The sequence below is a fragment of the Stenotrophomonas sp. 364 genome, assembly GCF_009832905.1.
Taxonomy (GTDB): Bacteria; Pseudomonadota; Gammaproteobacteria; order Xanthomonadales; family Xanthomonadaceae; genus Stenotrophomonas; species Stenotrophomonas maltophilia_AP.
In genome coordinates, this window is sequence record NZ_CP047135.1 from 2,766,104 (window position 1) to 2,995,194 (window position 229,091).

Genomic DNA, 229,091 nt, shown 5'->3' on the forward strand with positions numbered 1-229,091 from the left:
GCTATGCGGATACCTCGCCCGCACGCGCAGGCTGGCGTCTGCGGGATGAGACTGCACCACGCCCCCGCTCGCCTCGGCAAGCCTGCTGATGGCATCCAGCGCCGGTGTGGCGTCGTAGAACCACGCACCAGCCGGCACCAGCCAATCCACGGTTTCGTAGTTCGAAGCGAAGCCGGTATCGGCCAGCTCTTCCGCGACCAGTTGCGAAGCGCTTCGCACCTCCGTCGTAGCCTTCGCCCTGCCAGGCGCGTACGGTGCCGCCAACAGGGCTGTGCGGGAGCGTCCCGTCAGCGTCACACCTGCGGCGTTCCACTCACGGCGCCGGCTGTGGCTTTCGATGACGGCTGTCCAGACGTATCCATTCAGGGTGATCTCCACCTGCCGGGGGCCAGCGGCGGTTGGCTTCAGCAGTGCCAACTCCACCACGTCGGCCAGCTCGATATCGAAGCTGCTGCCCCAGGCATCCACACTGGATGCGATCGACAGGCTTTGAACCTGGATCGGCGACCGGTCCGGCAGGCGGACCACGGAAATGCTGTTGATCACGATGTAGGTCCTTCTTTGTGGACGCACCAGGTAGCAGGCCGCGACACCGAGATTCAGCGGGGCGAACCCCGCGATTCCCAACGTGGCGCAGCCAAGATTCAAGCCAACGAGGTTTCCCGGCGGAACGGGCTGCCCCGGTTCGGGATCAGGATCCGGGCCTGGCCTGGGAGGCCGAACGATCCAGGGCAGCGGCTTTGCGGCCCCCCATGGCAGCTCAGCATGACGACGTGTGGAACTCGGATTGCCCCACCGCATGCGCAGCCGCGCATGACCGCGCGCCGTTCGCCCTTGCCATGCAACACTGGCCGCCAACCCTGTTCGCAGCCCGTATTGCCAAGAGATTGCAGCACTCTTACCGGCCTGGCTTAGACGGGTCCCCCAGCGCACCGACAGGTCATGCCGCTCGAGCGGCATCGCGGCCCAAGGGAAGATGAAACAAGCGCGCTGAACGGCCATCGCCCCGCTCCACTCCAGAGCGACGCGTGAGCCGACGAGCGGGGTCAATCCCCACGCCAAGGCAGCACTCTGCCGACTGGCCACCGCTTCGCCCCATAACCAGCCGCGGCCGCAACTGATCAAAGGCGACGAGCCCCAGCTGACCACTGAAGATGCCCGGGCCCGCGCCGCAGTGCCCCAGGCCAACGCCTCCGCCCTGCGGATACCGCGTACGACAGGCTCAAGCGGGATGTCGCTCCAGCTGACGCCGAGGTTCAGACCAGCATGCCGGCCGGAGCCAAGCCCCAACGGGCCCAAGTTGAGGCCGGCGAGATTTCCAGGCGGTGATGGCATCAGGCCTCCGGTGCCACCGGAAGGGCCGGCCGCACCCAGTCCTGGATAGCAGCGTTCTGCAAGCCACGCTCATCGCTACCGATGACCATGTAGAGGAAATCCAGGCTCAACCCGGACACTCGCCAGGTACCGTCGGCCTGGCTAACCGTGGCACCTACAACCTGCATAGTGCCTCGATCCAAAACAGTGATCCGCACCCTCGACGGAACGTTAAGGATCCGAGCGCGCCCGTCTGGAGCGTCTACCTCCTCGCCTTGCGGTAGATCACCACCAAGGTAGCCGCGTCCTGAGTATGGCGCGGCGCGAGAGAACAGCGTTCGCGATATCACTGCGCTCGTCATTTCAGTACACCGCCGTAGTCAGGTCAAAAAGCACTTGCCCGGTACCGGTGACCGTGCCCGGATTCTGTGGACGGTAGGTTTTGGCCAGCACGGTTGCACCGAGGAACCCTGTCAACCCTTCTTTCAGTTCCAAGTCGTTGAAAGGAATGACGTGCCACGGCGTATAGCACCCGCCAAGGTAGCCGCGCGTTCTGTTCACACCCTCCCTGAAAATTGGCTCTTCCGCGAACAGACCGTTGTTAATTGCGGATGGATACTCACCACCCACCGCTCCAAGTGCACTGATCGCAATACTCGTACCCGCCGGCCTGGGCAAGACAAGCGACACCGGAACGGCGCCCGGCAGACCTGAGGCTCCGCGCATGACATAGGCTCCACGATTGACGCCAGTCGCCGAGTTCAATTGACCGTCGGCGATAAGCCCTTTCGACACATTGGTCGATGAACTGCCGGCATGAGCGACGCCAGCGGAACCGTTACTCACCAAAAAGCAGAATCGGTCACCGGGAACATAGCTCGGCATATCACCCGCATAGAACCCAACAGCTGTGGAGATACCCGATCCATTAACGTCCACGAAGAGATAGAACCACTTTGCTGTCGCAACGACCAACCAAGGACGGGCCACTGCGTTCAGCGTCATAGACTTAGACCACGTGTCACCGAACTCAAGCTGCGCCGTCGTAGGACAACCGTTAATACCTGAGTCAATATCCGACATCGACTCGAACGCTCGTACGTGAGCAGATCGCGCGTTAGCGCCAGGAATCGACGCCGAGTCATCGACACGAAAGAAGATGCCGGACCCTATGACGGGGTCAATGCGGTACGCGCGTCTGTTGCTCGCGGTGAACTCCAGCGTCCAACCGGCACCTGGCTTAGCTGCTGGCCCGACGCCATAGCCATTGACAAGCACAGCATCAAGCAACGCGACCAAACTGCCAACTTGACCAGTGAGCTGCGGCGCGGCTGGATCGGTGCTCATGTAGACGATAGGGGTTCGGCTCACTGTTGCGCTCCTGCGATGTTGCCGATCACTTCAAATCGGGTAGAGTCGGTCGCCTCCTGCGGCGTGCCAGGAAGCGTGGTGCGAACCATCCAGATAGGCGCCAAGCCCCCTACCGTATCGAACCGTACGACGTTGTTCACCGACCAGCCGGCGCCCCACCCCTGACGTGAAATGGTGAAGTACGGGCGGTTGGTACGCGGATTGATCGGCGAAAGATCGGCGGTCGTGTTACCCGCCGCTATGATGCCCACGGTCTCGCCGATGACCTCGAACGCGGTGGAAGCGGTGAAACGAATTGCCCACCGCTCGGTGATCGCATCGGCGTTGGTAAGAAGAATGGGATAGTCGGTATCGTTGTATGACGACGGAGCCTGCCCACCGATCACCTCACTGCTCCAAACGTTCGTCCAGGTCATCTGGTCGAAGAGATTAAGCACCCGTGCTTGAAGGTCGAGGGAACCATTGGCCTCCCCCAAACGCAGCGCGGTACTGATCATCGCCTCCCCGGCCGGATAGTCGTGGGTCAACCCGGTATTGATTTCGATCTCACCGGTAATCTGTGGCTGCACCACCAACCGTCTATCCTCCACCCGCTCGCGGATGGAAATGGGCAGTGTGTAAGCCGAGAGATTCAAAGGGTCACTGAAGGTGAGGCTGCCGCCATCAAGGTCGGAGCTGTACCAGGCACTGTCGACCGGGACGCCCTTTGCATCTCGCACCTGAACCGCCGACTGTCGGCCGCGCCCGAAGGTGACTGTTTGCCCAGCAGCAGGCGAAGGTACAGGGTGGTCAACCGTGTGATGGATAAGCACCGTCTGCCCCGGCTTGAAAGCGGGAACCCTGCCATCGCTCGGCAGGCGAACCGACTCCAGGCCGATCACGACCGCCGACAACGGAATTGACCTGAAGACGACCGCGCCAATATAGACGGATCCGGCGATCACCAACGTCGGCTTCCAGACTTGATCGCCCACCACCGCCGCCGGGTCGAACCACGGTTCTCCTTCATTTCCCGCAGCAAGAATCATTGTCCCGAACTCGACCTTGGCGCTGCCGGTCTCCCAGTCGACCAGGCCACGAACAGAGCCACCAGTAATCACGCCATTGATGTCAGCTACCGCCGTCAGCTGGATACCGTCCAGCGTCGTGGCGCGAAGGGTGAAGTTCCCCGGCCGCAAAGGGGATCCTGGTGTCCGGAAGAACACAGATGCTGTGCCTGGATCAGCAATGCGCGTGAGCAGGGATTGAATCTGGACTGAGTTGCTGCCCCCGGGAGTCCACCGCGTAACATTGGCGACGCCAGCCGAGTAGTCGATTGAACCCGCATAAATGCCAGCACCAGACACCGGATCGATCGAATGGTAAAGACCACCATTTCGATCAACATAGGTGAGGCCCTTGAAGGTGAACCGAACGCTGCCCGGAACAATACTGTCGCTGATCGTCGGCGTCAGCAGCAGCTGGACTGGCGGCAGGGGGAGAGACTCATTGGCGGCCGCCTGGGCGTCACCAACAAGCATCCAGCCCATCGAGATGATCGTCCCGGCGGAGAACTTCGCCTCCACATTCACGCGGTAGTAGCCGATCACCCTCCATCGACCGCGCGTATCGACCTCGTATTTGGGCACCGACACCTCTTTGACGATGAAGCGGCCCGCTTGGAGGTTGATGGCCCCAGTGGTGTAGTTGACGGAACCAAGCAACACGGCCAGCGCCTGGCCGCCGACCGATACTGCAACGATGTTCCCCTGACCATCGTCCTTCGCGATCACCCGCTTGATCTGGGGAATGCTCGGCATACCGTCCGGCGAGTCACTGATCGATACCGTCCAGTCCAGCAACAAGCTGCCGGCGCGAATTGGCCCTTGGCTCACGACGAAGGCAACCCCGCCCGCACCATCAGGGACGGGCTGCGCCGTGGCAGCAAGCGCCTGACCGTACTCATACGCGCAGGCCAGCTGACTATCCGCGTCAGGCAATGCCGAAGGACGAATCATCACCTCGCCGGTGGTGTAGGAAATCGTGCCACGGAGCGCGCCAGCGATCAGCAGCCCGCCAGTGCCATTGTCCGTCACCTGCACATCCGCCCCTGCGACCCGAAGCGTGAACTGGGCGCTCCCCGGCACCACGCCAGAATTGCCCAGGATGAAGTGGAGCGCGGGCGGAGCGATCGATGTGTCACCCGTCCTAGCCTCTGCCAGCGCTGGCGTGCCCCAGCCAATCAGAACACTGCTCTGCAGGTCCGGCAGGGCTCCCGCCGTCATCACAACGGCACCGGTCGCGTAATTGACGGTGCCACCACCCTGCCCCGGCTTCCCAACCAGTTGTCCCCGGCCGTTATCAGCCAGGCGTACCCACTTACCCAGGGCCCGATAGTCCACCACCACGGTGCCCGGCGCAGGCAGCGGCTGGATCTGGAACAGCCAGTTGTATCCCTGGTTGTTCTGCGTGACCGCTATCTCATCCGTAAAGCCCTGTTGGATGATTGCCCCCGCCGGTGTTGCACTGATCGATACGCTCGTGGCGCCCACCCCGTTGGCGTTGGCCAGGCTCACGGTGCCGGCCAGGTAGTCGATGGTGCCGGCCCAAGGCGAGGTGACCGCCGATATGAGCTGCCCGCTGCCGTCATCCGTCAACTCGATGTTGCCTGCCAGCACCTTCACGGAAGCGAGTGCCAGCGGCCCACCCAAGAAGCGCACGACTGGCACGCCGGCGCTGAATGCGCTGGAGTACGCCATTGCCAGCGACCCGGCTGGCCCCGACTGGACGTAGCTGATGGTGCCGAGCCCCGCGAGCACGTCGCTTACCGCGGTCTCTGCGGTCGAGGTCGGGACAATGTTGACGTATGGCGTGTCAACCTGGACGGACAGATCGCCCGGCTTTGCGTCTTCGGTCAAACGCTTGACGCTGTGGTAGCTCGTGGCGTCAACAATATTGGTCCCGTAGATGCGCGTGGGGGGCTTGGCACCGGTGTAGCGCAGCACCTCCTGCCCAAAGAAATTGAACAGCAGCGCGTTGACCGTTTCAATCACGATCACGTCTCGCTCGAATGCCCCACCATCGTCATAGAACGTGCCCGACGTACGCGAGAGAATTCCCTTCACCCTCACAAATTGCTCAGTAGGCGTGAACCCGACTGCGGTAGTGGCGAGGCAGAGGTTGTCATTGATGTCCGGACTTGGCGCATCCTTCATGCAGTAGAACTGCAGTGTCATCTGCCCGATGAAATGGTTCCCGAGCAGGATGTAGCGCGATTCCGCACCCCGGATGATGTAGCCCTCGACACGGTTGCGCGCGTCCGCGCGAACGTCGCTGTAGCTTCCTGTGGCGAACATACTCACCGTCACGCGAGGATCGGAGGGAGGGTCCACAAGGACACCAATCGCATCCTTCAGCACGTCCGTGTTCGGAGTGTCCACGTGGACGAACATCTTGCGAAGGGTGGCTCGACCTGTCGTGCGCTCCTCGTCGCCGATATCAGGGAACAGGTTGTTCATCTCACCGTCGACGATCTCGGCCTGGACCATGCGGCCGCCACCGTCAGGGTTGTCGGTGAGGCGCTGGGACTGGCGCATCTTAATGTCAGTTGCGGAAATGGGCATGGGTTACACCGTCATGAGTCGAAGGGTGATTGAGTAGTAGTCGCCGTCCAACGCGGGGACGGCGAACCGGATAGGTTCGGCCTCGATGCCAGGTCCGTCGGTGCGGCGCCAGGCCACCGAAAGCTGGCGGTCTCCGCCGTTGTGTGCGGGCAGCACCAGCGTCAGGGGCGTGGTGCGTGGCTGCTCTTCGCTGGCCTGCAGGGCGCGCAGAACGTCGAGCGTCACCGCCCCCACCCACGCTGCTCCATCACGCTGGGTCTGCAGCGTGATCGGGCGGCCGGCCTGCAGTGAAGATTCCTGGACGATCTTGGCTCCGGTAAGACTGGTCTTCACGGCTTGGCCAACCCGCCACGCAGTGAACTCGTCGATCCACTGCAGGTCTGCGGGAAGCTCGATCCCGGCTAAAACGATGCGGCTCATGCTGACCTCCCCGAACGCACTGATACGCTCCTGCTGCGCGCAATCTTCTGCAGCACCAGCGGCGCCACCAGGTCCGACAGCCGCTCAGCTTGCTCGCGCTCGGCAGCTGACGCGCTGGCCGCAACGCTGCGGCTGGGGCCAGTCCACTCGATGCGGAGCACCTCCGGTGTGCCAGCGCCGTTGCCGCCCACGCGTTTGGCGTCGGCGGCGGCCTGCGCTTCAGCGGCCTCTTTAGTTGCCCGGAGGCGATCATCAAGGGCTTGCTTGGCCGCGCGGTCGCGTTCCGCAAGCTTCGTTTCGATCTGGTTCTCGATCTGCACCAGTTCCTCCAGCTCGCTGGCACCGACCAAGTTGAAGCGGGCGGCTAGCTCTTTCCGCTTCCCCGTCAGGTCGTCCATACCTTTCAGTATTTGGGCCTGCTCTTCCTTGTAGGCCTTGAGATCCTCACGCTGGTCGTAAAGACCGTTCCAGATATTTGCGAACTGCTGCAGGCCATTCGGGCCTCCGATCTGGCTTAGCAGTTCCGACGTCTTGGCCGAGATCTGCCCCATGTTTAGCGAGAATCCCTGAGCAGCAACCGAGGCGCCACCCAACTGTTGACCGGCATCCTTCGCGCTCTTTGCTACCTGGCCGACGCCAGCCGCGGCCGCCTTGGAGCTAGTTTCAACATCCTGCAGAGCGGCAGAGCCCTTGTCGGCGCCCGACTGAATCTGCTGCATTGACCCCCTACTGTTCTTGCCGAGATCCTTGATGGACTCGTTCGTTCGATAGACCACGCCCTGCACGTCCAGCTGTGCCTTCACCTGTGCCTTTTTCCACTCATCGCTATCCGCCACTGCAGCCAAGGCAGCATCCGAGTACGCCCGAAAGGCCCTGCGGACATCGTCAATGCTCGCTTTCCCTTGCGCGGCACCCTGGCGGATGGCCTCGAACGCGTTCTTTGCGGTGTCACGCGTGGCATTCAGAGACGCCTGAGACTGGATACCAAGCTTGGTGAACTCATCGTTCAGAGGATTCAGCGCGTTGGTGATGTCTCGGATCCGCGCGTTGAGCGCTGATGCAGCTCGCTCCGCCTGATCGAACCCCACCTTTCCTTGCTTACCGGCGCCCTCAAGAATGGCGCCGAGAGCCCTTGCCTCGTCCAGGGTTGCGACCCGCCCCAATGCTGCTTTAAAGGCAGTCTCGATCTGGGCACTGGTTGCCAGTGCGTTCTCAGTGATGGCGCCAAATGCGGCCGTCGCGTCTCTTCCGGCAGCCGTGAACTGGACCCCCATCTGCTCAGCAGTCACACCCAGCTTCGATAGACCGACCTGCAGCGTCTGCTCCAGGACGGTCGTCGTATTCAGGGCGGCATCCGGCAATGCCTCAAAAGCAGCGACCGATGCAGCCTGGAACGCAGCCAGTTCCTGACCAGAGAGCTGCTGGAGCGTTGCCATCAGACCGTCGCGCACATTGCGGTCAGCTGCTGCACCCTGCTCTGCAATAGAGGCAAGCGCGAGTCCAACATTGCCGAGGCTATTACTGTCTGCAAAATTCAGACCATTGAACAGCTCACGGATGGAGGAGCCAGCGAGCTTGGAGTCACGGTCAATCCCCTGGAGCTTATCGATGATCAGCTGCGCCTCGGAGCTGATTCCAGCCCGCATTGCCTGGGCTGCAATGCGCGAAGCGTCCGATAGAGCCAGGTATCCTGCGCGTACCGATGACAGCCTTGAAGTTACCTCGTCAAGCTGCTGCAGCTGGTCCTCGGTTGCGAGCCCCATCTCCTTCTGCCGGAGCAGATAGCCCACTTGAGCCCCAAGGTAATCACGGAGCCCATTAAGCCTGGACTTGTACGATTCACGCTCAATGTCGTTGAGGCGAGCGAGCTGCTCAGCCGTTTGAACGGCGGTATCGCGGTATGCGACCAAGGATACCGCCAGTTCGCGCCGGGCGATTGCCTCACGATACATCTGATCCTGAAGTCGCCGACTGAACTCCCCCGCCTCTTTGCTGGCTGCACTGTTCTTGCCGAGCTCCTCGCCCAGCGCCTCACCCATCGACTGAAGCCCCTTGGCAGCGAGCTCCAAGCCAAGCAGGGCAATGGTGATGGGTACTACGCGCGGAATCGATTTGAGGATATTCCCAAGCGTCATCGCGCTACGGCCGGCCACATCGGTGGCCGCGGCATTGGCAAGTTGCGCCCGCGTCGAGGCAATCAGAGCGATCCGCCAGGTGTTGAGCTGAACGATTGCCTTGATGATGGTGAAGGCCGCATAGGCTCTCGCCATCGTGATAATGGCACCGGAATGATCCATCACGAATTGCGTAGCGCCCTTGGCTGCATTGGCCAAGGTGACGATCCCATCGGCGGTCTGCTTGGCCCAACGGGTGAGGGTGCCGTCCTTCGCCAGTCGGTCGACGGTGGCAAGCATGTCGGTGAGCTGGGCCTTGAAGTAGGTCAGCACACCCTGATCGGCGACTTCCTGCTTCCAGTCCTTGAACCGTTCGGTGGCGTCCTTCCACAGCCCGGCAATGGTGCCAACCTTGGCCGCCGCGGCTGCACCGCCGTAGGACTCATTGAGCACGTCCAGGATGATGGCCTGCGCTTCTGCGACCCGGCCAGTGGCCTCCAGCTGCTTGATGAGCTGCTTCTGGCTGTCCTCCAGGGTAAAGCCCTGTTTGCTCAGCGACTCCATCGCCTTGGACGGGGTCTGCAACGCCTTCCCCACCACCTCGGCAGACTGCTCCAGGCTCATCCCGAGCCGCTGCGCCTGGTCAATGGTGATCTGCATCGCAGCGGGGAACTGCTGGCCCACGATGTTCGTATAGGAGAGCAGCCGCACTTGGGCGGCAGAGATCTGCCCATCATCAAACAAGCCGCCCTGCAGCTCCTTGCGCATCGCTGCAAGCTGGTCGGCCGTGAACTCGCCCTGTCGGCCGGTCGCGGCCAAAGCAGCTTCAAGCTGGGCCAGCTCTTGCTCTGCATCGCTGCCCTCAACAACAATGCTCTTGATGCTTTCAACGACTTTGCCAAAGCCGATGAAGCCCAGCGCAGTCGCCGCGATGCCCTTCAGCTTGCCCATGATCGAGCTGGTAACTGCGGCCGCATCCCCAAGCTCGGTCGTTTCCTGAGCCGCCTGGCCGGCACGCTCGCGGTACGCCTTCAGGGACTCGGCTGCGGCGGTGCTCGCCTTGGCCTGGGACCGGAAGCCAGCATCGCTTTCCTCTATCTGCTGGTTCCTGCGACGCGCTTCTGCAGCCGCTTCGGCCGACTCCTTGGCCTGCTTCGTAAACGCGTCGGCGGTCCGCAGCGCCTCATCACGAAGGCGCTGCTGGCCTTGCACCAGCTGCGAGGTGTTGACGCCCAGGTCGCCCAGCTCCTGGTCAGCCTTTACCACAGCCTCCCACTGCTTGGTCAGGGACGACTGCAGCTTGTCACCCTCAGCGCGTAGCGATCGCTGCGCAGCCACCAGCTCCTTCGCTGGTGCCGGCGATTCGCCGATGCGAAGGCTCAGCGCAAGGGCTGCCTTCTGGTTGTCGTTGAAGCGCGTCTCAAGCTCGCCGAGAGTGGCTAGCATGCCCTCGAAAGCGTCCGCCTTCTCGGCTGTCGCATTCAGATCGGCGAGCTTGTCCACCAGCTTGGCCGTATCCGCTACCGCCGCGTCAGAAGCCGTCCCCATTTCCAAGAGGGCACGGCGTAGCTCATCCACGCCTTCAGTGCCACTGGTCTCAAGGACCAGCCGCAGCGCTTCCTCGAATGCCGCATTGTTCGCCATCAGCGCTTCCTCTTTCGTGCCAGTTGCAGCTGCCTGATCAGCTCGCTGCCGCGGTATTCGTTCATCTGTCGGGCCAAGCGTGCGGCAATGGCATCGCCCTCACCCATCACCATCTGGAAGGCACTTGGGCCAGTCAGGGTCCGCAGCTTGTTGCGTGGATCGCGTCCGGATGGCGCCGTGCTGTCGCGGGAGAACTGCCGAACCAGCATCCGCCGCTGGCCGTTGACCGTCGCAATGAAGGCCGAGCTGTACGTTTTGCGCGATCCCAGCTGGATCTGCGCGGTAGCGCCGGCGGTCTTCCTTCCACCCCACCGCCCGCCAAACCCAATCAGCGGCAGCTTCCCGGTGGACGCATGCAGAGAGAGGAACTCCCCATCCTTGTCGGCGCCGGAGCGAATCTGGAAGCGCCCGACGAGGTCGCCTGCGCGGACCGTGTAGACCTCACGAACTGCCTTTTTTGCGGCCGGCTCGAAGCGACGGCGCACGGAGACGATGGCCCGGGTGTCGGCCTGCGCGATCGCCCTGGTGCTCACACCCTCCACCTGGGCGGCTAGGCGTGCCAAGGCGGCAGAGTTCAGGCGCGCGGCGGGTGAGAACTTCGCCATCGGTCAGGCCTCGCACCCGGCATCACTAACCGGCGCCCTTTCGGGCGCCGGATACCTGGTGCTATGGGCAGCTCCCAGCCGCATCAGCCGGCCTGCTGCTCGTACACCTTGAAGGTGTACAGGGCGCTCTCTTCCGAGCGGAACACCACCGGCCCGGTCAGGGTCAGCTGGATCGGCTCGTCGCTGAACCAGTCAACGTCGCCATCCACGGTCAGGTCCACCTGCGGAATGCGAAGCAGACCCTCGTCGCCGCCGATCCGATCCTGCACGTCGCCCAGGATCATGAACGACTTGTTGGGGACGGCACCGCCGTTGATGGCCGTTTCCAGATAGCCGTCATAGCTGTAGCTCAGCGTCAACACGTCGCCATGCTCAATGTCACCGCCCACCTTCGGGATCAACAGCCCCTGACGGTTGTCGATGGTGTAGTCCGTATCCTTCACCAGCGTGGTGCTTCCCTTCTTCACCACCGGTGCCGGGGTCGCCAGCACAAAGCGGTGGCCAAGGTCCACCGGCGCATCCTTGCTCGGAACGGTCAGGGGCTGATCGACCACCGCGCCCTCAGCCACCGTGGTCGTGACCGCGCTGCCGTAGAGCATGCGAGCCAGGAAGCCGACCGGCACTTCCAGCGCGCCCACCGTCACGTTCGTGGTGCCCGGGTTGGCATCGCGGTGGATGATCTGGCCGTAGCGATCATCGCGACGCTTGCTCTTCACTTCGGTCGTGTCGCCGGCTTCATAACCGAACGTCAGCGAGCTCTGCTCGAGCGGCTTGTTGCCGAACTTGTCGTCGGCATCGGGGATCAACGGGATGCGATCGGCACCGGTGCCGATCTCAAAGAACCGCAGATCGCCTGCGAACTTGCGGACCTTGGGCTGTTGGGCCATGGGGATTCTCCTGGGGAATGGACGCGGGCTAGAAAAGTTCGGTCAGACCGGCCCGCGCGGTGATCTGAGCGACGACACTGCTGTGGCCCACGCCGTCACTGACGGTGGCCAGATTTGCTTCCGACACGTCGAAGGTCGTTACGCCCTTGGGAAGGTCGCGGCTATCGAACATGAGGGCCTTGCGCAGATCTGCCCGGGCTAGGTGCACCAGGCGGCGAGGATTACTCTCATCACCACCGCGCGGCACACTGAACTCGATCACGATCCCAACGTCGGAGGATGCTTGCGCCCGCCCTGCACTGGTGGCGCTGATGCGGTCAACCTCGATTACCGTGGTCGCCCCCTGGTGATCGGGCGGCACATCCGCATCGTCAATCACCACGACGCCCAGACCGATGTCCGTGCGATATCCGGCCGCCTTTGTGATCAACCGGACTCGCCCGGCGAGAAACTCGACTAGCTGCCAGCTCACCGGGTCTGCAATCTCAGGCTCTGACATGGCGCACCTTCCAACGACTCATCGAGCCATCGTTAGAGATCTGGGTGGCGTTCTCGTAGAGATCCCCGTCGACCAGCAGCTTGCCCTTGTGGGCCGGCTCCAGCCCGGCCAGCGCCAAACTGCCGAGTACGTAGTCGATCTCGACGCTGTGGGCCTTGAACTGGCGCAGGTCGCCGATCGTCTCCACGTCGCGGGTTACGTACACCTGGCACGGGACTGGCACCGCGCCCGGCACCGCGGTGTACAAGCCGCTGTCGGCCATGCCAGCTGCGGCGAAGGCAGCATGCAGGCTGGCGTCTAGCTCGGTCAGGAACGCACGCTGGCTCATTCGCTGCGGTCCTCGCGACGGGCACTCACACGGCAGGCCAAGGCAACGCACAGCGCCACGATGGCCACCAGCAGGAACTCGCTCACGGCTTCACCTCGGTGCCCTGGATGGCCCGCACCTGCTCCGCTCTACCGTTGAGGCGCTCGATGACCGCCCGGCGTTGTGCGGCCACGTCAAAGCACTGAGCGATCGGGCCTTCGGGAACGGCCTCGGAGCGGGTGAGCGCAGCCGGGATGGCGACGTACACACGCCGCTCGACCACCACAGCCTCAGGTGCCACTGCGCACTGCATGGGCTCGGCGTCGGGTTTGGTCGGGGCACAGGCCACAACAGCCCCCGCCATGAGCGTTGCGATCAGTAGCCGGAGAATGCTGGGCATGATGCCTCCACCTCAGTCAGGGCCAGCGCACAGCGCGCCTCGCGCGCTTGGCCGGCGTAGCGATTCATGAACTGCTTCAAGGTCTTGTTGGCATCGGCCTCACGCGCCTGGGCGGCAGCTACCGCGCCGTCGCTCTGCCGCTTGAGCGTCACAACCTGCGTCTGCGCTGCAAGCAGCTCCGCCTGGAGCACGGCAACGGTTCGGCCGTATCCGGCATTGGCCGAGGTAAGCTCGGCAACACGCGTGGTCGCGCCGCTCTTCTGAGCCGTGCAGGCTGCTGCAGCGCCTTCGTAGGTCGCAGCGTCGGCTCGGGCGTTCGCCCGGACGACGACCAGGCACACAGCGAGAGCGATCACGACAAGGGAGAGAATGCCGATGGCCCAGAGCAGCGGCTTTGTGGTCAACAAGGCGGGCAGCTTCATCGCGCCCGCTCCGCCAAACCGGCCTCATCCTCGCGCCGGCCACAGAGGCCAGCTTCCAGGTTGGTCCCGCGCCAGAGGCGGCACATCTGCCGGATCTCCCCGGCGATGCAGCGGAGGTCGGAACCCGGCAGGCACACATCACGGATAGCGCGCATCTCGGCACGCGCCGGTCCAGTCATCGACGCACCACGGTTGTAGACCAGCGAGACAAGCGCGCCCTGGGCGTCAGCAGGGAGCGCGTCGAACCCGCCTACACCGAACGCGCGGCGCGCACTGGCGTAATACCTCGGCAGCGATGCAGCAGCGAACACGTCGCTGGCAAGGCCGAAGGGAACGCGCACGTCACCAAGCCGCCGCGCCACAAGCTGAGCGGGCTGACCGGTGATGCCCGCCGTCCCTTGGAGTCGCTCGACGGACGGCATAGCCGTCCAATCCAGCCAGATCTGCTGACGGGTCTGGTGGCCACCGTCATAGCCGATACCCCAGGTGACCCCCGAGGCGCCACCGGGCCAGATCGGGGACTGGTAACGCCGCGTGTACAGAGATTGGCTGCCAACCTCCCAGCGCACGATCAAGGCTACCGCAGCCGGCGAGAGTGCGGGCCAGGCGTCGGTGCCGCCTGCCGGGGGCACGACCTTCTGCACGGCTTCCTGAAACGCCACGACCACAGGCACCACCACCGCAGTGGTGGACGCCTGCACGGCGCGGACGACCGGTGCAGCGACCTCAGCCGCATCGGTGCGCGCTTCAGCGACGGTACCGGTCGCGCCGGAAAGTTCTCCGACCGGCGCAGCCTCTGCAGCCCCCAAGCTGCACGCCGCCAGCGCCCACACAAGCAGCACCGATACCCCGTGGCGCGCGCTCATCGTGCGATCCAGAAGAACGCGACGAACAGGCCGATCAGGAGAAGCCACTCCATACGGTCCAGCAGCAGAAGGCGCCAAGCCGCGGCATCACCCCGACGCGCTGCATCGTGAAGCCGCTGTTCTTCGGAGTCGCTGAGGTCATACAGATACGTGCGCTTGAACAGCCACGCACCGGCACAAGCAGTTGCCAGGTAGGCGGCAAAGATCGGCAGCTGCACCAGCTGCGCAAGCACGTCCGCGCCAATGGAGCGATCAAGCGCCCCCAACAGAATCCACCCCAGCAATGCCAGGGTGACCAGCACCGGCAGCCAGACGATGAACTCCTGCCAGCGGCTGAAGAAGGAGAGGATGTATTTCATGGTGTCTTCTGCGCCTGTTCGACGGTGTTGAGACGACGCTCCAACTCGGCGATTCGCCAGATCACGCCGTTGTCCAGCTTGGCGTTGACCACCTGCACGTCGCTGGTTACCTGCTGGAGCCCTTTGCCCTGCTCTGCCTGGATGCTGCGAATGTCGTTGAGCATCCAACTCACCACGCTCCCTGCGATCGTCAGCACGAACGGCAGCGCGTAGATGGCGACTTTGAGCGCGACCGACGCAAACTTTCCGTTCATGGCCCGATCCAGCTGGGCGTTTGCATCAGTAGTGCTCATCGATCCCCCTGTGTAGATAGAAGCTCCACCACCGCACACGCCACCCGGGCGCCTGTATGCGGTGGTGGGCTGACTGTTACGCCGCCTTGACGGCGCCGACGCCCGGCAGGAGCTTGGCGACGACGGTGGTTTCACCGGCTGCGGAAGCAGCGATGGCGATGGCGCAGTTCTCCAGGTCCCCTGCGTCGGCGCCGGTGACGATGAACTGGCCGCCCTGCACGTCCCAGTGCAGCTTTGCGCCACCAGCCACAACGGCACTGGCAAGCTTGGGGAAGGTAAAAGCGCGCTCGATCTGCACAGCGACCAAGTCACCGAGCTTGGCATCGGTCACCGGCACGGCCAGCGCCGATCCATAGACGAAGGGGATGCCGGACTTCACGTCCGCCGGGGCGGGGATGGTGATCGTGTCACCGCTGCTGTGTGCGTTTTTCATGGCTGTGCTCCGTGATCAATGGAAGGCACGGACCGAAGTCCGGGCCTTGTGTCTTACTGGCCGGCGTTCTTGTAAAGGCCGCGCGGGTCGATGGCCTTCGCGCCGAAGATGTGGCGGCACTTGACCTGTACGCCGTCCACTTCGAAGCCGTTCTTGGTCTCGGTGAACACGCCCTCGTGACCTTCCAGGTAGGCGTACTCAATGGTGTCGATCACGCCCGGCTCCGCCGCGCCGTACCACGCGATCTCGCTGCCGTCGTGCAAGCGCGGCTCCACGATGGGGGTCAGCGTGACGCCGGTGACATTCAGGTCAGCGCCCTTGCCGGCGATGATCGAGGCGTTGGTGACCTTGAGGGCAACCTCTTCCAGCCCCGGCGGCACGATCAGGAACTTCGGGCGAACGGTGATGTAACGACCATCCAGACCCTTCTGCAGGGTCATCTTCTTGCGCATGTCCGACAGCGGGTTGGGCTTCTCCGGATCGAGCGCATCCGCCAGCGCAGCGGGCGTTCCCAGGTTGCCGTGGTCGGCATGGAACAGTGCCTTGCCATCAGCCATCTTCGGATTGCCGGTCAGGATCGCGTAGACCAGATCCGATTCCAGGTCCGCGGCGCTGGCACCGAAGGCGAACGGAATGCGGCTCAGCGCATCCAGGTCGTCGTTGACAACGGTCTCCCAGGTCAAGGCGACGATGCGGCCGAACTTCTGGACCGCGTACTTCTCGGCACCTTCGCCGATGGTGCCCTGCTCGTATTCGCCACCCTCCACCACACGCTTGAGCGACGGTGCGCCGCCCAGCTGGACGCGGGTGATTTCCTTGAAGTCCGGCAGGGTGGCCTGGCGGCTGAACGGGAGGAACGTGCGCTGGGTGCCTTCGTAGCCGGCGCGCAGACTACGGCTCACGACATTGCCGAGAATCGCCGGGAAATCGCTGGTGGACTGCAGCGCCTTGACCGCAATCTCCTGCTTGGACATTCCCTTCGGGTTCTGGCCGGCGCGGGCGAGTGCATCGCGCGCCATGTCCTGCAGGTCCATACCACGGAAGTTGGCGGCCGGGCCTTCCAGCTTGTGCGCTGCCGGATTGGAACGGTGCATCAGCGCGGCGATGGCGCCGTCGCGATAGTTCTTCGTTTCGTCCTGGGTGAGCTGACCCGACGGAGCTCCGGCGGGCGCACCGGTCGCGGACGGCGTGGCGGTGCCGAGGAAGGCAAGCAGCTTGGTGCCGATCGCCTCGACGGTCAGGTCGGTATCGTCTTCGCAGTCGCGGAGCAGGGTCGCCAGGGCGGTCTGATTCAGATCGCCGCGGGCTTGGAACGGGGCGAACTGCGCGCGGATGGCCTCGCGGCGAGCCGCCAGTGCCTGCTTCTGTTCGGGGGTGAGCATGGTGTTGTCTCCGGAGGGATTACCGGCATCCGCCGGCGGGGTGTTCGCGGCCGGTTCGGCCGGCGGATTCTGGGGATCGATGGACGCTTGGGTGGAGCTGGCTGCCGGCGTAATGACCGATGCGCGCGGCGCGCGGAGGGCAGCGGCGAAGGTCAGACTGCTGTAGCGGGCGGAGGCTCCACGTGCCGTCACGCGTTGGGCCAGCGCAGCAGCAAAGGCGCGCGCCTGCTCATCCGGGTCCGCTTCTTCAACAGCGTCGGAATCGACAGCGTCGGCGAAGCCGGCAGCCACCGCTTCCTCCCCGGTGTAGTAGTGGTCCTCGCCGTCCTGCAGCAGGCCGAGGATCTCCTCCTTCGACTTGCCAGACTTCTTCACATACGCGTCCGCCATGGATGCGCTGAAGGTGTCCAGCACGTCGGCGTACTGGCGCAGCTCCTTGGCGTTGCCGTAGACACCGCCCCAGGGTGCATGGATCATCAGGATCGAGGTGGACGGCATGCTCACGGTGTCGCCGGCCATCGCAATGAGCGAAGCGCTGGACATGGCAACACCGTCAACGGTGACCGCCTTTGCCGCCTTGTGCCGCTTCAGAGCGTTGTAGATCGCCAGGCCATCGGCCACGCTGCCGCCGTAGCTGTTGATGCGCACGTTGATCGTCGCGACCGTGCCGTCCAGGTCGTTGAGCTGCTGGGCCACCGACTGCGCGGTAACCGATTCGGTCCACCAGCTTTCACCGATATCCCCGTAGATCAGCAACTCGTAAACGCCACCGGATTCTGCGACAGGCTGAAGCCGCATCAACGGCTCGATCTTGGGGCGCTCCGGCATGTCGCGCGGCCCGGCCTGCGGGAGGGTGGAGGACAATGCCAGGGATGCGGCGATGGCGCTGGTAAGCAGCGTGGTTTTCATCAGGGGGTGTCTCCGGTGCTGATCGGACGAGAGCGCGATGCGCGCTGCCGCTGGTTGCCGTTCTCATCGCGGCGGCCGGTATCGTCGGCGTCCGGATAGGTCGCCTCGCCCGTTCGGGCCTGCGTGACGCCCGCGCCGCTCGTATAGCGGGCGTCGCTGTCGAACACCAAGCCCAGCTCTTCGGCCAGCTTCCGTTCGCGCGAGATCTCTTCGAAGGTGTCCTGCACGCGACCGCCACGCTCGGCGATGCCTTGGGTAACCGACTGCCAGCCACCGCGAGCTAGCTTCATCAGCCCGTCGGCCTCACGGCCCGGGTCGATCCACGGCATCTTCGGCCCACGGAAGTTCGCTTGGGCAACGGTTTCGGGACGGATGTGGGCCGGCACCTTCAACTGGCCGGAGGCAATCGCCATCTGGACAAACCGCTCCCAGATCGGCTGAACGAAACGGGAGACAAACTGCCCCGTCATCATCCGGTAGCCGTCGAAGGCCTCGACAAGCTCCTGCCGCTGCGCGCTGTAGGTGCCGTCGTAGTCGCCAGACATGCTGGAGTAGCTGAGCTGGATCGCCCGCGATACCGCACGCATCATCGCCATCCGGAACCGCTCCAAGGCGGTGTTCGGACGGTTCGGGTTGATCATCTCGATCGATTCGCCAGGCAGGGTCTCAGTGAAAATGGCGCCGGCTTCCAGCAGGAAGTCTCGCTCTTCGGGCCGTTGCGGCTGACCGTCAGCGGTCTGCAAAGGGGCGAAGTCGGCCATATCCTTGTCGCGCTTGATGTACGCAGCAATGCGGGCCGCGATCCGGGCGGCAACGCGCTCGGATTCCTCGTAGTCCTTGATGTCGATCAAGCGGTCGATGGCACTGACGAACAGGCTGATGCCGCGCAGGCCAGAAAGACGCTTGCGAACCGCAAGATGCAGAAAGCGCTGCGCCGGCACAGACTTCAGCGCCTCGATGCTGCTCCAGCCCCCATTGCCCGGGTGGTTCTTGTAGACCATGTACGCAATGGGCTGGCCCCATTCATTGCGCTGGATGCCGGCGCTGATGCGCTTGTCGGCGTCCTCATATTCCAGCGGCACCACGTCGGCTTCCAGTAGCTCGATGGACAGCGGCACAGCCGTGGCATGGGTGATGTACTTGGCGGTCCCCTCGACCAACTGGGTGAACTGCTCGCCATCGCGCAGCCAGCTGCGGCACGCCAGCTCCTGGCACTGAACCCAGCTCATGGTCCTGGTCACGTCCGGAGAAACACACCACTGGCGCCACAGGTTCAGTAGCTGGCGCGAGAAGTCGTCATCGATGTTGTCGTAGTTGTCGCCTGACCTGCCGTCGCGCGGTGTTGGCTCAATGCTGATACCCGACGGACCAACGATGTTGCGAACCAGCGTGCTGAGCGCACCATCGACCAAGTCGTAGTTCCGCTCCAGATCACGAACCGTCGCGCGTACCGTGGCAGCATCGCGAACCACCATCCGCTCGCTGGTGCTGTTGTCGCGGCTCTTCTTGCGACGCTTGGTCGACCGGCCACCTTCATAGGCAGCCATGACCTGGCGCGCGAACATGCGACGGGCGGCATACCGCGGGGCGAAGACCGCAATGCCACGCTCAAGTGCGTTTGGCTTAGCCATTGAACACTGCCGTCCGGTAGCGCAGGCTTCCGCCGCTGCCGCCGCGCCCGCGCTCAACCGCGAGCTTGGCCTCCAGCTCCCGGATCGCTCGTCGGATCTCAGCGAGCTCAGCCTCCTGCCTCTGGCGTTGATCGAAACGCACACTGAAGCCCGCAGTAAGGATGCGGGCTTCAGCTGCCAGGTAGGCGTCCAGTCGTTGCTGTGTGTTCGACATGGATACGTAAGGTATACATGTCGGTGTACGCGATCATGGTAAATCGCGTACTTTCTTCAAGCGCCACGAATCCGCTTCACGGCACGACCCGGGTGGTACTTGTAGGCAGCCGTTCGGCTCACCCCGTGCTTCCGTGTGATCTCGCCAATCGTCAGACCGGCATGCCAGTCCGCGCAGATCGCCGCGCCATTCACGTCCGGACGGGACCGATAGCTCACCCGTTTCCCAGCGAACACGTCCAACTGCACGGTCACCAACATGTCGGCGATCTGGAGAGCAGCATGGGCGGGTATGCCAGGCTCAGCCGCACGAATAGAGGCTACGTAGGAATCCCGCAGTTGATCGAGCAACTCATCGGCTTTGATGTCTTCTGCCATCGCGACCTCAGTTCGACTCGGCCCAGCCGCCACGACGGCGCGCAGGCTTGGATGTTCCACGGGAATCCGCAACGACCGGCTTAGCAAGCGCGCCCGATGTTTCACGGGAATCAGAAGGTGCTACGGTCGCGGCCAGGCGAGTCTCGAGTGCATCCCAATCCGCCTTGGTATACCGGTGCAGACGCACCTCCGAGTGGTGTGCCGCGGCATAGGCATACACCCATGTGTCCAGCGGTTCGTTTCTCACGACGCGCTTCTCAAACCGGTTCTTGACTGGGTTGTAGACCTCCGACACCAGGCCTGGGTAGAACTCGGCCGGAAGCTCTTCGCTGAACCGGACAAGCCTCGCATCGGCTTGACGCTCGGCGTCCGCTGCCAGCCGGCTGTACAAGTAGTGCTTCGCCGCGACGGTGCCGACGTGGTTGATGATGATGCCGCGCTTGTCCGTCTTATCGTTCCAGGTCACGTCCGCCAGCTTGCCTTTCGACAGGATCGGCGCGTTGTTGGGGACAGCACCGAAGATGCACATAACGCGAGTAACTTTGCGCTGCCGCACATAGTTCTTGACGGCCTCAGTGCGATGACCACCGGCATCAATGGCGGTGGCAACCGACCGCAGCATGACCCCGTCCTCTCGCTCGATCGGCCGATTGAGCAGGTCGGTAAGTGCAAGCCATACCGCCTCTTCCGCAGGGTCTCCCTGCAGCTCAACGTAATCCAGTGTCCAAGCCGTCATTCCCCTGCCCCAGCCGATCATATGGACGGCGAGACGGTCGTCTTGGGTATCCACGCCGACAGTGATTGCAAGAACCCCGCGCGGCGCATGCCGCAGCCTGTACGGTTCGGCCCGGTCGGAGATTACGTTGTGCTTGACCGACCGCATCTTGGGGTCTTCCCAAGTCTCGGCCAGTCGGTCGTTGATGAAGGTCTTCAGCGCAGCCGGATCGTTCTGCGCGTCGAGCCACTCCCGCACCAGATCTACCCAGCGCGGCCCCAGCCCGAACTGATAGTAAAGACAGTTGATGTGGTAGCCGCGGATGGGCGAGTCAGGGTTTGCGGCCACCCACCGGCCAGCGGCGATCATGTCCGACTTGTGATGCTCTTCGATGCAGGCACCGCAGTCGCTGCACGCATACCACGCATGCTTGGCGTCCGGCGACCAGTGCAGTCCGCTCCACTGCAGGTGCTGGAAGTGACCGCAGTGCGGGCAAGGCACGTGGTATCGACGCTGGTCCGACTTCTCGTACAGCCTGTCGATTCGGCTGAGCCCCGCGATGCCCGGGGTACTGATGTAAAGGCGCTTGTACGTGGTCGGGAAGGACGACGTGCGGCCGTCCAGCATCTTGACCGGGTCGTCACCCGTCAGCAGCACCTGGGGCGCCTCGTCGATCTCATCCACCACCAGGTTCTTAACGGTCGTGGACTTCAGCCGCTGGGGGCTACCCATGTGCTCCACGTACAGCTGCCCGCCGGCGAAGTCCTTGAAGGTGCGCTGGTTCGAGCTGTCCCGGCTGGCGGTGCTGCTCAGTGCTTTGCGCACCGCCTGGCACACCTCGATCATCGGGTTGAGCTTCTGGTTCACCCACTTGTTCATGGATGCCTCACCCGGCAGCGCGTACATGATCGGCGCAGGGGCGTAGTCCATCCAGTACGCAATCGAGTTGGTGGCCACCTGGCTCTTGCCGAACTGGATGGGGAACTTGCAGGCTTGATCGTGAACCGGGCTCCGCGCGGACATGTTGTCCATCGGCTCGCGCAGCGGCGGGTTGCGGTCGGTCACCCACCGCCCTGGCTTGCTGCTTCCCTTGCTGGACAGGCGCATGTGCTCATCGCACCACTGGGAGACGGTCATCGGGCGTCGCGGCTGAAGCGACCGCGCCAGGACCGTGGTCAAGCGCTGGGCAACGGATCCGCTCATTCGGCCACCACGACAGACGCTGCCCTGAAGCCACGGCTCATTTCTTCCAGAGCGTGACTCACCTCGTTCCAGACCAGTTCGCGGCATCGCGCTTCGTCAACGGTGGCCGCCAGCTGTGGGGCAAGCGTGTCCGCCATGCGCTCCAGTTCGACGCGGATCGCGGTGGCCGCCTCGGCCAGGACGTGTTCAACCTGGCCCGCATCGAGCAGCTTGCCCATGCTGACCTCGTAGTCCCGCGCCGCGGCCTTGGCATCGATCTCGGCCTTGTCCGCCAGCGCCTTGGCTTTGCGCTTCGAATCTGGCGTTGCCGGCGCAGCGCCGCCTTGGTCGCCATCCTCGTCACCCTCGGCGTCATCCCCTCCCTCCCCTTGCCCGCCGCCAGCCAGCCCGGCGCCTCGTGCCTGGGCGTGCCGGACAGCGACTGCGGTATAGCTGGGGTCCTTGGTCTGGCTGTACAGCGCCAAGGAGGCGTCGCGCAGATAGCCCTTGCCTTCGCTCACAGGCACCAGGCGGCCCTTCTTGTTGAGTTCCACGATGTAGGACGGCCGGCATCCGATCAATGCCGCCAGCTCCTTGCCAGAGACCTTCACATCCCCCTCAGAAGCCATGCAACACCCCTTCTTTCTTTTCTTTCAAACAAGCAGTGACAGAAGAAAGCGCGCGCGCGAGCACTAGTGCGGGACGTGCGGCAGGACGTGCGGCAGTAGAAATGCGCCAAAACGCTGCGCCACAAGCGCTGTGCGGGATGTGCGGGATGTGCGGGACCCTATACGCGCGCAGGAGCGCAAAGGTGCGAGTGCCTTGCAAGGCGTGCCGCACGCGCCCGCGCCCACGTAAAGGGGTAGAGCCGCACGTCCCGCACAAACCTGCTGCCAGTAGGGCAGTCGCCCGCACAACATCCCGCACACTGTCCCGCACGTCCCGCACAGGATTGGCCGAAGCACTCATGCGCGCCCCTTGTAGTCACTGAAGGAAGTCCGGAAGGCCTGCACTTCGTCGCCCAGGAACGCCTGCTCGCTGCGCCCGTCGGTTGCCTCGGTCGCCCCCAGCATCAGGAAGCCGTGCGGCCCGTGGGTCGTCTGCGCAACCACATAGCGCTTGCGCGCCCGGTCGGGATGGATGATCTGCCGCTTGCGCACGAGCGCATTGACGAACTTGGGGTTCGGCGCGGGCCGCACACCCTCCCTGCCGCACCAGACCTTGTAGAGCTCGTACCATTCCTTCGACAGCGCCGGGCGAGGTTTGACGCCCGGGATATCGTTGCCGTACAACTCATCCAGAAAGCGCTGCGGGCTGTCCTGGCTCAAGCCGATCAGCTCCCGTTTCGCGTCCGTCATAGGTGGATTGGTGCCATTGGAGAAGTCTCCCAAGTCCAGGCGCAGCAGATAGTCGTGCAGCGCGGCCGTGCCGCCGTTGCGGATCTCAGCCATCACTTCCAGGTAGAAGTCCTGCGTCAACTTCTCCGGCGTCCAGATGACCGCGTGCCGGCGGTCATCTTCTTCCAACACTACGGGCATCGCCTCGTTGGACAGGAACACCAGGTTGGCGTGGTTGTCCTCTTCGTAAGCCTGGATGTTCTTCGGATTGATGCGGATCCGGTCGCCGGTGATCAGTGCCTTGAGCTTGTTCTTGAGGTGGTAGACCTCGGTGCGCGCCACCACTTCGTCGGCCAGAAGGAACAGCTTGCGGCTGGCCCAGTCGTTGAATTTGTCTTCCAGTGCCGCCTGATCAAGCACACGCCCGTAGTCGCCGAACAGCTTCATGTACTCGTCGAAGAACATGTTCTTGCCGGTGCCCTGCGGGCCATGAATAACGATGGTGCTTTTCATCTTGGCACCAGGGTGCTGCAACGGGTACGCCAACCACCTGAGCACCCAGTCGTACAGCGCCTTCTGATTGGCCTCGTTACCGCACATGTGCCAAAGCAGATGCAGGAGCTTGTCGCAGTCGCCTGCCTTGGGTGTTGTAGGCCAGCCAGCGAACAGGTTGCAGGTAACCCCCTCCTTCAGGCCAGACGGGTCGAAGTCCACTTCGCGCACGCGCACAATCGATCGCGCCGGGTGTTCCATCCACGCGCGGTGCAGCTCGCGCCGGACGCACGCATGCCCCATGTCACCCAGCGCCATGAGCATGTGTTCCTTGTGATCGAACACCGTGCCACCCTGCCCGTACACCAGCGCGAAGCGCTCCAGAAGCTCATCGAGCGAGTCGATGGGCTTGAGCGGGGCCAGCCCCTCGCCCCCGGTGGTGGAGTTGGAAGGCGCGCGGGTTTCGCTACGGGGTCGCCACGAAAGCTCCGTGATGCGGGCCTCAACCTGGCTGCGTACAACATGCAGCCCTTCCAGCACGTGCAGGTCATTGAAGTCGCTGACCTTGCGCCCGTGTTCAATGAACCGCTCGCGGCGACCGGCCTCGTCGGCGAACGCAGGCAGCAGCACTGCACCACTGACATCGAGCGCCGCAGCTTCCGCGCCGAGCAACCCTGCGTTCGATGCCCCATGGGGCGTAGAGCAGGTTGGGCAAATCTCTGGGGCTTCTGCCAGCACCAGGCGCGACTTACAGCTGCGGCACTTCTGCAGCGCGTCGTCATCGCCGCAGACCAGGACCTTGGCCGCGCGGTAGCGCTTTGCCAAGATCGCAGTCACGGCCATCAAGTTCCCGGCGTCGAAGGCCACGGCCACCGGGTACCCGGTGGCCATGTGCAGTGTTGCCGCTGTTGCGTAGCCCTCAGCCACCAGCAGGACCCACTGCGGTGTGCCGCCGATCAGATGAAAGTGCCCCTTCTTGGCCAGGCCGGCAGGCCAGTACTCCTTGGCAGGCTTGCCGGCAGCCTGCGCCTGCTTTGCGCTACGCAGCACCTGCAGGCCATGCACCGAGCCGTTTACATCGAGCAGCGGCACCAAGGCGACGCCACTGCGGCCGTAACGAAGACCGAACGGCTGCACTGCCTTTTCAACCAGATAGTCCGCCTCGCCCTCAGGCAGCGCCCGGCTCCACGCAGCACTCGCACGCGCGGCAGCTCGTTTGTTCTGCTCCAGCCGTGCAGCCTCGGCGCGCTTACGGTCCTCGGCCAAGCGGCGCTTGAGCGCCTCGCGCTGCTCTTGGCTGAAAGAGCTGTCGCGCTTGCGCAGCTCAACCTTCTGCGCGCCGTTGTCGTTGCCGTGCCACACACCAAAGGTGCCAACGATCAGCAGATCACCGTTACCGGTGTTGAGCTCGTGTAAGACATACCAGCCGCGGCGCTCGCGCGACCCCTCCACTTTGCAGCGAACCATGCGGCCGCTGACGTCCAGGGTGTCGAGGATCAGACCAGCATCGTGCAACTGGCACAGCACGTCATCGTAATTGGCGGACATTCAGTAAGTTCCAGAGCCGCTATGTACACGACCATTGCGCGTTTGGTTACCCGCGTCAGGGAGGCCTGGGGAGGACCCATCGACTGGCCGCTGTTCAGATTCGCCGTTCAGGTTCGAAAGTTCAGCGAAACTAAACCGTTCGCGCGGGCCTTCAATGCCACCCCCGGGGGGATGGGGCAAGGTCAGTGATGGTCATGGCGTTCCGGATTCCCCAAGGGCAAGTCACACTGCTGCCCTTCCCTGTTCTGCTGCGCGCTCCACAGGCGGTCGCGCTCGGCCAATGCCTCATTGCCCACCGGTCCGGGTGCCGCTCCGGACAGCAGGCGCTCGATGTTCTCTATCTCTGCGCGCACTGCGGCGCTGATGATCCGACGACCGTTCGCTGTCCGTGCCCGGGGCGGTCGGTAGACGGCCACGTCACTCACGCCGCCGACCTTTCTTCAATGCCCTGCGCAGGTTGCGTTCCATGCGGTGGCACATCGTGCGCAATGCCTGGAGTGCATCGAGCATCCTGTCTGCCTCGGCCAGCGTCACCCGGTTGTCGGCCAGAACATCCAGCGCAACAGCCGACAACTGCCCACAGAATTTGGACACGTGCAGCAGCTTGTCCCTAATGGCCGCTATTTCATCGGGCCATCCAGCCTCTGGGGCGGCAGGCACGTGATCCACAGCCAGATTGAACTGCGCGGCCAGTGACAGGATCCAGTCAGTGGCGACCGGGGTGCCTGCAGTCAGTTCCATCATCCATTCCGTCAGCATCTCCAGCATTTCCATGGAGATGGACTCGCCGTCGAGGCCGCGCAGCTTCTTACGCAGCGTCTCGCCCTTGATGCTGACGCCGCGCCGCTCGGTCAAATAGGCAGCAGCAGCGTTCACGCTGCCGGGCATCTTCATGACGGCGTTGTATGCCGCATCGCGCCAGTAGATATCCGAGCGAGCGCAGGTCATGCCGCCCCCTGAAATGCTGCGCATTTCATCGTTCCGCTGCAGGCCGCATCGACCTCAAGATGCAGGCCATGAGCGAGATCATCCTCTTCCAACAGCGCATGCACTTCAGCGCCTTGCGCCACTACAGCGAGAGCCAGGGCATGGGCGGAGTGGCGGCGGTGTTCTTCGCGCCGGCCGCAGCTGACATCACGCATTGGTCGGAACCTCCCACCAATGAAGCGGTGGCGCTGCGAGTTGTAGCCGGCCACGAAGCGCCAGCCAGCTATCAGCCGTGAGCACCAGCCCACCGCCCTCGCCCTCAGCCGTGAGGCACTCATCAAGGACCGGCCCGACCTCGGAGTTACCGAGACATGGCATTAGCAAGATCAGCTGCCGCATGCTGCACCCTGAATCAGGGCAACCGGTAACCCGGATGGCCGAAGGACATACAGAAGCCTCAGCGCATGGACTTCAGCAATTGGCCCATCGGGCCATTGGTAGATCGCCGACCTCGTGATGCCCAATGCATCGGCGAGCCCGGCAACACTTCCGTATGCCTCGATAGCCTGCTTCTTCGTGACGGTCTGGTTCATGGCGCAATGAAAGCACACTTACACATTGCGATGCAAGCACGCTTTCATCGCTCCCATATAAGCTGGCTAACATGACGATGACTCTCGCTGACCGCCTGATCCTTGCACGCAGGGAATCAGGCTACGACGACACCAAACCGGCGGCAGAAAAGGCCGGCATCACGCCATCTGCCCTCTACCAGCTCGAAAGCGGCAAGACTAAGAGCCTGCACGGCGGGACCGCCGTCCAGTTAGCCAAGGTGTATCCCGGGTTTCGCATCGAGTGGCTGATCGCGGGCGAAGGCCCTATGCGTGCTGGGGAGCACAGCGCCCAAGTCCACGTCTCAGCCGGTGAAACCCCTGCGGGCTACGTTCGCCTTCCGCTGTTAAGCATGGAGGGCGAAATGGGTGTCGGTGCAATCAATGATGACCCGCCGGAGGTGGTCCAACATCTAGACGTTGCCGAATGGTGGGCCAGGCAGAACTTGCCGCATAGCCTTGATCGCGTGAGGATCATCACCGCGCGGGGAGACAGCATGGCTGGCGTGATCAACCATGGAGATGTTGTCTTCGTGGACGCTGAGGCTCCCTACTACGACGGCGAAGGCATCTACGTCTTCAACTGGCAGGGGCGAGCTCTCATTAAGCGACTCGCACCCAATCTTCGGTCGGGGAACCTGCAAATCCTTTCAGCGAACAATTCGGCCTACCCGCCTGAGGACGTGCCTCCTGGGGAGATTGACCAGCTACACATTGCCGGCAGGGTGCTGGCATGGCTCACGCTCAAACGTTTCTAGGACAGGGAGCAATCATGGATGTTGTGATCATCGCTGTTGTGTTGTTTGCATTCATAGGTGCGGCAATTGGAGCCACCAAGAACCGCGCAGTCGCCGGATTCCTGTATGGACTACTCCTCGGGCCGATCGGGTGGCTTCTGATCATCATCGGCCCGACAGTCCGGACTCAAAAGCCGAGAGGCAAGTGGCGTTAATATAAGCGCGCTTGCACTCAAAATATAAGTGTGCTTTTATTGACCCGTCGGCACCCCAGCCGACGGGCGACCGGCGGGTCGCCACTGCGGCCCAGCCCATCCCCTGCTGAGCCGTAGCTGCCACTCCCCAGGCAACAGGCCCGCCGGCGCCCTCCTTTTCAACGGAGAGCGCCATGTCCTACCGAACCGCTGCCGCTGCGAGCCGCCACCTGCCTGCTGGCGCAGGCCGCCCGCGACCACACCCGGGCAAATGTCCTGCGCATCCGCAGCACCGGCGAGCACAGTCGCAACCAGCTGCGCCGCTCGCGCCGCATGGGCGTCCAGAGCCGCCGGGTTGAAGCCGCGTCACGGGACATGGCGGCCGAGGTGCGGGCATGAGCGCCCCGTCCAAGATCGCAGCTATCCGCCACGCCGTGAGCGCGCTGCACGGTGCCGCTGACGATGGCGCCGACACGCGCCGCTACGCCGACGCGTTACAGGAAGCCGGCGCAGCGTTAGGCGAATTGATCGACCAGTTGCAGGCGATATTCGATGCCGAAGGTGACGGCTTCAAAGTCAGGATTTCGTACTACAACCGCGCTGGCGTGACGGTCTATCCGGCGGGCAGGGATGACCGCGTGCAGGAGCTGCGAGCCGCCCTAGCCTGCGTCAAAGGAGGTGCCGCATGAAGCGCCGACACCACGCCGCGTGGGCCCTGCTCGCCCTCGTGGCAGCCGTCGTCATCCCGTTGCGCTTGGTCGAAATCAGCCAGGCGCACGCAGACCGCGATGCGATCAAGCCGCGCTTCGCCGCCTCATCCACGGTTCGGGGCTGACGCCATGCAGACCGCCCGCCCTGCCCCCGCCTCCATTCCGCTGTGCCGTCCTGGGCATCGACCGCAAATCGTGACCACGACCGGCGCACCTACCGGTCATCAGCTCGGCGCCCCGTGCCCGGCATTAGTGCACTTCGAGTGCCACCTCTGCCAGAAGGCGACTGTTCCAAGCACGTCCCTCGCGATCGCCGAGCTGCGCTGGACCGACCCCGGCTTAGCGGCGCTGCTGATCCCGATTTCTCACCTCGCCCGCGCCCGCGGCGCCGTGCTGGCCCGCCTGCCGGCCCAGCACGCCGCCTGACCTGGAGAACGCAATGGCTGCACCACTCAAACCCCTGGAGCGCGCCGCGCTCGTTACTGCCTTCGCTGCGGCCGGCCATGCGCTGAAGCGCACCCGTGGCGGCTTCTGCTCGACCAGGCAGCCAGCCAAGGTCTTTACACGGCGGGTTACCAACTGGCTGTACGAACGTGCGTTGATCGACTACGACGACCCGAGTTTTCCGACGCAGGCCACGCTGACCAAATCGGGCATGGCGCAGGCCACCGCACTGGTGGAACAAGCACGCCTCAGCGCGGGGGCACCATGACCCGCGAGTACTTTCTCAAGGTTGCCACAGCCAAGGCGGCATATGCCGCGGCGCTGCGCATGGAGGCCGATGCTGAGTCCATGGTCGGCCATAAAGAGCAGGCAGAGACGTTTCAGCGTTTCGCGTCGCAGTGGGATGCCCTGGCCGCTTCCTATCGGGCCTCCGCTGAGCAGGCGGACGCGGCATGAAAGCGTCAACCCTACCCGTTGAGCATTCGTTCCCCACCGGCACCCATGGCACCACTCTGGTGCTGATGGTATGCGCTGGCTGGCTGTGGGCTGGACTGTATGCCAGCCCCTACAGCGCCACCCCCACCGAGTTGTCGGCTGCCACCGGGCGCACCGCGACCGTGCGTGGCCGTCAGTTGCGGATCGGCGCAGGCCACTACTCCCTTTCTCAGAAGTCGCTGCAGGCGGCACGTCGTTGGCTTGATCGCCAGGGCGTGACCGTGCGCGACCAGACCCTCAAGGAAACCGCATGACCGCCAAGATTCAACGCCACGGCCGCGCCGCAGCGATCCGAGCGCTCCTGCTCGATCGCCCGCCTGGCGCGACCGCCGAGCAGCTTCTCGCCACAGGCATCGACTGCACGCTCAAGCAGCTCAACAACTCGCTGGGCGCGATGTTCGATGCGGACCAGGTGCGCGCAAGCACCACCACCGGCAACAAGGTGTGGTTCCTCACCACCGCAATGCGGAAGCTGATGCGCGGCGTTGAAGGCCAAGCGGCACCGCCAGTAGCCGCCACTGCTCGGCTGGAGCGCCCCACTCCAACCGGCAGCAACAACAGCACCACCGTCCTGCACAAGGACCAGGAACGCCAGGAGCTCGAGCAGTTGCTCGCCGACTTCCGCAAGCGCGGTGGAGCGATCGAGGTCCTCGGTACCACTGCCATCCGGCCGAGCCTGAGCCGCCGCCAGATCAACGAAGCGACCGCCGAAGCCCGCAACAAGCGCAGCGAAGCCAACGGAGCAGCCGCATGAACAGCCAACCCAGCGTAATCCCGAACGCCGTCATGTACTGGGATGGGGGCGAGCGCGCGATCACGCCGCGTGAGAAAGCCACCATCGAAGAGCACGGCCCCAGCTGTTTCACCATCCCGCTGGCGCCCCCTATCGATGTGGACAATATGCTGGCCGACTGCGTTCCCGGCGGCAGCATCACCGACCCGCAGGCCGTGGCTGACAACATCCGGGCATGGTTTGCAAAGCCCGCAGACCTGGCCGTGCAGAAGGAGGATGGTTCGCTCAGTACCAGCGAAGGCGGCCGCCGTTACGTCGCAGACTTCTTCGTGCGGGAGCTTCGCCGCCACGACTTCACCCGCTACATCACCACGACGCTGGCCGCCGACTTCGCCTGTGCACTTGCCCAACATCTCGCAGCAACTGGCAAGCAGCAGGTTGGCGAGGTGCAGGAACCGGTAAGTGAAAAGGCCGTTCGACAGTTCATCGCAGACCGCGCCACGAATGACGAACACCGCGAAGACATCCTGTCCGGCGACTATGACCACACTGCGTGGTTCGACCACATCCGAGAGCTTATGGAAGCCCTCGCCGCCCGCCAGCCGGTGGCGCACCAGCAGCCCAGCTTCGGCAAGGTCCAGGAGATCCGCATTCCGGCGCGCAACAAGCTCGACCCGATCAGCGTGTTCGTGCAGGACCAAGCTTGGGGTCGTGGCCGCATCGTGGTCACCTGCTATGGCAATGCGTGGCAGGGCTTCTGGGGTGCGATGGGCGACCGCACGGTCATGCAGTTCGTCGCCCAGTGCGATGCCGACTACGTAGCCGGAAACATGATCTCTGGTCGCCAAACCCGGATGACGAAGGCAGAGAGGGCGTACACCCAGCGCATCGCGGCGGAGGTGATCACCGAGTTCCGAAACTTGATCGGCGGCCAGCGCGACGCAGCGCCGGGGGTGGGCAATGGCTGATATCCAACAGCGTGCCCGCGATCTGCAACGGGTCCGCGCCGCCAATCCAAACAACCCAGCCGGCTCCCTAGCCACCGTCAAGCCGAAGCCCGGGCCGATGATCCCGAGCGACCGCCGCCACCTCTACCCCCAGGAATGCACCAATGGCTGATGGCTCCCGCTCCTTCAACTTCCCCCTGCCCCAGCGCTCCCGCCTGCGGCCCGGTGAGATCGTGGTCGACCTCTTCGCCGGCGGCGGCGGCGCCAGCGAGGCGCTCAAGCAAGCACTGGGCCAGGACCCGGCGCTCGCCTACAACCACGACGCGCTGGCCATCGGCATGCACGCGGCGAACCACCCGCTCACCAGTCACCACCGTGAGGACATCTGGCATGCTGACCCGCGCATAGACGTGGCCGGCCGCGCGATCGGCTGGTTCCATGCTTCCCCGGACTGCACCCACTTCAGCCAAGCCAAGGGCGGCCAGCCGCGCAGCCGGAAGACCCGCGCCCTGTCATGGGTCGTGCTGAAGTGGATAGGCATGCTGCTGCGCGCTGACCTGGTCGACGGCACCAACACCGCGCCGCGCATCTTCTCGATGGAGAACGTTTGGCAAATCCTGACCTGGGGCCCGCTGATCGCCAAGCGCTGCAAGGCCACCGGCCGCGTCCTGAAGATGGACGGCACCGTTGCAGCACGCGGCGAGCGCGTGCCGGTCGAGCATCAGCAGCTGGTGCCGGACAAGAGCCGCACCGGCCGCACCTGGCGGCAGTTCGTTGCCGCGCTGCGTGCGCTGGGCTACTCGGTCGAATGGCGCAAGCTCGTGGCGAGCGACTACGGCGCCGGCACCAGCCGGGAACGCCTGTTCCTGCTTGGCCGCCGCGACGGCGAGCCGATCGTGTGGCCGGCGGCAAGCCACGGCACCGCGCCAGGCCAGAAGCCGCGCGTATCGGCCGCCGACTGCCTAGACTTCAGCATCCCCTGCCCGTCCGTCTTCGGTCGCAAGCGGCCGCTGGCCGACGCCACCATGCGCCGCATCGCCAAGGGCACCGTGCGCCACGTGATCCAGTCGGCGGACCCGTTCATTGTGCCGGTGCCGGCGAACTGCGCGGACAACAGTGCGGCCGCCGCAGCCTTCATTGCCGAGCATGCCAACGCCAGCAACCAGCGCACCATGGACGCGGGTGAGCCGCTGCGCACCGTTTGCGCCGGGGTGAAGGGCGGCCACTTCTCGGTGGTCACTCCGATCCTCGCCGGCGTCGGCGGCCGTGCCGGCCAGTCGGAACCACGCTCGGGCGCTGACCCGCTCTACACGATGACCGCGAAGGCGGACACCGCCCTCGTGGCACCGGTTCTGGTGCAGACCGGTTACGGAGAGCGCGCTGGCCAGGCGCCGCGCGCACTGGACCTGCAGCAGCCGCTGGGCACGATCGTGGCGGGCGGCGTGAAGCATGCAGTGGCGGCCCCGCACCTGGTGAAGTTCCGGGGCGACAGCATCGGAACACCTGCCACCGAGCCTGTGCCGACGATCACCTCAGGTGCTGGTGCTGCGCGTCCGGCAGGCGCGGCGCATGCCTTGGGCGTAGCTGCTGCCTCGCTGGTCACACTGCGGAGGAACATGGTCGGTGCCGATGCTCGCACGCCGCTGGCTACGGTGGCCGCTCAGGCAGGACACCATGCGCTGTCAACGGCCTTCATGGTGCAAGCCGCACACGGCGAAGGCCGCCTTGGAGGTGTCCAGCGTTGGGGTGCCGGCAGCAAGGATGCACGCGAGCCGGTGGGCACGGTCACCGCAAGCGGGAACGGGGGCCATGCCGTCGCCGAGGCAGAGCTGGCAGAGCTATCGCCCGAGCACCAGGAAGGCGCGCTGCGGGTGGCCGCTTTCTTGATTAAGTACTACGGCACCGGTGCCAACGTGCCAAGCCTGTCGGATCCGGTCGATACCATCACCACGCGTGACCGGCTGGCGCTGGTCACCGTGGTGATCAAGGGCACGCCCTACGTCATCGTGGACATCGGCCTACGCATGCTCAAGCCGCACGAGCTGTACCGCGCCCAAGGCTTCCCGGCGGACTACATCATCGATCGCACCGCCAACGGCACGCCGCTCACCACCAGCGCCGCCGTGCGCATGGTCGGCAATAGCGTCAGCCCGCCGCCGCTGCGCGCCCTAGCCGTGGCCAACCTGGACCCAGTCGCCGCGCCGATGGCGGTGGCGGCGTGATGCGCCAGGCAGACCGCTCCATGCACAAAGCGCGCGTGCTGCTGCACGAAGCCCGCGCCCGGCGAGGCACTGCCTTCTCCCGCGTGGTGCTGCGCTGGGCCGCCAACGCCGCCAACGGGCCGTCGCTGCCATCGAACCACCCTCGGCCAAAGAACGATCAGCCCCCGCAGCCCAACTGGACCTATTCCCGTGAAAAATCGCGACTCAAAGTCACTCGCCTACGGTCGGCCCCAAAAGCTGCTCAACGCGACCCTGCGCCCACTGCCGCGCCTCTTCGCGCGAGGCGACGGCCACATCAATTCCCGCCTGTGCCGGGCCGCCGTCGATCGCGTACCGCAGGATCGTTGCGCCAACACCGGTACGGTCCAGACGGACCCGGACGATCACCTTCCTGCCCTGAGCCTCGCACACCCAGTCTTCTTCGTAATTCACCTGCGCCCTCTCATTCGTTCTGCACAGCATCCGACGAACACGATAGCCGGGGACCGCAAAGGCCGCCACCGGAATCACTCAACCCATGCGATCCGAGGTCACTCATGACCCACCGACACATCAGCCATCCCGAAAGGCTGCCGGCCTGCGCCGCCCGTCGCGGCGGAGCGCATGGTTCGAAGGAGGAGCAATGCACCTGCTGACCACAGAAAAATGGCTAGATCGATACTTCGACAAGGCAAGTCGGCCAAGTACTCCCACTCTCCAGCGCTGGCTTCGAGATGGGAAGATCCCCGCAAAAAAGGTCGGCGGCACTTGGTTTATTGACGAACACGCATGGCTCGCAGACGGGGATGACCTCGTTGAGCGCGTCCTCCAGGCTGGATGATCCATGACACCACGACCACGCAGCAAGGCCCGCCAAGGCTGGCCGGCGAACCTCTATCCGAACCGCGATGGCTACAAGTACCGTCACCCGACCACAAAGAAGGAAACGTGGATGGGGACCGACAAGGCCAAGGCATTTGCCGCTGCCAAGAAGCTAAATGCGCTGCTGATGCCGACGAATGACCTAGTCGATCGGGTGATCGGCTCAAAGGAAACAGTCGCCGATGCAATTGCAGTGTTCCGCCGGGACGATATCCCTGGGCGGAAGTGGGCCCCGAAGACGGCCGAGGTGTATGAGAGCGTGATCCGTCGCATCGAAGCCGGCATAGGTGCTCGGCCGGTCGAACAGGTCACGGTCAAGGACTGCGCAGAGTTCATCCGCGCGGTCACGGCCTCCGATCGCGCGCGCCAACAGTTCCGCCTGGTGCTGGGCTGGATCCTAGGCTGCGCCGTACAGGAAGGTTGGATCGACACCAACCCGGTACTGGCCACCCGCCGGTTCCAGCACGAGAGAAAGCGAACTCGCCTAACGAAGGAGATTTACGACAGCGTCTGGGACCATGCCGAGCCATGGCTCCGGCTTGCGATGGACCTGTCACTGGTCACGCTGCTCCGGCGCGAGGACATCGTATCTCTCAAGTTCTCCGACGTGCGCGACGGCTTCCTGTGGGTCGTCCCTCAGAAAACCGAGGGTACTTCATTGGTGAAGTTGAAGATCAGGATCAGCGAACAGCTAGCCACTCTTCTCTCGCAGGCTCGCGACTCGGTGGTGTCCCCGTACGTGGTTCACCGGCTCCCTGACCGGGCTCGGCCATCGGACAAGCGTGCTTCAGCACGCGTGCACCACACCCAGGTCATGCCGGAGCAGCTGACCCGAGCGTTTCAGGATGCACGTGAGGCAGCGGGTGTCGCTGGCGACAATCCGCCAAGCTTCCATGAAATCCGAAGCCTGGGCGGCGCCTTGGTCCGCGATTCGGGCTGGACGACTGAAGAGGTGCAAGCATTGATGGGGCATGCTTCTAAGTCGATGACAGACCACTACCTGGATGGGCACGACGCCCCGTGGACGGAGGTAGCGCCCGCGCTCACGCTCGGCCGTTAGCTGAAAACGACCGGGGCGACCAGGTCGTCTCCTTCGCTCGCTCCTTCCGGTATGCACCGCGCTGAACCGTCAGCTCACGGATCGGAGCCTTCGCACAGGCTTCTCCTGATCCTCAACCCCGTACAACAGGCGCAATTCTTCGGGGTGCATATGGAGCGATTTGGCGAGCTCCCCCGCCGTGTAGCCAAGCTCCTGCAGGTGAAGGTTGACGATTTCTTTCAGTACCTTCGTTGGCTCACGTGCGACGGCAATGCTATCCGGCTCAGCGCGACGATATCCCATCGCGCTCATCTGCCTCCACAGGTATTGGGCTTGGCTTGGCTGCACAAGGCCAATGGACTGACAACGCATCAACAGCGAGGCCATCGAGACACGCCAAATTGGCTTAAGTGCCGCGAGCTTCTGAATCGTGATCCGATCGAGCAGGTACGGCCGTATGTCGCGCCGGGGCATCAACAGCGCGCTTGCGAACTGATTGGCCTCCTCCTCCATGGTTGACGAAGGAACGCTATGCATGACCAGATGGCCAAGTTCATGCGCAAGCGTAAAGCGCTGACGATCACCAGGGGCGTTGCTGTCGATGAAGATGCAGGGCGGGGCACCAAGCGTTCTGATGGTCAGCCCGTCAACGCCAATGGACGACATATCACATTCTATGACGACGATACCCGCGCGCTCGATGTGGTCGGTGAGGTTGTGCAGCGGGCCGTTGGGCAGGCCCCATGTTCGGCGCATCATCTCTGCGATCAGCTCGATGTCGCCATCGTACTCATCCGGATCAAGTGCCGGCAGAAGCAACTGCGCTTCGATATCTGCCGCAGCCAGCAACCGGCGGATATGCATGAGGCGGATGTTGAGGTCCGCTTCCAGCTTTTCTAATGCGCGGTTGCCCGTGCTCGCCTTTCGCCGATACATAGCATTACCGTGAAGGCTAATCGGCAGGCCGAAAGAGCGGTCAGACTCGAAAAAGATAGATTTTGGGAAATCGACCGCCGCAGCGAGCTTATCTACGACCTCGTCGGACGGGTCGGTGATCAGTCCCGCCTCGAGTTTCGATACCGCTGCTTGGGACACGCGTGCGTCAGCGGCTAGCTGCGACTGGCTCTTGCCCCGAGCCTGGCGCACGGTCCGAAGGATCTCTTTGTTGAAGGTGGACATCAGCTCTCACCGGATTCACCGGCCTTGTCATCGTTAGTTTTACGGCCCTTCAAACGCACCAAACCTGTGGATTTGACGGCGGGCATCGGCTGCAGCGGAGCATCAGGCTGGGCGGCGGGCAGGGAGCTTACCGAATCGTTGTCTATCAAGGAATAGGTCCACAGGATCGCCCCCCCTGCCCGGCCGACGACCAAAATGTCCGCAATATCAGTCTCATTGGGATTTAGACAGTACGTAACCTCCACGCGCTGCTGGGCGGCGACTCCTGTCAGCGGCAGCTGAGGGTCATGGAACGCGAGCGCCTCTTGGGTCGGGTAGTTCCTCGTAAGGCCCCCGCCGTCGGACTTTTTAAGTCGGAAGGCGACTGTGCCATCCACAAGGAAGTGGTAAGACTCGTGCTTGACGACCACCGACACGCCAGGAACGCCTTCCAGCGCCACGGCTGCGTAATGGGCCATCTGCTCCCAAACATAATTGGCGCGTCCGCGCCGACGCCAGTGACTGAGCTTAGACCCCCGCCAGTCCTCCCAGCCCGATGTAATGGCCGTCCTGAGCACCGGCTCAATCCGGTGGAGAGCTGACTTCACGACCTCGATTTTGGGGTGGGTCACTGGCGCACACCTGCAGGGGCAATGGATGACAGCCCCAGTGTATCAACTACATTTGCGACTGTAAATTATAACCAACTCTATAACCCGCATCCGGACAACTCTATTGGGACGACGGCGGATGCTTCGGCCCCTCTCCTCAACCGGGGCGACAACTGTCCGAAGCGTTGTCCGTGAGCCCTGACCGATACATTGATAGGGTGAGTACAGGGTGGGAATAGGGTGTAGAACGAAAAAAGGCTCGCACCGGTGAGTGCAAGCCTTTGATCTTAATACCAACAATGGTCGGGACGGCCGGATTTGAACCGACGACCCTCTGCCCCCCAGGCAGATGCGCTACCAGGCTGCGCTACGCCCCGATGCTGCTGGTACTGTCCCCGCCTCTCAGCGGGCCGACGAGTATAACGGTTTTATCGAAGAATTTGTTCAGCGACGAAGCAATTGCAGCACTTCTTCCAGCTCCATCCGCGTCTGCTTGATGATCTGGTTGCTCAGCGTCGATTCGTCGCGGGCACCGGCACCTTCCAGGCGCAGGCGCGCGCCGCCGATGGTGTAGCCCTGCTCGTAGAGCAGGCCGCGGATCTGGCGCACCATCAGCACGTCGTGGCGCTGGTAGTAGCGGCGGTTGCCGCGGCGCTTGGCCGGTTCCAGGCTGGGAAACTCGGTTTCCCAGTAGCGCAGCACGTGCGGTTTGACATCGCAAAGCTCGCTGACTTCACCAATGGTGAAGTAGCGCTTTGCCGGTATCGGCGGAAGTTCGCGGTTACTGCCCGGATCCAGCATATGCCTCTACCCTTTCCTTGAGCTTCTGGCCCGGACGGAAGGTAACCACCGTACGGGCGGAAATCGGAATTTCCTCGCCGGTTTTCGGGTTGCGACCCGGGCGCTGGTTCTTGCGCCGCAGGTCGAAATTGCCGAAGCCGGACAGCTTCACCTGACGTCCCTGTTCCAATGCCTCACGCAACACATCGAAGAACGCGTCGACAAATTCCTTGGCTTCGCGCTTGTTCAGACCCACTTCGTCGAACAGCTTTTCGGCCATCTCAGCCTTGGTCAATGCCATTCCTGCTACCCCCCATGCTGCCCGCTCAACCGCGGATCCGGGCGTGGTGTTCACGCTCCATGGCAGAGACAGCCTCAGCCACTACCGACTCCACGTCGCGGTCCGTCAGAGTGCGCGACTTGTCCTGCAAAATCAAGCCCATAGCGAGACTCTTGAAGCCCGGCTCGACCCCCTGGCCGACGTAGCGGTCGAACAGGGTCACCTGCCGCAGCAGCGGCCCGACGGCCCGGCGCAGGGTGGCTTCCAGGTCGGCCCAGGCGGCGGCTTCAGGCACCAGGAAGGCCAGGTCGCGGCGCACCGACGGGAAGCGCGACAGCTCGGCCGCACGCGGCAGCTGGCGGGCGGCCAGCGGGGCCAGGTCCAGCTCGAAGGCGAACACGTCCACGTCGATGTCCATGGCCTTGGCCAGGCGCGGGAGGATCTGACCGATCCAGCCCAGGCTTACGCCATCGCGCAGCACCTCGGCCGAACGCGCCGGGTGGCCGTAAGGGCGCTGTGAGGGCTGGAAGGTCAGCACCGCGCCGGAGGCGGCCGCCAGCGATTCCAGGTCACCCTTGAGGTCGTGGAAATCGACCTTGCGGGTGGCCAGGCCCCACTGCTGCGGGTCGGCGTCGCCACACACGGCGGCGGCCACGCGCTGGGTCTCCAGCGGTGCCGGGGTGCCCTCGCCTGCCTGCGGGTGGAAGCTGCGGCCCAGCTCGAACAGGCGCACCCGGCCCAGCTGGCGCGCGGCGTTGCGGCCCAGCGTGGCCACCAGGCCCGGCAGCAGCGACGGACGCATCACCGCCAGTTCGGCCGACAGCGGGTTGGCCAGCGCCACCACGTCTTCATGCAGCTGCCACTGGCCCAGCAGGCCGGCATCGACGAAGGCGTAATTGATGGTCTCCTGCAGGTCGCGCGCCACCAGCTGGCGACGCACGCTCAGGTCGTCAAGGCGTGTCTCGCTGGGCATGGCGATGCGCGAGGCACCGCCCGGCAGCGTGGTCGGGATCTGCTCGTAGCCGTGGATACGGGCCAGTTCTTCGATCAGGTCTTCTTCGATGGCGATGTCGAAGCGGCGGCTCGGCGCGGTCACCTGCCAGCCGTCGGCGCTGGCGACCACGTCCATGCCCAGCGCGCGCAGGATGCGCTCGACGTCGGCATCGGCGATCTGGATGCCGAGCACGCGGGCAATGCGCGCGCGGCGCAGGCCGATGCTGGCGGTCGCCGGCAGGTCGGCCTCACGTACCGCCTCGGTGACCGGCGCCGGCGTGCCGCCGGCCAGGTCCAGCACCAGGCGGGTGGCGTACTCGATCGCGGTGCGCGGCAGGGCCGGGTCCACGCCACGTTCGAAGCGGTGGCCCGCGTCGGTGTGCAGGCCCAGCTTGCGGCCACGGCCCATGATCGCGGCGGGCGCGAAATGCGCGGCCTCCAGGAACACGGCGGTGGTGTCGTCGGTGACCCGGGTGTCGAAGCCGCCCATCAGGCCGGCCAGCGCGATCGGGCGATCGGCGTCGGTGATGAGCAGGAAGCTGTCGTCCAGCGCGGCATCGCGGCCATCGAGCAGCTTCAGCGTTTCGCCGGCGCGCGAGCGACGCACGCCGATGCTGCCCTGCAAGGTGCCCAGGTCGAAGGCGTGCATCGGCTGGCCCAGTTCCAGCATCACGTACTGGGTGATGTCCACCAGCAGCGATACCGGACGCACGCCGCTGCGGCGCAGGCGCTCGGCCATCCACAACGGGGTGGCGGCGCGTGCGTTGATGCCTTCGATGACACGGCCCACGTAGCGCGGCGCTTCGGCACCGGCCGCCAGGTCGATCGTCAATTCGCGGGTACCCACCGCCGCAACCGGGGCTGCGTCGAACGGCACCACTTCACTGGCGCATGCAGCAGCCACGTCGAAGGCGATGCCGCGGATGCTGAAGCAGTCGGCGCGGTTGGGGGTCAGCTTGATCTCGATGCTGGCGTCGGGCAGCCCCAGGTACTCCACCAGGGTCTGGCCGACCGGCGCGTCATCGGGCAGTTCGAACAGGCCGGACGCGTCGCTGTCCAGGCCCAGTTCCCTGGCCGAGCACAGCATGCCGTTGGAGTCCACGCCGCGCAGCTTGGCCGGCTTGATCTTCAGCTCGCCGATCTGCGCACCGATCATCGCCAGCGGCGCAACCAGGCCCGGGCGCGCGTTCGGCGCGCCGCACACGATCTGCACGTGCTCGCCCTGCCCGGCATCGACCTGGCAGATCTGCAGGCGGTCGGCTTCGGGATGGCGCTCGGCCGACACGATGCGCGCCACCACCACGTGGTCCAGGCCCGCGCCGAGCGCGGTGACCTCTTCCACTTCCAGGCCGATGGCGGTCAGCACCGCGCCGAGTTCGTCGCGCGAAACCGAGGTGGGAACGTGGCTGCGCAGCCAGTTTTCAGAGAATTTCATGGTGTCACCCTGGTGGGCCCGGCGCATGCGCCTGGGCCGTGATGAATGGTGGTGCGTTGGGCGTTGCTGGATAGCCGGGCAGAGCCCGGCGCTACGCTGTACCGGCGTTACGCGAACTGCTTCAGGAACCGCACGTCGTTCTCGAAGAACGCGCGCAGGTCGTGGACGCCATACCGCAGCATCGCAAAGCGCTCCACGCCCATGCCGAAAGCAAAGCCGGTGTAGCGCTCCGGGTCGATGCCCACGTTGCGCAGCACGTTCGGGTGCACCATGCCGCAGCCGAGCACTTCCAGCCAGCGGGTGCTGCCATCGGGCTGCTGCCAGGCGATGTCCACTTCCGCGCCGGGTTCGACGAAGGGGAAGTAGCTGGGTCGGAAGCGCATCTCGAAATCGCGCTCGAAGAACGCGCGCACGAACTCGGACAAGGTGCCCTTGAGGTCGGCGAAGGTCGAATGCTCGTCGACCAGCAGGCCTTCAACCTGGTGGAACATCGGCGAATGGGTCTGGTCGCTGTCGCTGCGGTAGACCTTGCCGGCGGCGATCATGCGCAGCGGCGGCGCGTGGTCGCCCATGTAGCGCACCTGCACCCCGGAGGTATGCGTGCGCAGCAGGCGGCCGTCGCCGAAATAGAAGGTGTCGTGCATTGCACGGGCCGGGTGGTGCGGCGGGAAGTTCAACGCTTCGAAGTTGTGCCAGTCGTCTTCGATTTCCGGGCCTTCGGACACTTCATACCCGAGCCGGCCGAAGATCTCGGTGATGCGCTCCAGGGTACGAGTGACCGGATGCAGGCCAGCGCGATCAGCGCGGCGTCCCGGCAGGGTGATGTCGATGGATTCGGCCGCCAGGCGCGCGTCCAGCGCAGCGTCTTCCAGCACGGCCTTGCGGTCGGCCAGCGCGCTGGTGAGCGCGTCGCGGGAACGGTTGATGGCTTCACCGGCGGCCTTGCGCTCGTCGGCCGGCAATGCGCCAAGCTGCTTGAGCTGGGCGGTGATGCTGCCGTTCTTGCCGAGCAGTGCCACGCGCAGGGCTTCCAGCGCATCGGGGCTGCTGGCAGCGGCCACGTCGGCCAGTGCCTGGGTGGTCAGGGATTGGATGTCACTCATGGATAGCCGGAGCCTCGCGTCGGTATGCCATCGCGATACGCGTCGGGCCGACCCCCGTCGCCACCGCTGTCGATCGGGGGCACCGGGAGGGCCACCGCCAACACAAAAAAGAATGGGGAAGGACTTGCGCCCTTCCCCATGCATTTGCCTTACCCACCACCGCTGCGCGACTGCGGCAACGGCGGGGGAATGGACTTATGCCGCCAGCGCGCCCTTGGCCTTTTCGGCCAGTGCAGCAAAACCGGCTGCGTCGTGCACGGCGATGTCAGCCAGAACCTTACGGTCCAGGGTGATGCCGGACTTGAGCAGGCCATTCATGAAACGGCTGTAGCTCAGGCCGTTGATGCGGGCAGCCGCGTTGATGCGGGTGATCCACAGCGAACGGAAATTACGCTTCTTCTGCTTACGACCGATGTAGGCGTACTGCTGTGCCTTGATCACGGCCTGCTTGGCAACGCGGAAGACCTTGCGGCGAGCGTTGTAGTAACCCTTCGCCAGGGTCAGAATTTTCTTGTGGCGGCGACGCGCCTGTACGCCACGCTTTACTCGTGCCATGGGTCAGTCCTCAGAGGTAGGGAAGCATACGGTTCAAACGGCCTGCGTCTTCTGCACGAACATGGTTCGTCTGACGCAGATTGCGCTTCCGCTTGGTCGACTTCTTCGTGAGGATGTGGCTACGGTTGGCATGGCCAGCCTTGAACTTGCCGGAGGCGGTCTTGCGGAAACGCTTGGCCGCCGCCCGGTTGGTTTTGATCTTGGGCATTGCAATGTCCTTGATGATGTTTTGTCACTGACCAGGGCGGTGGCCTGCGCCACACTTTCCGTCCATGCCCTTGCCTGCTTGTAAGCCCGGGATCCCCGATGGGAACCAGGCCGGTCCTGTTGCCGTTGAAACAGCATGCCCGTTGCCGGGCTTGAAACCGTTCAAAACAGCGCCCCGCAAAACGGGGCCGCCCATTATGCCCGCGAACACGGGAGGTTGCAAACTGTTGATTGGGCGAATGTTTGCCGCGGGGCGGCCGAACCTGAACGGAACGGGCGCGAGCGCGAGCGCCGGCGTTGTGCCCGGCCGCGCGCGGAAAACGGCAGAAGGCGCCGTTGGGCGCCTGATGCGTGGTGCGCGGAGCGGTCAAGCCGACCAACGGTCGGCTCTACCCTCGCCACGGGGGCTGTGCAGCCGACCAACGGTCGGCTCTACCCCGCCGGTTCTGGCCAGGCCCGAGGGCCGGTTACTTCTTCTTCGGCGCGATCATCATGACCATCTGCCGGCCTTCAAGGCGCGGACGGGACTCGATCACGATGTCCTCACCCAGATCACCTTCGATCCGGTTGGCCATTTCGCGACCCAGTTCCTGATGGCTCATTTCACGGCCACGGAAGCGGATGTTGACCTTGATCTTGTCGCCCTCTTCCAGGAAACCGCGCATCTTGCGCAGCTTGATCTGGTAGTCGCCTTCATCGGTGACCGGACGGAACTTCACTTCCTTGATCTCGACCTGCTTGGTCTTCTTCTTGGCCTCGTTGGCCTTCTTCTGCGCTTCGAACTTGAACTTGCCGAAGTCCATGATCTTGCACACCGGCGGATCAGCCTGCGGCTGAATCTCGACCAGGTCCAGACCTTCGTCTTCGGCCATCGACAGCGCTTCGTCACGCGTCAACACGCCAATCATTTCTCCGTCGCTGCCGATCACGCGTACGCGCGGCACCCGGATTTCCTGATTCTTGCGGTTCTGTTTGTTGTCAGGGGTACTGATATTGCAATCTCCCAGAGGAATCAAACCGGCCCCTGGCGGATCATCCGCAGGGCCGGGACTTTCTTACACGGACTGTTCTGCCTGCAACCGCTCGATGAAGGCCTGGACGGACATGCTGCCCAGATCTTCGCCAGAGCGCGTACGCACGGCCACGGCGCCATTTTCCTTCTCACGGTCGCCAACCACCAGCAGGTACGGGACCCGCTGCAGCGTATGCTCGCGAATCTTATAACCGATCTTCTCATTGCGCAAATCGGCGTTTACCCGGAAGCCTTGATCTGCAAGGGTTTTCCGGACTTCGCTCACGTATTCAGCCTGGGCGTCGGTGATATTGGCCACCACCACCTGGGTCGGGGCCAGCCAGGACGGGAAGGACCCGGCGTGGTGCTCGATCAGGATGCCGATGAAACGCTCCATCGAACCGACGATGGCCCGGTGCAGCATGACCGGGTGCTTCTTCTGGCTGTTTTCGTCCACGTACTCGGCGCCGAGGCGGCCGGGCATCATGAAATCGACCTGCATGGTGCCCAGCTGCCAGGTACGGCCGATGGCGTCCTTGAGGTGGTACTCGATCTTCGGGCCGTAGAAGGCGCCCTCGCCCGGCAGCTCCTGCCATTCCACGCCACAGTTGCCCAGCGCCGAACGCAGCGCGGCTTCGGCCTTGTCCCAGGTGGCGTCATCGCCCAGGCGCTTCTCCGGGCGCAGTGCGATCTTGATCTGGATGTCCTCGAAACCGAAGGTCGTGTACACCGCCAGCGCCTGCTGGTGGAAGGCCGTCACTTCGGCTTCGATCTGCGACTCGGTGCAGAACACGTGGCCGTCGTCCTGGGTGAAACCACGCACGCGCAGGATGCCATGCAGCGCACCGGACGGCTCGTTGCGGTGGCACGACCCGAACTCGCCGTAGCGGATCGGCAGGTCGCGGTAGCTGTGCAGGCCCTGGTTGAACACCTGGATGTGGCCCGGGCAGTTCATCGGCTTGACCGCGTAGGTGCGCTTCTCCGATTCGGTGAAGAACATGTTTTCCTGGTAGTTGTCCCAGTGGCCGGACTTCTGCCACAGCGACACGTCCAGGATCTGCGGGCAGCGCACTTCACCGTAGCCGCTGTCGCGGTAGACACGGCGCATGTGCTGCTCGACCACCTGCCACAGCGCCCAGCCCTTGGGGTGCCAGAACACCAGGCCCGGGGCCTCTTCCTGCAGGTGGAACAGCTCCTGCTGCTTGCCGATGCGGCGGTGATCGCGCATTTCGGCTTCTTCGATGCGCTTGATGTAGGCCTCAAGCTGCTTCTTGTCGGCCCAGGCGGTGCCGTAGATACGCTGCAGCTGCTCGTTCTTGGCGTCGCCGCGCCAGTAGGCGCCGGAAATGCGGGTCAGCTTGAAGGCCTTCAGGAAGCGCGTGTTGGGCACGTGCGGGCCGCGGCACATGTCCACGTATTCCTGGTGGTAGTACATGCCCATGGCCTGGATGTCCGGGGACATGTCCTCGATCAGGCGCAGCTTGTAGTCCTCGCCACGCGCCTTGAAGATCTCGATGACCTCCGCACGCGGGGTGACCTTCTTGATGACGTCGTAGTCCTGCGCGATCAGCTCGCCCATGCGCTTTTCGATGGCGGCCATGTCGTCCGGGGTAAACGGGCGCTCGGAGTAGATGTCGTAGTAGAAGCCTTCGGCGATGACCGGGCCGATCACCATCTTGACGTCCGGGTACAGCTGCTTGACCGCATGGCCGACCAGATGCGCGGCGGAGTGGCGGATGATCTCAACGCCCTCCTCGTCCTTGGCGGTGATGATGCGCAGGGTCGCGTCGCGATCGATCACGTCGCTGGCATCGACCAGCACGCCGTCGACCGAACCGGCGATGGTGGCCTTGGCCAGGCCCGCGCCGATCGACTGGGCGACGTCCATGACACTGACGGGGTTTTCGAACTCACGGCGGCTGCCGTCGGGAAGCGTGATCGCGATCATGACTGGGCTTTTTCTGATGGGCCTGCAACGCAGGCCGGGGAATCGGAGGTGGAACAGAGGCAACGGCAGCACGCCGCTCGGCCATAAAAAAAGCGCCACGAAGGCGCCTGCAAGGGGCCGTCGGGAGCGTTCAGCGGTGGGCGATGGTAGTGCTCATGTCGCACGCTGGACCGGCGCTGGGCGCGGGCCACCTTGTTGCCTGGAGGGATACCCTGCCGATCTTAAACCAACGCGCGGATTTTTGCGCCTGCACCGCCCGGGCAGACGCCTGAACGTGCAGCTGTGGCGGACCAAAACGACAATGATTACCATGCGCAGCGGTCCGTGCGACACGTGGCCCCGCCTTTCCCCCAAGGATTCCCCCATGGCCTCCGCTGCCCGTCCAACGTGCCTCCCGTGCTGAGCGGCAACACGCTTGCCCTGCTGTACTGCGGCGTCGCCGGCGCAGCGTCTGCGTTTTCGGCGCTGGCCTTCTATGCCGCGTCGGCGCACTGCCGCTGGCCGCGGCTGCGCCGCGCCGGGCGGCTGGGCCGGCAGATCGGGCTGGTGGCCGCCGCCACCTCGTTGTGGCTGTGGATGGGCCAACTGGGTCTGGCCACCGGGCTGTGCGTGACGTTGGCCGGGTGGATGCTGACCGCGCTGATCCTGCCCTACCTGGCCGCCTGGACGCGTCCCGAGCGTGAGGCGCGCCCCTGATGTGGGCGCGTGCGCTGGCCGGGCTGGTGGCCGGGTTCTTCGTGGCCGCCGCGGGCGCCGGACTGGTGGCGTGGCTGCCGCCCGGCCCGTGGCAGAGCGCCATCGTGCCCAGCCTGATCACCTTCATTCCGTTCTGGATGCTGGCCGCCCTGTGGGCCTTCGCGTTCCGCAGCGGCGTGCGCGCCTGGGCAGCGCTGGGCACCAGCGCACTGGCCGGCTTTGCCCTGTTGTGGCTGCTGCGCGCCGCCCAGCTGGTGCAGTAAAGGAACGTCGATGAAATTCAGTTCGCTCACCCTGCGCACCTTCACCACGCTGCATACCTGGGTTGGCCTGGTGGCCGGCTTCGCGCTGTTCGTGGCGTTCTATGCCGGCGCGATCACCGTGTTCCACCATGATCTGCCGCTGTGGCAGTCGCCGCAGGCGATGACCCGGCCCGCGCAGACCCTGGACGACGCGCAGCGCCTGCTGGATGGCGTGCTGGCCCGGCACCCGGAAGCACGCCAGCACCTGGGCATGACCTTCCCCGGCGCCGAGACCCCGCAATCGGTGGCCTATTGGCAGGACGCCAAGGGCACCTGGCTGTTCGCCTGGGCCGATCACTACGATGGCAGCCCTACCCCGCCCCAGGCCGGGCTGGCCGAGCTCGTCAACGAACTGCACTACACCCTGGGCCTGCCGGTGGCCGGCATCTACCTGATGGGCGTGGTCAGCCTGCTGTATGGCCTGGCACTGCTGTCCGGGCTGGTGATCCACCTGCCCAAGCTGGTCGGCGACCTGTTCGCGCTGCGCCCAGGCCGCAACCTGAAGCAGATGTGGCAGGACGCGCACAACGTGATCGGCGTGCTCAGCCTGCCGTTCCACCTGCTGTTTGCGGTGACCGGCGCGCTGCTGTGCCTGGTGTTCCTGCAGATGGCCGCGCTCAACCCGCTGATCTACGACGGCAAGCTGCTGGCCGCGCTGCCGGCGGCGATGGATACCGCGCCGATCCGCGCGGCCGCCGGCGAGCCGGTCCGGGCCGGCAGCCTGGCCATGCTGCATGCCCGTGCGATCGCCGTGGCCAACGACCAGGGCCAGGCGCGCTTCGAACCGGCCTACCTGAAGCTGGCCAACGCCGGCGATGCCAACGCGGTGATCGAGATCACCGGCGACGGCGGGGTGTCCTTGGGCCCGCTGGGCGCCGTGGCGCTGGACGCCAACACCGGCGACGTCCTGCACACCCAGTTGCCGGGCCGGCGCGACGCCAACCACGCCACGCTGGCGGCCGCCTATGCACTGCATTTCGGCGAGTACGGCAACGCCCTGGTGCCTTGGCTGTACTTCGCGCTGGGCCTGGGCGGCGCCTTCCTGTTCTATTCGGGCAACCTGCTGTGGATCGAGTCGCGGCGCAAGCGCCGCCAGCAGGCCCAGGGCCGCGCCCAGATCAACATGGCGCGCGCCACGGTCGGGGTTTGCATCGGTCTGTGCGTGGCCATTTCGGCCGCGTTCGTCGGCGTGCAGGTGCTGGAGCACCTGGCCCCTGCGCATGCCGATGCGGGCATGCGCTGGATCTGTTTCCTGGTTTGGGGCGGCTGCGCCCTGTGGGCGGCGCTGCGCGCGCCGTGGCAGGCCGCACGCGAGCTGCTGTGGGCCGCGGCAATCGTCACCGCGCTGATCCCGCTGGTGCATGGCGCGATGAGCGGGCTGTGGCTGTGGACCAGCGCGCAGCGCGGCTACTGGCCGCTGTTCTGGGTGGACGGGGTGGCGTTGGCCATGGCCATCGGGTTCGCCACGATGGCGCGCGCCAGCAGCCGGCGCGCGATCCATGGCGAGCCGAACAGCGTGTGGGCGCGACCGCAGCGTCTGGCCACGCCCGCGCCGTAACCGCGACGCGGCGCCCCGTGCGCGGCGCCCTCGCCCACCGGAGCCCTTGTGCGGGCGGGCTTTCAGAAACCTTCAGGCGTTCTTCCAGCACTTCAGTCGCCTCCGTGGCGTAGTCGGGCTCCCCTTCCAGGAGTCCGACCATGCCCACCCGTTCCTACCGATGCGCCGCCCTGCTCCTGTCCTGGCTCGCCTGCCTGCCACTGGCGGGCAGGGCCGCGCCGCCCTCACCGGATCCCGCCCCACTGGCCGCCCTGGAAGCGGCCATCGCCACCGGAGACATCAAGCAGGTCACCAGCGTGCTGCTGATGGTGGACGGACAGATCGCCTACGAGCACTACTTCAACGGGGCCAGCGCCGACACGCTGCATGATGTGCGCTCGGCCAGCAAAAGCGTCACCGCGATGCTGGTCGGCGCGGCCATCGGCGATGGCCACCTGCCGGGGGTGAACGCGCGGGTCTACGACTACTTTCCCGAGTACACCGCCACCCACCCGGTCGATCCTCGCCTGCGCGCGACCACGATTGAAGACCTGCTCACCATGAGCAGCCTCTGGGAGTGCGACGACGAGAACGCGTTCTCGGCCGGCAACGAAGAGCGCATGTACGTCACCGAGCGCTGGCTGGACTTCGCCCTGGCGCTGCCGGTGAAGGGCTTCGCCCCGTGGATGACGCGCCCGCAGGACAGTCCGCATGGGCGTGCCCACGCCTACTGCACGGCCAATTCGTTCGTGCTGGGCGCCGTGCTGGAACGCGCCACGAAGCAGCCACTGGCCGACTATGCCGCGCAGGCGCTGGAGCGTCCGCTGGGGATCACCGCCAGCCGGTGGAACCGTTCGCCGGAAGGCATCGGCATGGGCGGCGGCGGTACCCGCTACCGCAGCCGCGACCTGGCACGCCTGGGCGCGCTGGTGCTGGCCGGTGGACGCTGGCAGGGCAAGGCGCTGATCCCGGCCGACTACGTGGCCGCGATGCTCAGCGCACAGGCCAGCACCGGCGATGGCAGCGACTACGGGTACCAGTGGTGGGGCCTGAAACTGCCCGTGCAGGGCCGCGAGACGACGCTGTGGGCGATGTCCGGCAACGGCGGCAACTACGTGTTCGTGATCCCGGACAGGAAGCTGGTGGCGGTCATCACCAGCACGGCCTACAACCGCAGCTACGCCCACCCGCAGTCGCGGCGCATCCTCACCGGGTTCCTGCTGCCCGCGCTGGACTGAGCCCCTCCAGCTCGCCTGGCCGCCACGCGGCGGCCAGGACCTGCGCGCGCTGCGCAGCGACATCCGCGTCGATCCGGGCCAGCAACGGCGGCCACCCGGGTGCCGTGCGCAGCGGCGCGAACAGCGGGGTCGCGCGCAGCCAGTCGGCATCGCGGAAGCCTGTGTCCACCGCACGCTGCAGATCAGCCACGGCAGCCTCCGCGTTGCCCTGCGCCTGGTGCAGCAGGGCGCGTTCGAGGGCCATGTCCGACCAGCCATCGCCGGCCTCGCCGGCCTGCGCCTGTAGCTGCGCGGCGATCCACGCCGGTGTGGCCGGCACGGTGCCGTACAGACCGGCCAGGGTCTGCCCCATCGACTGCTGCGGACGCAGCGCCCGGCCGCGCTCGAAGGCCTGCGCCGCGCCCGCGGGGTCGCCCTGCATCAGCAGCATCTCGCCCTGCAGGCGGAACAACTGGGGATGCGGCGTACCGCGCGCAAGCGCCTGCTGCAGCGCCACCCGTGCCCGGTCCGCATCGCCCATGAGCAGCAGGCTGCGCGGCCAGGCGATGTTGGCGAACACGTTGTCGGGGAACAGCTGGAAGTTGCGTTCGTGGCGACGCGCAGCGGCGTCGGTGAAGCCGAGCAGTTCCAGCTCGCGCGCGACCTGCACCTCGCGGAAACGGACCCGTTCGGGCGCGCGCAGCGACAGGTTGGCCTGCAGTGCCTGTGCAAGGTGGCCTTGTTCCTGCTGCAGGTAGGCCAGCGAGGCGCGCGTGCGCTCATCGTCCGGGTCGCGCTGCAGCGCCCGCTGGTAATCGGCGATCGCGCGCGGCATCGACCCCAGGCAGTCATGCGCGTAACCGCGTGCAGCGAATGCGGCGGCATCGTCCGGTGCCGCGCGCAGCACCCGGTCCGCTTCGACCACGGCCTGCTGCGCACGCTCGGCCGGACCATTGAACAGGCAGGTATCGGCTGCCAGCGCACGTGCCAGCCCGCGTCGTGCGGCAGGCAGGTCCGGGTCGACCTGCAGCGCCTGCCGGTACAGCGCGATGGCGCGCGCGTTGTTGCTGGCCTGGCCGATGTCGGCGTAGTGATCGGCACGCTGTAGCAGCGGGTCGGCCGGGGAGCGCGGCACGGCGGTGGGCCAGGCCACGACGGCCACGGCGGCGGCAACCACCACCGCACTGGCTGCGGCGGCGGACGCGCGCCATCCCCAGCGCCGCGTCAGGGGCGGTGCCTGATCTGCGGGTGCGGCGTGCGCGACCGGCTGCACTGGCGCGCAGAGCTGGTAGCCACGGCCGCGGACCGAGCGCACATAGCGCGGGCTGCGGCTGTCATCGCCCAGCGCCTGGCGCAGCAGCTTCACCCGCTGGCTGATCGCGTCTTCGCCGACCACGGCCGGGGCCCACACCTGCGCGGCGAGGGTATCGAAGCTCACCACGTTGGTACCGTGTGCCAGCAGGCAATCGAGCAGCCGCCAACTCAGCCCGCTGACCGGCAGAACGGCATCGCCGCGCCGCACCTGTTGCAGGGCGCGGTCGATGTCCAGGTCCAGCAGGCGCACGGTCTCCATGCGGCCAAGCATAGGGCACCGCGCAACCGCCCCACAGGTGCCGTTGGTCTCCCGCCATGCAACGCGCGCCTGCTCACCGTGCATTGCCGGTGGCGGCGGTAACGTGCCGGTTTCCCCGCCCTCCCACATTCCCATGACCGACCTGCATATCGACCGTCTCGACCACCTGGTGCTCACCGTGGCCGACATCGACGCCACCTGCGATTTCTACCAGCGCGTGCTGGGCATGGCCGTGGAAACCTTCGGCGCGGGGCGCACCGCACTGCGCTTCGGGCTGCAGAAGATCAACCTGCACGCGCATGGCCGCGAGTTCGACCCCAAGGCGTTGCGCCCCACCCCCGGTTCGGCGGACCTGTGCCTGATCACCTACGCCCGCATGGACGAGATCCTGGCCCACCTGCAGGCGCAGCAGGTGGACGTGGAAGACGGCCCGGTGCAGCGCACTGGCGCCACCGGGCCGATCCTGTCGGTGTATTTCCGCGATCCGGATGGCAACCTGATCGAGGTGTCGCGCTACCTGGACTGAGGCAGGAACGGCGCGGCCATCGCCTGCAGCAGGCTGCCCTGTGCGTCGTCGCCGGTCAGCTCCCAGGTGAACACCCCGCGCAGCGCGGCGGACCTGGCGTACGCGGCGCGTATGCCGATCGAGGCCGGGTCTTCATAGCTGATGAAGATCCGTTCGGTCGGGTTGTACAGCCATGGGCTCCGCGCCACCGGATGCCAGTGCCGCTGCCAGCCGGGCGTGTCGAGGAAGTCGCTGCGAATGCGCCGCCAGTCGCCGGCGTCGAACGGCGCGCTGTAAGGCTGGTACAGGCCATCGGCCGAATCGGTGGTTACCCGGAAACCGCGCCCGTAGAACGGCACGCCCAGCACCAGTTTGCTGGCCGGCACGCCCTGCTGCAGGTAATAGGCCACGGCGCCTTCCACGGTGTTCCACCGCCGCTGCGCCGGGCCCAACGGATCCTCGGGCACCTCACGCAGCGGTGCGTTGAAGGTGGACACCGCCGAGAACCCGGTGCCCATGTCATAGCTCATCAGGTTGATGAAATCGAGCCGTTCGCCCAGTTCCCTGAGCTCGTAGCTGCGCGCTGGATCGTAGGCGCCGTCGGTCTGCACGCGGCCGGCCGGCAGCGCGGCGGTCAGCAGCAGGTGCTGGCCACGGGACGTGCCGACCGCATCGAGCTGGCGACGGAATTCCTGCACCAGCAGGGTCATGTTGCGGCGGTCCTGCGGGCGGTCGGTGATGTCGGTCGGGCCGCCATACACCGGGAATTCCCAGTCGATGTCCACGCCGTCGAAACTGCCGCGGTACGTGTCGAAGAACAACGCCACGCAGGACGCAACAAACCGCGCGCGGCTGTGGGCCGTCAACGCCGCGTCGGAGAAGCCGCCGGCGTTCCAGCCGCCGATCGAGATCAGGGTATGCAGCTTCGGATGCGCATGCTTGAGCGCCGCCAGCGCCGTGAAATGCACCTCCGCCTGCGGCCCCACCACGCACCTGCCCGCGTCGATGGTGGCGAATGCGTAGAACAAATGGGTGAGCGTGTCGGCAGGAATGTCCGCGACCGGATAGCGTTCGGCCGAGCCGCCCGGGTAGTACGCCCCGATCACCTTCGACGCGGGTTCGGCGGCGGACGCGGCGAGCGACAGCGCCGCGGCGGCGCAGGCGGCAAGAACGGCAAGGCGCTGACGGAACATGCAGACTCCAGACGGGTCGATGGCCGGGCCACGTTAGCAAATGCATACGCGTGCGACGACGGTAGTGCAGGCCTTTTGACGCGATGTCCGGCGAAGTCGTCCAGCGGACACCTGCGCGCCGGCGGCATCTGCCAACGCAGTGTCGCGCAGGTCAATCGCGGCACCGGGCAAGGCCCACTGATGTCCTGTCGCTCCACGATGGCGTGCCGCTGCGACAGGCGACGGTGCGCCTGGATTCGGCCTATCCTGCGCACATGACCGATACTTCCGATCCACGCGACACCGCACCGGACACCGCCGCCAGGGACGCGCTGGAAGCGCGCGCCTACGATGCCTTCGACCACGGCCAGCTGAAGCAGGCCAGTGCACTGTTCGGCGAACTGACCACGCTGGCGCCCGAGGTTCCGTACCTGCATTACATGCGCGGCCTTGCCCACAAGTACCTGCGCGACTGGCCCGCCGCGCTGCAGCATGCTTTGCGCGCGCAGGCGCTGCATGGGTCGGCCGACGACGCCAGTGCGTGGAATGCCGGCATCGCCGCGACCGCTCTGGGCGACTGGGCCGAAGCGCGCCGGCAGTGGACGCGGTGCGGCATTGGCATTCCCGACGGCGACGGTCCGATCGAACACGATTTCGGCCTGGTCAGCATCCGCCTCAATCCCTGGGGCAATGGTGAGACCGTGTTTGCACGTCGCATCGATGTGGTGCGCGCGCGGTTGTTGAATGTGCCCCTGCCGGAAACCGGCCACCGTCTGTTCGACATCGTGTTGCATGACGGCGCCAAGACCGGCGAGCGCGCGCTGGATGACGGCACGGTGCCGGTGTTCAACGCCCTGCAGATCCTGCAGCGCTCGGACCACCGCACTTTCGTGGCCTTCATCCGCTGCCCGTCTGCCGACGACCTGGACGAGCTGCAGCAGGCCGAACTGCCCGGCATCGGCTACGTGGAAGACTGGACCGCGTCGCTCGTGACGCTGTGCCTGCGGTGCAGCTATGGCGTCGGCCACCACCGGGGCGATGCGGCCGACACCGACCACGATGAAGGCGGCGCCAGCAACGATGACTGGCAGGTCGAACGCAACCTGGGCATCGGCGCGCAGGGCAAGGCGGCGGTGGAGCGGCTGCTGGCCAACTGGGTGGCCGCGGGGCCGGGGCGCAGCGTCGATGCGATCGAGAGCCCGCCATGCGAGGAAAGTGCACCGGAAGAAGGCACGGTGTGGTGGCGGGGTGTGGGCGACGATGAGGACGAGAGCCAGGCGTAGGCGCCTGCCTGGAGAGTATCGTCGGCCGGGTTACAGACCGACGGGCACAAAAAAGCGGGCCGAAGCCCGCTTTTTTGTTGTTCGAAGTCGTGAGGCGCAGGGGTGAGGACCAACGGTCCCCACCTGCCGCGCCACCGGCCCGGCCGATTACTCGGCGACGGCGCCTTCGCCTTCTTCGACGGCCTTCATCGACAGGCGGATACGGCCCTGCTTGTCGACTTCCAGCACCTTGACCTTGACCACATCGCCTTCCTTCAGCACGTCGCCGACCTTCTCGACGCGGTCGCTGGAGATCTGCGACACGTGCACCAGGCCATCCTTGCCCGGCAGGATGGTGACGAACGCACCGAAGTCCATGATCTTGGCGACCTTGCCTTCGTAGATGCGGCCCGGCTCGACGTCCGAGGTGATCTGCTCGATGCGGGCCTTGGCGGCCTGCGCAGCGATGGCATTGACCGACGCGATGACGATGGTGCCGTCATCCTGGATGTCGATCTGGGTGCCGGTTTCCTTGGTGATGGCCTGGATGGTCGAACCACCCTTGCCGATCACTTCGCGGATCTTGTCCGGGTGGATCTTGATGGTCAGCAGGCGCGGCGCGTAGTCCGACAGCTCCTGGCGCGGGGCGGTCAGGCCGTGGGCCATTTCGCCCAGGATGTGCAGACGGCCAGCCTTGGCCTGCTGCAGAGCCTGCTTCATGATCTCTTCGGTGATGCCTTCGATCTTGATGTCCATCTGCAGGGCGGAGATGCCCTCAGCGGTACCGGCGACCTTGAAGTCCATGTCACCCAGGTGATCTTCGTCACCCAGGATGTCGGACAGGACGACGAAGCGCTCGCCTTCCTTGACCAGACCCATGGCGATACCGGCCACCGGCGACTTGACCGGCACGCCGGCGTCCATCAGGGCCAGCGAGGAACCGCAGACCGAGGCCATCGACGAGGAGCCGTTGGATTCGGTGATTTCCGACACCACACGGATCGTGTACGGGAAGGATTCCAGCGACGGCATCACTGCCAGCACGCCGCGCTTTGCGAGGCGGCCGTGGCCGATTTCGCGACGCTTCGGGCCCATCATGCGGCCGGTCTCACCCACCGAGTAGGGGGGGAAGTTGTAATGGAACAGGAAGTTGTCCTTGTACTCACCGGACACGGCGTCGATCACCTGACCGTCGCGGGCGGTGCCCAGCGTGATGGTCACGATGGCCTGCGTTTCACCGCGGGTGAACAGCGACGAACCATGGGTACGCGGCAGGATGCCGGTCTTCACCGAGATCGGGCGGACGGTGTCCAGCGCACGGCCGTCGATGCGGACCTTGGTGTCCAGCACCGAGTTGCGCATGGTGCTGTATTCCAGCTCGCCGAATTCCTTCGACAGCTCGGCCGGGTTCCAGCCTTCAGCGGCCACGCGGCCAGCCAGCGACTCGACCACGTCCTTCTTGATCGCCGAGATGGCGTCGCGACGCTGCAGCTTGTCGCGCACCTGGAAGGCTTCGCCCAGACGCGGGCCGATGGCTTCCTGCAGGGCGCTGATCAGCACCTCGTTCTTGGCCGGGGCAACCCAGGTGGACGGCTTGGTGCCGGCTTCCACGGTCAGCTCGTTGATCGCGTTGATGACCTTCTGCATTTCGCGGTGACCGAAGGTCACGGCGCCCAGCATCACGTCTTCGGACAGCAGCGCGGCTTCGGATTCCACCATCAGCACGGCGTTGGCGGTACCGGCGACAACCAGTTCCAGCTCCGAATCCTTCAGTTCGGTCACGGTCGGGTTGAGGATGTACTCACCGTTCTTGTAACCCACCTTGGCAGCGGCGATCGGACCCTTGAACGGGGTGCCGGCCAGCGACAGTGCAGCCGAGGCGCCGATCAGCGCGGCGATGTCGCCGTCGATGTCCGGGTTCAGCGACATCACGGTGGCGATGATCTGAACTTCGTTCTTGTAGTCTTCCGGGAACAGCGGGCGGATCGGACGATCGATCAGGCGCGAAATCAGCGTCTCTTTTTCGGTCGCGCGGCCTTCGCGCTTGAAGAAGCCACCCGGGATACGGCCACCGGCGTAGAACTTCTCCTGGTAGTCACAGGTCAGGGGGAAGAAGTCCTGGCCCTCACGCGCGCTCTTGGCAGCCACGGCGGAGACCAGCAGCACGGTGTCGTCGAACTTGACGATGACGGCGCCACCGGCCTGGCGGGCGATTTCGCCGGTCTCAAGCGTGACGGTGTGCTTGCCGTACTGGAAGGTTTTGGTGATTTTTGCCACGGGGGATGTCCTTGGGATGATGCTTTCTTCGAATGGACCGCGGGCGACCCTTGCCGCCGACGGGTGACCGGTTGTCCGGCCCAGGCGTTTGATGCGGTACTACCAAAACAAAACCGCGGCGCATTCCTGCGCCGCGGTTGGGATTCCTGCTTAGCGACGCAGGCCGAGCTTTTCGATCAGGGCCTTGTAACGCGGAGCGTCTTTCTTCTTCAGGTAGTCGAGCAGGCTGCGGCGGCGGTTGACCATCTGCAGCAGACCGCGGCGGCTGTGGTGATCCTTCTTGTGGGTCTTGAAGTGGCCGGTCAGCAGTTCGATGCGGGCGGTCAGCAGGGCGACCTGGACTTCCGGGGAGCCGGTGTCGGTGGCGCTGCGCTTGTTGTCTTCAATGACCTTCTGGGTGTCGATCGACATATCAGTTTTCTCTTGGATGCGTGGCCCGCAGAAACGTCCCATTGACGTACCGCGTGACTCGCCGTGAACGAAAGGATGAACCCGCAGAACGCGGGAAGCCTGAAAAGGCCGCGAAATTGTAACGGGCGCAGCCCGCCGGGACAAGGACCGGCTGCGCCGGGGTCAGCCCTGCCCGGCCAGGTTGAAGCGCCGCTGCGGCCCCAGCCGGCCGTTCTCGTCGACCTGGCCCAGGCCCTGGATGGCCTCGTCCGGGCCATACACCACCACCGTGCCCTGGGCCCAGGACGGGTCGCGCAGGCGCTGGCCGACGCAGAAGCGCGGGGTCTGTTCAGCGTCCAGGGTAACCCGCGGATAGTGCGCCAGCCCGGCGTCCAGTGGCAGCAACAGGGCATCGATGGCCGCCTCGTCGCCCTGCTCCACCAACGTCCGCAAGGTGTCCAGGGACACCATCGGCGCGTCGCGGAAGGGATCCACCCACAGCCGGCGCAGGCCGGCGATGTGCGCCCCACAGCCCAGCGTTTCGCCGAGGTCGCGTGCCAGGCTGCGGATATAGGTGCCTGAACCGCAGGTCACGCGCAGGCGCAGCCGGGTCGGTTGCTGCTCCAGCACCTCGATGGCGTGCACCTCCACCTGGCGCTCCGGTGCCTCGATGACCTCGCCACGGCGCGCTTTCAGGTACAAGGGTTCGCCGCCCTGCTTGAGCGCGGAGTAGATCGGCGCGCGCTGCAGGATGCGCCCCTTCAAGGGGGCCAGTGCAGCCTCCAGCGCATCGGCGCTGATCGCCGGCACCGGCCGTTCGCGCAGCACCGCGCCGTCGGAATCGTCGGTATCTGTGGTCTGGCCCAGCACCACCTCGGCGTCGTAGGCCTTGGCCGAGCCGAGCAGCAGCCCGGCAATCTTGGTGGCCTCGCCGAAGCACAGCGGCAGCAGGCCGGTGGCCAGCGGGTCCAGGCTGCCGGTGTGGCCGCCCTTCTCGGCGCGGTACAGGCGCCGCGCGATCTGCAGCGCGGCGTTGGAACTCATGCCGCCCGGCTTGTCGAGCAGCAGGATGCCGTCCAGGCGACGGAATGTGATTCGGGGTGCCATGTCGTGGTTTCACTCGGCGCCATGCGGCGCTGCCGGCAGGTCCGGCGGTCGACGGTGCGGTCGTGGTCGACACGCGCACCGCCCCATAAGACAACAGCCCTTGCGGGCTGTTGGTCCATCAATCCGATTTCTTGCCGCTTTCGTCCGCGTCGCCATCCCCGGCGTCTTCCTCGGGCTGCCGGCTCTTTTCGGCCGCCAGCGTATCGGGCAGATCACGCAGGATGTTGTCGATGCGCTCGCCGCGATCCACCGAATCATCGTAGTGGAAGTGCAGCTCGGGCACGTGGCGCAGCTTCATGGCACGCGCCAGTTCCATGCGCAGCCCCCAGGCCAGTTCCTTCAGGCCCTTCATGGCTTCTACCGAACGTTCGGGCATCAGCGCCGTGACGAAGATCTTGGCATGCGCCATGTCACGGGTGATTTCCACGTCGGAGACGCTCACCGAAGGCAAGCCGTGTTCACGCACCGCGTTGTGCACGAGCGTTCCCAGCTCACGGCGGATCTGGGCGGAAACACGGTCGGTTCGATGGAAGGTCTTTGGCACGGTAGGCAGGCTCGTCTTGAAAAGGTGGTGCGGATCAAACGGAAAGAACCGGACCGCGCGAGGCGGTCCGGCCTGGAACATTACAGGGTGCGCGGCACTTCGATACGCTCGAAGCACTCGATCTGGTCACCCGGCTTGACGTCGTTGTAGGCCTTCACGCCGATACCGCATTCGGTACCGTTGCGGACTTCCTCGACGTTTTCCTTGAAGCGGCGCAGCGATTCCAGCTCGCCTTCGAACACCACCACGCTGTCGCGCAGGACACGGATCGGCTTGCTGCGCTTGACCGTACCTTCGATGATCATGCAGCCAGCGACTGCGCCGAACTTCGAGCTGCGGAACACATCGCGAACCTGGGCGATACCGATGATCTCTTCGCGGATTTCCACGCCGAGCAGACCGGACGCCACCTGCTTCACCTGATCGATCACGTCATAGATGATCGAGAAGTAACGCAGGTCCACGCCGTTGGATTCAATGATGCGACGGGCCGAAGCATCCGCACGCACGTTGAAGCCGATCACTGTGGCCTTGGAGGCAACCGCCGAATTGGCGTCCGACTCGGTGATGCCGCCCACGCCGGAGTGGATCACGTTGATGCGGATGTCTTCGTTGGACAGCGCGACCAGCGCCTGGCTCAGCGCCTGCACCGAACCCTGCACGTCGGCCTTGATCACCAGGTTCAGCACCTGCTGGCCATCGCCCTTGCCCAGGGTTGCCATGATGTCTTCCATGCGGCTGCCGGCCGACTGCACCAGGCGCGATTCGCGGCGCTTGGTTTCGCGCTGCTGCGCGACGTCCTTGGCCAGACGCTCGTCTTCGACCACCACGAAATCATCGCCGGCATCCGGCACGCCGGACAGACCCAGCACCTGCACCGGAATCGACGGGCCAGCCTGGTCGGGCTGCTTGCCGGTTTCGTCGAACAGGGCGCGCACGCGGCCGTACTGGATACCGCATACCAGGTAGTCGCCCTTCTTCAGCGAGCCCTGCTGCACCAGCACGGTGGCGATCGGGCCGCGGCCCTTGTCCAGCGAGGACTCGATGACTACACCGCTGGCGCGGCCATCGGGCACGGCCTTCAGTTCGAGCAGTTCGGCCTGGACCGAGATCGCGTCGAGCAGGTCGTCGATGCCCAGGCCAGCCTTGGCCGAGATTTCGACCATCTGGATGTCGCCACCGAAGTCTTCGGACACGACCTGCTCACCGAGCAGCTCGTTCTTGACGCGCATCGGGTCGGCACCGGCCTTGTCGATCTTGTTGATCGCCACGATCAGCGGCACACCGGCCGAACGCGCATGCTGGATGGCTTCCTTGGTCTGCGGCATCACGCCGTCGTCGGCCGCCACCACCAGCACCACGATGTCGGTCAGCTTGGCACCGCGGGCACGCATGGACGTAAACGCCGCGTGGCCCGGGGTATCCAGGAAGCTGATCACGCCCTTCGGCGTTTCAACGTGGTATGCACCGATGTGCTGGGTGATGCCACCGGCTTCGCCCGTGGCGACCTTGGTGCGGCGGATGTAATCCAGCAGCGAGGTCTTGCCGTGGTCGACGTGGCCCATGATGGTGACCACCGGCGGACGTGCCGTCGGCTCGCCCTGGTTGCCACCGGCCAGCGCCAGCAGCGCGTCTTCGGCGTCGTTGGTATTGGCACGGATCACGTTGTGGCCGAGTTCTTCGGTCACCAGCGCGGCGGTGTCGTGGTCGATGGTCTGGGTGATGGTCGCCATGACGCCCATCTTGAACAGCGCCTTGACCACATCGCCGCCCTTCAGGGCCAGCTTCTGGGCCAGGTCGGCCACGGTGACGGTGTCGCCGATGGTGACGTCACGCACGATCGGAGCGACCGGACGTTCGAAACCATGGGCACCGCCGCCGCTGCGCGACTGGTTGCTGTCACGACGGCCGCCGTGCTGGGTACGCCCGGTCGGGCGACCACGCGAGTTGCTGTTGTTGCCGCGACGGGCACGGTCGGCGGCCGACAGGTGCAGCTGACCGGCGAAGCGGTTGCCACCCTCGTCGTCACGCTTGGCGCCCGGACGGTTGTTGTTGTTGTTCGAGTTGCGGTCGTCCGAACGCGGGGCCGGACGCGCAGCCGACGGCGCCGACGGGCGCGCGGCACGGGCCGGTGCATCGGCAGCAGCGGCCGGCTTGGCAGCGGCCGGCGCTGGTGCCGGCGGTGCGTTCCTGGCCGCTTCCGCAGCAGCTTCAGCCGCCTTGCGCTCGGCTTCGGCACGCTCCTTGGCGTCGATTTCTTCCTGACGCTTGCGGGCGATTTCCTCGTCGCGTGCACGGTCCTTTTCGGCCAGTGCGCGCTGCTCGTCCAGATTGCGCTGGCGGGATTCCTCCAGCTTGCGCAGGATGTCGGCGCGCTCTTCATCCGCCGTCATCGGCTTGCCGCTGGCGTCCTTCATGTAGGTGCGCTTCTGGCGCACTTCCACGTTGACAGTGGTCTTGCTGCGGCCGGCGCTGACGGTCACTTCCTGCAACTTGCGACGGTTGAGGGTGATCTTCTTGGCGGCGTCGTCGGTGCTCTCGACGGGCTGCTCGGTCTTGCCGTGCGAACGACGAAGGAAGCCCAGGAGCTTCACCTTCTCGGTGCTGGTCACGACCTGGTCGGGACCGCTGAACTTCATGCCGGCTTCGGCAAGCTGTACAAGCAGTTTATCGACCGGGGTGTTGACCAGTTCGGCAAGCTTGCGGATGGTGGTTTGCTGCGACATTCGGATCCTATGATCTGGTTGGCGCTCCCTCGAAACGTGCGAAGGCAGCGCGGAGTCTAAGCCCTGAGCGGGTCAGGGCACTGTTCATCGCTGGCTCATTCGCCGCGCTCCAGGCGGGCGATCTCCTCGGCTCGGGCGGCCAGGATCAGGGCGGCGGCGCGCTCCTGGTCCAGGTCCTCGATACCGAACTCGAGGATCTCGTCGGCGGCCAGGTCCGACAGGTCCTCACTGGTACGCACGCCATGACCGGCCAGGGCGTAGGCAGTTGCCTCGTCCATGCCTTCCAGGGCGAGCAGGTCGTCGGACGGCGAACCGTCTTCCAGACCTTCTTCCACCGCCAGCGCCTCGTTGAGCAGCGCATCGCGGGCACGGGCACGCAGCTCTTCGACGATGTCTTCGTCGAAGCCTTCCACGGCCAGCAGTTCGCCGACCGGGACGTAGGCGATTTCTTCCACGGTGTTGAAGCCTTCGGTCACCAGGATGGCGGCGATTTCTTCATCCACTTCCAGCTTGTCCATGAACAGCTGGCGGGCAACGCCCTGCTCTGCCTCGGACTTGGCGGTCACCTGGTCCTGGGTCATCACATTGAGCTGCCAGCCGGTCAGGCGGCTGGCGAGGCGCACGTTCTGGCCGCCCTTGCCGATCGCCTGGGCCAGGCGCTCTTCAGCGACGGCCAGGTCCATGGAGTGCTTTTCTTCGTCGACGATGATCGACTGGACTTCCGCCGGCGCCATCGCGTTGATGACGAAGTTGGCCGGGTTCTCGTTCCACAGCACGATGTCCACGCGCTCGCCGTTGAGTTCGTTGGACACGGCCTGGACGCGCGAACCGCGCATGCCGATGCAGGCACCGATCGGATCGGTACGCGAATCGTGGGCCAGCACGGCGATCTTGGCGCGGTCGCCCGGGTCACGTGCACAGGCCTTGATCTCGACCAGGCCCTGGCCGACTTCCGGCACTTCGAGCTTGAACAGTTCGATCATGAATTCCGGGGCGGCGCGGCTGATGAACAGCTGCGGGCCACGCGGTTCCGAACGGACTTCGGCCAGGTAACCGCGGACGCGGTCGCCGGCGCGCAGGACGTCGCGCGGAATGCCCTTGTCCTTCGGGATGAAGGCTTCGGCGTTGCCACCGAGGTCCACATAGATGTTGCCGCGCTCGGCGCGCTTGACCACACCGGTGACCAGTTCGCCGACGCGGTCCTTCCATGCATCCACGACCTGCTGGCGCTCGGCTTCGCGAACGCGCTGGACGATGACCTGCTTGGCGGCCTGGGCCGCGATGCGGCCGAAGTCGGGGTTTTCGATCTGTTCTTCGATGTAATCGCCAACTTCGACGCCTTCGGCTTCGTCGATGGCATCCATCAGGCGGATCTGGCGGTCCGGGGACTCCATGACCACGTCATCGGCCACCACTTCCCAGCGGCGGAAGGTTTCGTAGTTGCCGTCCTTGTGGTCGATCGACACACGGGCCAGCACTTCTTCGTCGGGGTAGCGCTTTTTCGCAGCCGACGCCAATGCTGCCTCGATGGCATCGAAGATCACTTCACGCGGAACGCCCTTTTCATTGGCGACCGCATCCACTACCAGCAAAAGTTCCTTGCTCATTGGCTCACTCCGCGCGCGGCTTTTTGGCCGCCGGCTCGTTGGATGGTTTCTTGTTCGCCTTGCCACCCTGCTTGGGTGCCGGGCCAGTCGGTTTGGTCGGAGCGAGGCCGAGGGCGGCCCAGTCCGGCATGATGCGTGCCTTGTCGATATTCTCGACGTCGGCGGTGAACGGGGCGTTGTCGACCTTGAAGGTGACGGTACCCTGCTCGTTGTCTACTGCGAGAATCTCGCCCTGCAGGCGACGACGGCCGTCCTGCGGGAGCTTGAGCGTGACCTTGGCCGATTCGCCGATGGCACGCTCGAATTGTTCTGCGGTGAACAGCGGGCGATCCACACCGGGAGAGGACACTTCCAGGGTGTAATTGGCGCTGATCGGGTCTTCGACGTCCAGCTGCGCGGACACTTCGCGGCTTACGCGTTCGCAGTCGTCGATGTTGACGATACGCTCGGGCTGTTCGGCCAGCGGCACGTCGATGTAAAGGCGCAGCGTCGCACCACCCGGGGCAGTGAGATATTCCACGCCCAGCAGCTCGAGACCCAGCGACTGAACGGTGGGGGCGAGCAGATTCGCGATTTCGGTTGCCTTGTCGCTCACAGTCGGCCTTGATTCGTTGAAAGAGATACGGGTTGGCCAGTCACGCTGGCCGGGCTCTACTGAACATGTTCCGGAAACAACAAAGGGCCCGCTGGGCCCCTTGTCCGGTACAACTCCGGTCATGCTGGATTCCGGTAGCGGGAACACACGCGGTGTGTATTCCTGCGAGCCCAGTCTTCCGGGGGGTCACGGTGGCCTGGGTACAGGGTGCCGTTCCTGGAAGCCGGTCGCGGGCCGCATTCACATCCGTTGAAAGGATATGCATGGACAGTCCGCTAAGCCGCTGATGATAGCCGTTGCACCGCGCTGGTGCAATGGCCAGGGGCTTCTGCGGGGTGGCTATTGCGAAAGCTGAACGGGGGGGCGGGCTTTTAGCGGGTAGATCAAAGGCGGGCGGATCGCTTGCGTGGCGGGCACCGGCGCGGCTGGGTTGGCGGGACACGCCGTGAATCCATCCATGGAGGCTCGTGGGCGCCATCCATGGCGCCCAACGGTCCCGCCAACCCACCCGCACCGGCACCTGGATGCATATGGGCCAGTCACTGAGATCAAACAAGGCAGCGCTACGCCCAACAGCCAAGCCAGATCCCCGCCCTACCCCGCACCACCAACTCAACAAACCCAAACAACACACCCGACCAAACTCAGCACCGCAACACGGCGACAGAGATCGAAAGCAGAGCCGGCGTTAATCTTCGTTGCACACCGACACTCTACGGAGGCGCTGGCATGGGTGGGATTGCGGGGCCCTCCAGCGCATGGATGCGCTGGCGGAGCTTACATGGGTGAGGTCGCATTGCATGCGAGGCACTGCCTCGCATGCGCCCGAACGCACAGCCGCCAGCGGCTGGGCCGGGCGCGGAGCGGGACTTGCAGCGTGCCCCGCGAGCCCACCCATGCCAGCGCCCTCCCAGATGCCGGCGCACCGAATTTGATCTGGCCCTGGCTTCAGCGGTTGCTTTTGCCTTTTGCCTTTTGCCTCGAAAAAACAAACCAAACCCCACAACGAAAAAAGCGACCCCGTTTCCGGAATCGCTTCTTCGTCTACTGCATCTGCACTGCAGATTTTCTGTGGTAGCGGGGGCAGGATTTGAACCTGCGACCTTCGGGTTATGAGCCCGACGAGCTGCCAGACTGCTCCACCCCGCAGCAGAAGCGGAATTGTAAGGGAGTTTTCATTCCCGTGCAACCCCTTGGTGAAACATATCGTCCGGCGCCCAGGAAAGGCAGCCGACCAACGGTCGGCTCTACCCGCAACGTGCGAAGCAGCCGACTGGCAGTCGGCTCTACCGAAACGTCCGAAACGTCCGGAGCAGCCGGAGCAGCCGGAGCAGCCGGCCAACGCCTTGGGCATACAACGAAAAAAGCGACCCCGTTTCCGGGGTCGCTTGATTCGTCCACTGTCTCCGGCTTGCACCGGAGCTATATGGTAGCGGGGGCAGGATTTGAACCTGCGACCTTCGGGTTATGAGCCCGACGAGCTGCCAGACTGCTCCACCCCGCATCAAAAGCGGATGATGCCGGGGTACCAACCAACGGTGGGTACCTTGCAACGATCTTCTGGCGAAACCGCTGCAGCAACAACTCAGGAAACGAATATTACACGATTTGCGCAGTTTTGTATCGTTTTTTACGCAAGATGTGAAAATGCCTGCTGGCACCAGACCATGATCGGGTTCCACGACAGGCCCAGAGCCAGCAGCGCCAAGGCATTCACGCCCAGCACCACGCCCAGCACGCGGTCGTTGTTGGCCGGCAGCGGCTCGCCCACCGGCTCATCGAAGTACATCACCTTGATCACGCGCAGGTAGTAGAAGCAGCCGACCACCGCGCACAACACGCCGAGGATCGCCAACCACAGCATGCCGCCGTTGATCGCCGCGCCCAGCACGGCCAGCTTGGTCCAGAAGCCCAGGAACGGCGGGATACCGGCCATCGACGCCATGATGCACAGCACCAGGCCGGCCATCCACGGGTTGCGGGCGTTCAGACCCTTGAAGTCGTCGATGTTCTCGGCTTCAAAGCCGCTGCGCGACAGCGCAATGATCGCGCCGAAGCCGGCGGTCGACATGATCGCGTAGCTCAGCGCGTAGAACAGCGCCGCCGCGTAACCCTGCTCGCCACCGCCGGCAATGCCCAGCAGCAGGAAGCCGATGTGCGACACGGTCGAGTAGGCCAGCATGCGCTTCAGGTTGGTCTGCGCGATCGCCATCAGGTTACCGATCACCAGCGACAAGGCCGCCAGACCGCCAATCAGGTACTTCCACTCGTCCGACAGCGGGCCCACGCCCACTTCCAGCAGGCGGTAAGCCATGCCGAACGCGGCCAGCTTCGGTGCCGAGCTGATGAACAGCGCGATCGGCGCCGGTGCACCTTGATACACGTCGGGCAGCCACATGTGGAATGGTGCCGCGCCCAGCTTGAAGGCCACACCGGCAATCATGAACACCGCGCCGGTCAGCAGCAGCACGCGCTCTTCCGAATGCGGAATGGCGGCGTGGATGGCGTCCAGGTGCAGCGAACCGGTCGCCCCGTAGATCAGCGACATGCCGTACAGCAGCAGGCCCGAGGCCAGCGAACCCAGCACGATGTACTTCATCGCGGCTTCGGAGGCCAAGCCGTTCTCACGGTTGCTGGCCACCAGCGCGTACGAACACAGGGCCAGCAGCTCCAGGCCCAGGTACACCATCAACAGGCTGCCGGCCGACACCAGGATCATCATGCCGGCGGTGCCGAACAGGATCAGCACCGGGATCTCGCCCTGGTACAGCTTGCGCTCGCGCAGGTAGCTCCAGCCGTAGATCAGGGTCAGGCCACTGCACAGCACGATCACGGTCTTCATCACGTCCGCCGCGGTATCGCGGACGAACATGCCGTGGAAGACCTCGCCCTGCCCGCCCACTCCGGCGGCGAGCATGAAGAGCACCGCGGCCAGCGCGGCGACCGACAGCAGGTGGGTCCAGATCTTGTTCTTCTCACTGATGAACAGATCCAGGATCAACAGGGCGAACGCACTACCAATCAGCACCAGCTCGGGAGCGAGCGGCGGCAGGTCGGCGGCGGTCAACGGCAACAGCGGCGAGGTGGTCATCATCAAATCCTGGAATCAATACTCTCGACGGCCCGATTACAGCAGCTTGCTGGATGCGATCTGCATCGCCAGCTTCGCGATCGAGGGCTCCATCAGGTCGGTCAGCGGCTTGGGGTACAGGCCCAGGGCAAGCGTGCCCACGGCAAATACACCCAACACCAGCCACTCGCGACCGTTGATGTCCTTCAGTTCGGCGACATGGGCATTGGCCACTTCACCGAAGAACACGCGCTTGTACAGCCACAACGTATAGGCCGCCGTGATCACCAGGGTGCTTGCCGCACCCAGTGCCAGCCACGGATTGCGCTGGAAGCTGGCCATGATGATCATGAACTCACCGACGAAACCGCTGGTGCCCGGCAGGCCGGCATTGGCCATGAAGAACAGCATGGCGAAGGTGGCGAACCACGGCATCACGTTGACCACGCCGCCGTAATCGGCGATGCGGCGGGAATGCATGCGGTCGTAGAGCACGCCCACGCACGAGAACATCGCACCGGATACGAAGCCGTGCGACACCATCTGCACCATCGCGCCCTGCAGGCCCAGGCGGGCCGCGTCCGGGTTGCCTGCATCACGAACCAGCCACAGCGCGATGAAGGTGCCCAGGGTGACAAAGCCCATGTGCGCGATCGACGAATAGGCGATCAGCTTCTTCATGTCGTCCTGCACCAGGGCGACCAGGCCGACGTAGATGACGGCGATCAGCGACAGCGTGATCACCAGCCAGGCCCATTCCTGCGACGCGTCCGGGACGATCGGCAGGTTGAAGCGCAGGAAGCCGTAGCCACCGATCTTCAGCGCGATGGCCGCCAGGATCACCGAACCGGCGGTGGGGGCTTCCACGTGCGCGTCGGGCAGCCAGGTGTGCACCGGGAACATCGGCACCTTGACCGCAAACGCGATCAGGAAGGCGAAGAAGATCCAGGTCTGTTCCTTGCCCGACAGCTGCAGCTGGTACAGGTCGGCCAGCTGGAAGCTGCCGCCCTTCAGATACAGGTAGATCAGGGCCACCAGCATCAGCACCGAGCCGAGGAAGGTGTACAGGAAGAACTTCAACGCGGCGTAGATGCGACGCGGACCACCCCAGACACCGATGATCAGGAACATCGGGATCAGCATGGCCTCGAAGAACACGTAGAACAGCATCGCGTCGGTGGCCGCGAAGATGCCGACGGTGACGCCTTCCAGGATCAGGAAGGCGGCCACGTACTGGTTGACGCGCTTGTCGATGGCGCTCCAGGCGCCGATCAGGGCCAGCACCGACACCAGGGTGGTCAGCAGGATCAGCGCGATCGCGATGCCGTCCACGCCCAGGTTGTAGCCGATCTTGTAGGCGGGGATCCAGGCGCGGGTTTCGACGAACTGCAGCGCGTCGTTCCCCACGTCGTAGCCGCTGAGCAGCGACAGGCTGGCCACGAAGGTCAGCACCGCTACGCCCAGCGACGCCCAGCGGGCAGTTTGGGCGTCACGGATGGCAAGGATCAAGGCACCGCCGAGGATCGGCAGCCAGATGAGAACACTGAGTAGGGGCCAGTTCGACACGTCTTCTTATTCCGTACAGGTCATCAACGCAGGTAATGCATCAGGACGCCCAGGAGGGCAATCAGGCCGATGATCATCGCGAAGGCGTAGTGATAGAGGAAACCGGATTGGGTGCGACGCAGCAGGTTGGCCGCCAGATCGATCAGGCGAGCCGAACCGTTGACCACCACACCATCGACGATATTCGTGTCGATCGCGCGCGAAACCTTACCCAGCTTGATGCCGCCACCGGCGAAACCGCCGATCCACAGCTTGTCGAAGCCGTACTTGTTCTCCAGCACCGATACCAGCGGCGCGAAGGTCGAACGGGCCTTGCCCGCCAGCTCCGGCTTCCACAGGTAGAACAGCACCGCCAGCAGGAAGCCGGCCACGGTCAGGAAGAAGGCCGGAGCCATCATGCCGTGCAGCGCGAACGCGACCGGACCATGGAACTCTTCGGCCAGCGCACCGATGGTGTCGCGGGACGGGTTGTAGAAGTCCACGATGCCGGTGAAGAACGAATGCACCTGGCCCGGGATCGCGTGCTCGGCATGCGCGCCCTTCCAGTCCGTGCCGTACAGCATCGGACCGATGCCGAAGAAGCCGATCACGATCGAGGGGATCGCCAGCAGGATCAGCGGCAGCGTGACCACCCACGGGGTTTCGTGCGGCTCATGCGGACCGTGGCCATGGCCGTGGTCGTCATGGTGCGCGTCGCCGTGATGGGCATCGGCAGCATGGGCATCGACCGCATGCGCGTCGGCATGGTGATCGTCATGGCCATGGCCGTGGTCGTCATGTGCGTCGCGGAAGCGTTCCTTGCCGTGGAAGGTCAGGAACAGCAGGCGGAAGCTGTAGAAGCTGGTCACGATGACGCCGCCCAGGACCGCCCAGTAGCCGTAGGTGGCCACCCAGCTATGCGACACGTGCGCGTGGTGCTGCGCCGCCTCGATGATGGTGTCCTTGGAGTAGAAGCCGGAGAAGAACGGCGTACCCACCAGGGCCAGCGTGCCGATCCACATGGTCACGAAGGTGATCGGCATGTACTTGCGCAGGCCGCCCATCTTGCGCATGTCCTGCTCGTGGTGCATCGCGATGATGACCGAGCCGGCACCCAGGAACAGCAGCGCCTTGAAGAAGGCGTGGGTCATCAGGTGGAACACGGCGGCCGAATAGGCCGACACACCCAGCGCCACGGTCATGTAGCCCAGCTGGGACAGCGTGGAGTACGCGACGACGCGCTTGATGTCGTTCTGCACGATGCCGATCAGGCCGGTGAAGAACGCGGTGGTGGCACCGATGAACAGCACGAAGTTCAGCGCGGTCTGCGACAGCTCGAACAGCGGCGACATGCGGGTGACCATGAAGATACCCGCGGTCACCATGGTCGCGGCGTGGATCAGCGCCGAGATCGGGGTCGGGCCTTCCATCGAGTCCGGCAGCCACACGTGCAGCGGCACCTGGGCCGACTTGCCCATCGCACCGATGAACAGGCAGATGCAGATGATGGTGGCAATCGACCAGATCACCGGGGCGTCCAGCACCTGGTACGAGGTGCCGAACAGGGTGATCGCGCCGGACCAGACCTGCATCTGTGCCTGCGGGCTGCCCAGGATCGGCGCATTGGCAAACACGGTGGCGTAGTCCAGCGAGCCGAACACCCACAGCACGCCGGCGATGCCCAGGATGAAGCCGAAGTCACCCACGCGGTTGACCAGGAACGCCTTCATGTTGGCGAAGATCGCGGTCGGGCGCTTGAACCAGAAACCGATCAGCAGGTACGACACCAGGCCCACTGCTTCCCAGCCGAAGAACAGCTGCAGGAAGTTGTTGCTCATCACCAGGGTGAGCATGGAGAAGGTGAACAGCGAGATGTAGCTGAAGAACCGCTGGTAGCCCGGGTCATCCTGCATGTAGCCGATGGTGTACACGTGCACCAGGAACGACACGAAGGTCACCACGACCATCATCATGGCCGTCAGCTTGTCGATCATGAAACCGACATGCGCCGAGTACTGGCCGACTTCGAAGAACGTATAGATGTTCTCGTTGTACGGCTGTGCGCCGCCCCACAGCAGCATGTACAGCACGTAGCTGGACATGATGCAGCTGGCGCCGACGCCCAGGATGGTGACCGTCTGTGCGCCGATGCGACCGACCTGCCGGCCGAACAGGCCAGCGATGATGCTGCCGATCAGCGGTGCGAGCACCACTGCGATCAACAGACTCTTGGAGAGAGTGATTTCCATCTACGGATCAGCCCTTCAGCGAGTCGACTTCGCCGACATTGATGGTGCGGCGATTACGGAACAGGGTTACCAGGATCGCGAGGCCGATGGCGGCCTCGGCCGCGGCCACGGTCAGGATGAAGAAGACGAACAGCTGTCCGGCCGTATCACCCAGTTCCCGCGAGAACCCGACGAAATTGATGTTGACCGACAGCAGCATCAGCTCGACCGACATCAACAGCACGATGATGTTCTTGCGGTTGAGGAAGATGCCGGCGAGGCTGATGCAGAACAGCAGCGCGCCCAGCGCCAGGATATGGCCGAGGGTGATCATGGCGTTGCCTCCTCGTCGCTGGACGGCTTGGTGTTGGTGTGGACCAACGGCTTTTCGGCATCCATCTTGACGATGCGCAGGCGGTCGCTGCCCTTGACCATGGTCTGCTCGCTCGGGTTCTGGGTCTTCAGGCCGGTGCGGCGACGCAGGGTCAGCATCACGGCGGCCACCACGGCCACGGTCAGGATGACGGCGGCGAACTCGAACGGCAGCAGGTACTCGGTGAACAGGCTGCGGGCCAGCCAGGTGATGTTGGAGCTGTCGGCGGCCAGTGCGGCGGCGTTGTCGGCCGGGAACGGGTTGACCGCCCTGCCCTTCACCCCGATCAGCACCAGCATCTGCACCAGCATTGTGACCGCGACCACCAGGCCGATCGGCAGGTAACGCACCCAGCCTTCGCGCAGGTTGGTGGCATCGATGTCGAGCATCATCACCACGAACAGGAACAACACCATGACCGCGCCCACGTACACCAGCACCAGGGCCACGCCGAGGAACTCAGCGCCGACCAGGATCCAGATGCAGGCCACGGAGAAGAAGGTCAGGATCAGGCACAACACGGCATACACCGGATTGCGCACGCTGATCACCGCCGCGGCGGAGATGCCCGCCACGATGGAGAAGACCCAGAAACTGATATTTACCCAATCCATCATTCGACCTCAGCGGAAAGCGGCATCGGCGGCGCGACGCTCGGCGATCTCGGCTTCAAGCCGATCACCGATGGCCAGCAGCTGCGGCTTGGTAACGATGTTCTCGCCACGATTCTCGAAGTGGTACTCGAGGATGTGGGTCTCGACGATCGAGTCCACCGGGCAGCTTTCTTCACAGAAGCCGCAGAAGATGCACTTGAACAGATCGATGTCGTAACGGGTGGTACGGCGGCTGCCGTCCTCGCGCTTGGCCGAATCGATGGTGATGGCCAGTGCCGGGCACACCGCTTCGCACAGCTTGCAGGCGATGCAGCGCTCTTCCCCGTTGGGGTAGCGACGCAGCGCGTGCAGGCCACGGAAACGCGGCGACTGCGGGAACTTCTCCATCGGGTACATCAGCGTGTACTTGGGCTTGAAGGCGTACTTCAGGGTCAACCACAGACCACCGAGCAGCTCGAGCAGCAGCAGGCTTTTGAAGTAATGGGTAATTCGATTCATCACTTAGACGCCCTTCTGGATCACGCCGTAGAACACCATCACCGCCGTCACTGCGATCCAGAAGATGGTGAGGGGAATGAAGACCTTCCAGCCCAGACGCATGATCTGGTCATAACGGAAGCGCGGGAAGCTGGCACGGAACCAGATGTAGGCGCTGGCGAAGAAGAACACCTTCAGCAGCAGCCACGGCCAACCACCCTTCCACAGCCAGTCGATCCACGGCGAGATGTCCGCGTTGACCCAGCCCTGGATCGGGCTCAGCCAGCCACCGAGGAAGAAGATCGAGATCAGGAAGCTGATCAGGATCATGTTGGCGTATTCGGCCAGGAAGAACAGCGCGAACGCACCGCCGGAGTACTCGACCATGTGGCCGGCCACGATTTCCGATTCACCTTCCACCACGTCGAACGGCGCGCGGTTGGTTTCGGCCACGCCGGACACCCAGTACACGATGAACAGCGGGAACAGCGGCAGCAGGAACCAGTCGAAGAAGCCGGAGCTGCCGGCCTGGGCCATCACGATGTTGCTCAGATTCAAGCTGCCCGAGGCGATCATCACGCCGACCAGGGCAAAGCCCATCGCGATTTCGTAGCTGATCATCTGCGCCGAGGCGCGCATCGCACCCAGGAAGGCGTACTTGGAGTTGGACGCCCAGCCCGCCAGGATGATGCCGTACACACCCAGCGAGGTCATCGCCAGCAGGTACAGCAGGCCGGCGTTGGCGTTGGACAGCACGATCTTCGCATCGAAGGGAATCACCGACCAGGCCGCGAAGGCCGGTCCGAGCGTGATCAGCGGCGCAAGGATGAACATCGCCTTGTGCGAGCTGGCCGGCTGGATGATTTCCTTGAACAGCAGTTTGAAGACGTCGGCGAAGGCCTGGAAGATGCCCATGCCGACATACATCGGACCGTGGCGGACATGCATCCAGCCGATCAGCTTGCGTTCCCAGACCACGAAGAACGCCACCGAGATGATCACCGGCATAGCGATCACCAGGATCTTCAGGATGATCCAGAGCAGCGCGCCGATGTCGCCCAGTGACAGCAGCCACTGGTGCAGCGGATCGACCGCGTTCAACAGCAATTCGTTCATGCAGCCACCACCGTTACGCGAGCGGCACCCAGCGGTGCGGTTGCACCGTGGCCCGATTCAATCCAGACCGAACCCGCGGCGACGCGGGCGTCGACCACCACCGGCAGGGTGGCGCGGCCGGCATCGGTGCCGACCTTGGCCATCTGCCCTTCGGCCAACTGCAGGCGGGCGGCATCGGCGGTGTTGAGCACGATGCGCGGCGCGGTGTTGAGCGGATGCGACTGCAGCGCCTGGGCGCGACGGACCACCGCATCGGTGCGGTAGATCGCGGCGGTCGAGGTCACTTCCAGCCCCTCGCCTGCCAGCGGCGTTGCGGCCGAAGTCGACACGGTGACGCTGACCGGGGCCAGGCTGGCGCGCAGGCCGGCCAGGTCGATGAACTCGAAACCGGCCAGGGCCAGCTCGCCGCCCAGCGCACGCAGCACACGCCAGCCTTCACGCGCCTCGCCCGGCAGCTTGCCGCCGGCACGGGCCGACTGCTCGCGACCATCGAGGTTGGTCAGGGTGGCATCCACTTCCGGCAGCGCGCCGATCGGCAGGATCACGTCGGCCACGTCGCGGGTGGAGGCACAGGCGAACTGGCTGAAGGCCACCACCTGCGCACCGGCCAGTGCCTTGCGGGCAGCGGCGGCGTCGGCGAAGTCCAGGCCCGGCTCGATGCCGTAGATGGCATAGGCCTTGCGCGGCTGGGCCAGCATGGCGTTGACGTCCTTGCCGGCCGGCAGCACGCCGGCGCGGGACAAGCCCACGGCATTGGCACCCTGCGGGATACGGCACAGCTTGGCACCGGTAGCGGCGGCGAAATCGCGCGCGGCGGCGCGGATCGCAGCAGCCTGCGGGTGGTTTTCGGCGATGCCACCGACGATCAGCACGGCGTTGCTGGCGGCCTTGACGGCGTCACGCAGCTCGGCGTTGCCCAGTGCGTCGATGAAGGCCGACGGGGCGACGATCTGCTTGCTGGCCAGCTTGAACGCGAAATCGAAGTCCACCGGATTGACGGCGTGGATCTTCGCATTGCGCGTGGTCTGCGCCTTGCGCAAGCGGGCATGCAGCAGCGGCAGCTCGTGGCGGATGTTGCTGCCAAGCACGACGATGCTGTCCGCGCCTTCGATCTCCGCCAGCGGCAGGCCGAACACTTCGGCGGTGGCGGCGTCGGAGAAGTCGCGGTTATTGATGCGGTGATCGATGTTCGTGGTGCCCAGGCCCGTGGCGAGACGGGCCAGCAGCGCGCCCTCCTCGTTCGAGGCCGACGGGTGCACCAGCACGCCGAGGTCGTCGCCCTGGTTGGCGGCGAAGATCTCCTTGGCAGCGGCCAGGCCTTCAGCCCAGCTCACTTCCTTCCACTCGCCATTGACCTTGCGCAGCGGCTTGACCGCACGGTCTTCGCTGTACAGGCCCTGGTGCGAATAGCGGTCGCGGTCGGACAGCCAGCATTCGTTGACCGACTCGTTGTCGCGCGGCACGGCGCGCAGCACTTCGCCGCGACGCACGTGCAGGAACAGGTTCGAGCCCATCGCGTCGTGGTAACCCAGCGACTCGCGCGCGGTCAGTTCCCACGGACGGGCGCGGAACTGGAACACCTTGTTGGTCAGCGCGCCCACCGGGCACACGTCCACGACGTTGCCGGACAGCTCGGTGGTCAGCGGCTTGCCGTCGTAGGTGCCGATCTGCAGGTTCTCACCGCGGTACATGCCACCCAGTTCGTAGGTACCGGCAACGTCGGCGGTGAAGCGGACGCAGCGGGTGCACTGGATGCAGCGGGTCATCTCGGTGGCCACCAGCGGACCGATGTCCTCGTCCGGCACCACGCGCTTGCGCTCATTGAAGCGGCTGACCGAACGGCCATAGCCCAGCGACACGTCCTGCAGCTCGCACTCGCCGCCCTGATCGCAGATCGGGCAATCCAGCGGGTGGTTGATCAGCAGGAATTCCATCACCGAGCGCTGGAACTTCAGCGCCTTTTCACTGCGGGTGGCGACCTTCATGCCATCCATGACCGGCGTGGCGCAGGCCGGTGCCGGCTTGGGCGACTTCTCCACGTCGACCAGGCACATGCGGCAGTTGGCCGCGATCGGCAGCTTCTCGTGGTAGCAGAAACGCGGGATCGGGATGCCGGCCTTGTCGGCGGCCTGGATGATCATCGAGCCCTTGGGCACGACCAGGGACTGACCGTCGATTTCGACGGTGACATGTCCCTCGGGCACCACGGCCGGCGTCACGCCCGGATTGTTGGGTTGCGCGCTCATGCAGCGGCTGCCTCCACCTTCTTGCCGTCAACCATCGAATGACCGTTGACGATGTAGTACTCGAATTCGTCCCAGAACTGGCGCAGGAAGCCCTGGATGGGCCATGCCGCCGCTTCACCGAACGCGCAGATGGTGTGGCCTTCGATCTGGCCGGCCACCGTCTTCAACTGATGCAGGTCTTCCATGGTGGCCTTGCCGGCGACGATGCGCTCGAGCACGCGGTGCATCCAGCCGGTGCCTTCGCGGCACGGGGTGCACTGCCCACAGGATTCCTTGTGGAAGAACTGGCTGATGCGGCAGGCGAACTTGACGCAGCAGACGCTGTCATCCAGCACCACGATGGCGCCCGACCCCAGCCCGGTGCCCAGGGCACGCAGGGTGTCGTAGTCCATCTGCAGGCCCTTGAGCTCGTCGGCCTTCAGCACCGGCATCGAGACGCCGCCCGGGACCGCGCCCTTGAGCTTCCGGCCCGGCTTCAGACCACCGGCCATTTCCAGCAGCTCGTCGAAGGTGGTGCCCAGCGGCACTTCGAAGTTGCCGCCCTTCTGCACGCAGCCGGAGACCGAGAAGATCTTCGGACCGCCGTTCTTGGTCAGGCTCAGGCCCTGGAACCATTCGGGGCCGTTGCGGATGATCGCCGGCACCGAGGCATAGGTCTCGGTGTTGTTGATGGTGGACGGCTTGCCGTACAGGCCGAAGTTGGCCGGGAACGGCGGCTTGTAGCGCGGCTGGCCCTTCTTGCCTTCCAGCGATTCCATCAGCGCGGTTTCTTCGCCGCAGATGTAGGCGCCGGCGCCCAGCGCGCCGTAGATGTCGATGTCCACGCCGCTGCCAAGGATGTCCTTGCCCAGCCAGCCGTTTGCGTACGCGTCGGCCAGGGCCTGCTCGAAGTTCTCGAACGGCTCGTGGTGGAACTCGCCACGCAGGTAGTTGTAGCCCACGGTCGAGCCGGTGGCGTAGCAGGCGATCGCCATGCCTTCCACCACCGAATGCGGGTTGTAACGCAAGATGTCGCGGTCCTTGCAGGTCCCCGGCTCGGATTCATCCGAGTTGCACAGGATGTACTTCTGCATGGTGCCCTTGGGCATGAAGGACCACTTCAGGCCGGTCGGGAAGCCGGCGCCACCGCGGCCGCGCAGGTTGGACTGCTTGACCATCTCGATGACCTGCTCCGGCGAGATCTTCTCTTCGAGGATCTTGCGCAGGGCGGCGTAACCACCGGTCTTGAGGTAGCTTTCATACGACCACGGGGTGTCGTAATGCAGGGTGGTGTAGACCACCTGGTGCGGCAACGGTGCGGGACCGACCGGACCACTGGGTGCGTGATGATGTGCCATGTCTTACTCCAACCCGTCCAGCAGCTCGTCGACTTTCTCGACGGTCAGGCGCTCGTGGTAATGGCCATTGATGACCATCATCGGCGCACCGGCGCAACCGGCCAGGCATTCTTCTTCACGCTTGAGGTAGATGCGGCCGTCAGCGGTGGACTGACCGGTCTTGCAGCCGAGCTTCTTCTCGGCGTGCGCGACCAGGTCCTCGGCGCCGTTCAGCCAGCAGCTGATGTTGGTGCAGAAGGCAACGTTGTGGCGGCCGACCTTCTCCAGCTCGAACATCGAGTAGAAGCTGGCCACTTCGTAGGCCCACACCGGCGGCAGGTCCAGGTACTTGGCGACGCCGGCGATCAACTCGTCGGTCAGCCAGCCCGCGTTCTGCTCCTGTGCGGCATGCAGGCCCTGCAGGACAGCCGAGCGCTTGCGATCCGGCGGGAACTTGGCCAGCCAGTGATCGATGTGCGCACGGGTCTTGTCACTCAAGACCACCATCGGGTCGACGTCGCGCGCCGCCTCGAAATTACCTGTCGCCTTCATCGGCCGACCTCAGCGAATACGAAATCGTTAAGAACCAGAACCTGCAGCGCCGGCAACAGCCGGCGGGTGTCAGGCATCGTGCAAGCGGATGCGATCACCGATCCACCTCGCCGAACACCAGATCGTAGGTGCCGATCATGGCCACCACGTCGGCGAGCATGTGCCCGCGCACGATCGAGTCGATCGAGGACAGATGGGCAAAGCCCGGCGCGCGCAGGTGCACGCGGAACGGCTTGTTGGCACCATCGGACATCAGGTAGCAGCCGAACTCGCCCTTGGGCGCTTCGACGGCGGCGTAGGTTTCGCCGGCCGGGACGCAGTAGCCTTCACTGAACAGCTTGAAGTGATGGATCAGCGCTTCCATGTCGTCCTTCATGTCTTCCCGGCTGGGCGGGGCGACCTTGAAGTTCTTCACCATCACCGGGCCCGGGTTGGCCTTCAGCCACGCCACGCACTGCTTGATGATGCGGTTGGATTCGCGCATTTCGGCCACGCGGCACAGGTAGCGATCGTAGCAATCGCCTTCCTTGCCCAGCGGGATGTCGAAATCGACGGCATCGTACTTGGCATACGGCTGCTTCTTGCGCAGATCCCAGGCAACGCCCGAGCCACGCAGCATCACCCCGGTCATGCCCCAGGCGTGCGCCAGTTCGGGGGTGACCACGCCGATGCCGACGGTACGCTGCTTCCAGATGCGGTTGTCGGTGAGCAGGGTTTCGTACTCGTCGACACGCTTCGGGAATTCAACGGTGAAATTCTCGAGGAAATCGAGCAGCGAACCTTCGCGCGCGGCGTTGAGGTTCTTCAGGGCCTTGCCCTTGTGCCAGCGCGATTCGGTGTACTTGGGCATGCGGTCCGGCAGGTCCCGGTAGACGCCGCCCGGGCGGTAGTACGCCGCGTGCATGCGCGCGCCGGAGACTGCTTCGTAGCAGTCCATCAGCTCTTCGCGTTCGCGGAAGGCGTACAGCATGACCGCCATCGCGCCCAGATCGAGCGCGTTGGAGCCCAGCCACATCAGGTGGTTCAGGATGCGGGTGATTTCGTCGAACAGGGTGCGGATGTACTGCGCACGCTCCGGCGCCTCGATCCCCATCAGGGTTTCGATCGCGCGCACGTAGGCGTGCTCGTTGCACATCATCGACACGTAATCCAGGCGATCCATGTAGCCGATCGACTGGTTGAACGGCTTGGACTCGGCCAGCTTTTCGGTACCACGGTGCAGCAGGCCCACGTGGGGATCTGCACGCATGATGGTTTCGCCGTCCATTTCCAGGATCAGGCGCAGCACACCGTGCGCGGCCGGATGCTGGGGACCGAAGTTCATCGTGTAGTTGCGGATTTCCTGGCGCAGTTCCGCCGGGTTGCTCGCAAAGGCCTGGTGGGCCTGGGGTTCACGCTTGCTCAGATCAGCACTCACTTTACTGCCTCCGTCTGCGCGCTTTCGCCGGCAGCGGTCTGGAAACGGGCATCGTCACGGATCACGCGGGGCACGCCGACACGCGGCTCCACCGAGGTGACCGGTTCGTAGATCACGCGCTTCTTTTCTTCGTCGTAGCGCACTTCGACGTTGCCGATCAGCGGGAAATCCTTGCGGAACGGATGGCCGACGAAGCCGTAATCGGTCAGGATCCGGCGCAGGTCCGGGTGGCCTTCGAAGATCACGCCGAACAGGTCGAACGCTTCGCGCTCGAACCAGTTCAGGCCCGGCCAAACATCGGTCAGCGAGGCGACCACCGGCAGTTCCTCATTCGGCGCAAAGCAACGGATGCGCATGGTGAGGTTGTGCTGGTAGGAACGCAGCTGGGCGACCACGGCGAAACGCTGCAACGGAATCGGCTGCGGCTGGGCGCCATCGCTGGTTTCGCGGGTGGGGAATTCACCCCAGGCGAAACGGCCGACGGACTTGCCCTCGACGCCACGGCTGAAGCCCTGGGACGAAACATCGGCCGTATCCCATTCGTCGCTGCCATAGCCGAGGTAATCCAGGCCGCACAGGTCAACGGCCTGCTCGAAACCGAATACGTCGCGCAGCGCCACAGCGGTGGCATGCCAGTCAGCGGCGGGCACTTCCAGCGTCACTTCGCCGCGGGGTTCGACCACGAAGACCTGCGCACCAGCAAAGTGTGCGGAGAGTCGGTCGATGAAGGAAGGTGCTTGCTCTGCCATGGGGGCTTGGCGTGCTCTAGTCAGGAGGGAGGTCAGCGGGCGATGGTCTGCGTACGCCAGATCTTCTTCTGCAACTGCAGGATCCCGTACACCAGCGCTTCGGCGGTTGGCGGGCAACCGGGGACATAGATGTCCACCGGCACCACGCGGTCACAGCCACGAACCACTGCATAGGAGTAGTGGTAGTAGCCGCCACCGTTGGCGCAGCTGCCCATGGAGATGACCCACTTGGGGTCCGGCATCTGGTCGTAGACCTTGCGCAGGGCCGGGGCCATCTTGTTGACCAGGGTGCCGGCCACGATCATCACGTCGGACTGACGCGGCGACGGGCGGAACACCACACCGTAGCGGTCAAGGTCCAGGCGCGCGGCGCCGGCATGCATCATTTCGACCGCGCAGCAGGCCAGACCGAAGGTCATGGGCCACATCGAACCGGTACGGGCCCAGTTCAACAGCGCGTCGACGCTGGTGGTCAGGTAACCCTTTTCCAGCAGCGGGTTGTCGCCTTCGGGGCGCAGGATGTCGTCGACCCGCCCTTCCGGGACCGGGTTGTTCATCAGGCCGTCGAGCGTCTGAATCACTCCCATTCCAGCGCTCCCTTCTTCCAGACGTAAATGAAACCGAGGAAAAGCATGCCTACGAAGAGGCCCATCGTGACCAGCGAACGTGCGCCCAGCTCCATGAAGACCTGGGTCCACGGCACGATGAAGATGATTTCCAAGTCAAATACGATGAACTGGATCGCGATCAGGTAGTAGCGCACATCGAACTTCATGCGCGCGTCCTCGAAAGCCTCGAAGCCGCATTCGTACGGCGAGAGCTTTTTCAGATCAGGACGTCGTGGACCGAGGAATCGGCCAACCAGCATCAGCGCAACGCCGATACCGGTGGCAACGATCAGAAACAGCAGAGACGGCAAATATTCGGCCAGCACAGCGATTCTCTCTTGCCTCTGCCGCGACGCCTGCAGGCGTGTTGGCATGGGGGAGTGGACGGATACCGCTACCTGGCGCTTTGCGCGCCAGACGAACCCGCTTACAAACAAAATGGTGCCCAAGAGGGGACTCGAACCCCTACGACCTAAGTCGCTACCACCTCAAGGTAGTGCGTCTACCAATTCCGCCACCTGGGCTTACGTTCGCAAGGAGGGGTTTCCCTATCGGATTCCCTCAGTGCGCCGCATATTGTAACCGTCTTCAGCGAGTCTGGGTGCCTTCCGAAGGCTTTTCTTCACCAGATTTCGGCGTTTCCGCCTGAGCCGGCACAGTAGCCTGCGGAACCGACTGCTGCACAGCGGTTTCCGGGGCTTTGGGCACGGCCGGCAGCTCGCCTGCCGGGGCGACCGGGGTCGTTGCGACCGGGGCCGACATCAAACCAAGATCCTGCTGGGTGGCCGGGCGCGAGCCATGGCTGGCGTACCAGGCCATGAACAGGCTGATGCCGAAGAACACCACGGCCAGCCACTTGGTCGACTTGGACAGGAAGTTGGACGCGCCACGCGCGCCAAACACCGTACCCGAGGCGCCAGCACCGAAACCCGAGCCTGCAGCGGCACCGGAACCACGCTGCATCAGGATGAGCGCGATCATGGCGACGGCCACCAGCACGTAGACCACATTGAGGATCAACATCAGCATTTCGAATCCGTCCTCGGACATGTTCGTGCCGACGGTTGGCCGGCAACATTACTAATTAGCGCCCGGCCGCCGCAGTGGCGATGGCCAGGAAGTCCGCGGCGACCAACGAGGCGCCGCCCACCAGCCCACCATCGACATCGGGCTGCGCGAACAGTTCCCCTGCGTTGTCGGGCTTCACGCTGCCGCCGTACAGGATCGGCAACGAATCGGCGATTCTAGCATCCAGCTTGGCCACTTCGCCACGGATGAACGCATGGACCTGCTGGGCCTGTTCCTTGGAGGCGGTACGGCCGGTGCCGATGGCCCAGACCGGCTCATAGGCGACGACGGCGTGCTGGAAGCCGGACGGGCCGACCAGGGCGAGCACGGGGGCAAGCTGGGCGGCGATGACCTGCTCGGTCTGGCCCGCCTCGCGCTGCTCCAGGGTTTCGCCCACGCACAGCACCGGGGCGAGGCCAGCATGCAGGGCGGCGGCGAACTTGCGGGCGACCAGTTCACTGGTTTCATTGTGGTACTGCCGGCGTTCGGAGTGGCCGACCAGGCCGAACCGGGCCCCGACTTCGGCCAGCATGGCGGCGGACACTTCGCCGGTGTAGGCGCCCTTTTCATTGGAGCTGACATCCTGCGAGCCGAAGGCGATGGCCCGGCCTTCAAAGGCTTCGACCAGTTCGCCCAGGTACGGCAGCGGGGGCAGGATCACCAACTCGACGCCGTCGACCGGCAGGCTGGCGACCAGGTCGCTGACCAGGTCGGTGGCGAATTGGCGGCTGCCGTGCAGCTTCCAGTTACCGGCGACGATCTTGCGGCGCATGCGGTGCTCCTTTGGGTATCAGCCGGTAATGATACCGGATGAAACGAAATGGCGTGGTTGCGAAAACGCTTACATTTCAAATGGATATTGGTTTGGGGTATGCGAAAGGCGGGGATCCGGTTGCTATCGGGATGGGCTGGCGCGGGTGGGTTGGCAGGACACGCCGTAAATCCGTCCCTGGAGGCTCGTGGGCGCCATCCATGGCGCCCAACGGTCCCGCCAACCCACCCACACCAGCCCCCGACAGTCGGCCGGTTCGCATGGGAGAGCGGTGGAGCGTGCCGACCAACGGTCGGCACCTACCCATCACCACACCCCACCACCCACCACCCATCACCCATCCTCAATCCCCAATCCCCAATCCCCAATCCCCAGTCACCCGTAGCCCGTAGCCCGTGGCCCACAGCCTCAACCATCCGCAGACCCAAAGCATCAGCAGCAAGCCCGCCCTGCCCTCGGTTCCGGTCGTAGCAATCTGTGAGGTCGGGCGCTGCCATGCCCCGCCGGGACCTTAGGCAACATGGATGTTGCCTAAGAGCCCCCAGGGACGGGTTCACGGCGTGTCCCGGCGGGGCATGGCAGCGCCCGGCCAACCGATAGAAGCCGACCAGCCAGCCGTTGCCGTTGCCGTTGAATTTGACATAGCCCCTAAAAGAAGAAGGCCGCCTTCCGGCGGCCCTCCTCCCAACATCATTTCAGCTTGATCTCACGCAAACGCTCTTCCAGGAAACCATGCGCCGTAATCGGCTCCGGATAGCGGCTCGGGTTTTCCGGCGTGATGCAGGTCGGCAGCACATCGATCAGGAAGTCCGGGTTCGGGTGCAGGAAGAACGGCACCGAATAGCGCGGCTGGCGCGCCTGCTCGCCCGGAGGATTGACCACCCGGTGGATCGTCGACGGATACACATGGTTGGTCAGACGCTGCAGCATGTCGCCGATGTTCACCACGATCGTGTCCGCGTCCGAGGTGAACGGCACCCACTTGCCCTCGTGCGACTGCACCTCCAGCCCCGCCGCGCTCGCGCCCACCAGCAGCGTGATGAAGTTGATGTCGCCGTGTGCACCGGCGCGCACGTTCGGAATGTTCTCGGCGGTGATCGGCGGGTAGTGGATCGGGCGCAGGATCGAATTGCCGTTGTTGGTCTTGTCCGCGAAGAAATCTTCCGGCAGCCCGATGTGCAGCGCCAGCGCCGACAGCACCCGCGAACCCAGCTGGTCCAGCGCCTGGTACAGCGCATAGCCACGCTCGCGGAAGTTCGGCACCTCGGCCGGCCACAGGTTCGGGGCCATCACATCACGGTACTTCGAGTCGTCCGGGATCTCCCGGCCGATGTGCCAGAACTCCTTCAGATCGAAGTGCTGCGAGCCCTTGGCCGTCTCCACCCCGAAGGCCGTGTAGCCGCGCGCCCCGCCACTGCCCGGCACGTGGTACTGGCGCTTGGTCTCTTCCGGCAGTGCGAAGAACGCCTTGAACACCTCGTAGGCGGCGTCGATGTCGGCCTGCGGGATGCCGTGGTTGCGGATACCTGCGAATCCCCATTCGCGGTAGGCCGCGCCCAGCTCGGCAACGAAGGCGTCGCGGTCACTGTCGAAACGGGTGATGTCGAGGGTCGGGATCTGGCTCACAGCGGTTCCTGGCTTGTTCGGATGGGTCGCAGGCCATCTCGGTGGCCCGGCTGAACATTGTGCCAGATCCGCCACCCGGCACTGCCGACACAAAGATACAAACCGATACAATGCGCCCGCCCCGTTGCCTTGAGCGGGGTGCCGACGCAGCCGCCGCCACGTCCCCGCCTCCCTTCCACTGCGCCGCCGACCCGCTCCATGTCCCTTTCCCTGCCCGCCTTCGCCCCCTCCCCGTCCACGCGCTGGCAGCGCCTGGCCTGGCTGAGCCTGTTCACCGCCCTCAATGCCGGCGCCGCGATCCTCATCGCACTGGGCAACACCCCGCTGGGCGACAACCCCGGTGGCGGGCTTGGGCTGGCCTACCTCGGCATCGCCCTGCCCGGCCATTTCCTTGCACTTGGCGCAGGGGTATCGCTGCTGCCGCTGCTGCTGGGCCTGTGGCTGCGCGGGCCACGGCCCCTGCTGGTCAGCGCGGTGGTCCTGCAGACCCTGTGGCTGTGCCTGCTGCTGGTCGATGCCAAGGTGTTTGCCCTGTATCGCTTCCACCTCAATGCCATGGTGCTCAACATGGTGTTCGGCGGCGCACTGCAGGACCAGGTCGCACTGTCCTGGCAGACCTGGCTGCAGGTGGCGGCCGTGCTGGCCGCCGTGGTCGTGGCCGAAGTGCTGCTGGCCTGGGCCTGCTGGCGGCTCGTGCCCGTCGCGGCACAGCGCCGCCCGCTGCTGCTGGCCTGGGCCGCCGGCCTGGTCCTGATGACCTGCGGCCAGGTCGCTACCGCCTACTACGACGCGCGCGGCGAACGCGCGGTGACCAGCCAGTGGGCGTACCTGCCGTGGGCGCAGCCGATCACCGCCAAGCGCCACATGCACCGACTCGGCGTGCAGAGCCTGCCCCAGGCGAGCCTGCCCGACCCGCGCCACAGCCAGCTGCAGTACCCGCTGCACCCATTGCGCTGCCAGAGCAACGTGCAGCCCAACGTGCTGGTGGTGGTGATGGAATCGCTGCGCCATGACGCACTCGATGCCACCACCATGCCCAACACCTGGGCACTGGCCGCGCAGTCGGAGCATTTCACCGCCCACTACAGCAGCGGCAATGCCACCCGCTACGGCCTGTTCGGGCTGCTGTACGGGCTGCCCGGCGGCTACTGGGACAGCATGCTCAGCGAACAGCGCGGTTCGCAGCTGTTCGACGTGCTCCAGCAACAGGGGTACGACCTGCATCTGTACGGCAGCGCGCCGCTGCACAGCCCGGAATTCGACCGCACCGCGTTTGCCCAGGTGCGCGATCAGCTGCACACGGCGCCGTCGGCACTGCCGGTGGCGGCGCGTGACCGACACATCATCGACGCACTGCGCGCCGACATTACCCGGCCGGGCAACGGCCGCTGGTTCGGGTTTGCGTTCCTGGACAGCACCCACGCACCCTACCACCTGCCCAAGGACTACCCCCCGCTGGCCACGCCGATGGCGAGCCACATCGACTTCCTTGCGCTGGACGAGGACCACGTGCCGGTACCGGAACTCAACCGCTACCGCACCGCCGTGCACTACGCCGATGGTTTGCTCGGCGAGCTGCTGCAGACCCTGCGCGACAGCGGCCAGGCCGACAACACCATCGTGCTGGTGACCGGTGACCATGCCGAGGAATTCAACGACCTTGGCCTGAACTACTGGGGCCACAACGGCAATTTCTCCGACTACCAGATGCGCGTGCCGTTCGTGCTGCACTGGCCCGGCCGCACGCCCGCCCGGCACACCGGCAGCACCAGTCACGAGGACTGGGTGCCCACCCTGATGCGTCACGGCCTGGGCTGCGAGAACGCGCTGGCTGATTTCAGTACCGGCCGCGACCTGTTCGACCCGGTGCCGGCCGACCGTGCACTGCTCGTGGAAAGCTGGTCGCAGCGCGGCATCCGCCAGGGCGACCGCACCTACGTGTTCGACAAGTTCGGCAACGCCACCACCCTGGACCGCCAGTACCTGCCGGTCCCCGACCAGCAACCCGATGCCGCTGCGGTACGCGCGGCATGGGACGCGCTCACCCATTTCCGCCGGCAATGACCCGGCCGCTCCCCGCCTGGAACGTTCATCGATGAACACCCCTTCCAACACCCCGCCCCTGAAGATCCTGCACACGGAGGCCGCCAAGGGATTCGGCGGACAGGAGATCTACATCTACCGCCACATGCTGGCCATGCGCGAGCGTGGCCATGACGTGTCGCTGCTGTGCCAACCCGGTGCCCGCCTGGGCGCCATCGCACGCGAGGCCGGCTTCACCGTCCATGATCTGAAAATGGGCGGTCTGCTGCGCCTGCTGCGCGGGATCTGGTCGGTGCGGCGGCTGGTGCGCCGCCATGGCTTCGATGTGGTCAATACCACCAGCCGCCGCGACAGCCTGATCGCCGCCGCCGGCGCGCGGCTGGGGCGCACGCCGCTGGTGGTGCGCTCGCGCCATCTGATGAGCCCGGTCAACTCGTTGCTGACCTACACCGGCCTGCCGCACCGGGTGATGACGGTGAGCAGCTTCGTCAAGCAGCTGCTGGTGGCGCGCGGGGTGGACGACCGCCACGTGGGCATCGTGCCGCCGATCGCGGTGCCGCCGGAGTGGTCGAAGACCGACTGCGATGACCCCTGGCAATGCGTTCAGGACACCCGTGCCGAGGTACGCCGCGAGCTGGGCTTTGCCGACGACCAGATCGTGGTCGGCTGCGTGGCGGTACTGCGCGAACCCAAGGGCCACGTGGACCTGCTGCGCGCGATTGCCCCGCTGTGCCGCCAGCACCCCAACCTGCAGCTGGTGATTGTCGGCGACGGCCAGCCGGTGATGGGCCGGCTGGAGGCGCTGCGCAGCGAACTGGGCGTTGCCGCGCAGGTCCACCTGCTCGGCTACCGGCCCGATGCGTGCCGCCTGATGGCCGGCTTCGACATCTTCGCCCTGGCCACGCACAAGGAAGCGGCCGGCACGGTGTTCCTGGAGGCGGCGCACGTGGGCCTGCCGGTGGTGGCCACGCGCGTGGGCGGGGTGCCGGAAATGGTGCTGGAAGGCAGCAATGCTATTCTCGCCCCATTGGGCGACCAGGCGGCCCTGACCCAGGCATTGCAGACCCTGGTTGAAGATTCCGCGCAGCGCCGGCGCATGGGCCGTGCCGGCTGGGAATGGATGCGCAGCGCGCAGCGCTTCACCCCCTCGGGGCATACCGAAGCGACCGAACACTATTACCACCAGTGGTTGAAGGAACTGGGCCATGGCCAACGCTAGATCCGTGCCGGTATTGATGCACCACCACGTGTCGCCGTCGCCGGGAATGATCACGGTGTCGCCGGAGAATTTCGAAAGCCAGATCGCGTGGCTGGCCAACAACGGCTGGACCTCGCTGACGCTGGCGCAGTACGCCGACTTCCTGGCCGGCAAGCCGGTCCCCCGCAAGTCGATCGTGATCACCTTCGACGACGGCTACCTGGACAACTGGGTGTACGCGCACCCGATCCTGCTCAAGTACGGCATGCACGCGGTGGTCTTCGTGGTCACCGGCTGGATGGGCGAAGGCCCGGTCCGCCCGCACGCCGGGCAGCCGGGCGTGACGCTGCCACCCACGCCGGACCATCGCGGGTGCGAAGCGGCGATCCTGCGGGACGACCGCACCGATGACGTGATGATGCGCTGGAGCGAGGCGCGCGCGATGATCGCGGCCGGCACCTTTGAAGTGCATTGCCACACCCACTCGCATACGCGCTGGCTGAAGCAGGACATCACCCGCGAGCAGAAGTGCGAGGGCATCACCCGCGACCTGTCGATGGCGCGGCTGGTGCTGCAGCAGCAGCTGGGTGAGGTGTCGGACACGCTGTGCTGGCCCTACGGCGATTTCGACGCGGACTACCTGCCGATCGCGCGGGCACAGGGCTTCAAGTACCTGCACACCACGCACCCGTTCGGGCGCAACGTGGTGGGCGGCGATCCGGAGCACATTTACCGCTTCGCGATCCGCAACCGTCCGGCCAGCTGGCTGCGCAAGCGCATCGCGTGGAGTTACCACCCGTTGATCGCCCCGGTGTTCAACCGCTTCAAGGCGAAGCAGAAGAAGATGGTGCCGGGGCCGTAAGGCCGCCGGGGCTGTCATGCCATCCGGTAGAGCCGACCGTTGGTCGGCTGCTCCAGCACGGTGCACATCAACGCAGCCTACCGACGGTGGAAAGGCCGACCAACGGTCGGCTCTACCACGCGGTGGCCATTCTCAGGCGGCCGCCGCCTTCACCGCGCCGGACAGATGATCCAGCGTGGACTGCATCAGCTCGGCGGTATCGGCCTCGACGGTGACACGCACCACCGGCTCGGTGCCGGACGGACGCAGGAACGCGCGACCGCGACCCTGCACCGCCGCCTGCGCGGCGACCAGCGCGGCCTGCACTGTTTCGGCCTGCACGATGGCCTTGGCCGACACGTCGCCCAGCCGCACGTTCACGGTCTTCTGCGGCACCCGGCTCAGGTCCTGCAGCGAGGCGCGCAGCGTGCGGCCTTCGCGGCGCAGCACTTCCAGCACCTGCAGCGCGCTGACGATTGCATCGCCGGTGGTGGCACGGTCCAGGCACAACAGGTGGCCGGAGGCTTCGCCGCCCAGCACGCCGCCGCCTTCGACCAGCGCCTGGTGGACGTAGCGGTCGCCCACGTTGCTGCGCACGAACGGCAGGCCGAGGCGCTCCAGCGCCTGTTCCAGGCCGAAGTTGGTCATCAGCGTGCCAACCACCGGGCCACGCAGGCGACCATTGCGCTGCCAGGACGCGGCCAGCACGTACAGCAGATCGTCGCCGTCGACCGGGTTGCCCTGATCGTCGGCCATCAGCACGCGGTCGCCATCGCCGTCGAAGGCGATGCCCAGATCGGCCCCGACTTCACGCACCTTTTTGGCGAGGTTGTCGATGTGCATCGAGCCCACGCCATCGTTGATGTTTACCCCGTTGGGTTCGGCACCGATGGTGACCACCTCCGCGCCCAACTCGCGGAACAGCAGCGGGGCGATGTGGTAGGTCGCGCCGTGCGCGCAGTCGAGCACGATCTTCAGTCCGCGCAGGTCGAAGCTGCGCGGCACGCTGGCCTTGCAGAACTCGATGTAGCGGCCCACCGCATCGCGCGCGCGCATGGCCTTGCCAAGGCGGTCGGATTCGGCAGTGGTGAAGTCGCTGTCCAGCGCCGCTTCCAGCGCCAGTTCGGTGGCGTCGTCGAGCTTTTCGCCATCGGCGGAGAAGAACTTGATGCCGTTGTCGTAATGCGGGTTGTGCGAGGCGCTGATGACGATGCCGGCGTCTGCGCCCAGGGTGCGGGTGAGGAACGCCACCGCGGGGGTCGGCATCGGGCCGAGCAGCTGCACGTCCACGCCGCCGGCGACCAGGCCCGCTTCCAGCGCGGCTTCGAACATGTAGCCAGAAATGCGCGTGTCCTTGCCGATCACCACCACCGGGCGGTGCCCGGGGCGGTGGCCATTACGCTCGGTCAGCACGCGGCCGAGCGCGTTGCCCAGGCGCAGCACGAAGTCGGCGGAGATCACCCCTTGGCCCACGCGGCCACGGATGCCGTCGGTGCCGAAATACCGGCGCGCACCCATCAGGCGACCTCGTCGGCAACCGGCGCCGGCTGACGGCCGAGCATGGCCAGCAGGTCGGACAGGCGCTCACGCATTTCGCGGCGGTCGCAGATCTGGTCGATGGCCCCGTGCTCGAGCAGGAACTCCGAGCGCTGGAAGCCTTCGGGGAGCTTTTCGCGCACGGTCTGTTCGATCACGCGCGGGCCGGCGAAGCCGATCAGTGCCTGCGGTTCGGCGATGTTGATGTCGCCCAGCATCGCAAACGAGGCCGAGACGCCGCCGGTGGTCGGGTGGGTCAGGACCGAGATGTACGGCAGGCCGGCCTCACGCAGCTTGCCCAGCGCGGCCGAGGTCTTGGCCATCTGCATGAGCGAGAACAGGCCTTCCTGCATGCGCGCGCCGCCGCTGGCGGAGAAGCAGACATACGGGGCGCCGATTTCGACGGCCTTTTCAGCCGCCAGCGAGAAGCGCTCGCCGACCACCGAGCCCATCGAGCCGCCCATGAAGGCAAAGTCGAACGCGGAGGCGACCAGCGGGCGGCCTTTCATCAGGCCCTGCATCGCGATCAGGGCGTCGTACTCGCCGGTGTTCTTCTGCGAGGCCTTGATGCGCTCGATGTACTTCTTCTGGTCCTTGAACTTGAGCAGGTCGGTCGGTCCCAGGCGCGCACCGATTTCGGTGGTGCTGTCGGCGTCGAACAGGGCGGCCAGGCGCGCGCGCGCGCGGATCGCCATGTGGTGGCCGCACTTGGGGCAGACTTCCAGGTTGTCTTCCAGCTCAGGTCCGTACAGTGCGCTGCCGCAGTTGCTGCACTTTTCCCACAGGCCCTCGGGGACGCTGCGCTTTTTGCTGGGGACGTTGTCGGTGCGGATGCCAGACGGCATCAACTTGCTGAGCCAACTCATGCGGGATGCTACTTCCGTTCAGGGCGGCCCGAAGGCCGCAAAGGCGGACAGTCTAGCTCAGGCCCTCCCCACCCGTGCACCCCCTGCCGGGTGCGGCGGCGGACGGTAAAACCGTGCTGTGACGTATGTTTACGTGCCGACCCGTAGCGCCGAGCTCTGCCCGGCGATGGTGCCGAGGTGCAAATGCCGGGCAGAGCCCGGCACTACGGATGGGCTTGCTTCAGGTTCCGCTATCCAATGCCTGGCGCAGCGGCGGGAGGAAAGACGTTGCGGTCTGTGCGGCGGTGGCTGCATCGGCCGCTTCACCCAGTGCGGCGACCAGGGCGCTGCCGACCACGACGCCGTCCGCTTCGATGGCCATGGCGGCGGCGCTGGCCGCGTCCTTGATGCCGAAGCCGGCCACCACGGGGACGGTGGAGCGGCTGCGCAGGTCGCGCAGGCGGGCACTGGCGGCGCTGCTGTCAAGGCGTTCGGACGCACCGGTGACGCCTGCGAAGCTGACGTAGTAGAGGTAGCCCTGGGCCATGGCCGACAGGGTGTCCAGCCGGGTGTCGGCGGTGGTCGGAGAAGCCAGCAGGATCAGGGCCAGGCCGGCGGCGGTGAAGATGGCGCGCGTTTCGGCGGCCTCTTCCGGCGGCAGGTCGACCAGCAGCACGCCGTCCACGCCTGCGGCGATGGCCGCGTCGGCGAAGCGGGCCGTACCGTGGATCTCCACCGGGTTCAGATAACCCATCAGCACCACCGGGGTGGTGGCGTCGTCACGGCGGAAGGCGGCCACGGTTTCCAGCACGTAGCGCAGCCCTGCCCCACGCGCCAGCGCGCGCTCGGAGCTGCGCTGGATGGTGGGGCCGTCGGCCATCGGGTCGGAGAACGGCACGCCCAGTTCGATCACGTCCGCGCCGGCGGCGGCGAGTGCGTGCATTACCGGCACGGTGGCGTCCAGGCCCGGATCACCGGCGGTGATGAAGGGAATCAGCGCCTTGCGGCCATCGGCGCGCAGGCGGGCAAAACAGGCATCGATACGGTCCACGGACATTTCAGGCACATCCTTCAATCAGTTCAACGGCGCCGCTGGCGCCCCAGTACAGCGTCGAAATCACCCCGTCGAAGATCTCCAGCCGGATCGCCAGATCCGAGCCAGGGTCCTGCCAGGTCAGGTATTGGCCCGTTTCAGGGTCGTAGGCATGCGGCTGCGCAAGGCTGCCCTTGGGCAGGCGCTTGAGCGCGGCGTCACGCGTCATGCCCAGGCGCAGCCCGAACGGGCCCGCCTGGGTGATGGTTTCATCGGTGCCGTCCAGCGGCGCCAGTTCGAAGCGCTGCACGTGGTCGTCGTCGACCATCATCGAGATGCCCTCGGGCAGGCTGCCGCGCTCGTAATACTCGCAGCTGCCGGCCTGCCCGCCTTCGCTCAGACCAGCCGAATGCCAGGTGGCATCGGCATCGGCGGCGGTGAAGCGCTGGCCGATGACGATGTCGCCGGCATGGTCCAAGGCAACGGACACCACGGCGGGCGCCGGGACCGCATCGGGGGCCGGGGCCGGCGGTTCCGGCTCATCCTCGATCGGGCGGTTGGCCACGTCGTCATCGTTGCTCGCCGGTACCTGCGCCGGTGCGATGGCCGCCGGCGACGCCGGCGCCGCGGGCAGCAGCGGCGGGTCCGGCGGGGTGCAGGCGGTCAGACCGACCACGATCAGCAGCGCACTTCCCTGGCGCAGCAGTGGGTTCACAGCATCAGGCCCTCGCGGGCGGCGATGGTATGCACGTCCTTGTCACCACGGCCGGACAGGTTGCACAGCACCAGTTTGTCGCGGGGCAGGTCCCGCGCGATCTTGATGGCCTGGGCCACGGCGTGGCTGGATTCCAGCGCGGCCAGGATGCCTTCGCTGTGGGCCAGCTGGTGGAACGCGGCCAGCGCCTCCTCGTCGGTGATGCCGACATACTCGGCGCGCCCGGCATCGGCCAGGAATGCATGCTCCGGGCCGACGCCCGGGTAGTCCAGGCCAGCCGACACCGAGTGGGTTTCGGTGATCTGGCCGTCGTCGTCGCAGATCACATACGTGCGGTTGCCGTGCAGCACGCCCGGGCGGCCCGCGGCGATGGAGGCGGCATGGCGGCCGGTCTCGATGCCGTCGCCGGCCGCTTCGGCACCGACGATGCGCACGTCGCGGTCGTTGAGGAAGGCATGGAACAGGCCGATGGCATTGCTGCCGCCGCCGACGCAGGCGGTGATCGCATCGGGCAGGCGGCCGTAATCGGTGAGCATCTGCGCGCGCGCTTCGCGGCCAACGATGGCGTTGAAGTCACGCACCATGCGCGGGTACGGGTCCGGGCCGGCCACGGTGCCGATGATGTAGAACGTGTCGCGCACGTTGGTGACCCAGTCGCGCATGGCTTCGTTGAGCGCGTCCTTGAGCGTGGCCGAGCCGGAGGTGACCGGCACCACCGTGGCCCCGAGCAGCTTCATGCGGTAGACGTTGATCTTCTGCCGTTCGATGTCGGTGGCACCCATGTAGACCACGCACTCCAGGCCCAGACGGGCGGCCACGGTGGCGCTGGCCACGCCATGCTGGCCGGCGCCGGTCTCGGCGATGATGCGGGTCTTGCCCATCCGCGCGGCCAGCAGGGCCTGGCCAATGGTGTTGTTGATCTTGTGCGCGCCGGTGTGGTTCAGGTCTTCGCGCTTGAGCAGGATCTGCGCCCCGCCCACCTGCTGGCTGAGCCGTTCGGCGTGGTAGATCGGGCTGGGCCGGCCCACGTAATGGGTGAGGTCCTTGTCGTAGGCGGCGATGAAGGCCGGATCGCGGCGCGCCTCGTCGTAGGCGGCCGCCAGTTCCTGCAGCGGCCCGATCAGCGTTTCAGCAACGAAACTGCCGCCGTAGCGGCCGAAATGGCCCTGGGCATCGGGGTAGGCGTGGAAATCGGTGATGGGGGATGCGGACATGGCGCGACAACCGATGGAGACAGGAGGCCAATTTAACGCACATGTCATGACAGGAATATCGATAATATCTGCGACAACCCGTCAGGAAAACTCACATGAGCGACCTTCCCCTGCCGCCGCTCAACGCCCTGCGCAGTTTCGAGGCCGCCGCCCGCCTGGGTGGGGTGGGCCGTGCCGCGGAGGCCCTGCACGTCACCCATGGCGCGATCAGCCGCCAGCTGCGGGTGCTGGAGGATCACCTGGGCGTGGCCCTGTTTGAACGCGACGGACGCGGGCTGCGCCTGACCCGGGCCGGGGCCGAGTTGCAGAGCGCCTGCGAGGGCGCGTTCGGGCAGATCCGCGAGGCCGTGGGCGCGCTCAAGCGCCAGCAGCGGCCCGACGCGCTGGTGCTGGGCTGCAGCGGCAGCATCCTGGCGCGCTGGATGATTCCGCACCTGCCGGCGCTGCAGCGCGACCTTCCGGCGCTGGCGCTGCATTGGTCGGCGCAGGACGGCAGTTTCACCGACGCCCAGCGCGGCCTGGATGCGGTGCTGCTGCTGGCCCAGCCACCGTGGCCGCGGGGTTGGCAGATGCGCGAACTGGCGCCGGAACGGGTGGGCGTGGTGGTCAGCCCGCAGCACCCGGCGGCGGCGCGGTTGCGCCAGCAGCCGCCGACCGCCCTGCTCGGGGAAGCGCTGCTGCATACCGCCTCGCGCCCGCAGGCGTGGCCGGCCTGGGCGTTGGCGCATGGGCTGGACCCAGCTCAGCTGCAAATGGGCAGCGGGTTCGAGCACCTGTACTACCTGCTGGAGGCAGCGGTGGCCGGGCTGGGCGTGGCGATCGCGCCCGAGCCGCTGGTGGCCGACGAGCTGGCCGCCGGCCGCCTGTTGGCGCCGTGGGGCTTTGGCGCCACCGGCGGGTTCTGGGTGCTGGCCACGCCCGACGGGGCGGTGGATGCTCGGGTGGACGTGCTGGCCGAGTGGCTGCAGCAGCAGTTGGCGGGGGCCTAGGTCCCCACCGTTGGTAGGGACGCTGCCGGAACCCGCGTCGGTCAGACGGCGGTCGGTGCCGCCAGGCGCTGCTGCACGTCGTCGCGCAGGCGCGCCAGTTCCACTTCGGCCTGCTGGCGCTGCTGCATGCCCTCGCGGTGGATGGCGCGCACTTCTTCCACCGTGGCAATCAGCTGCTCGTGCACGTGGCGCAGGGTGGCCACGTCGATCACGGCGCGCTGGTTGGCCTTGGCCGTTTCAACGGTGGTCTGCCGCAGCAGGTCGGCATTGCGCCGCATCATCTCGTTGGTGGCATCGTCGATCGCGTTGGACAATGCCACCGCGTTCTTCTGCTCGTTGAGCGACAACTGGATCGCGAACTGGCGCTTCCACGACGGAATGGTGATGTCGCGGACGGTGTTGAACTTCTCGATCAACAGGATCGCGTTGGCCTGGATCAGCCGGATCATCGGCAACGACTGGTCGGCTGCGTGCTGCATGACCAGCAGGTCGCCCACGCGCTTGTCCAGCAGCCGGATCGCGTTGTCCAGCTCGCCCTGGCGGATCCGCTGCTGCGGATCGTCCGGGCCCTGCCCCGCCAGCTGTTCGCTGCGCAGCGAGGCGATCCGGCGCTTGCCGGCGGCGATGTGCAGGCCCAGGCCGTGGCGCTCTTCGCGGACGATCTCGTGCATGCGGTCGAACTCGACCACGCGCTGGCCCATCAGCGCCTGCTGGCTGCCCACGTCGCCCATCAGCTGTTCGATCTGACGGTTGGTGTCGCTGAATTTCTGCACCAGCTCGCCCTTGGACGCGCGCAGTTTGTCGATCAGCCCACCGATCACCGGCACCTTTGAGCGTTCGGCCAACCCGTCAAGCTTCAGCGAGCGCGCGATGCGCACCACCTCGCCCAGCTTGTCGCCGCTGGCATCGAGGTCGCGGTTGCGTACCTGGTCGAGCAGCTGGCTGGAAAACGCCGCCGTCTTGGCCGCCGCGTCGCGCCCGAACACCTGCAGGTTGCCCGGCCGGATGTCCTCCAGGCTGCGCCCGATCTCGGCGATCTTCGGCAGGTCGTCCCGGCCCAGGCCCAGCGCCTGCAGCGCATTGTCATCGATGACATCCACGCTGACCTCCACCGGGAGGGGCGCGTTCGGCTGGGAATCCTGGGTCATCGGTGCATCTCCATTCTGAAGGGCGGCCGGAGCGCCGGCACGGGTCAGTGTACTCAGGGAAGTCTAGCCTGCGCCGCAGCGACCTCGGCGCGGATCTGGCCGAGCAGCTGCGCGGCCTGCTCGTTCTGCCGTGCATGCGTCCGGGTGCCGCTGGCACGGACGGCCTGCTGCCACGCCGGCACCAGCACCTCGGCAATGCGCTGGAAGTGGTCCAGCAGCGCGGCGTCCTGCGCCTGCAACAGCTGCGTCTGGCCGGCCTGCACGCGTTTGAGCGAGGCCAGCGTGCGCAGGTGCACCACGCGCTGCTGCAACGTGCCCTGCGCATCGATGGGCAGGCCAGCAGCCAGCGCCGTTCCGGCCTCGGCCCACCGCTCCAGCGCCTGCGCGTCGTGCAGATCCGCCGCGGCCGCGTGCGTGCCCGCCTCGACCACGGCGCCCAGCCGGCGCGCATGCGCCTGGGCATTGAGCAGCAGGACGCCGCACTGCGCCTGCAGCACGTCGGCATCGGCCTGGCGCTCCACGTCGCGCCCCAGCAGCCGCCCCCACCAACTGGTCTGGCGGCGCAAGCGGGCCGGGTTGCCCGCCTGCAGCGCCAAGGCAAGCCGCGACAGCGCCTCGACCAGACCGCTGCGCGGGTCGTCCTCGTACGCACCGGCACCCGCCGCGCGTGGCGCCATCGCCTGCACCAGCACTTCGCCGTAGCGCGACAGCACCGCTGCGTCGGCGACAAGGGTGGCCGGCGGCGCCGGCAGTGCGGGCAGCGACGGCGCGGTCATGCAGGCGCATCACCGCCGTCGCGTTCCCACCGCGGCGGCAGGCTCGATTCGCCGTAGAAGTGGCGCATCAATGCCTCATCCAAGGCGCGCTCCTCGGGCGTGGAGGCGCGCCTGGGGCGGGCACTTACGCGCGGGGCGGGCCCGCTCTCCATCTGCTGGCGCACCCATCCGGCCAGCAAGGCCAGCGTTTCGCCGGTGCGCACCTGTTGCTGATGCGAATCGCCGAGCAGCTGCAACAGCGGGGCCAGCCCGGCCTGCAAGCCACTGGCCAGCGGTTCGGCCAGCGCCGGTGCCACCACTGGCGCGGCGGGAGGGGCGGCAACCGGTACCGACTCGGCGCGTGCGGCCGACAGCCGCTCCAGCGCCGACAACAACGCCGGCCAGGGCGCGGGCTCCGCCTCGGCCACGGCCACTGGCGGCGGCAGCTGCAAGGCGCTGGCGATATCGGCCAGCTGCGCCACCACGCGCCCGCCGACATCGGCGTCGTCGGCCCCCATGGCCTTGTTGCGCAGGAAGTCACGCTTGATCTGCTGCCAGCGCTCCAGCTCGGCGCCCTGCAGCAGGCCCCGCAGTTCGGCCAGCTTGAGCAGGTTCTCCTCGGCCCCGGTGGTGAGCAGCTGCGCCTCGCCCTGGTAGTGGTCGGACACCAGCTGCTGCAGCTCGGCGTCGTTCATCACCGGCGAGATCTTCTCCGACAGCTTGTTCATGTTGCGGTAGCTGCCCTGCAGCCGGAACGCCGGCTCGGTGCGGTAGCGGTCATCCTGCGCGGCACTTGCGATGTACTGCTGGTTGACCCGGTAGACCACGTCGCGCACGCGCAGCATGCGCTGCAGGGTGGCGACGATCTCGTTGACCTCCGCGCCGCTGTAGGCGTGGCTGAGTGCGTTGGTGGACACCTCCTTGCCCATCGCCCGCTCCACGAGCAGGTACAGGTCGGCCATGTCGCGCGTGGCCAGCGGCGCCAGCACCGGATTGGAGGTCAGGCTGTTTTCGATGTAGCTGAGGGTGAAGGCGTCTTCCATGCCGCCCAGCACGTCACCCAGGTTGTAGATGTCGGCGCGGTTGGCCAGCATGTCCGGAATCTTGAACACCTCGCCGGACTCGGTATACGGGTTGCCGGCCATCACCACGCAGAACTTCTTGCCGCGCATGTCATAGGTGCGGGTACGCCCGCGCCACACGCCTTCGATGCGGCGCGTGCCATCGCACAACGAGATGAACTTCTGCAGGAATTCCGGGTGGGTGTGCTGGATGTCATCGACATACAACATGGTGTTGTTGCCCATTTCCAGCGCCAGGTTGAGCTTTTCCAGCTCCTGGCGCGAGGTGGCGTCCGGCGCCTGCGCCGGGTCCAGCGAGCGCACCTCGTGCCCCAGCGCCGGGCCGTTGATCTTCATGAAGACCAGGCCGAGGCGATGCGCCACGTATTCCATCAGCGTGGTTTTGCCGTAGCCGGGCGGCGAGATCATCATCAGCAGGCCCATCAGGTCGCTGCGCTTGTTCTCGCCCACCGTGCCCATCTGCTTGGCCAGATTGTCGCCGATCACGCCGAGGTAGACATCGTTGATCAGCTTGTTGCGCACGAACGAGGACAGCGGCCGCGCCTTGAACTCGGACAGGCGCAGGGTGTCGCGTTCGCGTGTGACGATGCGCTGGCGGACGGCCTGGTAGGCGTGGAACGCAGGCACGAACACCGCGGTGTGGTGCTGAAGGCGCGCCAGGAAATCATCCAACGACAGAGTCATGTGGCCCTGTACGATGCGCGGGTGTTCGCCCAGCAGGCCGTCCACGCTGACCAGCAGCGCGACGTCGCTGGCGCGGGTGCGCAGCGCGCGCTGCACCAGCAGCAGTGCGGCCGCCTCGTCGGCATAGCCGGCATGGTCGGTGAATGCGGGGGTACGGCACAGGGCGCGCAGCCACTGCCCCGCCAGCGCCCAGCGCGCGCCCAGGCCGTCCTGCTCGCGCTGCAGGGCGCGCTCCAGCGCCTCGCGCTGGCCGGCCGCCTGCAGCTGTTGACCCAATGCCTCCAGCAACGCCAGCGCGTAGCGGCTGCTGGTAAACACCGGTTCGCCGGCCGACAGTTCGTCGGCCAGGTAGGCGGCGGCCGCCAGGTGGTCGGCGGCCGAGAACGGCAGCGCGTGTTCGTCATTGAATGCGGCCAGCGCCTGCGTCATCTCCGTGCGCAGTGCCTGGCGGCCCTCATCGGACCCGAACAGGCGCGCGATCGCATCGGCGCCGGCCTGGCGTGCCGGCCACTGGGCCACGTCTTCGCGGCGCTGCCGTGCGGCCCAGAACAGCATCGCCAGCGCGCGCACGCGCGGCGCGTGCAACAACGTGCCGGCCGCCTGCTGCAGCGGCAGCAGCGCGCGCAGGATCACGGTGGCGTCGTGGTCATGGATACCGCGCTCGTAACCCTCGCGGTAACGCGGCGCGGCGAAATCACGCACGCTGCGGTCCAGTGCATCCGGCTCGGCGGCGTTGTGCTGCAACCCGGCCAGGTCGAGCCCCTCGCGGTTTTCCATGGCCGCGCGCAGCACGCTGCCGGCCAGGTATTCGCCGCGGTACAGCGTGTCCGATTCCGAATCCAGGCTGAGCTGCCAGTACGGCTTGAGTTCGGCCAGTTCGGGATCGTGCAGCGGCTCAAGGAAGTCGGTGCCGGTGAGGTGGATGGCCAGCGCGTCGCCGCGCGGCAGGATGGTCAGATCCAGCGCCTGGGTGTTCACGCTGAAGCGGTGCCGCGGGCCAAGGCGCACGACGTTGCCGCCGGCCTCGAACAGGTCGCTGCGGTCGCGCAACGCGCGCACGGCCTGGTCGCGCACGCCTTTCAGGCGTGATTCGATGTCGTCTGCCTTGACGCTGTCACGCAGGCCGCGCAGGCGTTCGGCCAGTTCGCGCAGCTTGAGGATCAGCGGGTCGCCGGCGAAGAAGGCGTTGAGCTCGTCTGCGGTGGCGAAGCGCTCGGTGCGCTTGGCCAGGCCGTCGAGGATGCGGGTGGCCGCGTCCAGCACCGAGCGCGCCTTGCGCTGGCGCTCGTCCAGCAGCGCCTGCTTGTGGGCCTCGAAGGCATCGATCAGTTCCTCGCGCTTGGCCAGGATGTCGCCCAGGAACTGCTCGTGTTCGCCGAACTGGCTTTCCAGTTCCTCCAGCTGCACCAGCAGCCGCGACATCTGTTCGTCGGCACGTTCGGGATCGGTGGCCATCGCCAGCGCGCTGGTAATGGCCTGCGAGAACAGCGCGAACTGCGCGGCGAACTGCGCTACCGCTTCGGCCGACCCCAGGCTGCGGCGGCGCTGTTCGGCGCGCGCGCGGGCCTGGTTGAGGCGTGCGTAGATGGCCGAGATCGCCTCGACCACGCGGGTGCGCGCGGTGGCGTCATCGACCTTCAGCCCGGCCATCAGCTCGGACAGCATGTCCAGGTCGGCCGACATGGCGCGCAGGCCGGCCAGCTGTTCGTCCAGCACCCGCGCGCTTTCGGCCTGCTGCGCGGCCTCGTCCAGCGCCTGCAGGCGCTCGCCGAGCGGAGCCAGCGCGGCATCGCCGGCCAGGAACGCGCCGGTGGCCGCGCCGATGGCCTCATGCGCCTGCTGCAGCGCGGCGGTCATCGCATCGATCAGGTCGGTGTCGATGTAGCGGTAATCGCGGATGGTGAGCAGGTGCCCGCGCTGCGCCGAGATCGCATTGAGCGCCTCGACGAAGGACTGCACCTCTTTCCAGTTCTCCGGCTGCAGGCGGGCCAGCAGGGCTTTCTGCGTGCTCTGCGCCTGGGCCATGGCCTGCGCGGACTGCGCGCGGATCGACTGCACTTTCTCGTATTCGTCCAGCACCGACTCGCCGGTACTGCTGACCTCGCGCAGCAGGCTGACCGCCCCGCTGCATTGCTCATCGTCCAGCCAATGGTGGGCGTCGAACAGGCGCCGGGTGTCCTGCACCAGGCGCTGGTAGCGCTGCACCGACACGTCATCGCCCTCGATGGTGCGGGCCAGGTCGAACAGGTTGGAGATGCCGCGCACCAGCTCGGCGTTGCCGATGCGGCCCATGAAGGTGTTGCCGGGTGGACGGCTGGCGGCGAACTCGTCGCTGCTGAACGGTGTCTGCCAGACCTGCATGGCGTGGATGCGGGTCGGCTCGCTGCCTTCGGCATGGAACAGCACCATGCGCCCGTCGTGCATGAAGGCATAGCCGTGGCCGAACACCGGGTTCTGCAGCACGCGCTGGATGGTGTTGTAGACAAACAGCGCCGAGCGCCCGCCTTCGCGCTCGTAGAAGATGTAGAGCACGTCTTCGCCGTTGGGCGAGCGGATGGCGCGCTTGAACTGCATGCCGTCCATCGCCGCGTCGAACGCCTTGTGCTCGCCGCTCTGCAGGTAATAGCCGCCCGGGAAGATGATGCCGTGGTCTTCCGGCAGCTGGACGCAGGCCTGCACGATCGCATCGTTGCGGATGATGTTGCCGGTGAGCGTGTTGTAGATCAGCCCCCGCCACACCGTTTCGCGGTACGGCAGCACCTTGAGCAGGATCAGCGAGCCGACCCGGGCGAAGTCGAACTGCGCATCGTCCAGCGACTGCGTGCTGTCCTCGACCGGTTCGCTGTAGACGCCCTGCCCGCTCTCGGTGTTGTTCTCGACCTTGATGGTGAGGTCGCCACCGGTGGTTTCCACGAACAGGCTGTCGAGGATGTTCAGGTGCGCATGGCGACCGGTAACGGCCATGTCGCGCGTGGCGCGCGTCCACTCGAAGTCGAATGGCGGCGGCAGTGCGATGTCGCGCTCGCCACGGGCGTCCAGGTAGGTCAGTGCGCCGTCACGGGCCAGCGCCCAGCGGAACACACGCACGTCGCTGCTGCGCTCGCCGATCTGGAACGAGGCCAGCAGCTTGTCGCCGACCACGATCAGCTGCAGCAGGCGCGCGTGCTTGTAATAGGCGTAGAGCTCGCCGAAGTCGTGCACGAACGCCGGCTGGGCCAGGAAGCTACCCTTGGCGTCCACCGGCACCACGTCGTAGCCATCGTTGGCCTGCACCAGCCGGTACAGCCCGAACACGTCTTCGACGCGGGTCTGGGTCTTGAGCCCGATGTATACGTTGTAGCCGAACAGCAGCAGGTCCGGACCGACCTGGACGATGTCGCGGCCGACGCAGTTGTTCTCGCTGCGGATGCGGAAGCGGCCGGTGACCTCCAGCCGGCTGTCGCCGAACTCGGCCAGGCGCTGCGTGTTGAGGGCATCGGCGACGCTGCGCAGACGGCTGCCCTGCTCGGCCAGGCGGCGGCGCAGCACTTCATAGGCGCCGCCCTGGGCAACGGCCTGGTCGACGCTGGCAGTGGCTTCCGGCGCGGACGGCTCGGGACGGTTGGCGGTATCGGACATCGGCTTCCTTCCGGCTCACGGACAACCGGCCGGGCGAGCCGGCCGGGAAAGACGGGGCAGCGGCCTCATGGCCACCGCCGGGGTGCCGGACACACCACCCCAGGGCGGCGCGCCGGCGATGCGGCTCAGCGGGTTTCGACCACGGTGGCGGTCACGCTGGGCACCGCTTCAACCGTGTCTTCGCTGATCTGGCGCGGTGCGGATTCGCGCGGGCCCACGCCCAGGTAACGCTGCATCAGCTCCTGCACGATCGGGCTCTTGTCGGCCAGGCCTTCGATGGACTTGCCCAGCGACACGGCCTTGATCAGGTTCTCGAACATGCCGCCGTCGCCCCCCACCAGGTCGATGTCGGCATTGCGCAGCGCGCTGGCGATGACGCCGGCGTTCTCGCGCGAGACTTCCTTGCCGGCATCGATGGAGGCCAGCGCCTGCTTGAGGCTGTTGTCGAGCATCATGCGGAACTCTTCGTGGCCGCGCGCGGTGTCGCTGAGCGAACCGATCGCCTCGAACTTGCGGACCAGGCCTTCGGCCTCGGCCAGCAGCTTCTTCTGCACCACGCCGGCCTCGGCGCCGCCGATGGACTCGGTCGCGGTGGCGCGGGCACGGCCCATCTGTTCTTCACCGTGGGCCTGGGCCTGCAGGTTCTCGGCCAGCACGCGGGCCTCGTTGGTGCCCTGCTTGAGGCTGGCTTCGGCCTTGGCTTCGATGACACGGGCTTCGGCGATGCCGACCTTCTCGATGGCCAGCGCCGAGGCTTCGCGCACCTGCGCCTCGGCCAGGCCGGGGGCGGCCTGTTCGGCACGGGTACCGTCGGCCAGCAGGCGCTTGGCATCGGCCTGCTTGCCGGCCGCTTCGTGCTGGGCCTGGGCCAGGGTGGTGATTTCCACGGCGCGGTGCTTGGCCGAGGTTTCGGCCGCCTGTGCTTCCTTGACCTGGCGCACCAGCAGTTCCTGCGCCTTGGCTTCGGCTTCCAGGATCAGCACCTGCTTCTGGCGATCGGCTTCGGACACCTCACGCACTTCCTTGATGCGCTCTTCTTCCTGCGCCACGGTCTTGTCGATGGCGATGCGTTCGCGGGTGATGTTGGCCACGTCCATCTTGCCGGACTCGACCACCTTGTCCCGTTCCACGCCCTGCAGCTGCACTTCGCGCTGGGTGGTGACCTGCTCCAGCTGGCGCGCGCGCTCGACGCGCTCGGATTCGATGGCCACCGCGCGCTGGCGGTTCTGTTCGGCCACTTCCACTTCGCGCATGCGGTTCTGTTCGCGGATGTCGATGACTTCCTGCGCTTCGATGCGCGCCTGCTCGGACAGCTGGCGCTGCTCCTCCTGGACCTTGGCGGTTTCGGCTTCCTCACGCGCGCGGATGGTTTCGATCTCGCGCTTCTGGCGGGCTTCGGCTTCGGCCTGCTGGCGTTCAAGCGCCAGCAGCGCTTCACGCGCTTCGACGTTCTTCTTGGTGATGGCGAGCTTTTCGTTCTGTTCCAGCTCGTTGGTGACCACGTTGTGGGTGGCGGTCAGCTCGGTGATCTTGCGGATGCCCTGGGCGTCAAGGATGTTGTTCTGGTCCAGCAGCAGCTTGGGGGTCTGCTCCAGGTAGTCGATGGCGACGTCTTCCAGCGCATAGCCGTTCAGGTCGTTGCCGATCACGGCAATGATCTCGTCGCGGAATTCCTGGCGCTTTTCGAACAGTTCGGTGAACTCGAACTTCTTGCCCACCGTCTTCAGCGCTTCGGAGAACTTGGCGTTGAACAGTTCATCCACGGCATGCTTGTCCGAGGCGCGGTCGGCACCGATCGCCTTGGCCACGCGCAGCACGTCGGCCTGGGTTTCGTTGACGCGCAGGTAGAAGGCCACGGCGATGTCGGCGCGCATGTTGTCGCGGCAGATCAGGCCTTCCTTGCCACGGCGGTCGATCTGCAGGGTGATCAGGCTGATCCGCATCAGCTCGGCGCGGTACAGCACCGGAATGATCAGCGCACCGGTGAAGTGCACCTTGGGCTGCGAACTCATGTCGTTGACGATCAGGGCCACGCCCTGGTCCACCTTGCGGTAGAACGCTTTGAACAGGCCGGCCAGGCCAAGCAGCAGGACCAGCAGGATGCCCACCCCGATCACGAACGGGGCCAAGGTCGCAAAACTCATCGATGGATCTCCTTATCGCCCGCAATCAGGCTGTCTTGGATGGAAAGCGCGGGGTGGGCGTTCTCACGCACCACCAGGTAATGGTTGTGGTCGGCCAGGTAGTCGAGCAGGACCACGCGGTCGCCGCGTGCGAGCACGCTGCCGTCCTGCGAGCGCACCTGCAGGATCAGCCCGGCGCCGCCGTCGTCGACGTTGGCATGGCCCACGGTGGCGGTGACCTGCGGCGAGGCGACCACGCCGACGCGGCCCAGCAGCGACGCCTGGGGCACCGGGCGCAGGCGGAGCAGCAGGCGCCGGATCGGGCGCAGCACCACCACGCTGAGCGGCACGGCGGGAAGGAGTGCGAGCACCGCTGTGGCGCTGCCGGCCAGCCAGCGCACCGGGGTGGGCAGGGACTGGAGCAGGAACAGGTGGACGAAGTAGGTGACGGTCCAGCCGAAGAAGGCCAGCAGCGCGATCACCAGCATCACCGGGGCGCCGCCCAGGCCCAGGCGCGCGAACATGCCGGAAATGCCGTGCAGGCCGTCATCCCCCAGGTGCAGGTCCAGGCCGTCGTGGGTAATGCCGTCATCGACCACGCCGAAGGCGGCCAGCAGCCAATACAGCACGGCGAACGCCAGCACGATGCTGTACGGCAGCGTGGGGAAACTCAACGCGACAGTGAGGAACTCGTCCATTCCATGCCTTCCCTGTGAAGGCGGCCAGCCGCTTCCCCGGCCGCCGCTTGAGGGAAGCGTTCCGGCTTCCCGCGATTACGCGCCGTGCCGGCCGCGCCATGTCCTGTCGATGCTACGTGAAATTGGCCGCTGCGCCCATAGCAACGCGGCCGCGCCTTGGCTGGCGCGGTGCGTGGGCTGTCGGCAATGGCCGCGTCGGGATTGCGGCGGGTGTCCCGACCAACGGTCGGGACCTGACGGGCTTCAGCTGTCTAGTGTCCCGTACCGGGATTCACGGTACGGACCCACCAGCGGCCTCAATCGGCCTCGTGGCAGTCGGCGCGACGGACTTCTTCGACGAACTTGCGCATCTTGTAGCCGTCCTTGATGCCCGGCTCGGATTCGATCCCGCTGGAGACGTCCACGCCCCAGGGCAGCGTGGCCACGATGGCGTCGAACACGTTGTCCGGGGTGATCCCGCCGGCCAGCAGGAACGGCCGGTGCAGGCCGGTGGGCAGGCGGGTCCAGTCGAAGGCCACGCCGGTGCCACCGCCGCCGCCGGGCGCGTGGCTGTCGAACAGGAACCCGGCTGCGCTGGGGTACCGCAGCTGCAGCTGGCGCGCGTTGACGTCGTCGCGGCCGCCCATCGCCACGGCCTTCAGGTAAGGCATGTTGAAGCTGCGGCAGAACGACTCGTCTTCCTCGCCATGGAACTGCAGCAGGGTCGGCCGCACCGTGCGCAGCACTTCGCGTACATCTTCCTTGCTGTTGTCACGGAACAGGGCCACCACGTCCACCATCGGCGCGATCGCCTGGCGCATTGCGCGGGCTTCGGCCGGCGCCACGCGGCGCTTGCTCTCCCGGGCGAAGATGAAGCCGACTGCATCCACGCCCAGTTCCCCGGCCAGGCGGACGTCGCCGGCGCGGGTCATGCCGCAGAACTTGATACGGGTGCGATAGAAAGAGCGGCTCATAGAGTCACCTCGGCGGGCAGTTGCCAGTTGTCGGGGTACAGGGGTCCAACGAACACCAAACCCTGCGGCGGTGCGGTCGGCCCGGCCACGGTGCGGTCCTTTCCGGCCAGCAGCTCGCCCAGCCACGACACCGGCTTGTCCCCGCACCCGACCAGGATCAATGAACCGACGATATTGCGCACCATGTGATGAAGGAATGCATTGGCCTGAACACAGACCTCCAGCACCTCGCCATCGCGGGTCACGCTGATCGCCTGCAGCTCGCGGCGGGCATGCAGGGCCTCGCAATTGACGCTGCGGAAGGCGCTGAAGTCATTTTCGCCCAGCAATGCCTGTGCCGCGGCGTGCATCAGCGCGGCATCCAGCGGCCGCCGCTCCCAGCTCAGGCTCTGCCGGTTCAGCGCCGGGCGCACCTGCCGGTTGAGCAGGCGGTAGCGATAGCGCCGGGCGCGGGCAGAGAAACGCGCATGGAAATCATCGGCCACCGGCTGGCACCAGCGCACCGCGATGGCGGGCGGCAGGCGGGTGGTGGTGCCCAGTGTCCAGCCGCGCGCGTTGCGGATCACGTCGGTGTCGAAATGCACCACCTGGCAGTGCCCGTGCACGCCGGCATCGGTGCGCCCGGCACACATGACCTTGATGGGCGCATCGGCCACCGAGGACAGCGCCTCCTGCAGACTGGCCTGCACGCTGGGACGACCGCTCTCGCCCAGCTGCTGCCAGCCCTTGAATTCACTGCCATCGTATTCCACGCCCATTGCGTAGCGCATGGTCAACCTCTGTAAGTCGGTAGGAACCGGCCAGGGCCGGTCGGGGCATCAGGCCGGATCGCGCTCGGACCACACGGCAAGTTCATTGCCGCCGGGTTCGACGAACTGGAAGCGGCTGCCCCCGGGAAAGGAAAACACAGGCTTGACCACCCGCCCGCCGTGGGCCGCCACCGCCTCGGCCAGCGGTGCCAGATCATCGGCATAGATGACCAGCAGCGGCGCGCCGGTTGCCGACGTGCACGGGGTGGCCCGGAAGAAGCCACCCTGCAGGCGACCGTCGTCGAAGGCGGTGTAGTCCGGGCCGTAGTCGACGAACGACCAGCCGAACACCTGTGCGAAGAACTGGCGGCTGGCCGCCGGATCGGTGGAGGCGAACTCCACGTAATCCAGCCGGCGCTCACGCAGGGCGGTTGCGGGGGCCGCGCTCATCCCAGCCGCGCCAGCAGTTCGCGTGCCTGCGCCTGGCTGTGCGGATCGGCAGCAACGGCCACTTCCTGCAACAGGGTGCGCGCAGTTTCCGCGTCGCCCAGGTCGAGATAGGCGATGGCCAGTTCGAGACGGTCGCGGCCCGGGGTCGCCAGCACGTGGCCGCTGTTGTCGGTGGCCTCGAACGGTGCTTCGATGCCCTGCGCCGGCGCAGCGCTTGCTTCGGCTTCGGCTTCGGCAACGCCAGCCGCTTCGGCGTCGACGGCAACCGCGTCGCCATCGGCGGGAAACTCGAACACGCCACGGAACGACGGCTGTGCTGCCGCTTCCAGCGCATGCGCCGGCGGGGTGTACACGTCGATCGTGTCGAGGTCCGCGCCCGCATCCACGCCCGCATTCACTGACGGGACCTGCTCCACGCCGGGCGCCGGTTCGTCGCCCTCGCTGTGCGCTGCATCGCTGTCGGCCACGGGCTGGCCCGGGTACGGCGCCAGGTTGAACACCGACTCCCGGCGCAGGCCATCGGCGTAGTGTTCGGCCGGTGGGTCGAGCTCCTCATTGGCCTGGTCACCTGCGTGATCCAGGCGCGCGTCCAGGGCGTCGTCCTGCTGCGCGGCCAGCTCGTCCACATAGTCGGTGGCCGGTACCGCCGCAGCCAGTGCGGTGGCGTCGAGGCTCTCGCGGCGCAGCGGTGGCAGCGGCGAGGGCTTGCGGCGGCGGGACACGGCCCACCCGCCCACCACCAGCAACAGCACCACCAGCCCCAGCCAGTACCAGCCGCCCCCGCCAGCGTCGCGCGTGGCCGGGGCCTGGCCCAGGCGCTGCTGCGCGGCGGCCAGGTCGCTGTCTTTCATCGCAATCAGCGTCTGCTGCTGCTTCTGCAGCTTTTCCAGGTCGGCAACGCGGCCGCGCAGCTCCTGGATCTCGGCGTCGCGGGTGGCGACATCTTCCTTGGCCTGACGCAGTTGTTCGTTGCCCAGCATGTCGCCCTCACTGCCGGCGGCGGTGCCGGTGGTTGTGCCTGCATTGTTGTCGGTGGCGGCGACCGCCGGCGCGATCTCCAGGCGTGCGCCGCTGGCTGCAGCCGCAGCCGCTGCCACCGGCTTGACGGCCGGGCCCGGCGTGGCGGCAACGCCGCTGCTGGCCGGCTGCGGGATCGCCGCGCGCGACTGGCGCCACTGTGCGGCGTGTTCGCGCACGATCGCAGCCGCTTCGCTGGCGTCGATCGGCGCGGGGATATCGGTGGGGCTGCGCAGCACCGCGCCCTGCTTGAGCAGGTTGACGTTGCCGCGGATGAAGGCCTCCGGGTTGGCGCGCAGCAGCGCGACCATCGCCTGGTTGCGGTTGATGCCCTGTTCGCGGGCGACCGTGGCCGCGATCTGGGACAGGGTCTGGCCGCGTTGCACGGTGACGCCGCCGGCGGTGCTTGCCGGTGCGGGCGCTGCGCCGCGCGATGGAGCGGTGCGTGAAGGCTGCGCGGCCGTGCGTGCCGGCCTGGTCTCCGCCGCCGGCGCCGGCGCCGGCGCCGGTTCACGCACGATGGCATTGGACATCGCGCCGGCTGGCGCGACGATCTCCGGTTCGGCCACGGCCAGCGCACTGTTGGGTGCATCGACCAGCGCCGAGTATTCACGGACCAGGCGCCCCTGGCCCCAGTCGGCTTCGATCAGGAAATTCAGCGACGCGGTGGTGACCGGGGCCTGGGTGCTGACCCGCACCACCGCCCTGCCCTGCGCATTGCGGGTCAATTCGAACTGCAGCTCGCTGACCAGGCCGGCCGGTGCGTCCAGCCCGACCCGGGCAAACGTGCCCGGCGAGGCCAGCGCCACCCGGAGGTTCTGCAGCTCGGCAGGGTCGGCCGAGATCACCGGAATTTCGGCCAGCAGCGGCTGGCCGGACTTGGACAGCACCCGGATATCGCCCAGGCCCAGGGCCAGGGCGGAGCTGCTGGCCAGGGCCAGCAGCAGAGTGGACACATACTTGAGCGGGCGCAGGGCGCCCCGGGTCCGGTTGTTCATGGCGGCCAATATAGCGGCTCCCCCCGTGATCGGCGATGGTTGAATTGCAGCCGCCGATGGCATCCCCATGCCATCGGCGGTGCACGATCAGCCTTCGGCGGCGACCAGCTCGGCCAGCTGCACGGCATTGAGCGCGGCGCCCTTGCGGATGTTGTCCGACACGATCCACAGGTTCAGACCGTTGGGGTGCGACAGATCCTCGCGGATACGGCCGACATACACGGCATCGTTGCCCGACGCATGGGTCACCGGGGTCGGATAGCCACCGGCTTCATGCTTGTCCACCACTTCCACGCCCGGCGAGCGCGACAGCAGTTCGCGCGCGGCGGCCACGGTGACCTTGTCGCGGGTTTCGATGGTGACCGCTTCGGAGTGGCCGTAGAACACCGGCACGCGCACCGCGGTGGGGTTCACCAGGATGCTGTCGTCGCCGAGGATCTTCTTGGTTTCCCAGACCAGCTTCATCTCTTCCTTGGTGAAGCCGTTCTCCAGGAAGTCGTCGATGTGCGGGATCAGGTTGAACGCGATCTGCACCGGGAACCGCTGCGGGTCGATCTGCTGGAAGCTGAGCAGCTGGCCGGTCTGCTTGCCCAGTTCTTCCAGGGCCGAACGACCGCCACCGGACACGGACTGGTAGGTGGCCACGTTGATGCGCGTGATGCCGTACTGGCGGTGCAGCGGCGCCAGTGCCACCAGCATCTGCATGGTGGAGCAGTTCGGGTTGGCGATGATGCCGCGCGGGCGGTTCTTCAGCGCCTCCGGGTTCACTTCGGACACCACCAGCGGCACGTCGTCGTCGTAGCGGAAGGCCGACGAGTTGTCGATCACCACCGCACCGGCCGCGGCGAACTTCGGGCCGAACTCCTTGGACACGCTGCCACCGGCGGAGAACAGCGCGATGTCCACGCCCTTGGGGTCGAAGTCGGCCAGGTCCTGGACCTTGATCTTTTCACCGCGGTAGTCGATTTCACCGCCGGCCGAGCGCGAGGACGCGAGCAGGCTCAGCGAGGCGATCGGGAAGTCGCGCTCGGCGAGGATGGACAACATGGTTTCGCCGACGGCGCCGGTGGCACCGACGACAGCGACGTGGAAACGACGATCTGCATTGCTCATGGGGGAACCTCGTGTTGGGTGTACCGACCTGCGGTCGGTACCTGCCGTGTTTGGGGAATGTGTGCCGACCAACGATCGGTACCTGCCGTGCCTTGGGTGTGTACCGACCAACGGTCGGTACCTGCCGGTTCGGGAACCTCGCCTGTTGGCCGGGGAGGTTCCCTATCGTTTTGCGTCGTCGATTTTTTTGCCGCCCACGGTCGCGCGGCCGATGTGCGCGGCGGCCACAGCGTCGGCGTTGATCGCGCTCGGCGGGCGGCCGGCGTTCGGCCCCAGGCCCAGCGCGGCGATGAGGTTGTCCACGGCCAGCTGCACCATCGCCCGGCGCGTGGCCTGGCTGGCGCTGCCGATATGCGGGGTCAGCACGATGTTGTGCAGGGCCAGCAGTTCCGGGCGCACCGTGGGCTCGCCTTCGAACACGTCCAGGCCGGCGGCGGCAAGGCGGCCGTTGGCCAGGGCATCGGCCAGCGCGACCTCGTCGACGATGCCGCCGCGGGCGATGTTCACCAGGGTCGCGGTCGGCTTCATCTTCGCCAGCGCGCCGGCGTCGATGATGTGGTGCGAGGACGCGCTGTAGGGCAGCACCAGTACCAGGTGGTCGGCCTGGGCCAGCAGCGTGTCGAGGTCGACGTACTGGGCGCCCACCTCGGCTTCGGTGGCGTCGGGCAGGCGCGAGCGGTTGTGGTACAGCACGCGCATGCCGAACCCGAGCGCGCCGCGGCGGGCGATGCCCTGACCGATGCGGCCCATGCCCAGGATGCCCAGCGTGCTGCCGTGGATGTCCGCGCCGAGCAGGGTCTGGAACGACCACTGGCCCCACTGCCCGTCACGCAGCCAGCGCTCGGCCTCGGTGATGCGGCGGGCGGTGGCCATCAGCAGCGCGAAGCCGAGGTCGGCGGTGGTTTCGGTCAGGACGTCCGGGGTGTTGCTGGCCAGGATGCCGGCCGCGCTGAGCGCGTCCACATCCAGGTTGTTGTAGCCCACGCCGACGTTGGCGATCGCGCGCAGCTGTGGCGCGTTGGCGATCTCGGCCGGGCCGATGCGCTCGTTGAGGGTGATCAGGGCACCCTCGACGCGGGACAACTGCTCGGCCAGCATCTGCGGGGTATAGCGGGTGACATCGCCGGTCATGGTCAGGTCGACATGCTGCCCGAGCTGTTCGACCACATCGTCGAACAGCGGCTGGCTGACCCATACCCTGGGGCGGCGATCAGCCATCGATCGTGCCCGGAATGCGCGGGGTGATGTCGCCGACGTCGCCGCACTGCGCGCGGTGGCGCAGGGCCTGGTCCATCAGCACCAGCGCCATCATCGCCTCGGCGATGGGGGTGGCGCGGATGCCGACGCACGGGTCATGGCGGCCGGTGGTGATCACATCGACCGCGTTGCCGTTGGCATCCACCGTGGCACCGGGCAGGCGCAGGCTGGAGGTGGGCTTGAGCACGATCGAGGCGGTGATCTGCTGGCCGGTGGAGATGCCACCGAGGATGCCACCGGCGTGATTGCTGGCGAAGCCCTGCGGGGTGATCAGGTCGCGGTGTTCGGTGCCCAGCTGGGCGGCGCTGGCAAAGCCGTCGCCGATCTCCACGCCCTTGACCGCGTTGATGCTCATCAGCGCGGCGGCCAGATCACCGTCGAGCTTGCCGTAGATGGGCTCGCCCCAGCCGGGCGGGACGCCGTCGGCGACCACGTTGACGCGCGCGCCGACCGAGTCGCCGGACTTGCGCAGCGCGTCCATGTAGCTTTCCAGCGCGGGCACCTGTTCGGCAACCGGCCAGAAGAACGGGTTGTCTTCCACCGCCGACCAGTCATGCCCGGTGGGGGTGATCGCGCCCAGCTGGGACAGGTAGCCACGCACGGTTACGCCATGGCGCTGCTGCAGCCACTTCTTGGCGATGACGCCGGCGGCCACGCGCATGGTGGTTTCGCGCGCGGACGAACGGCCGCCACCGCGCGGGTCGCGGATGCCGTACTTCTGCCAGTAACTGTAGTCGGCATGGCCCGGGCGGAACTGCTGGGCGATGGCGGTGTAATCCTTGCTGCGCTGGTCGGTGTTGCGGATCAGCAGGGCAATGGGCGTACCGGTGGTGCGGCCTTCGTAGACGCCGGACAGGATCTCGACGTCGTCGGCTTCGCGGCGCGCCGAGGTATGCCGGCTCTTGCCGGTGGCGCGGCGCTGCAGGTCGTGGTCGAACTCACCGGCACTGATTTCCAGCCCCGGCGGGCAGCCATCGATCACGCAGCCGATCGCCGGACCATGCGATTCACCGAAGGTGGTGACGGTCAGCAGTTTGCCGAAGCTGTTGGAACTCACGGCCGCTGCGCTGCCAGTTCGGTGATGCGCGCGCTGTGGGCGATCAGCTCACGGCATTCGACGGCGAAGATGCCCATCTGGCCGACCTTGAATTCGATCCAGGCAAAGTCGACTTCAGGCAGGAGCTTGATGAGATGCTGTTCGGACTCGCCCACTTCGCAGATCAGCAGGCCGTCTTCGCTGAGGTGCAGCGGGGCGTCGCGCAGGATCTTGAGGACCAGGTCGAGGCCGTCGGGGCCGGCCCGCAGGCCCATGTCCGGCTCGTAGGAGTATTCCTGCGGCAGGGCATCGGTTTCGTCGTTGGTGACGTAGGGCGGGTTGGTGACGATGAGGTCGTAGTGGCGGCCGGTGAGGCCGGTGAACAGGTCGGACTTGATCAGGGTGACGTTGTGCGCCTGGAGGCGGTCCTTGTTTTCATGCGCCAGGGCCAGGGCATCGTCGCTGAGGTCGACGCCGTCCACTTCCCAGTTGGGGTAGTAGTGGCCGATGGCGATGGCGATGCAGCCCGAGCCGGTGCACAGGTCAAGGGCGCGATGGACGTCACGGCCGGCCAGCCAGGGTTCGAAGCCGGTTTCGATGAGTTCGGCGATGGGCGAGCGCGGGACCAGGGCGCGGCTGTCGCTCTTGAAGCTGAGGCCGGCAAACCAGGCTTCGCCGGTAAGGTAGGCGGCGGGCAGGCGTTCGTTGATGCGACGTTCGAACAGGGCCAGTACCTCGGCCTTTTCAGGCGTGGTGACGCGGGCGGCGCCGTAGGCGGGGCCGAGGTCATGCGGGAGGTGCAGGCTGTGCAGGACGAGCTGGGTAGCTTCGTCCAGGGCGTTGTCGTAGCTGTGCCCGAAGGTGAGGCCTGCGGCATTGAAACGGCTGGTGCCGTAGCGGATCAGGTCGATGATCGTGTGAAGTTCGGCGGCCGTTTCGGCAGTCATGGCAAGGCAACAGACAGTGTGGCCCCCGATTATAGGCGACCCCATGCCCCCCGGCATCCGTTGCAGTCGAAAGTGGTTGGGTTGGGGGTTTGGAGGCTTGGAGCGAGGTCAAGGTCAACTTCAACGTCAAAGGCGGCGCTGCGTTGGTGGCGGGCTTGGTCGGGGTGGGTGGGGTGGCAGGGCACGCTGCAAGTCCCGCTCCGCGGCCCGGCCCAGCCGCTGGCGGCTGGGCGTTCGGGCGCATGCGAGGCAGTGCCTCGCATGCAATGCGCCCTCACCCTTGTAAGCTCCGTCGCCGCATCCATGCGGCTCAGGGCCCTGCCAACCCACCCCCACCGCCCCCCGACACACTGTCTTTGCCGCACTGAGAGCAGATCAAGGGCAAGAGCCAGAGCAGCCTCCTGCGCCCGCACGGGGTGGGAGAGGTAGTGCCGAGCCTTGCTCGGCACCTCCCTACCTTCCCCACAACCTGACCCCCTCCCCTCGCACCAACCCCAACCGCCCTGCCAGTGAAATGCACTGGCCCGCCCCACCTTGCCCGTGCCTCGGGCCTTGCCTTGGCTCTTGCCCTTACCCAAGGGGCACCAGCCATCTGTCGAGCGTCGGCACGGGTGGGGTTGCGGGGCCCTGAGGCGCATGGATGCGCCGACGGGGCTTACAAGGGTGAGGGCGCATTGCATGCGAGGCACTGCCTCGCATGCGCCCGAACGCCCAGCCGCCAGCGGCTGGGCCGGGCCGCGGAGCGGGATTTGCAGCGTGCCCCGCAACCCCACCTGTGCCGGCGCCGCCTCCGATCACCGCACACCAAGGCTCCGGCTTCAAAGCTCCGGCTCCGGCTCCGGCTCTGGCTCCAGCTTCTGCTCCGGCTTCAGATTTCGCCTCTGCTTCAGACTTACCGCTCTTAAAAAGAAACCCCAACCCACCCCAAAAGACCCAACAGCGCCGCTGCCGCCCCTATCATGGTGGCCCCTTCCGGGAACGGGCTTTCCATGTTCAATCGCAACGTCGGCATCATCCTGCTCATCGCCCTGGCCGCCGGCCTGGGCCTGGTCGCCGCGCAGAAAGTGTTCGCGCCCAAGCCGGCCAGCGACCGCCCCGCTACCGAATCGATCACCTTCTACCCCCAGCCCCGGCCCTTGCCTGACTTCAACCTCAGCCAGTCCGACGGCACCCGGCTCATTCCCGGCGAGCTCAAAGGCCACTGGACCCTCGTGTTCCTGGGCTTCACCTTCTGCCCCGACGTCTGCCCCACCACCCTGGCCGACCTCGCCCAGGCCCAGAAGCAGTGGGAAGCCCAGCCCGACACCCTGCGCCCCCGCCTTGTCTTCATCTCCGTGGATCCCGAACGTGACACCCCCACCCGCCTCGGCGAGTACGTGCACGCCTTCCACAAGGACACCCTGGCCGCCACCGCCGACGTCCCCTCGCTCGAGCGCTTTGCCACCTCCCTCGGCTTCGTGTTCCAGAAGGTCCCCGGCAAAGACTTCGATGAAAACCCCCAGGATTACACCCTCGAACACTCGGCCAGCCTGGCCGTGCTCGACCCGGACGGCAAACTTGCCGGCCTGATCCGTCCCCCTTTCAATGCGCAGGCCATTGCCCGCGATCTGCAGACGCTGACCGAGAAAACCGCACCATGAGCCTGACCACCACGCTGACCTACGTCCTGCCCCACCGTCTGCTGTCCTCGATGGCGCGGCGCCTGGCGTATTCCAGCAACCCGCGGATCTCACGTTGGTTGATTGACACTGTCACCGAGAAGTTCGGCGTCAACCTGGCCGAGGCCGCCAACCCCGACCCGCGCAGCTACGCCACCTTCAACCAGTTCTTCACCCGTGCGCTCAAGCCCGGCGCCCGGGTGGCCGCGCCCGACCCGCGCACCCTGGTGATGCCCGCCGATGGCCGCATCAGCCAGCTCGGCGCGATCGAGGACGGCCGCATCTTCCAGGCCAAGGGCCAGTCGTTCACGGCCGCCGAACTGCTGGGCGACGCCAAGGATGCCGAGGTGTTCCACCACGGCCTGTTCGCCACCGTGTACCTGTCGCCCAAGGACTACCACCGCGTGCACATGCCGTGGACCGGCACCCTGCGCGAGACCGTGCATGTGCCAGGACGTCTGTTCAGCGTAGGCCCGGCGGCGGTCAACAACGTACCCGGCCTGTTCGCCCGCAACGAGCGCCTGGTCTGCCATTTCGATACCGACTTCGGCCCGATGGTGTCGGTGATGGTGGGCGCGCTGCTGGTATCCGGCGTGGAAACCGTGTGGGGCGGTGAGGAGATCCCGGCCTACGGCGACACGATTACCCGCAAGGACTATCGCGGCAAGGGCATCACGCTGGAGCGGTTCGCGGAGATGGCACGCTTCAACTACGGCTCCACCGTGATCATCCTGCTACCGCCGGGCGTGGCCGAGTTCGCCCCGCACCTCGATGCCGAGCATGCCGTGCAGCTCGGACAGGCGCTGGCCACCCTGAAGTGACGGTGGTGCCGGGCGCGTAATCGACGCGCACAAAAAAACGCCCCGGGAAACCGGGGCGTTTTTTGTGCGCGATCCGCTGCGGTCAGATCTCGACCGGGCCCACGTCCATGCCGTCGTAGTCTTCCACGCCATTGGCTTCGGCCAGCGCCTGCAGCTCCTGGTTGCGGGCGTCCAGCGAGGCTTCGCTGTGCACCTCGGCGCGCTCCACGTGCAGCACGTGGTACGGCGCCTCGCCCTCTTCCAGGTCCGGCTCGAAAATCTCGACCAGGCTGTAGCCCATGCCGACCAGCTTCTCGCCCAGGCCGCTCAGCGGCTCGGGAGTGGTGTTGACGAAGAAATAGCCCCACAGCATCGGGCCATTGAGGTCCCAATCGGTGTTTTCGCGGATGTTGGCGAACATCTCGTTGATTGCGGTGATATCCATCGTCTTGTCCTGTCTGCGTGACCCGGTGGCCGAAAGGGAGTGGCCGCGGGCGTGATGCCGGCAGCCTACTCCATTGGGCGTGTGCTTACTTGCCGCAGCCCTGCAGCTTGAGCACCTGACCCTGCCTGAGCGCGTAGGCCGGGGCCTTGAGACCGTTGGCACGGGCCAGTTCACGCACGTCGCACTGGAACTTGTCGGCGATCGACCCCAGGGTCTGGCCCTTGCCTACCTTGTGGTTGCGGACCGGCTTGGCCTTGGGCTTTGCCGCCGGCGTGGCCACCGGGGCGACCGGGGTAGCGGCCACCGCGCTGGCCTGCACCTGTGCCACCGGCACCACGCTGCCCACGGCCACGTTGCCGGTGTAGCTGGCCGCGGCGGGGCGCACGATCGCCGCGTTGAGATCGGCGGTGATCAGGGTGCGTGCCAGGTCCGCGCGCGGGCCGCTCACGCAATAGCGGTTGTACAGCCCGGCGATGCGGGTGGTGGCGTTGATCGTGGTACCGGCGGGAATCCAGCCGTCGGCCTCATAGCGCGGGTTGAGGTTGCGCAGCGCGCGCATGTAGCCGTCGCGGGTGCCGGCACTGCCCAGGCAGATGGTCAGCTCGTAGATGGTGGTGGACTTGGCCAGGCGGATCGTCGCCGGCTGGGCGCTGATCTTCGGGAACTCCACACCGTACTGCTGCGGGTGCAGGAAGATCCAGGCCGCGGCGATCACCATCGGCACGTAGTCCTTGGTTTCACCGGGGAACTGGTTGTACACGCTGTCCACCCAGAAGCCCTGGCCGCCGCTCTGCTTGAAGACGCGTACCGCCCGGCCTTCGCCGCCGTTGTAGCCGGCCAGCGACAGCTCGACACTGCCATTGAGTTCGCGCATGCGCTCGTTGAGATAGGTAGCGCTGGCCTCGGCCGCGCTGCGCGCGTCGAAGCGGGTGTCGAAGCCGGTGCCATCCGGGCCCAGCCCGAAACGGCGGCCGGTAGCCGGCATGAACTGCATCAGGCCAGCGGCACCGGCGCGCGAGGAGGCGTGCACGCGGCCATTGGATTCCTTGGCCATGATCCCGAACAGCAGCGCCTCGGGCAGGCCACGCTTCTCCCACTCGGGCCACATCACCTGGCGCAGGTTCTGGTAGTTCTCGTAGGTCGTCATCAGGGCCGGGCGCATGTCGGTGAGCCAGCGGCGGATGCCGGCCTGCACCGCCGGGTTGTACTCGACCATGTTGTCGAAGGCGTGGCGCTTGTCGTTGAGCAGCGCGGCCGCACGCGCCGCTTCGGGCACGTCGGCCGACAGCGGGCCGATGTGGTCCGGGTCGGCTTCCAGCAGGCCGCCGTCGCTGGCCAGTTCGTCGCCCTCGCCGTCACGGGTGTCGGCGTTGTCCTTCAGCAGGCGCTTGTAGGCCGGCAGCATGTTGCTGACCTGGCAGCCCTTCTGGGCGACACAGGCGCTGATCACATCCTCCATGTCCTCCAAGGCTGCATCGCCTTCGTTCTTGCCCTTGGGATCGGCATTGGCGACCAGCACCAGCGCGTCGCGATAGCGCTTCTCGGCGGCGGCCATGCGCTGGTCCAGCGCCTCGATCTTCACCCGGTCGCGGGCCGAAACCCGCTGTGCATGGGCCTCCGGCACGAACGAGAGCATTGCAGCGAGCGCCAACAGCGGCCAACCACGGACAAGCAAGACAGGAACGGGCATTTTTGGCACTGTGTGCGAAAGATGGGGCAGAGTAGCCGCGCCGCTTGCATCGGGGCAACCCGGTCGGCCCGGCAACCTGCGCCGACGTTTAGAATCCCGCCCATTCACACAGCACCAGCACAAGCGAGTTGACCATGGATCCGATCCTGCTCGGCAAAGGCATCACCGACGATATCGCCGTGACCCTGCAACCCCGCCTGGGCAATCGCCATGGCCTGGTGGCCGGGGCCACGGGGACCGGCAAGACCGTCACCCTGATGACCCTGGCAGAAGGTTTTTCGCGGATCGGCGTGCCGGTGTTCCTGGCCGATGTGAAGGGCGACGTGTCCGGCCTGGCGGTGCCCGGCGCCGGCACCGAGGCGCTGCTGCAGCGCGCGAAGGACCTTGGCGTGGCCGACTACGCGCCCGCCGCCAGCCCGGCGATCTTCTGGGATCTGTACGGCAAGCTGGGGCACCCGGTGCGCACCACGGTGAGCGAGATGGGCCCTACGCTGCTGGCGCGGATCCTGGAGCTCAACGACACCCAGTCCGGCGTGCTCGACATCGTGTTCAAGCTGGCCGACGACCGCGGCCTGCTGTTGCTGGACCTGGATGACCTGCGTGCCCTGCTCGGCCTGGTCGCCGACGAACGCAAGGACATCTCCACCGAGTACGGCCTGGTCAGCGCGCAGACGGTGGCGGCGATCCAGCGCTCACTGCTGCGGCTGTCGCAGGACGGCGGCGAAGCCTTCTTCGGCGAGCCGGCGCTGGAACTGGCCGACATCATGCGGGTCAACCATGACGGCCGCGGCGTGATCGGCATCCTGGCCGCCGACCAGCTGGTCCTCAAGCCCCGGCTGTACTCGACGTTCCTGCTGTGGCTGCTGTCGGAACTGTTCGAGACCCTGCCCGAAGTGGGCGACCTGGACAAACCCAAGCTGGTCTTCATCTTCGACGAGGCCCATCTGCTGTTCGACGATGCGCCGGCGTCACTGGTGCAGCGCATCGAGCAGGTGGTGCGGCTGATCCGCTCCAAGGGCGTGGGCGTGTACTTCTGCTCGCAATTCCCCGACGACGTGCCGGCCAACATCCTGGGGCAGCTCGGCAACCGCGTGCAGCATGCGCTGCGCGCCTTCACCCCGCGCGACCAGAAAGCGGTGAAGACTGCTGCCGAAACGTTCGTGCCCAATCCCAAGCTGGACGTGGCGGCCGTGCTGGCCAAGCTCGGCACCGGCGAGGCGCTGGTGTCCACCCTGCAGGACAAGGGCATCCCCTCGCCCGTGCAGCAGACCCAGATCGCGCCGCCGCGCTGCCGGATGGGCGCCATCACCGAGGCCGAACGCGCCCAGGTGCGTGCCGGCAGTCCGGTGGGCAGCCGCTACGACACCGCGATCAACCGCGAGTCGGCGGCCGAACTGCTGGCCCAGCGCGCGCAGAAGGTGGTTGCGCAGGCCGATACGCCCAAGGCCCGCACACGCGAGCAGGACGAACAGCAGGAAGGCGGCTTCGGCCAGTCGATCAAGGACGCCATCTTCGGCACCAAGCGCCGCCAGGGCATGATCGAAACCATGGCCAAGCAGACCACCCGGACCGTGGGCAGCAAGCTGGGCAACCAGATCGTGCGCGGCATCCTGGGTGGGCTGTTCGGCGGCAGGCGCTGAGCGATTCGATGTCGCGTTGGCGTCCCCCGGCGGAAAAGAGTACGGCCCTGATCACCGCACAGGGCCACCAGCGGTTGAAAGCGGAACTGGACGACCTGTGGCGGATGCGCCGGCCGGAGGTGGTCAAGGCCCTGGCCGCGGCGGCGGCCGAGGGGGATCGTTCGGAGAACGCCGAGTACACCTACCGCAAGAAGCAGCTGGGCGAGATCGACCGACGCGTGCGCTACCTGACCAAGCGGCTGGAATCGCTGCGCGTGGTCGACACCACCCCGACCGACCCGCAGGCGGTGTTCTTCGGCGCCTGGGTGGAGCTGGAGAACGTGGACAGCGGCGATACCAGCCGCTACCGCATCGTCGGCCCGGACGAAACCGACGCCGCCACCGGCTGGATCAGCATCGATTCGCCGCTGGCCCGGGCGCTGCTGAAAAAGCGCGTGGACGACGAGTTCGAAGTCGAGCTGCCCAGCGGGCGCACCGGCTTTGCGATCCTGGCGGTGGAGTACGGCGCGGGCTGAGCCGTTGGCATTGTTCAACGCACGGCGTTACCGCGTGGTGCGCTGCTGTCGGCGGTTGTTTGGGAACCCACCCTACCGTGCGGGGCCTTACGCGCCGTGCGGCGCGGGATAGCGCCTGCCCTCGCGCAGCGGCCGGAAGTAATCGGCTTGCCGGTAAAACGGCGCGTCCTGCTGCGGTTGCCAGCCGGGAATACCCATCAGCGGCAGCGGCCGCAGTTCCAGCGGGTCGTTGAGGACGCGTCCGGTATCGATCATCCGTGCGACCCGCGCCACGGCGCGCCCATCCTCGTCGGCGCACACCACCACGCACTTGCCCACCAGCAGACGCCCCGGCAACAACGCCTGCTCCATCAATGCGTGGCCAACCACCGCCGCCACGGCGATTTCACCGCTGCGCCACCGCCCGGCCCCGTCCGCGAACAACGCCGCCCAGTCGTGCCGGTCCCAGGCCTGCAGCACCGCAGGATCGCGCACCCGCACGATCACGCCGGTTTCGTCGAACTGGGTCAGCGCGGCCTGCGCACGGTTGCGCTGCTGCGGCCCGTGGCAGCCGATATGCAGGCATTGGCGCGCGTTGAGCGCATTCTTGATGGCCGGATGTCGTGCCCACACCAGCGCGTTGAACAGGTCGTGCCAGTTCGCCGCGCGGGTGGCAATGCGGCCCTGGGCAATGCGTTGTTCGTAATGCAGGCCGTCGGCCAGCAGCGCGTCGTCCTGCTCGACCAGATGCCGGCCGGGCAACGCCAGGCGGGCATCGAGCGCCGCGACGGTCGGCCAGTCGGCCGCCGTCATCAGGTCGGCGTAGCGGGAAAACCCGGCAAACAGCGGCCGGGCGAAGACGTCCGCCGCCACCACGCCACGCGGCGGTGCGATGAAACGGCGGCGCGTGCCACCGGCATCGACCGCCGCCGTCACAGCACCTGCAGGTCGAACGGCTTGCGCGCGGCGTCCACGATCAACGCGTCGCCATACAGGTCGTGGTCGTCGCTCTCGGTGATCTCCACGTCGACGAACTGGCCCACGCGCAGGCGGGCTTCCTCGGCGTTCTGGATATGCACCAGGCCATCGATCTCCGGCGCGTCAGCCTTGGAACGAGCCACGGCGATACCGTCTTCGATCGCATCAACCAGGCACTGCTGCACGGTGCCGATCTTGGCTTCCAGGCGTGCCGCGGAAATCTCCGCCTGACGGGCCATGAAGCGCGCCAGGCGCTCCTGCTTCACTTCCTCGGGCACGGCATCGGGCAGGTCGTTGGCCGTCGCACCGGTCACCGGCGAGTAGGCGAATGCGCCCACGCGGTCCAGCTGCGCCTCGTCCAGGAAGCTCAGCAGCTCCTCGAACTCGGCGTCGGTCTCGCCGGGGAAGCCGACAATGAAGGTCGAGCGCACCGTGATGTCCGGGCACAGCTGGCGCCAGCGCTGCACGCGCTCGAGGGTCTTGTCGACCGCACCCGGGCGCTTCATCAGCTTCAGGATGCGCGGGCTGGCGTGCTGGAACGGGATGTCCAGGTACGGCAGGATCCGGTTCTCGGCCATCAGCGGCACGATCTCGTCCACGTGCGGGTACGGGTACACGTAGTGCATGCGCGTCCAGGCATCCAGTTCGGACAGGCCTTCGCACAGCGCCTTGAGCCGGGTCTGGTAGGCCTTGTCGCGCCACATGCGTTCGGCGTACTTCACATCCACGCCATAGGCCGAGGTGTCCTGCGACACCACCAGCAGTTCCTTCACCCCACCGCGCACCAGGCGCTCGGCTTCGCGCAGCACCTCATCCACCGGGCGCGAGACCAGCTTGCCGCGCATCGACGGGATGATGCAGAAGCTGCACGTGTGGTTGCAGCCCTCGGAAATCTTCAGGTAGGCGTAGTGGCGCGGGGTCAGCTTGATGCCGTAGTCGGGCACCAGGTCCACGAAGGGATCGTGCCTGGGCGGCAGCGCGGCGTGCACGGCCTCCATCACGCTCACGTAGTCCTGCGGGCCGGACACTGCCAGCACGTTCGGGTACGCCTCGCGGATCTGTTCGGGGCGCTTGCCCAGGCAGCCGGTGACGATCACCTTGCCGTTGGCGTTCATCGCCTCGCCGATCGCATCCAGAGACTCGGTCACGGCCGAATCGATGAAGCCGCAGGTGTTGACCACCACGACGTCGGCCGCATCGTAGGAGGGCACGATGTCGTAGCCCTCCGAGCGCAGCTGGGTGAGGATGCGTTCGGAATCGACGAGCGCCTTCGGGCAGCCAAGGCTGACGAAGCCGACTTTGGGGTTCAGCTGGGACATGGAATCGCGGGACTCTGGGGGCCTGGGCCCATGCCGGAATGGCGTGGGGACCTGGGGCCGGAAACGGCGGCAAGTATACCGGCGTTGGGCCCCGGGCTCTGAATGGCATCGGGCCGATCCCGCCAGACCCGGCACGGTCGCTGACACCGCCCTAACCGGCGCGCGGCCGATAATGAACGCCTGAACCAACAGGAGTCACGCATCATGGGTGAGTGGGTCACGCTCGATACGCACCACGGTCCGGTCCGGGCCTGGCAGGCCACGCCGACGGGCAAACCGCGTGGCGGGCTGGTGGTCATCCAGGAGATCTTCGGTGTGAACGCGCACGTGCGCGAGGTGGCCGAAGGCTTTGCGGCGCAGGGCTATGCGGTGCTGGCGCCATCGTTCTTCGACCTCATCGACGGGGTCGAGGCCGACCCGGATGCGCTGCCCTACGACCCGGACGGGGTGAAACAGGGGCTGGAACGGGTGAACGCGCTGGGCGTGGAGAAGGCGCTGGAGATCGTCCGCGCGGCGGCCTCGCGGCTGGCGCCGGCCGGCAAGGTAGGCACGGTGGGCTACTGCTGGGGCGGCAGCATCGCGCTGTTGTCGGCGCTGCGGCTGGGCCTGCCCTCGGTGAGCTACTACGGCGCGCGCAACGTGCAGTTCCTGGACGAAACACCCAAGGCCCCGGTGATGTTCCACTTCGGGGCCAAGGACAAGAGCATCCCGCCCGAGGCCATCGCCGCCCACCGCGAGAAGCTGCCACAGATGGCCACCTTCGTGTACCCGGCCGACCACGCCTTCAACCGCAGCGTCGGACATGCGTATGATCCAGACAGCGCCACCCTGGCGCTGGAACGCACCCTGGACTTCTTTGCGGAGCATCTTGGATGAGCGAGTTCGAACTGGATCCACGCCTGGCCACCGACAGCGTAATGGTAGCAGAAGGGCCGTTGTCGCAAGTACGGTTGATGAATGACGAGCGTTACCCCTGGTTGATCCTGGTGCCCCGGCTGGCCGGCATCACCGAATGGATCGATCTGGACGGCGATCAGCAGGACAAGCTGCGCACCGAGTTGAACCGTGCCTGCAAGGCGCTCAAGGGCACCGACGGCGTGGAGAAGATCAACATCGGCGCGCTGGGCAACATCGTGCGCCAGTTGCATTTCCACGTGATCGGGCGCCACGTGGGCGATCCGGCGTGGCCGGGCCCGGTGTGGGGCCAGGGCCAGGCACACCGTTTCGATCCGGACGTGTTGGCCGAACGTGTCGCGCACTGGAAGGAACGGCTAGGATATTCGCCCCAGCCCTAGCGGACCCTGCCCCTGATGCGTTCCAACCTCGTCGCTGCCATCGTCCTGATCCTCGTCGGCCTGTTCCTGCTGGCCAGCAACCTGGGCTGGACCAACATGAACATGGGGAAGCTGATCCTCACCTGGTGGCCGGTGGTGCTGGTGGCGGTGGGCATCGGGCTGCTGTTCGGACGCGGCAAGTAGAGCGGACCGCTGGTCCGCTGCTTTTGGGTCCGCTGCTTTTGGGTTACCACGCCGCACGCCGGACCAAGCCACAAAAAAGCGCGGAGCTATCCGCGCTTTTTTCGTTGCGGACGGTCGACGTAACGGATCGCGCAACCGCAGCCGACCAACGGTCGGCTCTACCCGTCAGGCGACCTGGCGGACCGCAGTGCGCGCATCGGGTTTACATGATGCGCGCCAGCACGCCCGGGGATCGATCAGGTGCGCCGCGCCACCCGCGCGGCCATCAGGTCCGCGGCAGGGTCACGCCGGTCTGGCCCTGGTACTTGCCACCGCGGTCCTTGTAGGACGTCTCGCAGATATCGTCCTTGTCGGCCTGGAAGAACAGCATCTGGGCCACGCCTTCGTTGGCATAGATGCGCGCCGGCAGCGGCGTGGTGTTGCTGAATTCCAGGGTCACATGCCCTTCCCACTCCGGTTCCAGCGGGGTCACGTTGACGATGATGCCGCAGCGCGCATACGTGCTCTTGCCCAGGCACACCACCAGGGTGTCACGCGGGATGCGGAAGTACTCCACGGTACGCGCCAGCGCGAAGCTGTTGGGCGGGATGATGCACTCATCGCCCACGATGTCCACAAAGCTGCCCGGGTCGAAGTGCTTGGGGTCGACGATGGTGGAGTTGATGTTGGTGAACACCTTGAACTCGCGCGAGCAGCGCACGTCGTAGCCGTAGCTGGAGGTGCCATAGCTGACGATGCGCTGGCCGTTGGCCTGCTTGACCTGGCCGGCTTCAAACGGCTCGATCATCGCCTGCTGTTCGGCCATCTGACGGATCCAGCGGTCACTCTTGATGCTCATGGGGGGGTCCTGGGTGCGGAAAGGAACAACGGCACCGCCAACGGGCGCCCGGGCCACGATTCTAAACAGGCACCCGGGTTGCGGCCAGCCGCGATGCAGGGGGCGCAGGCGACAAGGCCAGGCAATGCCGGGCCTTGTGCGGTTCAGACGTGTCAGGCCGCGGCCCGGGCGGTCAGATCAGGGACGACAGAATCGGGATGCTGGCGCGCGGGCGCTTGCCCACTTCGTCGATCAGGCGCTCGGCCGCGTGCAGGTAGGCCTGGGCGGCTGCCGAGTCCGGCTGCGCCGCAGTGATCGGGGTGCCGGCGTCGCCCTGCTCGCGGATGCCGATTTCCAGCGGCAGCGACCCCAGTAGCGGCACGCCGTACTGGGCGGCCATGCGCTCGCCACCGCCGTCGCCGAACAGGTGTTCGCGGTGGCCGCAGTTGCTGCAGGTGTGCACGGCCATGTTCTCGAGAATGCCCAGCACCGGCACTTCCACCTTCTCGAACATCTTCAGCGCCTTTCTGGCATCCAGCGTGGCGATGTCCTGCGGCGTGGTGACGATCACCGCGCCGGCCAGCGGAATCTTCTGGGTCAGCGTCAACTGGATGTCGCCCGTGCCCGGCGGCAGGTCGATCAGCAGGTAATCGAGGTCGTCCCACAGGGTGTCGTTGAAGAACTGGGTCATCGCCGAGGTGGCCATCGGGCCGCGCCAGATCATCGGCGTCTCGTCTTCGATCAGGTAGCCGATCGACATGGTCTCCACGCCGAAGGCGCGCATCGGTTCGATCGACTTGTTGTCCGGGCTTTCCGGGCGGCCGCTAAGGCCGAGCATGGCCGGCACACTCGGGCCGTAGATGTCGGCATCGAGCAGGCCCACGCGCGCGCCCAGCTTGGCCAGCGCCACGGCCAGGTTCACCGCCGTGGTGGACTTGCCCACGCCGCCCTTGCCCGATCCCACGGCAATCACGTTGCGGATGCGCGGATGCGGGCTGAGCCCTTTCTGCACCTGGCTGGCGTGGGGACGACGCGACTGACTGGGGCTCACTGCATGACTCCGAAGAAGCGATTGCGCTGAACTGCGCAGTATACAAGTCGCCATCCAAGCCCGTGGCGCACACCACGCAGGGCAGCTGGCACGGCGACAGCCTGAACACATCCCCACCCGGCGGCGCGATGTCCACGGACAGCAGAGGACAAGGATGCGCGGTCCACCCCCCCCCAAGGTTTCAAACGAAACTATTCCTGTTAATTCAAGCACTTGGGGGGCTTGGAAGCCGCATTCCCTTGTCCTGCAACGGTTTGCAGATCATGTCTTTATGACGCGCTGATGAACAGTTGACACGACAAGTTAAGCCCATGTTAATCTCGGGTCATCAGCGCGTGATGCTGGTGAAGAGGGCCTCCCAGCGAGACCTCGAAGGGGCACAAGGACGTCGGCCACGGGTGCACCACCCGGCGGGCGCCGGGTGCAAAAAAAGACTTTTAGGGGGTTTCACCAATGACGAACCGCACTCTGCTCAGCCGCAATCCGCTGAGCTTTGCCATGGCCACGGCCCTGGTTGTATCGGCCATCTCGCCGGCTTTCGCCCAGGACAGCAGCAGCGCGTCGGGCACCGAAACCCGCGGCGCTACCCAGCTGGACAAGGTCACCGTGACCGGCTCGCGCATCAAGCGCGCCGAAGTGGAAGGCCCGGCTCCGGTGGTCGTGGTGACCTCCCAGGACATCGAAAAGCAGGGCTTCAACACCGTCTATGACGCGCTGACCACCCTGAGCCAGTTCACCGGTTCGGTGCAGAACGAACTGTCCGGCGGCTTCACCCAGAACGCCAGCTTCCTGAACCTGCGCGGCCTCGGCCCGGGCTATCAGCTGGTGCTGATCAACGGCCGCCGCGCCACCGACTACCCGCTGCCCTACAACGGTCAGTCCAACGCGGTGAACCTGGCCAACATCCCGGCCGCCGCCATCGATCGCATCGAAATCCTGTCCGGCGGCGCATCGGCCATCTACGGCTCCGACGCCGTGGCCGGTGTGGTCAACATCATCATGAAGACCAACTTCGAGGGCGACACGGTCACCCTGCGCGGTGGCACCACCACCCAAGGTGGCGGTGACTCGGGTCGCTTCCAGTGGGTCGGCGGCAAGACCGGCAGCAACTGGAGCCTGACCTACGCCTTCGAGGCCCTGGAGCGCGAGGCGATCTACGCCAGCCAGCGCGATTTCATGGATTCCTACCGTGACGACCCCTCGGTTGATCCGGCCGACGCCACCGCAGTGGAATCGGTGCGCTTCACCGTCAACCGGGGTGCCGGCGCCATTCGCGAATGGCCGGCACCCGGCGGGCTGGAGGAAGTGTGCGGCCGCTTCGCCGAGTTTGAAACATTCAAATCCACACCGACCGCTGCCGCGCCGAACCGTTGCGGTTACTTCGGTTACCCGGCTACCCAGTCGATCCGCAACTCCGACAGCACCCAGTCCGGCTACCTGTACGGCACCTACGACTTCACCGGCGGCATGCAGGCCTGGGCGCAGCTGAGTGCCTCACGTTCCGAAGCCAAGCTGGCCGGCGCCACCCGCTTCTTCTCCAGCGGTGGTTCGCTGGGCATCACCAGCCATTACGACCCGCAGTTCGGCGGCACCGTCGGCAACGTGCAGCGCATCCTGACTCCGTCCGAAGTGGGCAGCATCGGGGCGCAGAACAACTTCATCGAGAAGTCGCTGGACGTGGCCGTCGGCCTGCGCGGCAACTTCGGCGAGAAGTTCGACTGGGACGCCACCGTGTCCCACTCGCGCTACACCGCCGATGACAACTTCAACTGGCCGGTCGCCAGCCGCATCCGCGACTTCTTCTATGGTCCGCAGCTGGGCACCCGTCCCAACGGGCTGCCGATCTACCGCCTGAATGTCGACCGCCTGCTGAACCCGCTGTCGCCGGAAGACGTCGCCGCCTTCAGCGACAACTTCTCCAACACTTCGTCGTCGCAGGCCTCGCAGGCCACCTTCGGCGTCAGCGGCGACCTGTTCGAGCTGCCGGCCGGCCCCCTGGCCATGGCCGGCGTGCTGGAAGCGGCGCGGCAGAAGTACGACGTCTCGCCGGACGCGCGCATGGCGCAGGATTACACCGGCAACGACGGTCCGCTGGGCCGCACCGCAACCGGCGGCGGTGGCGATCGCAACCGCTACGCAGTGGGCCTGGAGTTCAGCATCCCGATCGTCAGCACCCTGAAGGCCAACCTGGCCGGTCGTTACGACAAGTACGACGATGCCAGTTCGGTCGACGGTGCTTCCACCTGGATGGCGGGCCTGGAATACCGCCCGTTCGAAAGCCTGCTGCTGCGTGGCAGCCATGCCACCAGCTTCCGCGCGCCGGACATGCACTACATCTTCGCGCAGCCGTCGGGCTTCTTCCTCAATGGTGCACTGGACGAGTACCTGTGCCGTCGTGATGGGCGCAACCCGCTCAGCAACAGCGATTGCGGCAGCGGCACCACCTATAGCTATTCGATCGAAGGTCAGCGCGAGGGAAATCGCAACCTGAAGGAAGAGACCGGCAAGTCCACCACCGTCGGCTTCGTCTGGGATGTGATGGACCAGATGTCGCTGAGCGTGGACTACTACAACATCGAGCTGAAGGGCGCGGTCAAGGACATTTCCTACGGCTACCTGATGCGTAATGAAGCCGACTGCCGCCTGGGCAAGACCCGTGATGGGCAGCCCGTGGATGGCACCTCGGCCGCATGCGACTACTTCCGCAGCCTGGTTACCCGTGAAGGGATCGACCCGGTCACCGGCGCCGATGAACGCGTTGTGGACTACCACTCGGTGCCCTTCAACCAGGCCAACCAGAAGACCTCCGGTCTGGACGTGGCGTGGAAGTACAAGATCGATACCGACCGCTGGGGCGATTTCGACCTGGGCCTGAACTGGACCCACGTGCTGAAGCTGGAAGACCAGGAGTTCCCGGGCAGCGGCACGCGCAACGTGCGTGACCACAAGCAGTTCTTCAACTTCCGCAGCCGCATCAACTGGACCGCCAGCTGGGAACGCGACGATTGGGCAACCACCGTGTACGGCTACCGCTGGGGCTCGCTGCCGAACTGGGCTGAAACCGGCCGCATCGGGTCGTACGTGGTCTGGAACGCCAACATCCAGAAGAAGGTCACCAACAAGGCCACCATCGGTTTGTTCGTGAACAACGTCTTCGACGAGATGTCGCCCAAGGATGACACCTACAACTCCTACCCGTTCTTCTTCTACAACTACAGCCCGATCGGCCGCGAGGTCTTCGTGCAGTTCGAGTACAAGCTGAACTGATCGATCCGAGTTGCATCGAAGAGCCCGGCTTGCCGGGCTCTTCGCTTTGCAGGACATGAAACCTGTCTCATCCATCTGGAGAAATGCGTATGAAGCGCATGTTGCCCCTCCTGGCGCTGGTCGTGTCGACCGCAGCCCCGTCGGCGCTGGCCGCCGCCCCCCAACAGCCCGTCAAGGATTTCGTCGGGCATGCCTCCTACAGCTCGGTCAAGATCTCGCCCACCGGCGAGTACCTGGCGATCACCGTCGACCAGGGTGACCAGGACGTGCTGACCGTCATCCGCACCAGCGACCTGAAGCCGATCAAGGTCAACACACTGCCGGAGAAGAAGAGCGTCGGCTCGTTTTACTGGACCAGCCCGGACCGGTTGCTGTTCAACGCGGTCAAGAAGCTCGGCGGCTATGCCTCGCCGATGTCCACCGGCGAGTGGTATGCCGTCAATGCCGATGGCAGCCAGCCCCGCCCGCTGATCTACTACGGCACCCGCGATGCCACCCAGCGCGGCAAGGAAGTCAGCCGCGAGAGCTTCTCGCTGCTGGACACCCTCAAGGACGACGACCAGAACGTCATCATGCAGGTGACGTCGGCGCGTTCGTCTGAAGGTGCCAACACCGAAGTGGTGCGCATGGATACCGTCAGCGGCCGACGCACGTCGCTGGGCCGCGCGCCCAAGGAAAACTGCAGCATCGCGCTGGATGCCGCCAAGGAGCCGCGCTTCGCGGTGTGCACCTCGAGCAAGAACGAGGAAGGCGAGTACGAAGAGCGCAGCGAACTGTACCGCCGCGATGGCAGCGGCTGGACGCTGCTCAATGCTTCCAAGGCCGACGGCAAGCACCTGGACGTGATCACCACGACCAACACCGGCACCGTGTACGCCACCCAGGACGACGACAAGGCACCGGCGGCCGTCGGCACCCTGGACACCACCACCGGCGCGTTCAAGTCGCTGTTCCAGGACCCCACCGCGGAGGTGTCCAACTACATCTGGTCCACCGATGAAAGCACGCTGGTGGGCGTGGTTACCGAGGCGGCCGCGCCGGCGGTGAAGCTGATCGACGAAAACCACCCCGACGCCGAGCTGTACGCCTCGCTGGCCGCGGCCTTCGAGGGGCAGATGGTCGACTTCTCCAGCTACACCCAGGATGGCCGGAAGATCATCGTCAGCGTCTACAGCGACAACAATCCGGGCGAGCTGTACCTGTACGACCGCGACACCGGCAAGGCCCGCTTCCTGATGTCACGCCGTCCGCAGATCGACAAGAAGAACATGGCGTCGATCAAGCCCTTCAGCATCACCACCCGCGACGGCAAGAAGGTGTTCGGCTACCTCACCCTGCCCAACGGGTCGGACGGCAAGAACCTGCCTTTGGTGGTGAACCCGCACGGCGGCCCGATCGGCCCGCGCGACAACTGGGGCTTCAACCCGGAAGCCCAGCTGTTCGCCAACCGCGGGTACGCCACCCTGCAGGTGAACTTCCGTGGTTCGGCCGGGTACGGCAAGGCCTTCCAGGACGCCGGCCACCGCCAGTGGGACCAGGGCATCCAGAACGACATCCTGGAAGCCACCCACTGGGCCATCAACAGTGGCTACGTGGACCGCAACCGCATCTGCATCTACGGCGGCAGCTTTGGCGGCTACTCGGCGCTGATGGCCCCGATCCGCGAACCGGGCCTGTTCAAGTGCGCGTTCGGTTACGTGGGCGTGTACGACGTGGACATGCTGTTCAAGAAGGGCGACATCCCGCAGCGTGACTCGGGCCTGCGCTACCTGCGCCGCACCCACGGCACCGAACGCGCCGACTGGAATCGCGCCTCGCCTGCGCTGCGTGCGGCCGAGGTCAAGATCCCGGTCTACCTCGCCGCCGGCGCCCGTGACGTACGTGCCGTGCCCGAACAGACCGAACTGATGAACAAGGCACTGATCGCCGCCGGCAACAAGCCGGAAGGCATGATCATCCAGAGCGGTGAAATGCACGGATTCTACGGCGAGGAAGCGCGCGTGAACCTGTATACCGAAATGCTGAAGTTCTTCGACCGCCACATCGGCGCGGGCGGCATCACTCCGGCCCGCAACTGAGACCGGTGACCGTGCCGCAGCCGCACGGTTGACGTAGGCTGCATTGCCGGGTGGGTACGCCCACCCGGCGCTTCTTCACACATGCGATGGAACACATTTCTATGAAACACCGGCAATGGATGGCAACACATGTTCTGTTGGCGGCGCTGCTGGCCGCGCCTGCGGCCTGGAGTGCAACCCCGGCACCGCCCGACCCCACCCAGGACCAGCTGATGATCACTGCTGGCTTCCTCAATGGTCATCCCGACCTGCGCTTCCGCCTGCTGGCCCTGGAGAAGCACAAGGCCGGCAAGCGCGAAGATGCCTTCCGCTTCTTCCAGTACGCCGCGCAGTACGCCGACAAACCCTCCCAGGGCATGGTCGCCGAGATGCTCTGGAATGGCGACGGTACCCCTCAGGACCGTGCGCTGGGTTATGTCTGGATGGACCTGGCGGCCGAACGCGGCTACGAAGGGTTCGCGGGCCTGCGGGAGCGTTACTGGAGCCAGCTTACTGAAGCCGAACGCGCGCGTGCGCTCGCCGAAGGCGAAGCGGTCTACGCCCGTTACGGTGATGCCGCCGCCAAGCCCCGCATTGCCGCGGTGCTGCGCCGCGAGCGCAAGGCGGTCACCGGCAGCCGCACCGGTTTTGCCGGCAATCTGCGCATCGTGGTTCCCGGTCCGAGCGGCTCGCGCGAGATCGATGGCTCCAAGTTCTACGACGAACGCTTCTGGGACCCGGCCAAGTACCAGGCCTGGCATGACGCGGTCTGGACCAAGCCGCGTATCGGCACGGTCGATGTGGGTGGCGTGGAACAGGTCAAGGCCGGGGATGCAACCTCGCGCATTCCCGTGGTGAGCCCGGTGCAGGACCTGCCCGAACCGGATGCCGGCAGCGAAATGCCGCAGCTCGAACCGACCGGCGGCAAGCCCTGACCAGGGCCCGCATCGGCTGCATGGGCGGTCGGTATGGTGTCGGCAGTTGTTGTCACCCGCGCAGGATCACCTGCGCGGCGTTATGCCCCGGCGCACCGGTCACCCCGCCGCCGGGATGCGTGCCGGACCCGCACAGGTACAACCCCGGCAACGCACCGCGGTAATCGGCCTGGCCCAGCATCGGGCGCGCACTGAACAGCTGGTTGAGGCTCAGCGCGCCATGGAAGATATCCCCGCCGATCAGGCCGAAGGTCCGCTCCAGATCCAGCGGGCTCAATACCTGCCGGCCCAGCACCGAGGCGGCAAACCCCGGCGCATGCTGTTCCACCGTGGCAATCATCAGGTCGGCCACTTCATCGCGATGATCGTCCCAGCTGCTCCCGTGCGGCAGCTGCGGCGCCACGTGCTGGCAGAACAGGCTGGCCACGTGCTGGCCGGGCGGCGCCAGCGAATCGTCCAGCGTACTGGGAATGAGCATCTCCACGATCGGCTCGCGCGACCAGCCGTGCTGGCGCGCATCGGAGTAGGCGCGGTCCATGTAATCCAGCGACGGGGCGATGATGATGCCGGCGGTTAGGTGGTCACCCGCACCGGGCAGGCAGCGGAAGTTGGGCAACTGCGACAGCGCGACGTTCATGCGGAAGGTGCCCGAGCCGCAGCGCCAGTTGGCCATGCGTTCGCGTGTGGGCGCCGGCACCTCGTCGGCGGCCAGCAGTTGTTCGTAGAGCAGTTTCGGGTTGACGTTGGCCACCACCGCGCGGGCGTCGATGCGCTCGCCGTCCAGCGTCTCCACGCCCACCGCCCTGCCCGCCTCGACCCGCACGCGGCGCACGCCGGCATCGGTGCGGATCTGCGCGCCGGCCTGCACGGCCGCGCGCGCCATCGCCTGGGTGATCGCGCCCATGCCGCCGATGGCATGGCCCCAGGCACCCTTGACCCCGTTGCTCTGCCCGAACGCATGGTGCAGCAGCACGTAGGCGGTGCCCGGCGCGTACGGGCTGGCGTAGTTGCCCACCACGCCGTCGAAGCCGAACAGCGCCTTGATCGGCTCGCTTTCGAACCAGCGGTCCAGGTACTCGGCCGCGGAAATGGTGAACAGGTCCAGCAGCTCCTGACGCAGCGCAGGCGACAAGGCGTGCAGGCGACGCCCCAGCTGCCCGGCCCGCCACAGTTCGGGCAGGGCCTGCAGCCAATGCCCGCTGCCCACATTGGGCGGCGCCTGCAGCGCCACGGCGCGCAGCACGTCGGCAAATACCTCCAGCCGCTGTTCGTACACCGGCAACCGCTGCGCATCGCGTGCGGAGAACCGGCGCACCTCGGCCTGGGTAAGACCGGTGCCGGCCAGCAGGTGACCGCCGTCGGGCAGCGGCAGGAAATTGTTGATGCGGCGTGGTACCACCGTCAGCCCGTGCGCTGGCAGGTCCAGGTCGGCGATCACCTTGGGCTGCAGCAGGGACACCGTGTAGGACGCCACCGAGTTGCGGAAACCGGGATGGAACTCCTCGGTAACCGCCGCGCCGCCCACCACCCCGCGCCGCTCCAGCACCAGCACGCGCTTGCCGGCGCGCGCCAGGTACGCCGCGCACACCAGGCCGTTGTGCCCGGCACCGATGATGACTGCGTCCCACGCCTGCGCTGAAGGGTTTGCCATGGCCGTTATATACACCGCCACGGCGGGGCGTGTCGCCCGACGTGCCCCGGGCTTTGCCGCTGCGGTCGTCCGGGCGTGCCGAAGGCGGTGGCCTGCCCCACGCAGGTGCGGCTTGCCATCGGCCATGACCTTCGACACCCTTGCAGGTCGGGCCAGCGGCGTATCGTCTGGCCCACGGCCCCGCGGGGGCCAGCCCACGCATGACCCATCGGCCTGGAGGCCATTCACAGTGATCGCTCGCACTCCCAAGATTGTTCTGCTGACCCTGGCCGTTTCGGCCGCGCTGGTCGGCTGCGGCAAGAACGAAACCCCGGCTACGGACAGCGCGGCCTCCACCGCCGCACCGGCCACCCCTGCCGCTGCGGCCACCGAGTACAAGCTCGACGAAAGCAAGCTGCCGGCCTACAACGCCTTCCACCCGTCCGACCTGGACACCAGCCTGGACGCCTGCAACGCGTTCGGCGACTACGTCAACAGCAAGTGGCTGGCGGCCAATGAGATTCCGGCCGACCGCACCAGCTGGGGCGCCTTCACCATCCTGGACGAGCGTTCGGTGGCCGTGCAGCACCAGCTCGCCGAGCAGGTCGCGGCGGTGAAGAACCCCAGCGGCATCGAAAAGATCGTCGGTGACTTCTGGGCCACCGGCATGGACGAAGCCAAGATCAACGCGCAGGGCATCGAGCCGATCAAGGCCGACCTGGCGGCCATCGACGGCCTGCAGAGCAAGGAGGCGGTCGCCGACTTCCTGCGCAGCAGCGCGGCCAAGGGCGAGAACGTGCTGTTCGGCTTCGGTCCGGAAGCGGACTTCAAGAACTCCAGCATGAACATGGCGTACGCCAGCCAGGGCGGCCTGGGCCTGCCGGACACCACCTACTACACCGACGCCAAGAACGCCGACAAGCTCAAGGCCTACCAGGCCCACGTGGCCAAGGTGCTGGAACTGTCCGGTGTTGCCGCCGCCGATGCGGCCAAGCAGGCCGCCGACGTGGTGAAGTTCGAAACCCGCCTGGCCAAGGCCTCCAAGTCCAGCGTCGAGCTGTCGCGCGATGTGTCGCTGTACTACAACCCGGTCACTCTGGCCGACGCGGACAAGCTGACCCCGAACTTCAGCTGGACCGAGTTCTTCAAGGCTCAGGGCGTGGCCGCGCCGGAGAAGTTCTCGCTGGCCATCCCGTCCTTCCACCAGGAAGTGAGCAAGGCGTTGGGCGACACCGATCCGTCGGTGTGGCGCGCCTACCTGCGCTTCCACACCGTGGACGGCGCCTCGCCGTACCTGGCCGATGCGTTCGTGCAGGAAAACTACGAGTTCTACGGCAAGACCCTGAACGGCCAGAAGGAAATGAAGCCGCGCTGGAAGCGCGTGCTGGGCACCATCGAGAGCGATGCCGGCGATGCGTTCGGCCAGCTGTACGTGAAGGTCGCCTTCTCGCCGGAAGCCAAGGCCAAGATGGAAGAGCTGGTCAAGAACCTCGCCGCCGCGCTGAAGGAGCGTATCCAGAACCTGACCTGGATGAGCGACGAGACCAAGGCCAAGGCCATCGCCAAGTGGGAAACCTTCACTCCGAAGATCGGCTACCCGGACAAGTGGCGTGACTGGAACGGCCTGACCACCGGTCGCGACAGCTACTTCGGCAATGTGCGCGCGGCCAATGCGTTCAACTACAAGTGGTCCCTGTCCAAGATCGGCAAGCCGGTGGACAAGACCGAGTGGGGCATGACCCCGCAGACGGTCAACGCCTACTACAACCCGCTGCAGAACGAGATCGTGTTCCCGGCCGCCATCCTGCAGCCGCCGTTCTTCGACCCGAAGGCCGACGACGCGCTCAACTACGGCGGCATCGGCGCGGTGATCGGCCACGAAATGACCCACGGTTACGACGACCAGGGCAGCCGCTTCGGGCCGACCGGCAACTTCGAGAACTGGTGGAGCGAGGCGGATACCAAGAACTTCGGTGGCCTGACCGGCAAGCTGATCAAGCAGTTCGACGGCTACAAGGTCGACGGCCAGGCGGTAAACGGCAAGCTGACCCTGGGCGAGAACATCGCCGACCTGGGCGGCGTGGCAACCGCCTACGACGCGCTGCAGAAGGCGTCGGCCGGCAAGGAAGATCCGAAGATCGACGGCTTCACCCGCGATCAGCGCTTCTACTTCAACTGGGCCACCGTGTGGCGCACCAAGTACACCCCGGAGAACGCCAAGGTCCGCCTGGCCACCGATCCGCACGCCCCTGCGCAGTTCCGCGCCATGGGCGCGCCGTCGAACCTGCCGACCTTCGCCGCTGCGTTCCAGTGCAAGGCCGGCTCGCCGATGGTCCGCGCCGGCGACCAGCAGGTCGTGATCTGGTAACCCATCGCGCCACCGCGTGAACCGCTGCAATCAAAGGCCCGGGATTTCCCGGGCCTTTGTTTTTTTTCTTTGCAGGTATCCCGGTTGGTCAATTGAACGCAGCAAGCAGAGCAAAAGCCGCCGGGGTGCGGCTAGATTGCATTGGGCCGGTGGGGGTGGGTTTGCGGGACACGCTGCAAGTACGTCCATGTAAGCTCCGTCGCCGCATCCATGCGGCTCAGGGTCCCGCAAACCCACCCCCACCGGCCCTTGGACAACTCCCGGCACGCACGGAGAAATCAAACCTGCCCTGCGTGCTTTCGCTTTTCTTTGGGTACCGACGCACTTTCGAAGGCGGGGGGGTGTGGGCTTTCGCGGGACCGTTGGGCGCCATGGATGGCGCTCACGAGCCTCCAAGGATGGATTTACGGCGTGTCTCGCGAAATCCCACACCCCCGCCTCGTGGGATCTACGAGCCAAAGGCCGTTGCCCTTCTTCCCCATCACGCTCTTTTCGCTTTGCTTGGTACACTCGCGCGATCCCAATCCACACTGGATTCGCTTTACATGTCCAACCTCCGTCCGCTCGCCATTGCCCTGGGCCTTGGCCTGGCCTCCCTGGTCATCGCACACGATGCGCACGCTGCGCCGAAGAAGAAGGCCGCGCGTGCGCCGGCGGTCAGCGCCCAGTGCAGCGACTTCTATGAAGCCAGCAATGGCGCGTGGCTGAAAGCCAATCCCGTGCCGCAGACCGGCGCCACCACCGCCCTTGGGCAGCTGGCCGAGCGTACCCGCCTGCAGCAGCGCGACCTGCTGGACGCCGCCATGAAAACCCCGCAGGGCACCGTCCAGAAGCTGCTCGGCGACTTCTGGGCCAGCGGCCTGGACGAAGCCGCGGTGGAAGCCGACGGCTCCAACCCGATCGCCCCGCTGCTGACCCGCATCAACGCCATCAAGAAGGCAAAGGACGTCCCCGCCTCGATCGCCGCCCTGCACCAGGTCGGCATCCCGGTGGCGTTCAACTTCGCGCCCGACGTCGACCTCAAGGCGCTCGACCGCCACATCGGCTACTTCATGCAGGGCGGCATGGGCCTGCCGGACCCCGCCTTCTACACCCGCACCGACGCCGACACCGTCGCGCTGATGGCCCGCTACCGCACCTACGTCAAGCAGATCCTGGCCCTCACCGGCACCCCGGCGGCCAAGCTCGACGCCGAAGCGCAGGCCGTCATCGCGCTGGAAACCGAACTGGCGCGCAACGCACAGTCGCTGGCGGGCATCAACAACCCGTTCAACAACTATGCCCCCATCTCCACCAAGGAGCTCACCAGCCGCTACCGCAACCTGCAGCTGGATGCGTTCCTCAAGGTCCAGGGCGTCAATGACGACCTCGTCTCGCTGGCCGACCCCGCGCTGTTCAAGCAGCTGGACGGCATGGTCACCCGCATCAAGCCCGACCAGTGGAAGGCCTACCTGCGCTGGCGCGTGGGCGATGCCATGGCCCCCTACCTGTCCAAGGCCTACCGCGATGCCGAGTTCGAATTCCGCGGCCGCGTGATCCGTGGCGAAACCATCGCCCCGGCGCGTTGGGAACAGACCCTGGATGCGATCAACGTGGCCGCCGGCCCGATGCTCGGCCGCGAATATGCCAGCAAGTACCTGTCCGCCGATGATCGTCGCCAGGCGGCGGTGATCGTCGACAAGATCCGCGAAGTGCAGATCGATGCGGTCAAGCGCAGCACCTGGCTCAGCAACGATGCCAAGACCGAAGCGCAGGCCAAGCTGGCCGCGCTGAAGATCGAAATCGGCACCCCGCTGCGCGACCTCGACTACAGCGTGCAGCCGATGGGCCGTGGCAGCTTCGGCGGCAACATGCTGATCGCCTCCACCTGGCGCCACCGCGAAGAGATGAAGCGCATCGGCAAGGGCAACGCCGACCGCCGCTGGGACGTGCTGCCGCAGCAGCCCGCGCTGGCCTATGACATCGCGCAGAACCGCCTGATCGTCACCGCCGCCGTGCTGCAGGGCCCGGTGTTCAACGCCAAGGCCGATGCCGCCGACAAGTTCGGCAGCTTCGGTGCCCTGGTCGCCCATGAACTGACCCGCGCCGTCGACGCCAAGGGCGCGCTGGTGGATGCCAAGGGCGAACTGCGCAGCTGGTGGACCCCGGCCGACAAGACCGCCTGGACCCTGCTCGGCAGCCGCGTGGCCGCCCAGTACAGCGCGTACGATTTCCCCGGCATCAAGGGTGCCAAGGTCAACGGCGAGCTGACCCGCGAGGAAAACCTGGCCGACGTGGCGGGCCTGGAACTGGCCTGGGAAGCCTACAAGGCGGTGGAACCGTCGGCCAAGCCGGCCGCCCAGCAGGGCTTCTTCCGCGCGTGGGCCGCGCTGTGGGCGCAGCAGCTGTCGCCGAACGAAGCCGCCCAGCGGCTCACCGCCGACGTGCTGGCCCCGGGCCGCTGGCGCACCAACGGTGCCCTGTCCAACCTGCCGGCGTTCGGTGCGACCTTCAGCTGCAAGCCGGGCCAGCCGATGCAGCGCGTGGACAACGACCAGATCAAGGTCTGGCGCTGAGTCCAGCCGCAGGCACGGCAAGGAAAAGGGCGCCTTCGGGCGCCCTTTTTCGTTTTGGACCGACGACCGCCGCTGCCCATGTTGCCCGGCTGCAACAGCCACGCATGGCGTGGCTCTACCTTGGATCCGCCGCCAGGCTGCCGCGGTAGGCCACGATCAACCCGATCCACGGCGCGGCGATCTCCACGTCGAACACGAAACGCCCGTCGCGCTCGGTTTCGAACGTGCGCCCGCCCGGCAGCAGCGCCGTCGGCAGTGGAATACCCAGGCACGACCAGCGCCGCGCCACCAGCCGCAGGCAGTCACCCTCGACCACCAGGGCCAGCGCCACATCGACGATGCCGAAGCGCTCCACCAGCAGGTGCGTGTTCCTGCCCTGCCCGCGACGTTGCCAGGAGGAGAACCGGCGGCCGCCGAAATCGCGGGTCCAGCGTTCGCCGCCGCGTTCGGGGGTGAAGCCCACGCTGACCGGAACCGCGCTGGCCGCCGCTGGAAACCCGATCAGCGCCGCCACCATCCGTGCCAGCACCCCGCGCCCGCGCCGCACCTCGGCGGTGCCCCGCCAGCGCCGTTCGTCCACCCTGGCGTGCAGCGCCTGTACCTGCGCCGGCAACTGCGCGAAGGCACTGCCCAGCACCTGCTGGTACAGGGGCGCGTGCGGGTCCTCGCTGCGGAAGCCGGTGAAGATTGCACGGCCCTCGAACAACCGGTGGTAGTCCGACAACGCCAACGCATGCGTGGCGGGCCGCGCGCCCTCCGCCGGCGTCTCGCCCGCCAGCAGCTTGCGCACCACCGCCTCGATCGCCATCGACGGAATGTACGGGCCGTCCTCGCCCTCGGCGAGCAGGTGCCAGCTTTCCTCCACCGTCTGGCCGCCGCGCGTGCCGGTGGCGTGCACGTACATGCCGCCGCGATGCTCGCCGAACTTCATCCGGTTGAGCACCGTGTAGAACAGCGGTGACAGCGGCGCCAGCGATGGCAGGCCGAATCGGGCGCGCGCCCTGGCCAGCAGGTTGAGCACCCGGTGCAGCACTTTCGGCACCGGGCCGGCGCCCATCCAGATATCGGTCAGGGTCGGGTGCTCCGGTGGAATCACCTGCAGGTCGGGCACGTCCACCAGCGAAAAATGCAGGTTGCGCAGCGGTACCTTGCCCGGCACGGCGATGGTGAAGCGGCGGCTTTCGGCCAGCCCCAGCCCGTGCGAAGGCGCGCCGTTGCGCTGCAGCTTCACCGGTGCACCCGCATACCCCACTACCGCGCGCATCACGTTGAGCCCGATCCCGGCGTACGGCGACGGTGCGATGCCGCCTTCCACCGCCACGATATCCATGCGCCCGGCCATCTCGCGCAGCACCGCGGCGGTCAGCACCGGAAAGCTGCTGACCCCGGACAGCACGAATATTCCGGCGGCCCGGGCCTGCGCGTCGAACCGGGCCACGCCGAACACGAAATCGGCCGCATCGGCAAAGTCCAGATACGGAATGCGCGCGGCAATGCAGGCCTCGATCACGCTGTACGGGTGTTCACCGTAATCCTGGAACGGACCGGAGGCGTCCACCAGCAGGTCCGGCTGTTCGGCGTGCAGCAGCGGCGCGATGTGCTGCCGGTCGGCGCGCAGCGGGCGCAGCACCGGCGCGCCGGTGTAGTGGGCACAGAACGCGGCCGCCGCGGCGAGGTTGCGGCCGCAGATCAGCAGTTCGAGGTCGGGCCGGTCAGCAAGCAGTCGCGCCAGGCGCCCGCCGAAGACGCCATACCCACCCAGGATCAGTATTTTCATACGGGAAACGTCCTTGCTTTTGTTCCGCCCGTGGCCTGGATACGACGAAGGGCACCGTCGGTGCCCTTCGCGTGATGTACCGCCTGCGCGTTCGCCGCTAGCGGACGCTGCGAAGGTGGTTCTTGCGCGGACCGCCGCCCGGCGGGCGCTTGTTGAACGGCGGTTGGCCGCGCCAGTACCGGATCAGCAGCCAGCCAAACAGCATCCCGCCCAGGTGCGCGAAGTGCGCCACGCCCGGCTGCCACCCGGTGGCGCCGAGCATCAGCTCCATGGCGCCGAACACGATCACGAAGGTGCGTGCCTTCATCGGGATCGGCGGGAACAGCAGCATCACCCGCTGGTTCGGGAACAGCATGCCGTACGCCAGCAACAGCCCGAACACGCCGCCGGAGGCACCCAGCACGGTGGCCGGGTCGGCCATCATCATGCCCACCAGCAGCTGGCACAGCCCGGCGCCGACGATGCAGACCAGGTAATAGGTCAGGAAGCGCTTCTCGCCCCAGGTCTGTTCCAGCGGCGCGCCGAACATGAAGAGCGCCAGCATGTTGAAGAACAGATGGCCGAAGCCCCCATGCAGGAAGCCGTAGGTCAGCAGCTGCCAGGGCTGGAAGTTGCCGCCCGGCGAGAACGGATCGAAGCCATCGCGCAGCGGCTGCAGCATGAACGGCTCGAAGGTGCCGTTGCCCAGCAGGAACGGTTGCTGCAGCAGGAACAGCACGATGTTGGCAATCAACAGTGCCTTGGTGACGGTGGGCAATCGCGGAAACATGAGGGCATCCTTTGGAACCGTGCCCATCATAGCCGCAGCGCCCCGCCCTGGCCGCCTCCCGCGTCGTCGCATTCAACCACCGCACACCGTGGCGATGTCAGCCCGGCCCCCACAAAGAGGCGTCCAGGTCGTCACCGGTGCTGCGCGGCATCTGCTTGACCCGCCCGCGCTCGATCGCCACCCCTTCGGCACGCAGCCGCTGGCTCTGCTCGCGCCACCCCTGCGACCCCTCGGGCATGGCGATGCGTCCGTCAGAGCGCAGCACCCGATGCCACGGCAGGTCCGGGTCTTCGTTCATGCCCAGCACGCGCGCGGTGAGCCGCGCCCTGCCCGGCAAGCCGGCCTTGGCCGCCACCTGGCCATAGCCCATCACCTGCCCGCGCGGGATGGCGCGGATCACCGCCAGGATGCGCTCGCGCGCCTGCGCCGCCGCATCGGCCGCCGACACGGCATCGGCCGGTGTCACGCGCGTACGCGGCTGACCAGCAGCACCCCCAGCAGCACCAGGGCGGTTCCCAGGATCTGCCACGGTCCCATGGGTTCGTCGAGCAGCCATAGACTCATCACGATGGTGGATACCGGCCCGAGCATACCCACCTGGGCGGCCAGCGACGAGCCGATCCGCTTCACCGCCAGCATGATCGCCAACACCGGCAGCACCGTGCACAAGGTGGCGTTGATCAACGACAGCCAGTACACCGGCGGCGGAGCCTGTCCCAGCGCGGCCAGCGGGTGCAGCACCGCGAAATGCAGCACGCAGAGCGCGCAGGCCACGCAGCTGGCGTAGGCGGTAAGGCGGATCGCCCCGATCCGCGCCACCACCTGGCCGCTGCCGAACAGGTACAGCGCGTAGCTCAGGGCACTGGCAAACACCAGCGCACTGCCGAGCAGAATGCGCCCTCCCTCCAGCTGCAGGTCATGGCCGAACGCCAGCAGCACGCCCAGATAGCTCAGCCCCAGTGCGACCAGCTGCCAGCGCCCGGGCCGCTTTTTCAGCAGCACCAGGCTGATCAACAGCACCAGGGTGGGATTCAGATACAGGATCAGCCGTTCCAGGGTCACGCTGATGTACTGCAGCCCCTGGAAATCGAGCAGGCTGGACAGGTAGTAGCCGGTGAAGCCCAGCCACAGCACCCGGCCGCGATCACCCCAGGACAGCGCCGTGGCCCGCCGCGCCGACCACACCGCCAGCAGTGCGAACAACGGGAAGGCCATCAGCATGCGCAGCGCCAGCAGCGTGGTGGCATCCACGCCATGCCGGTAGGCCAGTTTGACGATCACCGCCTTGCCTGACGCCGCGATGGCGCCCACCGCAGCCAGCGCGATGCCGCCTGCAGCGATACGGGCGGAGGACGTGGGCAGCGCGGAAACGGTAGACGGCATCGGGACGGCAGACGGCCGCACGGGGCGGCCGGAGGCTGGAAGGGAGAACGAATTGTCGCACGCTGCCCGACGGCGCGGACCGGGTCGGGCCAGACCCCCGGCGTGTCGCGCGGGCCTATCGCATCAGCACGATTTCTTCGGCCGAGGTCGGATGGATCGCCACGGTGTCATCGAACTGGGCCTTGGTCGCGCCCATCTTCACCGCCAGCGCAAAGCCCTGCAGGATCTCGTCGGCGGCTTCGCCGAGCAGGTGCACGCCCACCACGCGTTCCTCTTCGCCCACGCAGACCAGCTTGAACAGGCTGCGCTGGGTGCCGTCGGAGAGCGCTTCCAGCATCGGGCGGAAGTTGCTGCGGTACACGCGCACGTCGCCGTGCTGCTCGCGTGCCTCTTCCTCGCTCAGCCCCACCGCGCCCAGCGCCGGGTGCGAGAACACCACGCTGGCCACGTTGGCGTAATCCATCTTCGCCTGCGGGTTGCCGCCAAACAGGCGGTCCATCAGCTTGCGCGCGGCTGCGATCGCCACCGGCGTCAGCCCGACCTTGCCGGCGATGTCACCCACCGCGTGCACGCTGGGCACGGCCGTGGTCTGCCACTCGTCGACCTCGACCTCGCCCTTGTCGCCCACCACGATCCCCAGCGCTTCCAGCCCCAGGCCAGCGCTGTTGCCGCGGCGGCCGGTGGCGAAGAACAGCTGGTCGAACACCGCCTCGTGCGGGCCATCGTGGCCGTAGGCGACCACCGCCTCGCCCTCACGGCGCAGTTCGCGCAGGCGATAGTTGAACTGCACCTGCACGCCCTGGTGACGCAGGTTCTCGGCCAGCTGCGCGGTGAGTTCGGCGTCGAAGCGTTCCAGCAGCCGGGCGCCGCGCACCAGCAGCGTGACCTTGCTGCCCAGCGCCTGCAGCAGCCCGGCCAATTCCACGGCGATGTAGCCGCCGCCGACAATGGCCACCCGCTGGGGCGCATCGCACAGGTTGAAGAAATCGTCCGATACCGCGCCCAGTTCCGCACCGGGAATGTCCGGCCGTTGCGGATGCGCGCCGGTGGCAATCAGGATGTGCGTGGCACTGATGCGCACCCCATCGCTGCATTCAACCGTATGCGCATCCACCAGCCGGCCCTTGCGCGGCACCCGCACCACGTTGTTCTCGTTCAGGCGCTTGAGGTAGCTGGCATGGATGTTGGCGATGTAGGCCTGGCGATGCACCACCAGTTCCTTCCAGTCCAACGCCGGCCGCACCGGCACGTCGAAGCCCATCGCCGCGGCCATGCCGATTTTTGCCGACAGGTCGGCCGCCAGCCACATCGCCTTCTTCGGCACGCAGCCCACGTTGACGCAGGTGCCGCCCAGTTCGCCCGGCTCCAGCATCGCCACGCGCTGCCCGTGTTGGGCAGCGCGGAACGCCGCCGCCAGGCCGCCGGAGCCGCCGCCCAGCACGATCAGGTCATAGTCGTAGTGATTGCTCATGGATAGTGCTCGACTCGGTAAGGTGCGCCACACGGTGCAACGCTGTTGCCGCCACCGCGCATGCCGGCCGTGAGCATGCCATGTCCGGCTGCGATCCAGCCGTGAGGACGGCGCTCAACCTGGGGTGGGCGCGCGTCGCAACGGCGGCCAGTGCAGGTAGGTCATCGCACGCCACACCCATTCCAGCGGGCCGAAGCGGAAGTAGCGCAGCCACACCGTGCTGGCCACCACCTGCAGCGCGAACAGCGCCATCGCGAACGGCACCTGGCCAGCGCGCGGCATCTGTTCGAAGGCGCCCAGGCCATACCCGTAGAACACCCACGTGCAGACCAGCGACTGCGCGATGTACTGGGTCAGCGCCGTTCGCCCCACCGGTGCCAACCATGCCAGGCGCGCGCGTGCCTGCACGATCCAGGCCAGGTAGCCCAGGCACATCAGCAGCGACGCCACCGAATTCAGCGCGAACGCCGCGCCGCTGGCGGCGGTGAAGGTGCCCGGCGCCAGGTACGGCTGCCAGAGCGCGCTGGCCACCATCATGACCAGCCCAGTGGGCAGTGCCACCCAGCGCAGCCGCCAGAACAGCCGGGCGAACGCGTCCGGCGTGGCCAGCGCGCCGCTGCGGGCGAACCAGCTGCCGATCAGGAACATGCCCAGCACTTCCGGCCCCACCACGATGATCGCGCTGAGCTGGGCGAAGAAGTCACGCAGGCGCTGCGCCACCGCCTGCAGGTAGGTGCCGTGGCCGTACGCCTGGCGCTGCATGTCGATGGTCTGCCCGGCCTGGGCAACGGCGTCAGCCACCTGCGTGCCGGACGGTTCCAGGTGCGCCGACAGGCCCATCAACAGGCCCAGCAGCAGCATCAGCGCGGCCGCGCACAGATACGTCAGCACCCCCATCGCGGGCAGCCAGCGCGTGGGCGCTTCGCGACAGGCCAGCAAGGGCACCGACACCAGCGCATACACCACCAGGATGTCGCCGGACCAGACCAGCAGCGCATGGCACAGGCCGATCAGCAGCAGGGCCGCGCTGCGTCGCAGGTAGAAGGGGGTGAACGCGCGCCGCGCTGCGTCGGCGCGCTGAGCCATGATCGCAAAGCCGGCGCCGAACAACAGCGAGAACAGGGTGAAGAACTTGCCTTGCACCAGCATGTAGATGGCCGCGTCCGCGGCGTAGTCCAGACCGTGCCAGTGCGGGTCGATGCCGGTGAAGGCCAGGTCCAGCGGACCGCTGAAGGCCTCCAGGTTCATCAACAGGATGCCGAACAGGGCGAAGCCGCGCAGGATGTCCAGCACCGCGATGCGGTCGCCGGCGGCAACCGGCTGCAGAAGGGGGGAAGCAGCGTTCACAGGCACTCCGTCCGGCAAGGCGGTCATTATGCGGCGGCGTGGGCGCCCACGAACGCAGCGTGCGGGGCGCACAACGGCAACGGCCCGCCGAAGCGGGCCGTTGGATCAGGCGGGTTGGCCAGCACTCAGTGCTGGTGGCCACCGTCGCCGTGCACGTGGCCGTGCTCGAGTTCTTCGGCCGCCGCTTCACGCACATCGACGATCTCGACCGAGAAGTGCAGGTCCTTGCCGGCCATCGGGTGGTTCAGGTCGACGTCGACCACGCTCATGCCCACCTTTTCAACGGTGACCGCGCGCGGGCCGAAGTTGGTCTGCAGCACGACCTGCTGGCCCGGGACCAGCTTGCTGGTGCCGAAATGCTTCTTCGGCACGCGCTGGGTCAGGCCCTCGCGACGTTCGCCGTAGGCATCGGCCGCCTTGACGTCCACCTCGAAGGTGGCGCCGGCTTCCTTGTCCATCATGGCGTTTTCCAGGCCCGGGATGATGTTGCCGTGGCCGATCAGGATCGCCAGCGGATCACGGTCCTTGGAGCTCTCGATCGGCTCCTGGCCCTGTTCGGCAACGGTGTAGTGGAAACGGACGACGCGGTCTTTTTCGATCTTCATGCGCAACTCTGGCTGGTCGCTGCCGATGGCAGACGGGTGGGGCGGGTTGTTCCCCGCCGGATACGCCGCCATCATGACGGCCTTCTGAGGCCGCGCATTATCCGGACAACCTGCACATGACGCCAGTTCCGCGCACGACCCGACTGGCCCTGCTGGCCCTCACCGCCCTGTTGAGCGCCTGCGGCGGCGGCAAGACCACCCGTCCCGCCGCCCCGCCCGCGTCCACCCAGGTCTGGCCCAGCATGGTTCCCAACGACCCGCAGGCAGCCAACGCGGTGCTGATGCGCGCCATCGGCCTGGTCGGCACGCCCTACCGGTACGGCGGCAACACCCCGGAGTCGGGCTTCGACTGCAGCGGCCTGGTGACCTACGTGTACCGCGAGATGGTCGACCTCAAGCTGCCCCGCACCTCGCGCGATCTGGCCGCCGTACAGGGCCCGAAGATCGAACCCAAGCGCCTGGCGCCGGGCGATCTGGTGTTCTTTGGCAGCCGCGGCAACGTGTCACACGTCGGCATTTACGTCGGCGAAGGACGCTTCGTGCACGCCCCGAGCACCGGCGGCACGGTCCGGCTGGACTCGCTCGGCGGCGCGTACTGGAAGGACCATTACACAGGCGCAAAACGCGTTCTGCACTAAGCTGAACAGGGGTAAGGGTCAAATTTGTGATGCGCATCACGTGCTTGTAAACGGAAAATTAACGAAATTTGTACCTAATCACTGCGCTTACACGGCATCATCACCCATCGTTTTTATTAAGTGACCGCCGCGTGACGACAGCCGACCTGCCAAGCCAAGGCCAGACCGCCGCCCCCCAGCGCTGCACCCGCTCCGTTTTTCTCGCCGTCGCGCTCTGCCTGGCCAGCCTTCCGGCCTGGGCCCAGTCCGCACCGGCCACTGCTGTAGATGCCGCTTCGGCCGGCGCCAGCACCTCCGAATCCTCCGCGATGGCAAAGCCCAAGGCTGATGCCCCCGCCCGCAGCAAGGCCGACGCCGCTGCCAGCGCCACCCTCGCCGCCCTCCTTCCCCATCTGGCCGCGAACGACACCATTCCCCTGATGGACCGCTCGGCGATGTTCGCCGGCGACCTGAGCCGCCTGCTGGCCAACTACGACGCCAGCAGTGGCGCCAACGGCCCCGTGGTCGGCGGCGCGGCCGACAACGGCAAGGTGCAGTCGCTGCTGCGCCGCGCGATGACCCTGCTGGGCACCCCGTACCGCTGGGGCGGCACCTCGCCGGACAGCGGTTTCGATTGCAGCGGCCTGGTGGGCTACGTTTTCCGCACCGCCCTGGGCATCGAGCTGCCGCGCGTCTCGCGCGAAATGGCCCACGACGGCGAAGCCGAGTTGATCAACGACCGCAACGCGCTGGCTGCCGGCGACCTGGTGTTCTTCGGCCGCAAGGGCCGGGTTGACCACGTGGGCATCTACGTCGGTGAAGGCCGCTTCCTGCACGCCCCCAGCACCGGCAAGGACGTCCGCGTGGACAGCCTGATGACCGGCTACTGGAGCGCCAAGTTCATGCAGGCCCGCCGCGTCGACCTCTAAGTTGCCGCCGCCCGCCTGTTGAGAAAAAACCGCTGCCCTGCAGCGGTTTTTTTTGGTTCCTCTCCCGGTCGTGGCGGTGCGCTTGGCTCTTTCCATGGCCACCGGCCAAGTGTCGAGGGCCGGGGTGGGTGGGATCACGGGACCCTGAGCGCCATGGATGGCGCGACGGAGCTTACAGGGACGTACTTGCAGCGTGTCCCGTGGTCCCACCCACCCCGGCCCAGCCTGGGTGCCCACACAGCGCCAAGCTTCCGCTCTTCCCTCTATTGAGAAACGCCCCCTTCTTTGGCCGCTGCCCCCCCCAACCCGCGTTGTCCCTCTTGTCGAACACGCAACAGCCAGCAAACCAAGTGCCTGCCCGCCTCGTCGGCCCAGGCCGCGGACCCGGACGTGGGGCGGCACGTCCAAGGCCACCGGACCAGCATCAGATTCCGCCCATGATCCTCGTCTACAAGGTGACGCATGGCGGCAGTCCCTGATTTTCCGGCCCGGTGTGTAATCTGGTTTGGGTCCCCGCAGGCGGCCGAACGGGCCGCACTGGCAGCCGCAGGCTGGCAGGTGCGCGGCGTGGCCACCGACGACTGCGTGGCCATCGGCATGCGCGGCAATGACCAGGTGGTTGGCCTCCTCGACCTGCGCAGCGCGTTGCCGGCCAACCTGGCCCGGCTGCAGGCCCTGCTCGACGAACACCGGCACATGACCGTGCTGGCCATCCTGCCCGCCGGCGCACCGCCGCCCTCGCCCGCCCTGCAGGCACTGCTGGCCGTCTGCGTGGAGACCTTCGCCGCGCCGCTGGACCTGGGCCGCATCGTCCAGCGCCTGCAGCAACTGGCCGGCGACGCCGCACAGCCCGCCACCCACGGACCGCAGCAGCTGATCGGCGAAAGCGCCGTGCTGCAGGTCGCGCGCAGCGCCATCCGCAAGTTTGCCCCGGTCGACCTGCCGGTACTCATCACCGGCGAAACCGGCACCGGCAAGGAACTGGCCGCCCAGGCCCTGCACGCATTGTCGCCGCGCCATGCCCGACCATTCCTGGCCGTCAACTGTGGCGCCATCCCCGCCGCGCTGGTCCAGTCCGAACTGTTCGGACACGAGCGCGGCGCCTTCACCGGCGCTGCCAACCGCCGGCTGGGCCTGTTCGAGACCGCCAGCGGCGGCACCGTGTTCCTCGATGAAATCGGCGACCTGCCGCTGGATGCGCAGACCAACCTCCTGCGCGTACTGCAGGAAGGCACCGTCGAACGCGTTGGCAGCAACAAGCCGCTGGCGGTGGATGTACGCGTGCTGGCCGCCACCCACGTGGATCTGGAACAGGCGGTGGAACGCGGCCAGTTCCGCCGCGACCTGTTCTACCGCTTGAATGTCCTGCGCCTGCCGCTACCGCCATTGCGCGACCGCGGCAGCGACATCCTGCTGCTGGCCCAGCACTTCCTGGCCAGCTTCCGCGACCGCCACGTCACCCGCGCGCGCGGCTTCAGTGCCGATGCCAGGCGCGCCCTGGAACGCTTCCACTGGCCAGGCAACGTGCGCGAGCTGCTCAACCGCATCCAGCGCGCGGCGATCATCACCGACGCCGAACTGATCAGTGCCGCCGACCTGGAGCTGGCCCCGGCGCAGCTGGACATGCCGCAGCGGCTGCTGCATGACGCACGCCGGTCGGCCGAACGCGACGCGCTGCTGCACGCGCTGCGCCAGAACGAATTCAACATCACCGCCTGCGCCCGCGACATGCAGGTCTCACGGGTAACGGTCTACCGACTCTGCCGCAAACACCAGCTGGCCCTCCCCGAGTTGCGCTGAGGACGACGCGCCGCCGAAGCATGCCCTGCTCCCGAATATCCTCAGCAGCACTCCGCACATCTATCCGCCGAAAAGCCCCCTTTTTGTTAAAGGGGGCGCGCCAACGGCGCGGGGTTTAGGTGGAATGCACACCGTACATGCTGTGAGCGGCACCGCTCACAGCATGTACGGCACTTTGAAGGCCAGGGTGAAGTCCGGCGCGTCCGGGGTCAGGCCGATGCCCAGCAGGCTCACCAGAGTGGTGTTACGGTTGAGCGCGTAGGTGATGCCCAGGTTGAGCGTGCCAGCGTTGGCGTCGCTGCCGATCACCTTGAACCACTGCCCATCGCGGTAGCGCGTGGACGCACGGCTGCTCAGCTTGTCGCTGAAGGAAATGCTCAGGCTGGTGCGCTCGTTGAATGCGAACGCCACGCCCGCGCCGAAGTAGTACGACCCGCCCAGCTTCACCTCGCCCGGGTTGACCGTATCCGGGTTGGCGTCCAGGTCGTCGAAGCTGCGCGGGAAGGAATGGATGTAACCGATGTTGGCGAACAGGATCGCCGGATCGGCGGTCTTCACTGCCGACAGGCCCACGTTGGCCTGCCACACGCCGTTGCCGGTGGGCTGCTGTTCGGGCACGGCGAAACGGATGAAGTCATCGTCGTCGCGCTCCAGCACCTTCCAGTCCAAGCCATAAGGCGCCCGGCCGGTAGGTGCGGTCGCACCTACGGTGAGCACCGTTTCCGGCCAGCGACCATGCTCGGCAAACAACCGGTAGTTCGCGCTCAGGCCGACATCGCCGATACCGTTGCCGGTGGTTTCTTCCTGGGCGATCGCCGCGGCCGAGCCGCCGGCACCGCCCTTCTGGAACACGGTCTTGCGGGCCAGGTAAGGCACGTCCAGGTTCAGGGTCAGGCGGGGGCTGACGCCCCAGCGCGCGGCCAGGTTGTAGGTCATCGTGTCCGATTCGACGTTCTCGATGGCGATGTTGCCCAGGAAGATCGCGTCCAGCGCCAGGAAGCCGTTGAGCGTCACCTGTTTGCGGTCATAGCGTGAATAGGTGAGGCTGTTTTCCACAGTGAAGCGTCGACTGAACAACGCCGCCTGCTGCTGTTTGACGTCATCCACGCTGCGCCGCGAGGCCTGCTTGGCCTGCTGCGCCTCCTCGGCGCTGCTGGCGTAGCCTTCCGCACTGGCGGGGGCGGCCGGGGTACCGGCGGGCAGCGGTGGTGGTGGGGCTGCACCGGCAGCGGGCGCGGTCTTGCCCGTCAGCCGGGCCTGCATCGCCTGTACCTGCATGTCCAGTTCGCGCAACCGGCGCACTTCCTGCGCGTAGTTGGCCTTGAGGGTTTCCAGCTGCGCGATCAGCGCCTTGACGTCGGCCTCATCGGCCGGTGCGGTCTGCGCCTGCGCGCCAACCGCAGCCATCAGTGCCAGCGCCGCCAGCGCCAGCGGTGTTACTCGTGTCGAGGTGTGCATTGCCTTGGCCCACGTTGTGTTGTCACTCCCCCTGCCCGGCCATGGGAACTACTGGCCGGGACCCATGCCGACACCCCGCACCAGCGTCATCGCCTGGGCCACGTTCTGGCTGAGCGGGACGTTGCTGGCGAGGGATTGCCGGACAAGATCGATCTGCATGCGATTGCTCACGGTCTGTCCGTCGCTGCCCAGGGCGATGCTCTGCCCGACACTGCCGCTGCGGATCCACTGCTGTACCGCGCCGACACCTTCGATCTGCAGCTGCACCTTGGCGTTGTTGCCGTCCAGCTGCGCCACCGCGCTGACCCCGCCCTGCTGCACGCTGGCCAGCTGCTGGCCCTGCGCTGCCGGCGCGGGCGCATCGCCCTCGCGCACGTTGAGGTGGGTGGTATTGCCGGCCACGTTGCCGTCACCGGCAACCTGGATGCTCTGGGTCAACCCGGCCACGTTCTGCAGGCCGCTGGCGTCGATGCTGCGGCCGGTGGACACCGGCAGCGGCGCATCGGCGGCGGTGACCGTGACCGACGGGGTGAAGCTCACTTTCGGCGTCCCCCCGGCCCGGAAATCCATGCCCAGGGTGAGCGCGCTGGTGGCCGCCTGGGTGCCGCTGGTCCATTGGCTGATCATGGTGACCCCGAACCACGCCACGCTGCTGCCATTGACCGTGTAGCGGCCACGCATCAGGTTCAGCTCGGGATCGGGAATTTCACTGAGGCCCTTGCCGGGCCGTCCTTCATCGGCATGTGCCGGCAGGGCCCCCAGCAGGGCCAAGAGCAGTACGCCGTGCGTCCAGCGTGCGATATTCATGGTGCCTCCTAGAACAGATCGGCATGGGTGAAGCCGAAATCCACCAACTCCGCGTCGGTGATCGGCCCCTGCCGGGCATACAGCGAGCGCGCACTGGGCCGCTCGCCGGGCTGCAGCAGCACCGTGTTGCGATCGAAGTCAGTCCCGATCACGATGAACACGGCGCGCGACGGCCACGCCTGCAGAAATTCGCTGACGGGAATGCTGCGGTTGCCCAGGATCGGGTCGGCCACGTCCACCACGTCGTCGCGGACCTGCTTGAGGACCACGAAATGGCGGAAGCCCCGCACATCCATCAACACCAGACCGGGCACGCGCAGTGAGCGCAGGCGCTCTTCGTTGACGCGGTAGCCGCGTCCGCGCATGCCCATCGATTCAACGTAACGTTTGATGTCCAGCAGCGAGAAGCCCCGCTGGTGGACCAGTTGCGGGTCCGAGACCCCCATCATGCCTTCGATCACCGTTCCTTCGTCCGCCTCCAGGTGGTAGGCGTACCGCAGGATCGTGGCCAGGGCCGCCGCGCCGCAGCTGTAATCGGTGTGTTGCCGCACCACGTTGCGGAAGCGCCGTTCCTGCATGCTTTCCACACGCTGGGTCAGCACCGCACCGTTGGGCAGCACGCCGCTGAAACCGACATCGCCGGCGCGCGCGGCGCCGAACGGCAGCATCAGCAGCAACAACGACCCGTACAGCGCGTGCTTGAACATTGGCGTGGCTCCGGATAAGGAAGGAGCCCCTGCCCCAAAGGGGGAGAATGGGACAGGGGCCCCCGGGGGCCCGGCCATTGGCGGATGGCCGGGTTTGTTGCGCTCAACGCGTACTGCTTGCGAAAGCGGACAGACTTACTCGCCGGTGCCGCCACCGCCGCCGGTGGCCGGCTGCGCAACGGCCAGGGCCAGGCTGTTGGCCTGCAGGTTGCCCGAGCCGGAGGCGACGTTCACGCCGATATTGCCGGTGGCGCCGCGGAACGCATCACCGGACAGTGACGCGTTGTTCTCGGCATTGACGTTCACCCAACGGGTGGTACGCACGGTGCCGCTGAGGCTGGCATACAGATCCGCTGCGCCGACTTCGATGAAGCCCAACCGGCCTTCTTCGTCGGTGTCGAAGGCGATGCCACCCACGCCGTCCGTATACGGGTTGGCGGTGGCGTTCTGGATCTCGCTGTCCATGTCGAGATGGCCGGTGCTGTTGCCGCCCGGATGCGGCAGTTCACCGCTCCACGAATCCAGGTAGTAGTTGTCCTTCTGGTAGGCGTTGCCACGACCTTCGTAGACACCGCCACCGATGGCCAACGTACCGCCGGCGACGCGACCACGCATGGTCACTTCGGTGGTGTCGGACATGGCGCGCGTGTAGCCTTCGTTGCTCACGCTGTTGCCGGTGGAGACCTGGTTGGAGCTGATGCTCGACTGCGCCATGCGTGCGGTGGACACCGAGGCGGCGAGCGCGTTCTTCTGCTCGTTGTTGTTGCCCGCTGCGCTGTTCACGCCGATGTTGCCGCTGGCGTCGCGGAAGGCGTTTCCGCTGAGGCTGGAGTTGTTGACCACGCCTTCGTTCATCGTGGTGTTGCCCGCGCCATACTGGTTCACGAACACTTCCGCATCGGACATGCCGAAGGTGAAGGAGGCATCGGCCGCCGACAGCGACGCGGCGTTGTCCTGGGCGTTGTTGTCACCGGCGGCGACGTTGAAGCCGAGGTTGCCGGAGGCATCCTGGCCGACGTTTTCGCTGATGGACGCGTTGTTGTCGAGCAGCGTGTTGGACGCTTCGTTGTTGGTGATCGACTGGCGGTTGTCGATGACGGCGATGGCCGCCGAGTTCACTTCCAGCTCGCCGGTGATTTCCGGATCACCCGAGAAGTTGATGTCCGAGCTCAGGCGCATGTCCTTTTCCAGGTTCACGTCGACACCGTGGTTGTTCTTTTCCTTGCGCTCGTCGGCCTGGATGTTGCTGTTCTCGTTCACCGTCACGGTGCGGTTGCGGGTGACGTCGCTGTTGACGGTGCTGTTGCTGGTGGAATTGCTGTTGGTGGTGGTGTTGCGGGTCCGGTTCCAGGTACGCGAGTCGGTGAGCGTATTGGTTTCGGTGTTGGTATCGGTGTTGGTGTTGGTGCGCGTTTCGACCACGTTGTGGAGGTGGTTGATGTTCGCGTTCTGGTTCTGGTTGTCGCGGTCGTTGCCCCAACCGTTGGCGCCGGCGGAAGCAGACGCGGCGGCGATGGCCAGCGCAAGTACGGTCCGTTTCATGTTGGTGTTCATGGTGCCCTCTCTCTCATCACAGACAATCGGGTGGATGTGACTACTCACGGGGTGGACTGCACCGAGATGCTCAGTTGATTGGCGGTGGCGTTGCCGGATCCCGCGATCTGATTGAGTTGCAGGACGCCGTCGAAGCCCTGCAGCGCGGTGGCTTCCACCGCCACGCTGCGGGTTCCGGCCGGCCGGCCGCGAGTAGCGGCCGCCTGCCCCCCTGCTGACACGAGCGCCCCCGATGAGGCCAGGGCCTCGTCGTTCGACTCGCGTATGCCCTGTTGCGCCAGCGTGGCAGTGACGACGTTGATGGTCGCGTTGCCGGTTCCACTGGCCTGGTTGATCATGGCGACGCCGCGGGCGCCGCTGAGTGCCTGTCCGCCGATGCTGGCGCTGGCGTCCATCGGGCCGTCGCCGAGCACCTGGTTGGCGCTGTATTGCTGGCGGGCGTTGATGGCAATGTGTGCGTTGGAGCCGTTGGCGATGCCGAGCAGGTTGGCCTGCTGGTTGAGGTCGCCGGCGGTCATGTTGACGGTGATGGCACCGTCGGCGCCGGACAGCGCGCGGCCGTCGATGCGGCTGGTGTTGAGGTAGGAGAGCATGGCGGCATAGTCATCGGCCTGCTGCGCGTGGAGCGGCAGCGGTGATGCGATGACGGTGGCCAGCAACAGGGTGCGATGCAGGCGGTTCATTTGCCGGGCCCGCCCGCAGGTTGGCCCAGCGGGAACTGCGCGAGCGCGCCGCGCACCTGGTCGCCGATGCCCCGGGTGGCACCGGTGACGGCGCCCATGGGGCCGCCGATGGCGTTGCTGAGCTGGCCGCCGGAGAGCACGCCGCTGTCGGTCACTTTGCCCAAGGTGGAGGTGACGTTGGTGCCGGTGACGCGTTCGATGGTGGTCTGGGTGTGGGTGACGGCGGCACCGGTGTTGGAGCCCAGCGAGGCATAGTCGTCGTCGCTGAGTTCGTCCATGCCGGTGGAGGTGCCCAGGGCCTGGTTTACTTCGCGCTTGGGCGAGGGGTCGGCGATGAGGGCCATGCCGGGAGGCGCGGGCCGGTACGCGGGCCGGGCGGAGACATCGCGCAGGAGGACGATTTCACCGGGCTGCGCCTTGACGCCCTGGCGTGCGCCGGAGGCCTGGGCGGCCATCGGCAGGGCCAGCGCGGTGGCCAGCAGCCAGAGTGCGGCGGTGGTGGTGCGGTGTGCGGCAACGCTGTCCATGGCGCCCTCCTCGAAACGTGCGGAGGGGTAACGCAGCAATCGTGCCAACTCCGCGCGCCAGCAAATACGGGCCTTCGCCGCCACTACGGGTGTAACAGCGCAACAGCGTTGTTACAGATTCGTTGGAGATAACATCTGCTGAACAAGCGCATCACACGACCGACAAGCCCGCCGCTGCGCGGTTCTTCGTGGGTGTATCAGGTGTGTTACACCGGCTGATACACCGTTTACAGCGCGTAGTCAGGTTGGTCACACGCGTTTTGTTTTACCGCAGTGCGCGTGCTGTCTCTACAGTTGCGTGGTTGCAAGCGGTGCGGCGAAAAGCGTCGTTTGCCCTGTGCCCCCAACCTGGGATGGGGTGGGTGGGTTCACGGGACACGCCGCAAGTACGTCCGTGTAGGCTCCGTCGGCGCATCCATGCGCCTCAGGGTCCCGTGAACCCACCCACCCCATCCCTCGACAGTTTGCTGGTGGCCTTGGGCAAGCCAACAAGCAACAGCGGCGTTCCCCTGACTCCATTGCCAGATCCAAGCCTCGGCTAGCAAGCGGACTGCAGACTGCAGTGCGCGTGCATTTGCGGGTGCACTGCGCTCATGCTCTTCTCTGCACACCCACGCAGTGTGGATGGGTCGGCATGGGTGGGTAGCCGGGACCCTGAGCGCCATGGATGGCGCGACGGAGCCTACACGGGTGAGGACGCATTGCTTGCGAGGCATTGCCTCGCATGCGTCCGAACGCACAGCCGCCAGCGGCTGGGCCGGGCCGCGGAGCGGGACTTGCGGCGTGTCCCGGATACCCACCCATGCCGACCCACCCCAGCAGCACCCGGACACCGGCTTTGAGCTGTTGAAGTTGAATTTGCTTTCAGCTTCTAAAAAAAAACAGGCCCGCTTTCGCGGGCCCATACTCATCGCCATCGAACGCGACACTCAGGACGATCGTTTTTCCAGCTCGTCCACGCCCAGATTGGTGGAGGGGTTGTCGTACACCGCCTTGTCCAGCAACCCGGTCTCCTTGGCCACCAGCACCGGCACCAGCATCTGCCCGGTCACATTGGTCATCGTCCGCATCATGTCCAGGATCCGGTCGATCGCGTACAGATACCCGATCGTCTCCAACGGCAGGTTCGCCGCACTCAGCACCACCGTCGCCATCACCACCGCCGTGCCCGGCACGCCCGCTGTCCCGAAACTGCCCAGCACCGACGCGATCAACACCACGATGTACTGTTCCGGCGTCAACGGAACCCCCGTGTACTGCGCGATGAACACCGCGCACAACGCCGGATAGATCGCGCCGCAGCCGTCCATCTTGATGCTCGCGCCCAACGGCACCGCGAACGACGCGTAATCCTTGTTCACGCCCAGATTGTGCGTGATCGACCGCATCGCCGCCGGCATCGCCGCAAAGCTCGACGAACTCACGAACGCCACCTGCATCCCCGGCGCCGCCCCGCGGAAGAACTTCAGCGGATTCAACCCGTGCGACAACAACAGCCCCCCGTACACCACCACAATGTGGAACGCGCAGGCCACGTACAGCGCCAGCACGAAGTTGCCCAGCGGCAGCAGCTTCTCGAACCCGTAACTGCCCACCAGCCCCGCAATCAGCCCGAAGGTTCCCAGCGGCGTCATCTCCAGCACGAAGCGCGTCACCTGAATCATGATGTCGCTCATCTGCCCGGTCAGCTTGCGCGCCTCGGCCACCTTGTCGCCCAGCTTAACCATCGCAAAGCCCAGCAGCCCCGCGAAGAAGATCACCGGCAGGATCGACCCGCGCCCCGCCGCCAGCACCGTCTCGCCGGCCGCGTTCACCCGCGTGCCAATCCCCGTCAGCGCGTAGAACACATTCGACGGCACCACGTCCATCAGCACCTTCACCACGCTGGGCACTTCGCGCGGCGTATAGCCGTGGTCCATGCTCAGGCTCAGGTTGCCCGTGCCCGGCTGCAGGATCGTACCCACCGCCAGCCCCACGCAGACCGCCAGCGCCGCGGTGATGATGAACCACAGGAACGTGCGCCCGCCCAGGGCCGCCACCGACTTCTGCCCGTGCAGCGAGGAGATCGCATTGATCACCGCGAAAAACACCAGCGGCACCGCGATCATCTTGATCAGCGTCACGTACAGATCGCCCAACGGACCGAACCATACCTCGGCCGCCGGGCCCAGCAACCACCCGGCCAGCGCACCCAGCACGAAGCCGCCCAGCACGCGTTGCCAGAACGGAATCCGCAACCACGCAGAAACCAGCTTCATGAGCTTTCCAGAGAGAATTCGACAGCTAGGCACCTTAGCCCAACCGCGCCTGCGGAACGAGGCGCACACGGAAAATCAGCGTGTCATCGGCGTGCCTTGCGCCGTTCTGCATAATGAACGCCCGATTCACCTGTGAGATATGCCTGTCCATGTCCCGTTCCACGTCCCTGGTGGCGGCCATCGCCACCACCCTGCTGCTGGGCGCCTGCGCCACCAGCACCCCCGCCGCCACGGCCCCCGGCGCGGTTGCCGTCGATGTTCCCGCCGTCGCCCACCCGGCCGGTGAAACCCCCCAGTGGTGGTACCGCAGCGGGGCCGCCCGTGCCGCCGGCAGCGGCGCCATGGACGGCAAGGCCAAGAATGTCATCCTGTTCCTGGGTGACGGAATGAGCCTCACCACGGTCGCCGCCGCGCGGATCTTCGAAGGCCAGCGCAACGGCAACCCGGGTGAAGAGAACCTGCTGTCCTGGGAGCGCTTCCCGGCCACCGCGTTCAGCAAGACCTACAACACCGACTCGCAGACCCCCGATTCGGCCGGCACGATGACCGCCATCACCACCGGCGTGAAGACCCACATGGGCGCCATCGGCGTCAGTGCCGGCACCCGCAACGACTGCGCCGACAGCCTCAACAAGGGCCTGCTGACCTGGCTGCAGCTGGCCGACAGCGCGCACATGGCCACCGGCATCGTCTCCACCGCGCGCCTGACCCACGCCACCCCGGCGGCCACCTACGCGCACTCCCCCGAGCGCAACTGGGAAAATGACACCGACGTGCCCGAGGGCGCCAAGGCCGCCGGCTGCACCGACATCGCCCAGCAGCTGCTGTCCACCGCGCGCTATGGCCGTGGCCCGCTGGTCGCCCTGGGCGGCGGCCGCGGTGAATTCACCACCGTGGAAGAGCGCGATCCCGAGTACGACGACAAGGTCGGCCAGCGCCTGGACGGGCGCAGCCTGGTCACCGAATGGCAGCAGGCCCACCCGCAGGGCGCGTATGTCTGGAACGCCAAGCAGCTGCAGGCCGCACGCAATGCCCCGGCACTGCTGGGCCTGTTCGAGCCGGACCACATGCGTTATGAGATCGAGCGCAAGGACGACCCGTCCGGCGAACCCAGCCTGGCCGAGCTGACCAAGGCCGCCATCAACACCCTCTCCCGGCACAAGGAAGGCTACGTGCTGATGGTCGAGGGCGCCCGCATCGACCATGCCAACCACAGCGGCAACGCGTACCGCGCCCTCAGCGACACCGTGGCCCTGTCCGACGCCGTGCGCGCGGCCGTCGAGGCGACCTCCGACCAGGACACCCTGATCATCGTCACCGCCGACCATTCGCACACCCTGAACTTCGTCGGCTACCCGGCCCGCGGCAACCCGATCCTGGGCAAGGTCAAGGACAAGGGCGGCGAAGACGGCGTGGGCGGCCTGGACGTGGCCCGCGACGGCCTCGGCCTGCCCTATACCACGCTCAGCTATGCCAACGGCCCCGGCTACACCGGCGCCACCAACCAGCAGCCGGCCGGCCCCAAGGTGTACCCGCACAACCCGAGCAGCTTCGACCCGGCCGCCGGCCGCCCGGACCTGAGCCACGTGGACACCGAGCACCCCGATCACATGCAGGAAGCGCTGGTACCGACCAAGAGCGAAACCCATGGCGGCGAAGACGTCGGCATCTGGGCACGCGGCCCGGGCAGCAAGGCCATCCGCGGCACCATGGAACAGAACACGATCTACCACATGATCGTGCAGGCCACCCCGCGCCTGCGCCAGCGCCTGTGCGAGGCCGGTACCTGCGACGCCAAGGGCGTGCCGGTGGACCTGCCCACGCCGAAGGCGTTCGAGCGCAAGGCCGACGCCAACTGATGCCGGCCCGGCTCTCCGCCGCCCGCCGCAGGGGCCGCCACGTGCGGTTCCTGCTGTTGATGGCCGGACTGGCCAGCACCGGCCATGCGCTGGCCCAGGGCCCGGCTTGCCGGGTCCTCACCGAGGAACACGGGCTGTGGCCGCTGCCCGGCTGCGAGGTGGTCGACGGCGCGCCGCGGATCGCCGCGGACGTCCTGCCCGACCTTCCCTACGATGCCGACGGACTGGCGGCGGTGTACGCCGCCGACAGCTTTCATTACGTCACCCGTGCCGGCCGCACCCAGGCCGTGCTGACCTGGGACAGCGGGCCGGACTACGTCGAAGAGGGGCTGCTGCGGGGCCGCGTCGGCCCACGCGTCGGCTACTTCACCCCCGCGCTTGAACAGGCCTTCCCGGCCACGTTCGACTTTGCCTGGCCCTTCGCCGATGGCATTGCCCAGGTCTGCGAGGGGTGCCGCCCCGGCACGCCTGACGGCGAGGGCCACACGCCGGTGGAAGGCGGCCACTGGTTCCACATCAATCGCCAGGGCATCCGCGTGCCCGAGCCACCCACGCCCTGATCCCCATGCGTGGCGAGCCTGGCCCGCAGCGTCGATACTGCCTCCCTGCCTGAGCCTGCCTGAACCGATGTCGTCGCCATTACCCAACCTGTCTGCTGCGCCCCGCCCGGTCCTGGTGGGCTTCAGTGGTGGACTCGATTCCACCGTGCTGCTGCATTGGCTGGCGCAGTCGGCCGCGCAGCGCGATGCCGGCGTGCGGGCGGTGCACGTCCACCATGGCCTGCAACCGGCCGCCGACGCGTGGGCGCAGCACTGCCAGGCGATCTGTACGGCCTGGAAGATCGAACTGCAGGTGATCGGCGTCGACGTGGCCCGCGACAGCGGCCACGGCCTGGAAGCGGCCGCGCGCCATGCCCGCCGCGATGCCTTCGCCACCGCCCTGCGCCCGGGTGAACAGCTGGCCCTGGCCCATCACCGCGATGACCAGGCCGAAACGTTCCTGCTGCGCGCCCTGCGCGGGTCCGGCGTGGATGGGCTGGCCGCGATCCGCAGCGAGGCGCCGTTTGCCACCGGTACGGTGTGGCGACCGCTGCTGCAGGTACCGCGCGCGGCGCTGCTGGCCTACGCGCAGTCGCAGGCACTGCAGTGGGTGGACGATCCCAGCAATGCCAGCGACGAGGCCGACCGTAATTTCCTGCGCCTGCACGTGCTGCCGCTGCTGCAGCAACGCTGGCCGCAGGCCGATGCCGCCTTCGCGCGCAGCGCCGCACTCTGCGCGCAGGCGCAGCAGTTGCTGGACGTGTCCGACCAGGACGCCCTGCGCCGCTGCAGCCTGGCCCCGGGCGTGCTGGATGGCACGCGCCTGCTGCGGCTGCCGCGCGAACGCCGCGCCCGCCTGCTGCGCCAGTGGGTGCGCAACTGCGGGCTGCCGCCGCTGCCGGCCGCTGGCGTGGACGCCATCGAGCGCGACCTGCTGCCGGCCGCGCACGACGCCGACGCCCAGTTCGCCTGGCAGGGCGCGCGGATCCGCCGTTGGCGCAGCGAACTGCACCTGCTGTCGGCCACGCTGGCGTTGCCACCGCACTGGAGCGTGCACTGGGATGGCCGTGCGCCCTTGGCGTTGCCTGACGGCGGCCAACTGGAGCTGGTGGGCGCCAGCCAGCTGGCCACGCCGCTGCAGGTGAGCGCGCGCCGCGGCGGTGAGCGTATCCAGCTGCCCGGGCGCACCCATTCGCACGCGCTCAAGGACCTGCTGCAGCAACGGGGGCTGCCGCCGTGGCAGCGGCGCCAGCTTCCGCTGTTGTTCGACGGGGAGGTGCTGATGGCTGCCGGCGACCGGGTCATCGCCGCACCGCTGCAGCATTGGCTGGATGAACACCACGCACAGCTGCGCTGGACGCCGGGCGCGGCCTGAATTGACCCCGCTGGGTTGGCGCATCACACTTGCGCCATGCCCAAGAAGTCCCCCAACGAAACCTCCCCGGTCGTCCACTTCGAGCAGTCGCTGGAAGAGCTGGAACAGCTGGTGGAGAAGATGGAAGCCGGCGATCTGAGCCTGGAACAATCGCTCAGCGCCTACGAGCGCGGCGTCGGCCTGTACCGCCAGTGCCAGCAGGCGCTGGAACAGGCCGAACTGCGCGTGCGTCTGCTCAGCGACCCGGCCCGCCCCGAGACCGCCGAACGCTTCGACCCGCCCGGCCATGATGGTTGAGGCCACGTTCGCGCGTTGGCGCGACCGCATCGAAAGCCAGCTCGACGCCAGCCTGCCTGCACCCGAACACGCACCGCAGCGCCTGCACCAGGCAATGCGCTACGCGGTGCTGGGCGGTGGCAAGCGCATGCGTCCCCTGCTGGTGTACGCCAGCGGCCAGGTGTTCGGCGCCGACGAACATGCACTGGATGCACCGGCGATGGCGGTGGAGCTGATCCACGCCTATTCGCTGGTGCACGACGACCTGCCGGCGATGGACGACGACGCGCTGCGTCGCGGCCGTCCCACCACCCATATCGCGTTCGACGAAGCCACCGCGATTCTCGCCGGTGATGCGCTGCAGACGCGCGCGTTCGGTCTGCTGGCTGATGCGGCGCTGCCTGCGCTGTTGCGCGTGCACTGTCTGCAGGCACTGACCCACGCTTCCGGTGCTGCCGGCATGTGCGGTGGCCAGGCGCTGGACATCGATGCCACCGGTCATGCGCAGCCGCTGGCATCGCTGCAGCGCATGCATGCACTGAAGACCGGGGCGCTGATCCGCGCAGCCGTGCGCATGGGTGCGCTGTGCGGCGATGCGCCGCAGAGCGACCTGCTGCAGCTGGATGATTTCGCCAGTGCGCTGGGCCTGGCGTTCCAGGTGCGCGATGACATCCTCGACGTCGAGGCCAGTTCCGAGCAGTTGGGCAAGACCGCGGGCAAGGACGAGGCCCAGGCCAAGTCGACCTTCCCCGCCCTGCTCGGCATGGACGGGGCCAAAGCCGAACTGGCCGCACTCAGCCAACGCATGCACGACAGCCTGGCCGGCTACGACGAACGCGCCGATGCCTTGCGTGCGCTGGGACGGTTGGCGGTCGAACGCGATCACTGACGCGCCTGGCGCCGTTGGGGCGGGGTGCGGTGTCTTCGCTCAGCCGTTGCGCGCGCGCTCGGGGCCGCTTGACGGTCGGCAGGCCCTTGCGCAAATGTCCCCCGGCCGACGCCTGCGCGTCGCCCTCCTCCTTTATTTTGCCAAGGACCTGCCGGCCGCCAAACGGCTCGGCGTGTGGCGGGTGAACAGCGGCGTCCACGTACGGCGAGGCTGTGCTGGACGCAGGCATTACTGCAAAACAGCGCCCCCCCACGGTGGCGACGTACCCCATATGCGCATCGTCTGCAGAGAGCTCTCTGCAGCACCAGCAGGCGTCGAAGCCCACACTCACATCCCGCAAGTGCAGCCCCTTGGCGGCCGACAGGTCCTTGGCAAAATAAAGGAGGAGGTGACGGCCGCAGGCCGGCGCCGGGGGACATTTGCACAAGGGCCTGCCGGCCGCCAAGGGGCCCGGAGGCGCGCGCGATTCTCGACCGAAGACACACGCCCTCGCCTGCAGCGAAAGCGTCACCCCGATCTCCAAGTACCCTCGCGTGTTGACCAGGCTGCGCGCCAGACCGCTTCCGCTCAGGGGAAACACACAAAAAAGCGCCCGGCAGTGCCGGGCGCTTTTTGTTTCCACACTGCGGGTCTGATTACTTGATCAGGCGCAGGGTGAACGGGTAGCGGTACGCTTCGCCGTTGTTCGCCTTCACCGCGGCGATGATGCAGAAGACCAGGTTCAGGATGCCGACCAGCGGGGCCAGCAGGCCGCCGATGATCACGATCATCAGCACGAAGCTGATCAGCATCGCGATGGTGATGGTGATCTGGAAGTTCAGCGCTTCCTTGGCCTGGTCGGTCACGAACGACTTGCTGCTGTCATCCTTGTTGATCATCCAGATGATCAGCGGGCCGATGAACCAGGTGAAGATGCCCAGGATGTGGGCCACCAGCGCCATGGTGCGCTGGTCGGCCGGCGCGGTGCCGGTCGGGGCCGGCGGCGGGGCGGTGACGTTGTCGAATTCGCTCACGGTGAAACTCCTTGTTCGGTGTGTGTGGGTATTGCGCGACAGGCTCCCCGCCTGCCAGAGCAGCCGGGATAGGATACGTCAATCGTTGCCTGCAACGGTCATCCGGCCGACCAGGATCGACCCCACCTGCACATGCGAACGACGGTCCACGTCGCTGCCCACCGCCTCGATGCTGGCGAACATGTCCTTGAGGTTGCCGGCGATGGTAATGCCGTCCACCGGATAGCTGATTTCGCCATTCTCCACGCGGAAGCCACCGGCACCGCGCGAGTAGTCGCCGGTGACGCCGTTGACCCCCTGGCCCATCAGTTCGGTCACCAGCAGGCCCTCGCCCATCTGCCGGGCAATGGAGGCCAGGTCGCCGGCATTGGCCGCCACCTTCAGGTTGTGCACCCCGCCGGCGTTGCCGGTGGTGGTCAGGCCCAGTTTGCGCGCCGAGTAACTGCCCAGGATGTAACGCTGCAGCACGCCGTCGGTGATCAACGCCGCATTGCGCGTGGCCACGCCATCGCCATCGAAGGCCGACGAACGCAACCCGCGGCGCAGCAACGGCAGTTCCTCCACCTGGAACCAGTCCGGGAACAGGCGGGTGCCGACGCTGTCGAGCAGGAAGCTGGCGCGCCGGTACAGCGCGCCGCCGGAAACCGCACCCAGCAGGCTGCCGATCAGCGACCGCGCCACCTCCGGCGAATACAGCACCGGCATCTGCGCGGTCGCCATCGACCGCGGCTGCAGCCGGGCCACGGTGCGCTCGGCGGCACGGCGGCCGATCGCAGCGGCCGATTCCAGGTCTTCACGGGCCAGCGCGCTGCTGTACCAGCCATCGCGCTGCATGCCGTCGCCCTGCCCGGCGATCAGCGCGCAGCCCACCGAGTGGTGGCTGCTGCGCTCGCGGCCGATGAAGCCATGGGAATTGGCGTACACCGACAGGCTCTGCGAGGTGGCGGCCGAGGCGCCATCGGAGTTGCTGATGCGGCCATCGGCTTCACGCCCGGCCGCCTCACAGGCCAGGGCCAGGTCCAGCGCCTGGTCAGCCCCCAGGTTCCAGGGGTGCCAGCCGTCCAGGTCGGGGAACTCGCGCGCCATCAGGGCGGCCTCGGCCAGCCCGGCGGCGGCATCGTCCTCGGTGTGCCGGGCAATGGCGCAGGCCTGGGCGACGGTCGATTCCAGGCTGGCGTCCTGCAGGTCGGCGGTACTGGCGCTGCCCTTGCGCTGGCCGAAGTAGACGGTCACCGCGATCCCGCGGTCACGGGTGGATTCCACCGTTTCCACCTCGCCCAGGCGCACATTCACGTCCAGGCCGCGCTCGTCGCTGCAGCTGACCTCGGCCTGGCTGGCGCCCATGGCTTTGGCCCGTTCCAGCAGGCGTTGGGAGATGTCGGCCAGCTGCTCCAGGCGCTGCAGGCTGTCGTCGGCCGGGGAGACTTCAGGGGAGATCACGTTCAATGCTTTATCCTGTACGGGTGAGTGCCTGGCGCAACGCGGGGCACAGTTTACGGATGTGGAAATAAGACGATGCGCGGACGCGACGAAGATACCGGTGAATTCCTAGACATCAGCCGTAGCCAGAACCGCCGGGACGCCCTGGACGTGCTGGCGCTCGGCGAGAAGCTGGTCGCGCTGACGCCGGCCCAGCTGGCCCGGGTGCCGGTGCCCGAAGACCTGCTGCCGCACATCGCCGAGGCCAAGCGCATCACCGCGCACATCGCCCACAAGCGCCAGCTGGCGTTCCTGGCCAAGCACATGCGCCGCGAAGACGATGCCGCGCTGGATGCCATCCGCGATGCGCTGGACGCCAACAGCGAAACCTCGCGCCGTGAAGTGGCCACCATGCACCGCGTGGAAGACTGGCGCGAGCGCCTGCTGAAGGACGGCGACAAGGCGCTGGGCGCGCTGCTGGACGAATACCCGCATGCCGACCGCCAGCAGCTGCGCACGCTGGTGCGCAACGCCCAGGCCGAGAAGGCCAAGAACAAGCCGCCGCGCGCCTACCGCGAGATCTACCAGCTGCTGCGGACGCTGCTGCTGCCGGCCGCCCTTGGCCTGGACGCCGCCAACCTCACCGCGGCCGACGACCTGGAAGAGCAGGACGACCAGCACGACGACGACACCGCCGAAGACTGAGCCTGGCTGCCCACGCGGCGGTGCCAGCCCAGGGCTGGCCCCCGCGGGGCGCTCGAACCGGCAGCACGGGCGCATGGCCTGGCTCAGGCCTGGGTGCCGCCCACGGTGATGCCATCAATCAGCAGCGACGGCTGGCCCACGCCCACCGGCACGCTCTGGCCATCCTTGCCGCAGATCCCCACGCCCTCGTCCAAGGCCAGGTCGTTGCCGATCATGCGGACCTTCTGCATGGTTTCCGGCCCGTTGCCGATCAGCGTGGCGCCCTTCACCGGCGCGGTCACCTTGCCGTCCTCGATCAGGTAGGCCTCGGTGGCCGAGAACACGTACTTGCCACTGGTGATGTCGACCTGGCCGCCGCCGAAATTGACCGCGTACAAGCCCTTCTTCACCGAGCGGATCATTTCTTCCGGATCGTGCTGGCCGGCGCGCATGTAGGTGTTGGTCATGCGCGGCATGGTCATGTGCGCGAACGATTCGCGGCGGCCGTTGCCGGTCGGGGCCACGCCCATCAGGCGCGCATTGAGCGAATCCTGCATGTAGCCGACCAGGATGCCGTCCTCGATCAGCGTGGTGCACTGGGTCGGATGGCCCTCGTCGTCGATGTTGAGCGAACCGCGGCGCCCGTCCAGGGTGCCGTCATCGACGATGGTCACGCCCGGGGCCGCCACGCGCTCGCCGACGCGGCCGGCATAGACGCTGGTGCCCTTGCGGTTGAAGTCGCCTTCCAGGCCGTGGCCCACCGCCTCGTGCAGCAGCACGCCGGGCCAGCCCGGGCCGAGCACCACGGTCATCACCCCGGCCGGAGCCGGGATTGCCTCCAGGTTCACCAGCGCCTGGCGCAGCGCTTCGCGGGCGAACCGTTCGGGGCGGTCGTCGGCGAACAGTTCGGCATAGCTGTAACGGCCACCGCCGCCGGAATAGCCGGACTCGCGGCGACCGTGCTGCTCCACGATCACCTGCACGTTCAGCCGCACCAGCGGCCGGATGTCGGCGGCCAGCACGCCGTCGCTGCGCGCGATCAATACCGTGTCCACGCCGCCGGACAGGCTGACCATCACCTGCTGCACGCGCGGGTCGGCGGCGCGCAGGTAACGGTCCAGGCGCTTGAGCACCTCGACCTTGGCCTCGTTGCCCATGCCGTCGATCGGGTCCAGCGCCGGGTACAGCGCGCGGCCGTTGCCACGCACCAGCGAGCGTGCCTGCTGCGCCCCGCCCTCGCGTGAAATCGCGCGGGCCGACTGCGCCGCTGCGAGCAACGCGTCGCGGTGGATGTCGTCGGAGTAGGCAAAACCGGTCTTTTCGCCGGCGATGGCGCGCACGCCGACGCCCTGCTCGATCGAATGGGCGCCATCCTTGACGATGCCATCCTCCACGCTCCAGCTTTCGCGCCGGGCGTGCTGGAAATACAGATCGCCAAAGTCGATGCCCGGGCCCAGCAGGGTGCCGAAGGTGCGTTCCAGTCCACCGGCATCGAGCCCGGCGGGCAGCAGCAGGCGGTCGTTGGCAAGGGTAAGTGCGTTGTCGGTCATGTCATCTATCTGAGGGCGCGGGCCGCTATCGCAACCCGGGCGCGGGAAAGGGGTCAGCGTACCGGGGGCGGCAACGCAGCGGGAGCCGCACGTGGCGGCGGGGCATCGTCACGGTCGATCACTTCGACCTTGGGTTCGGCCCACGGGCCGGTCACCCGGTAGGTCTTGGCCCCGATCGCCCCCAGCGGCTTGCCCAGCACCGCGTTGGCGGCGGCGCCCACGGCGGCGCCCACCGGGCCACCGGCGACCGCGCCGACCACGGTCAGCAGGTTGCCGGCACGGGGGTTGACGTCGATGGTCTGGTCGAATTGCTGGCGGCGCAGGTCGGTCTGGCCGCGGATGCTGATGTTGGCCGCCGGGCCTTCGATCAGCACCTTGTCGGTGGTGGCCATGCCGTTGCCGAACGCCAGCGCGCCTTCGACCTGGTTGAAGGCAAACCCCTTGGAGAAGAAATCGCGGAAATCGAACATCAACCGGCGCGGCAGCTGGGTGACGCTGAGCAGGCCCAGCACGCGCCCGGCGCCGGGCTCCAGCTCGAGCAACTGGCCGTTGCGTGCATGCACCTGCAGCTGCCCCTGCAGCGCGCCCAGCTGGAAGTCCGACGGACCGCCCTGCCAGCCGGCGTCGAGGCTGAGCTGGCCCTGGCCACCGCGCAGCTGGCCGCCGTAGTCGAGGTTCTGCATCAGGCCGCCCAGGTCCTCGCTTTTCACGTCGACAGTGACCTGGGTGCGCGCAGCGGCGCCCATGCCCAGCCAGCGGCCCTGGATGTCGATGGCCTGCTTGGGTGCGCGGAACTGCAGCTGGTCCACGCTCAGGCCGTTGCCGAACGGGCGCGTGCGCAATACCGCCTGGCCCAGCCTGGCCTTGCCGAACTGCAGGTCTTCGATGTCCAGCGCCAGCGGCGGAATCTTCGCCGGGTTGGTGTCGTTGGCACTGGCCTGGACCCGGGCCGGCAGGGTGGCGTCGGGCGGCAGCAGGATCGGCGCGCCATCGGACGGCACCTTGGCCGGGGTCGGCAGCGATTGCCAGTGCACGCGGCTGAGCTTGCCGACGATGGTGCCGCCCTCGGCGTTGGGCACGCTCAGGGTGCCTGCCAGCGAGGGGCCATCCAGGCGTACTTCCACCGTGGACGGAGTGGGCCGCAGCTGCAGGCGGGTCTGCGCGAACAGGCCGCCGGCCAGCAGCAGCTGCCCGACCTGCACATCCACCTGGCGCAACGGCATGGCGTCCTTGCCGTCGCCGCCATCGGGCGTGCGTGCCAGGCCGATCCATTCCAGGGCATCCAGCGAACCGCTACGGCCATTGACCGCCAGCCCACTGGCCGGCGGGTCGCGGTCGACCCGGTCGCTGCCCAGCGTCACCTGCACGCCGGTCTGGTTGTTGTGGGTGCGCGCGGCCAGGGCCAAGCGCTGGCCGAACGCCACGTCCACGCGCCCGCTGCCCATCGGCAACTGGGCGTTGACCGTGGTCGCCAACGGCACGCCCGGGTCCTTGTCCAGCGGCGCCGGCAGGTCCAGGCGGGTGCCGACCAGGTCCGACCGCAGCGTCAGCAGGGTCGGCGGCTCGGTCTTCGCCCCGGCCGCGACCTTGGGCAGGGTCACCCCGATCATCCAGCGCGAGTTGCCGGCGATGTAGGGCTTGAGCCAGTTCAGCTCGGGCGCACGGTCCAGCAGCGCACCGGCGTCCAGCGCGGCGGTAAGTTCGGATTCGAAGGCCTGCTGCGGGTCACGCACGAAGCCCCCGGCGCGCAGGCTGAGCAGCCCGTCCTGGCCGAGGTGGCGCACGCTGAGGCCTTCGGCGCCGAAGCCGTCGCGGCTGTAGCGGGCCTGGCCGCGCATGGCGTCGAAGGCCAGCGCGAAGCGTTTTTCGGTCAGGGCCACGCCCTGCAGATCGACCGTGCCCAGCATGTGGCCCGGACCCTGGTCGGGATGCAACGGCTGCAGCAGGTCATAGGTGACCTTGGCCGGGCCCTTGGCGGTCAGATTGTCCAGCGTCTCGGCATAGGTGTGGTGCAGCGGGCTCTGCTTGAGCATCGCCAGCAGCGCACCGGTCTCGGTCTGGGTGGTGGCCTTCACGTACAGCGGGGTTTCGCCGAAATCGACGATGCCGGCATCGAAGTGGTTGACCGCCACGCCGGCCAGATCACCGCCGCCGTGCAGTTCGAACCCGGGCCCGATGAAGGCGATATCGGCATCCACCTTGCCCATGGCCGGCCAGTCGTGCTGGAAGCGGATGGTGCCGTTGCTGATATGCCCGGTGGCCTCGAAGCGGCCGTTGTTGCGGTCGAACGGCCAGTCGTCGAGGTCGCCGCTGACCAGGCCCACGCCGTTGCGGACCTGCCCGGCCACCAGCGCGGCATCCAGCCAGTCGGTGGCCCCCTTGCTCATCTTGGAGTGGATCCAGAAGCGCTTGGCCACCGTCATCGGCACGTCGTCGATGCGGGCGGCCAGCTGCAGCCACGGCCGGGTGCCGTCGCCCTGGAACCAGACACTGCCGCGCACGTCGGCGGCGTAGTCGGTGCCCTGCACGCGCAGCGCCGGGGTGCCGAAGCGCCAGCCGCCGGCTTCGTCGCGCCAGCCGACCAGCTGCCCGGCCAGGCGCACGTCGTGACGCTGGCCGAAGCCGCTGGGCCAGTCGAAGTGCATCACCCGGCTCGGCTGCAGGTCCAGCTGGAAACCGTCGGCGTCGGCACTGAAGCGCCCACCCACGCCACTCAGCCCGGGCGCATGCCCGGACGGGGCGAAGCCGACGTCGGCCAGTTCGCCCTGGATCGAGACCGGGCCGCCACGTTCGGCGGCGATCCGCACCTGGGTCATGCGCGCATGCGGCGCGGCGTGCTGCAGCCACTCACGCAGGCCCGGTTCGATCCGGTCGCTGAGCGCCAGCCCGCGCAGCAGCGCGGTGGCATCGATGTTGTCGCCGGCCAGGGCCATGTGCTGGCCACCAGCCAGCAGCAGGCCGTCCAGGCGCTGCACCTCGCTGCTGCCGGCCAGGCCGATCCGCAGCTGCGGCGCGTCGGCGCGCCAGCCGCCGGTCACCCAGCGCCAGCGCGCGCGCAGCTGCAGGGTGTCCAAGGCCAGCTGCGGGCGTTTGCCATCGGCCAGCGGGGCACCGCGCAGTTGCAGGTCCTGCAGGTCGGCGTCGGCGGTGACCATCACCGGGCGGTGGTCGCGCAGGTCCACCCACGCATTGAGCTCCCCGGTGCCTTGCTGCAGCGACACCCCGGCGAACTGCAGCAGGTGCGACCAGGCGCGGAAATCGGCCGGATCGGCCGCCAGCCAAGCCTGGCCATCGCCCTTGGTGCGCTCGAAATCCACGACCGCGGTCAGTGGCTGGCCGTCCAGGTCAGCCCAGGCGCGCGCGCCCACGCGCAGCCGCTGCCCGTTCACGCGCAGCCGCAGGTCGATGCGCGGCAGCTCGGCCTGCAGGTTCAAGGATGGCGCATCTACCCGCAGGCGGCCACCGATCACCTGCAATTCGCCGAGGCGACGCAACGCGTCGAGCGGGTCGCCGCTGCCGGCCTCGGGCATCCCGCGCACCGACCAGCGGCCATCGTCGGCCCGCTGCAGCACCAGGGCCAGCCCGCGCAGGCGCAGTTCGGTCAGGGAATGGCCGGGCAGCAGCCCGGCATACATCGACACCAGCACCTCGGCCTCGCCGATGGCGATGCCCTGCCCCTGCCCGATCCGCAGGCCCTTCAGTTCCAGCAGCGGTCCGCGCCGGGTCCAGGCTGTTTCGAGGTGATCGAAGCGCACCGGCTGCCCGGCACGCGCGCTCAGCCAGGCGGCCACCTTGTCGGGATGGCGCTCGGCGAACGGCAACACTTGACTGACCGTGCCCACCAGCACCGCCACGCACACCAGCACGATCGCCAATGCATACACGGCATGGCGGCGAATCCTTCGCAGTCGCAGTCGGAGCGGCGTGGTCATCGCAACGCGAAGGCACCGGCGCGCACGCGCGCCAGTGGGCGGAGATCAGAGCAACACAACATCGAACTGCTCCTGCAGGTACTGCTCGTCGGCCTGGAAGCGGATGGATTTGCCAAGGAATTCCTCCAGCTCGGCCACCGCTGTGGATTCCTCATCGGTGATGCGCGCCACCACTTTGGACGAAGCAATCACCAGCAGGCGGGCCGCATCGAACTGGCGCACCGCACGGGTGATTTCGCGGAAGATCTCGTAGGTGACCGTTTCGGCGGTCTTGATCGACCCGCGCCCGCTGCACTCCGGGCACGGCTCGGACAGCTGCCGCTCCAGGCTTTCCACGGTGCGCTTGCGGGTCATTTCGACCAGGCCCAGCGGCGAGAAATCGTAGACGGTGGTCTTGGCGTGGTCGCGCGCCAGCGCCTTCTCCAGGGTGCGCAGCACCTGGCGGCGGTGCTCGGCGTCATCCATGTCGATGAAGTCGATGATGATGATGCCGCCCAGGTTGCGCAGCCGTAGCTGGCGCGCCACCGCCTGCGCCGCTTCCAGGTTGGTGCGGAACACCGTCTCTTCCAGGTTGCGCTGGCCCAGGAACGACCCGGTGTTGACGTCGATGGTGGTCATCGCCTCGGTCTGGTCGATCACCAGGTAGCCACCGGACTTGAGCGGCACCTGCTTGTCCAGGGCGCGGCCGATCTCGTCCTCGACCCCGAACATGTCGAAGATGGGGCGGTCGCCGCTGTACAGCTCGATCTTTTCGGCCAGGACCGGCATGTACTTGGCCACGAAGGCCTGCAGCTGGGTGAAGGTTTCCTTGGAGTCCACCTTCACCTTGTCCACGTCCTTCCGGATCAGGTCGCGCACCGAGCGCAGCGGCAGGCTGAGGTCTTCGTAGATCACGCTCAGCGGCGCGGCATCGCGGCCACGCCGTTCGACCACGTTCCAGACCCGCGACAGGTAGGCCACGTCCTCGGCGATGGCTTCGGCCGGCTGCCCTTCCGCATTGGTGCGCACGATGTAGCCGTAGCCGCCGTGCTGGGCCGACAGTTCGGTGACCAGCGACTTCAGGCGTGCGCGCTCGGCCTCGTCCTCGATCCGCGCCGAGACCCCGACCACCTTGGACTGCGGCAGCAGCACCATGTAGCGCGAGGGAATGCTGATCTGGGTGGTCAGGCGCGCGCCCTTGGTCCCGATCGGGTCCTTCACCACCTGTACCACGATGTCCTGGCCGTCGCGCAGAAGCTCCACGATCGGCACCGACGACGGCGGCGGCAGCGTGGTGCCCTCGGTGTCCGGGCTGGCCACCGGGGCCGGGCGGATCACGTCATTGGCGTGCAGGAACGCGGCGCGCTCCAGGCCCACTTCGACGAAGGCCGCCTGCATGCCCGGCATCACCCGCTGCACCTTGCCCTTGTAGATGTTGCCCACCACCCCGCGGCGCCAGCCACGTTCGATGTGCAGTTCCTGCAGCATGCCGTTCTCGATGACGGCCACGCGGGTTTCGCGCGGGGTGACATTGACCAGGATTTCTTCAGACATGGGCGACACCCTCCGTTGGCGTGGTGAAAGCAGCGGGCGAAACGCCAAACGCCTGCAGCAACTGCTCGGTCTGTTGCAGGGGCAATCCCATCACACCCGAATAGCTTCCCGCCAGATGGCGGATGTAACGTTCGGCGCCGCCCTGGATGGCGTACGCACCGGCCTTGCCCATCGGTTCGCCACTGGCCACGTAGGCGGCGATGGCGGCCTGCCCGATCTCGATGAAACTCACCTCCGACACCACCAGCACGCCGTCCTGGCGGCCGTGGGCCACCACCGCCACCGCGGTCATCACCTGGTGCGTGCGCCCGGACAGGGTGGCCAGCATGGCGGCCGCGTCTTCGGCATCGACGGGCTTGCCGAATACCCGTCCGTCCAGCACCACTTCGGTGTCCGAGCCGATCACCACCGCGTCGGCATCGGCGGCCACCAGGGCAAGCCCGGCCCGCGCCTTGTCAGCGGCCACGCGCTGCACATAGGCAAGCGCCGACTCGTCGGCGGCACGGACTTCGGGCACCTCAAGGTCCAGCGCACGGAACGGTCGGTCCAGGCGCGTCAACAGTTGGGTACGGCGGGGGGAGCGGGAGGCAAGATAAAGCATCTTGGAAGCATAACCTGCGGCCCGTGTCTGAATCGAAAGCAACCGCACCCAATCGCGCCTCAACCCCGGAAAAGCTCACGGAGCGTTCATCGCCCCGACACCAACCTCAACGCCTTCACAAGGAGATGTACATGCGCCGCCCATCCCTGTCCCCGCTGCTGCTCGCCCTGTCCCTTGCCCTGGGAACCTCGATGACCGCCCACGCCCAGACCTCGCCCGCCGTTGCCGTCGCCGCCGACAGCACCCTGCTCAACATCTCGGCCAATGCCGAAGCCAAGCGCGTGCCGGACGTGGCCACGCTGTCGGCCGGTGTGGTCACCCAGGCCGTCGATGGCAACAGCGCGATGCGCCAGAACGCCGAGCAGATGGTCAAGGTGCTGGCCGCGATCAAGGCGGCCGGCATTGCCGAACGTGACGTGCAGACCAGCGGGGTGAACCTCAGCCCACAGTATCGCTACGTGGAGAACGAGCCGCCGAAGATCACCGGCTACCAGGCCAGCAACACGGTCAGCCTGAAGGTGCGCGACATCGCCAAGCTGGGCAAGGTCCTGGACGCGCTGGCGGCCCAGGGCGCCAACCAGATCAATGGCCCGCAGTTCGAGATCGACCAGCCCGAACCGGTGTATGACGAAGCCCGCCTGGCCGCGCTGAAGAAGGCCCAGGCCCGCGCCGAGACCTACGCCAAGTCGCTGAGCCTGCGCGTGCGCCGCATCGTGAGCATCTCCGAGAACGGCGGCGGCAACTTCCGCCCGGTGATGATGCGTGCGGCCGCCGCGCCGATGTCCGCCGATGTGTCCACCCCGGTGTCGCCCGGCGAATCGTCGGTGTCGGTGAACCTGGACGTGGTGTTCGACCTGGGCCGGTAACGAAAGCGGATCATGAGGACAGCGGACCAACGGTCCGCTCCCACATGACATGGATGACGGCGCCTGCGGGCGCCGTCATGCGTTCCGGGCCCGCTTCCTGAGCGCCAGCCAAACATCGACATGCCCCCTGACTTCCGGGCCGCGCCCCGCTCCGGTATTGCTGTCAGTGCGCGGCCCCGCCTTTTGCTTCCTGCAACCCCACCGGCGGCGCCCGCACGTTTGATGTTCCCGCACATCTGGCAAGGAGAGTGGAACATGGTCCGTACCCAACCCCGCGTAATGCCGCTCCAGATCGACGTTTCCCGCGTGCTCGGCTGGAGCACCGCCCTGGCCCTGCACGTGCTGGCGCTGATGCTGTTGCTGATCCCGGCGGCCTACGTGGCCGCGCCCCTGCCACGTGAACGCATGCAGATACGGCTGCTGGTGCCACCGGAGCCTACCCCGCCGGTGCCAGTGCCGATCAAGCCGGACGTACCCACCCTGGTGCAGCCGCGCACCGTGCCCAAGCCGCAGGTAGCCCCGCTGCCGCCGCCGACCGCCAGCGCCGACGATGCCCTGGCGGTGGCCCCGCTGCCGGCCAGCGAACCCCAGGCTCCGGTCCTGGCCCCCAGCGTCCCGGGGCCGGCCGCCGGGGGCGCCGGGGCGCAGTTGCAGTACCGCAGCGCGCCGCCGCCGGCCTACCCGATCGCCGCCCTGCGCAACCACGAACAGGGCACGGTGCTGCTGCGGGTGCGGGTGGAGGCCGATGGCCGGGCATCCAGCGTGGTGATCGAACGCAGCAGTGGCTCGCGGGCGCTGGACAACGCCGCCCGCCATCAGGTGCTGCGCCAGTGGCGGTTTGTGCCGGCCATGGTGGACGGACAGCAGGTACCGGCCGATGGCCTGGTGCCGGTCAGCTTCAGCCTCCCCGACTGAGACCGTAGGGACGTAATGGGCGCGGGGGACCGGCCACGGTTTCCCCGCGCCCTTGGTCGCCGACGGACGGCGACCCGAATTAAGCAATTTTTCACAGCTTCGTCACCCTCCGGAAACCTAGATTGTCGCCGTCGTCACTCATTTTCAGTGCCGATCCATCGTCATTGTTGGTTTTCCCAGTCAGGAGAGAAGCTGTGAAACACCCGGTCCAACGGCTCAACAGCAGCCGCAATAGCCTCGCCCAATCCATTTCCACCGTACTCGCCAGCAGCACCCTGCTGCTGGTCGGAGCGCTGGCATCCTCTTCTGCGTTCGCGCAGGAACAGGCCACCAACCTTGACCGGATCACCGTCACCGGGTCCAACATCCCGCGTACGAACACCGAAACCCCCTCGCCCGTCCAGGTGGTCACCCGCCAGGAGATCGACCGCACCGGCAAGACCACGGTCGCCGAATACCTGCAGACCCTGACCGCCGACGGCGCCGGTTCGATTCCCAAGACCTTCGGCAACGGCTTTGCCGGCGGCGGCGCCGGCATCTCGCTGCGCGGCCTGGGTGCCGGCTCGACGCTGGTGCTGTTGAATGGCCGCCGCATGGCGACCTACGGCCTGGCCGATGACGGCCAGAAGGTCTTCACCGACCTGAGCACCATTCCGCTGGATGCGGTGGAGCGCATCGATATCCTCAAGGACGGCGCCTCGGCCATCTATGGTTCGGACGCGATCGCCGGCGTGGTCAACATCATCCTGCGCAACGACTTCCAGGGCGCCGTGCTGCGCGCCTCCTACGGCACCTCCGGCGATGGCGACGGCAATGCCAAGAAGGCCACGCTGACCGCCGGTACCGGCGACCTCAACAGCGACGGCTGGAACGCGTTCTTCAGCCTGGACGTGGGCAAGACCGACGCGATCAAGATCAGCGACCGCAAGAACCGCAAGTGGATCGGCACCGGCGACATCCGCCAGTGGGGCTACGATGCGGCCGATGCGCAGTTCCTGGGTGGCGCGTACCTGTCCGGCGGCACCGCCGGCGGCACCGGCCCGAACGGCTCGGTGTTCAACAGCGCCGGCCAGCTCGTCGCCTTGCCCGGCTGCGCCGGCCTGACCACCATTCCCGGCCAGTCCGATGCCACCGCGCAGGCCCAGGGTTGCCTCTGGGACCCGGCACAGCAGTTCCGTGACCTGAGCCCGGAAGAGAAGTACGTCAACGTGTTCGGCCGTGCCAGCTTCGCCTTCGGTGAAGGTGGTGAGGTCTACACCGAAATCGGCTACTCCAAGAAGGAAACCGTCTTCTCCAACACCCCGTCCGGCGTGTCCGGCGGCTGGGGTTACCCGGGCGGCCCGGTCAACGCCAATAGCGGCGCTGGCGCCACCGTGCTGGGGCCGACCCATCCCGACAACCCGATTCCGGGCCAGGCCTCGCGCCTGCGCTATTCGGCATGGGACGTGGGCGGTCGCGTGACCAACAACACCAATGAGTTCAACCGCTTCCTGGCCGGCGTGAAGGGCAACTGGGGCGAGTGGAGCTACGACACCGCCTACCTGCATTCGGGTACCGACCTGACCAACAAGCGCACCGGCTTCCTGCGCTACAGCGCCGTGCGCTGTGCGCTGGGCAATCCGGCCTGCCCGGGTGGCGTGTGGCGCATCGGCGACAATGCCGGGGCGAACTCGCAGGCGCTGTATGACTACATCTCGCCGACCATCAGTGCCAGCGCCAAGTCCAGCCTGGACATGTTCAACTTCACCGTGTCGCGCAGCCTGATGGACCTCAAGGGCGGCCCGCTCGGCCTGGCCATGGGTACCGAATGGCGCAAGACCAGCAACAGCCTGACCCCGCAGACCTACACCGACCAGGGCGACATCATCGGCCTGGGCTACTCGGCCTATGACGGTACCCAGAACGTGTACGCCGGCTACGCCGAATTGTCCGCGCCGGTGCTGGAACAGCTGGAACTGAGCGGCGCGGTGCGTTACGACAAGTACGAAAGCGGTGAAGGCAAGGCCACGCCGAAGCTGGGCGTGAAGTGGACCCCGACCGACTGGCTGGCGCTGCGTGCCAGCTATGCCGAAGGTTTCCGCGCGCCGAACCCGGCCGAAAACGGTGACGGCGGCCTGGCTGCGTTCTCCAATGCACGCGACCCGGTGCGTTGCGCGATCGATCCGGCCAACGAGTGCACCGCGCGTTCGGTGGCCATCATCACCCGTCCCAACAAGGACCTGAAGCCGGAAGAGTCCAAGAGCTACTCGGTCGGTATCGTGATGCAGCCGACGTCGACGACCTCGTTGACCGTCGATGCGTGGCAGATCAAGCGCACCAACGAAATCGCCCAGGGCAGCACCGCCGCGGCGATCGCGGCCGGCAACGTCCTGCGTGATGCCAACAACATTGGCGGCGTGGCCAACAGCGGCACGATCCTGGCCGTCAACACCGCGTATGTGAATGCCAACTCGTCGCGTGTGCGCGGTATCGATACCGATATCCGCCAGACGTTCGACATCGGCCCGGGTCAGTTGGAGATGGACCTGCAGTGGAGCCACGTGCTGAAGTTCGAGCGCACCGAAGGCGACGAAACCGTCGACTACGCCGGCACCCACGGCAACTGCGACGTGACCAACTGCATCGGCACCCCGAAGGACCGTGTCAACTTCGGCACCACCTGGAAGCAGGGCGCCTGGAGTGTCAGCGGCGTCGCCAACTACATCGCCAAGATGGACAACACTGACAGGCGCGGTGGTGACTACCAGGCCTTCTACGCCGACGGTACGCCGGTGACGAAGATCTCCTCGTTCACCACGTTCGATCTCTCCGGCCGTTGGAACGTGACCGACATGTTCGAGCTGAATGCCTCGGTGCAGAACGTGTTCGATCGCATCGCCCCGCTTGATCCGACCACCTACGGCAGCGTGAACTACAACCCGCTGCACTTCAGCGGTGCCATCGGCCGTTACTTCACCGTGGGGGCCAAGTACACCTTCAACTGATGCAACCGCACGTGTGAAACGAAAAGCCCGGGCAGTGCCCGGGCTTTTTGTTGGGGCGGTATTGGCGCTGGTTTCGATCATTGCCGCGCTGCGCGCGGCCAGCCGACCAACGGTCGGCTCTACCCCGCCCTGCGCCATGTGGTGGGTGCCGGTTGGCGTTGGTTTGGATCATTGCCGCATTGCGCGCGATGCCACCCTGGATGGCGGGCAAAAAAAAGCCTCGCATCGCTGCGAGGCTTCTCAAAACTTGGCGCCCGAAGTTGGACTCGAACCAACGACCCCCTGATTAACAGTCAAGTGCTCTAACCGGCTGAGCTATTCGGGCGGGGTGCGCATTGTAGCCCGTTTTTCACAGGATGTAACCCGTTTTCGGAGCTTTTCTTCAAGCCCGTTGTCAGGCGCGGTGGTACGGGTGGTTGGCCAGCATCGCCGCCGCGCGATACAGCTGCTCGGCCACCACCAGGCGCACCAGCATGTGCGGCAACGTCAGCGGACCAATCGACCATTTCTCATCGGCCAGCGCCGACACTTCCGCCGAATGGCCTTCGGGCCCACCGATCAGGAACGCCATGTCGCGGCCCTGCCCGCGCCAATGCTCCAGCCGCTGCGCCAACTGCTCGGAACTGAGCTGGCGGCCCGGCACATCGAGCGCGACCACGTAGGCATTCTTCGGCAGCGCCGCAATCACCCGCTTGCCTTCATCATCGGTGGCCCGGCGCGCGTCGCGGCCCTTGCCACGCAGGCCCGGCTCGATCTCCACCAGTTCGAAGGGCAACCAGTGCGACAGACGCTTCTGGTACTCGGCAAAGCCCTGCGCCACCCAGGCGGGTGCGCGTTCGCCGGTGGCGATCAGCCTGGCTTTCATCTGCAGTCTCCCGGCATCGGGGGCGATGCCGTTGAAATGACAACGGCGCCATCGGCGCCGTCATCGTGTCCGCGACACACCGCTTCAGCGTGCGCCGTGGCCGTACTCGTCGCCTTCTTCGGCGTCGTCGTCGAGCAGGCTCGGCGGCTGGTCGCCGACCGTCCACAGGCGCTCCAGCGCGTAGAACTCCCGCACGCGCGGCAGCATCACGTGCACCACCACGTCGCCCAGGTCGACCAGCACCCACTCGGCTTCGCGCTCGCCTTCCACGCCCAGCGGCATCACGCCCAGGGCCTTGGCGAACTTCACCACCTCATCGGCGATCGACTTCACGTGGCGGCTGGAGGTGCCCGAGGCGATCACCATGTAATCGGCGACGCTGGACTTGCCGATCACATCGATTTCGACAAGATCCTTGGCCTTCAGTTCTTCGGTGGCCTTGCGCACGCACTCCAGCAGCTGCGCATTGGAGGGTGCCGGGTTCGGCATCTGGACCTTGATGGTCTGGGGCTGGGCTTGGTTGCTCAAAGCGGGTGAACTCGATAAATGTGGGGCCGATTATACGGGCCGAATGCCCTGTGCGTATTCACAACGGCCGGGCACCGTACAGGCCCCGGTCGGCGATGTAGTCGGCTACGGCCGGCGGCAGCAGGCTGCGCCAGTCTTCGCCGGCGGCGATCCGGCCGCGCACGGCACTGGCCGATTCCTCGCGCAGTGGGGTCTGCAGGCGCAGCAGGCGCCCGGCCGGGGCGCCCAGCAGCGCGCGCTCGTGGTCGGCCCAGCGCCCGGCCAGGGCGGCCTCCAGCGCGGGCGGCAGGGCCTGTTCCAACGGGCTGCCCGGGCGGTCGGCCACGATGAAGTGGGCCAGCCCAAACAGGGCCTCCCAGTCATGCCAGCCGGTCAGGCCCAGCAGGCTGTCGGCGCCCACCAGCCACGCCAGCGGCTGATGGGGGCCCAGCTCGGCACGCAGTTCGCGCAGGGTATCGACCGTATAGGACGGTACCCCGGGCTGGCGCGCGGCCCGTTCCAGCTCGCGCAGGTCGAGCAGCAGGCCCGGTTCGTCGCCGATCGCCAGGGCCAGCATGTGCGCACGCTGCCCGGCGTCGGCGCCCGGGGCGGCCCGGTGCGGCGGGTCGGCCGCCGGCAGCAGGCGTACCGCCACCTGCAACTGGTCGCGCGCCGCGCGCGCGATCGCCAAGTGGCCCAGGTGTACAGGATCGAAGGTACCGCCATAATGAATGCGCAGACCCATGCCGCTCAGGCGCGGGCCAGCAGGCGCACGGCGCGGGCCTCGGCCACGGCCAGCAGCAAGCGCTCCAGCCCCAGCCACGGGTCGCCGTCGGCACGGCCCTTGGCCATGCGGTCGACCAGCCCGGCCTCGGCCACGAAACGCTCCCAGCGCTTGGGTTCGGGATGGCGCTGCAGGGCGCGCTTGAACGGCGCCTGGCGCGATTCCCAGATTCCCCGGCTCTTCATCTCGGCGGCCAGGTTGCCGCCCCGGGCCTGCACACGGGCCAGCCCGGCAGTGGAGAGCAGCTCGCGGATGACCATCGGGGTCAGCGCCGCCACCGCTTCGCCCTCGCCCCGCAGCCCGGCCAGCATGCGCAGCACGGCCACCGGCTGCCCTGAGAACGTCGCCTCCAGCAGCCGGAACACGTCATAACGGGCGGCGTCGGCCACCAGCGATTCCATCGTGTCCACGTCCAGGGTCTGCCCGGCGGCCAGCAGGGCCAGCTTGTCTATCTCCTGCGCGGCGGCCAGCAGATTGCCTTCCACGCGCTCGGCCAGGCGCTGCACGGCAGCCGGCTCGGCACGCAGGCCCTTGCTGCGCAGGCGGCGTTCGATCCAGTCCGGCAGCTCATGCGGCTTGATCGCCCAGGCCACCGACAGTACGCCGACGCGGTTGACCGCCTCGGCCCACTTGCCCTGGTGGGCCTTGCTCCATTCGTTGCAGGTGATCAGCAGGATCACGTCCGGCGCAGGATTCGCGCAGAACTGGCTGATCACCTCGGCGCCTTCCTTGCCCGGCTTGCCGCTGGGCAGGCGCAGCTCCATCAATCGACGTGGGCTGAACAGGCTGGGCGCGTTGAAGCTGGCCTCGACCTGGTGCCAATCGAAATCGCGGCCGTCCGCGTCGAACACCTCGCGCTCGTCGATGCCGTCGGCACGGGCGCGGGCGCGCACCGCATCGGCCGCTTCGAGCACGCGCAGGGTTTCCGGGCCGGCGATCAGGTAAATCGGCGCCAGTGCCTGGCCGGCCGGCTGGCTGGCGAATTGTTCGGGTCGCAGTTCCATCCTGGCGCCGGTCCGGAAGGACCGGTCAGTGCCCCGGGATGGGCGTAGCAGGGGCCGCCGGCGGCTGCACCGCCGGTTCAACCGGGGTGGTCGCCGGGGTGGCCGGCTTGGCCGGTACGCGGCCTTCCATCTCGGCGCGTACCACGCTGTCGATGCGGCGCATGATCGAGGCCGACATCTCACGACGCAGTTCGTCGGCAAGGATCTCGCGCTCGGTGGTGGTACCGGTGGCGTCGGTGGGCGGGGACACGTAGTCGCGCGACAGTTCGATCACCTGCTGCGGGACCAGTTCGCTGCCATCCTCGCGCAGGAACTTGAAGATCACCGCGTAGCGCAGGCTGTATTCCTGGGCACGGCCCTGGGCATCGATGGCGATCGGCAGGTCACCCCAGCGCTCGGACAGCACCTGCAGCTGGGCCGCCTTGCCGCTGTCGTCCGACTCGGCGATCTGCGCGCCCGACGACTGCAGCCCCCGGCGCAGCAGCTTGGCCAGCTCGCTGTAAGGCGCGGTGGACACCACCTTCACTGCGGCGGTATCGGCCGGCAGCATCAACTTGTTGCGCAGGTGGAAGCCGCAGCCGGCAAGCGACGCGGTCAGGACAAGGGCAAGCAGGAATCGGGTCATGGGCACAGTCTGGGGGAGCCGGGCGGGCGCGGCAACAGGCATTGAAGATGCCCGATGCCGCGTGAACGTAGCACGTAGAGCGGGGCTCTGCCCCGCTCCAAGGGTCGCCGGGTAGAACCCGGCTCTACGGGGTGCTGCAGCCGGGTAGAACTCGGCTTTGCGGTAGCCGGGTAGACCCCGGCTCTACGTGGGTCAGGCCGCTACGATGTTCACGATCTTGCCGGGCACGATGATGATCTTGCGCACGGTCAACCCGTCCAGGAACTTGGCCGCGTTCGGTTCGGCCAGGCCCAGTGCTTCGATCTGGTCACGCGGCGCGTCGGCGGCCACTTCGATGGTGCCCCGCAGCTTGCCGTTGACCTGCACCGCCAGGGTGACCGCATCGCGCACCAACGCACTGCTGTCAGCCTGCGGGAACGCCTGGTCTTCCAGCAGCGTCTCGCCGTGGCCCAGTACCTGCCACAGCGCATGGCTGGCATGCGGGGTGATCGGGTTGAGCAGCAGCACGGTGGCCTGCAGCGCTTCCTGGCGGACCGCGCGGCCCTGCCCGCTCGCGTCGTCGAACTTGGCCAGCGCGTTCATCAGTTCCATCACCGCGGCAATGGCGGTGTTGAAGCTGTGGCGGCGGCCGTAGTCGTCGCCCACCTTGCCGATGGTTTCGTGGGTCTTGCGGCGCAGCACCTTCTGCTCGGCGTTCAGCGCGGCCACGTCCAGCGCCGGTGCCGGGCCCTCGGCGGCGTGCTTCTGCACCTGCGTCCACAGGCGGCGCAGGAACCGCGCCATGCCATCGACGCCGGCCTCGTTCCACTCCAGCGACTGCTCCGGCGGTGCGGCGAACATCGAGAACAGGCGCACCGTGTCGGCGCCGTACTTGCTCACCATCACCTGCGGGTCCACGCCGTTGTTCTTGGACTTGGACATCTTCTCGGTGCCGCCGATCACCACCGGCTGGCCGTCGGCGATCAGGGTGGCGCCGGTGATGCGGCCGCGCTCGTCGCGCTGCACGTCCACGTCGGCCGGGTTGATCCAGTCCTTGGAGCCGTCCGGGTTCGGGCGGTAGTAGGTCTCGGCGATCACCATGCCCTGGCACAGCAGGTTCTGCGCCGGCTCGTTGCTGTCCACCATGCGCGCATCACGCAGCAGCTTGTGGAAGAAACGGAAGTACATCAGGTGCAGGATCGCGTGTTCGATGCCACCGATGTACTGGTCCACCGGCAGCCAATAGTTGCCGCGCTTGTCCACGGCATCGCGGGCACCGGGCGAGGTGTAGCGCGCGTAGTACCAGCTGGACTCCATGAAGGTGTCGAAGGTGTCGGTTTCGCGCTCGGCCGCACCGCCGCAGTCCGGGCAGGTGGTCTTGCGCCATTCCGGATCGGCCTTGATCGGCGAACCGGTGCCGACGAAGTTGACGTTCTCGGGCAGCACCACCGGCAGCTGTTCTTCCGGCACCGGCAACGCGCCGCACTTGGGGCAGTAGATCACCGGAATCGGGCAGCCCCAGTAGCGCTGGCGGCTCACGCCCCAGTCGCGCAGGCGGTAGTTGACGCGGCGCTGGCCCTGGGCCTTGCGCTCGAACCGTTCAGCCAACGCCTCGAAGGCGCCCTGGAAATCCAGGCCGTCGAACTCGTCGGAGTTGACCAGCTCGGTGTCGCGGGTCTTGTCGCCGTACCAGTCCTGCCAACGCGTGGCGTCGTACGCGCTTTCTTCCTTGCGCAGCGCCTTCAGCGCGATGACCTGGCGGATCGGCAGGCCGTACTTGGTGGCGAACTCGAAGTCGCGCTGGTCATGGCCCGGCACGGCCATCACCGCGCCGGTGCCGTAGCCCATCAGCACGAAGTTGGCCACCCACACCGGCACCTGGGCGCCGGTGACCGGATGCACGGCGCGCAGGCCGGTATCCATGCCACGCTTTTCCTGGGTTTCCAGTTCGGCTTCGGACACGCCGCCCTGCTTCATCTCGGCCAGCAGCGCGGCCAGCGCCGGGTTGGACTTGGCCGCATGCTGGGCCAGCGGGTGTTCGCCGGCGATCGACACGAAGGTCACGCCCATCACCGTGTCAGGGCGGGTGGTGAACACGCGCAGCGAATCCAGCGCGCTGCCGTCGGCGTCGCGCACGTCGAACTGGATTTCCAGCCCTTCGGAACGGCCGATCCAGTTGCGCTGCATGGTCTTGACCGAATCGGGCCAGCCCGGCAGTTCGTCCAGGCCGTCCAGCAGTTCCTGGGCGTAATCGGTGATGCGCAGGAACCACTGCGGGATCTCGCGCTTTTCCACCAGCGCGCCGGAGCGCCAGCCGCGGCCGTCGATGACCTGCTCGTTGGCCAGCACGGTCTGGTCGATCGGGTCCCAGTTCACCACCGCGTTGCGGCGGTAGGCCAGGCCCTTGCGCATCAGCCGGGTGAACATGCGCTGCTCGTGCACGTAGTACTCGGGCGTGCAGGTGGCGAACTCGCGCGACCAGTCCACCGCATAGCCCATGGCCTTGAACTGGCCCCGCATGTGCTCGATGTTGGCGTAGGTCCACTTGGCCGGCGCGGTCTTGTTCTTGATCGCCGCATTCTCGGCCGGCAGGCCGAAGGCGTCCCAGCCCATCGGCTGCAGCACGTTGTGCCCGGTCATCCGCTTGTAGCGGCTGATCACGTCACCGATCGTGTAGTTGCGCACGTGGCCCATGTGCAGCGCCCCGGACGGGTACGGCAGCATCGAGAGGCAGTAGTACTTCGGCTTGTCCGACGTCTCGCTCACCTCGAAGGCACGGGTGGCGTCCCAGAACTTCTGGGCGGCGGATTCAACCTGCTGCGGATCGTAAACGTTGGGTTCGACGCTGGTCATGTAAACGCTGTGCGGCGGCAAAGCGGTAGAGGATACCGCAGTGCGACAAGGGGCTCCAATTCCCGCCGGAAAGGACCGGCCATGCTCGCTCTTGGCCCAGGCCGGGCGCAGTCCTGCGCCGATTGCCGGCCGTTCGGGCGGGATCACGGGGCCTTGGGACCGCCGGTTCTGTGACCGGAATCCGCCCACGGCGCGGGGTTTCCCGTCAGCACCGCCGGATTTCCCCCGATCCCCGCGGGGTGTCGGCGGACCGAAGCTGGGGTGGCAGGGATCGCCCGACTCCCGACCCCGCCGACCACGGTCGCCCCTCCGGAGTCCACAGGAGACACTCAAGATGCGTTTGATCCGTCAGGGCGCTGTCGCCCTCAGCATGATCTTCGCGGTGGCCGCCACCGCCCACGCCGCCAGCTTCACCTGCGCCTACACGCTCAGCGACGGCAGCTTCGGCACGTATTCGGTGGATGCGGCCGATGGCACCGATGCCACCAACCAGGCCTTGGCACTGCTCAACAGGGACCACCCGGGTGCGGGCTTCCGCCTGCAATGCAGCGCCGATTGATACCGACGGGGCGCTAGACCGCGCCCCGTTTTGCCCACGCCGCCACCGGCAGTGCCGCCACCAGCCACACCGCCCAGCAGGCAAACGCCAGCCGCTGCGCCAAGGGCGCCGGCATCCACAGCTGCAGCACGAAGGCGGCCAGCAGCATCGCCAGACCGCAGCCCAGGTGCAGCAGCGCCTGCGCGCGGATGCCAGGCGCGCGCAACGCGCCCCACCCGTACATCACTGCGCCCGGCACGAACGCCAGCACCCAGACCATCCACGCACTGGCGTGGTACTGGCTGGCCGGGCTTTCGATGTCGCTGGCATCCAACGGCAGCACGCCCATGGCGGCGAAGGCCAGCCCGGCCAGCACCAGCAGCTGCACGCCTACCCGCATCGACCACGGTGCGGTGCGGGGCACCCGCAGCAGCAGGCGCATGCCCACCGCGACGGCCAACAGGCCAGGCAGCACGAACCCCAGCACGCTGAAGGCCTGCGCATGCGGCACCCCGATCGCGCCCAGCAACGCCACTGGATGGCGCAGCGCGTGGTAGCCAGGCAGTGCCAGCCCGAATCCGACTACCGCGGCCACGAACAGGCCAGCGGCGATGGCGCCAACAACGCGATCGAAGCGGTGCAAGGGGTACATGGGAAATCGGCCTGCGTGGTTCGGGGCTGCGCATTGTCACCGGTTTGCATCGATCCCGGGGACCGGGGTTGCGTCCCGCAACCTGCGCACCCATACACTGCGTACATCTTTAATCGTTGATTGCCGACCATGAGCGAATTGCCGCACGTCTTCGACGCCACCACCGCCACCTTCGAAACCGAGGTGCTGCAGAAGTCCCTGCAGACGCCGGTGCTGGTCGACTTCTGGGCCAGCTGGTGCGAGCCCTGCAAAACCCTGGGGCCCATGCTGGAAAAGCTGGCCGGTGAGTACCACGGCGCCTTCGAGCTGGCCAAGGTCGACGTGGATGCCGAACAGCAGATCGCAGCGGCCTTCCAGATCCGCTCGGTGCCCACCGTGTTCCTGGTCAAGGGTGGCCAGCTGGTGGACGGCTTCCCCGGTGCGATCCCGGAAGGGCAGCTGCGCGAGTTCCTGGCCCAGCACGGGGTGACCCCGGCCGAGCCGGCCGCCGACGCCGTGGCCGAGCCCGAACCGCTGGACCCGCAGGCCCAGGTCGACGTGCTGCGTGCGGCAATTGCCGCCGAGCCGGACAAGGACGAACTCAAACTGGACCTGGCGCTGGCCCTGCTGCAGACCGGCGGCACCGCCGAGGCCAGCACGCTGATCGATGCGCTGCCGGCCAACCTGGCCACTGACGACCGTGCCGTGCGCGCCCGCGCCCGCCTGGATTTTGCCAACGCGCTGCAGGACGCACCGGCCGCCGAGACGCTGGACGCCCGCATCGCCGCCAATGGCGACGACCTGCAGGCCCGCCACCTGCGCGGGGTGCAGTTGCTGCTGGGCGGCGAGGATGAAGCCGCGCTGGAACAGTTCCTGGCCATGCTGCGCAGCGACCGCACCTTCGCCGAGGGCCTGCCGCGCAAGCTGCTGATCGACGCCTTCAAGGTGATTGCCGACGAGGACCTGGTGGGCCGCTATCGCCGCCGGATGGCATCGCTGCTGTTCTGATCCGGCGCAGGAGGCGCCACGCGTTCAGTTACCCGGGACGGATGCGCCTCGCCCACATGGAATGTGACGGAGGTCACGTTCAGAAACTCTGCACGGGTCCCGGGCGATAATGCGAACGCGGCGTCCACGACGCCGCGATCCATTCGGGGGGATGAGGTCTGGGCCATGGGGGCCGCACGGCTGAGCCCCGCCCAGCAGGGCACAGATGACCGTGAGTTCGACCCGCTTGCTTCATTCCTGTTCGCTGTCAGCCCGCCTGGTGCTGGTGGCAGCCCTGCTGTTCTCCGCCTTTCCTCTGCTGGCCCAGGACTGGACCTACCGGGTGCGTCCCGGTGACACCCTGTGGGATCTCGGTTCGCGGTATCTGAAGCCGTCCGTTCCGTGGGAACACCTGCAAACCCATAACCGCGTGAGCGACCCGTATCGGTTGTCGCCGGGCAGCCAGCTGCGCTTCCCGGTGGCGTGGCTGGCGGTGCAGCCCGTGCCAGCCCGCGTGCTCGCGCTGCGCGGATCGGTGCAGGTGGGCGACACGGCCCAGGGCGGACTGCGTGATGTCTTCGAAGGCCAGCTGCTGACGATCGGCCAGCATCTGGTAACCGGCGCCGATGCCAGCGTCACCCTCGTGTTTGCGGATGATTCGCGGCTGCAGCTGCGCGAAAACTCGCGCCTGCGCCTGGACCAGCTCAGCCGCTACGGGCACACCGGCATGGTCGACACCCGCATACGCCTGCAGCAGGGCCGCACCAGCAACCGGGTGACCCCCGCAACGGGGCCGGCGTCGCGCTACATCATCGATGCCCCCACGGCGACCAGCAGCGTGCGCGGCACCGTGTTCCGGGTCAGCGCCGGCGGTGACGGGCGCAGCGCGGCCACAGAAGTACTGCAGGGCAAGGTGCAGGTTGGCAACGAACGTGGCCAACGCCTGGTCACCCGCGGCCAGGCCACCCGCAGCACGTCGCAGGACACCCGCCCCGGCGAACTGGAGCCGTTGCTGCCGGCGCCGCTGCTGGACCGGGCGCAGCTGCGCCTGGACCCGCTGCCCGCGCAACTGGCGTGGGCGGCGGTGGACCAAGCCGCGCACTACCGGGTGGAAGTGGTGCGCGCCGACCAACCCGAGATCCTGCTGTTCGCACAGGACACCCCTGCCACCACCCTGACCCTGCCGGATCTGGCGCCCGGCACGCTGCGTGTGCTGGTCCGCGCCGTCAGCGCCGACGACGTGGAAGGTCTCGATGCCGAGCACGATTTCGAGGTGCGTGACCAACCGCCCGCACCGTTGACGATACGCCCGGTCAACCAGGAAACCATCAACAGCGCGCGCCCACGCTTCCAGTGGAGCCAGGTCGACGGGGCTGCATCCAGCGTGCTGCAGATCGCGCGCGACGAACAGTTCCTGGTGCCCGTGCTGGAGCAGCAGAGCACCAGCCCACATGCACGCGCGGCCAAGGACCTGGCCCCGGGCGCGTACTTCTGGCGTGTGGCCTCGCGCGATGGCAACGGCCACCGCGGTCGCTTCGGCCAACCGGTGGCGCTCACCCTCACCGACACCCCGGTCGATCCGGCCCTGCAGCCGCCGCAGGCCGCCAAGGGCCAACTGACGCTGCGCTGGCAGGCCGGCGAAACCGGTCAGCGCTACCGCGTGCAGATCGACCGCAAGGGCGATTTCACCCACCCGCTACTGGACCGCGAGGTCGACCAGCCCGAGGTGTCGCTCAAGCGTCCCTGGCACGGGACCCTGCACGTGCGCGTGCAGTACATCGACGACGACGGCTATGCCGGCCCGTTCTCGCCGGCACAGCAGGTCGCGCTGCCCTGCCGCACGTGCTACGGCGCTGGCGGCGGCGCCCTGCTGCTGTGGCTGCTGCTGTGAAACCACTGGCACTGTCGTGGCCGCAGCGGCTGGCGCTGTCGGCGCTGGTGGGTGGCCTGGCCGCCGTTGCCAGCCACTGGCAGTGGTTCTGGCAGCAGGACGAGGCGGTTTACGATGCGTACGTCGGGGCGTGGGACTACCCGCCCGACCCGCGCCTGTTGATCGTGGCGATCGACGACAGCAGCCTGCAGCAGATCGGGCAGTGGCCCTGGCCGCGCTCGACCCACGCACGCCTGCTTGACCGCCTCACCGAGGCCGGCAGCGCGCGGGTCGTGCTGGACCTGATGCTGTCCGAACCGGACCGCCAGGATGCGGCGCAGGATGCGGACCTGGCGGCGGCGATCCGTCGCAACGGCCGCGTGGTGCTGCCGGTGCTGGCCGCACCGGCCAGTGGCCCGAACATGGCCGAGGAACTGCTGCCCATCCCGCTGATCGCCGCCAATGCGGCCACGCTCGGGCACACCGATATCGAAGTGGACGCCGACGGGGTGGCACGCGGCCTGTACCTCACCGCCGGGATCGGCTCACCCCACTGGCCCGCCCTAGGGCTGGCGCTGGCCGGCGCGCGCGGCCCGCTGCCCGGCCTGCGCGATCCGGACCCGGGACAGTCCTCGCCGTATCAATGGCGACGCGATCACTACGTGCGGGTGCGCTACGCCGGCCCGCCCGAACGGTTTCCGCAGGTGTCCTACGTGGACCTGCTCAACGGCAACGTCGACCCGGCGCTGCTGCGCGGGCGGCTGGTGCTGGTGGGCATGACCGCCAGCGGCATCGCTCCCCGCCTGCTCACCCCGACCACGCGCGAGCGCTGGATGAGCGGCAGCGAGTATCAGGCCAACGTCGCCTCCATGCTGCTCACCGACAAGGTCATCACCCTGCCACCCACGCTGTGGCGGGACCTGCTCAGCGGCCTGCTGGTGGCGCTGTGCTGCCTGGGCCTGTCGCTGCCCCGGGCATCGGCCAGCGCGCTGTTGGCCTTGCCGTCCACCCTGCTGCTCAGCTTCGTGCTGCTGCGCGTCGGCAACCTCTGGTTTGCCCCCGCCGCGGCGCTGACCGGCATGCTGGCCGTCATCTGCGCGTGGGTGTTGTGGCGGATCAGCGCTTGGCGCCGCCAGGCCAACAGCGATGCGCTGACCGGGTTGGGCAACCGCCTGCGTTTCGAGCAGACCCTGCAGCAGGAGCACGACGCCGGACGTCGCAGTGGTCGCCCGCTGAGCCTGGTGCTGATCGACGTGGACCACTTCAAGCACCACAACGATATGCATGGCCACCAGGTCGGCGACACCGTCCTGCGCCTGATCGCCAGCGAGATCGGCGCGCACGCTCGGCGGCCGCGCGACATGGCCGCGCGTTTCGGCGGCGACGAGTTCGCGCTGATCCTGCCCGACACCGCGGCCGACGGCGCGGTGCAGGTGATCGAAGACCTGCTGGCACGGGTACGCCTGCTGGAGGTGCCCGGCGCGCAGGGCGAACGCATCCACATCACCCTGACCGTGGGCGTGTATACGCGCGTGCCCGCCGCCAGCAGCGAACCGCGGCATTTCTTTGAAGGCGCCGATGCGGCGCTGTACAAGGCCAAGGCCGCCGGGCGCGACGGCTACATGGCCGACGACGGCGACTGACCGCGCCACCATACGCTTGCGAATGGTAAGCTGCGCCCCTCGTTCGCAACCTGGGTCGACCCGATGAAAGCCAGCGTGTTCCGCCACGGCATGAACCTGTGGCCGCCGTTCCTGTTCACTGGCATCCACGTCACGCAGGTCAGCCCCGACTACCGCCACGTGCGCGTCGAGCTGCGCATGCGCCCCTGGAACCGCAACTACGTGGGCACCCACTTCGGCGGCAGCCTGTTTGCGATGACCGATCCGTTCTGGATGCTCACCGTGATGCACAACCTGGGCCGCGACTACTACGTGTGGGATCGGGCCGGCGAGATCGAGTTCCTCAAACCGGGTCGCGGCACGGTGCGTGCGGAATTCCATCTGGACGACGCGCTGCTGGACCAGCTGCGTGCCGCCACGGCCGGTGGTGAAAAATACCTGCACTGGTTCAGCAACGACATTCTCAACGCACAGGGCGAGGTGGTCGCGCGGGTACGCAAGCAGGTGTACCTGCGGCTGAAGCCGGACGCGCGCAACGGCGGCGCGCGCAAGGGCTGAGCACGCGGCGTGCTTGCTATGCTCGGCGCCCCCAACGTCGGCCCCTGCATCATGCGCACCCTGCTTATCGCCCTGCCCCTGCTGTCCCTGCCGGCGCTTGCGCACGCACTGGACATACCGCCGGTGGATTATCCGACGCTGCCGGCCACCGCCGCCGACGCCAACGGCTTCGTGCCGCGCGGCTGGCGCATTGAACAGCGGCTGGACGGCGACCTCAACGCCGACCGGCGTGCCGACCTGGTGCTGGTGCTGCGCCAGCAGGATCCCCGCAACGTGCTTGAACACGACGGCATGGGCATCAGTCCGCTGGACAGCAACCCGCGCCTGCTCGCGATCGCCTGGGCGCGGCCGGATGGCACCTATGCGCTGGCCGCGCAGAACCACCAGCTGATTCCGCGCCACGAGTACCCGAACCTGTCAGACGTGTTCGAAGACGGCGCCGGCGGCGTATCGATCGTGCGCGGCACGCTGCAGGTGGTCCTGTACGCGTTCTCCAACGCCGGCAGCTGGGCCACCGGTTCCACCCGCTTCACCTTCCGCTGGCAGCACGATGCCTTCGCGCTGATCGGCTACGACAACGATTCAATGATGCGCAACTCCGGGCAGACCGAATCGGTGAGCATCAACTACGCCACCGCGAAGGTGCGCCGCGCGAGCGGCAGCATCGAGACCGACGGCGAGCAGGTGAGATGGGAGAAACTGCTCTCGAAGAAGCGCTGGACGCTGGACAGCATCGGCGACGGCGCGGCGTTCACTCCGCTGCCGTAACCGCGCCGCTCAATGCGGGCGCCACGCCTGTGGCAGCGCTGCGCTGACCCACGGCGGCCCGCCGTCGCCCGCGCGGCCGTACCGCGGCACCTGCACCCGCTGCCCATCGGCGCTCAGCTGCGGCGGGCGCTGCGTGCTGCGCAGCGCCTGCGGCATCGCGGCCAGGCGGGCCAGCGCGTCGGTCTGGCCACGCGGCTGCCCATGCAGCCACAGCATCGCCCCCGCCAGCCGCAGCTGGGCGCCGGCATCCTGCATGCGAAGGGAATAGTCGTCGTATGCCGGCTCGCTGATGGCCAGCGTCATGCAACCGGCCGCGTTGGCCACGCAGGCCAATGACCAGATCGACGGCGCCGCGGGCAGCTGCACGGGGCGATCGTCGTGGATCTGCGCCTGCACCTTGGCGCCGCAGGTGCGCGACATCTGCCAGGCATTGCGGGCCTGGGTCTTGCCTTCGACGTGCAACCAGCCTTGCGCCTGCTCCAGCGCCGGCTGGTTGGCCATCGCCGCCCGCACGAACGCAAACTCGCCGCGCATCGGCAGGCACAGGTCCAGCTCGGCCACCGTGGGGGCGACGAGGGCCTGCTGGCACGTCGCCGGGACGGCTGCCCCCGCAGGCAGCTCGGCCAGGATCTCGGTGAACAGGCCCGCGTTGCGCTCGGCCATCGCCGACCCCACCATCGCCACCAGCACGCTATCGCTGCGGGCCATCAGCATGCGCCCGGTGCGGATGTCCTCGCAGGTGCCCTGCAGTGCCTGGGTGCTGTTGCCGCGCACATGCGCCAGGGCATGCCACGAGGTGCGCTCCATCAGCACCTGGAACGCCGGGAACGGCATCGCCGTGTCGGGCACGAACAGCGAACGGTAGTGATCGTCCTCGCCCAGCGCCGCAATCCGTGCGTGCAGCCCGTCATGCCCGGCATGGGCCTGCGCGACCGCATCGGCGTCGGCACGTACCGCAGCCAGACAGGCGCTGACATCGCGCCTGCACCACCGGGTGGCCGGCGTGACTTTCGCAACGTGCGTTTCGACCGCCACGGCATCGCCGGCCGGCGCTGCGCCGCGGGCCGGGCCCGGCGCCCAACGGCGCGCATCCTCTGCGGTCTGCGCCTGTATCTGCGCCGGCGTCATGCCGTCATGGTCCAACAGCCAGATCGCCGGGAACGCGTTGCGTTCGGGTGCCATCGCGGGCAACCCTGCCTCCATGACCTGCAGCGCCCGGCGTTCCTCAGCCGGCACCGGCATCAGCCATGACACCAGCAGCACCCCGCCCACCAGCACCCCCATGCCCAGCACGGTCACGCCCACCCACTTCAGTCCCTTCAACACAGCATTCCCTTCATGCGCCGCTCCCTGCGACCGCAGGCAGGGTAATCCGGGTGGCCGCACCGCTACAATGCGTCGATGTCGCCCGAAGCCCCCCAACTTGTTCCGCGCCCCTCCCTGCAGCGCCTGTTCCTGACCGGTCTGCTGACCCTGCTGCCGATCTGGCTGACCTGGGTGGTGGTCAAATTCGTGTTCGTGCTGTTGTCGGGCATTTCCAGCCCGGTGGTGGTGCCCCTGTCCGAGCAGATCGCCGCCTCGTTCCCGCACTACCTGGGCTGGGTCAAGGTGGAGTGGATGCAGAACCTGATCGGCCTGGCCGCCACCCTGCTGGTGATCCTCAGCGTGGGCGTGCTCAGCCGCCGGGTGATCGGCCAGCGCCTGCTGCGCTGGTTCGGCGCGGTGATCAAGCGCATCCCGCTGGCCAGCATCATCTACGACAGCGCCAAGAAGCTGCTGGACATGCTGCAGACCGAGCCGGGCAGCACCCAGCGCGTGGTGCTGATCGACTTCCCGCACCGTGACATGAAATCGGTGGGCCTGGTGACACGGGTGATCCGCGAACAGGGCTCCGACCGCGAGCTGGCCGCAGTGTATGTGCCGACCACGCCCAACCCCACCTCCGGCTACCTGGAAATCGTGCCGGTGGAACTGCTGACCCCCACCGACTGGACCGTTGACCAGGCAATGAGCTTCATCATCTCCGGCGGTGCCGTCGCGCCGGAAAGCGTGCCGTTCACCCGCGCCGGCGACCGCTGAGGTGAGCGCGCGGCCGTTGCAGGACCGTGCGGTGCTGTTGTTCATCGCGCTGTCGGCGTTCTTCTGCGCCAATGCGGTGCTGGCCGAACTGATCGGGGTGAAGATCTTCGCGCTCGAAGACACGCTCGGGCTGGCGCCGTTCAACTGGAATCTGTTCGGCCAGACCGGCTCGCTCAGTTTCACCGCCGGCACGCTGTTGTGGCCGGTGGTGTTCATCATGACCGACACCATCAACGAGTTCTTCGGCCGCCGCGGGGTGAAGTTCATCTCGTGGCTGGCGGTGGTGTTGATCAGCTACGGCTTCGTGTTCGCCTTCGCGGCGATTTCGCTGGTGCCGGCCAGCTGGTGGGTCACCTCGATGAGCGCCCACGGCGTGCCCGATTACCAGGCCGCCTTCGCCGCGGTGTTCGGCCAGGGCATGTGGACCATTGCCGGTTCGCTGGTGGCCTTCCTGGTCGGGCAGCTGATCGATGTCTCGATCTTCCATCGCATCCGCCGGGCCACCGGTGAACGCCACGTCTGGTTGCGCGCCACGGGCTCCACGGCGGTATCGCAGCTGGTGGACAGCTTCGTGGTGATCTGGATCGCGTTCGTGCTGGGCCCGCAGCAGTGGCCCACCGCGCTGTTCCTGGCGGTCAGCAGCGTCAACTACGTCTACAAGATGGGCTTCGCCATCGCCCTGATTCCCTTGCTGTACCTGATGCGGCGCGCCATCACCCGCTACCTGGGCGCCGAACGCGCCGCGCAGCTGCGTGCCGACGCTGCAGCTGACTGAGGCCCGTACCGCACGAAACTGACCAGGGGCCAGCGCTGGCCGTACGGGCACGGATCGGGCAAGCTCCCCGGTCTGTGTGTTTTACGGATACCGCCGATGCCCCATCCCGCCCGCGCCCTGGCGCTCGCCATCGCCGCCCTGCTGCTGTTCGGCAGCGCCGCCCCGGCTGAAGCTGCCAAGAAGAAGGCCAACCGGCCGGCTGCCGCGCAGACCCGCTCCGCCGCCAAGCCCAAGGCCAAGCCGCGCGCACGTCCGGCCGCCGCGCCCGCGCGCCAGCCACTGGTCCGCCAGCAGAGCAAGGCCGCCCAGCTCAACCGCATCTACGACGAATACTGGGATGCCTCGATGCGGCTCAACCCGCTGCAGGCCACCTTCCAGGGCGATGCACGCCACAACGACCAGCTGCCCAACATCCTGTCGGCCGCCTACCGCCAGCAATCGCATGATTTCACCGTGGAATGGCTGGGCAAGGTCGAGAAGATCGGCACCGACGGCCTGACCGGGCAGGACCTGCTCAGCTACGAAATCTTCGTGCGCGACGCGCGCATGTCGCTGGCCGCCGAGAAGTACCCCAGCTGGATGCTGCCGGTCAGCCAGTACTACAACCTGGGCAGCATCATGGCCATCCTGGGCTCCGGCTCGGGCGCGCAGCCGTTCAATACCGTGGCCGACTACGACAGCTGGTCCAGGCGCTCGCTGGGGATCGCACCGCTGTTCGACCAGGCCGTGGCCAACATGCGCGACGGCATGAAGGCCGGCGTGGTGCAGCCGCGCGACCTGATGGAAAAGGTGCTGCCGCAGCTGGATGCGGTGATCAAGCCGACCGCCGAGGAGAGCATCTTCTGGGCCCCGGTACGCAACATGCCCGAGGACTTCCCGGCGGCGGACAAGGCGCGCATCAGCGCCGAGTACAAGCGCATGATCGAGTACCGCATCATGCCGGCCTACCGCGCCCTGCGCGGCTTCATCGCCACCGAATACCTGCCGGCCACGCGCACCAGCGATGGCCTGGGTGCGCTGCCCAACGGCCAGGCCTGGTACACCCAGAACATCGTGCAGAGCACCGCCGCCACCCTGGATGCCAAGCAGATCCACGCCGTCGCCGAACAACGCGTAGCCAGCCTGCAGGCGCAGATCGCCGCGACGCTCAAGGACAACAAGATCCGCGGTTCGCAGCAGAAGGTGCTGCGCAACATGCGCACCGACCGCAGCTTCCAGTACGCCAACAGCGAGGCGTTGCTGACCCGCTACAAGCAGTTGCAGGCCCAGGTGGGCAGCCGCCTGCCCGCCCTGCTGGGCACCCTGCCGAAGGCGCCGCTGGAGGTCCGTGCGGTTGAACCCGAACGTGCCGCAAGTGCGTCGGCGGTGGCCTACCAGCCGCCCCTGCCCGACGGCATGCGTCCGGGCATCCTGTACGTCAACACCACCAACCTGCCGAGCCGCCGCCGCTGGGCGGCGCCGATGCAGTTCCTGCATGAAGGCATTCCCGGCCACCACGTGCAGCTGGGACTGCAGCAGGAGCTGGACAAGCTGCCGCGCTTCCGCCGGCTGGGCGGCGATATCGCCTTCATCGAAGGCTGGGGCCTGTATGCCGAATCGGTGGGTGAGCAGCTGGGCGTGTACCAGGACCCCTACGAGCGCATCGGCTACCTGCAGGCCGCGCTGACCCGCGCCGCCCGCATGGCCGCCGACACCGGCGTGCATGCGCAGGGCTGGAGCAAGCGCCAGGCGGTGGATTACCTGGTCAAGACCGCCGACATGCCCACCGAAGATGCCACCGCCGAAGTCGAGCGTTTCATGGCCCTGCCCGGGCAGACCCTGCCCAACGGCCTGGGCGAACTGAAGATGGTGGAACTGCGCGATCGCGCCAAGGCCGCGCTCGGCCCGCGCTTCGACCTGCGCCGTTTCCATGAGGAAATCCTGCGCGACGGCTCGATGCCGCTGGACATCCTCGACGCCAAGATGACCCGCTGGATCGCGGCCGAAACCGCCGGCACGCCGACGCCCGCAGCGACCCCCTGACCCATGCACGGAGCCGGCCATGCAGCCCCCTGATCGCCCGCGTGACCGCAGCAGGCTGATGGCGGGCGGCCTGGTCTGGCTGGGCCTGCTGGCGGCGGGTGGCGCGCTGGCAGCGCCGGCGGCGGCGCCACCCGACCCCGGCATCGACGCCCTGCTGCAGCGTTATGACGGTCAGGTTCCGGGCGCGGCGGTGCTGGTCCTGCACGAGGGCCAGCCGGTGTTCCAGCGCGGCTACGGGCTGGCGGTGGTCGAAGACCACACGCCCGTGACCGCCCGGACCAACTTCCGCCTGGCCTCTGTCAGCAAGCAGTTCACCGCCGCGGCAATCCTGCTGCTGGCCGAAGACGGCGCACTGCGCCTGGATGACCCGCTCAAACGCTGGCTGCCCTCGCTCCCGGCCGCCGCCGACGGGATCACCCTGCGCCACCTGCTCAGCCATACCGGTGGCCTGCTCGACTACGAGGACCTGATGCCCGCTGCGGCCACCGCACAGGTGCACGACATCGACGTGCTGCACCTGCTGGAGGCCCAGGACCGCACGCTGTTCCCTCCGGGCAGCCAGTACCGCTACAGCAACAGCGGCTATGCGCTGCTGGCGCTGGTGGTGGCCAAGGCATCGGGTCAGGATTTCGCCACGTTCCTGCGCGCCCGGATCTTCCAGCCGCTGGGCATGCGCGACACCGTGGCCCACCAGGACGGCGTGGACGACGTGGCCCGGCGCGCCTATGGCTACAGCGAGGTCGACGGGCGTTGGCAGCGCACCGACCAGAGCCCGACCAGCGCGGTGCTGGGCGACGGCGGCATCTACGCGTCGCTGGAGGACCTGGCCCGGTGGGACGCGGCGCTGTACGACCAGCGCCTGCTCACGGCCGCCTCCCTGCGCCAGGCCTTCGCCCCGGCCACGCGCACCACCGAGCCCGACGTGCCGTTCTACGGCTTCGGCTGGCGGCTCAACGGCGACGCGCAATGGCACAGCGGCGAGAGCATCGGCTTCCGCAACGTGATCCTGCGCTATCCCCGCCAGCACCTGACGGTCATCATCCTGACCAACCGCGATGGCCCCGAACCCTATCCGCTGGCGCTGCAGATCGCCCAGCGCTGGCTGGACACCCTGCAATGACGCCCACCCACGACACTCCGCTGCTAGGCATCCACCACGTAGCCGTGATCGGCGCGGACTACGCCCGTTCCAAGGCCTTCTACACCCAGGTGCTGGGCCTGCGGATCCTGGACGAGAACTACCGCGCCGCACGCGATTCCTGGAAGCTGGACCTGGCCCTGCCCGACGGCAGCCAGCTGGAGCTGTTCTCCTTCCCCGGCGCCCCGCCCCGGCCCAGCCGCCCCGAGGCGCAGGGCCTGCGCCACCTGGCCTTCCGGGTAGCGGCCCTGGAACCGATGGTCGCTCGTCTGGCCGCCGCCGGTGTCGCCTGCGAACCGATCCGCACGGACGCGTACACCGGCCGCCGCTTTACCTTCTTCGCCGATCCCGACGGGCTGCCGCTGGAGCTGTACGAAATCGGCTGACCCCGTTGCCCATACCCCGGCGAATGGGTATACAGTCGGCCTGTACCGGCACTGCGCCGGCCTTCACCGACATCCCTGGGAGGGGAACATGCGCAAGACTTTGAAGACCCTGTTGCTGGCGCTGCCGCTGATGCTGGCCGCGATGTCGGCCAGCGCCGCCGATGGCGCGGTTGGCCGCTGGAAGACGATCGACGACAAGACCGGCAAGGTGAAGTCGATCGTGGAGATCACCCAGGCCGCCAACGGCGCGCTGACCGGCAAGGTCGTGGACATCCTGCATTCGGACAAGGGCCCCAACCCGGTCTGCGACGGCTGCGAAGGCGCCAACAAGAACAAGCCGGTCAAGGGCATGACCATCCTGTGGAACCTGAAGGCCGACGGCGCCAACGCCTGGTCCGGCGGCACCATCCTGGACCCGGCCAACGGCAAGACCTACAAGTCCAAGGCCAAGCTGCAGACCGGCGGCGCCAAGCTGGACGTCTCCGGCTGCATCGCCTTCATCTGCCGCTCCCAGACCTGGGTGCGGGAGTAACTTCTCGGCGCTGCTTTTGGCTAGTCATTGCCATGGTGTGGTCGAGGCGGGTTAACCCCCACCGGGACACGCCGTGAACCCATCCATGGGGGCTCGTCCACGGCATCCATGCCGTGGACGGTCCCGGTGGGGGTTAACCCGCCTCGCCCTCCAGGCATGTGCATCGCCGGTTGGGAAGAGGAAGAAGGCCGAAGCGGCTGCGCCGCTTCGGCCTTTTGCATTTCTACTCTCCCCCACACCCCGAACCAAACCGCTCTGGCTCGGGCTTCGGCAGGCAGAAGCTCCGGTCAGGTCGGTTCATTCGGCCCGGTTCGCTTCACCTAGGCTTCTGCCACCCGCTCCTGCCCCCGCCTTTCCCCTGCACACCAACCAACTGTGGAAGGGCTGGGGTGGGTGAGGTTGCGGGGCCCTCCACCGCATGGATGCGGTGGCGGAGCTTACACGGACGTACTTGCAGCGTGCCCCGCGGCCTCACCCACCCCAGCCCTCCCCCAGCAGGCCGGTCAATGGGCTTCGGCTGTGGCTGTGGCTGTGGCTGTGGCCCTGGCTCCGGCTCCGGCTCCGGCTCCGGCCTTGGCTCCGGCTTCGAAAAAAAAAGCCCGCCGCAGGCGCACACCCCCTCCATGCGATAATCCCCGGTCCCCAAGGCAACAACGCAGACCATGACCCGCACCGCTCTCGTCACCACCGCACTGCCCTACGCCAACGGCCCCCTGCACCTGGGCCACCTGGTCGGCTACATCCAGGCGGACATCTGGGTGCGTGCGCGTCGAATGAGCGGCGGCAAAACCTGGTTCGTCTGCGCCGATGACACCCACGGCACCCCGATCATGCTCGCCGCCGAAAAGGCCGGCGTCACCCCGGAAGCCTTCATCGCCAACATCCAGGCCAGCCACGAACGCGACTTTGCCGCCTTCGGCGTGGCCTTCGACCACTACGATTCCACCAACTCCGCCGCCAACAAAGCGCTCACCGAAGCCTTCTACCTCAAGCTTGAGGCCGAAGGCCACATCGCGCGCCGCTCCGTGGCCCAGTTCTATGATCCCGCCAAGGGCATGTTCCTGCCCGACCGCTACATCAAAGGCATCTGCCCGGTCTGCAGCAGCCCGGACCAGTATGGCGACAACTGCGAAGTGTGCGGCGCCACCTACGCCCCCACCGAACTGAAGGACCCGCGCTCGGTCATCTCCGGGGCCACCCCGGAAATGCGCGACTCCGACCACTTCTTCTTCGAGGTCGGCCACTTCGACACCTTCCTCCGCGAATGGCTGGCTGGCGACGTCGCCCTGCCAGGCGTCAAGGCCAAGCTCGGCGAATGGCTCAACGCCGACGGCGGCCTGCGCGCCTGGGACATTTCCCGCGATGCCCCCTACTTCGGCTTTGAAATCCCCGGCCAGCCCGGCAAGTACTTCTACGTCTGGCTCGATGCCCCGATCGGCTACCTGTCCAGCTTCAAAACCCTGTGCGACAAGAACGGCGAAGACTTCGACGCCCACCTCCGCGCCGGCACCAGCACCGAACTGCACCATTTCATCGGCAAGGACATCGTCAACTTCCACGGCCTGTTCTGGCCCGCCGTGCTGCACGGCACCGGCCACCGCGCGCCCACCCGCCTGCACGTCAACGGCTACCTGATGGTCGACGGCGCCAAGATGTCCAAGTCGCGCGGCACCTTCGTCATGGCCCGCACCTACCTCGACGTCGGCCTGGAAGCCGAGGCCCTGCGCTACTACTTCGCCGCCAAGTCCGGCGGCGGCGTCGAAGACCTCGATCTGAACCTGAGCGACTTCACCGCGCGCGTCAACGCCGACCTGGTCGGCAAGTTCGTCAACCTGGCCAGCCGCTGCGCCGGCTTCATCAGCAAGCGTTTCGACGGGCGCCTGGCCGACAGCCTGCCCGATGCCGCCCAGTACGACCGCTTCGTCGCCGCCCTCGCCCCCATCCGCGAGGCCTACGAGCGCAACGACCCGGCCGCCGCCGTGCGCCTGACCATGACCCTGGCCGACGAAGCCAACCGCTACATCGACGACCAGAAACCGTGGGTGATCGCCAAGCAGGAGGGCGCCGACGCGCAGCTGCAGGCGGTCTGCACCCAAGGCCTGAACCTGTTCCGCGTGCTGGTCACCGCGCTGAAGCCGATCCTGCCGGCCACCGCTGCCCAGGCCGAGGCCTTCCTGGCCGCCCCCGTGCAGGACTGGACCGACATCGTCCGCCCGCTCACCGCGCACACCATCGCCGTGTACGCCCCGCTGTTCACCCGGATTGACCCGAAAATGATCGACGCCATGACCGACGCCTCCAAGGACACCCTCGCCGCTGCCGCCCCGGCCGCCCCGGCCAAGCCTCCCAAGCCTGCTGCCGTACCGGCACCGGCGGTGGCCGCGGCACCCGCCGACGGCCCGGCCTATATCGGCATCGACGACTTCGCCAAGCTCGACCTGCGCATCGGCAAGGTGCTGGCCTGCGAGTTCGTGGACGGCTCGGACAAGCTGCTGCGCTTCGAACTGGATGCCGGCGACCTCGGCACGCGCCAGATCTTCTCCGGTATCCGCGCCAGCTACGGCGAGCCGGAGAAGCTGGTCGGCCGCAGCGTGGTATTCATTGCCAACCTGGCCCCGCGCAAGATGCGCTTCGGCCTGAGCGAAGGCATGATCCTGTCGGCCGGCTTCGACGGGGGCGACCTGGCCCTGCTCGACGCCGACAGCAGCGCCCAGCCCGGCATGCCGGTGCGCTGATCGCATCCGGGGGCGGCGCTGCCGCCGTCCCCGCCTGCTGGCCTGCACGGAGGGAGGTGCGGTTTGGAACTGGCGTTGTTCGATTTCGACCACACGGTCACCACCTGCGACACCTATGGCCGCTTCCTGCGCCGCGTGGCCACCCCGGAACAACTGGCCCAGGCCTGGTGGAAAGTGGGTCCATGGCTGCTGGCCTATCGGCTCAAGCTGATCTCGGCCGCGCGCATCCGCGCCCGCGTGACCCGCCTGACCTTCAGCAACCGCCACAGCGAGGACATCGCCACCCAGGCCGCCGGCTATGCCCGCGACGTGCTGCCCGGCGTGGTGCGCCCGCAGATGCTCGAACAGATCCGCTGGCACCTGCAGCAACGGCATACCGTGGTGATCGTGTCCGGCTCGCTGGACCTGTACCTGCGGCCGTGGTGCGAATCGCTGGGGCTGGGCCTGATCTGCAACCGGCTGGAAAGCCACGACGGCCGCCTGACCGGGCGCTATGCCGACGGCGACTGTGGCCCGCGCAAGGTTGAACACATCCGCCAACGCTACGACCTGTCACGCTTCCAGCGCATCCACGCCTACGGCGACAGCCGCGAAGACCGGCCGATGCTGGCGCTCGCCCACGACCGCTGGTATCGCGGCAAACCCCTCAAATAACGCCCCGCGCAGCCGACGCCACGCATGCCCAGCACCTCCGCCAGTTTGATCGAACGCCTCGACCGCCTGTTGCCGCAGACCCAATGCGGCCAGTGCGGCTATGACGGCTGCTACCCGTACGCGCAGGCCATGGCCCGTGGCGAGGCCGGCGTCGACCACTGCCCACCGGGCGGCGACGACGGTGCCCGTGCGCTGGCCCATGTGCTGGGCGTACCGGCGGTGCCGTTCGACCGCAGCCGCGGCGCGCACAAACCCGCACAGGTCGCGCTGATCATCGAAGCCGACTGCATCGGCTGCACCAAATGCATCCAGGCCTGCCCGGTGGACGCCATCGTGGGCGGTGCCAAGTACATGCACACCGTCCTGCCCGACCTGTGCACCGGTTGCGAGCTGTGCATTCCCCCGTGCCCGGTGGATTGCATCGAATTGATCGCAGCACCCGCCCGGTAACGCCGGACGTTGATCGCGGCACCCGTCCCGCAACGCCGGACCTTGATCGCGGCCACGCCCCGTAACCCGGACGTTGATCGCAGCACACGCCCGTAGCGCCGGGCTCTGCCCGGCTGCTGTTGAATTTGCATGCCCGTCGAACAGCCGGGCAGAGCCCGGCTCTACTGGCTGCTGTTTACGGCAACGCAGCGGTGATCACGATCTCCACCTTCCAGCTCGGGTCGGCCAGCTTGGCTTCCACTGTCGCGCGCGCCGGGGTCATGCCCGCCACCACCCACTCATCCCACGCGGCGTTCATGCCGGCGAAGTCGTTGATGTCGGCCAGGAACACTTCCGCGCGCAGCACGTGCTGCTTGTCGCTGGCCACCAGCGCCAGCAGCTTGTCGATCTCTTCCAGCACCTGCCGGGTCTGGCCGGTGATGTCCTGGCTGGTGTCTTCCGGGATCTGCCCGGACAGATAGGCAACCTTGTTGTGCACGGTCATTTCAGACATGCGCGGACCGACGTCGAAACGTTCCAACATGGCGATGGCTCCTCTTGGTGATGGGCCATTGTCACCGATGCGGCGTGAGCCTGTCCTTGCCCCGGATCATTGCCGCCACGGCAGGCACAGCGCACACCCTTGGCAAGCGTGCACATCCGGCGCACGATGCGCGCGCACCACCGTGCCGCCTGTCTTGACTCCTTCATCGCCCGCCCCGGAGCACGCTTCACCGATGACCGAACCCACCCCTGCTCCCGCACCGGCCCGCCTTGCCTGGCGCCGTGCCGCCACCGTCATCTTCAGCCTGGCGATCCTGGCCCTGGCCCTGCGCGGGCTGGCCAGCGAATTCGACGAACACGGCTACCGTGCCATCCGCGAAGCCTTCCGACATCTCGGCGCAGGGCAGATCGCGCTGACCGTGGTGCTGGGCCTGGCCAGTTACGCGTGCCTGATCGGCTTCGATGCGATCGGCCTGCGCCGCAGTGGCAAGCGCCTGCATCCGGCGCGCGTGGGCATCACCGCGTTCCTGGCCCACACGCTGGGCCAGACCCTGGGCTTTGCCGCCCTCACCGGCGGTGCCGTGCGCCTGCGCGGCTACGGTGGCGCCGGCCTGAGCCTGGGCGAGATTGGCCAGGTGGTGCTGATGAGCACGCTCGGCTTCGTGTTCGGTGCCTGGCTGCTGCTCGCCCTGGCCTTCGTGCTGGAGCCCGGCGCAGCGGCGCTGGCGCTGCCTGTATCGGTGCAGGCGGTTCGCGTGGCCGGCATCGTCGGCCTGCTCGGCTATGTCGCCACGCTGCTGCTGGTCGGGCGCGAAGGGCGCAGTTTCAGCATCCGCGGCCACGCCCTGTGGCTGCCCGACCGCCGCACCATGCTCTGGGTCACCGCCCTGAGCGTGGTCGAACTGGTGCTGGCCAGCGCCGCGTTCTACGTGCTGCTGCCGATGGACACCCCAACCGGGCTGCCCGGCTTTGTAGGCCTGTACCTGGTGGCGGTGCTGGCCGGGCTGATCTCCAGCGTGCCGGCCGGGCTGGGCGTGTTCGAGTGGAGCCTGCTCAAGCTGTTGCCGCAGGTGGCACCGGCCGCCGTGCTGGCCGCCGCGCTGATCTACCGGGTTACCTACTACGTGCTGCCGTTGCTGTTGGCCACGCTGCTCGCGCTGGGCCCGGCCCTGCGCAAACCGCTGCGCGTCGGTGCCGGGGCCACCCGCGCCGGTTGGACCGCGCTGCGCCCGTGGCTGCCGCAGATCATCGCACTGGCGGTGTTCAGCGTGGGCGCGGCACTGGTGATCGACGGCACCCTGCCCACGCCACGTCGGCACCTGCTCAACGCCTCGCTGCCGATCCTGGAAACCTCGCACCTGCTCGGCAGCCTGGCCGGCGTGGCACTGCTGCTGATCGGCCAGGGCCTGCAACGGCGCAGCCACGCCGCGTGGATGCTGGCGCTGGGTATCTGCGTGATCGCGCCGCTGCCGATCTGGCTGCGCGGCGGCCAGGTGCTGATCGCGCTGTCAGCGCTGCTGGTAGCCATGGCGCTGTGGGCCTCGCGCCGCGAGTTCTACCGCCAGGGCGCGTTGCTGGACGAAGCCTGGTCGTGGCCCTGGATCCGCAATCTTGGGCTGGTGCTGGTCGCGGTGATCTGGCTGCTCTTCTTCGTCTACAGCCACGTGGAGTACCAGAACGAGCTGTGGTGGCAGTTCGCCCTGCAGGGCAACGCGCCGCGCGCGCTGCGTGCGTTGCTGGTGGTGGCCATCGCACTGACCATCTTCGGCCTGGCGCGGCTGCTGCACAGCACCCGCAGCCCACTGCCGCCGGCCGACATGCCCACGCTGGACGCGCTGGCGCCGATCCTGTTGGCCGCCGAAGACACCCAGGCCTGCCTGGTGCTCACTGCCGACAAGGCGGTGCTGCGTGATGCCGAGCAGCGGGGCTTTGTGATGATGCAGCGCTACGGCGGTTCGCTGATCGCCATGGGCGACCCGGTCGGCCCGCCGGACGTGGCGCGTGGGCTGATCTGGCGCTTCCGTGAGGAAGCCGACCGGCTCGGTCTGCGCCCGGTGTTCTATCAGGTTGGCGAAGCCTACTGGCAGACCTACCTCGACCTGGGGCTGACCCTGGTCAAACTGGGCGAAGAGGCGATGGTGCCGCTGCAGGATTTCGGCCTGGAAGGACGCGAGCGCGCCGACCTGCGCCAGGCCTGGAACCGCGGCAAGCGCGGCGGCCTGAGTTTCCGCGTGGCCGCACCGGCAGAGGTGCCGGCACTGCTGCCTGCACTGGCAGCGATTTCGCAACAGTGGCTGGACGACAAGGCCGGCGACGAGAAAGGCTTCTCGCTGGGCAGCTTCGATCCGGACTATCTGGTGCGCTTCCCGGTCGCGCTGGTGGAAGCCGACGGCCGCATCGTGGCGTTCGCCAACCTGTGGCAGGCACCGGCCGGGCATGAGCTGTCGGTGGACCTGATGCGGCACGTCGACGATGCGCCCAAGGGCACCATGGATTTCCTGTTCATCGAGCTGTTCCTGTGGGGTCGCGCGAACGGCTTCCACCGCTTCTCGCTGGGCATGGCGCCCCTGTCCGGGTTGGCGCAGCATCGGCTGGCCGGTCGCTGGAACCGCTTTGCCAACATCGTCGCCCGCCACGGCGAGCGCTTCTACGGGTTCAGCGGGCTGCGCCGCTTCAAGTCCAAATTCGCCCCGCAGTGGCGCGCGCGATACCTGGCCGCACCGGGCGGCGTGCACCTGCCTGCCGCCCTGCTCGATGCCACCCGACTGATCTCACTGGACCCACGCCGGTAGAGCCGACCGTTGGTCGGCTGCTGTCACACCGCACAGGGTGGAGCCGACTGTTGGTCGGCTGCGGTAGCGCCGCGCGGGTAGAGCAGCCGGCCGACGGTCGGCTCAACCGTGTGGGCAGAGGGTCCAGCAGCGTCTACGCCGAACGGCGTGGAATTGGTCGTTGGCGTTCTTGCCGACCGACATCAAGCCGATCGGCGCCACGTTGGCGCGCGTGGCCGGGGTCAGCGGGTTGATCGCCGCCTGCAGCACGTCAACGCCCTACACCCGGCGGATGGCGCTGGACCCTGCCCGGTAGAGCCGACCGTTGGTCGGCTGCTCGGATGCGCGGCGCTACAGCAGCCGACCAACGGTCGGCTCTACCGGGCGGGGAGATGGTCCAGCAGCGTCTGCGCCAGGCGATCGTAGTCGCCCTTGAAATGGTGGTCGCCCGGCAGCTTGATCACCTGTGCGTTGCCTGCCGGCAGCGACGGGCACAGTGCGTCGTCGTCATCTTCGCCATACAGGCACAGCGTCTTGCCCGGCGGCAGCCTGGCGATCTCCGGCGCAATCGGAAGACCGCCTCCGCCACCGCCCAGCCAGTTGCTGACATGGAATTCGTAGTCGGCATTCTTGCCGACCGACATCAACCCGATCATCGCCACGTTGGCGCGCGTGGCCGGGGACAACTGGTTGATCGCCGCCGGCAGCACGTCGGCGCCCTGCGAGAACCCAACCAGCACCACCCGCTTGCGCTGCCATTGCCGGCTGTAGTGGCTGGCAATGCGCTCCAGGTCGCGGGCGAACCCTTCCGGGGTGCGTGCCGTCCAGAAGTAGCGCAGCGAATCCACGCCGACCACCGGCACCCCCGCCTCGCCCAGTGCCGCCGCCACTTCCTTGTCCAACCCGGCCCAGCCACCGTCGCCGGACACGAAAATGGCGAACGTGTCGCCGGGCTTGCTGGCGGGCACTTCCACCACGGGCAGGCCCTTGAGCGCATCTGGCGGCGGCGCCAGGCTCACGCCCTTCTGCGCCCCGACCACCTGCGCGGCCGCCAACAGCCCGGGCAGGTCGTCGCCCTCGGCGCTGCGTTGGAAATCGCGCCCCATCGCCACCTTGCGCACGAATGCGGCCGCGTTGCCGGCGGCGCAATGGCTGTCGCCCGCCGCGTTCAACCACGGGAAATTCAGCTCGGCCGGTTGCAGCCGACCATGGCTGCTGCCGGCCCCGCAGACCTTGCGCTCGCGTGCGTGGTCGGGACAGAAGCCGGTGGTCAGCAGGCCGGCAAACACCTGCGTATCGGCCTGCGCGGCCACCGCGTAGGCCAGCTCGGCCCCTTCGCCGTCACCGCCGATCAGCGGCAGGTGGTAGCCGGGTACGTGCAGGTAGGCCTGGAACCAGCGCGAGAAATTCTCAACGTCGCCGGCGCCGAACGCGCAGGTGCCGCTGCCTTCCTTGGCCAGCACCTGGCGCAACCGGGCTACGTCCACCTGCGCCACCAGTGCGCCTTGCGCGCGCAGGGCGTCGATGCGCGTACGGCTGCGCGCGTGGTCCTGGCCGCCGTCGAACCACACCACCACCCGCTGCGGGTGGCCCTCGGGCAGGAACACCGGCACCTGCTGGAACCGCCCATGGCTGACCTGTTGCGGAGTCGCGGCAGCTGCCATCGACACCCAGCCCCCGATCACCAGACCCAGTACCTTCCCCCACCCGGCTCGCCGCATCGTCACGCATCCCAAAAGAGTCCACGCCACGATACGCCGGTCCCCCGGCAACGGCATGTACACAGACTGGCTGCAAGGGTGAGCCGGCTCAACCGGCCTGGCGACGTCCGTGCTGCCACTGGCGCAGTGCCACCCCCAGCAGCCACACCACCACCGCGGCAATCACCAGCTTCTGCCCCGCCCCGCGCGGCGGACCGCGCCACAGCACGTGCAGCCACAGCAGCACGAAGCAGCCCCAGGCCCACCACCACGCCGGAACCGCCCAGCGCGACCAGTGCGGGTCGGCGCGCAGATACCAGCTCTGCAGCAGCATGGCCACGCTCACGCACAGGAACGCGGTATTGGCCGCCAGCCCATGCACCAGTGGCGCCACCAGTGGCGCGTACGTCGGCAACCAGCTGTCAGCGATCGCCACACCCATCAGGCCGAGCCCGGCCACGCAGAACAGCAGCGGTGCGGCCGTGCTGCGCCGGGGCGAGCGGCTGCCCGCATGTAGCGACCAGGCCAGCAGCATGATCGCCACCGCCAGCACGCAATACGCGCTGCGTAACGCCAGCCCGCCCGGGCCGTGCAGGTAGAGGCTGAGCGTGGCCTGCACCCAGTCCAGGTCGTGGCGCGCCCATTGGAGCCACAGCGCAGTGGCGGAAAACAGGACCAGCGCGGCCACCGCCGCCAGCGCCGCGTGGCCCTGCCGGGGCGAGACGCCGGGTACCGCGCGCGCAACGTTCGTCACGGCCGCGCATCTCAGTCGGTGGTGTCGGGGTGGCGCAACTGCCACGCCGCCAGCGCGGCCCGGTAGCGCTGCAGTTCGTCGCTGTACAGATCCAGCACACACAGCGGGCAGCCACTGCCACAGCATTCGTTGGGGCCGGGTTCTTCCGGCGGCTGCGGACGCGGGTCGGGATCGGGGAAAACGGCAGGCAGGGACATGGGCGGACGGGAGGTGATGTAAGGAAGGCCGGGAGTGCCACGACGGCACCGCCGTCATTATCCGATGCGGCGGCGCAGGTTGGCGCGCGCGGCGGCATCCAGCCGTGCGTGGAAGAACGCACTCAGGAAGATGCGCGGCTTGAGCAGCAGCTGCTTGAGGAAGCGCCGCCGGTTGAGCCGGAACAGGAAGCCCGGCACGTGGCCGGCGTACTCCTCGGCAATGCCCTGGTCATAGGCGTCGAACACCGCCGCCGGCGCGCCCAGGATGGCCATGTCGCAGTCCAGGAACAGGGCCGCCTCGGCATCGATGTCGGTCGCGGCCAGCGCGCCGTGGCGGGCCGTCAGTTCGATCAGCTGCACCACCCGGGCCACGTCGATGCCGGCGTCGGGCAGCCAGCGCTGGATCGCCTCGCGCGCCAGCACGGCCGAACGCGCCTCGTTGTCGCTGCGCCCGGCGTCGTAGATCGCGTCGTGGTACAGCGCGGCCAACTGCACTTCGCGCGGGTGCTCCCAGCCCGGGCCGTCGGCCACCGCGCGACAGTGCTGCAGCACCGCCTGCACGTGCGAAAAATTGTGGTACGCCCGCGCAGGCATGGCGTAGGCGGCTTCAAGGTCGGCCTGCATGGCCGCGGGCAAGGTCATCGGTTCAAAGCGCATGCGCCAACAGTGGCGGTCCCGCCCGCGGCTGGCAAGCAGGGCGCCGCTGGCAGTTTTTTGGCCAGCCATCGCGAACGCCCGCCGCGCGGCGCGCGCACCGGCTTATCCACAGGTTTGCCCATGGCTGGTCCACACGGGCTGTGGATGGGCGATCGCGCCGACGGACGGCATTCCGGCTGCGCGGCGCAGGCCTAGACTGGGGTCGGCAACGACCGTCCCGCGAGGTGAGCGACATGTCCGCCTGGAGAATGCTGTGTGTGCTGGCCCTGCTGTCGGCGCTACCCGTGCTGCCGGCCGCCGCCGCTGCCCCCGCCCCCGCGCCCGAAGCGTGGACCGCCGCCGCCCCGCCCACGCCCGAACAGATCCTGGCGATACCGCCTGAGCTGCAGGCACTGCTGAAGCAGCGGGTGATCGCGCCGGTCTACTCGCGCGAGCAGCGCGTGCAGCGGCTGGTGCACATGATCTTCGACGAGGACGCCATGCACCTGGCCTACGACCCGTATGCCACCCAGACCCTGACCGAAACCTGGCAGAACCGGCGTGCCAACTGCCTGTCCTTCACCCTGCTGTTTGTGACGCTGGCGCGCGCGGCCGGTATCGACGCGCGTGTGCAGGAGGTCGCCCAGGTGGTCACTTGGTATGAAGACCAGGGCGCCATCTACAACATCGGGCATGTCAACGCCGGGGTGAACCTGGACGGGCGCATCGCGGTGGTGGACCTGGACCGCAACGTGCTCTACGACCGCTACGGCCCCCAGCAGATCGACTCGTCCCGTGCACTGGCACACTTCTACAACAACCGTGGCGCCATGCGCATGAGCGAGGGCGACCTGGTGCAGGCACGTGCCTATTTCCAGGCCGCGCTGGCGCAGGACCCGGCCTTCGTGGCCGGCTGGAACAACCTTGGCGTGCTGGATGCCCGCAGTGGCAATCTGGCCGATGCCGAGCGCGATTACCGCACCGCACTGGGGATCAAGCCGCGCAATATCGCCAGCCTGACCAACGCCAGCGCGCTGTACCGCCGGCTGGGCGACACCCGCCAGGCCGGCCTGCTGGCCAGGCGCCTGCAGCAGGTGCAGCGCAACGATCCGTTCGTGCAGTTCCGCCTGGGCAACGAGGCCGAGCAGCGCCGGGACTATGCCGACGCGATCCGTGCCTACCGCCGCGCGATCAGCCTGTATGGCACCGCGCACCAGTTCCATTTCGGACTGGCGCGCGCCTATTTTCTGGCCGGCGACAACCGTCGCGCCTCGGTGGAAATGTCCAAGGCGCGCGATCTGGCCAGCCCCAACGCCGATTTTCTCAAGGCGCAGTACCAGGCCAAACTGGACAGCCTGCACCGCCTGCGGCAAGGCACCGCGGCCATCAACTGAGCCCGGCTCAGGCCTTCTTGAGGAAGCAGGTCTTCAGTACCAGGCCCTTGATCTTGTCCGAGTTGCCTTCGATATGCTCGGCATCGTCCTCGACCAGGCGGATGTTGCGGATCACCGTGCCCTGCTTGAGCGGGATGGAGGAGCCCTTCACCTTCAGGTCCTTGATCACGGTGACGGTGTCGCCCCCGGCCAGGACGTTGCCGTTGCTGTCGCGCACTACGACGCCCCCGGTGCTGGCCTCGGCGGCGGTCCACTCATGCCCGCAGTCGGCGCAGATCCACAGCGGGCCATCGGCGTAGGTGTTTTCCAGGGTGCATTGCGGGCAGGCGGGAGCGGTAGACATGGTGAAGCCTTCGGAAACTGAACAACCCCCATTGTAACCGCCCGCCTTCCGGCCCTTGCACCGCTGGCCCGCTTGCCGCACAGTGCGCGCCCCCTGACCTCCGGCCCGGCCCCGCATGAAAATCGGCATCGACTTTGGTACCAGCAACTCCGCCGCCGCCGCGGTGGTGGACGGGAGGGTCGTGCCGATCCAGTTCGGCCAGGCCGAGCAGTTCCGCACCACGGTGTATTTCCCGGAAGTGATGCGCGACCCGAACGACTTCGAGCTGACCCCGGCACTGGAACACGAGCTGGCCCGGCTGATCGACGCCGCGGCGCGCGATGCACGTGCGGCCGGCCAGGAGCGTGCCCACGACGCGCTGCGCCGCGAAGCGCTGCGCGTGGTGCGCAGGCAGTGGATGGAAGAGCAGATGCGCGCGCCGCTGACCTCGACCAAGCTGCTGCAGAACGCGGTCTATGGCGATGAGGCGCTGGAAGCCTATTTCGAAGAGAACGAGGGCAACCTGGTGCAGAGTCCGAAGTCGATGCTGGGCTACAACCTGCATCCGCGCGCGCGCCAGACCATTACCGGTATCGCCACGCACATCCTGGAACACATCCGCCTGACCGCCTCGCGCCAGCTGGACCGCCCGGTGCGCACGGCGACGCTGGGGCGGCCGGTGCAGTTCCGCAGTTCGATCGGCGCGGCCGGCAATGACCAGGCGCTGGAGATCCTGCACAGCGCGGCGATCGCGGCGGGCTTCGACGATGTGGATTTCCTGGAGGAGCCGGCCGCGGCGGCGATGCACTACCACGCCGAGAGCGCGGAGGAGCACGAGGCCATTGTGGTGGACATCGGCGGCGGTACGACCGATATCGCGCATGCGCGGGTGGGTGGGCAGCACGCCCCGAAGATCCACCGCGCGTGGGGTATCGCGCGCGGCGGTACGGATATCGACCTGGCGTTGAGTCTGGGCGCGTACATGCCGCTGTTCGGTCGTGGCGTGAGCCGGGTGCCGGCGCACCACTACGTGGAAGCGGCGATGGTGCAGGACATGACCCGTCAGCGCGATTTCCGCCAGCACAGCTATCGCGATGCGGAAGCGCCGTGGGGCAAGCGGTTGCAGGCGCTGCAGGACACGGGCAACACGGCGCGGCTGTACCGTGAGGTGGAGCAGTGCAAAATCGCGCTGAGCAGCGCGGTGGCGCATGAGAGTGCGCTGGATTTCATCGAGCGCGGGATGGCGGTGCAGGTGGAACGCGCGCGGCTGGAAGCGGCGGCGGGCAACTACCTGGCCGAGCTGACGACGTTGCTGGAGCAGGTCCGCGCGGACATCGGCCACGACCCGGCCGCGGTGTTCCTGACCGGCGGGATGTCGCGCGCGGGGTATCTGCAGGAGGCCGTGGCGGCAGCCTTTCCGGGCGCAACCCTGATCCGCGGCAACCCCTCCTTCGGCGTCGTCCACGGGTTGGCGTGGGCGGCGGCTTCGTAAAGCTGGGTCAAGAGCTGGATCAAGAGCTGGATCAAGAGCTGGGTTGATGGTCTTCCGGTTTGGGTCGGGGTGGGTGAGGCCGCGGGGCACGCTGCAAGTACTTCCGTGTAAGCTCCGCCACCGCATCCATGCGGTGGAGGGCCCCGCAACCTCACCCACCCCGCCCCCCGACAGTTGGCCGGTGCGCATGCAAAAAGCACCGCAGCTTTTTTTTGGGGGGAGGATGCCGAGCGGAGCTCGGCACTTTCGAAGCAACTGCAACGGCCACTGCAACGGCCACTGCAACAGCAACAGCAACAGCAACAGCAAATGCCACTGCAAAGGCCGAAGCAACGGCGAAAGCAGCAGCCAAGGCAGCAGCTACAGGCGCTGCCGCTCTCGCGGCCTTTGCCCACTGCCACACCCATCCACACATCCCCACATCCACACTTAAGCCGCAGCCGCAGCCGCAGCCGCAGCCTCAGACAGTGCTGCCGACCAATCCGCGTGCCCGGCCCGCCGGCCAAACCGGCTTGTCTGCCGTTGCTCCGGCTATTCCCTTGCGCACCGACCCTTTGTGCAGGTGCGTCGCGTGTGGGTTGGCGGTGGCGGTGGCGGAGCTTACATGCACGCACTTGCAGCGTGCCCTGCCAACCCACACACGACGCGCCCGCCCCACCCAGGACAACGCAGCCCAAGGTTTTCGGCTTCGGCTCTGGCTTTGAACCTGGACGTGGCTCCGGACGTTGCCCTTCGCTCTTGAATTCCACCCCTCCCCCCCCATCAAAGGGAAGGCGAAGGAAGACTGAAAGCCAGGCGCCATAAGGGTTTAGCCCCAGCAATCGCGCGCATTAACAAAACGTTACGCCGAAAGCGCTATCATCTTTCGGCGTCAATGCGCAATGCGCACGTCGTCCCGGGCCTCGTACAGGCCACCGTCCTTCTCGATGCTGCCGCCCTGGACATGTCCCGGGCGCCGGGATCGCTTTTACGCTGTGATCCGGCTCGTTCCCAGCATGTAGCGCCCTGAGCCGCCAAGAGATATCCGATTGGGCGAACGCCTGGTTGTACCAGCCCCAGTTACCGCTGCCGAACCCGACCCCATCGACTGCCGCCGTTGTGACGCGGTCTGTTGCCGGATGTCGGTGACCGTCATGCCCGACGACAACGTACCCAGCTACCTGCTGGATACCGATGAAGCCGGCCGCACCGTCATGGCGCGCAACGACGAAGGCTGGTGCGCCGCCATCGATCCCTATCACCTGCGCTGCACCATCTACTCGCAGCGTCCCGCCATCTGCCGCCAGTTTGACATGGGCGGCGATGACTGCCGCCTTGTGCGGCAGGAGTACCGTCGGCAACAGCACGATCTGTCGACGCTTTTTCCCTCGTTCCACCCATGACAGGAGCATCCATGGCTCGTACGCCAAAGACCTCCCCCAAGGCAGGCAACACCGTTCGCGTCGACCGTAAGCAGGGTTCCAGCACGGCCGTCAACAGCACCAGCATCGCAGCCGACCTGGCCGCGTTCCGCAAGGGCGGTGGCAAGATCGAAGTGCTCGGCAACACCCTGGCACTGAAGAAAACCGGCTGACCTGCAGCCGTCCGCACCGGCCCCGTGCCGGTGCGGAGGCCGCACTCAACGCCCGCCCAGGCCTACCCGCACGCTGCCCGAATGGGCATTGATCGCGATGTCGCCATCGCCGCCGCCCAATTTTGCATCCAGGCTCCGGCCCGGCCCGTACCGCGGCCGTTCCACCGTGCCCGAATCGGACTGGATGTCGCCGCTGAAGGTCTTCACGCTCAGCTGCGCCGACACCGACCGCGGCAGCTGCAGCCCGATCGAGCCGCTCACCGTCTGCAACGTCACCTTGCCGCCCGGCGCCAACCCTGCTGCCGACACCGTCAGGCTGCCCGACACGGCTTCGGCGGACAGCCGCTGCACGCGGCCCGCGTCCACTTTGATGCTGCCCGACACCGTTTCCAGCGCCACCTCGCCCGAGGCGCCGCCACCGGCCTGGATCCCGCCGCTGACCGCACGCAGATCCAGCCGCGGCGTCTGCACCTGCGAACGGATCCCGCCACTGACCGTGGTCAACGCCGTCTCGGCGCTGCGCCCGGCGGCAGCGATGCTGCCGCTCACTGCGTTGGCCTGCAGCCGCCGCACGTCCACGTCGGCCACCTCGATGTCCGCGCTCACCGTGCCCAGCTGCACCTCCACCGCACGCGGCACGCGCAGTTCCAGCGTCGCGCCTCCGTTGCTCCGGCCGCGCGGATATACCACCTCCCAGCGCACCCGGTTGGCGCTGCGGTCCTGCTTGAGCGTCAGCCCATCGGCCATCGAACCGCTCAACGCCACTTCGTTGCGGTCCCACCCGCGCACACTGACCTTGCCGGCGATGTTGCTCACTTCCACGCGCCCGCCCGCTCCGAGCGGGGCGCGCTCATCCACACGGGTGGCCGCCTGCGCCGCCAACGGCAGCAGCAGGGCCAGGGCTGCGATCAGACGCAATGAATGGTGCATGGTGTGTCTCCTTCAGGATGGCAGGCCAGCGGCCATCACGGCCTGCTGGGTAAGTTCAAGGCGCAGCGCGTAGGTGCGCTGCAGTTGCCCGAGCAGAACGCGCGAGCGGGGGTTTTCACTGAGGGCGGCGCGGATATGGTCGGCACTGCTGTCCAGCTCGTGCAGCGCCGGCTGCCATTCGCCGCCCACCTGGGCGGTTGGCAGGGTCGCCATCGCCTGCTGGTACTCGGCCACCATCGCCTCGGCCTGGCGTTGCACCAGCGTCGGCGGCGGCGTCCGCGGTACCGGCGTTGGCACCACCATCAGCAGGCCCAGCGCGGCCGCCAGACCCAGGCCGACCCGCAGCGGCCAGCGTCGACGCCGGGTCCATCCGGTTACCACTGCCGGTGCCGGCATGGGCGCGGGCATCGGCATGGCCGGCAGCTGCGCGGCAATGCCCTGCCACACACGTGCCGGCGGCAGCCGCTCGGCCGGCAGCGCGCGCAACCGCGCCTGCAGCGCATCGGAGTCGTCGTGGTGGTTCATGTCGTTCATGCGGTTTCTCCCAGGCGTGCGCGCAACAGACCGCGCGCACGGTGCAACTGTGCCTTCGAACTGCCCACAGCCATCTGCAGCTGCTCGGCGATTTCGTGGTGTTTCCAGCCTTCTATGTCGTGCAGCACCAGCACCGCCCGGGCGCGCGGCGGCAGGGTTTCCAGCGCGCGTTCGAGGTCCAGCGTGGTGCCCGCACACCGGTCCACTGCCACCAGCGTGGCCAGGCTGTCGTGCCCTTCCTCGCCGGCATCGGTCAGCTGCCAGTGCGCGCTGGCGCGCAGTTCCATCAGCGCCGCGTTCACCCCCAGCCGGTGCAGCCAGGTGACCAGGCTGCTGTCGAAACGGAACCCCGGCAGCGCCTTCCATGCCTGCAGGAACGCATCCTGCAGGGCATCCTCGGCGCGTGCGGCGTGGCCGCCACACAACCGCCACAGCACCGCGTAGATGCGCGGCGAATGGCGTCGGTAGATCTGTTCATAGGCGGCCACGTTGCCCCCCACCGCGGCGCGGACCAGGGCGTGGTCGTCGGCGGCGTCGGCCTCGATCGGGGCACGGGATGCGGGCATGGTGGCGTTGAGCATATCCGTTGGATGCGGGGTCCAGCGAAAAGGTTTAAACCGGTTGGCGCGATGTTCGTGAGCACCGGCTCTAAACCTTTTGGCCGCCGCCGGCATCCAAGCCTGCGTACCCCACGGGCCATCGACAAGGAATCGCCATGTCCACCAGTTGCCTCGTCCTGCTGTTGTCGCTGGCCAGCAGCTGCACCCTTCCCTGGAGCCCGGTGACTATCCGTATGTCGGTGTCGCCGCAACCGGACCTGTGCGTGCAATATGCCGCGCATGACCCGGTCTGTGCCTCGGTACTGATCGCACGGCTGGCATCGCAGCCCGTGGTGTGAACGACGGCGGCGGTGGTCGGCGCGCGGCCGCATTAAGATAGCGGCTCGACGCACTATCGCTGCAAGGATCCACGCTGCACATGAAAGACCATCTGCCTACCTGGACCCACGAGTGGCTGCATTACGGGGTCCCTGCCCTGCAGATCCTGCTGACGCTGCTGGCCGCCTGGCTGCTGCGCCTGATCGCACGGCGGCTGATGCGCCGCATCGGCGAACATTACACACTGCCCCCGGAAATGGTCATGGGCGTGCGCCGTGCCTTCAGTTTCGTGGTCTACAGCACCGCGCTGCTGGTGATCCTGAGCATTGTCGGGGTCAAAGCCAGCGTCCTTTGGACCGCCTTCACCGGCTTTGCCGCCGTGGGTGCGGTGGCGTTCTTCGCCGCGTGGAGCGTGTTGTCCAACATCTTCTGCACGCTGCTGATCTTCACCACACGCCCGTTCCGCCTGCACGACTACATCGAGCTGCTGGAGAACGGCGAGAAGCCGGGATTGAAGGGCCGCGTGATCGACGTGAACCTGATCTACACCACGCTGCAGGAAACCGACGGCCACCACGAAGGGACCGTGCTGCAGATTCCCAACAACATGTTCTTCCAGCGCACCGTGCGCCGCTGGCGTGATCCGTCGCAGGCGCCGGGCGGTATCCAGGGCGATGGTTGAACAACGGCGGCGCGCGCCCGGCGCACCGCGCAGGGGTCAACGCAGCTGGCTGTCCTTGCTGCCACGGCGGTTGTAACCGCCGCCATCGTGCTGCGCGGCGTCCTCTTCTTCCTGGCAGCGCACGCATAACCGTACGCCGGGCACGGCCTTGCGCCGCGCCTCGGGAATGGGCGCGTCACAGTGTTCGCAGTGGGTCAGCCCGGGGCCCTGTTTGAGCTGCGCGCGGGCGCGCTGGATGGCATCGTCAACGGTGGCGTCGATCTGGTCCTGCACCGCGCCGTCGCCTGCCCAACCTGTCGCCATGATGCGTCTCCCATGCCGGTGTCAGGCACCAGCATAGACCCGGCCCCGCGGGCGCAGCCAACGTGCGGCTGAACGCCTTGGCGGCGGCGTGAATGCTTCAGCCGGGTGTTACCAGACCAGGTCGTCGGGCACCTGGAACTGGGCGTAGTAGGCATCGTCGTCGGCGTTGCCGGTGCTTGGCTCGGCGGTGGCCTGGGCGTTGTCGAGCACGATGGCGCTGGCATCGCGCTCACGCACCTTGTCGGCGGCCGGACGCGGCAGCAGCTCGAAGCCGTCGCCGAACCGGGCAATGACCAGCGCGCCGGACGCCAGCTGCCGGCGCAGGGCGGGGTTGACCAGCAGGGTGCGGATCACGGTGCCATCATTGAAGCGGTACTCGCTGTCGCCGTCACGCTTGACCTTGTTGGTCTCGATGATCTGCCGGACCTGCGCCTGCAGTTCCTGCGCGCGCGCCTTTTCCTTGCGCTCGGCCTCCAGGGCGCGGTCGCGTTCAGCTTTCTCGGCCCGCAGCCGGTCGGCCTCGCGCTGGCTTTCGCTGGGCGCAACGGGGGCCTTGCCGTGTCGGGCCTTGACCTGTTCACGTGCGGCCTGTGAGACCTGGGACTTCTTGACCAGCCCGGCCTTGAGCAGCTGCTCCTGCAGGGGATTTGCCTTCGCCATACGCGTGCATCTGTTGTTGCGGGATTCCGGAGGCCATCATACTGGTCTGTCCGCCCCAGTCCCAACCGTTGTCCATGACCGCCCTGAAGTACCTCGCCGGTTACCCCGAAGCCCTGCAGCAGCAGGTGCGCGAGCTGATCGCGGGCGACCGCCTGGGGCCCTGGCTGGAACGGCGCTACGCGGAACTGCATACGGTGCGCAACGATCGGCAGCTGTACGACTACACGCAGGGGCTGAAGGAGCGCTATCTGCGGCAGTCGGCGCCGCTGTCGAAAGTGGTCTATGACAGCAAGCTGCAGGTGCTGAAGCACGCGCTGGGCACGCACACGACGGTGTCGCGGGTGCAGGGCAGCCGGTTGAAGGCGAGCCGCGAGATCCGGATCGCGACGGTGTTCCGCGAGGCCCCGGCGCCGTTCCTGAAGATGATCGTGGTGCACGAGCTGGCCCACCTGAAGGAATCGGACCACAACAAGGCCTTCTATCAGCTGTGCACGCACATGGAAGCGGATTACCACCAGCTGGAGTTCGATCTGCGCCTGTACCTGACCCATCTGGAACGCCCCACCCGCTGACCCCTTCGCACGGCTGCGGGCCGCTGGCCGCCTGGCGTGCCGGCCGCTGGCCGGTGGGGCGCGGTAGTGCCGGCCGCTGGCCGGCTGCTCGCAAAGCCAGAGCGAAGCTCAAGCAACTGCAACTGCAACTGCAACTGCAACGGCTTCTGGCGCAACGATCGCTGGATTGGGCGGGGGTGTGTGAGTTCGCGGGACACGCTGCAAGTCCCGCTCAGCGGCCCGGCCCAGCCGCTGGCGGCTGTGCGTTCGGACGCATGCGAGGAAGTGCCTCGCAAGCAATGCGCCCTCACCCATGTAAGCTCCGTCGCCGCATCCATGCGGCTCAGGGTCCCGCGAACCCACACACCCCCGCCCCAGACAGACTGCCGGTGGCCGATGAAGAGCTAGAAGCGGGGGCGAAAGCAGGAAAAAGCCAAGCCAGAGCCAGAGCCAGAGCCAAAGCTCAGAATTCGATTTCAATGTGAATTTGAATTCATATTAGAAATCAAATCCAAAAAACCAGATTCGGACCAGACATCAGCTTCGGCCTTCCGGCCGAGCACCAGCCACCAAGTCACCCGCCGGACCAAAAGCCGTCCGATCGCAGTTCGCCGTTGCCTCCCCCAAAGGCCACCAGCCAACTGTCGGGGCTGGGGGTGGGTGGGTTGGCGGGACCGTTGGGCGCCATGGATGGCGCCCACGAGCCTCCAGGGATGGATTCACGGCGTGTCCCGCCAACCCACCCGCCCCCGGCCAACCCAAGCCGCCCGGCCAACCGGCTGTGGCTCCGGCTGTGGCTTCGGCTGTTAGCTCCGGCTCCGGCTCTGGCTCCGGCCTCGGCTCAGCCCCAGCAGGGCCCACCCACCCCGCACACCCAGTACACTCCCCGCCCGCATCCCGCTTTTCGTTGCCAGCCCCATGACCGACCCGATCCGACTCGACAAACGCCTGACCAGCCTCATCGGCTGCTCCCGGGGCGACGCCCAGCGCTACATCGAAGGCGGCTGGGTCACCGTCGACGGCACGATCGTCGAACAACCGCAGACCCTGGTCACCGACGAAACCATCGTCCTGCGCGACAACGCCGAAGCCACCCGCACCGAAACCGTCAGCATGCTGCTGCACAAACCCGCCGGCATGCGCGCCGACGAACTGTGCGCCCTGGTCACCCCTGACAGCCGCAGCGAACTGGACGCCACCGGCGTCACCCTCCTCCAGCGGCATTTCCACGCCCTGCAACTGGTCATGCCGCTCGCCGACGAAGACAGCGGCCTGGTCGTCGTCAGCCAGGACGGCCGCATCGTGTCCCACCTCAAGGACCGCGGCGCCACCCTCGAACAGGAATACCTCGTCGAAGTCAGTGGCGAACTCGCACCCTATGGCATGAAACGCCTCGCCCACGGCCTCAGCTTCCGCAACTGGCCCCTGCCCCCGTGCAAGGTCAGCTGGCAGAACGAAACCCGCCTGCGCTTTGCCATCAAACCCGTACAACCCGGCCAGCTCCGCGACATGTGCCGCCAGGTCGGACTCGACGTCGTCAGCGTCCGCCGCCTGCGCATCGGCCGCGTCGCCATGGGCAAGCTGGTACCGGGCCAGTGGCGCTACCTCGCGCCCGACGAACGTTTCTGAGGTCGTCGCGCGCGTCCGGCACTCGCCGTGCACGCCCGCCCGGCTTAGCATCGGCACATGACTGAACGAAAGCCGCTCTGGCGCCGGATGCTGCGCTGGCTGGGAATCGTACTCGCGGTGCTGGTGCTGTTGGTACTCAGCGGCCTGTTGCTGGCCGACCACCTGACCCCCAAGGCGATGGGCGCCCCCAGCAGCGTACTGCCCGTCCAGCCGGCCAAGACCGTCATCGACCGCGAACTGGCCCGCCTGCAGGCCAGCCACCCCGACCAGAGCGGCGTCGCCTTCCTTGCCGACGGGCTGGATGCCTATGCCGCGCGGGCGGTCATCACCGCCCATGCCGGCCGCAGCCTGGACCTGCAGTATTACATCTGGCACGACGACCTGATCGGCCACCTGATGGCGCAGTCCCTGTACCAGGCCGCCGAACGCGGCGTGCGCGTGCGCCTGCTGCTCGATGACATGAATGCCCGGGACAAGGACGCCCTGTTGATGGCGCTCGACGAGCATCCCAACATCGAGATCCGCCTGTACAACCCCTTCCGCAACCGCACCGGGCCGTGGCGGATGGTGGAGATGGTGCAGCGCTTTTTCAGCGTCAACCATCGCATGCACAACAAGGCGTGGATCGCCGATGGGCGCGTGGCCATCGTCGGCGGCCGCAACATCGGCGAAGAGTATTTCAGTGCGCGGTCGGACGTGAACTTCCGCGACCTCGACCTGCTGGTGGCCGGTCATGCGGTGAACCAGGCCAACCGTATTTTTGACGACTACTGGAACAGCGAAACCGCCGTTCCCATCGCTGCGCTGGCCTTCCACACCCCGGCCCAGCTGCGCCTGCTGGTGCGCGAATCCGAGCACGAAGCCAAGCGCGATGTCGCCCAGCCGTACCTGCGCCGTGTCCAGCAGTCACAGTCGGCGCGCTCGTACTACCGCGACGCGGTCGAGCTGCACTGGTCACCGAACGTGGAGATCGTCTCCGACCCGGCCATGAAACACCGCCGCGATGACACGTCGAACTGGCTGGTGACCCGGCTGGTCAGCGAGATGCAGGCCACCCGGCACAAGGCGCTGCTGATCTCGCCGTACTTCGTCCCCGGCGAGGAAGGCACAGACGGCATGGCCGCCATGGTCAAGCGCGGCGCCCTGGTCGGGGTGGTGACCAACTCGCTGGCGGCCAACGACGTCGCCGCCGTGCACGGGGGCTACATGCACTACCGGGCGCCCCTGCTGCACAGCGGCGTGCACCTCTACGAACTGAAGGCGCACGGCTATGGCGACCGCAGCGGGCTGTTCGGCAGCAGCGGCGCCAGCCTGCACACCAAGGCTTTCCTGCTGGACGATCGGCGCGGCTTCGTCGGGTCGTTCAACCTCGACCCACGGTCGGCGTACCTCAACACCGAGATGGGCGTGCTGTTCGATGATCCGGTGCTGGGCGCGCAGCTGCGTGCCGAGTACCTGCGCCTGGCCGATCCGGCGCAGAGCTACTGGGTGATGCTGGACGCACAGGACCGGGTCCGCTGGCTGGACCGCGCCGCCCAGCCACCGGTAGTGCTCGACCGGGAACCGGATACGTCGTTCTGGCTGCGTGCCAGCGCGCGCGTCATCAGCTGGCTGCCGCTGGAGTCGCAGCTGTAGGCGACCGCGAGGCAGCCACGCATGGCGTGGCTCTAGCCGTGGGTCATCGCGTTCAGGGGCTGCATGGCTGCCCTCCACGAACCCTCAGGCCTCGGCCTCGTCGGCGTCCAGGGTTTCCACCGCGCGCCCATGCAGGCGTCGCCAGATCCACTGCAGCGCATGTGGCGGGGTGCCGTGCTGCTGCTCCAGGATGGCCAGCGCCTGCGCCTGGCCGATCCGCCCGTGCCGACACAGCAGGCTGGCGGCCGCCGCCGCGCGTGCAAAGCGCAGACTGGCCGACAGCCCGTCCTGGGCCGTACCGGCGTCGCGCAGCAGCGCTTCGTGTACCGCCCCGGGCAACTCCCAGGCCGCCGCGATCCGCCCGGCCACAGGCAAGGTCCAGGCATCCAGCAGTTGCATCGCCAACGCGCGCGATGGCAATGCAGCGTCCTGCACGGCGCAGGTATCCAGCAGCTGCCGCATCACCAACGCCGCGCCCAGGCCCTGGGTCAGCCCCAGCCATTGTGCGGCGAAGGCGTCTTCATGGGTCACCAGCCGCGCATGGTCGGCCGCCGCGCGCGAGGCCAGCAGCGCGTGCTCCCAGATCACCGTGCCAAACTGCGGGAACGTCTCGCAGTGCACCTGCATCACCGGCTGCACCAGTACCGCGCTGATGATCTGGCGGATGCCTTCGGTACCCACCAGGGTTACCGCCCGCTGCAGGCTGTCCACCGGCTTGGCCTGCAGGCGGTACACCGGGCTGTTGGCGATGCGCAGGAGATTGCCGGTCAGCACCGGGTCCTGGCCGATGATGGCGGCCATCGCACGCGCCGAGGCGTCGCTGTCGTTGACCGACTGGATCAGCTGCGGCAGCAGTTGCGGGCGCCGGGGCAGCTGCCGGGCCGACCAGTCGCGCTGCTCCAGCGCTGCCACCACCGCCGCGTGCAAAGTGCCATCGCTGTGCCGGTCCGGGTCGGCAGCGTCGCCACTGCGCGGCACCAGCGCCAGCGCGTGCAGGCCGGCCTGGAGCGCCTCGGCCGGGGCGGTCTCGGCGACGCTGCCGGCCTGCCCAGACAGGACCGCCAAAGGCGCACGCGGGCGCACGGCCGCCGCCGGGGCGGCGACGCGCACGCGGCGGCGCCGCGTTACCGCCAGCCCGAGCGCGACCGCTCCCGCCAGTCCTGCCACCACCATCACGTTCATATCCATCAGCGTGGCCGCCTTGCGCGGCGCCACTGTGTTGTCACTGCACCCACGTCGTCCGTCCTGGCATTGCTGGTACTGCGCACCGTTGCCACGGCATCGGCGCCATCTTCAGCAACTTTAATGGCCCGTACCGTCGCGCCCCGGGGCCGATCCCGGCCGTGGGTCGCGGCAAGCCCTGACAACACCCTCCGGCGGAATGCACTAGAATGGCGCCGCGCGACCCGTCCCCCGATCCGACGAAGTCGCTTTTTTTGTTTTACAACCCACCTTTTGCTGGTGCGTTCGCCGCTGTTCCCAGCCGTTCGCCCCATCGGAGCCACCATGTTATTTGAAACCCTCGAAACTTCCGGTCACGAACAAGTGGTGTTCTGCCACAACCGCGATGCCGGCCTGAGGGCGATCATCGCCATCCACAACACCACCCTGGGCCCGGCCCTGGGTGGCGTGCGCATGCGCCCGTACGCCAGCACCGATGATGCGCTGGCCGACGCGCTGCGCCTGAGCCGCACCATGACCTACAAGAACGCCCTGGCCGGGCTGAACGTGGGTGGCGGCAAGGCGGTGATCATCGGCGACCCGCGCCAGGACAAGAGCGAGGTGCTGTTCCGCGCGTTCGGTCGTTACGTGGATTCGCTGGGCGGTCGCTACATCACCGCCGAGGACGTAGGCACCGATGTCAACGACATGGAGAACATCTACCTGGAGAGTGAGTACGTCACCGGCGTGCACCAGGTCCATGGCGGCTCCGGCGACCCGGCCCCGTTCACCGCTTACGGCGCGCTGCAGGCGCTGATGGCCTCGATGCAGCACAAGCTCGGCCATGAAGAAGTGGGCAAGACCAGCATCGCGGTCCAGGGCCTGGGCCATATCGGCATGGAGCTGGTCAAGCTGCTGCGCGACCGCGGCGCCAAGCTGTTCGTCACCGACCTGGACAGCGCGCGGGTCGATCGTGCGGTCACCGAGTACGGTGCCGAAGCGGTGAAGCCGGACGACATCTACGACGTCAACGCCGATGTGTTCGCCCCGTGCGCACTGGAAGGGGCGATCAACCCGCAGACCCTGCCCCGCCTGAAGTGCAGGATCGTCTGCGGTACCGCCAACAACCAGCTGTCCAGCCTGGAGGTCGGCGATGAACTGCATGCACGCGGCATCCTGTACGCGCCGGACTACGCGGTCAACGCGGGCGGGGTGATGAACGTCTCGCTGGAAATCGATGGCTACAACCGCGAACGCGCGATGCGCCTGATCCGCAGCATCTACCACAACCTCGGCCGGATCTTCGCCCTGTCCCAGAGTGAGGGCATCGCGCCCCAGCGGGCGGCCGACCTGATCGCCGAGACGCGCATCCATTCCATCGGCAAGCTGAAGATGCCGCTGGGCCGCGCCACGCCGCGGCTGGGCACGCTACGCGGGAACTGAGCCGCTCCGCCGCAGAATGAAGAAGGGCGCGATTGCATCGCGCCCTTTTTCGTTTCAGACCATTACGTGTGTCGCCGACCGGGGCCTGGTGCCTAGAACGCGGCCGAATAGCGCAGCGCCACCTGGCTCAGGTCGCCCCGCGGCCCGAACCGCTGGTCGTAACCGAACGCCACCCGCGTATTGCGGGTCAGCCACGACTCCACCGACAGCCCGAGCAGGCCACCCGATCGCGCCGGCTGCAGCCCCGCCATCGGCGCCCAGGCATCCACGCCGACGAAACTGGCGTCCTGCGTCAGCCCATCACTGGACAGCAGCTGCTGCCATTCGGCATAGCCGCGCAGCGCCCAGCTGCCCCACTGGCGTTCGGCGCGCACGCCGGCCAGCGCCTGGCTGCGCGTGCTCACCCCGCCCTGGGTGCGCAGGCCAAAGCCCAGCCCGCCCTGTTCGCTGAAGCTGTCGCTGTCCACGCGGGCGTAGTCGGCCCCCAGGTACGGGGTCAACGAGGCGCGGCCGTCGCCAACGCGGTAGCCGGTTTCCACGCTCGCCGCGGTGAACTGACCGCCGTAGCGGGCATTGACCCCGTACTGGCCGGCACCGAGCAGCAGCTGGCGATCGATTTCCCGGGTGAACTGGCCGGCCCCCAGCTGGCCCAGCGCATAGGCCCGCCCGGTACCCCAGCCGGCATACATCTGCGCCTGCGACTGGCGGTCGCGGCCACGGTCACTGCCCCAGTCGCGGCTGTTGTGGGTGCGGGTTTCGCCGAAGGCAAAGCCCAGCACGCCGTTGCTGCCGAAGGCCATGTCCTGGCCCATCATCCAGCCACGGGTATCGGCGCCGCTGGCCGAGAAGCTGCCCTGCCCGACCTCGCCGAGCTGGTTCTGCCAGGCCCCGCGCAGGCGCGGTGCGCCCTGCACCTGGCCGAACCGCGCCGACAGCGCGCGGCGGTTGAGGTCGACGCTGTCGAAGGTGGCCGCGGTGGCCAGCGCATGGGCCTTGCCAGACAAACTGTCCAGGCTGGCCTGCAGCGCCTGGTTGCCCTGCACCTGCTGCAGCTGACCGGCCGCATCCGCGAAACCGCCGGTGCCGTTGCCGCTTCCCGTATCGAGTTGGACGAACGCCTGTTCCACACGGTTGGCCGACGCGATGGCCACGGCGTCCAGGCCCGCAGCGCTGGCGGCCGAATTCACGTTGACCCGGTTGATGTTCAACCAGGCCGTGCTCGCGTCGTAGGAGAAGTTGGCATCGAGCAGGGTGACCGGGCCGCTGAACTCCAGGCCGCCGAAGGCGCCGCTGATCCCCGTGCCGGCCTTGATCAGCGCCTGGCGCTGGTTGTTCTGCGGCACATAGCCACTGACCGCACCGACCACATTGACGCGCCCGCCTTCCAGGCTGGCATGGCCGGTCACCTGCAGTGCGGGCGCGCCCAGCGTGGTGACGTAGCGGGCATTGGCCCGCTGCACGTAATCGCCGTCGATGACCGCAGTGGTATTGGCTTCGGTGAGCACAACGCTGCCGTTGTTGTCGACGATGCCGGTAATGCGCGTGGTGCCGGTACGGAACTGCAGTGCGCCGAAGGTGCCGTTGCCGGCTGCAGGACCGACCAGCACCACCGAGGTGAGCGAGGCACCATCACGCAGCGCCAGCGTGCCACGCTCGATGCTGGTCAGGCCGGTATACGTGTTGGCGCCGGACAGCACCAGCGTGCCATCGCCCTGCTTGGTCAGCCCACCGTCGCCGCTGATGTTGTTGGCCCACACCGTGCCCGATGCCGACTGCGGAATGTTGATCGTGACGTCGCCCCAGTCGAACCGCCCCGGCCCGTTGATGGCCTTGGCGATGTTGAGCAGGCCGTAGCCGAAGGTGCTGTCCACGCCGGGCGCGCCCAGGTCGGTGGCGGTGCCCAGCAGCGTCTGCCGCACCAGGTCGTTGCTGAAGTACGGGTACTTCTGCCAGACCAGCGCGGCGGCACCGGACACCAGCGGCGCGGCGAAGGAGGTGCCATAGTTCCAGAGATAGCTGGGGGTACCGCCAGCGGTATGGGCCGGATCGACGTACACCGCCGCGCCCGGGGCGGCCAGGCAATACCTGGCGGCAACGCCGCAGGCATTGGCGTAGGACGCCAGCTTGCCGGGACTGTTGGAATCGACGGCGGTGACGCTCAGCCAGCCGCGCTCCAGGTCGGCCGCCGGCAGTGTGCCGTTCGGGCCGGGCTGGCTGGGCAACGCCGCCATGCTGGACGGGTCCGGCTTGCTCTCGTTGCCGGTGGCGAACACCACCAGGCCGCCGTGGTTGAGGATGAAGGGGCGGTATTCCTGGGCGATCGGCGCGGTGGCCGCCGGGTTGGTCCAGTACAGACCGCCCCAGGAGTTGTTCATGACCTTCACGCCCTGGTTCATCAGGTCCACATGGACCTCGGCCAGGCCCAGCGCGCCGTTGACTTCATTGCCGCTGCCCGAGCCATCGTCGGTGGGCCGCTTGTCGGCGATGATGCGCGCCGACACGATCTGCGCGCCGGGGGCGATGCCGCCCGGCCAGGTGCCCACGGCCGCACCGGCGGCCAGTTCGGCCACGGCGGTGCCATGCCCGACGACGTCATCGACGTTGAGGTTGTTCACCCGCGGATCGACGTAGGTGTAGTTGGCCAGCACGCGCCCGGCCAGCGCCGGATGGTTGCGCATCACGCCGGAATCGACGATGCCGATGCGCACGCCGCTGCCGGTCAGCCCGGCACTGCGCGCGGCGCCGGCCTGGGTGATGGTCAGGTGCGCATCGAAGGCCGGCTGCGTAGGCGTGGTGGTCGTGGGTGGAGGGGTGGTAGGAGGCGTGGTGGGAGGCGTGGTCGGCGGGGGATCGATGCGGACATTGCCGCCCCCACCACCACCGCCACACGCGCCCAGCGCTGCCGCGAGCGCGGTGACCAGTACGGATCGACCCACTACTGCCTTGTTCATCCTTGTTTCCCCAATTGACGTGTTGTTCGCCCCCGTCTGGCCGGTCCTCCTGGACCTGGCCCGGCGGCAAGTGCCAAGCCTCTATACTTGGCCGGTAGTTCGCAGTCTGCCGGGAAAACCCGCTGCCGCCAATGGCATGCGGTCCCACTCTTGAAACCTGCTCACGCACCAACGAGATTGCCCATGTCCAACATCGTCATCGCCGCTGCCAAACGCACCGCCATTGGTTCCTTCCTGGGCCAGTTCACCGGCGTACCCACCCCGACCCTGGGTGCCACGGCAATCGCGTCGGCACTGCAACAGTCCGGCATCGCGGCGGCCGATGTGTCCGAGGTCATCATGGGCTGCGTGCTGCCGGCCAACCTGGGCCAGGCGCCGGCGCGCCAGGCGGCGATCGCGGCGGGCATTCCGGTTTCCACCGGTGCCACCACCCTCAACAAGGTGTGCGGTTCGGGCATGAAAGCCATCATGCTGGGACACGACCTGATCAAGGCCGGGTCGGCCAGCATCGTGGTGGCCGGCGGCATGGAATCGATGTCCAATGCGCCGCACCTGCTGCCCAATTCGCGCACCGGCAACCGCTTCGGCAATTTCCAGGCGGTCGACCACATGGCCCATGACGGCCTGGTCAATGCCTACGACGGCAAGGCAATGGGCGAATTCGCCGAAACCACGGTGGACAAGTACCAGTTCAGCCGCGAGGAGCAGGACGCCTTCGCCATTGAATCGGTGCGCCGGGCGCAGGCCGCCCAGGCCGACGGCGCCTTCGCCGACGAAATCGTTCCGGTGAAGGTGGCCGGTCGCAAGGGCGAGGTTGAGTACAGCCAGGACGAACAGCCCGGCCGCTCGGACATCGCCAAGATTCCGACCCTGCGCCCGGCCTTCAAGAAGGACGGCACGGTCACCGCGGCCAGCTCCTCGAGCATTTCCGATGGCGCTGCCGCGCTGGTGCTGCTGTCCGAGGACGATGCTGCGGCGCGCGGGGTAACGCCGCTGGCGCGGATCGTGGCCCACGCCACGCATTCCCAGGAACCGGAGTGGTTCACCACCGCCCCCATCGGCGCCCTGCACAAGGTGCTGGAGAAAGCCGGCTGGCAGCTGGACCAGGTCGACCTGTTCGAAATCAACGAAGCCTTCGCGGTGGTGGCGATGGCCCCGATCCGTGAATTGGGCATCCCGCACGAGAAGGTCAACGTCAACGGGGGCGCCTGCGCATTGGGCCATCCGATCGGCGCTTCCGGCGCACGCCTGGTGGTAACGCTGGTCAACGCATTGCGCACGCGCGGCGGAAAGCGCGGCGTCGCCACCCTGTGCATCGGCGGCGGCGAAGCGACGGCCATTGCCATCGAATTGATTTGATTGAACTTAACGCGCATTTCGCAAAAATGAATGCGCGATCGCTTGACAGCCAAACGTGGCTTGTCATCATGTTGCCGGGCGCGCAATAGCGCGTTGCCTAATCTAACGACGAGGATTCACACAAATGAGCATCAACAAGCTGCTGATCGCGATGGCCCTGGGCCTGGCTCTGACCGCCTGCTCGAAGCAGGAACAGGCTGCTGACGCCGCTGCTTCGGCCAACGAAGCTGCCGCTGACGCCCAGGTCGCCGCCGACCAGGCCGCTGCTGCTGGCGCCCAGACCGCCGACGCTGCCCAGGCTGCTGCCGACACCGCCGCCACCGCCGCCAACACCTCGGCTGACGCCGCTGCCCAGGCTGGCGCTGCTGCCACCGACGCTGCTGCCGACACCGCTGCAGACGCTGCCAAGGCCGGTGAAGCCACCGCCGAGCAGGCCAAGGACGCTGCTGAAGAAGCCAAGAAGTAATAACTTCTTTCTTCACGCAAGTCTGAAGAAGCCGCTGGTTCGCCAGCGGCTTTTTCTTTGGGCGCATTCCAGTGGGGCTGCGGCTGCCCGATCCGCAGCGACCCGGTCTTCACGCAGGCATGAATAGGCTGGCTTTCCCTACGATCCCGTATTGGAGACCGCCATGAAGATTCGTCCGTTCACCACGTCGCTGTTGGCCGCCTCCCTGCTGCTCGGCCTGGCCGCATGCAAGGGCCCGGAAGCCGAGAAGGCCCGCGACGACGCCGCGCAGGCCGCCGACAGCGCCAATGCCGCCGCACGCGAAGCGGTGGACAAGGCCGCCGCCTCCACGCGCAACGCCGCCGACGATGCCGCTGCCGCCTCCGAGCGCGCCGCCGCCGAAACCCAGCAGGCGCTCGACCGCGCCGCTGCAGCCACCTCCGAAGCCGCTGGCGAAGCCAAGACCGCCGCCAAGGATGCGGGCGTGCACGCCAGCGATGCCACCGCCGATGCCGCGCAGAAGGTGGCCGACAAGGCCCGCGACGTGGCCGATGAAGCAAAGAAGAACGCTGACGAAGCCAAGCGCTGAGTCTGGCGTTTCCGCAGCACCCGGAACGCCCCTTCGCAGGAAGGGGCGTTTTTTTATGGTCTTTCTTCCATCCAAGGGGAGCGTCTTTGTTGCAAGGCCGTCGCCGCGTAAGCACGACGCTGCGCGGGCGGGCATGGATCGGCTGGCGTCTCCGATCAGGCTGGTCGCGAGCATGAGGGCCCCGTAGCAGCCGGTAGGCCCCTGGCGCAAATGTCCCCCGGCCGCTACGCGGCTCGGCTTGCGGTTAGCAGGTAGACGCGACGCCTTTTGGGCGGTGATCGGTGGGTCGGGCGCTGGCTCCCCATGCCCTTGGAGGCGAAATAAAGGAGGAGGGGACGGCCGCAGGCCGACGCCGGGGGAACATTCGCCGGAAAGGGTCTGGGGAGCCAGCGCCCGACCCGCCGATCAACCGTTCGCACCAAGAGCGCCACCACCGAGTGCGTCACCACCAACGGTGGTGACCTATGGCAGCGCCCGCGCCAGCACCGCCGCCGTGTCCAGATCCGCCGGCAGCGTCCCGAATGCCATGCCATGCTCGCCGCCCAGCCGCGTGCGCACGAACGCGCCGGCGATCAGGCTGTTGGCACGCAACAGCACCGCCGCCTGCAGCAGCAGCGCCAACTGCTCGGTGATGCGGCGCGCCTGTGCCTCGCCCGGCGACGTCGCCAACGCACTGCGCAATGCCTGCAACGCCGCATCGTAGATCGCGTCGCGCCCCGCCACGGCATCCAGTTCGGCATCCAGCACCGGGGCCACCTGCGGCTCGCGCGCCAACGCGCGCAGCACGTCCAGGCACTGGATGTTGCCGCTGCCCTCCCAGATCGAATTCAACGGGGCCTGCCGGTACAACCGCGGCAGCATCGACTCCTCCACGTACCCTGCGCCACCCAGGCATTCCTGCGCCTCGTTGACGAACACCGCCGCGCGCTTGCACACCCAGTACTTGCCCACCGCCGTGGCAATGCGCGCGAACGCCGCGTCGACGCTGCTGTGGCGCGCCCGATCGACCGCACCGGCCACGCGTATCGCGAAGGTGGTGGCCGCTTCGGATTCCATCGCCAGATCGGCCAGCACATTGGCCATCAGCGGGTGATCGCACAAGCGCTTGCCGAAGCTGGTGCGGTGCCGGGTGTGGTGCAACGCCTGCGCCAGCGCCATGCGCATCTCCGCTGCCGCACCCAGCATGCAGTCGAGCCGGGTCATCATCACCATGCCGATGATCGTGGCCACCCCTCGCCCTTCCTCGCCCACCCGGCGGGCCCAGGCACCACACAGCTCCACCTCGCTGGACGCGTTGGACCAGTCGCCCAGCTTGTCCTTCAGCCGCATCAACCGGAACGCATTGCGGTTCCCGTCGGGAAGACGGCGCGGCATCAGGAAACAGCTCAACCCCGCCGGGGCCTGCGCCAGCACCAGGAAACCGTCGGACATCGGCGCCGAGAAAAACCACTTGTGCCCCACCAGCCGATAACTGCCGTCGGCCTGCGGTTCGGCACGCGTGGTATTGCTGCGCACATCCGAGCCGCCCTGCTTCTCGGTCATGCCCATGCCCAGCGTGATGCCGGCCTTGTCGGCGATCGGCACATCGCGCCGATCGTAGTGCGGGGCCGCCGCCTTGTCGGCCCACTCGGCCAGCGCCGGGTCCTGGCGCAGCACCGCCACCGCCGCATGCGTCATCGTGAGCGGGCAACTGG

At 67.0% G+C, this 229,091-nt stretch carries 206 protein-coding genes and 5 tRNA genes (2 of these 211 running past the window's edge); 78 read left to right on the plus strand and 133 right to left on the minus strand.

The annotated features are described in order from the left end of the window. The 23 genes from GQ674_RS21630 to GQ674_RS12765 all read right to left on the minus strand — a co-directional run. Window positions 1-546: the 5' portion of a hypothetical protein gene (locus GQ674_RS21630; RefSeq protein ID WP_236546075.1), read on the minus strand. The gene continues 480 nt to the left of window position 1, outside the view; 546 of the gene's 1,026 nt are visible here — the first part of the coding sequence; it begins with the start codon at window positions 544-546; the stop codon falls past the left edge of the window. A 1,131-nt stretch (window positions 547-1,677) separates the two neighbouring features. Then, the gene (locus GQ674_RS12660; RefSeq protein ID WP_159497365.1) at window positions 1,678-2,685 is read right to left on the minus strand and encodes a hypothetical protein; all 1,008 of its coding nucleotides are present in this window, start codon (window positions 2,683-2,685) and stop codon (window positions 1,678-1,680) included. Continuing rightward, a complete protein-coding gene (locus GQ674_RS12665; RefSeq protein ID WP_159497366.1) occupies window positions 2,682-6,287 on the minus strand; it encodes a hypothetical protein in 3,606 nt (1,201 codons plus the stop codon). The genes GQ674_RS12660 and GQ674_RS12665 overlap by 4 nt, the downstream gene beginning before the upstream one ends. A gap of 3 nt (window positions 6,288-6,290) precedes the next feature. Continuing rightward, window positions 6,291-6,707, minus strand: a complete 417-nt coding sequence (locus tag GQ674_RS12670) for a hypothetical protein (RefSeq protein ID WP_159497367.1) — start codon at window positions 6,705-6,707, stop codon at window positions 6,291-6,293. Beyond that, on the minus strand, window positions 6,704-10,465 hold the full coding sequence (locus tag GQ674_RS12675) for a phage tail length tape measure family protein (protein WP_159497368.1): 3,762 nt from the start codon (window positions 10,463-10,465) through the stop codon (window positions 6,704-6,706). The genes GQ674_RS12670 and GQ674_RS12675 overlap by 4 nt, the downstream gene beginning before the upstream one ends. Beyond that, the gene (locus tag GQ674_RS12680; RefSeq protein WP_159497369.1) at window positions 10,465-11,070 is read right to left on the minus strand and encodes a hypothetical protein; all 606 of its coding nucleotides are present in this window, start codon (window positions 11,068-11,070) and stop codon (window positions 10,465-10,467) included. Before GQ674_RS12680 ends, GQ674_RS12675 begins: the two co-directional genes overlap by 1 nt. A gap of 83 nt (window positions 11,071-11,153) precedes the next feature. Further along, window positions 11,154-11,957: a hypothetical protein gene (locus GQ674_RS12685; protein ID WP_159497370.1), complete on the minus strand. Its 804-nt coding sequence runs from the start codon at window positions 11,955-11,957 to the stop codon at window positions 11,154-11,156. Window positions 11,958-11,985: 28 nt separating this feature from the next. Then, window positions 11,986-12,456, minus strand: a complete 471-nt coding sequence (locus GQ674_RS12690; protein ID WP_159497371.1) for a hypothetical protein — start codon at window positions 12,454-12,456, stop codon at window positions 11,986-11,988. Beyond that, window positions 12,443-12,784 carry a hypothetical protein gene (locus GQ674_RS12695; RefSeq protein WP_159497372.1) on the minus strand — a complete coding sequence of 114 codons (342 nt, stop codon included), beginning with the start codon at window positions 12,782-12,784 and terminating at the stop codon, window positions 12,443-12,445. The genes GQ674_RS12690 and GQ674_RS12695 overlap by 14 nt, the downstream gene beginning before the upstream one ends. An 82-nt stretch (window positions 12,785-12,866) precedes the next feature. Then, window positions 12,867-13,163 (minus strand): hypothetical protein, encoded by a 297-nt coding sequence (locus tag GQ674_RS12700; RefSeq protein WP_159497373.1) that lies wholly within the window; start codon window positions 13,161-13,163, stop codon window positions 12,867-12,869. Continuing rightward, window positions 13,139-13,585: a hypothetical protein gene (locus tag GQ674_RS12705; RefSeq protein ID WP_159497374.1), complete on the minus strand. Its 447-nt coding sequence runs from the start codon at window positions 13,583-13,585 to the stop codon at window positions 13,139-13,141. Before GQ674_RS12705 ends, GQ674_RS12700 begins: the two co-directional genes overlap by 25 nt. Beyond that, on the minus strand, window positions 13,582-14,451 hold the full coding sequence (locus tag GQ674_RS12710; RefSeq protein ID WP_159497375.1) for a hypothetical protein: 870 nt from the start codon (window positions 14,449-14,451) through the stop codon (window positions 13,582-13,584). Before GQ674_RS12710 ends, GQ674_RS12705 begins: the two co-directional genes overlap by 4 nt. Further along, on the minus strand, window positions 14,448-14,810 hold the full coding sequence (locus tag GQ674_RS12715) for a hypothetical protein (RefSeq protein WP_159497376.1): 363 nt from the start codon (window positions 14,808-14,810) through the stop codon (window positions 14,448-14,450). The genes GQ674_RS12710 and GQ674_RS12715 overlap by 4 nt, the downstream gene beginning before the upstream one ends. Next, window positions 14,807-15,064: a hypothetical protein gene (locus GQ674_RS12720; protein WP_159497377.1), complete on the minus strand. Its 258-nt coding sequence runs from the start codon at window positions 15,062-15,064 to the stop codon at window positions 14,807-14,809. Before GQ674_RS12720 ends, GQ674_RS12715 begins: the two co-directional genes overlap by 4 nt. A gap of 115 nt (window positions 15,065-15,179) precedes the next feature. Then, window positions 15,180-15,536 (minus strand): capsid cement protein, encoded by a 357-nt coding sequence (locus tag GQ674_RS12725; RefSeq protein WP_159497378.1) that lies wholly within the window; start codon window positions 15,534-15,536, stop codon window positions 15,180-15,182. Window positions 15,537-15,589: 53 nt separating this feature from the next. Continuing rightward, entirely contained in the window at window positions 15,590-17,827 is a 2,238-nt protein-coding gene (locus GQ674_RS12730) for a ClpP-like prohead protease/major capsid protein fusion protein (RefSeq protein ID WP_159497379.1), read from the minus strand. Further along, complete coding sequence (locus tag GQ674_RS12735) at window positions 17,827-19,392, minus strand: phage portal protein (RefSeq protein WP_159497380.1); 1,566 nt, start codon at window positions 19,390-19,392, stop codon at window positions 17,827-17,829. Before GQ674_RS12735 ends, GQ674_RS12730 begins: the two co-directional genes overlap by 1 nt. Window positions 19,393-19,450: 58 nt before the next feature. Then, on the minus strand, window positions 19,451-19,672 hold the full coding sequence (locus tag GQ674_RS12740) for a hypothetical protein (RefSeq protein ID WP_159497381.1): 222 nt from the start codon (window positions 19,670-19,672) through the stop codon (window positions 19,451-19,453). Between the two features lie 56 nt (window positions 19,673-19,728). After that, window positions 19,729-20,049, minus strand: coding sequence for a hypothetical protein (locus tag GQ674_RS12745; protein WP_159497382.1), 321 nt, complete (start codon window positions 20,047-20,049; stop codon window positions 19,729-19,731). Between the two features lie 7 nt (window positions 20,050-20,056). After that, window positions 20,057-21,967, minus strand: coding sequence for a phage terminase large subunit family protein (locus tag GQ674_RS12750; protein ID WP_159497383.1), 1,911 nt, complete (start codon window positions 21,965-21,967; stop codon window positions 20,057-20,059). After that, window positions 21,964-22,575 (minus strand): hypothetical protein, encoded by a 612-nt coding sequence (locus GQ674_RS12755; RefSeq protein WP_159497384.1) that lies wholly within the window; start codon window positions 22,573-22,575, stop codon window positions 21,964-21,966. The genes GQ674_RS12750 and GQ674_RS12755 overlap by 4 nt, the downstream gene beginning before the upstream one ends. A 336-nt stretch (window positions 22,576-22,911) precedes the next feature. Continuing rightward, the gene (locus GQ674_RS12760; RefSeq protein WP_159497385.1) at window positions 22,912-25,323 is read right to left on the minus strand and encodes a DUF5906 domain-containing protein; all 2,412 of its coding nucleotides are present in this window, start codon (window positions 25,321-25,323) and stop codon (window positions 22,912-22,914) included. A gap of 417 nt (window positions 25,324-25,740) precedes the next feature. Next, window positions 25,741-26,295, minus strand: a complete 555-nt coding sequence (locus GQ674_RS12765; protein WP_236546076.1) for a phage regulatory CII family protein — start codon at window positions 26,293-26,295, stop codon at window positions 25,741-25,743. 44 nt (window positions 26,296-26,339) lie between these two features. Here GQ674_RS12765 and GQ674_RS12770 point away from each other — a divergent pair, with 44 nt between their 5' ends. Beyond that, window positions 26,340-26,546 carry a hypothetical protein gene (locus GQ674_RS12770; RefSeq protein ID WP_159497386.1) on the plus strand — a complete coding sequence of 69 codons (207 nt, stop codon included), beginning with the start codon at window positions 26,340-26,342 and terminating at the stop codon, window positions 26,544-26,546. 90 nt (window positions 26,547-26,636) lie between these two features. Here GQ674_RS12770 and GQ674_RS12775 read toward each other — a convergent pair whose 3' ends face one another. After that, window positions 26,637-26,843, minus strand: coding sequence for a Cro/CI family transcriptional regulator (locus tag GQ674_RS12775; RefSeq protein WP_159497387.1), 207 nt, complete (start codon window positions 26,841-26,843; stop codon window positions 26,637-26,639). Window positions 26,844-26,914: 71 nt separating this feature from the next. Between GQ674_RS12775 and GQ674_RS12780 the strand changes: the two genes are divergently transcribed. From GQ674_RS12780 to GQ674_RS12820, 10 genes are all read left to right on the plus strand, one after another. Next, a complete protein-coding gene (locus GQ674_RS12780; protein WP_159497388.1) occupies window positions 26,915-27,619 on the plus strand; it encodes a S24 family peptidase in 705 nt (234 codons plus the stop codon). A gap of 568 nt (window positions 27,620-28,187) precedes the next feature. After that, entirely contained in the window at window positions 28,188-28,481 is a 294-nt protein-coding gene (locus GQ674_RS12785) for a hypothetical protein (RefSeq protein ID WP_159497389.1), read from the plus strand. Then, window positions 28,478-28,627 carry a hypothetical protein gene (locus GQ674_RS21510; protein WP_201290159.1) on the plus strand — a complete coding sequence of 50 codons (150 nt, stop codon included), beginning with the start codon at window positions 28,478-28,480 and terminating at the stop codon, window positions 28,625-28,627. The genes GQ674_RS12785 and GQ674_RS21510 overlap by 4 nt, the downstream gene beginning before the upstream one ends. Before the next feature lie 70 nt (window positions 28,628-28,697). Continuing rightward, window positions 28,698-28,928 carry a hypothetical protein gene (locus GQ674_RS12790; protein WP_159497390.1) on the plus strand — a complete coding sequence of 77 codons (231 nt, stop codon included), beginning with the start codon at window positions 28,698-28,700 and terminating at the stop codon, window positions 28,926-28,928. Between the two features lie 13 nt (window positions 28,929-28,941). Continuing rightward, window positions 28,942-29,214, plus strand: a complete 273-nt coding sequence (locus GQ674_RS12795) for a hypothetical protein (RefSeq protein ID WP_159497391.1) — start codon at window positions 28,942-28,944, stop codon at window positions 29,212-29,214. Continuing rightward, complete coding sequence (locus tag GQ674_RS12800; RefSeq protein ID WP_159497392.1) at window positions 29,211-29,402, plus strand: hypothetical protein; 192 nt, start codon at window positions 29,211-29,213, stop codon at window positions 29,400-29,402. The genes GQ674_RS12795 and GQ674_RS12800 overlap by 4 nt, the downstream gene beginning before the upstream one ends. Beyond that, window positions 29,399-29,695: a hypothetical protein gene (locus tag GQ674_RS12805; protein ID WP_159497393.1), complete on the plus strand. Its 297-nt coding sequence runs from the start codon at window positions 29,399-29,401 to the stop codon at window positions 29,693-29,695. Before GQ674_RS12800 ends, GQ674_RS12805 begins: the two co-directional genes overlap by 4 nt. Further along, window positions 29,692-30,195, plus strand: a complete 504-nt coding sequence (locus tag GQ674_RS21635; protein ID WP_236546077.1) for a hypothetical protein — start codon at window positions 29,692-29,694, stop codon at window positions 30,193-30,195. Before GQ674_RS12805 ends, GQ674_RS21635 begins: the two co-directional genes overlap by 4 nt. Further along, on the plus strand, window positions 30,192-31,142 hold the full coding sequence (locus GQ674_RS12815; protein ID WP_159497394.1) for a hypothetical protein: 951 nt from the start codon (window positions 30,192-30,194) through the stop codon (window positions 31,140-31,142). The genes GQ674_RS21635 and GQ674_RS12815 overlap by 4 nt, the downstream gene beginning before the upstream one ends. A 143-nt stretch (window positions 31,143-31,285) precedes the next feature. Then, window positions 31,286-33,343 carry a DNA cytosine methyltransferase gene (locus GQ674_RS12820; protein WP_159497395.1) on the plus strand — a complete coding sequence of 686 codons (2,058 nt, stop codon included), beginning with the start codon at window positions 31,286-31,288 and terminating at the stop codon, window positions 33,341-33,343. 210 nt (window positions 33,344-33,553) lie between these two features. Here the strand turns inward: GQ674_RS12820 and GQ674_RS12825 are convergent, their stop codons facing one another. Continuing rightward, window positions 33,554-33,775, minus strand: a complete 222-nt coding sequence (locus tag GQ674_RS12825) for a hypothetical protein (RefSeq protein ID WP_159497396.1) — start codon at window positions 33,773-33,775, stop codon at window positions 33,554-33,556. Between the two features lie 190 nt (window positions 33,776-33,965). Between GQ674_RS12825 and GQ674_RS12830 the strand changes: the two genes are divergently transcribed. Together GQ674_RS12830 and GQ674_RS12835 are read left to right on the plus strand one after the other, a co-directional pair. After that, window positions 33,966-34,163 (plus strand): helix-turn-helix domain-containing protein, encoded by a 198-nt coding sequence (locus tag GQ674_RS12830; RefSeq protein ID WP_159497397.1) that lies wholly within the window; start codon window positions 33,966-33,968, stop codon window positions 34,161-34,163. 3 nt (window positions 34,164-34,166) lie between these two features. Next, window positions 34,167-35,264, plus strand: coding sequence for a tyrosine-type recombinase/integrase (locus tag GQ674_RS12835; protein ID WP_159497398.1), 1,098 nt, complete (start codon window positions 34,167-34,169; stop codon window positions 35,262-35,264). A 69-nt stretch (window positions 35,265-35,333) separates the two neighbouring features. On the opposite strand, the gene GQ674_RS12840 is transcribed toward GQ674_RS12835, so the two are convergent. From GQ674_RS12840 to thrS, 11 genes are all read right to left on the minus strand, one after another. Then, window positions 35,334-36,422: an ImmA/IrrE family metallo-endopeptidase gene (locus tag GQ674_RS12840; RefSeq protein WP_159497399.1), complete on the minus strand. Its 1,089-nt coding sequence runs from the start codon at window positions 36,420-36,422 to the stop codon at window positions 35,334-35,336. Beyond that, window positions 36,422-37,033, minus strand: coding sequence for a hypothetical protein (locus GQ674_RS12845; protein WP_159497400.1), 612 nt, complete (start codon window positions 37,031-37,033; stop codon window positions 36,422-36,424). The genes GQ674_RS12840 and GQ674_RS12845 overlap by 1 nt, the downstream gene beginning before the upstream one ends. 279 nt (window positions 37,034-37,312) lie before the next feature. Beyond that, window positions 37,313-37,389 (minus strand) — tRNA-Pro (locus GQ674_RS12850). 67 nt (window positions 37,390-37,456) lie between these two features. Continuing rightward, window positions 37,457-37,813: a MerR family transcriptional regulator gene (locus GQ674_RS12855; protein ID WP_038687283.1), complete on the minus strand. Its 357-nt coding sequence runs from the start codon at window positions 37,811-37,813 to the stop codon at window positions 37,457-37,459. Further along, on the minus strand, window positions 37,794-38,093 hold the full coding sequence (locus GQ674_RS12860; protein ID WP_005410432.1) for an integration host factor subunit alpha: 300 nt from the start codon (window positions 38,091-38,093) through the stop codon (window positions 37,794-37,796). Before GQ674_RS12860 ends, GQ674_RS12855 begins: the two co-directional genes overlap by 20 nt. A gap of 25 nt (window positions 38,094-38,118) precedes the next feature. Further along, window positions 38,119-40,500, minus strand: a complete 2,382-nt coding sequence (gene pheT / locus GQ674_RS12865) for a phenylalanine--tRNA ligase subunit beta (RefSeq protein WP_159497401.1) — start codon at window positions 40,498-40,500, stop codon at window positions 38,119-38,121. Window positions 40,501-40,607: 107 nt separating this feature from the next. Continuing rightward, entirely contained in the window at window positions 40,608-41,603 is a 996-nt protein-coding gene (locus tag GQ674_RS12870; protein WP_159497402.1) for a phenylalanine--tRNA ligase subunit alpha, read from the minus strand. Between the two features lie 195 nt (window positions 41,604-41,798). Beyond that, window positions 41,799-42,158 carry a 50S ribosomal protein L20 gene (rplT, locus tag GQ674_RS12875; protein WP_017355264.1) on the minus strand — a complete coding sequence of 120 codons (360 nt, stop codon included), beginning with the start codon at window positions 42,156-42,158 and terminating at the stop codon, window positions 41,799-41,801. A 10-nt stretch (window positions 42,159-42,168) separates the two neighbouring features. Then, on the minus strand, window positions 42,169-42,366 hold the full coding sequence (rpmI, locus tag GQ674_RS12880) for a 50S ribosomal protein L35 (RefSeq protein WP_017355265.1): 198 nt from the start codon (window positions 42,364-42,366) through the stop codon (window positions 42,169-42,171). 466 nt (window positions 42,367-42,832) lie between these two features. Continuing rightward, the gene (infC, locus tag GQ674_RS12885) at window positions 42,833-43,372 is read right to left on the minus strand and encodes a translation initiation factor IF-3 (protein WP_172407481.1); all 540 of its coding nucleotides are present in this window, start codon (window positions 43,370-43,372) and stop codon (window positions 42,833-42,835) included. 48 nt (window positions 43,373-43,420) lie between these two features. Next, window positions 43,421-45,325, minus strand: coding sequence for a threonine--tRNA ligase (gene thrS, locus GQ674_RS12890; protein WP_159497403.1), 1,905 nt, complete (start codon window positions 45,323-45,325; stop codon window positions 43,421-43,423). Window positions 45,326-45,712: 387 nt separating this feature from the next. Between thrS and GQ674_RS12895 the strand changes: the two genes are divergently transcribed. From GQ674_RS12895 to GQ674_RS12910, 4 genes are all read left to right on the plus strand, one after another. Next, complete coding sequence (locus GQ674_RS12895) at window positions 45,713-46,021, plus strand: hypothetical protein (protein ID WP_236546078.1); 309 nt, start codon at window positions 45,713-45,715, stop codon at window positions 46,019-46,021. Continuing rightward, window positions 46,021-46,284, plus strand: coding sequence for a hypothetical protein (locus GQ674_RS12900; RefSeq protein WP_159497404.1), 264 nt, complete (start codon window positions 46,021-46,023; stop codon window positions 46,282-46,284). The genes GQ674_RS12895 and GQ674_RS12900 overlap by 1 nt, the downstream gene beginning before the upstream one ends. 10 nt (window positions 46,285-46,294) lie before the next feature. Beyond that, window positions 46,295-47,881, plus strand: coding sequence for a PepSY-associated TM helix domain-containing protein (locus GQ674_RS12905; protein ID WP_159497405.1), 1,587 nt, complete (start codon window positions 46,295-46,297; stop codon window positions 47,879-47,881). Window positions 47,882-48,021: 140 nt separating this feature from the next. Further along, window positions 48,022-49,098, plus strand: a complete 1,077-nt coding sequence (locus GQ674_RS12910) for a serine hydrolase (protein ID WP_159497406.1) — start codon at window positions 48,022-48,024, stop codon at window positions 49,096-49,098. On the opposite strand, the gene GQ674_RS12915 is transcribed toward GQ674_RS12910, so the two are convergent. Next, window positions 49,067-50,650: a winged helix-turn-helix transcriptional regulator gene (locus GQ674_RS12915; protein WP_236546079.1), complete on the minus strand. Its 1,584-nt coding sequence runs from the start codon at window positions 50,648-50,650 to the stop codon at window positions 49,067-49,069. The two genes, GQ674_RS12910 and GQ674_RS12915, sit on opposite strands and share 32 nt — an antisense overlap. Window positions 50,651-50,792: 142 nt before the next feature. Here GQ674_RS12915 and GQ674_RS12920 point away from each other — a divergent pair, with 142 nt between their 5' ends. Further along, entirely contained in the window at window positions 50,793-51,176 is a 384-nt protein-coding gene (locus GQ674_RS12920; protein WP_201290275.1) for a VOC family protein, read from the plus strand. Here the strand turns inward: GQ674_RS12920 and GQ674_RS12925 are convergent. Next, entirely contained in the window at window positions 51,164-52,348 is a 1,185-nt protein-coding gene (locus tag GQ674_RS12925; RefSeq protein WP_159497409.1) for a glycoside hydrolase family 18 protein, read from the minus strand. The two genes, GQ674_RS12920 and GQ674_RS12925, sit on opposite strands and share 13 nt — an antisense overlap. A gap of 254 nt (window positions 52,349-52,602) precedes the next feature. Here GQ674_RS12925 and GQ674_RS12930 point away from each other — a divergent pair, with 254 nt between their 5' ends. After that, the gene (locus GQ674_RS12930) at window positions 52,603-53,610 is read left to right on the plus strand and encodes a hypothetical protein (protein ID WP_159497410.1); all 1,008 of its coding nucleotides are present in this window, start codon (window positions 52,603-52,605) and stop codon (window positions 53,608-53,610) included. Between the two features lie 147 nt (window positions 53,611-53,757). On the opposite strand, the gene pnp is transcribed toward GQ674_RS12930, so the two are convergent. The 27 genes from pnp to GQ674_RS13065 form a co-directional block, all read right to left on the minus strand. Continuing rightward, complete coding sequence (pnp, locus tag GQ674_RS12935) at window positions 53,758-55,866, minus strand: polyribonucleotide nucleotidyltransferase (RefSeq protein WP_159497411.1); 2,109 nt, start codon at window positions 55,864-55,866, stop codon at window positions 53,758-53,760. Between the two features lie 150 nt (window positions 55,867-56,016). After that, window positions 56,017-56,277, minus strand: a complete 261-nt coding sequence (rpsO, locus tag GQ674_RS12940) for a 30S ribosomal protein S15 (RefSeq protein ID WP_128097467.1) — start codon at window positions 56,275-56,277, stop codon at window positions 56,017-56,019. 162 nt (window positions 56,278-56,439) lie between these two features. Then, window positions 56,440-57,363 carry a tRNA pseudouridine(55) synthase TruB gene (truB, locus tag GQ674_RS12945; protein ID WP_128097466.1) on the minus strand — a complete coding sequence of 308 codons (924 nt, stop codon included), beginning with the start codon at window positions 57,361-57,363 and terminating at the stop codon, window positions 56,440-56,442. A gap of 118 nt (window positions 57,364-57,481) precedes the next feature. Continuing rightward, window positions 57,482-57,916 carry a 30S ribosome-binding factor RbfA gene (gene rbfA / locus GQ674_RS12950; protein ID WP_236546306.1) on the minus strand — a complete coding sequence of 145 codons (435 nt, stop codon included), beginning with the start codon at window positions 57,914-57,916 and terminating at the stop codon, window positions 57,482-57,484. Window positions 57,917-57,987: 71 nt separating this feature from the next. Next, entirely contained in the window at window positions 57,988-60,633 is a 2,646-nt protein-coding gene (gene infB / locus GQ674_RS12955) for a translation initiation factor IF-2 (protein ID WP_159497412.1), read from the minus strand. A 95-nt stretch (window positions 60,634-60,728) separates the two neighbouring features. Beyond that, window positions 60,729-62,240: a transcription termination factor NusA gene (nusA, locus tag GQ674_RS12960; RefSeq protein WP_038687252.1), complete on the minus strand. Its 1,512-nt coding sequence runs from the start codon at window positions 62,238-62,240 to the stop codon at window positions 60,729-60,731. A gap of 4 nt (window positions 62,241-62,244) precedes the next feature. Next, a complete protein-coding gene (gene rimP, locus GQ674_RS12965; protein ID WP_038687250.1) occupies window positions 62,245-62,835 on the minus strand; it encodes a ribosome maturation factor RimP in 591 nt (196 codons plus the stop codon). A gap of 1,072 nt (window positions 62,836-63,907) precedes the next feature. Then, window positions 63,908-63,984 (minus strand) — tRNA-Met (locus GQ674_RS12970). A 278-nt stretch (window positions 63,985-64,262) separates the two neighbouring features. After that, window positions 64,263-64,339, minus strand: a tRNA-Met gene (locus tag GQ674_RS12975). A 126-nt stretch (window positions 64,340-64,465) separates the two neighbouring features. After that, a complete protein-coding gene (gene nuoN, locus GQ674_RS12980) occupies window positions 64,466-65,926 on the minus strand; it encodes an NADH-quinone oxidoreductase subunit NuoN (protein WP_159497413.1) in 1,461 nt (486 codons plus the stop codon). A 36-nt stretch (window positions 65,927-65,962) separates the two neighbouring features. Then, entirely contained in the window at window positions 65,963-67,471 is a 1,509-nt protein-coding gene (locus GQ674_RS12985; protein WP_128095987.1) for an NADH-quinone oxidoreductase subunit M, read from the minus strand. Between the two features lie 23 nt (window positions 67,472-67,494). Continuing rightward, entirely contained in the window at window positions 67,495-69,699 is a 2,205-nt protein-coding gene (gene nuoL / locus GQ674_RS12990; RefSeq protein WP_159497414.1) for an NADH-quinone oxidoreductase subunit L, read from the minus strand. Window positions 69,700-69,706: 7 nt separating this feature from the next. Further along, a complete protein-coding gene (gene nuoK, locus GQ674_RS12995) occupies window positions 69,707-70,012 on the minus strand; it encodes an NADH-quinone oxidoreductase subunit NuoK (protein WP_017355932.1) in 306 nt (101 codons plus the stop codon). Next, on the minus strand, window positions 70,009-70,668 hold the full coding sequence (locus GQ674_RS13000; RefSeq protein ID WP_201290160.1) for an NADH-quinone oxidoreductase subunit J: 660 nt from the start codon (window positions 70,666-70,668) through the stop codon (window positions 70,009-70,011). The genes nuoK and GQ674_RS13000 overlap by 4 nt, the downstream gene beginning before the upstream one ends. A gap of 6 nt (window positions 70,669-70,674) precedes the next feature. After that, window positions 70,675-71,163, minus strand: coding sequence for an NADH-quinone oxidoreductase subunit NuoI (gene nuoI, locus GQ674_RS13005; RefSeq protein WP_038687244.1), 489 nt, complete (start codon window positions 71,161-71,163; stop codon window positions 70,675-70,677). A gap of 3 nt (window positions 71,164-71,166) precedes the next feature. Then, complete coding sequence (gene nuoH, locus GQ674_RS13010; protein WP_128095984.1) at window positions 71,167-72,258, minus strand: NADH-quinone oxidoreductase subunit NuoH; 1,092 nt, start codon at window positions 72,256-72,258, stop codon at window positions 71,167-71,169. Further along, window positions 72,255-74,504: an NADH-quinone oxidoreductase subunit NuoG gene (nuoG, locus tag GQ674_RS13015; protein ID WP_159497416.1), complete on the minus strand. Its 2,250-nt coding sequence runs from the start codon at window positions 74,502-74,504 to the stop codon at window positions 72,255-72,257. The genes nuoH and nuoG overlap by 4 nt, the downstream gene beginning before the upstream one ends. Beyond that, entirely contained in the window at window positions 74,501-75,841 is a 1,341-nt protein-coding gene (nuoF, locus tag GQ674_RS13020; protein ID WP_159497417.1) for an NADH-quinone oxidoreductase subunit NuoF, read from the minus strand. The genes nuoG and nuoF overlap by 4 nt, the downstream gene beginning before the upstream one ends. Before the next feature lie 3 nt (window positions 75,842-75,844). Then, a complete protein-coding gene (nuoE, locus tag GQ674_RS13025; RefSeq protein ID WP_019182680.1) occupies window positions 75,845-76,372 on the minus strand; it encodes an NADH-quinone oxidoreductase subunit NuoE in 528 nt (175 codons plus the stop codon). A gap of 94 nt (window positions 76,373-76,466) precedes the next feature. Further along, window positions 76,467-77,696 (minus strand): NADH-quinone oxidoreductase subunit D, encoded by a 1,230-nt coding sequence (locus GQ674_RS13030; protein ID WP_236546307.1) that lies wholly within the window; start codon window positions 77,694-77,696, stop codon window positions 76,467-76,469. Between the two features lie 89 nt (window positions 77,697-77,785). Next, window positions 77,786-78,538: an NADH-quinone oxidoreductase subunit C gene (locus GQ674_RS13035; protein ID WP_038687235.1), complete on the minus strand. Its 753-nt coding sequence runs from the start codon at window positions 78,536-78,538 to the stop codon at window positions 77,786-77,788. A gap of 32 nt (window positions 78,539-78,570) precedes the next feature. After that, window positions 78,571-79,125 carry an NADH-quinone oxidoreductase subunit B gene (locus GQ674_RS13040; protein WP_038687233.1) on the minus strand — a complete coding sequence of 185 codons (555 nt, stop codon included), beginning with the start codon at window positions 79,123-79,125 and terminating at the stop codon, window positions 78,571-78,573. Next, the gene (locus tag GQ674_RS13045; RefSeq protein WP_026069699.1) at window positions 79,116-79,472 is read right to left on the minus strand and encodes an NADH-quinone oxidoreductase subunit A; all 357 of its coding nucleotides are present in this window, start codon (window positions 79,470-79,472) and stop codon (window positions 79,116-79,118) included. Before GQ674_RS13045 ends, GQ674_RS13040 begins: the two co-directional genes overlap by 10 nt. 113 nt (window positions 79,473-79,585) lie before the next feature. Continuing rightward, a tRNA-Leu gene (locus tag GQ674_RS13050) sits at window positions 79,586-79,670 on the minus strand. Between the two features lie 64 nt (window positions 79,671-79,734). Further along, window positions 79,735-80,175, minus strand: a complete 441-nt coding sequence (gene secG / locus GQ674_RS13055) for a preprotein translocase subunit SecG (RefSeq protein WP_159497418.1) — start codon at window positions 80,173-80,175, stop codon at window positions 79,735-79,737. A gap of 55 nt (window positions 80,176-80,230) precedes the next feature. Then, entirely contained in the window at window positions 80,231-80,986 is a 756-nt protein-coding gene (gene tpiA, locus GQ674_RS13060; protein ID WP_159497419.1) for a triose-phosphate isomerase, read from the minus strand. Window positions 80,987-81,676: 690 nt separating this feature from the next. Then, window positions 81,677-82,612 carry a 2-oxoglutarate and iron-dependent oxygenase domain-containing protein gene (locus GQ674_RS13065; protein ID WP_128098097.1) on the minus strand — a complete coding sequence of 312 codons (936 nt, stop codon included), beginning with the start codon at window positions 82,610-82,612 and terminating at the stop codon, window positions 81,677-81,679. 198 nt (window positions 82,613-82,810) lie between these two features. Between GQ674_RS13065 and GQ674_RS13070 the strand changes: the two genes are divergently transcribed. The 3 genes from GQ674_RS13070 to GQ674_RS13080 are packed head-to-tail and all read left to right on the plus strand — an operon-like array spanning window position 82,811 to window position 86,715. Continuing rightward, window positions 82,811-84,676 (plus strand): sulfatase-like hydrolase/transferase, encoded by a 1,866-nt coding sequence (locus GQ674_RS13070; RefSeq protein WP_159497420.1) that lies wholly within the window; start codon window positions 82,811-82,813, stop codon window positions 84,674-84,676. 31 nt (window positions 84,677-84,707) lie between these two features. After that, entirely contained in the window at window positions 84,708-85,874 is a 1,167-nt protein-coding gene (locus GQ674_RS13075) for a glycosyltransferase family 4 protein (protein WP_159497421.1), read from the plus strand. Further along, window positions 85,861-86,715 carry a polysaccharide deacetylase family protein gene (locus tag GQ674_RS13080; protein WP_159497422.1) on the plus strand — a complete coding sequence of 285 codons (855 nt, stop codon included), beginning with the start codon at window positions 85,861-85,863 and terminating at the stop codon, window positions 86,713-86,715. The genes GQ674_RS13075 and GQ674_RS13080 overlap by 14 nt, the downstream gene beginning before the upstream one ends. Window positions 86,716-86,847: 132 nt before the next feature. Here the strand turns inward: GQ674_RS13080 and glmM are convergent, their stop codons facing one another. From glmM to trpB, 5 genes are all read right to left on the minus strand, one after another. Then, window positions 86,848-88,212 carry a phosphoglucosamine mutase gene (gene glmM / locus GQ674_RS13085; RefSeq protein WP_159497423.1) on the minus strand — a complete coding sequence of 455 codons (1,365 nt, stop codon included), beginning with the start codon at window positions 88,210-88,212 and terminating at the stop codon, window positions 86,848-86,850. Next, window positions 88,212-89,096, minus strand: a complete 885-nt coding sequence (accD, locus tag GQ674_RS13090) for an acetyl-CoA carboxylase, carboxyltransferase subunit beta (protein ID WP_159497424.1) — start codon at window positions 89,094-89,096, stop codon at window positions 88,212-88,214. Before accD ends, glmM begins: the two co-directional genes overlap by 1 nt. 220 nt (window positions 89,097-89,316) lie before the next feature. Beyond that, window positions 89,317-90,126 carry a tryptophan synthase subunit alpha gene (gene trpA, locus GQ674_RS13095; RefSeq protein ID WP_201290276.1) on the minus strand — a complete coding sequence of 270 codons (810 nt, stop codon included), beginning with the start codon at window positions 90,124-90,126 and terminating at the stop codon, window positions 89,317-89,319. Between the two features lie 7 nt (window positions 90,127-90,133). After that, window positions 90,134-90,823 (minus strand): hypothetical protein, encoded by a 690-nt coding sequence (locus GQ674_RS13100; protein WP_159497426.1) that lies wholly within the window; start codon window positions 90,821-90,823, stop codon window positions 90,134-90,136. Beyond that, complete coding sequence (gene trpB, locus GQ674_RS13105) at window positions 90,820-92,037, minus strand: tryptophan synthase subunit beta (protein ID WP_128097114.1); 1,218 nt, start codon at window positions 92,035-92,037, stop codon at window positions 90,820-90,822. The genes GQ674_RS13100 and trpB overlap by 4 nt, the downstream gene beginning before the upstream one ends. 95 nt (window positions 92,038-92,132) lie before the next feature. Between trpB and GQ674_RS13110 the strand changes: the two genes are divergently transcribed. Next, a complete protein-coding gene (locus tag GQ674_RS13110; protein ID WP_159497427.1) occupies window positions 92,133-93,026 on the plus strand; it encodes a LysR family transcriptional regulator in 894 nt (297 codons plus the stop codon). Between the two features lie 41 nt (window positions 93,027-93,067). On the opposite strand, the gene GQ674_RS13115 is transcribed toward GQ674_RS13110, so the two are convergent. The 13 genes from GQ674_RS13115 to prmB all read right to left on the minus strand — a co-directional run bounded on the left by GQ674_RS13115 (window position 93,068) and on the right by prmB (window position 111,654). Further along, window positions 93,068-94,174, minus strand: a complete 1,107-nt coding sequence (locus tag GQ674_RS13115; RefSeq protein WP_159497428.1) for a toxic anion resistance protein — start codon at window positions 94,172-94,174, stop codon at window positions 93,068-93,070. A gap of 53 nt (window positions 94,175-94,227) precedes the next feature. Then, window positions 94,228-94,950, minus strand: a complete 723-nt coding sequence (locus GQ674_RS13120; RefSeq protein WP_159497429.1) for a hypothetical protein — start codon at window positions 94,948-94,950, stop codon at window positions 94,228-94,230. Next, entirely contained in the window at window positions 94,947-100,313 is a 5,367-nt protein-coding gene (locus tag GQ674_RS13125; RefSeq protein ID WP_159497430.1) for a DNA repair ATPase, read from the minus strand. The genes GQ674_RS13120 and GQ674_RS13125 overlap by 4 nt, the downstream gene beginning before the upstream one ends. A 125-nt stretch (window positions 100,314-100,438) precedes the next feature. Further along, window positions 100,439-102,457, minus strand: a complete 2,019-nt coding sequence (locus GQ674_RS13130; protein ID WP_159497431.1) for a hypothetical protein — start codon at window positions 102,455-102,457, stop codon at window positions 100,439-100,441. Continuing rightward, window positions 102,454-103,134 carry a hypothetical protein gene (locus GQ674_RS13135; RefSeq protein ID WP_159497432.1) on the minus strand — a complete coding sequence of 227 codons (681 nt, stop codon included), beginning with the start codon at window positions 103,132-103,134 and terminating at the stop codon, window positions 102,454-102,456. Before GQ674_RS13135 ends, GQ674_RS13130 begins: the two co-directional genes overlap by 4 nt. 296 nt (window positions 103,135-103,430) lie before the next feature. Then, complete coding sequence (locus tag GQ674_RS13140) at window positions 103,431-104,087, minus strand: phosphoribosylanthranilate isomerase (protein ID WP_159497433.1); 657 nt, start codon at window positions 104,085-104,087, stop codon at window positions 103,431-103,433. After that, entirely contained in the window at window positions 104,084-104,857 is a 774-nt protein-coding gene (gene truA, locus GQ674_RS13145) for a tRNA pseudouridine(38-40) synthase TruA (RefSeq protein ID WP_128097110.1), read from the minus strand. Before truA ends, GQ674_RS13140 begins: the two co-directional genes overlap by 4 nt. A gap of 48 nt (window positions 104,858-104,905) precedes the next feature. Then, window positions 104,906-105,286, minus strand: coding sequence for a VOC family protein (locus GQ674_RS13150; RefSeq protein WP_159497434.1), 381 nt, complete (start codon window positions 105,284-105,286; stop codon window positions 104,906-104,908). Next, window positions 105,283-107,301 (minus strand): FimV/HubP family polar landmark protein, encoded by a 2,019-nt coding sequence (locus GQ674_RS13155; RefSeq protein WP_159497435.1) that lies wholly within the window; start codon window positions 107,299-107,301, stop codon window positions 105,283-105,285. The genes GQ674_RS13150 and GQ674_RS13155 overlap by 4 nt, the downstream gene beginning before the upstream one ends. Before the next feature lie 87 nt (window positions 107,302-107,388). Then, a complete protein-coding gene (locus tag GQ674_RS13160) occupies window positions 107,389-108,414 on the minus strand; it encodes an aspartate-semialdehyde dehydrogenase (protein WP_128096366.1) in 1,026 nt (341 codons plus the stop codon). Window positions 108,415-108,576: 162 nt separating this feature from the next. Beyond that, the gene (locus tag GQ674_RS13165) at window positions 108,577-109,632 is read right to left on the minus strand and encodes a D-glycerate dehydrogenase (RefSeq protein WP_159497436.1); all 1,056 of its coding nucleotides are present in this window, start codon (window positions 109,630-109,632) and stop codon (window positions 108,577-108,579) included. Beyond that, complete coding sequence (gene aroC / locus GQ674_RS13170; RefSeq protein ID WP_159497437.1) at window positions 109,625-110,728, minus strand: chorismate synthase; 1,104 nt, start codon at window positions 110,726-110,728, stop codon at window positions 109,625-109,627. The genes GQ674_RS13165 and aroC overlap by 8 nt, the downstream gene beginning before the upstream one ends. Then, a complete protein-coding gene (gene prmB / locus GQ674_RS13175; RefSeq protein ID WP_128096363.1) occupies window positions 110,725-111,654 on the minus strand; it encodes a 50S ribosomal protein L3 N(5)-glutamine methyltransferase in 930 nt (309 codons plus the stop codon). Before prmB ends, aroC begins: the two co-directional genes overlap by 4 nt. A gap of 989 nt (window positions 111,655-112,643) precedes the next feature. Here prmB and GQ674_RS13180 point away from each other — a divergent pair. After that, a complete protein-coding gene (locus tag GQ674_RS13180) occupies window positions 112,644-113,294 on the plus strand; it encodes an SCO family protein (RefSeq protein WP_159497438.1) in 651 nt (216 codons plus the stop codon). After that, entirely contained in the window at window positions 113,291-114,133 is an 843-nt protein-coding gene (asd, locus tag GQ674_RS13185) for an archaetidylserine decarboxylase (protein WP_159497439.1), read from the plus strand. Before GQ674_RS13180 ends, asd begins: the two co-directional genes overlap by 4 nt. An 82-nt stretch (window positions 114,134-114,215) precedes the next feature. On the opposite strand, the gene GQ674_RS13190 is transcribed toward asd, so the two are convergent. Next, window positions 114,216-114,557, minus strand: coding sequence for a ribonuclease E inhibitor RraB (locus tag GQ674_RS13190; protein WP_128098174.1), 342 nt, complete (start codon window positions 114,555-114,557; stop codon window positions 114,216-114,218). An 85-nt stretch (window positions 114,558-114,642) separates the two neighbouring features. After that, complete coding sequence (locus GQ674_RS13195; protein WP_159497440.1) at window positions 114,643-116,247, minus strand: transglycosylase SLT domain-containing protein; 1,605 nt, start codon at window positions 116,245-116,247, stop codon at window positions 114,643-114,645. A gap of 134 nt (window positions 116,248-116,381) precedes the next feature. Here GQ674_RS13195 and GQ674_RS13200 point away from each other — a divergent pair, with 134 nt between their 5' ends. After that, window positions 116,382-117,887 (plus strand): helicase HerA-like domain-containing protein, encoded by a 1,506-nt coding sequence (locus tag GQ674_RS13200; RefSeq protein ID WP_159497441.1) that lies wholly within the window; start codon window positions 116,382-116,384, stop codon window positions 117,885-117,887. 8 nt (window positions 117,888-117,895) lie between these two features. Then, window positions 117,896-118,402 carry a transcription elongation factor GreB gene (greB, locus tag GQ674_RS13205; RefSeq protein ID WP_159497442.1) on the plus strand — a complete coding sequence of 169 codons (507 nt, stop codon included), beginning with the start codon at window positions 117,896-117,898 and terminating at the stop codon, window positions 118,400-118,402. Window positions 118,403-118,489: 87 nt separating this feature from the next. On the opposite strand, the gene GQ674_RS13210 is transcribed toward greB, so the two are convergent. Continuing rightward, window positions 118,490-119,317 carry a DUF3025 domain-containing protein gene (locus tag GQ674_RS13210; protein ID WP_159497443.1) on the minus strand — a complete coding sequence of 276 codons (828 nt, stop codon included), beginning with the start codon at window positions 119,315-119,317 and terminating at the stop codon, window positions 118,490-118,492. Next, window positions 119,314-120,678, minus strand: a complete 1,365-nt coding sequence (gene rimO / locus GQ674_RS13215) for a 30S ribosomal protein S12 methylthiotransferase RimO (RefSeq protein WP_159497444.1) — start codon at window positions 120,676-120,678, stop codon at window positions 119,314-119,316. The genes GQ674_RS13210 and rimO overlap by 4 nt, the downstream gene beginning before the upstream one ends. Window positions 120,679-120,882: 204 nt before the next feature. Between rimO and GQ674_RS13220 the strand changes: the two genes are divergently transcribed. Genes GQ674_RS13220 through GQ674_RS21515 form a run of 3 tightly spaced genes read left to right on the plus strand, consistent with a single transcriptional unit; the run spans window position 120,883 to window position 122,156 of the window. Beyond that, complete coding sequence (locus tag GQ674_RS13220) at window positions 120,883-121,554, plus strand: dienelactone hydrolase family protein (protein WP_159497445.1); 672 nt, start codon at window positions 120,883-120,885, stop codon at window positions 121,552-121,554. Continuing rightward, on the plus strand, window positions 121,551-121,973 hold the full coding sequence (locus GQ674_RS13225) for an HIT family protein (RefSeq protein WP_159497446.1): 423 nt from the start codon (window positions 121,551-121,553) through the stop codon (window positions 121,971-121,973). Before GQ674_RS13220 ends, GQ674_RS13225 begins: the two co-directional genes overlap by 4 nt. 15 nt (window positions 121,974-121,988) lie before the next feature. Next, window positions 121,989-122,156: a DUF5668 domain-containing protein gene (locus GQ674_RS21515; RefSeq protein WP_019182647.1), complete on the plus strand. Its 168-nt coding sequence runs from the start codon at window positions 121,989-121,991 to the stop codon at window positions 122,154-122,156. Window positions 122,157-122,421: 265 nt separating this feature from the next. On the opposite strand, the gene dcd is transcribed toward GQ674_RS21515, so the two are convergent. Continuing rightward, window positions 122,422-122,994: a dCTP deaminase gene (gene dcd / locus GQ674_RS13230; RefSeq protein WP_038687170.1), complete on the minus strand. Its 573-nt coding sequence runs from the start codon at window positions 122,992-122,994 to the stop codon at window positions 122,422-122,424. A 172-nt stretch (window positions 122,995-123,166) separates the two neighbouring features. Continuing rightward, complete coding sequence (gene apbC / locus GQ674_RS13235; protein ID WP_201290161.1) at window positions 123,167-124,024, minus strand: iron-sulfur cluster carrier protein ApbC; 858 nt, start codon at window positions 124,022-124,024, stop codon at window positions 123,167-123,169. Window positions 124,025-124,477: 453 nt separating this feature from the next. Here apbC and GQ674_RS13240 point away from each other — a divergent pair, with 453 nt between their 5' ends. The 3 genes from GQ674_RS13240 to GQ674_RS13250 all read left to right on the plus strand — a co-directional run bounded on the left by GQ674_RS13240 (window position 124,478) and on the right by GQ674_RS13250 (window position 130,283). Then, window positions 124,478-127,291, plus strand: a complete 2,814-nt coding sequence (locus GQ674_RS13240; protein ID WP_236546080.1) for a TonB-dependent receptor — start codon at window positions 124,478-124,480, stop codon at window positions 127,289-127,291. A 98-nt stretch (window positions 127,292-127,389) separates the two neighbouring features. Then, window positions 127,390-129,369: a prolyl oligopeptidase family serine peptidase gene (locus GQ674_RS13245; RefSeq protein ID WP_236546081.1), complete on the plus strand. Its 1,980-nt coding sequence runs from the start codon at window positions 127,390-127,392 to the stop codon at window positions 129,367-129,369. A 119-nt stretch (window positions 129,370-129,488) separates the two neighbouring features. Beyond that, window positions 129,489-130,283 carry a hypothetical protein gene (locus GQ674_RS13250; RefSeq protein ID WP_159497448.1) on the plus strand — a complete coding sequence of 265 codons (795 nt, stop codon included), beginning with the start codon at window positions 129,489-129,491 and terminating at the stop codon, window positions 130,281-130,283. 52 nt (window positions 130,284-130,335) lie between these two features. Here GQ674_RS13250 and GQ674_RS13255 read toward each other — a convergent pair whose 3' ends face one another. Beyond that, window positions 130,336-131,934, minus strand: a complete 1,599-nt coding sequence (locus tag GQ674_RS13255) for an NAD(P)/FAD-dependent oxidoreductase (protein ID WP_159497449.1) — start codon at window positions 131,932-131,934, stop codon at window positions 130,336-130,338. 232 nt (window positions 131,935-132,166) lie between these two features. Between GQ674_RS13255 and GQ674_RS13260 the strand changes: the two genes are divergently transcribed. Together GQ674_RS13260 and GQ674_RS13265 are read left to right on the plus strand one after the other, a co-directional pair. Further along, window positions 132,167-134,281 (plus strand): M13-type metalloendopeptidase, encoded by a 2,115-nt coding sequence (locus GQ674_RS13260; RefSeq protein WP_201290277.1) that lies wholly within the window; start codon window positions 132,167-132,169, stop codon window positions 134,279-134,281. 545 nt (window positions 134,282-134,826) lie between these two features. Further along, window positions 134,827-136,836, plus strand: coding sequence for a M13 family metallopeptidase (locus GQ674_RS13265; RefSeq protein WP_159497451.1), 2,010 nt, complete (start codon window positions 134,827-134,829; stop codon window positions 136,834-136,836). A 115-nt stretch (window positions 136,837-136,951) separates the two neighbouring features. Here the strand turns inward: GQ674_RS13265 and GQ674_RS13270 are convergent, their stop codons facing one another. From GQ674_RS13270 to GQ674_RS13300, 7 genes are all read right to left on the minus strand, one after another. Beyond that, window positions 136,952-138,613, minus strand: coding sequence for an SDR family oxidoreductase (locus GQ674_RS13270; RefSeq protein ID WP_159497452.1), 1,662 nt, complete (start codon window positions 138,611-138,613; stop codon window positions 136,952-136,954). Window positions 138,614-138,710: 97 nt separating this feature from the next. Next, window positions 138,711-139,382 carry a rhomboid family intramembrane serine protease gene (locus GQ674_RS13275; RefSeq protein ID WP_038687159.1) on the minus strand — a complete coding sequence of 224 codons (672 nt, stop codon included), beginning with the start codon at window positions 139,380-139,382 and terminating at the stop codon, window positions 138,711-138,713. Window positions 139,383-139,479: 97 nt separating this feature from the next. Beyond that, window positions 139,480-139,848 carry an MGMT family protein gene (locus GQ674_RS13280; protein WP_236546082.1) on the minus strand — a complete coding sequence of 123 codons (369 nt, stop codon included), beginning with the start codon at window positions 139,846-139,848 and terminating at the stop codon, window positions 139,480-139,482. Further along, window positions 139,845-140,765, minus strand: coding sequence for a DMT family transporter (locus GQ674_RS13285; protein ID WP_159497453.1), 921 nt, complete (start codon window positions 140,763-140,765; stop codon window positions 139,845-139,847). The genes GQ674_RS13280 and GQ674_RS13285 overlap by 4 nt, the downstream gene beginning before the upstream one ends. Window positions 140,766-140,880: 115 nt before the next feature. Next, window positions 140,881-142,236 (minus strand): glutathione-disulfide reductase, encoded by a 1,356-nt coding sequence (gorA, locus tag GQ674_RS13290; protein ID WP_159497454.1) that lies wholly within the window; start codon window positions 142,234-142,236, stop codon window positions 140,881-140,883. Window positions 142,237-142,350: 114 nt separating this feature from the next. After that, on the minus strand, window positions 142,351-143,610 hold the full coding sequence (locus GQ674_RS13295; protein ID WP_159497455.1) for a DUF418 domain-containing protein: 1,260 nt from the start codon (window positions 143,608-143,610) through the stop codon (window positions 142,351-142,353). Window positions 143,611-143,708: 98 nt separating this feature from the next. Continuing rightward, the gene (locus tag GQ674_RS13300; RefSeq protein WP_128096127.1) at window positions 143,709-144,188 is read right to left on the minus strand and encodes a peptidylprolyl isomerase; all 480 of its coding nucleotides are present in this window, start codon (window positions 144,186-144,188) and stop codon (window positions 143,709-143,711) included. A 116-nt stretch (window positions 144,189-144,304) separates the two neighbouring features. On the opposite strand from GQ674_RS13300, the gene GQ674_RS13305 reads away from it, so the two are divergent. The 3 genes from GQ674_RS13305 to GQ674_RS13315 all read left to right on the plus strand — a co-directional run bounded on the left by GQ674_RS13305 (window position 144,305) and on the right by GQ674_RS13315 (window position 147,534). Beyond that, complete coding sequence (locus GQ674_RS13305) at window positions 144,305-144,826, plus strand: C40 family peptidase (protein WP_159497456.1); 522 nt, start codon at window positions 144,305-144,307, stop codon at window positions 144,824-144,826. A 146-nt stretch (window positions 144,827-144,972) separates the two neighbouring features. Then, a complete protein-coding gene (locus tag GQ674_RS13310; protein WP_236546308.1) occupies window positions 144,973-145,734 on the plus strand; it encodes a C40 family peptidase in 762 nt (253 codons plus the stop codon). A gap of 462 nt (window positions 145,735-146,196) precedes the next feature. Next, a complete protein-coding gene (locus GQ674_RS13315; protein WP_159497458.1) occupies window positions 146,197-147,534 on the plus strand; it encodes a sigma 54-interacting transcriptional regulator in 1,338 nt (445 codons plus the stop codon). Window positions 147,535-147,690: 156 nt separating this feature from the next. On the opposite strand, the gene GQ674_RS13320 is transcribed toward GQ674_RS13315, so the two are convergent. The 7 genes from GQ674_RS13320 to GQ674_RS13350 form a co-directional block, all read right to left on the minus strand. Continuing rightward, on the minus strand, window positions 147,691-148,992 hold the full coding sequence (locus tag GQ674_RS13320) for a hypothetical protein (protein ID WP_159497459.1): 1,302 nt from the start codon (window positions 148,990-148,992) through the stop codon (window positions 147,691-147,693). A 48-nt stretch (window positions 148,993-149,040) separates the two neighbouring features. Then, window positions 149,041-149,799, minus strand: a complete 759-nt coding sequence (locus GQ674_RS13325; RefSeq protein WP_159497460.1) for a hypothetical protein — start codon at window positions 149,797-149,799, stop codon at window positions 149,041-149,043. Between the two features lie 8 nt (window positions 149,800-149,807). Next, window positions 149,808-150,506: a C39 family peptidase gene (locus GQ674_RS13330; RefSeq protein ID WP_128097251.1), complete on the minus strand. Its 699-nt coding sequence runs from the start codon at window positions 150,504-150,506 to the stop codon at window positions 149,808-149,810. Between the two features lie 135 nt (window positions 150,507-150,641). Then, the gene (locus GQ674_RS13335) at window positions 150,642-152,060 is read right to left on the minus strand and encodes an adhesin (protein WP_159497461.1); all 1,419 of its coding nucleotides are present in this window, start codon (window positions 152,058-152,060) and stop codon (window positions 150,642-150,644) included. A 44-nt stretch (window positions 152,061-152,104) separates the two neighbouring features. Beyond that, window positions 152,105-152,743: a hypothetical protein gene (locus GQ674_RS13340; protein ID WP_159497462.1), complete on the minus strand. Its 639-nt coding sequence runs from the start codon at window positions 152,741-152,743 to the stop codon at window positions 152,105-152,107. After that, window positions 152,740-153,270, minus strand: a complete 531-nt coding sequence (locus GQ674_RS13345; protein WP_159497463.1) for a hypothetical protein — start codon at window positions 153,268-153,270, stop codon at window positions 152,740-152,742. Before GQ674_RS13345 ends, GQ674_RS13340 begins: the two co-directional genes overlap by 4 nt. 929 nt (window positions 153,271-154,199) lie before the next feature. Further along, window positions 154,200-155,528, minus strand: a complete 1,329-nt coding sequence (locus GQ674_RS13350) for a dicarboxylate/amino acid:cation symporter (protein WP_159497464.1) — start codon at window positions 155,526-155,528, stop codon at window positions 154,200-154,202. A gap of 149 nt (window positions 155,529-155,677) precedes the next feature. Here GQ674_RS13350 and GQ674_RS13355 point away from each other — a divergent pair, with 149 nt between their 5' ends. From GQ674_RS13355 to GQ674_RS13375, 5 genes are all read left to right on the plus strand, one after another. Beyond that, window positions 155,678-157,387 carry an alkaline phosphatase gene (locus GQ674_RS13355; RefSeq protein WP_159497465.1) on the plus strand — a complete coding sequence of 570 codons (1,710 nt, stop codon included), beginning with the start codon at window positions 155,678-155,680 and terminating at the stop codon, window positions 157,385-157,387. After that, complete coding sequence (locus GQ674_RS13360) at window positions 157,387-157,947, plus strand: WG repeat-containing protein (protein ID WP_159497466.1); 561 nt, start codon at window positions 157,387-157,389, stop codon at window positions 157,945-157,947. The genes GQ674_RS13355 and GQ674_RS13360 overlap by 1 nt, the downstream gene beginning before the upstream one ends. Window positions 157,948-158,014: 67 nt before the next feature. After that, the gene (gene tilS, locus GQ674_RS13365) at window positions 158,015-159,301 is read left to right on the plus strand and encodes a tRNA lysidine(34) synthetase TilS (RefSeq protein ID WP_159497467.1); all 1,287 of its coding nucleotides are present in this window, start codon (window positions 158,015-158,017) and stop codon (window positions 159,299-159,301) included. Between the two features lie 36 nt (window positions 159,302-159,337). After that, the gene (locus GQ674_RS13370) at window positions 159,338-159,598 is read left to right on the plus strand and encodes an exodeoxyribonuclease VII small subunit (RefSeq protein WP_128096457.1); all 261 of its coding nucleotides are present in this window, start codon (window positions 159,338-159,340) and stop codon (window positions 159,596-159,598) included. Further along, window positions 159,588-160,466 carry a farnesyl diphosphate synthase gene (locus GQ674_RS13375; RefSeq protein ID WP_159497468.1) on the plus strand — a complete coding sequence of 293 codons (879 nt, stop codon included), beginning with the start codon at window positions 159,588-159,590 and terminating at the stop codon, window positions 160,464-160,466. Before GQ674_RS13370 ends, GQ674_RS13375 begins: the two co-directional genes overlap by 11 nt. Before the next feature lie 635 nt (window positions 160,467-161,101). Here the strand turns inward: GQ674_RS13375 and GQ674_RS13380 are convergent. Then, the gene (locus GQ674_RS13380; RefSeq protein ID WP_038687123.1) at window positions 161,102-161,479 is read right to left on the minus strand and encodes a DUF4870 domain-containing protein; all 378 of its coding nucleotides are present in this window, start codon (window positions 161,477-161,479) and stop codon (window positions 161,102-161,104) included. A 78-nt stretch (window positions 161,480-161,557) separates the two neighbouring features. Continuing rightward, window positions 161,558-162,925: a metalloprotease PmbA gene (pmbA, locus tag GQ674_RS13385; protein WP_159497469.1), complete on the minus strand. Its 1,368-nt coding sequence runs from the start codon at window positions 162,923-162,925 to the stop codon at window positions 161,558-161,560. Window positions 162,926-162,994: 69 nt separating this feature from the next. Between pmbA and yjgA the strand changes: the two genes are divergently transcribed. Beyond that, the gene (gene yjgA, locus GQ674_RS13390) at window positions 162,995-163,603 is read left to right on the plus strand and encodes a ribosome biogenesis factor YjgA (RefSeq protein ID WP_159497470.1); all 609 of its coding nucleotides are present in this window, start codon (window positions 162,995-162,997) and stop codon (window positions 163,601-163,603) included. Window positions 163,604-163,686: 83 nt separating this feature from the next. Here the strand turns inward: yjgA and tldD are convergent, their stop codons facing one another. From tldD to GQ674_RS13410, 4 genes are read right to left on the minus strand one after another with little or no spacing between them, the layout of a single operon-like run. Beyond that, window positions 163,687-165,132: a metalloprotease TldD gene (gene tldD, locus GQ674_RS13395; RefSeq protein WP_038687117.1), complete on the minus strand. Its 1,446-nt coding sequence runs from the start codon at window positions 165,130-165,132 to the stop codon at window positions 163,687-163,689. A gap of 53 nt (window positions 165,133-165,185) precedes the next feature. After that, window positions 165,186-169,064: a YhdP family protein gene (locus GQ674_RS13400; RefSeq protein ID WP_159497471.1), complete on the minus strand. Its 3,879-nt coding sequence runs from the start codon at window positions 169,062-169,064 to the stop codon at window positions 165,186-165,188. 45 nt (window positions 169,065-169,109) lie between these two features. Continuing rightward, window positions 169,110-170,597, minus strand: coding sequence for a ribonuclease G (gene rng, locus GQ674_RS13405; RefSeq protein WP_038687114.1), 1,488 nt, complete (start codon window positions 170,595-170,597; stop codon window positions 169,110-169,112). Continuing rightward, window positions 170,590-171,198: a Maf-like protein gene (locus GQ674_RS13410; RefSeq protein ID WP_159497472.1), complete on the minus strand. Its 609-nt coding sequence runs from the start codon at window positions 171,196-171,198 to the stop codon at window positions 170,590-170,592. Before GQ674_RS13410 ends, rng begins: the two co-directional genes overlap by 8 nt. 131 nt (window positions 171,199-171,329) lie before the next feature. On the opposite strand from GQ674_RS13410, the gene GQ674_RS13415 reads away from it, so the two are divergent. The 4 genes from GQ674_RS13415 (at window position 171,330) to GQ674_RS13430 (ending at window position 176,249) form a co-directional block, all read left to right on the plus strand. Further along, window positions 171,330-172,064: an SIMPL domain-containing protein gene (locus tag GQ674_RS13415; protein WP_159497473.1), complete on the plus strand. Its 735-nt coding sequence runs from the start codon at window positions 171,330-171,332 to the stop codon at window positions 172,062-172,064. Window positions 172,065-172,319: 255 nt separating this feature from the next. Further along, window positions 172,320-172,979: an energy transducer TonB gene (locus GQ674_RS13420; RefSeq protein WP_159497474.1), complete on the plus strand. Its 660-nt coding sequence runs from the start codon at window positions 172,320-172,322 to the stop codon at window positions 172,977-172,979. Between the two features lie 194 nt (window positions 172,980-173,173). Then, window positions 173,174-175,963 (plus strand): TonB-dependent receptor, encoded by a 2,790-nt coding sequence (locus GQ674_RS13425; protein WP_159497475.1) that lies wholly within the window; start codon window positions 173,174-173,176, stop codon window positions 175,961-175,963. Between the two features lie 13 nt (window positions 175,964-175,976). Beyond that, window positions 175,977-176,249: a hypothetical protein gene (locus tag GQ674_RS13430; RefSeq protein ID WP_159497476.1), complete on the plus strand. Its 273-nt coding sequence runs from the start codon at window positions 175,977-175,979 to the stop codon at window positions 176,247-176,249. Here the strand turns inward: GQ674_RS13430 and GQ674_RS13435 are convergent. From GQ674_RS13435 to leuS, 7 genes are all read right to left on the minus strand, one after another. Then, window positions 176,212-176,288 (minus strand) — tRNA-Asn (locus GQ674_RS13435). The two genes, GQ674_RS13430 and GQ674_RS13435, sit on opposite strands and share 38 nt — an antisense overlap. Window positions 176,289-176,357: 69 nt before the next feature. Next, complete coding sequence (gene rlmH, locus GQ674_RS13440) at window positions 176,358-176,828, minus strand: 23S rRNA (pseudouridine(1915)-N(3))-methyltransferase RlmH (protein ID WP_038687106.1); 471 nt, start codon at window positions 176,826-176,828, stop codon at window positions 176,358-176,360. 84 nt (window positions 176,829-176,912) lie between these two features. Then, the gene (gene rsfS / locus GQ674_RS13445) at window positions 176,913-177,317 is read right to left on the minus strand and encodes a ribosome silencing factor (RefSeq protein ID WP_051598970.1); all 405 of its coding nucleotides are present in this window, start codon (window positions 177,315-177,317) and stop codon (window positions 176,913-176,915) included. Between the two features lie 97 nt (window positions 177,318-177,414). Next, on the minus strand, window positions 177,415-178,080 hold the full coding sequence (nadD, locus tag GQ674_RS13450; RefSeq protein WP_159497477.1) for a nicotinate-nucleotide adenylyltransferase: 666 nt from the start codon (window positions 178,078-178,080) through the stop codon (window positions 177,415-177,417). A 5-nt stretch (window positions 178,081-178,085) separates the two neighbouring features. Further along, a complete protein-coding gene (gene holA, locus GQ674_RS13455; protein WP_159497478.1) occupies window positions 178,086-179,123 on the minus strand; it encodes a DNA polymerase III subunit delta in 1,038 nt (345 codons plus the stop codon). 25 nt (window positions 179,124-179,148) lie between these two features. After that, the gene (lptE, locus tag GQ674_RS13460; protein ID WP_159497479.1) at window positions 179,149-179,748 is read right to left on the minus strand and encodes an LPS assembly lipoprotein LptE; all 600 of its coding nucleotides are present in this window, start codon (window positions 179,746-179,748) and stop codon (window positions 179,149-179,151) included. 192 nt (window positions 179,749-179,940) lie between these two features. Beyond that, window positions 179,941-182,580, minus strand: coding sequence for a leucine--tRNA ligase (gene leuS / locus GQ674_RS13465; RefSeq protein ID WP_159497480.1), 2,640 nt, complete (start codon window positions 182,578-182,580; stop codon window positions 179,941-179,943). Between the two features lie 334 nt (window positions 182,581-182,914). Between leuS and GQ674_RS13470 the strand changes: the two genes are divergently transcribed. Continuing rightward, complete coding sequence (locus GQ674_RS13470; RefSeq protein ID WP_159497481.1) at window positions 182,915-183,139, plus strand: hypothetical protein; 225 nt, start codon at window positions 182,915-182,917, stop codon at window positions 183,137-183,139. Window positions 183,140-183,152: 13 nt separating this feature from the next. Here the strand turns inward: GQ674_RS13470 and GQ674_RS13475 are convergent, their stop codons facing one another. Next, on the minus strand, window positions 183,153-183,770 hold the full coding sequence (locus GQ674_RS13475; RefSeq protein WP_159497482.1) for a DUF998 domain-containing protein: 618 nt from the start codon (window positions 183,768-183,770) through the stop codon (window positions 183,153-183,155). 129 nt (window positions 183,771-183,899) lie between these two features. Between GQ674_RS13475 and trxA the strand changes: the two genes are divergently transcribed. The 5 genes from trxA to GQ674_RS13500 all read left to right on the plus strand — a co-directional run bounded on the left by trxA (window position 183,900) and on the right by GQ674_RS13500 (window position 189,554). Beyond that, entirely contained in the window at window positions 183,900-184,757 is an 858-nt protein-coding gene (gene trxA, locus GQ674_RS13480) for a thioredoxin (protein ID WP_159497483.1), read from the plus strand. Between the two features lie 205 nt (window positions 184,758-184,962). Next, a complete protein-coding gene (locus tag GQ674_RS13485; protein WP_159497484.1) occupies window positions 184,963-186,627 on the plus strand; it encodes a FecR domain-containing protein in 1,665 nt (554 codons plus the stop codon). Further along, window positions 186,624-188,249 carry a CHASE2 domain-containing protein gene (locus tag GQ674_RS13490; RefSeq protein ID WP_159497485.1) on the plus strand — a complete coding sequence of 542 codons (1,626 nt, stop codon included), beginning with the start codon at window positions 186,624-186,626 and terminating at the stop codon, window positions 188,247-188,249. The genes GQ674_RS13485 and GQ674_RS13490 overlap by 4 nt, the downstream gene beginning before the upstream one ends. 63 nt (window positions 188,250-188,312) lie before the next feature. After that, window positions 188,313-188,786: a DUF4442 domain-containing protein gene (locus GQ674_RS13495; RefSeq protein WP_159497486.1), complete on the plus strand. Its 474-nt coding sequence runs from the start codon at window positions 188,313-188,315 to the stop codon at window positions 188,784-188,786. A 51-nt stretch (window positions 188,787-188,837) separates the two neighbouring features. Further along, window positions 188,838-189,554 (plus strand): hypothetical protein, encoded by a 717-nt coding sequence (locus GQ674_RS13500; RefSeq protein ID WP_159497487.1) that lies wholly within the window; start codon window positions 188,838-188,840, stop codon window positions 189,552-189,554. A 9-nt stretch (window positions 189,555-189,563) separates the two neighbouring features. On the opposite strand, the gene GQ674_RS13505 is transcribed toward GQ674_RS13500, so the two are convergent. Further along, window positions 189,564-190,880, minus strand: coding sequence for a hypothetical protein (locus tag GQ674_RS13505; RefSeq protein ID WP_159497488.1), 1,317 nt, complete (start codon window positions 190,878-190,880; stop codon window positions 189,564-189,566). 75 nt (window positions 190,881-190,955) lie between these two features. On the opposite strand from GQ674_RS13505, the gene GQ674_RS13510 reads away from it, so the two are divergent. The 9 genes from GQ674_RS13510 (at window position 190,956) to rnfB (ending at window position 200,325) form a co-directional block, all read left to right on the plus strand. Further along, entirely contained in the window at window positions 190,956-191,633 is a 678-nt protein-coding gene (locus GQ674_RS13510; protein ID WP_159497489.1) for a DUF502 domain-containing protein, read from the plus strand. A gap of 1 nt (window position 191,634) precedes the next feature. After that, a complete protein-coding gene (locus tag GQ674_RS13515) occupies window positions 191,635-192,408 on the plus strand; it encodes a queuosine precursor transporter (protein WP_159497490.1) in 774 nt (257 codons plus the stop codon). A gap of 96 nt (window positions 192,409-192,504) precedes the next feature. Continuing rightward, window positions 192,505-194,430 (plus strand): DUF885 family protein, encoded by a 1,926-nt coding sequence (locus tag GQ674_RS13520; protein ID WP_159497491.1) that lies wholly within the window; start codon window positions 192,505-192,507, stop codon window positions 194,428-194,430. A gap of 58 nt (window positions 194,431-194,488) precedes the next feature. After that, complete coding sequence (locus GQ674_RS13525) at window positions 194,489-195,550, plus strand: serine hydrolase domain-containing protein (RefSeq protein ID WP_159499450.1); 1,062 nt, start codon at window positions 194,489-194,491, stop codon at window positions 195,548-195,550. After that, the gene (locus tag GQ674_RS13530) at window positions 195,547-195,954 is read left to right on the plus strand and encodes a VOC family protein (RefSeq protein ID WP_159497492.1); all 408 of its coding nucleotides are present in this window, start codon (window positions 195,547-195,549) and stop codon (window positions 195,952-195,954) included. The genes GQ674_RS13525 and GQ674_RS13530 overlap by 4 nt, the downstream gene beginning before the upstream one ends. Window positions 195,955-196,042: 88 nt before the next feature. Next, window positions 196,043-196,486 carry a DUF2147 domain-containing protein gene (locus GQ674_RS13535; RefSeq protein WP_159497493.1) on the plus strand — a complete coding sequence of 148 codons (444 nt, stop codon included), beginning with the start codon at window positions 196,043-196,045 and terminating at the stop codon, window positions 196,484-196,486. 662 nt (window positions 196,487-197,148) lie between these two features. After that, entirely contained in the window at window positions 197,149-199,221 is a 2,073-nt protein-coding gene (metG, locus tag GQ674_RS13540; protein WP_159497494.1) for a methionine--tRNA ligase, read from the plus strand. A gap of 63 nt (window positions 199,222-199,284) precedes the next feature. Continuing rightward, window positions 199,285-199,875, plus strand: coding sequence for an HAD family hydrolase (locus GQ674_RS13545; RefSeq protein WP_137191545.1), 591 nt, complete (start codon window positions 199,285-199,287; stop codon window positions 199,873-199,875). 24 nt (window positions 199,876-199,899) lie between these two features. Then, window positions 199,900-200,325, plus strand: coding sequence for an Rnf electron transport complex subunit RnfB (gene rnfB / locus GQ674_RS13550; RefSeq protein WP_159497495.1), 426 nt, complete (start codon window positions 199,900-199,902; stop codon window positions 200,323-200,325). 175 nt (window positions 200,326-200,500) lie between these two features. On the opposite strand, the gene GQ674_RS13555 is transcribed toward rnfB, so the two are convergent. Next, on the minus strand, window positions 200,501-200,848 hold the full coding sequence (locus GQ674_RS13555) for a RidA family protein (RefSeq protein WP_038687069.1): 348 nt from the start codon (window positions 200,846-200,848) through the stop codon (window positions 200,501-200,503). 193 nt (window positions 200,849-201,041) lie between these two features. On the opposite strand from GQ674_RS13555, the gene mprF reads away from it, so the two are divergent. Both mprF and GQ674_RS21740 read left to right on the plus strand, forming a co-directional pair. Continuing rightward, on the plus strand, window positions 201,042-203,600 hold the full coding sequence (gene mprF / locus GQ674_RS13560; RefSeq protein WP_159497496.1) for a bifunctional lysylphosphatidylglycerol flippase/synthetase MprF: 2,559 nt from the start codon (window positions 201,042-201,044) through the stop codon (window positions 203,598-203,600). Between the two features lie 160 nt (window positions 203,601-203,760). Beyond that, the gene (locus GQ674_RS21740; protein WP_268893838.1) at window positions 203,761-203,895 is read left to right on the plus strand and encodes a hypothetical protein; all 135 of its coding nucleotides are present in this window, start codon (window positions 203,761-203,763) and stop codon (window positions 203,893-203,895) included. Window positions 203,896-203,956: 61 nt separating this feature from the next. Here GQ674_RS21740 and GQ674_RS13565 read toward each other — a convergent pair whose 3' ends face one another. The 4 genes from GQ674_RS13565 to GQ674_RS13580 form a co-directional block, all read right to left on the minus strand. Further along, window positions 203,957-205,300 (minus strand): AcvB/VirJ family lysyl-phosphatidylglycerol hydrolase, encoded by a 1,344-nt coding sequence (locus tag GQ674_RS13565; protein ID WP_159497497.1) that lies wholly within the window; start codon window positions 205,298-205,300, stop codon window positions 203,957-203,959. A gap of 88 nt (window positions 205,301-205,388) precedes the next feature. After that, a complete protein-coding gene (locus GQ674_RS13570; protein WP_201290297.1) occupies window positions 205,389-206,033 on the minus strand; it encodes a DUF998 domain-containing protein in 645 nt (214 codons plus the stop codon). Between the two features lie 11 nt (window positions 206,034-206,044). Further along, on the minus strand, window positions 206,045-206,230 hold the full coding sequence (locus tag GQ674_RS13575; protein WP_159497499.1) for an oxidoreductase-like domain-containing protein: 186 nt from the start codon (window positions 206,228-206,230) through the stop codon (window positions 206,045-206,047). A gap of 57 nt (window positions 206,231-206,287) precedes the next feature. Beyond that, complete coding sequence (locus GQ674_RS13580) at window positions 206,288-206,887, minus strand: hypothetical protein (RefSeq protein ID WP_128095822.1); 600 nt, start codon at window positions 206,885-206,887, stop codon at window positions 206,288-206,290. Window positions 206,888-207,120: 233 nt separating this feature from the next. Here GQ674_RS13580 and GQ674_RS13585 point away from each other — a divergent pair, with 233 nt between their 5' ends. After that, window positions 207,121-208,260: a transglutaminase-like domain-containing protein gene (locus GQ674_RS13585; RefSeq protein WP_159497500.1), complete on the plus strand. Its 1,140-nt coding sequence runs from the start codon at window positions 207,121-207,123 to the stop codon at window positions 208,258-208,260. A gap of 7 nt (window positions 208,261-208,267) precedes the next feature. Here the strand turns inward: GQ674_RS13585 and GQ674_RS13590 are convergent, their stop codons facing one another. Next, a complete protein-coding gene (locus GQ674_RS13590) occupies window positions 208,268-208,603 on the minus strand; it encodes a zinc ribbon domain-containing protein YjdM (protein ID WP_159497501.1) in 336 nt (111 codons plus the stop codon). 115 nt (window positions 208,604-208,718) lie between these two features. Here GQ674_RS13590 and GQ674_RS13595 point away from each other — a divergent pair, with 115 nt between their 5' ends. The 3 genes from GQ674_RS13595 to GQ674_RS13605 all read left to right on the plus strand — a co-directional run bounded on the left by GQ674_RS13595 (window position 208,719) and on the right by GQ674_RS13605 (window position 211,647). Beyond that, window positions 208,719-210,074 (plus strand): Hsp70 family protein, encoded by a 1,356-nt coding sequence (locus tag GQ674_RS13595; RefSeq protein ID WP_159497502.1) that lies wholly within the window; start codon window positions 208,719-208,721, stop codon window positions 210,072-210,074. A gap of 1,133 nt (window positions 210,075-211,207) precedes the next feature. Then, a complete protein-coding gene (locus GQ674_RS13600) occupies window positions 211,208-211,456 on the plus strand; it encodes a YkgJ family cysteine cluster protein (protein ID WP_236546083.1) in 249 nt (82 codons plus the stop codon). Between the two features lie 11 nt (window positions 211,457-211,467). Further along, window positions 211,468-211,647 carry a hypothetical protein gene (locus GQ674_RS13605; protein ID WP_038687055.1) on the plus strand — a complete coding sequence of 60 codons (180 nt, stop codon included), beginning with the start codon at window positions 211,468-211,470 and terminating at the stop codon, window positions 211,645-211,647. A 45-nt stretch (window positions 211,648-211,692) separates the two neighbouring features. Here the strand turns inward: GQ674_RS13605 and GQ674_RS13610 are convergent, their stop codons facing one another. From GQ674_RS13610 to GQ674_RS13620, 3 genes are read right to left on the minus strand one after another with little or no spacing between them, the layout of a single operon-like run. After that, complete coding sequence (locus GQ674_RS13610; RefSeq protein WP_159497503.1) at window positions 211,693-212,577, minus strand: DUF4097 family beta strand repeat-containing protein; 885 nt, start codon at window positions 212,575-212,577, stop codon at window positions 211,693-211,695. A gap of 12 nt (window positions 212,578-212,589) precedes the next feature. After that, window positions 212,590-213,111, minus strand: coding sequence for a hypothetical protein (locus GQ674_RS13615; RefSeq protein WP_159497504.1), 522 nt, complete (start codon window positions 213,109-213,111; stop codon window positions 212,590-212,592). Beyond that, on the minus strand, window positions 213,108-213,692 hold the full coding sequence (locus GQ674_RS13620; RefSeq protein ID WP_159497505.1) for a sigma-70 family RNA polymerase sigma factor: 585 nt from the start codon (window positions 213,690-213,692) through the stop codon (window positions 213,108-213,110). Before GQ674_RS13620 ends, GQ674_RS13615 begins: the two co-directional genes overlap by 4 nt. A gap of 134 nt (window positions 213,693-213,826) precedes the next feature. Here GQ674_RS13620 and GQ674_RS13625 point away from each other — a divergent pair, with 134 nt between their 5' ends. Continuing rightward, on the plus strand, window positions 213,827-214,009 hold the full coding sequence (locus GQ674_RS13625; RefSeq protein ID WP_128097780.1) for a hypothetical protein: 183 nt from the start codon (window positions 213,827-213,829) through the stop codon (window positions 214,007-214,009). A gap of 80 nt (window positions 214,010-214,089) precedes the next feature. Further along, window positions 214,090-214,671, plus strand: coding sequence for a mechanosensitive ion channel family protein (locus tag GQ674_RS13630; protein WP_159497506.1), 582 nt, complete (start codon window positions 214,090-214,092; stop codon window positions 214,669-214,671). Window positions 214,672-214,707: 36 nt separating this feature from the next. On the opposite strand, the gene GQ674_RS13635 is transcribed toward GQ674_RS13630, so the two are convergent. After that, window positions 214,708-214,974 (minus strand): DksA/TraR family C4-type zinc finger protein, encoded by a 267-nt coding sequence (locus GQ674_RS13635; RefSeq protein ID WP_159497507.1) that lies wholly within the window; start codon window positions 214,972-214,974, stop codon window positions 214,708-214,710. A 108-nt stretch (window positions 214,975-215,082) separates the two neighbouring features. Continuing rightward, window positions 215,083-215,634, minus strand: a complete 552-nt coding sequence (locus GQ674_RS13640; protein WP_159497508.1) for a DUF2058 domain-containing protein — start codon at window positions 215,632-215,634, stop codon at window positions 215,083-215,085. A 74-nt stretch (window positions 215,635-215,708) separates the two neighbouring features. On the opposite strand from GQ674_RS13640, the gene GQ674_RS13645 reads away from it, so the two are divergent. The 3 genes from GQ674_RS13645 (at window position 215,709) to GQ674_RS13655 (ending at window position 219,449) form a co-directional block, all read left to right on the plus strand. After that, window positions 215,709-216,206: a M48 family metallopeptidase gene (locus tag GQ674_RS13645; RefSeq protein WP_159497509.1), complete on the plus strand. Its 498-nt coding sequence runs from the start codon at window positions 215,709-215,711 to the stop codon at window positions 216,204-216,206. 897 nt (window positions 216,207-217,103) lie between these two features. Next, window positions 217,104-217,814: an rRNA pseudouridine synthase gene (locus tag GQ674_RS13650; protein WP_159497510.1), complete on the plus strand. Its 711-nt coding sequence runs from the start codon at window positions 217,104-217,106 to the stop codon at window positions 217,812-217,814. Window positions 217,815-217,871: 57 nt separating this feature from the next. Further along, the gene (locus GQ674_RS13655; protein WP_159497511.1) at window positions 217,872-219,449 is read left to right on the plus strand and encodes a phospholipase D family protein; all 1,578 of its coding nucleotides are present in this window, start codon (window positions 217,872-217,874) and stop codon (window positions 219,447-219,449) included. A gap of 84 nt (window positions 219,450-219,533) precedes the next feature. Here GQ674_RS13655 and GQ674_RS13660 read toward each other — a convergent pair whose 3' ends face one another. Then, window positions 219,534-220,637 (minus strand): HDOD domain-containing protein, encoded by a 1,104-nt coding sequence (locus tag GQ674_RS13660; RefSeq protein ID WP_159497512.1) that lies wholly within the window; start codon window positions 220,635-220,637, stop codon window positions 219,534-219,536. A 318-nt stretch (window positions 220,638-220,955) separates the two neighbouring features. Here GQ674_RS13660 and GQ674_RS13665 point away from each other — a divergent pair, with 318 nt between their 5' ends. Beyond that, window positions 220,956-222,053 (plus strand): Glu/Leu/Phe/Val dehydrogenase dimerization domain-containing protein, encoded by a 1,098-nt coding sequence (locus tag GQ674_RS13665; protein WP_159497513.1) that lies wholly within the window; start codon window positions 220,956-220,958, stop codon window positions 222,051-222,053. 92 nt (window positions 222,054-222,145) lie between these two features. Here the strand turns inward: GQ674_RS13665 and GQ674_RS13670 are convergent, their stop codons facing one another. Continuing rightward, entirely contained in the window at window positions 222,146-225,004 is a 2,859-nt protein-coding gene (locus GQ674_RS13670; RefSeq protein ID WP_159497514.1) for an autotransporter serine protease, read from the minus strand. A 183-nt stretch (window positions 225,005-225,187) separates the two neighbouring features. Here GQ674_RS13670 and GQ674_RS13675 point away from each other — a divergent pair, with 183 nt between their 5' ends. The 3 genes from GQ674_RS13675 (at window position 225,188) to GQ674_RS13685 (ending at window position 227,397) form a co-directional block, all read left to right on the plus strand. Next, window positions 225,188-226,363, plus strand: coding sequence for a thiolase family protein (locus GQ674_RS13675; protein WP_159497515.1), 1,176 nt, complete (start codon window positions 225,188-225,190; stop codon window positions 226,361-226,363). 124 nt (window positions 226,364-226,487) lie between these two features. Further along, on the plus strand, window positions 226,488-226,829 hold the full coding sequence (locus GQ674_RS13680; protein ID WP_038687024.1) for a hypothetical protein: 342 nt from the start codon (window positions 226,488-226,490) through the stop codon (window positions 226,827-226,829). Window positions 226,830-226,992: 163 nt separating this feature from the next. Further along, window positions 226,993-227,397, plus strand: a complete 405-nt coding sequence (locus GQ674_RS13685; RefSeq protein WP_038687022.1) for a hypothetical protein — start codon at window positions 226,993-226,995, stop codon at window positions 227,395-227,397. Window positions 227,398-227,859: 462 nt separating this feature from the next. Here GQ674_RS13685 and GQ674_RS13690 read toward each other — a convergent pair whose 3' ends face one another. Next, window positions 227,860-229,091, minus strand: the 3' portion of a protein-coding gene (locus GQ674_RS13690) for an isovaleryl-CoA dehydrogenase (RefSeq protein ID WP_159497516.1). It continues 400 nt past the right edge of the window; 1,232 of the gene's 1,632 nt are visible here — the last part of the coding sequence; its start codon lies off the right edge, out of view; the stop codon is at window positions 227,860-227,862.

Bases quoted from the DNA above. Each gene is read 5' to 3' on its own strand.
- GQ674_RS12665 (WP_159497366.1), bottom strand. From the start codon at position 6,287: ATGCCCATTTCCGCAACTGACATTAAGATGCGCCAGTCCCAGCGCCTC.
- GQ674_RS12670 (WP_159497367.1), bottom strand. From the start codon at position 6,707: ATGAGCCGCATCGTTTTAGCCGGGATCGAGCTTCCCGCAGACCTGCAG.
- GQ674_RS12675 (WP_159497368.1), bottom strand. From the start codon at position 10,465: ATGGCGAACAATGCGGCATTCGAGGAAGCGCTGCGGCTGGTCCTTGAG.
- GQ674_RS12680 (WP_159497369.1), bottom strand. From the start codon at position 11,070: ATGGCGAAGTTCTCACCCGCCGCGCGCCTGAACTCTGCCGCCTTGGCA.
- GQ674_RS12685 (WP_159497370.1), bottom strand. From the start codon at position 11,957: ATGGCCCAACAGCCCAAGGTCCGCAAGTTCGCAGGCGATCTGCGGTTC.
- GQ674_RS12690 (WP_159497371.1), bottom strand. From the start codon at position 12,456: ATGTCAGAGCCTGAGATTGCAGACCCGGTGAGCTGGCAGCTAGTCGAG.
- GQ674_RS12695 (WP_159497372.1), bottom strand. From the start codon at position 12,784: ATGAGCCAGCGTGCGTTCCTGACCGAGCTAGACGCCAGCCTGCATGCT.
- GQ674_RS12700 (WP_159497373.1), bottom strand. From the start codon at position 13,163: ATGCCCAGCATTCTCCGGCTACTGATCGCAACGCTCATGGCGGGGGCT.
- GQ674_RS12705 (WP_159497374.1), bottom strand. From the start codon at position 13,585: ATGAAGCTGCCCGCCTTGTTGACCACAAAGCCGCTGCTCTGGGCCATC.
- GQ674_RS12710 (WP_159497375.1), bottom strand. From the start codon at position 14,451: ATGAGCGCGCGCCACGGGGTATCGGTGCTGCTTGTGTGGGCGCTGGCG.
- GQ674_RS12715 (WP_159497376.1), bottom strand. From the start codon at position 14,810: ATGAAATACATCCTCTCCTTCTTCAGCCGCTGGCAGGAGTTCATCGTC.
- GQ674_RS12720 (WP_159497377.1), bottom strand. From the start codon at position 15,064: ATGAACGGAAAGTTTGCGTCGGTCGCGCTCAAAGTCGCCATCTACGCG.
- GQ674_RS12725 (WP_159497378.1), bottom strand. From the start codon at position 15,536: ATGAAAAACGCACACAGCAGCGGTGACACGATCACCATCCCCGCCCCG.
- GQ674_RS12730 (WP_159497379.1), bottom strand. From the start codon at position 17,827: ATGAAAACCACGCTGCTTACCAGCGCCATCGCCGCATCCCTGGCATTG.
- GQ674_RS12735 (WP_159497380.1), bottom strand. From the start codon at position 19,392: ATGTTCGCGCGCCAGGTCATGGCTGCCTATGAAGGTGGCCGGTCGACC.
- GQ674_RS12740 (WP_159497381.1), bottom strand. From the start codon at position 19,672: ATGTCGAACACACAGCAACGACTGGACGCCTACCTGGCAGCTGAAGCC.
- GQ674_RS12745 (WP_159497382.1), bottom strand. From the start codon at position 20,049: ATGGCAGAAGACATCAAAGCCGATGAGTTGCTCGATCAACTGCGGGAT.
- GQ674_RS12750 (WP_159497383.1), bottom strand. From the start codon at position 21,967: ATGAGCGGATCCGTTGCCCAGCGCTTGACCACGGTCCTGGCGCGGTCG.
- GQ674_RS12755 (WP_159497384.1), bottom strand. From the start codon at position 22,575: ATGGCTTCTGAGGGGGATGTGAAGGTCTCTGGCAAGGAGCTGGCGGCA.
- GQ674_RS12760 (WP_159497385.1), bottom strand. From the start codon at position 25,323: ATGTCCGCCAATTACGATGACGTGCTGTGCCAGTTGCACGATGCTGGT.
- GQ674_RS12765 (WP_236546076.1), bottom strand. From the start codon at position 26,295: ATGCGCAGCATTTCAGGGGGCGGCATGACCTGCGCTCGCTCGGATATC.
- GQ674_RS12770 (WP_159497386.1), top strand. From the start codon at position 26,340: ATGAGCGAGATCATCCTCTTCCAACAGCGCATGCACTTCAGCGCCTTG.
- GQ674_RS12775 (WP_159497387.1), bottom strand. From the start codon at position 26,843: ATGAACCAGACCGTCACGAAGAAGCAGGCTATCGAGGCATACGGAAGT.
- GQ674_RS12780 (WP_159497388.1), top strand. From the start codon at position 26,915: ATGACGATGACTCTCGCTGACCGCCTGATCCTTGCACGCAGGGAATCA.
- GQ674_RS12785 (WP_159497389.1), top strand. From the start codon at position 28,188: ATGAGCGCCCCGTCCAAGATCGCAGCTATCCGCCACGCCGTGAGCGCG.
- GQ674_RS21510 (WP_201290159.1), top strand. From the start codon at position 28,478: ATGAAGCGCCGACACCACGCCGCGTGGGCCCTGCTCGCCCTCGTGGCA.
- GQ674_RS12795 (WP_159497391.1), top strand. From the start codon at position 28,942: ATGGCTGCACCACTCAAACCCCTGGAGCGCGCCGCGCTCGTTACTGCC.
- GQ674_RS12800 (WP_159497392.1), top strand. From the start codon at position 29,211: ATGACCCGCGAGTACTTTCTCAAGGTTGCCACAGCCAAGGCGGCATAT.
- GQ674_RS12805 (WP_159497393.1), top strand. From the start codon at position 29,399: ATGAAAGCGTCAACCCTACCCGTTGAGCATTCGTTCCCCACCGGCACC.
- GQ674_RS21635 (WP_236546077.1), top strand. From the start codon at position 29,692: ATGACCGCCAAGATTCAACGCCACGGCCGCGCCGCAGCGATCCGAGCG.
- GQ674_RS12815 (WP_159497394.1), top strand. From the start codon at position 30,192: ATGAACAGCCAACCCAGCGTAATCCCGAACGCCGTCATGTACTGGGAT.
- GQ674_RS12820 (WP_159497395.1), top strand. From the start codon at position 31,286: ATGGCTGATGGCTCCCGCTCCTTCAACTTCCCCCTGCCCCAGCGCTCC.
- GQ674_RS12830 (WP_159497397.1), top strand. From the start codon at position 33,966: ATGCACCTGCTGACCACAGAAAAATGGCTAGATCGATACTTCGACAAG.
- GQ674_RS12835 (WP_159497398.1), top strand. From the start codon at position 34,167: ATGACACCACGACCACGCAGCAAGGCCCGCCAAGGCTGGCCGGCGAAC.
- GQ674_RS12840 (WP_159497399.1), bottom strand. From the start codon at position 36,422: ATGTCCACCTTCAACAAAGAGATCCTTCGGACCGTGCGCCAGGCTCGG.
- GQ674_RS12855 (WP_038687283.1), bottom strand. From the start codon at position 37,813: ATGCTGGATCCGGGCAGTAACCGCGAACTTCCGCCGATACCGGCAAAG.
- GQ674_RS12860 (WP_005410432.1), bottom strand. From the start codon at position 38,093: ATGGCATTGACCAAGGCTGAGATGGCCGAAAAGCTGTTCGACGAAGTG.
- pheT (WP_159497401.1), bottom strand. From the start codon at position 40,500: ATGAAATTCTCTGAAAACTGGCTGCGCAGCCACGTTCCCACCTCGGTT.
- GQ674_RS12870 (WP_159497402.1), bottom strand. From the start codon at position 41,603: ATGAGTGACATCCAATCCCTGACCACCCAGGCACTGGCCGACGTGGCC.
- rplT (WP_017355264.1), bottom strand. From the start codon at position 42,158: ATGGCACGAGTAAAGCGTGGCGTACAGGCGCGTCGCCGCCACAAGAAA.
- rpmI (WP_017355265.1), bottom strand. From the start codon at position 42,366: ATGCCCAAGATCAAAACCAACCGGGCGGCGGCCAAGCGTTTCCGCAAG.
- thrS (WP_159497403.1), bottom strand. From the start codon at position 45,325: ATGATCGCGATCACGCTTCCCGACGGCAGCCGCCGTGAGTTCGAAAAC.
- GQ674_RS12900 (WP_159497404.1), top strand. From the start codon at position 46,021: ATGTGGGCGCGTGCGCTGGCCGGGCTGGTGGCCGGGTTCTTCGTGGCC.
- GQ674_RS12905 (WP_159497405.1), top strand. From the start codon at position 46,295: ATGAAATTCAGTTCGCTCACCCTGCGCACCTTCACCACGCTGCATACC.
- GQ674_RS12910 (WP_159497406.1), top strand. From the start codon at position 48,022: ATGCCCACCCGTTCCTACCGATGCGCCGCCCTGCTCCTGTCCTGGCTC.
- GQ674_RS12915 (WP_236546079.1), bottom strand. From the start codon at position 50,650: ATGGAGACCGTGCGCCTGCTGGACCTGGACATCGACCGCGCCCTGCAA.
- GQ674_RS12925 (WP_159497409.1), bottom strand. From the start codon at position 52,348: ATGTTCCGTCAGCGCCTTGCCGTTCTTGCCGCCTGCGCCGCCGCGGCG.
- GQ674_RS12930 (WP_159497410.1), top strand. From the start codon at position 52,603: ATGACCGATACTTCCGATCCACGCGACACCGCACCGGACACCGCCGCC.
- rpsO (WP_128097467.1), bottom strand. From the start codon at position 56,277: ATGTCGATCGACACCCAGAAGGTCATTGAAGACAACAAGCGCAGCGCC.
- truB (WP_128097466.1), bottom strand. From the start codon at position 57,363: ATGGCACCCCGAATCACATTCCGTCGCCTGGACGGCATCCTGCTGCTC.
- infB (WP_159497412.1), bottom strand. From the start codon at position 60,633: ATGTCGCAGCAAACCACCATCCGCAAGCTTGCCGAACTGGTCAACACC.
- nusA (WP_038687252.1), bottom strand. From the start codon at position 62,240: ATGAGCAAGGAACTTTTGCTGGTAGTGGATGCGGTCGCCAATGAAAAG.
- nuoN (WP_159497413.1), bottom strand. From the start codon at position 65,926: ATGACCACCTCGCCGCTGTTGCCGTTGACCGCCGCCGACCTGCCGCCG.
- nuoL (WP_159497414.1), bottom strand. From the start codon at position 69,699: ATGGAAATCACTCTCTCCAAGAGTCTGTTGATCGCAGTGGTGCTCGCA.
- nuoK (WP_017355932.1), bottom strand. From the start codon at position 70,012: ATGATCACCCTCGGCCATATCCTGGCGCTGGGCGCGCTGCTGTTCTGC.
- GQ674_RS13000 (WP_201290160.1), bottom strand. From the start codon at position 70,668: ATGATGGATTGGGTAAATATCAGTTTCTGGGTCTTCTCCATCGTGGCG.
- nuoI (WP_038687244.1), bottom strand. From the start codon at position 71,163: ATGAATCGAATTACCCATTACTTCAAAAGCCTGCTGCTGCTCGAGCTG.
- nuoH (WP_128095984.1), bottom strand. From the start codon at position 72,258: ATGAACGAATTGCTGTTGAACGCGGTCGATCCGCTGCACCAGTGGCTG.
- nuoG (WP_159497416.1), bottom strand. From the start codon at position 74,504: ATGAGCGCGCAACCCAACAATCCGGGCGTGACGCCGGCCGTGGTGCCC.
- nuoF (WP_159497417.1), bottom strand. From the start codon at position 75,841: ATGGCACATCATCACGCACCCAGTGGTCCGGTCGGTCCCGCACCGTTG.
- nuoE (WP_019182680.1), bottom strand. From the start codon at position 76,372: ATGAAGGCGACAGGTAATTTCGAGGCGGCGCGCGACGTCGACCCGATG.
- GQ674_RS13030 (WP_236546307.1), bottom strand. From the start codon at position 77,696: ATGAACTTCGGTCCCCAGCATCCGGCCGCGCACGGTGTGCTGCGCCTG.
- GQ674_RS13035 (WP_038687235.1), bottom strand. From the start codon at position 78,538: ATGGCAGAGCAAGCACCTTCCTTCATCGACCGACTCTCCGCACACTTT.
- GQ674_RS13040 (WP_038687233.1), bottom strand. From the start codon at position 79,125: ATGGGAGTGATTCAGACGCTCGACGGCCTGATGAACAACCCGGTCCCG.
- secG (WP_159497418.1), bottom strand. From the start codon at position 80,175: ATGCTGATGTTGATCCTCAATGTGGTCTACGTGCTGGTGGCCGTCGCC.
- tpiA (WP_159497419.1), bottom strand. From the start codon at position 80,986: ATGCGCCGCAAGATCGTCGCCGGTAACTGGAAGCTGCACGGCAGCCGC.
- GQ674_RS13070 (WP_159497420.1), top strand. From the start codon at position 82,811: ATGTCCCTTTCCCTGCCCGCCTTCGCCCCCTCCCCGTCCACGCGCTGG.
- GQ674_RS13075 (WP_159497421.1), top strand. From the start codon at position 84,708: ATGAACACCCCTTCCAACACCCCGCCCCTGAAGATCCTGCACACGGAG.
- GQ674_RS13080 (WP_159497422.1), top strand. From the start codon at position 85,861: ATGGCCAACGCTAGATCCGTGCCGGTATTGATGCACCACCACGTGTCG.
- glmM (WP_159497423.1), bottom strand. From the start codon at position 88,212: ATGGGTGCGCGCCGGTATTTCGGCACCGACGGCATCCGTGGCCGCGTG.
- accD (WP_159497424.1), bottom strand. From the start codon at position 89,096: ATGAGTTGGCTCAGCAAGTTGATGCCGTCTGGCATCCGCACCGACAAC.
- trpB (WP_128097114.1), bottom strand. From the start codon at position 92,037: ATGTCCGCATCCCCCATCACCGATTTCCACGCCTACCCCGATGCCCAG.
- GQ674_RS13110 (WP_159497427.1), top strand. From the start codon at position 92,133: ATGAGCGACCTTCCCCTGCCGCCGCTCAACGCCCTGCGCAGTTTCGAG.
- GQ674_RS13115 (WP_159497428.1), bottom strand. From the start codon at position 94,174: ATGACCCAGGATTCCCAGCCGAACGCGCCCCTCCCGGTGGAGGTCAGC.
- GQ674_RS13120 (WP_159497429.1), bottom strand. From the start codon at position 94,950: ATGACCGCGCCGTCGCTGCCCGCACTGCCGGCGCCGCCGGCCACCCTT.
- GQ674_RS13125 (WP_159497430.1), bottom strand. From the start codon at position 100,313: ATGTCCGATACCGCCAACCGTCCCGAGCCGTCCGCGCCGGAAGCCACT.
- GQ674_RS13130 (WP_159497431.1), bottom strand. From the start codon at position 102,457: ATGAGTTTTGCGACCTTGGCCCCGTTCGTGATCGGGGTGGGCATCCTG.
- GQ674_RS13135 (WP_159497432.1), bottom strand. From the start codon at position 103,134: ATGGACGAGTTCCTCACTGTCGCGTTGAGTTTCCCCACGCTGCCGTAC.
- GQ674_RS13140 (WP_159497433.1), bottom strand. From the start codon at position 104,087: ATGAGCCGCTCTTTCTATCGCACCCGTATCAAGTTCTGCGGCATGACC.
- truA (WP_128097110.1), bottom strand. From the start codon at position 104,857: ATGCGCTACGCAATGGGCGTGGAATACGATGGCAGTGAATTCAAGGGC.
- GQ674_RS13150 (WP_159497434.1), bottom strand. From the start codon at position 105,286: ATGAGCGCGGCCCCCGCAACCGCCCTGCGTGAGCGCCGGCTGGATTAC.
- GQ674_RS13155 (WP_159497435.1), bottom strand. From the start codon at position 107,301: ATGAACAACCGGACCCGGGGCGCCCTGCGCCCGCTCAAGTATGTGTCC.
- GQ674_RS13160 (WP_128096366.1), bottom strand. From the start codon at position 108,414: ATGAGCAATGCAGATCGTCGTTTCCACGTCGCTGTCGTCGGTGCCACC.
- GQ674_RS13165 (WP_159497436.1), bottom strand. From the start codon at position 109,632: ATGGCTGATCGCCGCCCCAGGGTATGGGTCAGCCAGCCGCTGTTCGAC.
- prmB (WP_128096363.1), bottom strand. From the start codon at position 111,654: ATGACTGCCGAAACGGCCGCCGAACTTCACACGATCATCGACCTGATC.
- GQ674_RS13180 (WP_159497438.1), top strand. From the start codon at position 112,644: ATGTTCAATCGCAACGTCGGCATCATCCTGCTCATCGCCCTGGCCGCC.
- asd (WP_159497439.1), top strand. From the start codon at position 113,291: ATGAGCCTGACCACCACGCTGACCTACGTCCTGCCCCACCGTCTGCTG.
- GQ674_RS13190 (WP_128098174.1), bottom strand. From the start codon at position 114,557: ATGGATATCACCGCAATCAACGAGATGTTCGCCAACATCCGCGAAAAC.
- GQ674_RS13195 (WP_159497440.1), bottom strand. From the start codon at position 116,247: ATGCCCGTTCCTGTCTTGCTTGTCCGTGGTTGGCCGCTGTTGGCGCTC.
- GQ674_RS13200 (WP_159497441.1), top strand. From the start codon at position 116,382: ATGGATCCGATCCTGCTCGGCAAAGGCATCACCGACGATATCGCCGTG.
- greB (WP_159497442.1), top strand. From the start codon at position 117,896: ATGTCGCGTTGGCGTCCCCCGGCGGAAAAGAGTACGGCCCTGATCACC.
- rimO (WP_159497444.1), bottom strand. From the start codon at position 120,678: ATGTCCCAGCTGAACCCCAAAGTCGGCTTCGTCAGCCTTGGCTGCCCG.
- GQ674_RS13220 (WP_159497445.1), top strand. From the start codon at position 120,883: ATGGGTGAGTGGGTCACGCTCGATACGCACCACGGTCCGGTCCGGGCC.
- GQ674_RS13225 (WP_159497446.1), top strand. From the start codon at position 121,551: ATGAGCGAGTTCGAACTGGATCCACGCCTGGCCACCGACAGCGTAATG.
- GQ674_RS21515 (WP_019182647.1), top strand. From the start codon at position 121,989: ATGCGTTCCAACCTCGTCGCTGCCATCGTCCTGATCCTCGTCGGCCTG.
- dcd (WP_038687170.1), bottom strand. From the start codon at position 122,994: ATGAGCATCAAGAGTGACCGCTGGATCCGTCAGATGGCCGAACAGCAG.
- GQ674_RS13240 (WP_236546080.1), top strand. From the start codon at position 124,478: ATGACGAACCGCACTCTGCTCAGCCGCAATCCGCTGAGCTTTGCCATG.
- GQ674_RS13245 (WP_236546081.1), top strand. From the start codon at position 127,390: ATGTTGCCCCTCCTGGCGCTGGTCGTGTCGACCGCAGCCCCGTCGGCG.
- GQ674_RS13250 (WP_159497448.1), top strand. From the start codon at position 129,489: ATGGCAACACATGTTCTGTTGGCGGCGCTGCTGGCCGCGCCTGCGGCC.
- GQ674_RS13255 (WP_159497449.1), bottom strand. From the start codon at position 131,934: ATGGCAAACCCTTCAGCGCAGGCGTGGGACGCAGTCATCATCGGTGCC.
- GQ674_RS13265 (WP_159497451.1), top strand. From the start codon at position 134,827: ATGTCCAACCTCCGTCCGCTCGCCATTGCCCTGGGCCTTGGCCTGGCC.
- GQ674_RS13270 (WP_159497452.1), bottom strand. From the start codon at position 138,613: ATGAAAATACTGATCCTGGGTGGGTATGGCGTCTTCGGCGGGCGCCTG.
- GQ674_RS13275 (WP_038687159.1), bottom strand. From the start codon at position 139,382: ATGTTTCCGCGATTGCCCACCGTCACCAAGGCACTGTTGATTGCCAAC.
- GQ674_RS13285 (WP_159497453.1), bottom strand. From the start codon at position 140,765: ATGCCGTCTACCGTTTCCGCGCTGCCCACGTCCTCCGCCCGTATCGCT.
- gorA (WP_159497454.1), bottom strand. From the start codon at position 142,236: ATGAGCAATCACTACGACTATGACCTGATCGTGCTGGGCGGCGGCTCC.
- GQ674_RS13295 (WP_159497455.1), bottom strand. From the start codon at position 143,610: ATGACCGCCTTGCCGGACGGAGTGCCTGTGAACGCTGCTTCCCCCCTT.
- GQ674_RS13300 (WP_128096127.1), bottom strand. From the start codon at position 144,188: ATGAAGATCGAAAAAGACCGCGTCGTCCGTTTCCACTACACCGTTGCC.
- GQ674_RS13305 (WP_159497456.1), top strand. From the start codon at position 144,305: ATGACGCCAGTTCCGCGCACGACCCGACTGGCCCTGCTGGCCCTCACC.
- GQ674_RS13315 (WP_159497458.1), top strand. From the start codon at position 146,197: ATGGCGGCAGTCCCTGATTTTCCGGCCCGGTGTGTAATCTGGTTTGGG.
- GQ674_RS13320 (WP_159497459.1), bottom strand. From the start codon at position 148,992: ATGCACACCTCGACACGAGTAACACCGCTGGCGCTGGCGGCGCTGGCA.
- GQ674_RS13325 (WP_159497460.1), bottom strand. From the start codon at position 149,799: ATGAATATCGCACGCTGGACGCACGGCGTACTGCTCTTGGCCCTGCTG.
- GQ674_RS13330 (WP_128097251.1), bottom strand. From the start codon at position 150,506: ATGTTCAAGCACGCGCTGTACGGGTCGTTGTTGCTGCTGATGCTGCCG.
- GQ674_RS13335 (WP_159497461.1), bottom strand. From the start codon at position 152,060: ATGAACACCAACATGAAACGGACCGTACTTGCGCTGGCCATCGCCGCC.
- GQ674_RS13340 (WP_159497462.1), bottom strand. From the start codon at position 152,743: ATGAACCGCCTGCATCGCACCCTGTTGCTGGCCACCGTCATCGCATCA.
- GQ674_RS13345 (WP_159497463.1), bottom strand. From the start codon at position 153,270: ATGGACAGCGTTGCCGCACACCGCACCACCACCGCCGCACTCTGGCTG.
- GQ674_RS13350 (WP_159497464.1), bottom strand. From the start codon at position 155,528: ATGAAGCTGGTTTCTGCGTGGTTGCGGATTCCGTTCTGGCAACGCGTG.
- GQ674_RS13355 (WP_159497465.1), top strand. From the start codon at position 155,678: ATGTCCCGTTCCACGTCCCTGGTGGCGGCCATCGCCACCACCCTGCTG.
- GQ674_RS13360 (WP_159497466.1), top strand. From the start codon at position 157,387: ATGCCGGCCCGGCTCTCCGCCGCCCGCCGCAGGGGCCGCCACGTGCGG.
- tilS (WP_159497467.1), top strand. From the start codon at position 158,015: ATGTCGTCGCCATTACCCAACCTGTCTGCTGCGCCCCGCCCGGTCCTG.
- GQ674_RS13370 (WP_128096457.1), top strand. From the start codon at position 159,338: ATGCCCAAGAAGTCCCCCAACGAAACCTCCCCGGTCGTCCACTTCGAG.
- GQ674_RS13375 (WP_159497468.1), top strand. From the start codon at position 159,588: ATGATGGTTGAGGCCACGTTCGCGCGTTGGCGCGACCGCATCGAAAGC.
- yjgA (WP_159497470.1), top strand. From the start codon at position 162,995: ATGCGCGGACGCGACGAAGATACCGGTGAATTCCTAGACATCAGCCGT.
- tldD (WP_038687117.1), bottom strand. From the start codon at position 165,132: ATGACCGACAACGCACTTACCCTTGCCAACGACCGCCTGCTGCTGCCC.
- GQ674_RS13400 (WP_159497471.1), bottom strand. From the start codon at position 169,064: ATGACCACGCCGCTCCGACTGCGACTGCGAAGGATTCGCCGCCATGCC.
- rng (WP_038687114.1), bottom strand. From the start codon at position 170,597: ATGTCTGAAGAAATCCTGGTCAATGTCACCCCGCGCGAAACCCGCGTG.
- GQ674_RS13410 (WP_159497472.1), bottom strand. From the start codon at position 171,198: ATGCTTTATCTTGCCTCCCGCTCCCCCCGCCGTACCCAACTGTTGACG.
- GQ674_RS13415 (WP_159497473.1), top strand. From the start codon at position 171,330: ATGCGCCGCCCATCCCTGTCCCCGCTGCTGCTCGCCCTGTCCCTTGCC.
- GQ674_RS13420 (WP_159497474.1), top strand. From the start codon at position 172,320: ATGGTCCGTACCCAACCCCGCGTAATGCCGCTCCAGATCGACGTTTCC.
- rlmH (WP_038687106.1), bottom strand. From the start codon at position 176,828: ATGAAAGCCAGGCTGATCGCCACCGGCGAACGCGCACCCGCCTGGGTG.
- rsfS (WP_051598970.1), bottom strand. From the start codon at position 177,317: ATGCCGAACCCGGCACCCTCCAATGCGCAGCTGCTGGAGTGCGTGCGC.
- nadD (WP_159497477.1), bottom strand. From the start codon at position 178,080: ATGGGTCTGCGCATTCATTATGGCGGTACCTTCGATCCTGTACACCTG.
- holA (WP_159497478.1), bottom strand. From the start codon at position 179,123: ATGGAACTGCGACCCGAACAATTCGCCAGCCAGCCGGCCGGCCAGGCA.
- lptE (WP_159497479.1), bottom strand. From the start codon at position 179,748: ATGACCCGATTCCTGCTTGCCCTTGTCCTGACCGCGTCGCTTGCCGGC.
- leuS (WP_159497480.1), bottom strand. From the start codon at position 182,580: ATGACCAGCGTCGAACCCAACGTTTACGATCCGCAGCAGGTTGAATCC.
- GQ674_RS13470 (WP_159497481.1), top strand. From the start codon at position 182,915: ATGCGTTTGATCCGTCAGGGCGCTGTCGCCCTCAGCATGATCTTCGCG.
- GQ674_RS13475 (WP_159497482.1), bottom strand. From the start codon at position 183,770: ATGTACCCCTTGCACCGCTTCGATCGCGTTGTTGGCGCCATCGCCGCT.
- trxA (WP_159497483.1), top strand. From the start codon at position 183,900: ATGAGCGAATTGCCGCACGTCTTCGACGCCACCACCGCCACCTTCGAA.
- GQ674_RS13485 (WP_159497484.1), top strand. From the start codon at position 184,963: ATGACCGTGAGTTCGACCCGCTTGCTTCATTCCTGTTCGCTGTCAGCC.
- GQ674_RS13495 (WP_159497486.1), top strand. From the start codon at position 188,313: ATGAAAGCCAGCGTGTTCCGCCACGGCATGAACCTGTGGCCGCCGTTC.
- GQ674_RS13500 (WP_159497487.1), top strand. From the start codon at position 188,838: ATGCGCACCCTGCTTATCGCCCTGCCCCTGCTGTCCCTGCCGGCGCTT.
- GQ674_RS13510 (WP_159497489.1), top strand. From the start codon at position 190,956: ATGTCGCCCGAAGCCCCCCAACTTGTTCCGCGCCCCTCCCTGCAGCGC.
- GQ674_RS13520 (WP_159497491.1), top strand. From the start codon at position 192,505: ATGCCCCATCCCGCCCGCGCCCTGGCGCTCGCCATCGCCGCCCTGCTG.
- GQ674_RS13525 (WP_159499450.1), top strand. From the start codon at position 194,489: ATGGCGGGCGGCCTGGTCTGGCTGGGCCTGCTGGCGGCGGGTGGCGCG.
- GQ674_RS13530 (WP_159497492.1), top strand. From the start codon at position 195,547: ATGACGCCCACCCACGACACTCCGCTGCTAGGCATCCACCACGTAGCC.
- GQ674_RS13535 (WP_159497493.1), top strand. From the start codon at position 196,043: ATGCGCAAGACTTTGAAGACCCTGTTGCTGGCGCTGCCGCTGATGCTG.
- metG (WP_159497494.1), top strand. From the start codon at position 197,149: ATGACCCGCACCGCTCTCGTCACCACCGCACTGCCCTACGCCAACGGC.
- rnfB (WP_159497495.1), top strand. From the start codon at position 199,900: ATGCCCAGCACCTCCGCCAGTTTGATCGAACGCCTCGACCGCCTGTTG.
- GQ674_RS13555 (WP_038687069.1), bottom strand. From the start codon at position 200,848: ATGTTGGAACGTTTCGACGTCGGTCCGCGCATGTCTGAAATGACCGTG.
- mprF (WP_159497496.1), top strand. From the start codon at position 201,042: ATGACCGAACCCACCCCTGCTCCCGCACCGGCCCGCCTTGCCTGGCGC.
- GQ674_RS13565 (WP_159497497.1), bottom strand. From the start codon at position 205,300: ATGCGGCGAGCCGGGTGGGGGAAGGTACTGGGTCTGGTGATCGGGGGC.
- GQ674_RS13575 (WP_159497499.1), bottom strand. From the start codon at position 206,230: ATGTCCCTGCCTGCCGTTTTCCCCGATCCCGACCCGCGTCCGCAGCCG.
- GQ674_RS13580 (WP_128095822.1), bottom strand. From the start codon at position 206,887: ATGCGCTTTGAACCGATGACCTTGCCCGCGGCCATGCAGGCCGACCTT.
- GQ674_RS13585 (WP_159497500.1), top strand. From the start codon at position 207,121: ATGTCCGCCTGGAGAATGCTGTGTGTGCTGGCCCTGCTGTCGGCGCTA.
- GQ674_RS13590 (WP_159497501.1), bottom strand. From the start codon at position 208,603: ATGTCTACCGCTCCCGCCTGCCCGCAATGCACCCTGGAAAACACCTAC.
- GQ674_RS13595 (WP_159497502.1), top strand. From the start codon at position 208,719: ATGAAAATCGGCATCGACTTTGGTACCAGCAACTCCGCCGCCGCCGCG.
- GQ674_RS13600 (WP_236546083.1), top strand. From the start codon at position 211,208: ATGCCCGACGACAACGTACCCAGCTACCTGCTGGATACCGATGAAGCC.
- GQ674_RS13605 (WP_038687055.1), top strand. From the start codon at position 211,468: ATGGCTCGTACGCCAAAGACCTCCCCCAAGGCAGGCAACACCGTTCGC.
- GQ674_RS13610 (WP_159497503.1), bottom strand. From the start codon at position 212,577: ATGCACCATTCATTGCGTCTGATCGCAGCCCTGGCCCTGCTGCTGCCG.
- GQ674_RS13615 (WP_159497504.1), bottom strand. From the start codon at position 213,111: ATGAACGACATGAACCACCACGACGACTCCGATGCGCTGCAGGCGCGG.
- GQ674_RS13620 (WP_159497505.1), bottom strand. From the start codon at position 213,692: ATGCTCAACGCCACCATGCCCGCATCCCGTGCCCCGATCGAGGCCGAC.
- GQ674_RS13625 (WP_128097780.1), top strand. From the start codon at position 213,827: ATGTCCACCAGTTGCCTCGTCCTGCTGTTGTCGCTGGCCAGCAGCTGC.
- GQ674_RS13630 (WP_159497506.1), top strand. From the start codon at position 214,090: ATGAAAGACCATCTGCCTACCTGGACCCACGAGTGGCTGCATTACGGG.
- GQ674_RS13635 (WP_159497507.1), bottom strand. From the start codon at position 214,974: ATGGCGACAGGTTGGGCAGGCGACGGCGCGGTGCAGGACCAGATCGAC.
- GQ674_RS13640 (WP_159497508.1), bottom strand. From the start codon at position 215,634: ATGGCGAAGGCAAATCCCCTGCAGGAGCAGCTGCTCAAGGCCGGGCTG.
- GQ674_RS13645 (WP_159497509.1), top strand. From the start codon at position 215,709: ATGACCGCCCTGAAGTACCTCGCCGGTTACCCCGAAGCCCTGCAGCAG.
- GQ674_RS13650 (WP_159497510.1), top strand. From the start codon at position 217,104: ATGACCGACCCGATCCGACTCGACAAACGCCTGACCAGCCTCATCGGC.
- GQ674_RS13655 (WP_159497511.1), top strand. From the start codon at position 217,872: ATGACTGAACGAAAGCCGCTCTGGCGCCGGATGCTGCGCTGGCTGGGA.
- GQ674_RS13660 (WP_159497512.1), bottom strand. From the start codon at position 220,637: ATGGATATGAACGTGATGGTGGTGGCAGGACTGGCGGGAGCGGTCGCG.
- GQ674_RS13665 (WP_159497513.1), top strand. From the start codon at position 220,956: ATGTTATTTGAAACCCTCGAAACTTCCGGTCACGAACAAGTGGTGTTC.
- GQ674_RS13670 (WP_159497514.1), bottom strand. From the start codon at position 225,004: ATGAACAAGGCAGTAGTGGGTCGATCCGTACTGGTCACCGCGCTCGCG.
- GQ674_RS13675 (WP_159497515.1), top strand. From the start codon at position 225,188: ATGTCCAACATCGTCATCGCCGCTGCCAAACGCACCGCCATTGGTTCC.
- GQ674_RS13680 (WP_038687024.1), top strand. From the start codon at position 226,488: ATGAGCATCAACAAGCTGCTGATCGCGATGGCCCTGGGCCTGGCTCTG.
- GQ674_RS13685 (WP_038687022.1), top strand. From the start codon at position 226,993: ATGAAGATTCGTCCGTTCACCACGTCGCTGTTGGCCGCCTCCCTGCTG.